The sequence below is a fragment of the Spirosoma foliorum genome (genome assembly GCF_014117325.1).
Lineage (GTDB): Bacteria > Bacteroidota > Bacteroidia > Cytophagales > Spirosomataceae > Spirosoma > Spirosoma foliorum.
In genome coordinates this window covers 5,820,630-6,051,315 of the sequence record NZ_CP059732.1, presented here as the reverse complement: position 1 = coordinate 6,051,315, position 230,686 = coordinate 5,820,630, and the positions used below count along the sequence as shown (strand labels likewise).

The 230,686-nt window shown below is 46.9% G+C and carries 179 protein-coding genes, 4 tRNA genes, 2 pseudogenes and 1 riboswitch (2 of these 186 only partly in view); of the genes and pseudogenes, 87 read left to right on the top strand and 98 right to left on the bottom strand.

The window, feature by feature from the left end:
- Positions 1-286, top strand: partial view of a cupin domain-containing protein gene (locus tag H3H32_RS25530; protein ID WP_240543490.1) — the 3' portion only. It extends 254 nt beyond the left edge of the window; 286 of the gene's 540 nt are visible here — the last part of the coding sequence; its start codon lies beyond the left edge, outside the window; the stop codon is at positions 284-286.
- 369 nt (positions 287-655) lie between these two features.
- Here H3H32_RS25530 and H3H32_RS25525 read toward each other — a convergent pair whose 3' ends face one another.
- A complete protein-coding gene (locus tag H3H32_RS25525; RefSeq protein WP_182458583.1) occupies positions 656-1,030 on the bottom strand; it encodes a winged helix-turn-helix transcriptional regulator in 375 nt (124 codons plus the stop codon).
- 106 nt (positions 1,031-1,136) lie between these two features.
- On the opposite strand from H3H32_RS25525, the gene H3H32_RS25520 reads away from it, so the two are divergent.
- The 5 genes from H3H32_RS25520 (at position 1,137) to H3H32_RS25500 (ending at position 7,230) form a co-directional block, all read left to right on the top strand.
- A complete protein-coding gene (locus H3H32_RS25520) occupies positions 1,137-1,889 on the top strand; it encodes an SDR family oxidoreductase (RefSeq protein WP_182458582.1) in 753 nt (250 codons plus the stop codon).
- Positions 1,890-1,905: 16 nt separating this feature from the next.
- The gene (locus H3H32_RS25515) at positions 1,906-2,526 is read left to right on the top strand and encodes an NADPH-dependent F420 reductase (RefSeq protein ID WP_182458581.1); all 621 of its coding nucleotides are present in this window, start codon (positions 1,906-1,908) and stop codon (positions 2,524-2,526) included.
- Positions 2,527-2,528: 2 nt separating this feature from the next.
- Positions 2,529-3,362 carry an SDR family NAD(P)-dependent oxidoreductase gene (locus H3H32_RS25510; protein WP_240543489.1) on the top strand — a complete coding sequence of 278 codons (834 nt, stop codon included), beginning with the start codon at positions 2,529-2,531 and terminating at the stop codon, positions 3,360-3,362.
- A gap of 482 nt (positions 3,363-3,844) precedes the next feature.
- Entirely contained in the window at positions 3,845-6,199 is a 2,355-nt protein-coding gene (locus tag H3H32_RS25505; RefSeq protein WP_240543488.1) for a TonB-dependent receptor, read from the top strand.
- Between the two features lie 2 nt (positions 6,200-6,201).
- Positions 6,202-7,230 (top strand): DUF4249 domain-containing protein, encoded by a 1,029-nt coding sequence (locus H3H32_RS25500; protein WP_182458580.1) that lies wholly within the window; start codon positions 6,202-6,204, stop codon positions 7,228-7,230.
- A 122-nt stretch (positions 7,231-7,352) separates the two neighbouring features.
- Here the strand turns inward: H3H32_RS25500 and H3H32_RS25495 are convergent, their stop codons facing one another.
- The 4 genes from H3H32_RS25495 to recQ form a co-directional block, all read right to left on the bottom strand.
- On the bottom strand, positions 7,353-8,579 hold the full coding sequence (locus H3H32_RS25495; protein WP_182458579.1) for a lytic transglycosylase domain-containing protein: 1,227 nt from the start codon (positions 8,577-8,579) through the stop codon (positions 7,353-7,355).
- 101 nt (positions 8,580-8,680) lie between these two features.
- Complete coding sequence (locus H3H32_RS25490; protein WP_182458578.1) at positions 8,681-9,919, bottom strand: lytic transglycosylase domain-containing protein; 1,239 nt, start codon at positions 9,917-9,919, stop codon at positions 8,681-8,683.
- A gap of 165 nt (positions 9,920-10,084) precedes the next feature.
- On the bottom strand, positions 10,085-11,167 hold the full coding sequence (locus H3H32_RS25485; protein ID WP_182464475.1) for a lytic transglycosylase domain-containing protein: 1,083 nt from the start codon (positions 11,165-11,167) through the stop codon (positions 10,085-10,087).
- 189 nt (positions 11,168-11,356) lie between these two features.
- Positions 11,357-13,483 carry a DNA helicase RecQ gene (gene recQ / locus H3H32_RS25480; RefSeq protein ID WP_182458577.1) on the bottom strand — a complete coding sequence of 709 codons (2,127 nt, stop codon included), beginning with the start codon at positions 13,481-13,483 and terminating at the stop codon, positions 11,357-11,359.
- Positions 13,484-13,693: 210 nt separating this feature from the next.
- Here recQ and H3H32_RS25475 point away from each other — a divergent pair, with 210 nt between their 5' ends.
- On the top strand, positions 13,694-14,329 hold the full coding sequence (locus tag H3H32_RS25475) for a hypothetical protein (RefSeq protein WP_182458576.1): 636 nt from the start codon (positions 13,694-13,696) through the stop codon (positions 14,327-14,329).
- A gap of 79 nt (positions 14,330-14,408) precedes the next feature.
- Here H3H32_RS25475 and H3H32_RS25470 read toward each other — a convergent pair whose 3' ends face one another.
- Positions 14,409-14,930, bottom strand: a complete 522-nt coding sequence (locus tag H3H32_RS25470; protein ID WP_182458575.1) for a hypothetical protein — start codon at positions 14,928-14,930, stop codon at positions 14,409-14,411.
- A 186-nt stretch (positions 14,931-15,116) separates the two neighbouring features.
- On the opposite strand from H3H32_RS25470, the gene H3H32_RS25465 reads away from it, so the two are divergent.
- From H3H32_RS25465 to H3H32_RS25450, 4 genes are all read left to right on the top strand, one after another.
- A complete protein-coding gene (locus tag H3H32_RS25465) occupies positions 15,117-17,516 on the top strand; it encodes a penicillin acylase family protein (RefSeq protein WP_182458574.1) in 2,400 nt (799 codons plus the stop codon).
- Between the two features lie 117 nt (positions 17,517-17,633).
- Complete coding sequence (argS, locus tag H3H32_RS25460; protein ID WP_182458573.1) at positions 17,634-19,733, top strand: arginine--tRNA ligase; 2,100 nt, start codon at positions 17,634-17,636, stop codon at positions 19,731-19,733.
- A 69-nt stretch (positions 19,734-19,802) separates the two neighbouring features.
- Positions 19,803-20,420 (top strand): glutathione peroxidase, encoded by a 618-nt coding sequence (locus tag H3H32_RS25455; protein WP_182458572.1) that lies wholly within the window; start codon positions 19,803-19,805, stop codon positions 20,418-20,420.
- A gap of 89 nt (positions 20,421-20,509) precedes the next feature.
- The gene (locus H3H32_RS25450) at positions 20,510-21,403 is read left to right on the top strand and encodes a 1,4-dihydroxy-2-naphthoate polyprenyltransferase (protein WP_182458571.1); all 894 of its coding nucleotides are present in this window, start codon (positions 20,510-20,512) and stop codon (positions 21,401-21,403) included.
- A gap of 103 nt (positions 21,404-21,506) precedes the next feature.
- Here H3H32_RS25450 and H3H32_RS25445 read toward each other — a convergent pair whose 3' ends face one another.
- The 5 genes from H3H32_RS25445 to H3H32_RS25425 form a co-directional block, all read right to left on the bottom strand.
- Positions 21,507-23,831, bottom strand: a complete 2,325-nt coding sequence (locus tag H3H32_RS25445) for a T9SS type A sorting domain-containing protein (RefSeq protein WP_182458570.1) — start codon at positions 23,829-23,831, stop codon at positions 21,507-21,509.
- Between the two features lie 91 nt (positions 23,832-23,922).
- Positions 23,923-24,321: a hypothetical protein gene (locus H3H32_RS25440; protein ID WP_240543486.1), complete on the bottom strand. Its 399-nt coding sequence runs from the start codon at positions 24,319-24,321 to the stop codon at positions 23,923-23,925.
- 283 nt (positions 24,322-24,604) lie between these two features.
- Complete coding sequence (ileS, locus tag H3H32_RS25435; RefSeq protein WP_182458569.1) at positions 24,605-28,090, bottom strand: isoleucine--tRNA ligase; 3,486 nt, start codon at positions 28,088-28,090, stop codon at positions 24,605-24,607.
- A gap of 182 nt (positions 28,091-28,272) precedes the next feature.
- A complete protein-coding gene (locus H3H32_RS25430; protein WP_182458568.1) occupies positions 28,273-29,295 on the bottom strand; it encodes an Rpn family recombination-promoting nuclease/putative transposase in 1,023 nt (340 codons plus the stop codon).
- On the bottom strand, positions 29,295-30,698 hold the full coding sequence (locus H3H32_RS25425; RefSeq protein WP_182458567.1) for an OmpA family protein: 1,404 nt from the start codon (positions 30,696-30,698) through the stop codon (positions 29,295-29,297). Before H3H32_RS25425 ends, H3H32_RS25430 begins: the two co-directional genes overlap by 1 nt.
- Before the next feature lie 228 nt (positions 30,699-30,926).
- On the opposite strand from H3H32_RS25425, the gene H3H32_RS25420 reads away from it, so the two are divergent.
- From H3H32_RS25420 to H3H32_RS25385, 9 genes are all read left to right on the top strand, one after another.
- Positions 30,927-32,345, top strand: a complete 1,419-nt coding sequence (locus H3H32_RS25420) for a Gfo/Idh/MocA family protein (protein ID WP_182458566.1) — start codon at positions 30,927-30,929, stop codon at positions 32,343-32,345.
- Between the two features lie 129 nt (positions 32,346-32,474).
- Positions 32,475-33,863 carry a putative oxidoreductase C-terminal domain-containing protein gene (locus tag H3H32_RS25415; RefSeq protein WP_182458565.1) on the top strand — a complete coding sequence of 463 codons (1,389 nt, stop codon included), beginning with the start codon at positions 32,475-32,477 and terminating at the stop codon, positions 33,861-33,863.
- A 107-nt stretch (positions 33,864-33,970) separates the two neighbouring features.
- On the top strand, positions 33,971-35,146 hold the full coding sequence (locus H3H32_RS25410) for a Gfo/Idh/MocA family protein (protein WP_182458564.1): 1,176 nt from the start codon (positions 33,971-33,973) through the stop codon (positions 35,144-35,146).
- 151 nt (positions 35,147-35,297) lie between these two features.
- Positions 35,298-36,641: a sigma-54-dependent transcriptional regulator gene (locus H3H32_RS25405; RefSeq protein WP_182458563.1), complete on the top strand. Its 1,344-nt coding sequence runs from the start codon at positions 35,298-35,300 to the stop codon at positions 36,639-36,641.
- Positions 36,642-36,757: 116 nt separating this feature from the next.
- On the top strand, positions 36,758-38,725 hold the full coding sequence (locus H3H32_RS25400; RefSeq protein ID WP_182458562.1) for a KUP/HAK/KT family potassium transporter: 1,968 nt from the start codon (positions 36,758-36,760) through the stop codon (positions 38,723-38,725).
- Positions 38,726-38,790: 65 nt separating this feature from the next.
- A complete protein-coding gene (locus tag H3H32_RS25395; protein WP_182458561.1) occupies positions 38,791-40,647 on the top strand; it encodes an ATP-binding protein in 1,857 nt (618 codons plus the stop codon).
- Between the two features lie 115 nt (positions 40,648-40,762).
- A complete protein-coding gene (locus H3H32_RS25390; protein ID WP_240543485.1) occupies positions 40,763-41,332 on the top strand; it encodes a ThuA domain-containing protein in 570 nt (189 codons plus the stop codon).
- Positions 41,325-41,600 carry a hypothetical protein gene (locus tag H3H32_RS37605; RefSeq protein WP_508614165.1) on the top strand — a complete coding sequence of 92 codons (276 nt, stop codon included), beginning with the start codon at positions 41,325-41,327 and terminating at the stop codon, positions 41,598-41,600. The genes H3H32_RS25390 and H3H32_RS37605 overlap by 8 nt, the downstream gene beginning before the upstream one ends.
- A gap of 83 nt (positions 41,601-41,683) precedes the next feature.
- Positions 41,684-42,607 carry an SMP-30/gluconolactonase/LRE family protein gene (locus H3H32_RS25385; protein WP_182458560.1) on the top strand — a complete coding sequence of 308 codons (924 nt, stop codon included), beginning with the start codon at positions 41,684-41,686 and terminating at the stop codon, positions 42,605-42,607.
- A gap of 102 nt (positions 42,608-42,709) precedes the next feature.
- Here the strand turns inward: H3H32_RS25385 and H3H32_RS25380 are convergent, their stop codons facing one another.
- Positions 42,710-44,920, bottom strand: a complete 2,211-nt coding sequence (locus tag H3H32_RS25380; RefSeq protein ID WP_182458559.1) for a penicillin acylase family protein — start codon at positions 44,918-44,920, stop codon at positions 42,710-42,712.
- Positions 44,921-45,170: 250 nt separating this feature from the next.
- Positions 45,171-46,019, bottom strand: coding sequence for an SDR family oxidoreductase (locus tag H3H32_RS25375; protein ID WP_182458558.1), 849 nt, complete (start codon positions 46,017-46,019; stop codon positions 45,171-45,173).
- A 96-nt stretch (positions 46,020-46,115) separates the two neighbouring features.
- Between H3H32_RS25375 and H3H32_RS25370 the strand changes: the two genes are divergently transcribed.
- The 8 genes from H3H32_RS25370 to H3H32_RS25335 all read left to right on the top strand — a co-directional run bounded on the left by H3H32_RS25370 (position 46,116) and on the right by H3H32_RS25335 (position 56,936).
- Positions 46,116-46,568: a winged helix-turn-helix transcriptional regulator gene (locus tag H3H32_RS25370; RefSeq protein ID WP_182458557.1), complete on the top strand. Its 453-nt coding sequence runs from the start codon at positions 46,116-46,118 to the stop codon at positions 46,566-46,568.
- 247 nt (positions 46,569-46,815) lie between these two features.
- Complete coding sequence (locus tag H3H32_RS25365; RefSeq protein WP_182458556.1) at positions 46,816-47,373, top strand: RNA polymerase sigma factor; 558 nt, start codon at positions 46,816-46,818, stop codon at positions 47,371-47,373.
- On the top strand, positions 47,345-48,061 hold the full coding sequence (locus tag H3H32_RS25360) for a hypothetical protein (RefSeq protein ID WP_182458555.1): 717 nt from the start codon (positions 47,345-47,347) through the stop codon (positions 48,059-48,061). Before H3H32_RS25365 ends, H3H32_RS25360 begins: the two co-directional genes overlap by 29 nt.
- Before the next feature lie 2 nt (positions 48,062-48,063).
- The gene (locus tag H3H32_RS25355) at positions 48,064-49,182 is read left to right on the top strand and encodes a hypothetical protein (protein WP_182458554.1); all 1,119 of its coding nucleotides are present in this window, start codon (positions 48,064-48,066) and stop codon (positions 49,180-49,182) included.
- Positions 49,183-49,314: 132 nt separating this feature from the next.
- Positions 49,315-50,001, top strand: a complete 687-nt coding sequence (locus H3H32_RS25350) for a hypothetical protein (protein WP_182458553.1) — start codon at positions 49,315-49,317, stop codon at positions 49,999-50,001.
- Positions 50,002-50,094: 93 nt separating this feature from the next.
- Positions 50,095-50,688 (top strand): YbhB/YbcL family Raf kinase inhibitor-like protein, encoded by a 594-nt coding sequence (locus tag H3H32_RS25345; protein WP_182458552.1) that lies wholly within the window; start codon positions 50,095-50,097, stop codon positions 50,686-50,688.
- 348 nt (positions 50,689-51,036) lie between these two features.
- On the top strand, positions 51,037-53,604 hold the full coding sequence (locus H3H32_RS25340) for a TonB-dependent receptor (RefSeq protein ID WP_182458551.1): 2,568 nt from the start codon (positions 51,037-51,039) through the stop codon (positions 53,602-53,604).
- Between the two features lie 467 nt (positions 53,605-54,071).
- Positions 54,072-56,936, top strand: a complete 2,865-nt coding sequence (locus H3H32_RS25335; RefSeq protein ID WP_182458550.1) for a TonB-dependent receptor — start codon at positions 54,072-54,074, stop codon at positions 56,934-56,936.
- 47 nt (positions 56,937-56,983) lie between these two features.
- On the opposite strand, the gene H3H32_RS25330 is transcribed toward H3H32_RS25335, so the two are convergent.
- From H3H32_RS25330 to mnmC2, 24 genes and pseudogenes are all read right to left on the bottom strand, one after another.
- Entirely contained in the window at positions 56,984-57,982 is a 999-nt protein-coding gene (locus tag H3H32_RS25330; RefSeq protein WP_182458549.1) for a sulfite exporter TauE/SafE family protein, read from the bottom strand.
- Positions 57,983-58,166: 184 nt separating this feature from the next.
- Entirely contained in the window at positions 58,167-58,418 is a 252-nt protein-coding gene (locus H3H32_RS25325) for a hypothetical protein (RefSeq protein WP_182458548.1), read from the bottom strand.
- Positions 58,419-58,484: 66 nt separating this feature from the next.
- Positions 58,485-58,814, bottom strand: a complete 330-nt coding sequence (locus tag H3H32_RS25320) for a putative antibiotic biosynthesis monooxygenase (protein WP_182458547.1) — start codon at positions 58,812-58,814, stop codon at positions 58,485-58,487.
- 120 nt (positions 58,815-58,934) lie between these two features.
- The gene (locus H3H32_RS25315; RefSeq protein WP_182458546.1) at positions 58,935-59,489 is read right to left on the bottom strand and encodes a carboxymuconolactone decarboxylase family protein; all 555 of its coding nucleotides are present in this window, start codon (positions 59,487-59,489) and stop codon (positions 58,935-58,937) included.
- Positions 59,490-59,563: 74 nt separating this feature from the next.
- Entirely contained in the window at positions 59,564-60,628 is a 1,065-nt protein-coding gene (locus H3H32_RS25310; protein ID WP_182458545.1) for a cobalamin-independent methionine synthase II family protein, read from the bottom strand.
- 117 nt (positions 60,629-60,745) lie between these two features.
- Complete coding sequence (locus H3H32_RS25305; RefSeq protein WP_182458544.1) at positions 60,746-63,010, bottom strand: CRTAC1 family protein; 2,265 nt, start codon at positions 63,008-63,010, stop codon at positions 60,746-60,748.
- A 475-nt stretch (positions 63,011-63,485) separates the two neighbouring features.
- On the bottom strand, positions 63,486-64,028 hold the full coding sequence (locus H3H32_RS25300; RefSeq protein ID WP_182458543.1) for a hypothetical protein: 543 nt from the start codon (positions 64,026-64,028) through the stop codon (positions 63,486-63,488).
- Between the two features lie 314 nt (positions 64,029-64,342).
- Positions 64,343-68,692 carry a DNA-directed RNA polymerase subunit beta' gene (rpoC, locus tag H3H32_RS25295; protein ID WP_182458542.1) on the bottom strand — a complete coding sequence of 1,450 codons (4,350 nt, stop codon included), beginning with the start codon at positions 68,690-68,692 and terminating at the stop codon, positions 64,343-64,345.
- A gap of 103 nt (positions 68,693-68,795) precedes the next feature.
- The gene (gene rpoB / locus H3H32_RS25290; protein ID WP_182464473.1) at positions 68,796-72,665 is read right to left on the bottom strand and encodes a DNA-directed RNA polymerase subunit beta; all 3,870 of its coding nucleotides are present in this window, start codon (positions 72,663-72,665) and stop codon (positions 68,796-68,798) included.
- Between the two features lie 248 nt (positions 72,666-72,913).
- Positions 72,914-73,297, bottom strand: a complete 384-nt coding sequence (gene rplL, locus H3H32_RS25285) for a 50S ribosomal protein L7/L12 (protein WP_142775445.1) — start codon at positions 73,295-73,297, stop codon at positions 72,914-72,916.
- 106 nt (positions 73,298-73,403) lie between these two features.
- Positions 73,404-73,937 (bottom strand): 50S ribosomal protein L10, encoded by a 534-nt coding sequence (gene rplJ, locus H3H32_RS25280; RefSeq protein ID WP_182458541.1) that lies wholly within the window; start codon positions 73,935-73,937, stop codon positions 73,404-73,406.
- A 3-nt stretch (positions 73,938-73,940) separates the two neighbouring features.
- Positions 73,941-74,640, bottom strand: a pseudogene (gene rplA / locus H3H32_RS25275) (50S ribosomal protein L1).
- Between the two features lie 26 nt (positions 74,641-74,666).
- Positions 74,667-75,110 carry a 50S ribosomal protein L11 gene (gene rplK, locus H3H32_RS25270; RefSeq protein ID WP_111344336.1) on the bottom strand — a complete coding sequence of 148 codons (444 nt, stop codon included), beginning with the start codon at positions 75,108-75,110 and terminating at the stop codon, positions 74,667-74,669.
- Between the two features lie 168 nt (positions 75,111-75,278).
- Positions 75,279-75,839: a transcription termination/antitermination protein NusG gene (gene nusG / locus H3H32_RS25265; RefSeq protein ID WP_157590380.1), complete on the bottom strand. Its 561-nt coding sequence runs from the start codon at positions 75,837-75,839 to the stop codon at positions 75,279-75,281.
- Positions 75,840-75,854: 15 nt separating this feature from the next.
- Positions 75,855-76,046, bottom strand: coding sequence for a preprotein translocase subunit SecE (gene secE / locus H3H32_RS25260; RefSeq protein ID WP_012928967.1), 192 nt, complete (start codon positions 76,044-76,046; stop codon positions 75,855-75,857).
- A gap of 17 nt (positions 76,047-76,063) precedes the next feature.
- Positions 76,064-76,134: transfer RNA gene (locus H3H32_RS25255), tRNA-Trp, on the bottom strand.
- Between the two features lie 113 nt (positions 76,135-76,247).
- Positions 76,248-77,435, bottom strand: a complete 1,188-nt coding sequence (gene tuf / locus H3H32_RS25250) for an elongation factor Tu (protein WP_182458540.1) — start codon at positions 77,433-77,435, stop codon at positions 76,248-76,250.
- 175 nt (positions 77,436-77,610) lie between these two features.
- Positions 77,611-77,682, bottom strand: a tRNA-Thr gene (locus H3H32_RS25245).
- A 110-nt stretch (positions 77,683-77,792) separates the two neighbouring features.
- Positions 77,793-77,865 (bottom strand) — tRNA-Gly (locus H3H32_RS25240).
- Positions 77,866-77,971: 106 nt separating this feature from the next.
- Positions 77,972-78,057 (bottom strand) — tRNA-Tyr (locus H3H32_RS25235).
- A gap of 118 nt (positions 78,058-78,175) precedes the next feature.
- Positions 78,176-78,715, bottom strand: a complete 540-nt coding sequence (locus tag H3H32_RS25230) for a hypothetical protein (protein WP_182458539.1) — start codon at positions 78,713-78,715, stop codon at positions 78,176-78,178.
- 164 nt (positions 78,716-78,879) lie between these two features.
- Positions 78,880-80,901, bottom strand: a complete 2,022-nt coding sequence (locus H3H32_RS25225; RefSeq protein ID WP_182458538.1) for a M13 family metallopeptidase — start codon at positions 80,899-80,901, stop codon at positions 78,880-78,882.
- A gap of 111 nt (positions 80,902-81,012) precedes the next feature.
- Positions 81,013-81,603, bottom strand: a complete 591-nt coding sequence (locus H3H32_RS25220; protein WP_182458537.1) for a thioredoxin family protein — start codon at positions 81,601-81,603, stop codon at positions 81,013-81,015.
- An 83-nt stretch (positions 81,604-81,686) separates the two neighbouring features.
- Positions 81,687-82,358, bottom strand: coding sequence for a tRNA (5-methylaminomethyl-2-thiouridine)(34)-methyltransferase MnmC2 (gene mnmC2, locus H3H32_RS25215; protein ID WP_182458536.1), 672 nt, complete (start codon positions 82,356-82,358; stop codon positions 81,687-81,689).
- A 116-nt stretch (positions 82,359-82,474) separates the two neighbouring features.
- On the opposite strand from mnmC2, the gene H3H32_RS25210 reads away from it, so the two are divergent.
- The 7 genes from H3H32_RS25210 to H3H32_RS25180 all read left to right on the top strand — a co-directional run bounded on the left by H3H32_RS25210 (position 82,475) and on the right by H3H32_RS25180 (position 94,402).
- The gene (locus tag H3H32_RS25210) at positions 82,475-82,948 is read left to right on the top strand and encodes a DUF4293 domain-containing protein (protein WP_182458535.1); all 474 of its coding nucleotides are present in this window, start codon (positions 82,475-82,477) and stop codon (positions 82,946-82,948) included.
- Between the two features lie 197 nt (positions 82,949-83,145).
- A complete protein-coding gene (locus H3H32_RS25205) occupies positions 83,146-85,653 on the top strand; it encodes a zinc-dependent metalloprotease (RefSeq protein ID WP_182458534.1) in 2,508 nt (835 codons plus the stop codon).
- Positions 85,654-85,958: 305 nt separating this feature from the next.
- Entirely contained in the window at positions 85,959-86,588 is a 630-nt protein-coding gene (locus H3H32_RS25200; protein WP_182458533.1) for a TetR/AcrR family transcriptional regulator, read from the top strand.
- Positions 86,589-86,630: 42 nt separating this feature from the next.
- A complete protein-coding gene (locus H3H32_RS25195; protein WP_182458532.1) occupies positions 86,631-87,989 on the top strand; it encodes a TolC family protein in 1,359 nt (452 codons plus the stop codon).
- A 9-nt stretch (positions 87,990-87,998) separates the two neighbouring features.
- The gene (locus tag H3H32_RS25190) at positions 87,999-89,102 is read left to right on the top strand and encodes an efflux RND transporter periplasmic adaptor subunit (RefSeq protein WP_182458531.1); all 1,104 of its coding nucleotides are present in this window, start codon (positions 87,999-88,001) and stop codon (positions 89,100-89,102) included.
- 131 nt (positions 89,103-89,233) lie between these two features.
- Positions 89,234-92,383: an efflux RND transporter permease subunit gene (locus tag H3H32_RS25185; protein WP_182458530.1), complete on the top strand. Its 3,150-nt coding sequence runs from the start codon at positions 89,234-89,236 to the stop codon at positions 92,381-92,383.
- A gap of 573 nt (positions 92,384-92,956) precedes the next feature.
- Positions 92,957-94,402, top strand: a complete 1,446-nt coding sequence (locus H3H32_RS25180) for a hypothetical protein (protein WP_182458529.1) — start codon at positions 92,957-92,959, stop codon at positions 94,400-94,402.
- 188 nt (positions 94,403-94,590) lie between these two features.
- On the opposite strand, the gene H3H32_RS25175 is transcribed toward H3H32_RS25180, so the two are convergent.
- From H3H32_RS25175 to mdh, 3 genes are all read right to left on the bottom strand, one after another.
- Complete coding sequence (locus tag H3H32_RS25175; RefSeq protein WP_182458528.1) at positions 94,591-95,037, bottom strand: DUF2846 domain-containing protein; 447 nt, start codon at positions 95,035-95,037, stop codon at positions 94,591-94,593.
- An 85-nt stretch (positions 95,038-95,122) separates the two neighbouring features.
- Positions 95,123-96,379, bottom strand: a complete 1,257-nt coding sequence (locus H3H32_RS25170; RefSeq protein WP_182458527.1) for a Na+/H+ antiporter — start codon at positions 96,377-96,379, stop codon at positions 95,123-95,125.
- Positions 96,380-96,680: 301 nt separating this feature from the next.
- Positions 96,681-97,622, bottom strand: a complete 942-nt coding sequence (mdh, locus tag H3H32_RS25165) for a malate dehydrogenase (protein ID WP_182458526.1) — start codon at positions 97,620-97,622, stop codon at positions 96,681-96,683.
- A gap of 187 nt (positions 97,623-97,809) precedes the next feature.
- On the opposite strand from mdh, the gene H3H32_RS25160 reads away from it, so the two are divergent.
- The 5 genes from H3H32_RS25160 to ruvA all read left to right on the top strand — a co-directional run bounded on the left by H3H32_RS25160 (position 97,810) and on the right by ruvA (position 102,736).
- Positions 97,810-98,271, top strand: coding sequence for a YkvA family protein (locus H3H32_RS25160; RefSeq protein ID WP_182458525.1), 462 nt, complete (start codon positions 97,810-97,812; stop codon positions 98,269-98,271).
- 200 nt (positions 98,272-98,471) lie between these two features.
- Complete coding sequence (locus H3H32_RS25155; RefSeq protein WP_157590364.1) at positions 98,472-98,675, top strand: Sec-independent protein translocase subunit TatA/TatB; 204 nt, start codon at positions 98,472-98,474, stop codon at positions 98,673-98,675.
- A gap of 188 nt (positions 98,676-98,863) precedes the next feature.
- Entirely contained in the window at positions 98,864-100,288 is a 1,425-nt protein-coding gene (gene gatA, locus H3H32_RS25150; protein WP_182458524.1) for an Asp-tRNA(Asn)/Glu-tRNA(Gln) amidotransferase subunit GatA, read from the top strand.
- Positions 100,289-100,393: 105 nt separating this feature from the next.
- Entirely contained in the window at positions 100,394-101,950 is a 1,557-nt protein-coding gene (locus H3H32_RS25145; RefSeq protein WP_182458523.1) for a lytic transglycosylase domain-containing protein, read from the top strand.
- 192 nt (positions 101,951-102,142) lie between these two features.
- Positions 102,143-102,736, top strand: a complete 594-nt coding sequence (gene ruvA, locus H3H32_RS25140) for a Holliday junction branch migration protein RuvA (RefSeq protein ID WP_182464472.1) — start codon at positions 102,143-102,145, stop codon at positions 102,734-102,736.
- Between the two features lie 74 nt (positions 102,737-102,810).
- Here the strand turns inward: ruvA and H3H32_RS25135 are convergent, their stop codons facing one another.
- Together H3H32_RS25135 and H3H32_RS25130 are read right to left on the bottom strand one after the other, a co-directional pair.
- A complete protein-coding gene (locus H3H32_RS25135; protein WP_182458522.1) occupies positions 102,811-103,131 on the bottom strand; it encodes a hypothetical protein in 321 nt (106 codons plus the stop codon).
- A 290-nt stretch (positions 103,132-103,421) separates the two neighbouring features.
- A complete protein-coding gene (locus H3H32_RS25130; protein ID WP_182458521.1) occupies positions 103,422-105,656 on the bottom strand; it encodes a S9 family peptidase in 2,235 nt (744 codons plus the stop codon).
- A gap of 166 nt (positions 105,657-105,822) precedes the next feature.
- Between H3H32_RS25130 and H3H32_RS25125 the strand changes: the two genes are divergently transcribed.
- Together H3H32_RS25125 and H3H32_RS25120 are read left to right on the top strand one after the other, a co-directional pair.
- A complete protein-coding gene (locus H3H32_RS25125; protein WP_182458520.1) occupies positions 105,823-109,002 on the top strand; it encodes a SusC/RagA family TonB-linked outer membrane protein in 3,180 nt (1,059 codons plus the stop codon).
- Positions 109,003-109,112: 110 nt separating this feature from the next.
- Positions 109,113-110,429, top strand: a complete 1,317-nt coding sequence (locus H3H32_RS25120; RefSeq protein ID WP_182458519.1) for a RagB/SusD family nutrient uptake outer membrane protein — start codon at positions 109,113-109,115, stop codon at positions 110,427-110,429.
- Between the two features lie 98 nt (positions 110,430-110,527).
- Here H3H32_RS25120 and H3H32_RS25115 read toward each other — a convergent pair whose 3' ends face one another.
- Complete coding sequence (locus H3H32_RS25115; protein WP_182458518.1) at positions 110,528-111,607, bottom strand: Gfo/Idh/MocA family protein; 1,080 nt, start codon at positions 111,605-111,607, stop codon at positions 110,528-110,530.
- A gap of 65 nt (positions 111,608-111,672) precedes the next feature.
- On the opposite strand from H3H32_RS25115, the gene H3H32_RS25110 reads away from it, so the two are divergent.
- Together H3H32_RS25110 and H3H32_RS25105 are read left to right on the top strand one after the other, a co-directional pair.
- Positions 111,673-112,110 carry a hypothetical protein gene (locus tag H3H32_RS25110; RefSeq protein ID WP_182458517.1) on the top strand — a complete coding sequence of 146 codons (438 nt, stop codon included), beginning with the start codon at positions 111,673-111,675 and terminating at the stop codon, positions 112,108-112,110.
- 1 nt (position 112,111) lies between these two features.
- Positions 112,112-112,549 carry a hypothetical protein gene (locus H3H32_RS25105; protein ID WP_182458516.1) on the top strand — a complete coding sequence of 146 codons (438 nt, stop codon included), beginning with the start codon at positions 112,112-112,114 and terminating at the stop codon, positions 112,547-112,549.
- A 2-nt stretch (positions 112,550-112,551) separates the two neighbouring features.
- Here the strand turns inward: H3H32_RS25105 and H3H32_RS25100 are convergent, their stop codons facing one another.
- From H3H32_RS25100 to H3H32_RS25005, 20 genes are all read right to left on the bottom strand, one after another.
- Positions 112,552-113,583: a galactitol-1-phosphate 5-dehydrogenase gene (locus H3H32_RS25100; RefSeq protein WP_182458515.1), complete on the bottom strand. Its 1,032-nt coding sequence runs from the start codon at positions 113,581-113,583 to the stop codon at positions 112,552-112,554.
- 79 nt (positions 113,584-113,662) lie between these two features.
- Entirely contained in the window at positions 113,663-115,252 is a 1,590-nt protein-coding gene (locus tag H3H32_RS25095) for an McrB family protein (protein WP_182458514.1), read from the bottom strand.
- 57 nt (positions 115,253-115,309) lie between these two features.
- A complete protein-coding gene (locus H3H32_RS25090) occupies positions 115,310-116,506 on the bottom strand; it encodes a retropepsin-like aspartic protease (protein ID WP_182458513.1) in 1,197 nt (398 codons plus the stop codon).
- A gap of 79 nt (positions 116,507-116,585) precedes the next feature.
- Positions 116,586-117,299, bottom strand: a complete 714-nt coding sequence (locus H3H32_RS25085; RefSeq protein ID WP_182458512.1) for a putative polyvalent protein kinase domain-containing protein — start codon at positions 117,297-117,299, stop codon at positions 116,586-116,588.
- Positions 117,300-117,324: 25 nt separating this feature from the next.
- Positions 117,325-119,781: a bifunctional aspartate kinase/homoserine dehydrogenase I gene (gene thrA, locus H3H32_RS25080; protein WP_182458511.1), complete on the bottom strand. Its 2,457-nt coding sequence runs from the start codon at positions 119,779-119,781 to the stop codon at positions 117,325-117,327.
- A 242-nt stretch (positions 119,782-120,023) separates the two neighbouring features.
- Complete coding sequence (locus tag H3H32_RS25075) at positions 120,024-121,463, bottom strand: TolC family protein (RefSeq protein ID WP_182458509.1); 1,440 nt, start codon at positions 121,461-121,463, stop codon at positions 120,024-120,026.
- The gene (locus H3H32_RS25070; RefSeq protein WP_182458507.1) at positions 121,460-123,724 is read right to left on the bottom strand and encodes a peptidase domain-containing ABC transporter; all 2,265 of its coding nucleotides are present in this window, start codon (positions 123,722-123,724) and stop codon (positions 121,460-121,462) included. The genes H3H32_RS25075 and H3H32_RS25070 overlap by 4 nt, the downstream gene beginning before the upstream one ends.
- A 32-nt stretch (positions 123,725-123,756) precedes the next feature.
- Complete coding sequence (locus H3H32_RS25065; RefSeq protein ID WP_182458505.1) at positions 123,757-124,935, bottom strand: HlyD family secretion protein; 1,179 nt, start codon at positions 124,933-124,935, stop codon at positions 123,757-123,759.
- A 137-nt stretch (positions 124,936-125,072) separates the two neighbouring features.
- Positions 125,073-126,953, bottom strand: a complete 1,881-nt coding sequence (locus tag H3H32_RS25060; RefSeq protein WP_182458503.1) for a carboxypeptidase-like regulatory domain-containing protein — start codon at positions 126,951-126,953, stop codon at positions 125,073-125,075.
- A gap of 555 nt (positions 126,954-127,508) precedes the next feature.
- Positions 127,509-128,255 (bottom strand): CPBP family glutamic-type intramembrane protease, encoded by a 747-nt coding sequence (locus H3H32_RS25055; RefSeq protein ID WP_182458501.1) that lies wholly within the window; start codon positions 128,253-128,255, stop codon positions 127,509-127,511.
- Between the two features lie 53 nt (positions 128,256-128,308).
- Positions 128,309-128,449, bottom strand: coding sequence for a hypothetical protein (locus H3H32_RS25050; protein WP_182458494.1), 141 nt, complete (start codon positions 128,447-128,449; stop codon positions 128,309-128,311).
- 33 nt (positions 128,450-128,482) lie between these two features.
- The gene (locus H3H32_RS25045; protein ID WP_182458492.1) at positions 128,483-128,668 is read right to left on the bottom strand and encodes a hypothetical protein; all 186 of its coding nucleotides are present in this window, start codon (positions 128,666-128,668) and stop codon (positions 128,483-128,485) included.
- 52 nt (positions 128,669-128,720) lie between these two features.
- Entirely contained in the window at positions 128,721-128,906 is a 186-nt protein-coding gene (locus tag H3H32_RS25040) for a hypothetical protein (protein WP_182458490.1), read from the bottom strand.
- 103 nt (positions 128,907-129,009) lie between these two features.
- On the bottom strand, positions 129,010-129,153 hold the full coding sequence (locus tag H3H32_RS25035; RefSeq protein ID WP_182458488.1) for a hypothetical protein: 144 nt from the start codon (positions 129,151-129,153) through the stop codon (positions 129,010-129,012).
- A gap of 40 nt (positions 129,154-129,193) precedes the next feature.
- Entirely contained in the window at positions 129,194-129,445 is a 252-nt protein-coding gene (locus tag H3H32_RS25030; RefSeq protein WP_182458486.1) for a hypothetical protein, read from the bottom strand.
- 119 nt (positions 129,446-129,564) lie between these two features.
- On the bottom strand, positions 129,565-129,744 hold the full coding sequence (locus H3H32_RS25025) for a hypothetical protein (RefSeq protein ID WP_182458484.1): 180 nt from the start codon (positions 129,742-129,744) through the stop codon (positions 129,565-129,567).
- 166 nt (positions 129,745-129,910) lie between these two features.
- Entirely contained in the window at positions 129,911-133,051 is a 3,141-nt protein-coding gene (locus tag H3H32_RS25020) for a lantibiotic dehydratase (protein ID WP_182458482.1), read from the bottom strand.
- Between the two features lie 194 nt (positions 133,052-133,245).
- On the bottom strand, positions 133,246-133,581 hold the full coding sequence (locus H3H32_RS25015; RefSeq protein ID WP_182458480.1) for a response regulator: 336 nt from the start codon (positions 133,579-133,581) through the stop codon (positions 133,246-133,248).
- 337 nt (positions 133,582-133,918) lie between these two features.
- The gene (locus H3H32_RS25010; RefSeq protein ID WP_240543841.1) at positions 133,919-134,944 is read right to left on the bottom strand and encodes a sensor histidine kinase; all 1,026 of its coding nucleotides are present in this window, start codon (positions 134,942-134,944) and stop codon (positions 133,919-133,921) included.
- Between the two features lie 145 nt (positions 134,945-135,089).
- Entirely contained in the window at positions 135,090-135,863 is a 774-nt protein-coding gene (locus tag H3H32_RS25005) for a LytR/AlgR family response regulator transcription factor (RefSeq protein WP_182458476.1), read from the bottom strand.
- A 145-nt stretch (positions 135,864-136,008) separates the two neighbouring features.
- Here H3H32_RS25005 and H3H32_RS25000 point away from each other — a divergent pair, with 145 nt between their 5' ends.
- The gene (locus H3H32_RS25000) at positions 136,009-136,245 is read left to right on the top strand and encodes a helix-turn-helix domain-containing protein (RefSeq protein ID WP_182458474.1); all 237 of its coding nucleotides are present in this window, start codon (positions 136,009-136,011) and stop codon (positions 136,243-136,245) included.
- Positions 136,246-136,540: 295 nt separating this feature from the next.
- Here the strand turns inward: H3H32_RS25000 and H3H32_RS24995 are convergent, their stop codons facing one another.
- Positions 136,541-137,023 (bottom strand): DUF4126 family protein, encoded by a 483-nt coding sequence (locus tag H3H32_RS24995; protein WP_182458472.1) that lies wholly within the window; start codon positions 137,021-137,023, stop codon positions 136,541-136,543.
- A gap of 339 nt (positions 137,024-137,362) precedes the next feature.
- Between H3H32_RS24995 and H3H32_RS24990 the strand changes: the two genes are divergently transcribed.
- Positions 137,363-138,718: an amidohydrolase gene (locus H3H32_RS24990; RefSeq protein ID WP_182458470.1), complete on the top strand. Its 1,356-nt coding sequence runs from the start codon at positions 137,363-137,365 to the stop codon at positions 138,716-138,718.
- An 85-nt stretch (positions 138,719-138,803) separates the two neighbouring features.
- On the opposite strand, the gene H3H32_RS24985 is transcribed toward H3H32_RS24990, so the two are convergent.
- The 3 genes from H3H32_RS24985 to H3H32_RS24975 all read right to left on the bottom strand — a co-directional run bounded on the left by H3H32_RS24985 (position 138,804) and on the right by H3H32_RS24975 (position 141,697).
- Complete coding sequence (locus tag H3H32_RS24985; protein WP_182458468.1) at positions 138,804-139,601, bottom strand: SDR family oxidoreductase; 798 nt, start codon at positions 139,599-139,601, stop codon at positions 138,804-138,806.
- Between the two features lie 64 nt (positions 139,602-139,665).
- Positions 139,666-140,547, bottom strand: coding sequence for a S66 peptidase family protein (locus H3H32_RS24980; RefSeq protein WP_182458466.1), 882 nt, complete (start codon positions 140,545-140,547; stop codon positions 139,666-139,668).
- Positions 140,548-140,710: 163 nt separating this feature from the next.
- Entirely contained in the window at positions 140,711-141,697 is a 987-nt protein-coding gene (locus tag H3H32_RS24975; RefSeq protein ID WP_182458464.1) for an ion channel, read from the bottom strand.
- A gap of 106 nt (positions 141,698-141,803) precedes the next feature.
- Here H3H32_RS24975 and H3H32_RS24970 point away from each other — a divergent pair, with 106 nt between their 5' ends.
- Complete coding sequence (locus H3H32_RS24970; RefSeq protein ID WP_182458462.1) at positions 141,804-143,405, top strand: Na+/H+ antiporter; 1,602 nt, start codon at positions 141,804-141,806, stop codon at positions 143,403-143,405.
- A 75-nt stretch (positions 143,406-143,480) separates the two neighbouring features.
- Positions 143,481-143,981 (top strand): BRCT domain-containing protein, encoded by a 501-nt coding sequence (locus H3H32_RS24965; RefSeq protein WP_182458460.1) that lies wholly within the window; start codon positions 143,481-143,483, stop codon positions 143,979-143,981.
- An 85-nt stretch (positions 143,982-144,066) separates the two neighbouring features.
- On the opposite strand, the gene H3H32_RS24960 is transcribed toward H3H32_RS24965, so the two are convergent.
- Positions 144,067-145,986: a CocE/NonD family hydrolase gene (locus H3H32_RS24960; protein WP_182458458.1), complete on the bottom strand. Its 1,920-nt coding sequence runs from the start codon at positions 145,984-145,986 to the stop codon at positions 144,067-144,069.
- A 459-nt stretch (positions 145,987-146,445) separates the two neighbouring features.
- Here H3H32_RS24960 and H3H32_RS24955 point away from each other — a divergent pair, with 459 nt between their 5' ends.
- Both H3H32_RS24955 and H3H32_RS24950 read left to right on the top strand, forming a co-directional pair.
- Positions 146,446-147,447, top strand: a complete 1,002-nt coding sequence (locus tag H3H32_RS24955) for a glycosyltransferase family 2 protein (protein WP_182458456.1) — start codon at positions 146,446-146,448, stop codon at positions 147,445-147,447.
- Positions 147,396-148,196, top strand: coding sequence for a polysaccharide deacetylase family protein (locus H3H32_RS24950; protein ID WP_182458454.1), 801 nt, complete (start codon positions 147,396-147,398; stop codon positions 148,194-148,196). The genes H3H32_RS24955 and H3H32_RS24950 overlap by 52 nt, the downstream gene beginning before the upstream one ends.
- A gap of 75 nt (positions 148,197-148,271) precedes the next feature.
- Here the strand turns inward: H3H32_RS24950 and H3H32_RS24945 are convergent, their stop codons facing one another.
- Positions 148,272-148,598, bottom strand: a complete 327-nt coding sequence (locus tag H3H32_RS24945; protein WP_111344273.1) for a DciA family protein — start codon at positions 148,596-148,598, stop codon at positions 148,272-148,274.
- A gap of 190 nt (positions 148,599-148,788) precedes the next feature.
- A riboswitch (SAM riboswitch) is annotated at positions 148,789-148,892 on the top strand.
- Positions 148,893-149,110: 218 nt separating this feature from the next.
- Between H3H32_RS24945 and H3H32_RS24940 the strand changes: the two genes are divergently transcribed.
- From H3H32_RS24940 to H3H32_RS24925, 4 genes are all read left to right on the top strand, one after another.
- Positions 149,111-150,424, top strand: a complete 1,314-nt coding sequence (locus tag H3H32_RS24940; protein WP_182458452.1) for an O-acetylhomoserine aminocarboxypropyltransferase/cysteine synthase family protein — start codon at positions 149,111-149,113, stop codon at positions 150,422-150,424.
- Positions 150,425-150,522: 98 nt separating this feature from the next.
- Positions 150,523-151,602, top strand: coding sequence for a homoserine O-acetyltransferase family protein (locus H3H32_RS24935; protein ID WP_182458450.1), 1,080 nt, complete (start codon positions 150,523-150,525; stop codon positions 151,600-151,602).
- A 19-nt stretch (positions 151,603-151,621) separates the two neighbouring features.
- Positions 151,622-152,215, top strand: a complete 594-nt coding sequence (locus H3H32_RS24930; protein ID WP_182458447.1) for a GDSL-type esterase/lipase family protein — start codon at positions 151,622-151,624, stop codon at positions 152,213-152,215.
- 63 nt (positions 152,216-152,278) lie between these two features.
- Entirely contained in the window at positions 152,279-153,019 is a 741-nt protein-coding gene (locus H3H32_RS24925) for an esterase family protein (protein WP_240543483.1), read from the top strand.
- Positions 153,020-153,171: 152 nt separating this feature from the next.
- Here the strand turns inward: H3H32_RS24925 and H3H32_RS24920 are convergent, their stop codons facing one another.
- The 7 genes and pseudogenes from H3H32_RS24920 to H3H32_RS24890 all read right to left on the bottom strand — a co-directional run bounded on the left by H3H32_RS24920 (position 153,172) and on the right by H3H32_RS24890 (position 160,766).
- Positions 153,172-153,810: a sterol desaturase family protein gene (locus H3H32_RS24920; RefSeq protein WP_182458443.1), complete on the bottom strand. Its 639-nt coding sequence runs from the start codon at positions 153,808-153,810 to the stop codon at positions 153,172-153,174.
- Between the two features lie 130 nt (positions 153,811-153,940).
- Complete coding sequence (locus H3H32_RS24915) at positions 153,941-154,765, bottom strand: alpha/beta fold hydrolase (protein ID WP_182458435.1); 825 nt, start codon at positions 154,763-154,765, stop codon at positions 153,941-153,943.
- A gap of 260 nt (positions 154,766-155,025) precedes the next feature.
- Entirely contained in the window at positions 155,026-156,108 is a 1,083-nt protein-coding gene (locus H3H32_RS24910; RefSeq protein WP_182458433.1) for a lipase family protein, read from the bottom strand.
- A gap of 125 nt (positions 156,109-156,233) precedes the next feature.
- Positions 156,234-157,056, bottom strand: a pseudogene (locus tag H3H32_RS24905) (5'-methylthioadenosine/adenosylhomocysteine nucleosidase).
- 92 nt (positions 157,057-157,148) lie between these two features.
- Entirely contained in the window at positions 157,149-158,471 is a 1,323-nt protein-coding gene (locus tag H3H32_RS24900) for an NCS2 family permease (RefSeq protein WP_182458431.1), read from the bottom strand.
- Between the two features lie 83 nt (positions 158,472-158,554).
- Positions 158,555-159,286 (bottom strand): glucosamine-6-phosphate deaminase, encoded by a 732-nt coding sequence (locus tag H3H32_RS24895; RefSeq protein WP_182458429.1) that lies wholly within the window; start codon positions 159,284-159,286, stop codon positions 158,555-158,557.
- A 97-nt stretch (positions 159,287-159,383) separates the two neighbouring features.
- Complete coding sequence (locus H3H32_RS24890; protein ID WP_182458427.1) at positions 159,384-160,766, bottom strand: alkaline phosphatase D family protein; 1,383 nt, start codon at positions 160,764-160,766, stop codon at positions 159,384-159,386.
- Positions 160,767-160,808: 42 nt separating this feature from the next.
- Here H3H32_RS24890 and lysA point away from each other — a divergent pair, with 42 nt between their 5' ends.
- Together lysA and H3H32_RS24880 are read left to right on the top strand one after the other, a co-directional pair.
- Entirely contained in the window at positions 160,809-162,071 is a 1,263-nt protein-coding gene (gene lysA / locus H3H32_RS24885; RefSeq protein WP_182458425.1) for a diaminopimelate decarboxylase, read from the top strand.
- A 104-nt stretch (positions 162,072-162,175) separates the two neighbouring features.
- Entirely contained in the window at positions 162,176-162,889 is a 714-nt protein-coding gene (locus H3H32_RS24880) for a YebC/PmpR family DNA-binding transcriptional regulator (RefSeq protein ID WP_182458423.1), read from the top strand.
- A 92-nt stretch (positions 162,890-162,981) separates the two neighbouring features.
- Here the strand turns inward: H3H32_RS24880 and H3H32_RS24875 are convergent, their stop codons facing one another.
- From H3H32_RS24875 to H3H32_RS24860, 4 genes are all read right to left on the bottom strand, one after another.
- The gene (locus H3H32_RS24875; protein WP_182458421.1) at positions 162,982-165,864 is read right to left on the bottom strand and encodes a T9SS type B sorting domain-containing protein; all 2,883 of its coding nucleotides are present in this window, start codon (positions 165,862-165,864) and stop codon (positions 162,982-162,984) included.
- A 175-nt stretch (positions 165,865-166,039) separates the two neighbouring features.
- Entirely contained in the window at positions 166,040-168,925 is a 2,886-nt protein-coding gene (locus H3H32_RS24870; RefSeq protein WP_182458419.1) for a T9SS type B sorting domain-containing protein, read from the bottom strand.
- Between the two features lie 77 nt (positions 168,926-169,002).
- A complete protein-coding gene (locus H3H32_RS24865) occupies positions 169,003-169,983 on the bottom strand; it encodes a glycosyltransferase family 2 protein (protein WP_182458417.1) in 981 nt (326 codons plus the stop codon).
- Positions 169,984-170,121: 138 nt separating this feature from the next.
- On the bottom strand, positions 170,122-171,627 hold the full coding sequence (locus H3H32_RS24860) for a circularly permuted type 2 ATP-grasp protein (protein WP_240543482.1): 1,506 nt from the start codon (positions 171,625-171,627) through the stop codon (positions 170,122-170,124).
- A 429-nt stretch (positions 171,628-172,056) separates the two neighbouring features.
- On the opposite strand from H3H32_RS24860, the gene H3H32_RS24855 reads away from it, so the two are divergent.
- Positions 172,057-172,746 (top strand): PepSY-like domain-containing protein, encoded by a 690-nt coding sequence (locus H3H32_RS24855; protein ID WP_182458415.1) that lies wholly within the window; start codon positions 172,057-172,059, stop codon positions 172,744-172,746.
- Positions 172,747-172,881: 135 nt separating this feature from the next.
- Positions 172,882-173,448 (top strand): outer membrane beta-barrel protein, encoded by a 567-nt coding sequence (locus tag H3H32_RS24850; protein WP_182458407.1) that lies wholly within the window; start codon positions 172,882-172,884, stop codon positions 173,446-173,448.
- A 98-nt stretch (positions 173,449-173,546) separates the two neighbouring features.
- Here the strand turns inward: H3H32_RS24850 and H3H32_RS24845 are convergent, their stop codons facing one another.
- Both H3H32_RS24845 and H3H32_RS24840 read right to left on the bottom strand, forming a co-directional pair.
- On the bottom strand, positions 173,547-174,533 hold the full coding sequence (locus H3H32_RS24845; protein WP_182458406.1) for an aldo/keto reductase: 987 nt from the start codon (positions 174,531-174,533) through the stop codon (positions 173,547-173,549).
- 114 nt (positions 174,534-174,647) lie between these two features.
- Positions 174,648-175,715, bottom strand: coding sequence for an Ldh family oxidoreductase (locus tag H3H32_RS24840; protein WP_182458404.1), 1,068 nt, complete (start codon positions 175,713-175,715; stop codon positions 174,648-174,650).
- Positions 175,716-175,819: 104 nt separating this feature from the next.
- Between H3H32_RS24840 and H3H32_RS24835 the strand changes: the two genes are divergently transcribed.
- The 5 genes from H3H32_RS24835 to H3H32_RS24815 all read left to right on the top strand — a co-directional run bounded on the left by H3H32_RS24835 (position 175,820) and on the right by H3H32_RS24815 (position 182,547).
- Positions 175,820-177,466 (top strand): mucoidy inhibitor MuiA family protein, encoded by a 1,647-nt coding sequence (locus H3H32_RS24835; RefSeq protein WP_182458402.1) that lies wholly within the window; start codon positions 175,820-175,822, stop codon positions 177,464-177,466.
- Between the two features lie 177 nt (positions 177,467-177,643).
- On the top strand, positions 177,644-178,219 hold the full coding sequence (locus tag H3H32_RS24830; protein WP_182458400.1) for a hypothetical protein: 576 nt from the start codon (positions 177,644-177,646) through the stop codon (positions 178,217-178,219).
- 66 nt (positions 178,220-178,285) lie between these two features.
- The gene (locus tag H3H32_RS24825) at positions 178,286-180,259 is read left to right on the top strand and encodes a hypothetical protein (RefSeq protein ID WP_182458398.1); all 1,974 of its coding nucleotides are present in this window, start codon (positions 178,286-178,288) and stop codon (positions 180,257-180,259) included.
- 94 nt (positions 180,260-180,353) lie between these two features.
- On the top strand, positions 180,354-181,496 hold the full coding sequence (locus H3H32_RS24820; protein WP_182458396.1) for a hypothetical protein: 1,143 nt from the start codon (positions 180,354-180,356) through the stop codon (positions 181,494-181,496).
- Between the two features lie 28 nt (positions 181,497-181,524).
- Positions 181,525-182,547, top strand: coding sequence for an SPASM domain-containing protein (locus H3H32_RS24815; RefSeq protein WP_182458394.1), 1,023 nt, complete (start codon positions 181,525-181,527; stop codon positions 182,545-182,547).
- Between the two features lie 87 nt (positions 182,548-182,634).
- Here the strand turns inward: H3H32_RS24815 and H3H32_RS24810 are convergent, their stop codons facing one another.
- The gene (locus H3H32_RS24810) at positions 182,635-183,477 is read right to left on the bottom strand and encodes a polysaccharide deacetylase family protein (RefSeq protein ID WP_182458392.1); all 843 of its coding nucleotides are present in this window, start codon (positions 183,475-183,477) and stop codon (positions 182,635-182,637) included.
- A gap of 155 nt (positions 183,478-183,632) precedes the next feature.
- On the opposite strand from H3H32_RS24810, the gene H3H32_RS37920 reads away from it, so the two are divergent.
- From H3H32_RS37920 to H3H32_RS24800, 3 genes are all read left to right on the top strand, one after another.
- Positions 183,633-183,764, top strand: a complete 132-nt coding sequence (locus tag H3H32_RS37920) for a hypothetical protein (protein WP_256432919.1) — start codon at positions 183,633-183,635, stop codon at positions 183,762-183,764.
- Positions 183,765-183,975: 211 nt separating this feature from the next.
- Entirely contained in the window at positions 183,976-184,704 is a 729-nt protein-coding gene (locus H3H32_RS24805; RefSeq protein ID WP_182458390.1) for a 3-keto-disaccharide hydrolase, read from the top strand.
- 38 nt (positions 184,705-184,742) lie between these two features.
- Entirely contained in the window at positions 184,743-185,546 is an 804-nt protein-coding gene (locus H3H32_RS24800; protein WP_182458388.1) for a LytR/AlgR family response regulator transcription factor, read from the top strand.
- 90 nt (positions 185,547-185,636) lie between these two features.
- Here H3H32_RS24800 and H3H32_RS24795 read toward each other — a convergent pair whose 3' ends face one another.
- Positions 185,637-188,375: an alkaline phosphatase family protein gene (locus H3H32_RS24795; RefSeq protein WP_182458386.1), complete on the bottom strand. Its 2,739-nt coding sequence runs from the start codon at positions 188,373-188,375 to the stop codon at positions 185,637-185,639.
- Between the two features lie 248 nt (positions 188,376-188,623).
- On the opposite strand from H3H32_RS24795, the gene H3H32_RS24790 reads away from it, so the two are divergent.
- From H3H32_RS24790 to H3H32_RS24765, 6 genes are all read left to right on the top strand, one after another.
- On the top strand, positions 188,624-189,406 hold the full coding sequence (locus H3H32_RS24790) for a ParA family protein (protein WP_182458385.1): 783 nt from the start codon (positions 188,624-188,626) through the stop codon (positions 189,404-189,406).
- An 88-nt stretch (positions 189,407-189,494) separates the two neighbouring features.
- Positions 189,495-190,415 carry a ParB/RepB/Spo0J family partition protein gene (locus H3H32_RS24785; protein WP_182458383.1) on the top strand — a complete coding sequence of 307 codons (921 nt, stop codon included), beginning with the start codon at positions 189,495-189,497 and terminating at the stop codon, positions 190,413-190,415.
- Positions 190,416-190,525: 110 nt separating this feature from the next.
- Positions 190,526-191,347, top strand: coding sequence for a DUF5683 domain-containing protein (locus H3H32_RS24780; RefSeq protein ID WP_182458381.1), 822 nt, complete (start codon positions 190,526-190,528; stop codon positions 191,345-191,347).
- Positions 191,348-191,458: 111 nt separating this feature from the next.
- Positions 191,459-192,205, top strand: a complete 747-nt coding sequence (gene dapB / locus H3H32_RS24775; RefSeq protein ID WP_182458379.1) for a 4-hydroxy-tetrahydrodipicolinate reductase — start codon at positions 191,459-191,461, stop codon at positions 192,203-192,205.
- A 128-nt stretch (positions 192,206-192,333) separates the two neighbouring features.
- Positions 192,334-193,506 carry a signal peptidase I gene (gene lepB, locus H3H32_RS24770; protein ID WP_182458377.1) on the top strand — a complete coding sequence of 391 codons (1,173 nt, stop codon included), beginning with the start codon at positions 192,334-192,336 and terminating at the stop codon, positions 193,504-193,506.
- Between the two features lie 413 nt (positions 193,507-193,919).
- Positions 193,920-194,645 (top strand): N-acetylmuramoyl-L-alanine amidase family protein, encoded by a 726-nt coding sequence (locus H3H32_RS24765; protein ID WP_182458375.1) that lies wholly within the window; start codon positions 193,920-193,922, stop codon positions 194,643-194,645.
- 97 nt (positions 194,646-194,742) lie between these two features.
- On the opposite strand, the gene ung is transcribed toward H3H32_RS24765, so the two are convergent.
- Positions 194,743-195,408 carry a uracil-DNA glycosylase gene (gene ung / locus H3H32_RS24760; protein WP_182458373.1) on the bottom strand — a complete coding sequence of 222 codons (666 nt, stop codon included), beginning with the start codon at positions 195,406-195,408 and terminating at the stop codon, positions 194,743-194,745.
- Between the two features lie 143 nt (positions 195,409-195,551).
- Here ung and apaG point away from each other — a divergent pair, with 143 nt between their 5' ends.
- The 3 genes from apaG to H3H32_RS24745 all read left to right on the top strand — a co-directional run bounded on the left by apaG (position 195,552) and on the right by H3H32_RS24745 (position 198,215).
- Positions 195,552-195,938 carry a Co2+/Mg2+ efflux facilitator ApaG/CorD gene (gene apaG / locus H3H32_RS24755; protein WP_182458371.1) on the top strand — a complete coding sequence of 129 codons (387 nt, stop codon included), beginning with the start codon at positions 195,552-195,554 and terminating at the stop codon, positions 195,936-195,938.
- 74 nt (positions 195,939-196,012) lie between these two features.
- On the top strand, positions 196,013-196,792 hold the full coding sequence (locus H3H32_RS24750; RefSeq protein WP_182458369.1) for an O-methyltransferase: 780 nt from the start codon (positions 196,013-196,015) through the stop codon (positions 196,790-196,792).
- A gap of 58 nt (positions 196,793-196,850) precedes the next feature.
- Positions 196,851-198,215: a monooxygenase gene (locus tag H3H32_RS24745; RefSeq protein WP_182458367.1), complete on the top strand. Its 1,365-nt coding sequence runs from the start codon at positions 196,851-196,853 to the stop codon at positions 198,213-198,215.
- Between the two features lie 95 nt (positions 198,216-198,310).
- On the opposite strand, the gene H3H32_RS24740 is transcribed toward H3H32_RS24745, so the two are convergent.
- A complete protein-coding gene (locus H3H32_RS24740; protein WP_182458365.1) occupies positions 198,311-200,680 on the bottom strand; it encodes an ABC transporter permease in 2,370 nt (789 codons plus the stop codon).
- A gap of 198 nt (positions 200,681-200,878) precedes the next feature.
- Entirely contained in the window at positions 200,879-203,062 is a 2,184-nt protein-coding gene (locus H3H32_RS24735; protein WP_182458363.1) for a DEAD/DEAH box helicase, read from the bottom strand.
- Positions 203,063-203,586: 524 nt separating this feature from the next.
- Here H3H32_RS24735 and H3H32_RS24730 point away from each other — a divergent pair.
- Positions 203,587-203,814, top strand: coding sequence for a DUF2905 domain-containing protein (locus H3H32_RS24730; protein ID WP_182458361.1), 228 nt, complete (start codon positions 203,587-203,589; stop codon positions 203,812-203,814).
- Here H3H32_RS24730 and H3H32_RS24725 read toward each other — a convergent pair.
- The 3 genes from H3H32_RS24725 to H3H32_RS24715 all read right to left on the bottom strand — a co-directional run bounded on the left by H3H32_RS24725 (position 203,786) and on the right by H3H32_RS24715 (position 207,114).
- Positions 203,786-205,348: a hypothetical protein gene (locus H3H32_RS24725; RefSeq protein WP_182458359.1), complete on the bottom strand. Its 1,563-nt coding sequence runs from the start codon at positions 205,346-205,348 to the stop codon at positions 203,786-203,788. The genes H3H32_RS24730 and H3H32_RS24725 overlap by 29 nt on opposite strands.
- A gap of 216 nt (positions 205,349-205,564) precedes the next feature.
- Positions 205,565-206,371, bottom strand: coding sequence for a sugar phosphate isomerase/epimerase family protein (locus H3H32_RS24720; protein ID WP_240543480.1), 807 nt, complete (start codon positions 206,369-206,371; stop codon positions 205,565-205,567).
- Between the two features lie 74 nt (positions 206,372-206,445).
- Positions 206,446-207,114: a hypothetical protein gene (locus tag H3H32_RS24715; RefSeq protein WP_182458357.1), complete on the bottom strand. Its 669-nt coding sequence runs from the start codon at positions 207,112-207,114 to the stop codon at positions 206,446-206,448.
- Positions 207,115-207,319: 205 nt separating this feature from the next.
- Here H3H32_RS24715 and H3H32_RS24710 point away from each other — a divergent pair, with 205 nt between their 5' ends.
- The 4 genes from H3H32_RS24710 to H3H32_RS24695 all read left to right on the top strand — a co-directional run bounded on the left by H3H32_RS24710 (position 207,320) and on the right by H3H32_RS24695 (position 215,884).
- Positions 207,320-209,752: a T9SS type B sorting domain-containing protein gene (locus tag H3H32_RS24710; protein WP_240543479.1), complete on the top strand. Its 2,433-nt coding sequence runs from the start codon at positions 207,320-207,322 to the stop codon at positions 209,750-209,752.
- Between the two features lie 144 nt (positions 209,753-209,896).
- Complete coding sequence (gene fbaA / locus H3H32_RS24705; protein WP_182458355.1) at positions 209,897-210,976, top strand: class II fructose-bisphosphate aldolase; 1,080 nt, start codon at positions 209,897-209,899, stop codon at positions 210,974-210,976.
- Between the two features lie 491 nt (positions 210,977-211,467).
- Positions 211,468-214,782, top strand: coding sequence for an efflux RND transporter permease subunit (locus H3H32_RS24700; RefSeq protein ID WP_182458353.1), 3,315 nt, complete (start codon positions 211,468-211,470; stop codon positions 214,780-214,782).
- Positions 214,763-215,884: an efflux RND transporter periplasmic adaptor subunit gene (locus tag H3H32_RS24695; protein ID WP_182458351.1), complete on the top strand. Its 1,122-nt coding sequence runs from the start codon at positions 214,763-214,765 to the stop codon at positions 215,882-215,884. Before H3H32_RS24700 ends, H3H32_RS24695 begins: the two co-directional genes overlap by 20 nt.
- A gap of 31 nt (positions 215,885-215,915) precedes the next feature.
- Here the strand turns inward: H3H32_RS24695 and H3H32_RS24690 are convergent, their stop codons facing one another.
- The 3 genes from H3H32_RS24690 to H3H32_RS24680 all read right to left on the bottom strand — a co-directional run bounded on the left by H3H32_RS24690 (position 215,916) and on the right by H3H32_RS24680 (position 218,090).
- Entirely contained in the window at positions 215,916-216,431 is a 516-nt protein-coding gene (locus H3H32_RS24690; protein WP_182458349.1) for a DUF6169 family protein, read from the bottom strand.
- Positions 216,412-216,600 carry a hypothetical protein gene (locus H3H32_RS24685; protein ID WP_182458347.1) on the bottom strand — a complete coding sequence of 63 codons (189 nt, stop codon included), beginning with the start codon at positions 216,598-216,600 and terminating at the stop codon, positions 216,412-216,414. Before H3H32_RS24685 ends, H3H32_RS24690 begins: the two co-directional genes overlap by 20 nt.
- 128 nt (positions 216,601-216,728) lie before the next feature.
- Positions 216,729-218,090 (bottom strand): M24 family metallopeptidase, encoded by a 1,362-nt coding sequence (locus H3H32_RS24680; RefSeq protein WP_182458345.1) that lies wholly within the window; start codon positions 218,088-218,090, stop codon positions 216,729-216,731.
- 197 nt (positions 218,091-218,287) lie between these two features.
- On the opposite strand from H3H32_RS24680, the gene H3H32_RS24675 reads away from it, so the two are divergent.
- The 6 genes from H3H32_RS24675 to H3H32_RS24650 all read left to right on the top strand — a co-directional run bounded on the left by H3H32_RS24675 (position 218,288) and on the right by H3H32_RS24650 (position 226,306).
- The gene (locus H3H32_RS24675; RefSeq protein ID WP_182458343.1) at positions 218,288-221,005 is read left to right on the top strand and encodes a DUF5686 and carboxypeptidase regulatory-like domain-containing protein; all 2,718 of its coding nucleotides are present in this window, start codon (positions 218,288-218,290) and stop codon (positions 221,003-221,005) included.
- Positions 221,006-221,098: 93 nt separating this feature from the next.
- Positions 221,099-221,722, top strand: coding sequence for an REP-associated tyrosine transposase (locus tag H3H32_RS24670; RefSeq protein ID WP_182458341.1), 624 nt, complete (start codon positions 221,099-221,101; stop codon positions 221,720-221,722).
- A 199-nt stretch (positions 221,723-221,921) separates the two neighbouring features.
- On the top strand, positions 221,922-222,842 hold the full coding sequence (locus H3H32_RS24665) for a metallophosphoesterase family protein (RefSeq protein ID WP_182458339.1): 921 nt from the start codon (positions 221,922-221,924) through the stop codon (positions 222,840-222,842).
- Between the two features lie 109 nt (positions 222,843-222,951).
- Positions 222,952-223,455 (top strand): MOSC domain-containing protein, encoded by a 504-nt coding sequence (locus H3H32_RS24660; RefSeq protein WP_182458337.1) that lies wholly within the window; start codon positions 222,952-222,954, stop codon positions 223,453-223,455.
- A gap of 364 nt (positions 223,456-223,819) precedes the next feature.
- Complete coding sequence (locus tag H3H32_RS24655) at positions 223,820-225,550, top strand: sensor histidine kinase (protein ID WP_182458335.1); 1,731 nt, start codon at positions 223,820-223,822, stop codon at positions 225,548-225,550.
- A 3-nt stretch (positions 225,551-225,553) separates the two neighbouring features.
- Complete coding sequence (locus H3H32_RS24650) at positions 225,554-226,306, top strand: response regulator (protein WP_182458333.1); 753 nt, start codon at positions 225,554-225,556, stop codon at positions 226,304-226,306.
- Positions 226,307-226,312: 6 nt separating this feature from the next.
- Here the strand turns inward: H3H32_RS24650 and H3H32_RS24645 are convergent, their stop codons facing one another.
- On the bottom strand, positions 226,313-226,756 hold the full coding sequence (locus H3H32_RS24645; RefSeq protein ID WP_182458325.1) for a hypothetical protein: 444 nt from the start codon (positions 226,754-226,756) through the stop codon (positions 226,313-226,315).
- 158 nt (positions 226,757-226,914) lie between these two features.
- Positions 226,915-227,112 (bottom strand): bacteriocin immunity protein, encoded by a 198-nt coding sequence (locus H3H32_RS24640; protein WP_182458323.1) that lies wholly within the window; start codon positions 227,110-227,112, stop codon positions 226,915-226,917.
- Between the two features lie 160 nt (positions 227,113-227,272).
- Between H3H32_RS24640 and H3H32_RS24635 the strand changes: the two genes are divergently transcribed.
- Positions 227,273-227,431 carry a hypothetical protein gene (locus tag H3H32_RS24635; protein WP_182458321.1) on the top strand — a complete coding sequence of 53 codons (159 nt, stop codon included), beginning with the start codon at positions 227,273-227,275 and terminating at the stop codon, positions 227,429-227,431.
- Positions 227,432-227,463: 32 nt separating this feature from the next.
- On the opposite strand, the gene H3H32_RS24630 is transcribed toward H3H32_RS24635, so the two are convergent.
- The 3 genes from H3H32_RS24630 to H3H32_RS24620 form a co-directional block, all read right to left on the bottom strand.
- The gene (locus tag H3H32_RS24630) at positions 227,464-228,249 is read right to left on the bottom strand and encodes a hypothetical protein (RefSeq protein WP_182458319.1); all 786 of its coding nucleotides are present in this window, start codon (positions 228,247-228,249) and stop codon (positions 227,464-227,466) included.
- Between the two features lie 102 nt (positions 228,250-228,351).
- Positions 228,352-229,014, bottom strand: a complete 663-nt coding sequence (locus tag H3H32_RS24625) for an HAD family hydrolase (protein WP_182458318.1) — start codon at positions 229,012-229,014, stop codon at positions 228,352-228,354.
- Between the two features lie 94 nt (positions 229,015-229,108).
- Positions 229,109-230,686 carry the 3' portion of an endonuclease MutS2 gene (locus H3H32_RS24620; protein ID WP_182458316.1) on the bottom strand. Its footprint extends 846 nt past the window's final position, so the window shows 1,578 of its 2,424 coding nt (coding positions 847-2,424); its start codon lies off the right edge, out of view — the gene reads right to left on this strand; its stop codon occupies positions 229,109-229,111.

Genomic DNA, 230,686 nt, shown 5'->3' with positions numbered 1-230,686 from the left:
TGTGTTGGAAGGGGAATTTCTGATTAAGGTTGGGGAGGTCATCCACCAAGTGAAAGCTGGTGATACCGTATTCGGTCCTCGGAATGTGCCGCATTGCTTTGCCAAAGTAGGATCAGGCGAAGGCCGTTTGTTAATGACCTTTCAGCCAGCGGGCAAAATGGAAGAATGCTTCCAAAAGATCAGTGCTGGGGCGCTAAAAAACCTGAGTGAAGCCGATCAAGATAAGTTTCGGGAAGCGCATGGGTTCAAGCGAGTGGGCCCGCCTATTAATCAACTCAAACAGTAAGGTTCAACGGTCAATAGGCTCATCTCAAGACCTAATCGATAAATAACACTATACTCCTGCTTGAGACACTCTCATTTTCTGCTCCATAAATGGGCGTTATAAAAAGACGGGCCAAACACACCCGTATAGTTCCCTGCGCTGAAATTTTGTTACGGTAGGTAAAGCCCCAATCCTTCATGCGTAGGTGATAGGGTTAAGTGTCAGCATAGGCTTCTGCTGTAGACGAACTCTTAATGGGGTAATTCCCGACTGTGGTTCGCTTGATGAGTCAGGTGGAGCATGCCCCATTTTTTTTAAAGCCAGAAAAAAATGAGACAGGTTCTCAACACCTGTTTCGTAATAAACAGCTACTGGTTTCCCCTTTTTTGACTAGCAATCTTGGGGGAGTTTGCTCCATTGGTAATCCGTCACTTTGGGGATTGTAGCTACTTCATATTTCAAATTCCATTCTTTTATGTGCTCTAAAATTGGCAAAAAAGCTAAGCCTTTTTCTGACAATTTATAGTCTACCCTGGGCGGTAGTTCTTTATAGGCCAATCGTTCCAATAAGCCATCTTCCTCCAACTCTTTTAACTGTTCGGTCAGTACTTTCCTTGAAATGTGGGGTACGATGGCATCTAACTGACCAAAACGCATGGTTCGGGTGCCAATTACATTGATAATGATCGGCTTCCATTTATTCCCAATCGTGCCAATAGCTCTCGTAAATGGACAATTCGAATTACAAAATCGGTCATCTCTCATAGTCAAAATTTGTAGTTACCCACCGGTAACCAGAATATACCATCAACAGTTCCTAAAATAAACTATTGATAGTTCCTTTGCGAAACAAATATAGAAGTAACTGAAAATGAGTAAGCTAATAAGCAAAGTTGCCGTGATTACAGGTGGTAATAGTGGCATTGGACTGGGCATTGCCCAAGAATTTAAAAATGAAGGAGCTGTCGGCGCTATTGTCGGCAGAAATCAGGAAACGTTAGCGAGTGCTTCGGCTCAGCTTGGCGATACGTTTATAGCCATAAATGCCGATGTCACCAACCTGACCGACCTGGAAAGGGTGTTTAAAGAAACAGCTGAAAAGTTTGGTAAAATAGATGTGATTGTCGCCAATGCGGGTGGTGGAGCTATTGGAACGGTGGCCGATACCACCGAAGCCGACTATGATAAGGCAATGGATCTGAACCTGAAGAGTGTCTACTTCACGGTTCAAAAAGCACTACCCTATATGAATGACGGTGGCTCAATTATTCTGATCGGATCAAATGCCGCCCATCGGGCCTATTCCTCATTTTCGCTGTATGGGGCGGCCAAAGCGGCTGTAATCTATTTAGCGAAAGGATTTTCAGGCGACCTGTTAGCGAGAAAGATCAGGGCCAATGTCATTACACCCGGTACAACCGATACTCCTGCATTTGACAAGTTTGTTCCTGCAGAACAAATCGAAGCGGTAAAAAAACACTACGCAGGCGTCATGCCAATAGGCAGGATTGGGCAACCCTCGGATATTGGTAAAACAGCTGTTTTCCTGGCCTCAGATGATTCTTCGTTTATGCTGGGCGCTGAACTTTTGGTTGATGGTGGTATGACCTATTTGGCTAAATAATTAAAAAATTCTCAAAATGAGTCAATCAGAAAACAACGTAGCTCACTACGCAATTATCGGCTTTGGTAAGATCGGTCAGGCCCTGGCCAAGGCGTTTGCCCGCAAAGGCATCGAAGTAGCCGTTGCTACCACACGAGATCCGGAAAGCTTTGCATCTGCCGCGGCCACGATCGGACCCGAGATCATTCCCACCACACTTATGGAAGCCGTTAAGGCAGACATCATCTTTCTGGCGGTGCGTTTTGAAGCGCACCCGGATGTGGCCAAGGCGCTGCCCAACTGGCAGGGGAAGACCATCGTCGATGTGACCAATGCCTACGGTATTTCCCCTAAGCAGCTGGGCGGACAGCCTTCCGGCAGGGTCGTCGCGCAGGCCTTCACGGATGGAAAAGTGGTTAAGGGTTTCAACCATTTGGGCGCTGCCATCCTTGCACAAGATCCGGCCGTACAAGGTGGCAGACGAGTCGTGTTCCTGGCAAGCGACGATGACGACGCAGCAACGCAGGTTAGTGCGCTGGCAGACAATCTCGGTTTTGCGGCCATCAAACTTGGCGGGCTGTCGGAAGGTGGGCTGCTGGTGCAGGCGCACGGAAATACCTGGGGTCAGTTGATCTTTAAGGACTTAGTTAAATTCTAGGGATGAATCTTGATCGCCAATATCAGGGCGATTCTGCCTCGTGGACAAAGGAGCCACAGTATCAAATCTTTAAAGAAATGAGTAACTTAAACAACAAAGTAGCGATAGTGACAGGTGCATCAAAAGGAATTGGTGCAGGAATTGCAAAGGCATTTGCCAAAGAAGGGGCAAAAGTTATAGTCAATTATGCGTCAAGTAAAGACGCAGCGGATAAAGTAGTGAAATCTATAACCGATGATGGAGGTACAGCCATTGCAATACAGGGCGATATATCAAAAGAAGCCGATGTAATCAGGCTGTTTGACGAAACAGAGAAAACGTTCGGCACGTTGGATATTTTAGTCAACAACGCTGTCTTTCAGCAATTTTTACCTGTTGAACAGGCATCTGTAGAAGCTTTTCATCAGCATTTCAACGTCAATGTTTTGGGTCCTGTACTTACCATCCAGGCAGCTTTAAAACTGTTTGGCTCTACCGGTGGCAATATCATTAATATCAGTTCGGGTGCCAGCAAATCGCCGATGGCGGGAGTGTCGTTATATTCCGCTACGAAAGCGGCCTTGGATGCCCTAACGATTTCTTTATCGAAAGAGCTGGGAGCAAAAAACGTTCGTATCAATTCTATTTTGCCGGGCGCAACGGAAACTGAAGGGGCCACTAGTGCGGGCGTTACTAGTGGCAGTGAGTATGAGCAACTATTTATTGCAAATACGCCACTTGGTCGAAGAGGTCAGCCTGAAGATATTGCGAAAGCTGCCGTATTTCTGGCTTCCGATGATGCCGCCTGGATTACAGGCGAGCAACTTTCGGTTTCGGGTGGTATGTACGGATTTTAACTCCATCCATTAAAAAAAAGAAAGCCAATTAGTCGACACTATTGATTGTTAGTAGTTATACCGACTGCGCACTGAACGAAGTCATCAATTCCACTACTAAGCCTAAAAAGCCACAGATAGACAAGATATCCGCGGCTTTTTTGCTTTTCGGACCTCATGTTTAACCGACAATCAAAACGGATGACTAAAGCCCGTGTTGGTACCAGCAGTTTTGGGTTAGTGCGACTGAAGCGCAAACTAAAAACTGAACGGCGGTAGCGACGGTCAGCCACTTGACAATTATTGAAAATAATCGGTTCATAAATCGCTCCCTCGTAACACGAAAAAGCCGCACAACTATCCTAAGTCCTGAAGAACCGTGATATTGCTACTGGAAATTGTCTTGTTAAAAATTAGTTAATTGATTCTGGGGTAAATAAGCGGCAATGGTAACCTTTTGTAGCTTAGGGTTCTTTTCTTAGATTATTCCATTGCTCAACCTTATGAAGTTGCGGTTTACTCTGTTCTACTGTCTGTTTGCGTTTTCTTCAGCTGTACTAGCCCAGCAGCGGCTTCGCTTGAGCGTTATTGTGCGCGATGGTCTTACGAAAAAGCCAATTCCGGGAGCTAGCCTGCTCGTTGCCGAAACAAAAGCAGGGGCGCGAGCAGACAGCGCTGGTGTCATCACGCTTACTCACCCACCAGGTGCCCTGACTCTTTATGTGTCGGCGGTGGGCTATTTCCGAGGTCGCGAAACAGTCGTGCTGGATTTCAATAAACGAGTTGAGTATTTTCTTCAGCCTCGATCCACCGATCTGGAAGAAGTAGACGTGCGAGCTACCCGTAAGGATAAGAATATTAAGGACGTACAGATGGGGCAGATTCTGATTAGTATGCCCGAACTGAAGCGGATGCCGGTTGTGTTGGGCGAACCCGATATTCTGAAAGCGCTTACACTTCAATCGGGCGTGACAACGGCTGGCGAAGGCGCTGGTGGGTTCAACGTTCGCGGTGGCCGTGCGGATCAGAATCTAGTGCTGATGGATGGGGCGCCTTTGTTTAACACATCGCACTTACTCGGTTTCTATACGAACATCAATCCTGATATGGTGCAGGACGTGAGCCTGAATAAAGGGGCTTTTTCAGCACAATACGGCGGGCGGGTGTCGTCTTTGTTGTTGATGAGTACCCGAAATGGGAACAAAGATGGCTGGCGTGTTTCGGGGGGCGTAAGTCCGGTAAGTGCGCGGGTCGTGGTCGATGGACCCATTTCTAAAAAACTAACCCTGCTGGCGGGGGGGCGTGTTGCTTTTCCGAGTTATTTACTGCAATTGTTTCCGTCGGCCAGTGTCAAAAATAGCCGGGCGTTCTTTTATGACGGAAATATTAAACTGACCTACACACCCGACGAACGAAACACCATTTCGCTGTCGGCCTATCGAAGCCAGGATAATTTCCGGTTTCCGGGCGATACGCTCTACGGGTGGCATTCGAATGTAGTAACCGGGCGTTGGAGTTACCTTATTCGGCCGGGTCTGCAATTCAATCTGTCAGGGCTTTATAGTGGTTATTTCCTGAATGTGGATGGTGTCGCGCCCACGTTAAACTTCCGGTTTAGGTCGCACATTGAGCAAAAAGAAGGGAAAGCCGATGTGTTTTATACGCTGAACAAATCCTTCAAAGTTCAGGTTGGCGTCAATGCAATTCTGTATGGTGTTCAAACGGGCGCTATTCAGCCAACGGGCGATAACTCCAGTATTAATGCCCGGCAAGTTAATCCAGAACGAGGTCGGGAAATTGGGTCGTACATCAATACCGAATGGGAATTGACACCCAATATTACCCTGATGGCCGGTTTACGGTATTCGGCCTTTGCGCTGCTGGGGCCTCAAACGGTTTATAACTATGCGGAGAATTTGCCGATCTCTCCCGAAACCGTCACGGATTCGGTAACATATGGAAGCGGAAAGGTGGCACAAACGTATGGTGGATTTGAACCCCGGTTGGCCTTGCGGGTGCAGGTTGCCAAAAATACAGCAGTCAAAGCAAGTGCAGGGCGAACGCGTCAGTATCTAAACCTGATCTCGAATACAACGGCCATTACACCGCTCGATTTCTGGAAATTGAGTGATCGTTATTTACCTCCTCAAATCGCCGATCAGGTGTCTTTGGGTGTATTTCAGAATTTGCAGGACAATGCCTATGAAATAAGTGTAGAGGGTTATTACAAACGACTTCAGAATCAAATTGACTATCGCTACGGGGCCAATCTGATTCTAAACCCAAAACTTGAAACCGCGCTTCTGCATGCCGCCGGACGAGCTTATGGGGTTGAGTTTGGGATAAGCAAGAATACCGGGCGACTCACCGGGCAATTTAATTACACCTATGCCCGCTCACTAATTGCAATACAAACGCCTTTCGATCAGCTTCGGATTAACGGCGGAGAGTATTACCCCTCTTATATCGACAGGCCTCACACGCTGAACATGCAGGCTCGCTGGGGAATGTCGCACAACTGGACATTCTCGACAAACTTCGTGTATTACACGGGCGTACCTGCCACGTACCCAGATGGACAATACACGTATAACGGCGATGTGGTACAGGACTATTCGCGCCGAAACGCCGACCGTATTCCGGACTATCATCGTCTGGACGTAGCTTTTTCGAAGGATACGCGATTTGTTAAATCGCAAAAGCGGTATGGGATCTGGACACTGGGTATTTACAATGTGTACGCCCACAAAAATCCATACTCGATTTATTTCACCCGTTATAATCAGCGAACAGAAGCGTACCGGCTGTCGGTATTTGGCACCATGATTCCATCTATCGCTTACAATTTCTATTTCTAGTTATGTACCGGCTCTTCGTTATAATTCTTATCAGTGTTTTAGTAGCCGCCTGTATCGACCAGGTAAGCTTACCTATTCGTACCGAAGCTCCCCGTTTGGTGGTAGAGGGCCAGATTACGAACGAGGCCCCTCCGTATACTGTCCGGCTTACCTATACGGGTAATTATGGCGGAAGTGGACAGAATGTAAGTGACCAATACGTAAAAGAAGCTCAGGTTACCATGGCCGATGATCAGGGCCGCTCAACGCGTTTGATATCTACAGGATTGGGCTTATATCAAACCGCCGATTCAACGTTTAGAGGGCAGGTGGGCCGAGCTTACAGCCTGAGTGTAGTACTGACCGATGGTAAACGCTATGTTACAAAAGCGGAACGAATGCCTGCTGTGCCTGTAATTGACAGTATTTCATCATCCTTAGTTAAAACAATTGGTCTAGCACCCTATGCGATAGCGTATGCGGTCAATACGACCGACCCTGCCAGTGAACAAAACTATTATCGTTGGACTGCTTACGGGTATACCAATCGTATGTCATTAGGCGTACCCTGTAGCTTGGGTAGCCCTAATAAATGTTTCACTCGTTGCTGGACACCCGTATCGAACGATGTTGTCAATGTGTATAGCGATGAGGCTATTAATGGAAACCCGCTTCGAGGTAAATTCGTCTTACAATTGCCTATTTATGCGGTCGGGCCGCAATTGATTGAAGTACAACAATATTCGATTACCCAGTCTAATTATCAGTTCTGGAAACTTTACCAACAGCAAAATGCCCGAACCGGTAGTATTTTTGATCCGCTCCCCGCACCTGTAACGGGAAATCTGGTCAATGCCAGTGATCCGACTGATTTAGCCAGAGGCTATTTCGCCGTAACATCTGTTACGAGAAAACGCTACCGGCAGCAGAGCTTTCCCAGCGCTGTTTTTTACCCAGCGGTGCTCAGCTTTATCAGTAGCCAGATTTTACCCGATGGCGATTGCCGGGCTACCTACGGTAATGTACCCACTCTGGAGCCAGATGGTTGGTAAACCGGGATTTTTGTGATTTTACTGACCGACTATGATTTGAATGATATGATACGGCTTCCAAAGAAAGCGAAGCAAAGAAATCATAGTCAGTCAATAAAATCATAAAAATCCTGGTTCTGATTTTACAGCTTCCACTGCACAACCCAGCCTGGCTTTACCACTTTGGGGCGAGGTACTCCTGCCAAGCCTGTTGCCGGGTTCATGGCCAGTAAGGTGAGTGGAATACTGGTATTTTCCTGGGTCGAAATAGCTTTAGTTGCTCGTAAGAATAGATTGCCTCGCGAATCTATATCGTCTACAATGGCATAGAGCATGTCTCCAGCTTTCAAGGCATCATCACCAATCTGAACGTCTTCTGTTAGTGTAAATGCCCAACTTTGGCCTACTCTGGGGAGCCCTGCCCGCACCAGCCGCGTAGCGACATCACCAACAAAAACAGGATTAGAGGCTGGCTTGCTCTTGAGCAATTCCGTGAGCAAACTGTCCATAATCATTGCCTCATTTTTTGTCGGTCTGCCAGCATCCAGGAATGATTCAATGGGGACACCTTCTGGCTCAGGTTCATCGTCCTTAAGCCAACCCATCCGCCGGGCCTGTTCGCGTTCCTTTTCATACAAATTGCCCGAGTAAGCCAGCATGGTACCGGCCGAACCAACGCCGTAAAATGGGTTTGTAAATAGCTCCTTCATGGCCAGAATCCGGTAGAGGTAATAGCCTGTTTCAGGATTCATGGTCATCGAATAATAGTCACGGTGGCCTGATTTCGTGATTTTACGCTGTACCATACCCACGCCCCCATTGTAAGCAGCCGCTACAAGCGTCCAGGACCCCAGTTTTTTGTACAGGAATTTCAAATACTTGCAGGCGGCTTCTGTCGATTTGAGCAAATCCGTTCGTTCGTCGTTACCAGCTGCGATGGAAAGACCCATGTCCTGAGCTGTGTCATCCATGAATTGCCAATACCCAATGGCACCCGCCGACGATACGGCATTCGACTGCCAGGCACTCTCGATAAGCGGCAGGTATTTGAAGTCGTTGGGAACGTTATATTTCTGCAGAACGGGTTCGATAATCGCAAAAAATGGTGCCGAACGAGCCTTCAACCCGTTCACATGCCGGATATAACCCGAACTGCCTGCGAGTGCTAACGCTAACTTCGCTGATACGTCTCCCTGTTCGGTTGGAACTACTTCGCCACAGAAATGTAGCCGTTGTGGCTCCAGTGGGCGAATAGCTTTTTTATTTCCTTTGGCTTTCGCTAAAGTTGTTTTCTTCTGCGCTACGGCAATTTGCTCAAGCGATAAAATGCTCAGGAGCAATAGAATAACATATCTAGTACCTACTGTCAAAATAAAGTGCTGTTGGTCAGATCAATAGACAACGAATTGGGCGTAAGGTTTAGTTCGGAGGAATTATAGCAACTTGAAGCTCAGTTGCTCATCTTATGACGTTACAATGTCTTCCAGGTCAGAATCCAGCCCGCCTTTATCTGATCAACGTCTGGTAGTTTAATGCCAATACGGCCTGTCGATGCGTCAATGGCGGATAAGTTCATCATGTAGGTGTGTTTTTCATTTGCCGAATAAAGTCGGTCGGCCCGCAGGTAAATCTTGTCTGTTTTGGGGTCAACATCTTCGACAATAGCATATAAAACATCTCCTTCTTCAACTTGTTTACCATCGGCCATGCCATCACGAGTCAAGTGAAATACCCACACCTGCCCACGCGCCACACCGGCTGATTCCACTAGTTTGGCCTTGATGCCTCCCCGAAAAACATCGGCTGCGTTCGGAAGCGGTATATCGGCTGTTTGTCCTGCCAGTGGTTTTGCTGTTTCCTGAACAGGCGTGTCAATGGCCACTTGGGTAGCTTCATTCACAATTACTTCTGGCAGCAACACTTCATCTTCATCCGGCTCAGAATCAGGCGTGAGTGGCTCGCTAAGGTAAGCCATCATTCGTTCTGGAATAAGGTGATCGTACGATTTGTAATTGGAAAACAGCTCTTTAAACGCTAAAATCCGATATAGGTATTTACCCGTTTCGGCATTCAAACGCAGGTAATAGTAATCTCGTTGCTGCTGTCGGCGAATATTGCTCAATAAGGCCCCAATACCATTATTATAAGCTGCAGCTGCCAGCGTCCAGGAACCTAATCGAGTGTACAGATACCGCAGATACCGACAGGCGGCATTGGTTGATTTGACCAAATTCGTTCGTTCATCGTAGCCAGCATGAACGGCTAACCCCAACTCACGAGCTGTAGCGGGCATAAACTGCCAATAACCCACCGCTCCTTTAGGCGATACGGCCATTCCGGTCAAGGCACTTTCAACTAAAGGCAAATATTTGAAATCCAGCGGAATTCCGTGTCGGGATAGGATAGGTTCAATAATCGGGAAAAACACAGAGGCCCGCTTGCGAATGCGATAAATTGCCTGATTTTGGTTCGTATTTCGTGCCAGGGCAGATACTAATCGACGCGCAACAGCTTCTTCGTGTAGAGGCACTGATTCTCCACAGAAATAAACGGGGGGGAGCATCCTCGTTAGACCTGGATCAATAGCTGGTGTGAATGTGAGGGAATGTGCTGATGGTCTGTCTACTGGCGCATTTAGCAAACGAGTAGGAGCAAAAACACTTGTCACAACCAAACCAGTCGCTAGCGAAAGATAGGCTAACAAGTTCATTTTAAGGCAAGTTCAAGTTTTATGGGTTATTGCCTTTTTGACTCTATTATTAGTCTATAGTTACACTATAGTTTTTGCTTATTTATTAAAAGGTAGGCTTATAAATAAAGCCGCCTGGTATCAGGCGGCTTTATTTATAACGTTAGTTTCCGTTCAATGAACAGCTTATAACCAGTCCCAGAAGTGCAGTGGGCGTATTCCTTCTCCTTTTTTCGAGGGTAAAATTCGTGGCCGACGGAACCGAAGAACCATGAGTCCCATCATAAGCTTTTTGATGGGCAAATGCTGCCCTTGTTTCTCCAAATCGGCATCCGGAGCATTGGGTATAGTTGCGGCAGAAGTCGCACTGGCAATAAATTGATCTGTATCCGATGGCGCTTTGGTTAGTGCCGTATTGGGGCGTGGTCCCCAGGTAGGATCGGTAAAATCTTCGTCAACCAGTTCAATGGTAGGCGCATCCTTAATTTTCTTTGGAAGCGCCAGCGGCTTATGCCAGCTAGGCAGTGGCTTGGTTAGCTCGGCCATGGTTGAGCCACTTAGTAACAAGGCGTACTGGCGTGGGTTGGTAAGAAGTTCTTTGAACGCCAGAATTCGGAACAGATAGTGACTCGTTTCGCGATGCAACCGAAGCCGGTAATAACTTGTCTGGCTTTGCTGGTGCATTTTATTCATCACGTGGGTGATTCCTCCGTTGTAGGCAGCTGCTACCAATGTCCAGGAACCTAGTTCCCCATAAAGCTGGTGCAAATGGCGACAAACAGCAATGGTTGCCTTTTCCAGGTTCAGGCGTTCATCCACTTTCCCATTGACTTTCAGACCCAGTTCGCGAGCGGTACCTGGCATGATTTGCCAGTACCCGGCGGCTCCCCGATAGGATACGCTCCGGTTATCCAGCGCACTTTCGGCCAACGGCATGAAGCGGAAGTCGCGGGGAATTTTGTATTTCCGAAGGATCGGGTCAATGATTGGGAAAAATTCCGATGCCCGTGAACGGAGATCGAAAAGAAATTCTTCCTGTGCACCATAGGTGCGTAAGGTTTGTGCCCAACGGCGCGATACACGAGGTTCGTTGACCGGTACTTCTTCGCCACAGAAGTAAATTGGGAACAGGCGTTTGGTCGAATCGACGACTAATAATTCAGGATTGTTGAGACCGTTTGAGGGAAGAATTCGGCTCGTGTCGGTGGTGAAAATGGAGATCGGGTGGGTCGTTTTAACGACACCCGGCCCCGTTTTTACGGCGGCCATGAGCAGTGAAAAACTTACTTCTTTTATCAAAATTACATTAGTTGTTGTGATACATATAGACAACAAAACCCGTCCTTTGGTAACGGGTTCATTTTCTACCTAAAAACGAATTTAACTGATTGTCTGGTATATAGCAAATATTCTGCCTAAGAATTATCCAACGGGACAGCAGAAAAAAGGATTTTATCTTTATAGAAGACCCATAACAAGCGTCAGTTTGCCATAGTCATAACGACCGCCTAAATAGTCGTAAACAGGCTTTAAACGGCCTTCTTCAATGCCAACGGCAGCAATGGCTTTTTCAATTTCGCGCCGGTCAATAGGGTCAATCAATGAGACTAAATCAATATCGTAGCCTGACTTGGAAAGCTGCACTAAATGGCTCGCTACTGAGCCAGTTGTAAGTTGTCGTTCGGCAGCAATCTCGTCAATTGTGTAACCATTATTATACAAATCGAGCGTTACTAATTGGGTCGATCCTTTAGGTTTTTCACCCGCCTGCACCCGACTTCGTACATAGTCGAGGATCTCGCCCAGAAATTGTTTGCCGAACAATTGAAGTTTACGCTCGCCAACCCCGCTCACATTCCGTAGCGCATCGGGCGTGGTTGGCCGCTGACGGGCCATGTCTTCGAGAGTGGTATCCGTAAAAATAACGTAGGCAGGAACGTTCTGCTCGTCGGCGAGTTGCTTGCGCAATACCCGTAGTCGTTCGAACAGATCGTCGCGTTGGGTTTCTGATTTGGTCTTCGTTTTTTCGACCACTGGTTTTGGCGCATCATCGGGACGTACCAGATCGATCTTTCGGCCACCATACAATACCTGATCGGCCAGGATACCCCGGCGCAGCGCGTAGTGTTGATCGTAGGCGATTTCGATGACACCGACGTTTATGAGATGATGAATGTAATTACGCCAGTCTTCAAAACGGAGGTCCTTTCCGGCACCGTAGGTTTTTACCTGATCGTAGCCACCCTGGATTATTTGCTGGCTCCGCGACCCGCGTAAAATGTCAATTAACAAATTCATCGGAACCCGCTCTCCTGTACGAATCATGGCCGAGAGTGCTTTCTGAGCCAGAATCGTACCATCAAAGGTCACGCGTGGATCTCGACAAACATCACAGTTTCCGCAGGGTTCGGGAAAGTCTTCCGAAAAGTAAGAAAGCAAAATCTGCCGACGACAGGTGTGTGCATCGGCGTATTGTTGCATCCGCTCCAGTTTGGCCAACTGAAGGCCAAGGTTAGCCGGGTTGTTTTCGGCCAGCATCTCTTTGTAGGTGGCTACATCGGCGAAACTATAAAACAAAACCGTCTGGGCCGCAGCACCGTCGCGCCCTGCCCGTCCGATTTCCTGATAAAAGCTCTCGATGTTTTTGGGCATGTTATAATGAATTACCCAGCGCACATTCGATTTGTCGATCCCCATACCAAAGGCAATCGTGGCGCACATAATGCGGACATCGTCGCGGAGAAAAGCTTCCTGAGTTTTGGCCCGATCATCGGGGTCCATTTTGGCATGATAGAAAGCCGCGTTAAACCCTTTCTCCTGTAGTTTAGCCGCCAGCGATTCGGTCGATTTCCGGCTCAGGCAATAAATAATACCCGATGTATTGGGTTTCTGCTGTAACAGGCGAACAATTTGCTGAATGCGATTCTGACCAGGCAACACCTGCAAACTCAGGTTCTTCCGGTTGAATGAATCAACAAATATGGCGGGGTCGTTCATGCCAAGCCGGGTAGCAATATCCTGTCGGGTCAACTTATCGGCCGTGGCCGTGAGCGCAATCGTTGGGACTGCCGGAAATTGCTCTTTCAGAACATGCAATTGCGTGTATTCTGGCCGGAAATCGTGCCCCCAGGACGAAATACAGTGGGCTTCATCAATGGCGAATAACGAAAGATTGACGAGTTGCAGGAAATTGAAAAACGATTCGGTGAGCAGTTTCTCGGGCGAAACGTAAAGTAGCTTGAGTTTTCCACTAATGCAGTCGTTTTCAATCTCGCGCTGTTCCCGGCTGGTCTGGGTGCTGTTGTAATAAGCAGCCTGAATACCGTTCATGTGTAAAGCCCCTACCTGATCTTTCATGAGGGCAATCAGGGGAGAAACAACGATCGTCAGGCCCGGAAGCATAAGTGCCGGAATCTGAAAGCAAACCGATTTGCCTCCCCCTGTTGGCATCAAAACTACGGTATCTCGCCCACTCAAAATGGATTGGATAATGGCTTCCTGCATAGGCCGGAATTTATCATATCCATAATAGCGCTTAAGATAATCGGTTGGGGTCGACGTAAGGGGAGGGTTTGTACTAAGCATTTTGTGTTTCCGAGTAGGTTGTGTACCGGACAAATGGGCATAGCTGGGAAGAGCTAAATGACCATCGTTGCTCGGTTAGAAACTACTATCTTTCTATCAAATTTAAGAAAAAATTAAGTCATTTTTAGTGACAGATTCGTGATTTTATACCCATCTTTCCGTCCTAAGTGCTGAAGTTTTAAGTTTATCATAAACCCCAATCCAATTGCCATGAAAAAGATTATTTCAATACTATGCCTGTCGCTTGGTTTACTGGTTGCCTTTGATGGTGTATCTCAGGATGATAAAGCCTCCAAAAGTAAAGCGAAAAAAGAAATGAGTGATGCCGACAAATCGGCGAAGGATGCTGCTAAGGCAGAGAAAAAAGCAGCCAAAGAAGCCGCGAAAGCTGGCATGAGCGACGCTGATAAAGCCGCGAAAGATCAGGCAAAAGCCGATAAAAAGGCAGCTAAAGATGCTGCCAAAGCAGCCAAAGCCGATGCGAAGGGAACTGCCGACGCAACAACCGATGCCGCCAAACAGGCTGCCATGAACGAAAAAATGGCAAAAGTGAGAGCGGCTAAAGACGCGAAGAAGGATGCCGCAGCAACTGCTGATAAAGGAGCCGCTAAGGCCGATAAAGCCGCTGATAACGCAGGGCTGAAAGACGACAAGATGAGCAAAACCGCCAAAGCCTCAACACCTGCCGTGAAAGAGGAAAAAGCAACGCCTGCCGACTACAAAGCGCCTGTTGATGCGTCTAAAAAAGGCCCCAACGGAGAGAAAGTAATGACCGGTCCTCGTGGTGGTAAATATTACATCAACAAGAACGGTAACAAGACTTACTTGAGTAGCATAAAAGGGTAATAACTTATCTTTCTAAACAGAACGAGGGGCCAGGCTTGCAAGCTTGGCCCCTCGTTCTGTTTAGGAATAATCGGTGTTGCTAATAATTTGATTGATAGGACCTCTGAGTGGACATTGAACCTTCAATAATGCCGTCTTTTATAAGTTGGGAAACGATATTGTGGGGAGGCACTTCGTTGCTGCCGCCTGTCGTGATAATAGCTTTCCAGAAAGGTTTGCCCGTTGCCAGATTTATCATCTCCAGATAAAGCTCATTGTAGGATGTGATATACCTGCCCGAACCGGCTGTGTAGTTTCGATTGAAGTCAATACTTAACATAACTTCGCTTTGACAGGCTTGTCGTTGTTTATCAATTGCTTCTTCGGGGCTGTCGAACGAAATAGGGCTATTTGATACTGTACAAACCTGATACCCCGCCGGGAAGGCTGTTTGAAAGGTAGGCAAATACGTTGGCCGGGTTTGAGAGAGTCTTGATACGATCAGAATGCGCCGAAACTCAGGTTTTGCATCCGCTTTTACATTCGACTGGATGTTCGCGGTCATGCAGCTTGTCAGGTTTATCAGAAGACTAAGGGTTATTAGTTGGCGGAATATTTTCATAACAGTTTTATATTATTTTATCAAAGAAACATCATGTTTCTAATAATTAACCAATTCCAGGCAACGGATTCTTGATCGAAACTTTGTTCACATTACACCATTCACAGCCTCATTTAGGGTTTAGGCGTTTAAAAAGGCTGTTACGAAAGTGAAAAATTCGTATGTTCAGGGATAGAATCTGATCCTATGCGCCAGCTACTTCGGTTGTTTATAGCTTTTCTGCCATTCAGTTGCAATTCTCAAACGATACAAACGACGGGCCTGCAACAACCCGTCGAAATCATTCGCGATCGGTGGGGTGTGAACCACATTTATGCCAAAAACGAACATGATCTTTTTTTTGCACAGGGATATGCTGCCGCTCAGGATCGCCTGTTTCAACTGGAAATCTGGCGTCGTCAGGCTACGGGTACAATTGCCGAATTGTTGGGGCCTCAGGAAACCAAACGCGATATAGGAACGCGGCTCTTTAAGTTTCGGGGAGATATTAATAAAGAGCTGCTGCATTACCATCCACATGGTCCGCAAATCGTTGGGGCATTTGTCGATGGTATTAACGCCTATATCACCGAAATCCTGAAAACGCCCGAAAAGCTGCCTTTCGAATTTCGAGTACTGAAGACAAAACCCGCATTATGGACGTCCGAAGTCGTGATTAGTCGGCATCAGGGATTGCTGGGCAATGTTCGCGACGAACTCAATTATGGACGATTGGTGAAACTCATTGGCCCCGACAAACTTCGTGAACTACAGTGGTTTCATCCGGCCTCCAAACCCAGCGATCCTGACCTGACGCTACACGTCAATGGCGAGGAGTTGTTTCAACCAATCCTGGAACTGTATGAAGCGTTTCGCCTACCACTAAAATTCAGCGACCGATTAGCGAAAGCTGACGAAGATGAAGCCAGTCGATCCGATAAATCAGTCGATGAGTGGTTCGAGACAGAGAAGCAGTTTGTGGGGTCGAATAACTGGATTATTTCGGGTAATAAGTCGGCTAGTGGGTATCCGATGCTGGCCAATGACCCACACCGGTCACAATCGACGCCCTCGCTACGGTATTGGGTACACCTGAACGCGCCCGGCGTGGATTCGCCCGGCTGGAATGTGATCGGAGCAGGAGAGCCAACCTTGCCCGGAATTTCAATTGGGCATAATGACTACGGTGCCTGGGGGCTCACGATTTTCGAGACCGACAATGAAGATATATACGTCTACGAAACCAATCCCGCAAATCCCAATCAATATCGCTATAAAGGCAAAGGGGCGACCTATACGTGGGAAAACATGAAAATACTGACCGAAACTATTCCGATGAAAGATGGCCAATCGGTACGGGTTGAGCTAAAATATACGCGTCATGGTCCGGTGGTATTTGAAGATAAAGAACACCACAAAGCCTATGCAATTCGGGCAGGCTGGCTCGAAACGGGTTGCGCTCCCTATCTGGCGAGTTTACGGATGAACCAGTCGAAGAACTGGACCGAGTTTCGGCAGGCGTGCACCTATAGCCGCGTGCCGGGAGAGAATATGATCTGGGCCGATAGAACCGGAACGATTGGCTGGCAGGCCGTGGGTCTATCGCCCATACGGCAATCCAGCCCGGGAAAAAACTTCACCGGGCTGGTTCCTGTGCCAGGTGATGGGCGGTTTGAGTGGAGTGGCTATCTGCCCATTCTGCAACTGCCCAATAAACTTAACCCATCTGAAGGGTTCGTGGCTACGGCCAATAATAATTTGACGCCTGTGGATTTTCCGCACCGCGATGCCGTTGGCTGGACCTGGGCAGCACCTAGTCGGGCTCATCGCATTGAGGAAGTATTGGGCGATGGGAAGCGCAAGAATCTGGTCGACTTTATGGCGTTGCAGGCCGATTATCTATCCATTCCTGCGCGGACGTTGGTACCATTGCTCCAAAATCTGGCGTCGCAGTCGGACCGAACGACACAGGCGTTGGAATACCTGCGTCGATGGGATTATAAGCTTGATCCGAATTCGGTGGCTGCTGCTATTTATGTCGCCTGGGAGGGGCAGTTAAAACTGGCTGTTTACCAACAGAAGGTGCCGAAGATTGCGCAACCTTACCTAACCAGTCTTCCATCAAAACGGGTAATAGACGCTCTTCTTCCGCCAACGGCTTCTCGGGATAGTTTGTTGCTGTTGTGTATGGATCGCGCCGTAACAGAACTCACCGGGCGATTAGGCAACGACATGACCAAGTGGGTGTATGGCCAGGCCAAGAATAAGCACATTACCCTTACCCATCCGCTCAGCAACATGGTCGATAAAGCGATGCGGAAGAAAATTAACCTTGGCCCCGCCATTCGGGGAGGTTATGCCGAAACGGTGAATGCAACCAGCGCCAATCTGAACCAAACGCACGGCGCATCGTTCCGAATTCTGGTCGATACCGAAGATTGGGATAAAACGCTTGGTATCAATACACCCGGCCAATCAGGAAATCCCGATAGCCCACACTACGGCGATTTATTTCCGATCTGGGCCGACAACAAATACTTCCCCGTCTATTTCTCGAAGGAAAAAGTGAAGTCTGTCGCCGAAGAAACAACGGTGCTGAAGCCATGAGTAGCGCGGACATCTTGTCCGCATAACCGAAGACGCAGTTGTCGCTCAAAAATGATTAACCTGCGGCTACGCGGACAAGATGTCCACGCTACATAACATTTCGTACTTTTGTGGGAAATGGATATTCAATCAATAGTAGCAGCCGATATTGCACGGTCAATCGCCGAACTTTATTCCGGCAATGCGTGCGACGTACAACTTTCGCCGACGAAAAAAGAGTTTGAAGGTCAATATACCTTTGTCACGTTTCCACTCACGAAAGCCCTCCGCCAGGCGCCTGCGCAGATAGGTCAAACGATTGGCGCGTGGTTGCTGGAAAATAGTTCAGTTGTCAGTGCATTCAACGTGGTACAGGGGTTCCTGAATATTAGTATTGCCGATGCCGCCTGGGTTGGTTTGTTAAATGATATTGCGGCTAATCCATCATTCGGTACATTGCCTTCGAAAGAGCAGTCGGTGATGGTTGAATTTTCGTCACCAAATACCAACAAGCCGCTTCACCTCGGGCACTTACGGAATAATTTCCTGGGAGACTCGGTCAGTAAAATTCTGGCCGCAAACGGCTATGATGTCGTAAAAACCTGCATTGTCAACGACCGGGGCGTTCACATCTGTAAGTCGATGCTGGCTTATCGGATGTTTGGCAATGGTGAGACACCAGAGTCGGCGAGCATGAAAGGCGATCACCTGATCGGGAAATACTATGTTCGATTTGATCGAGAGCTAAAAGAGCAGTTAAAGCCAATACTCGACTCTATTTATACTAAAAGAGACCTATCACTATTTAGCGAAACTCAGCAAACTCAGCTTAAAATCCATCTTCAGAATTTAGAGGGATTAGAAGTTCGTCTAAGTCAGGAAGTACAACAACTTGCTTTTGATGAGATAGCTGCATTAGGATTTAATACAGAAATAAGTCTAGAATCTGCTATTGATGGAAAAATTAAATGGAAAGATGTTCTGAAATCTATTGATGATGCAGATGTCAAAATAAAAGAGCGGAAGCAGAAAGAATTACAGAAAATACTAAAATCTGTTCTAGCTATTGAAGAGGAAATTGATGGAGAGAAGGACGAAGTAAAAGATATAGCGCAAACAAAAGCACCCCTCATGCTTGAAGTTCAGCAGATGCTGCGTTTGTGGGAGCAAGGTGACCCTGAAACAGTAGCGCTCTGGAGCCAGCTCAACGCCTGGGTGTATACGGGTTTCGATGCTACCTACAAACGGATTGGCGTTAGTTTCGACAAAACCTATTACGAATCGAATACATATCTGCTAGGAAAAGAAATTGTTGAAGAAGGAATCCAGAAAGGCGTTTTCTTTCGGAAAGACGACAGTTCCGTTTGGATTGATCTGACTGCCGAAGGACTGGATCAAAAGCTGGTGATGCGTTCTGACGGTACGTCGGTATATATGACGCAGGATTTGGGTACGACCGATCTGAAGTTTCAGGATTTTCAGAATGATCGTCAGATCTGGGTAGTTGGGAATGAACAGGACTACCATTTCAACGTGCTGTTCGCCATTCTGCGCAAGCTAGGCCGGACGTATGCCGATGGTCTGTACCACCTCTCATACGGCATGGTCGATCTGCCAACGGGTAAAATGAAATCGCGCGAAGGCACCGTTGTCGATGCTGACGATCTGATTAAGGAAACCATTGATGCGGCCTCGACAGCTGCTGATGAAGCGGCTAAGGGCAAACTGGAGGATTTCAGTCAGGAAGAGAAAGATGCACTTTTTCAGACGCTTGGTTTGGGTGCGTTGAAATACTACTTGCTGAAGGTTGATCCCCAAAAACGAATGCAGTTCAATCCGGCCGAATCGGTGGATTTGCATGGTAATACCGGGCCTTATATTCAGTACGTTCACGCCCGGATTCGCTCTATTCTGCGTAAGGCTGCTGAGCTTACCATGACGCTGGAAGGGCCCGTGTCGGCAACGCAATTGGATGAGCTTGAGCAGCAATTAGTGTTCCTATTGAGCCAGTATACGCAACGGGTAGCTGAGGCAGGAACAGACTATGCGCCTTCGTATATTGCCCAGTATGCGTATGAGCTGGCCAAGACGTTCAATCAGTTTTACGATAAGCTGTCAATCCTAAAAGAAACGGACCCGATTAAATTGCATACCCGACTTGTGTTATCAAAGACCGTTAGTGAAACTATTCGGAAGTCAATGGGTTTATTGGGGATAGAAGTGCCTGAAAAAATGTAGTTTAAGTTATTCAGGTTCAGTACAAGAACGTTCCTTTGCCAAACTGTCTACAAAATTGTCAAACTGACCATGAAAAAGAGTATCATCGTTTCCCTGATCGCGGTTGCGGTCGTTTTTTCACTCACTAGTTTTATGTCGTTACCCCAGCTGGTAAAAGCCATTTTTGGCGGAAACAAGGCTATCTCGGCTCCCACCGATGCGGCAGCTCCTACCAAAAGCCTGTATGATTTTACGGTAAATTCGCTTGATGGCAAACCCGTAGCGCTGAAAGCCTACAAAGGCAAAAAAGTTGTCATTCTGAACGTTGCGTCGAAATGTGGCTTCACTCCTCAGTATGCCGATTGGGAAAAATTCTACAAAGAGCACGGCGACAAAGTGGTTGTTCTGGGTTTCCCAGCTAACAATTTTAAAAGCCAGGAGCCAGGCAGCAGCGAAGAAATTGCTGAGTTCTGTAAGAAAAACTACGGTGTGACTTTCCCAATGTTCGAGAAGGTATCGGTATTGGGCGATGATCAGGCTCCGTTATACAAATGGTTGACAACGAAGTCATTGAACGGCTGGAACGAACAGGCACCAACCTGGAATTTCTGCAAATATGTTATTAACGAGAAAGGTGAACTGATCAACTTCTTCGGCTCGAAAGTGAAGCCAGAGGATGAAGAGTTTAAGAAGGCTATTGGCATTTAATGCAAAATGAGTAATGAATAATGGATAATGATAGGATCGGTTTATTTCCGGTCAAATCATTATCCATTATTCATTTTACATTATCAATTATGAAAAGTTGGATTGCGGCTGCCCGGCCGCGTACATTACCGCTGTCGTTAGCCAGCATTATTCTCGGGAGTTTTCTGGCTTCGGCCGACCATCATTTTAGCTGGCCGATTGCTCTGTTAGCCGCCCTGACGACGATCTTCCTCCAAATCCTGTCCAACTTCGCCAATGACTATGGCGATGCGGTATCGGGTAAAGATACGGAGCTTCGGGTTGGCCCACGCCGGGCAGTGGCTACGGGCGATATTACCAAAGAAGCTATGATGCGCGGCATTATCATTATGTCGGTGCTATCGCTGATTTCCGGGATTGGCTTACTGGCGCTGGCCTTTTATGACGCAGGTGCTAAGCTTTTCTGGTTTTTTCTGGTGCTGGGCTTGCTGAGTATTGCCGCTGCTATTGGCTACACAAATGGCAAACGACCCTATGGGTATGCAGGCTTCGGGGATATTGCCGTCCTGATTTTCTTTGGTTGGGTGGGCGTGCTAGGAACATATTTTCTGCACACACTTTCGTTCAATCCTATTCTGTTATTACCTGCCACAAGCGTTGGGCTATTTGCCACGGGTGTGCTGAATGTCAATAACATTCGTGATATCGAAACCGATACCATGACCGGCAAGCGCTCTATTCCTGCGCGTCTTGGATTACCATTAGCTATTCGCTACCACTGGGGATTACTGCTGACGGGCATGTTCTGCGCCGTTGCTTACTCGTTCCTGACAGGCGCGAACTGGTTCAGCTACGTATATTTACTGGCGTTCCCGCTGTTTATTGTAAATGGTCGAGCGGTAGCGACTCACAAACAGCCCGCCGAACTCAACGCTCGTCTGGGACAACTTGCCCTCTCGACGTTGTTATTTGTGATTTTGTTCGGAATCGGCCAGGTGTTGTAAAATAGTCACGGGGCTGTCAGGTATGGTCAAGCGTAGTCAGGAGTTGCCGTGGTAAATACAATAACTGACCACACCTGACCATCTTTGACAATACCTGACAACCTTATTGCCGAACTACCTTTCGGGTCACTTTATTCTGACCAGCCTGAATCGTGAGCAGATACGTTCCGTTGGTATGCGGCATGGAAATCGTTTCGTTTACAGATGAAACTGTACCGAACTGCTTCTGAAATACGGTCCGGCCATTGACATCCTGAAGGCTCATCGTTACCTCCTTTTTCTGTGTCGTTGTCAACTCGACATACATCACTTCGTGCGTTGGATTGGGGTAAACACGAAGCTTTCCATCCGAAAACTCCTCTTCGGCGGTTGGTAATAAGACCGTTATCGACGCCTGACCTGAGAAAGTGCCTTTGCCACAACTATTTTCAACACTCGCTATCGAATAAACAATAGATTTAGTCGGCATGAGCGTCAGTAGGGTTGGGGTAACGCTACTGGAAAAAGCTGTGCCGTCAGATAATGTTCCTTTCCAGGGAGCATCGCCTGTGAAATTGATGGAAAGATCGATGGATTGCCCTTGCGATATGCTTGTTGAGCCTGACAACGTTGCTGTTGGTAAAGGTTTAACGGAAAACCCGTCGCTGGCAATAAGTTGCGCATAGGGAATGCCGCGCGGTCTTACCTGCAATCGATAGCCGGCACCGGGTGCTAAGTTGGTTGGAATCGTGGCATTTAACGCGTTCAGCGATCCAGAGCCGACAATTTTCTCGGTAGTGAAATTTCCTGAGGCATCCGACAAAAGCACGTCGTATTGCCAACCAGCAGCTTTAGTGGTATTTTCGGGTGTTGCTGAAACCGCAAAAGTAGCGCCCGGACAAACCGATGTGCTCACTGATGCTTTAGCCGTTAGCTTGGGCGGTTGTTGAACGGTTATGGTAAACTGATCGGTTAGGCATTGCTGATTATCAGTGACTGTGACCGGGAATGTTCCGGCCTTATCGGCTGTATAGCGGATATTGCGCCCTGTTTGACCATTTGCCCATCGGTAATTGCCTACCCAGGAAGCTGAAAAGGAAAGTGTATCGGCAAATTCGGTTGTGAGTGACGTAGACTTATTCACGTTTTTCATGATCGTAAACTTGTCCTGTACGGAGCCATCAGACATAACCAGTTGCGCATCCAGGCGGTTGTCATTGACATCTAGTAGCATAGATCCTCCGACAGTCACGTTGTTATACACCGTAGCTGGATGCGGAAAGTCCGGAGATTGTCCGCCCAATTGTCCACCTGAACCATTAATAACATAAACAGTACCTTGTCCTTTGGTGAGAATAGGGCAGGAATTAGGCGATCCATCGTACCGTGCCGTAGTCCCTTCAACAAGGTTCTGATTGCTATCGTATGTAGTGGCCAAGCCGCGTAGGCCTTTAATTCGATACGTTCGCTCGTAACCGTGACTATGACCGTTAAGGACTAAATCAACTCCGTAGCGTTCCAGAATGGGCGTTAGATTTTCACGAATAAGCCGCATGGACTCCTCTGTATCGGAGTTATGACCGCCTTTGCTATAAGGTGGGTGATGGAAAATGACAATCGTCCACGGAAGTTTGTTAGCCGCCAGGTCGCTCTTAAGCCATTGTACCTGCGTAGAGGTTGTATCATATAGCCGATATTGCCCGTCTGGGCGACCCTGGGAATCCAGCGAAATTAAATGGACATTGCCATAATTAGCTGAATAATAAGACTTAGAGTTTGAGGGTACTCCTCCCGCTTCGCCCTGCTGCGGGAACGAAAACAGGTTGTAATAGGCCGTGTTGAAGTTTGTTTGGCTATCGGCATAATCATGATTGCCGGGGGTAATAAAGATCGGTGTGTTCCGAAGAGTAGCTGCGTAAACCGGAAATACCAGCCGCTGATACTCTTCCTCAAAACCAAACGAATACGCGTTGTCGCCAAGCCAAAGCCATAAATCGGCGGGATAGTTGGCCGTAGCGTTTTTATAGGCCTGATAAACGTCGGCCTGATTGGCATTGCCACTTCCAAAATCGCCTAGAACCCACATCCGAAACGGGCGCTTATCGCCAGCAGGAAGGGCTGTTTTAACGTAATAATCTGGACCAGAGGCTAATTGTGTATCGTCGTAGCCGATAGCGTAGGCGTAGCGGGTTGTCGGTCGTAAGCCTGTAATTGTCAGAACGTGCTCGAGCGTGGGTTGCGTTTCACGAACATCTTTAGTCAATTGATTGGTAGTCGAACCAAACCATACCCGGCCGGTTGTGGGCTGATCGGTGCGCCAGCGAACAACTACCGAGGTAGTTGTCAGTACCTGTAAGTAGGGGCCACGTACAATAGTAGGTGCTTGTGCAATCGCTTCCTGTACGAAAAAGGAAAGAAAAACGAGGGTAAGTAGACATGTATTCTTCATCAGGTGAACTATGGGTCCACCGTAAAGTTACACCCACTGACCGATAATTCCGCCAGTGGGTGTAATTTGGTAACAATCAGTTAATTAGATTTTATGCATTATATAATGCCTGATGCATCTTTAGTAGATTCCGAACAGGCCAGTCGCTTTGGTTATAGGATTCCAGTTGCGCTACTTTGACAAGTAATTTACGCTCCGTCCGTCTACGTTCTTCGGGACTTATCTCTTTTAGTTTAGCCGGTAGTTCCTGAAGGGCTAAGGTTAACTGAGTGCAGGCCGTGATCGGCAGTGCAAAATGAGCAGCTAATCGCTCAACATCCGATAGTTTCCAGAGGTCCGGTTTATTCCGTCGATTACGGATGGCATTTCCACTCAAACCTACAGCTATTCCCAATTGCTCATCATTGAGCGAACACTCACGTAGCCGCCACATAATGGCCTGATAATTATTGACAAATGAGTGTAATGTAGTTCGTAAATAGTCTATCAATGGCGTAAGGTTTTTGATGAATGCAGCTAATTAATTACAGCTAATGTTCATTGAATGGGCTAGTGGCGTAAGTATGGCTGGGGCCCGCTCCAACGAATGGCCGCAAGGAAATTAAAACAACAATCAACTACTTACTTAGGCTTATATGAGCAACATTCGTGCCGTTGTGTATTTATTTTTCCGGATTAAGTAAAATTCGTATTCAAGCGTAATTCTTTCTGAGAAACAAAAAGCACCCTCTGTGGAAGGTGCTTTTTGTTTCTCAGAAAGAATTATAAAATCGCTATACGCGCTCTACGTTGAGCCGCAATTGGAACTCGTCCATCTCGATTTCTGCCGTTGCCGACCCATTCAGGTTACTCACTAAATCGAGTGAAATGGCCTGAACTTCCTGGCGGATATACTCGCGGTTGGCTTCGATAGCGGTAGCCAGTACTTCGTCGTTTCGTTCGAGTTCAATGCGAATCTTGTCGGTCACCGAGAAGTCACGGTCTTTGCGCAGGTTCTGGATCCGGTTCACAAAATCGCGGGCAATACCTTCACCACGTAGTTCGTCGGTTAGAGTTACGTCTAACGCAACTGTAAGACGACCAGAAGTTGCAGATAGCCAGCCAGGTATATCTTCAGTGACAATCTCAACATCTTCTGGCTTGACATAAATCATTGGCTTACCTGTCTCGAACGCTTCAAGCGCGTTTAAGATATAGTCACCGGCGTATATACCAGATATCGTAAATGCATCTGCTGTTAACTCGCTAATCTTTTTAGCTATAATAGGAGTTTCCTTGCCATACTTCGCTCCTAGAGACTTATAGTTAGGTTTTAACTTCCTCTTTACGAATTCGCCGTTTCCTTCGTCCATATAAGGAACTACTTCTTTAACATTCGTTTCATTTTTTATAATATCAGTTACTCTTGCAAGTCTACTAGCAGTACCCATATTAATAATTGGTACAAGTACCCGGCTGAGCGGTTGCCGAACTTTCAGTTTATGGCCTTTCCGTAACGAGTGAACCAGCGAGGATACCTGTTGTCCCAACTCCATTGATGCTTCCAATTCAGTGTCGATCAAGCTTTGATCGGCAACAGGGAAATTGGTTAAATGTACTGAGGCATTATTGGCATTTCCATCCGTTAAGTTACGGTACAGCCAATCGGCGTAGAAAGGTGCGATAGGCGATATCAGCTGCGATACGGTTGTCAGACACTCGTGCAGCGTTTCGTAGGCGGCTCGTTTGTCGGTTGTTAGTTTCCCGTCGAGCGCGACCCCGGACCAGAAACGCCGACGTGATAACCGTACGTACCAGTTCGACAATTGGTCGTTCACGAAATCCTGAACAGCCCGCCCGGCTTTGGTTGGATTGTAGCTATCAAACTGGGCCTCAACTTCCATCACCAGCGATTGCAGTTTGGATAAAATCCAGCGATCCAATTCAGGACGCTCGGCCACAGGTACCGTACGCCCATCAAACGAAAACGAATCCAGATTGGCGTAGAGCGCGAAGAAGTTGTAGGTGTTCGACAATGTGCCAAACAACTTCCGTTGCACTTCGCCGATACCGTCCGTGTTGAATTTGAGGTTATCCCAGGGCTCAGCATTGGTAATCATATACCAGCGTGTGGCATCGGGGCCATATTTCGCCAGGGTTGCAAATGGGTCAACGGCATTGCCCAGCCGCTTCGACATTTTGTTGCCGTTTTTATCAAGCACCAACCCGGTCGAAACCACGTTTTTAAACGCGACAGAATCGAACAACATTCCGGCAATGGCATGCAACGTGAAGAACCAGCCACGGGTTTGGTCAACACCTTCGGAGATAAAATCGGCCGGGAACGCTTTTTTGAAAACGTCCTGATTCTCGAACGGATAATGCCATTGAGCATACGGCATCGCACCCGAATCGAACCAAACGTCGATCAGATCCGATTCACGCTGCATTACTTGACCACTTTCCGATACGAAATACACTTCGTCGACATAAGGACGGTGCAGATCGAAGGTTGATTGATTGAATGATTGAATGAATGACTGGTTAGCGTCGAGATAAGATTGGTATTCGGTTTCACCTTCCCGAACCCATTCGCTCATTCGCTCATTCGCTAATTCGCAATTTTTTATCAGCTCATCGACCGAACCAATGCAGACTTCTTCACCGGTTTCGCTACGCCAGATCGGCAAGGGAGTTCCCCAGAAGCGGCTACGACTCAGGTTCCAATCCACAAGGTTTTCGAGCCAGTTGCCGAAGCGACCAGTCCCCGTGCTTTCAGGTTGCCAGTTGATGGTTTTATTCAGTTCGACCAACCGGTCCTTCTTTGCCGTTGTGCGGATAAACCAGCTATCGAGCGGATAGTACAAAATCGGCTTGTCCGTCCGCCAGCAGTGCGGGTAGGGGTGTTCGTATTTCTCAACCCGGAACGCTTTGTTTTCCTCTTTCAGCTTGATGGCAATTAGCACATCGGTTGGCTTGAAATCAGGATCTTCCCGCTCTTCGTCAGAGTAGTATTCTTCTTTTACGTACCGACCAGCGAAATCTGTGATTTCATCCACAAACAGGCCGTGTTTATCCACAATTGGCACCTCTTTTCCTGTCTCATCCTTCACCATGATTGGTGGAATGCCCGCGGCCTGCGCTACCCGGAAGTCGTCGGCACCAAAGGTTGGCGACGTATGGACGATACCCGTACCATCTTCTGTCGTAACGAAATCACCGAGAATAACCCGGAAAGCAGGTTTATCTGGCTGAACATACGGCATTAACTGCTCATACTCGATACCCTCGAGGTGCTGGCCTTTAAACTCCGAGACAATCGCCCAGGGAATTACTTTGTCCGTAGGCAGATAGGTATCAAAGGCAGGATTTGCTATCGAATCAACTTTCCCTTTTTCGCTCAACCAGCGACTCACCAGATTTTTCGCCATCACCACGTGTACCAGCACATGGGTATACGGGTTGAAGGTTTTCACCAGCACGTAATCTATATTGGCACCGACGGTTAGCGCTGAGTTTGCGGGCAAGGTCCAGGGGGTGGTGGTCCAGGCCAGGATATAGATATCCTCATCGGCAGAATCGAAAAATAGAAAGCCCGATTTGCCGCTGGGTTTCACCTTGAACTGAGCCACAATGGTCGTGTCGCGCACATCCTTGTAAGTGCCCGGCATGTTCAACTCGTGTGAACTCAGACCTGTACCTGCCTTAGGTGAATACGGTTGGATGGTATAGCCTTTGTACAGCAAATTCTTATCGTACAACTGCTTGAGTAAATACCAAACCGATTCGATGTATTCGTTTTTGTAGGTAACGTACGGATTATCCAGATCAACCCAATAGCCCATTTTCTGGGTTAGGTCGTTCCATTGGTTGGTGAACCGCATAACGGTTTCGCGGCATTTGCGGTTGTATTCTTCCACACTGATGCCACCTTCCGATTCGGGTTTGCCAATATGATCTTTCGTAATACCAAGTTCCTTTTCGACCTGTAGTTCGATGGGCAGACCATGCGTATCCCAGCCACCTTTTCGCTCAACCTGAAATCCCTGAAGCGTTTTATAGCGGCAGAAAATGTCTTTAATCGTCCGGGCCATTACGTGGTGAATTCCCGGCGCGCCATTGGCTGATGGTGGTCCTTCGTAGAACGTAAATGTGGGTTGTCCATCACGGATCGCCACTGATTGTTCAAATACCTGATTCTGATTCCAGTAAGTTAGCACCTCAGCTGCGATCTGTGCGTAGTCGAGGGACTCATATTGTTGGTACTTCACGCCTGGCATAATCGAAAGGCACAATTTGTCTCCTGGTAAAGCCGGAGCTTGTCGTGCGGTTAAAAAATAATTGGCAAAGATACGGAAATTTAAGGCATAGGGTGGACTAGTGTCGTCGTACTCCGTTAACAGGCAACAAAAAAGCGAACCGGAGTGGTTCGCTTTAGGACATGGATAAACCAGTGCAAACCTTATGTAGTTCGAGTACGATTAATTTCATCTATAATAGCATTTACCTCAGCCAGGGGAAGTTCTACCGCCGAGGCAATGGTATCGGCCGTGAGATTCAAATTCAGCATTGCCTTGATAAATTTGATCTTGTTCCGATGCCCCTCTTCACGCTCTTTCTGTATCAGCTCTTCGGCGGCTGACATCGCTTTTTGGCGCCCTTCCTGCAATAGTTCTTCGATAGCTGACATTGCTTGTCGGCGCCCTTGTTCGCGTCCTTCCTGTAATAGTTCTTCGGCGACTGTCATGGTAGACGATTCGGTTTTTGACGAAATACGGCTAAAGATACCGAATAGTTCAACTTTGGTCAAATTGGTGGTGTACGATAAGTAGAGAAAACCTGTGCCTACAAAACGTTGTCCATTAGGTGTTTCAATTAATCGTCGGACAACATCGGCAAAGATGTCCAGCAAACGGGCCAGTTCGCGCTTCCGGCGACTATTCTGCAATAAAATCGCGGTAAGCCGAGCATAATCTGACCGTAACGTAGGGATTCGTTCATCAGAGAGTGTCGAAAGGTCAATCAGTAAGTAATCGAACGCTGGTAGATAGGGGATTAGCGTCTCATGCAAGGCCGGGAAGTAATCGGCTACACTGCGCTTTTTCCAACGTCGGTTACCATGATAAACCAGAACAGGTAAAACGGGTGTTAATCGTTGTTTCTGTTTGATCTGACTCTCCCAGAGGTTGAGCAAGTACCGATTGATCTGGAAGTGTGGATAGTCCTCGGTATAGCTTTTGTGCTCCAGTAAGAGGACAAGTCGAATTGATTGACCACTATACTGTACCGAAAAAACAAGATCAGCAAAGTGTTCGGCCAGTTGCTCATCGGTAAACGTATCGACTTCACGGGTCAATGTGGTGTAATCGATACACTCCCGAATGGCTTCCGGGGCAAACACATTTAAAAAATCAATCAGAATTTCAGGCTGGGAGAATGTCTCTTTAAAAAACCTGTCGTGTGGGTTGTCGGGCTGGGTTGCCATCAAATTGTTAGAATTACAAACTCCACTCGCCGGTTCACTTTCCGTTCTTCGTCGGTCCCTTTGGTCAGAATAGGTCGAGTGTCGCCATAGCCGATGGTCTGAATGCGGTCAATATCGATTCCTTTCTGAACCAGATAGCGTTGGCAGGCGATAACGCGGTCGCGGGAGAGTTGTAGATTTTTATCGTGATCCCCAATAATATCTGTGTGTCCTTCGAGCCGGATACTCATGTTAGGGTTGTCCTGCATCATGGACACTAGCTTGTCTAACTCCGCAAACGAAGCCGATAATAGGTCCGATTTCGACATTTCGAAATAGATATTCTTCAAGGTGACCTTATCGCCGACCGCTAATGGCGTCAGCGAAATATCACGCGTAAGTTTTTGTCCGCCAGCTGTTTTACTTAAATCCAATACACCGCTGGTCGACTGATAACCGCGTGCCGATGCGATATAGGTATACACCTGTCCTTTCTGCAAACTCATCCTATAAGCTCCGGTTGAAGCAAAACTCTGCACGGAGTCGATGGACTGCTTGCTCGACGAAAGCTGATAATCGATTGTAGCTGTAACGGGGCGTTTGTTTTTCGCATCGCTTACAATACCCGATACATTCACGATGGTGAGTACAGGTGCTGGCGCAGGAGCGGGCTTCGTTTTAGGAGTTTCCATTTCGCCACCCGATTCACCTGAGGGAGCCGGTGGTAGGTTCGTTTTCTTTCTGGGTAAGTTGGGTGCAGGCTTAGGTGTTGAAGCTGGTGGGGTTGGCGGATTATAAACGATTGGATCAGCCGGGTTATTGACGTATAGGTTGTAGATATTCCAGCATGTGTATGCGTCAGAATGGCATTCGAACAGGTCAAAATTTTCCAGTCCCTTGTCTAATCGCTGAAAGTACAGCGTGAAATTGACTTTTTCTCCAGAATACGTATCCCTCCCTACCAACACCGTTTTGCGGAGACGTTGATCATACCTTTCCTGTTTTATGGGGATACCATCAGCCCTAACAAAAGCAAATGTTCGAGCACCATTGGCGGCTACTAAATAGCTGTTCGGATCAATGCCAATTGTGTTTCCCGAAGGTAAGGGACGTCGATTTTGGTCATACTTTGGCTGACTATTGTCTGTAAATGTCAAATTAAGAATTGTGTAGTCTGGAGTCAGACGAATGCTATTCACAGTTACATCGGGGTCGGCAGTACGACCAGTGCCGGGTTGATTGCCCGAGTTGGGATAATTACCTGATTGATTGCCCGAGTTGGGATAAGTATCGTCCGGCGATTGTTGACCACTAGACGGATACTGCTGACCACCCCCAGACGGATAACCCGATGGATACGAACCAAACATACAGGACGAAGTAAGTCCGGTCAGAAAGAGGAAAATTAACGAGCGTTGCCGCATAAACAGGAGAAACAAATAGTTATTAATGAGAGCGTAAAGGACGGTAAAACTATTAGAAACAAAATCCCTAGTTACCATTACGTTAGCTATCGGTATAAGACGGGAGGAGGGGATACTAGTTACAGGTAAGGCGGAATAATCTTCCTGACTATACACAGAAAAAGAATAGTAAAAATCACTAAACCGAATCTTCTATAGGCAACGAATTGTCCCTGAACCTTGCCGATTATGTCAACTGAAAACAAATCAACTGTCTCCCGAAGGAAATTTCTTGATCTGGCAGCCAAAGGTACACTAGCATCGTCTGCAATTATCAGCGGTTTCCCGACTATCGTGCCTGCTTCGGTGTTTGGCAAAAATGCCCCCAGTAATCGAATCAATGTGGCTGCTATTGGTACTGGGCGTATTTCGCGTGGGCACGATATGCCGGGCGTTTGGCAATACGACAATGCCCTCATTATGGCCGTCTGCGATCTGGATAGTAATCGGGCCGAAGATGCCAAAAAACTTGTTAATGGGGTTTACGCCAAGAAAACGGGTAAGGATAATTACGATGGCGTAAAGGTTTATACCGACTATCGTGAATTACTCCTGAACAAAGATATTGACGCGGTTATCGTGAGTACGCCCGATCACTGGCATGCGCCTATTGTGATTGACGCTGTGCGGGCGAAGAAAGACGTATACATGCAGAAGCCTGCGTCGCTCACTATTGCCGAAGGGCGTATGATGGCCGATGAAGTGAAGAAATCAGGGCGAATTGTGCAGGTGGGGAGCCAGCAACGCTCATCGGAACAGTTCAGATATGCTGCCGAGTTGGTACGCAATGGCCGAATTGGCGAATTAAAAACAGTGTACGTTGGCCTTCCTGGTGACCCGTCGGGCGATGAAGAACCGCAGATGCCTGTTCCGAAAAACCTGAACTACGACATGTGGCTCGGTACAACTCCCGACGTATATTACACCGAAAAACGCGTCCATCCGCAGGTTGGTTACGACCGACCAGGCTGGTTGCGCTGCGAACAATTTGGGGCGGGCATGATTACAGGTTGGGGTGCTCACCACGTCGACTGTGCGCACTGGGCTATGGATACGGAGCACACCGGACCTATTGAAATATGGGGCCATGCCGATTTCCCGAAAAGTGGCCTTTGGGATGTGCACGGCATTTTTAAAACCGAAGCCAAGTATGCCAATGGCGTTCACATGGTTGTGACCAATGAAATCGCCAACGGCATTCGATTCGAAGGAACAAAAGGCTGGATTTTCGTCTCGCGAGGTGATGCAGCTGTGACGGCCAGTGATCCGATCGCGAAGCAAAATGCCGCTAAAAAACTTGATGCCAGCGATCCTTCAATTCTGACATCGGTTATTGGCCCCAACGAAACGCATCTAACGGTCAGCAAGGAGCATCATGGTAACTGGCTGGAGAGCATCGTCAGCCGGAAAGAGCCGATAGCTCCCGCCGAAGTAGGTCACCGTTCGTGCTCGGCTTGTTTGTTGCACCACGCAGCCATGAAGCTGAATCGTAAACTCTATTGGGACCCTAAAAAGGAACAATTCAAGAACGACCCCGAAGCCAACAAACTTCTGTCGCGCCCACAACGCGCTCCCTACGCCATCAAAATAGTAGCTTCGGCTAAATAGTAGGTTTACAGTATTCGGTTTGTGGTTTACGGTTGGTTAACGCGAGAGCAACAGATGCGTCAGCCAGCCATAAACCACAAACCGAATACTGTAAACCATAACTAATACCCCAAAATCGATAAGTTAATAATGAAGTTCTCCCCCCTTGTTGGTAGCCTGCTCATGGCCGCGTTGATGACCGCTTGCCAAACGTCGAAAAATGAAGCGGATAAAGCCGCTATTCGTCTGATTACCTTAGATCCTGGCCATTTTCATGCTGCCTTAGTACAGAAATCCATGTACGACGGTGTCGATTCTGTCGTGCATGTGTATGCCCCTGATGGCCGTAACGACGGACCGCCCGATCTTCAATTACATCTCGATAAAATTGAGGGGTATAACACCCGCGCTGAAAACCCGACGCATTGGAAAGAAGAGGTTTACAAAGGTCCCGACTTTTTCGATAAAATGATTGCCGATAAAGCGGGTAACGTAGTCGTGATGGCGGGCAACAATCGCCTGAAAACGGATTACATCCAGAAAACCGTTGGCGCGGGTTTCAATGTATTGGCCGACAAACCGATGGTGATCAGCGCGTCGAACTTCGACCAATTGAAAGAATCGTTTGCGACAGCCGAGAAAAATAAAGTACTGCTTTATGACATCATGACGGAGCGGTATGAAATTACAACGCAGCTGCAACGGGCGTTTTCGCAACAAGCAGCCTTATTTGGTACCCTGGAAAAAGGCACGCCCGAGAATCCAGCGGTGACCAAAGAAAGCGTTCACCATTTTTACAAGAATGTATCGGGCAGTATCCTAACGCGTCCGGCCTGGTTTATGGATGTGGCTCAGCAAGGCGAAGGCATTGTCGACGTAACGACACACCTGGTCGATCTGGTGCAATGGGAATGTTTTCCTGAACAAACGATTGATTATCAGAAAGACATTAGCCTGACGTCGGCCCGTCGTTGGACGACTGACATGAGTCTGAGCCAATTCAAAGCGATTACCAAGCAGGAAACTTTCCCTGATTACCTTAAAAAAGACGTCGTGAAAGACAGCATTTTGCAGGTGTATAGCAATGGCGAGATCAACTATCAACTGAAAGGCGTACACGCCAAAGTATCCGTGACCTGGGCCTATAAAGCCCCTGAAGGGGCGGGAGACACACACTATTCGATTATGCGGGGCACCAAGGCGAATCTGGTTATTCGTCAGGGAGCCGATCAGAAATACAAGCCAACATTATACATTGAAGCGGTTGCTGGCAATAAGGATGTAGAGGCTGCTCTGAAAACGGTTCTACCCGCCATTCAGAAAGAGTTTCCGGGTGCAGAAGCGAAGAAAATAGCCACTGGCTGGGAGGTAATTATCCCCGAAAAATACAAGGAAGGCCACGAAGCGCACTTTGGTCGGGTGGCGCAGAAGTATCTGGAATACCTAAAAGCAGGCAGCCTGCCAGCCTGGGAAGTCCCTAACATGATTGCTAAATACTACACAACCACACAGGCGTTGGAGTTAGCGAAGAAAAAATAAATTTCAAAGATAGAATGACCGGGCCGCTGGTGCGGTGAATGATAGAATAATTGACGACGCAGTTTTTCTATTTATTCATTCTATCATTCACTCATTCAAAATTGAACATGAACTCACCACAATCTGCCAATCGGCGTAACTTTATTAAGGAAACCATCAGCACGGCGGCTGGCTTGGTTGTATTGCCTTCTTTATCAAACGAATTGATTGGAGCACCCGCTCTAGTACGTGCAGAATCGCTGGGGAGTGATTCGGTGCAGACGGGTGCCTCCCGAATTCGTTTTGCCGTGATTGGCATGAACCACGGGCACATTAACAGTCAGGTAGGCGCCGTTACGCGGGGTGGGGGCGAGTTTGTTTCCTATTACGCCAAAGAACCAGAGTTAATGGCCGACTTTGCCAAGCGTTACCCACAGGCAAAACAGGCAAAGAGTGAAGCTGAAATTCTTGAAGACAAGACCATTCAACTCGTACTTAGTGCAGGAATTCCCGTCGACCGTGCTCCACTTGGAATACGGGTCATGAAGGCCGGGAAGGATTATATGTCGGATAAACCGGGCATTACTACACTTGAGCAGCTCGCTGAGGTGCGTAAGGTTCAGAAAGAAACCAAACGGATTTACTCGATCATGTACAGCGAGCGGTTTGAGAACAGAGCCACTGTAAAAGCGGGTGAATTAGTTCAGGCTGGCGCTATTGGCAATGTGATTCAAACGATTGGGTTAGGTCCGCACCGTATGACACCGGCTTCACGCCCACCCTGGTTCTTCGAAAAGAAGTCATTTGGCGGCATTATCTGTGATATCGGTTCACACCAGTTCGACCAGTTTTTATTCTTTACAGGATCGAAAAAAGCCGATGTCGTAGCCTCTCAGATTGGCAACGTTCACTTCCCGCAATACCCAAATTTTGAGGATTTTGGCGATGTCATGTTACGTGGCGATGGTGGCATGGGCTACATTCGGGTTGACTGGTTTACGCCGGATGGTCTGAAAAGCTGGGGCGATGGCCGATTGACCATTCTGGGTACCGAAGGCTTTATTGAGTTGCGTAAAAACATCGATCCGGCCGGGCATGAGGGCGGTAATCACCTGTTTATCACCGATAAGAAAGAGACTCGCTATATCGATTGCAACAAAGAACCACTCCCTTACGGTGAACAACTGGTGAACGATGTGCTGAATCGGACCGAGACTGCTATGACACAGGAACACTGCTTCCTGGCGACCGAACTGGCACTGAAAGCACAGAAACAAGCACAAATCGTTCATCTTAAGAAATGATGAGCTAGATTTGGGTTCCGGACTGGCGCGAGTATTTGCTCGTGCCTTTATAATATAGCCAGCATTCGCTGGCACCTAGGATCCGGTTAATACGCCAGTAAATACTGGCTATATTGAAAGGCACGAGTAAATACTCGCGCCAGATTCCCAAATGGCAGCTACTATCTTAATTATCGACGATGAATCGCGGTTGCGGCAACTTCTGGCTCGCATTCTGCAACTGGAAGGTTATACCGTACTGGAAGCCGAAAATGCTCGCGCAGGGCTGAAAACCCTCGAACGCGATGATATCCATCTTGTGATCAGTGATGTGAAGCTGCCCGATAAAAATGGAATCGAACTGTCGGCTCAGATTAAGCAACTCTATCCGGCCACCGAAATTATCGTTCTGACTGCGTACGGCACTATTTCGGATGGGGTGACAGCCATTAAAAACGGTGCGTTCGACTATATCGTCAAAGGCGATGATAACGATCGGATCATTCCACTGGTTAGTCGGGCGGTTGAGAAGGCAACGCTGCAATTCAGGATTAAACAGTTGGAGCAGCAGGTTGGCCAGCGTTATGGATTCGACCGTATTGTTGGCCATTCAAAATCGATTCAGCAGGCGATTGAATTAGCCCGAAAAGTAGCCGTTACTGACACAACGGTACTACTCACGGGCGAAACCGGAACGGGTAAAGAAGTCTTCGCGCAGGCAATTCACCAGGCTAGCCCCCGCCGAACAGGGCCATTTGTGGCGATCAACTGCGGAGCCTTAGGAAAAGATATTCTCGAAAGCGAACTCTTTGGCCACCGCGCCGGAGCCTTTACCGGTGCCAACCGCGACCAGAAAGGCCTGTTTTCCGAAGCTGACAAAGGCACTATTTTTCTGGATGAGATTGGCGAAATGCCACTCGATCTACAAGCCAAATTGCTACGTGTTCTCGAAACGCACGAGTTTCTTCGCGTGGGTGATACCAAGCCTACCAAAACAGATGTGCGGGTTGTTGCCGCTACGAATCGGGGACTAGAGCAAGAGGCTTCGGAAGGTCGTTTTCGACTGGATTTATATTATCGGTTGTCCGTTTTTAGTATTGAGTTGCCTCCTCTGCGTGATCGGCGTGACGATATACCGGTATTGGCCAGTCAATTTGCCCAACAGGAAGCCGTCAAAGTCGGAAAACGCGCGATTCAATTGAGTCCAGCTTTTGTTCAGAAACTCCAGCAGCATTCCTGGAAAGGCAATATCCGCGAGCTGAAGAACGTCATGGAGCGAGCGGTTATCCTGGCCGATACTCGTGAAGATGGGCAAACCGAATTAACCCCCAGCTTATTACCCTACGACATGCAGGATGGCCCTCTTCCAGCTAATTCAACGGCAATGGATTTGGCTACTATTGAGCAACAGCATATTCGGCGCGTATTGCGCCATACCAACGGCAACAAGGCTGAGGCCGCTCGGCTGTTAGATATTGGCCTGACAACGCTCTACCGGAAGTTGGGAGAACAGTAAGCTCGCCCGATTTTACAGAAGTTTGGTTTTCTGCGTGTGAAATAATGCCCAAAAAAATCAAAACAACGCAAGAGTGCTGTAGTTTTGAGGGTAACTAATTCTGCACGATTGGCTTCATGTCTACATCTCATTTATCAATAAATAAAGTATCGGCCCAAGGGCTACTGGTTGCCATCGGCATTGTGTTCGGTGATATTGGGACATCGCCCCTGTACACCCTGGCGGCAGTTATGCGCGGCAAAGACCTGACCGAAACGCTGGTGCTTGGGACATTGTCGTGCGTAATCTGGACGCTCACTCTACAAACGACAATCAAGTACGTAATCATTACCCTGGAGGCCGATAACAAAGGGGAAGGCGGTATCTTCTCACTCTACACCCTTGTCCGGCGATTTACGGGAAAATGGTTGTTATACCCCGCCGTTATTGGGGGTTCCTTTCTGCTCGCCGATGGGCTCATTACGCCACCAATTTCGGTTTCGTCGGCTATTGAAGGCTTGCTTATTTTTTACCCGCATCTCGATACAGTTCCTATTGTTATTGGAATTCTGGTTGCTCTTTTTGTGAGCCAGCAATTTGGTACTCAGCAATTAGGCAAGCTATTCGGACCAATCATGCTGGTTTGGTTTTCGTTTATTGGGGTGATCGGTTTTCTGGCCTTACTTCACCAGCCATCTGTATTGAAGGCATTGAATCCGGTTTGGGCGTTTCGCCTGATAGCGGAGTATCCGGGCGGATTCTGGCTGCTGGGTGGGGTCTTTCTCTGTACAACTGGTGCCGAAGCGTTGTACTCCGACATGGGGCACTGCGGACGAGGGAACATTCGGGCAAGTTGGGCCTATGTGAAGATAACCTTGCTGTTGTCATATGCCGGGCAGTCGGCTTGGTTGATGCAACATCTTGGCAATCGTATCAGCGAAACAAGTCCGTTTTACTCCATTGTACCAACCCCGCTGGTTGTATTCAGTATCGGACTGGCTACGCTGGCCACCATTATTGCTTCACAAGCGCTGATTAGCGGGTCGTTCACGCTAGTAGGGGAGGCCATGCGCCTGAATCTGTGGCCTCGTCAGCGGGTCGTTTATCCCTCCGATTTTCGCGGACAATTGTATGTACCGTTCGTGAACTGGGGGCTCATGACGGGTTGTATTCTGATGGTGCTCCACTTCCGGGAATCTAAAAATATGGAAGCCGCTTTTGGCTTGGCCGTTACGCTGACTATGCTGATGAGTACGGTGCTGATGAGTACTTATCTGCGGGTAAAACGTGTAAATCCCATCCTGATCGTTTTAATTACCGGCGTGTTCCTCGCCGTTGAAACGACGTTCCTGAGTGCCAATCTGGTGAAGTTCGAAGAAGGGGGCTGGATCTCGGTTACGATGGGCCTGTTGCTCATGGCCATGATGCTGTTCTGGCATCGGGGCGAAACTATTAAAGCCCAACTCATTCGCTACGATTCGCTGCCGGATAATCTTCCGCTATTGAAAAAACTGAGCAATGACTTTGAGATTCCCAAATTTGCCACTCATTTAGTGTATATGACCACAGCTGAAGACGCCCGTAAAATTGAGGCCGAAACGCTGTATTCAATCCTGAATCGAGCTCCAAAACGAGCGGATATTTACTGGTTTTTGCACGTATGTGTTGAAGATGAGCCGTATGTGATGCGTTATAAAGTAGATACGCTTGCGCATGAAGACGTGTATTTCATAACGTTTTACCTGGGATTCCGGGTGCAGCCGCGTATCAATCTTTTGTTCAGAATGGTAGTAGAAGATATGGTGAAAAACAAAGAGGTAACCATTGATAGTCGGTATCAATCGCTGAATATTCATCGGGTTCCAGGCGATTTTCGATTTGTGTTGTTCCGGTCATTTCTGTCATATGAGAACGATCTTCCCATAGGCTCCCAATTAATTATGACGGGCTATTTCTTCTTAAAATCGATCGCCTTGCCTCCCCAGGCAGCGTATGGTCTGGATACAAGCAATGTTGTCATTGAAGATGTACCGCTAGTGCTAACTCCGCCCAATAACATCCGACTCGTACGCGTGAAGCCCAAACACGAAGCACCTACAGAGTAGTTTAGCAGCTAGCCTCCTTATAAATTTTCAGGACTAGAAACTGACCTGATTATACGCTCATAGCCATGTCGATTAAAAGTAAAATAGGGGCTGCCCTGGGCTTCATGTTTGCCGTCATTCTGGCAATTGGCGGGTTGGGTGTTTACTATTTAAATGAGTTATCGAACGATACGCAGGCCATTTTAAAAGACAACTACATCTCGCTCGAATATACCAGTAGTATGCAAAAGGCATTGGCGATGCTCACCGAGTTACCGAAACCCGATCCTGACGCAATCACCGATTTCGAACGCAATCTGAAAAAACAGGAGACCAATCTGACTGAAGTTGGTGAGCAGGAACTAACCAGCAACCTGAAGCGAGAATTCAAACGGCTGAGATCGGGCCTTGTTGATTCGGCAACGCTGTTTCGCCTTCGCCAGAATCTGTTTGCCCTGGACGACATAAACCGGCAGGCCATTATCCGTAAGAATGAACAGGCTAAACAAACGGCGAAAGATGCGCTGTTATGGCTGTCGGTTGTGGGTACAGCCTGTTTTCTCATTCTATTCTCGTTTGTCCTGAATATTCCGGGTTATATCGCAAACCCATTGCGCGAACTCACACAAGGGCTTCGACAGGTGACCAAGCGGAACTTTGAAGAACGGCTGCACATCGATTCCAGCGATGAGTTTGGCGAACTGGCCCGAACATTCAACTCAATGGCACAAAAGCTGGATGAATATGAACATTCCAATCTGGCCAGTGTATTGTTCGAAAAACGGCGGATCGACACGCTCATTCGAATTATGAGCGAGGGCATTGTAGGCATGGATGAAAACAAACGGATTCTGTTTGCCAATCCAGTAGCCTGTCGATTGCTGGGTATCGACGAAGCGAATTTGCTTGGCCAATATGCCCCGGATATTGCAGCGTCAAATGATTTGATGCGGACGCTCATTCAGGATATTATGGTCGAAAAGTCCACGACCTCTGAAAAGAATGGATACCTTAAGATCTATGATCCTGGACTGGAGGGTTTTGGCCTGGAGGGGTCAGGTAAGGAGAGTTATTTCAATCGGCGAACGCATTTTGTGGAAGTGGTGCCTACCGGCGAAAGCCAGCCCCAGTTGGCGGGTTACGTGATGGTACTCGAAAATATCACCCCCTACAAAGAACTGGATTTGGCGAAGACCAACTTCATTGCCACTATTTCGCACGAATTGAAAACGCCATTGTCGAGTAGTAAGATGAGTCTTAAGTTGCTGGAAGATACTCGTATAGGTGAGTTGAATGACGAGCAGAAACAACTCGTTGGTAACGTTAGGGCCGACATTAACCGACTCCTGAACCTAACCGGCGAGTTACTCAATATGGCACAGGTAGAATCGGGGCAAATTCAACTGAATATACAAGCTGTTGCCCCTACTGATATTGTTAAATACGCCACGAACGCGCTTCGGGTACAAGCTGAAAACAAACGAATTACGCTTAAGCTAGACGTAGGTGCAGGGCTTCCGCCCGTATCGGCCGACCCCGATAAGGCTTCATGGGTATTAGTTAATTTTCTTTCCAACGCCATCCGGCATAGCCGGGAAGATAGCATCATTGACGTATCGGCGCAGTTAATCGACAGTACCGTGGAGTTTCGGGTTCGCGATTATGGTCCAGGCATTCGGCCGGAGCATCGGGATCGGGTGTTTGACCGCTATTTTAAAGCGCATACAATGAGTGATTACCAGTTGAACGGAAAAACTGGTGGAACGTCTTCCGGCGAAGCGTTAACTGGCGAGCCATCGTCAAGTGGTACTGGGCTTGGGCTGGCCATTTCGAGCGAGTTCATCCAGAGTATGAAGGGGCAGATTGGGTTAGACAAAACCGTAACGAATGGGGCTGCTTTCTACTTTCGATTACCGTTTTTTCGACAGGATTTACAGGATTGACAGGATTTTATTACTGGCAATAATCTTGTTAAGCCTGTCGAAAAACACCTTTCCAGTCAGTCAAGCGTAGATAACCTAGTAGAGTTGCTTTCCTGTGTAAATCGTTAAACAGCTTATGAATCGATTTACCGCTATTGGATTGTCTACTTTGTGTTTACTTCTGTTCGTCGTGAGCGTTGGCTGGAGTCAGGATGTAAACTGGAAAAAAGTGAAGGTGCTGGTGTACACCAAGAACGGTAAGGGATACGTTCACGACAATATTGCCAACGCCGTGCTGTGTATCCAGAAACTTGGTCAGCAAAACGGATTTAGCGTTGATTCGTCCAGTCAGGCCACCGTTTTCACCGAGGCCAATCTAAAGCAATACACGCTCCTGATTTTCCCCAGTACAAACAACGATGTATTTGATACCGACACACAACGGCTGGCGTTTCGGCGGTACATCGAAGCGGGCGGGGGCTTTGTGGGTATTCACTCCGTAATGGGTACCGAGCGCAACTGGACCTGGTTTAAGCGAATGCTGGGCGGCACGTTTGCCTGGCATCCTAAATTCCAGAAATTCAAAGCCGAGATAATCGATACAAAACACCCATTGAATGCAGGGGCTGCCCAAAATCTGGGAAAAAGAGGACGAGTTTTATTTTACCAAAAACATGTCGCCCGGCCCAACGGTGATTATGGCTAATGACCTCACATCACTCAATCAGGACGAGCCCGAAAAAGTAAAGATGTTTGGCGGGAGCTATACCGAATTATATCCCTCGGCCTGGTACTATAATTTCGATGGTGGCTATACATGGTGTACAACGCTGGGCCACGCCAAAACGGATTACATGAGCGATACGACCTTTATCCAGCACATCTTTCAGGGTATTCGCTACGTAGCTGGGCAGGTTAAAAAGATTGATTTCAGCAAAGCCTACGCCGATTCGAGAGATACGCCGATTCGGTAAGTTGTGTTTATCAGGAGCCGAAAGGTTAGTTTTTAGTTTGTATAAGCTTACTGGATATAGCAAACGATTTATCAGTTTTACCTATGAATGATTATTGCAAAGCGGGATTGGTGCTGACCGTCATACTAACTATCTCCAGCAGTTTACAGGCTCAACAAAATGCTGGAAAAGGCCTTGATTCGATCAGCGTGGTGGCGCAGGGAGCTACGCTTCGCAAGGTGTCGGATCAGTTTACGTTTACGGAAGGCCCCGCCGTGAATAAGAAAGGGGATATCTATTTCACCGACCAGCCGAATGACAAAATATGGCTATATGACACCGACGGTAAACTCTCGTTGTACATGGATAAAGCGGGTCGCTCCAATGGGTTGTATTTCGATAAAAAAGGCAATCTGATTTCCTGTGCCGATGAAAAAGACGAACTATGGTCAATTAGTCCCGACAAGAAAATTACCGTTTTGCTGACTAATTTACAGGGTCAGCGTATGAATGGGCCGAATGATTTGTGGATTGATCCTAAAGGTGGGATTTACTTCACCGATCCCTATTATCAACGTGACTACTGGGAGCGGAAAAAGCCCGACATCGACGGCCAGAAAGTTTACTATTTACCCAAAGGAAAACAGGAAGCGGTACTTGTCGATGGCGATTTGAAACAACCCAATGGCATTGTTGGTACGCCCGATGGCAAATTCTTGTACGTGGCTGATATTCGGGATAGCAAGACCTATAAATACCAAATCAATGCCGATGGGACTTTGTCTAATCGACAGCTTTTTATTCCACAGGGCTCCGATGGTATGACGCTCGATAGTAAAGGCAATCTGTATATCTCGGGCCGGGGTGTTACGGTGTATTCGCCAGCCGGGGTTAAACTGGGCAACATACCGATTCCTTCACGTTGGGTTGGCAATGTTTGTTTCGGTGGCAAAGACAGGAAAACGTTGTTTATCACAGCTTCTGAGTCTGTTTATACGTTGCCTATGCAGGTGAAAGGCGTGGAGTAAAAGGCATCCAGTAGTTCTTCATAAAAAAGGGCCAGTCTCTACGACTGGCCCTTTTTTATGAAGCAAAGCCAGATTAACTGGATAGACAGCCAAAAGAGTTTCTTAGTTATCCCCAGGATGGTACGTTTTTTCGACGTGCTTCTGAATATCTTCAGCGTAAAACAACACATCTTTAAACTTGCCTTCGCAGTACATGGGTGCCTGATCGGTGAAGTGCTTATCACCGGGTTTGCTGCTCTGGCCACCCGTCACCACCGAGCGGGCTTTTACTTTTGGGCCAAACTCGACTACCGCGACAAAGCTGTTTCCTACACTGCCGTACCGTTTCTTGGTACCGGGATAGGTTTTAGCTGCAAAAGCTGCCAGTGAGCCCCAGGCTGAAGAGGTAAAGCCAACAGCGACGCTTGGCTGCCGATCGTCGTAGGTTTCCTGGATTTTGCCGGTTAAACGCTGAAATCGGTTGATGTCGCCCCAGGGTGTTTTCCAGGTGCCAAAGTCGCGGGTGAGGTCAGTTAGTACCTCGGCCAGCGCTTTTACCTTTTCCTGTGGTGTGGTGTTGCTGATGGTGTAGGCCGTGAGCGACAGGTTATCAAATCGCTGGTCGCCAGCCGCCCGACTCCGGGCTAATTTCTGGATTTTCTCGCCCCAGAAAATGGCTAATGTTTGCCCAATAGATGTGACTCCATACGATTTATCCCAGGCTTTCAGGATACCGATGGCTTCTGATAAATCCTTCGATTGGGTTGCGGCATCGACGGTCTGGTAGGCCGAAAGTAAGGCTGGAAGCAACTCATCGAATGCGGCCAGATGCGGATCGTCAGCAGCGGCAATCAGTGTATCGAGCGTAAAAATGGACTTCTGACTTAGCACACGCGCAGCATTGATACCCCGGTAATTTTGGGCGTCGGGAGCCATGTAAGCAGGATATTTGCTCTTGTCGGGGCTACTACTACCCGATACCGTAAAGGGCGTTGCATTGCAATTCTGAATCCAGCCACTGGCCGGATTGCGCACCTGAACAATTTCATCAACAGGGTGTAACCCTTTCCAGTCGGTTTCGGGATTACTGCCGTCAACCGGCTGATCCCAATCGAATTTCGGGTCTCGTTTGGGCATGAAGTTGCCGTGCCAGTAAGCGATAGTCCCATTTTTATCGGCAAAAATCGTGTTGTTCGAGGCATTCCCGTTGAGCTTCATCACCTCTTTAAAACTATCGTATCCGGTGGCTTTGGTTCGCAAATACGATTGCGACAGCGCGTTCAGAGGTGTATTCATCATGTCGATGGCAATCCATTTGCCATCTTTCTCGCCAGCAATAGGACCATGCTGAGTGAAATACATCGTAAAATCCTTATACTGCATCCCGGATACCGTTTTGTACGGAATTCGTACCTGTTGCGTGCGAACGGGTTTCAGGTCATTGCCATGCTTGTAAAATAGCGCATTGCCTTTCTTTTCGATGGTTTCCAGATACTCATCCATCGAATCGGCATAGCTGGTGGTGTGCATCCAGCCACAATTTTCATTGAAGCCCTGATAGATAAAAAACTGCCCCCAGGTCACAGCTCCGTAAGTATTCAACCCCGCCTGACTAATCATATGCACCTCCGACCGGAAATAAAACGACGTATGCGGATTGATAAGTAGCAGTGCATTTTTGGTCGCACTTTTGGCGGGGGCAATGGCAAAGCCGTTGGAACCAATGGATTCACGTTCGTAATGATCGCCGTTGTTGATCCAGGAGGTTGATTTACGCTGTTCATAAAAGGCTTTTAGTCGTTCGGTAGATACGACGCTGATGTTTCCACCAATGCTGCCTTCACTGAACATGAGCGGCATCCAGGGCTGAAATCGGGTTAACAATCTAGGCTTTACGGCTGGATGTGTATAGAGGTAATAGTTCGTTCCATCGGCAAAGGCATCCAGCAATTGTTTCATCCAGAGCGGGCTCTTTTTATAAATGGCGATAGCCTGAGTCGTATCCAGAAAGAGTCGCGCCCGCAGGTCGTGGTAGATCGCTGATTCGCCTTCTACTTCGGCCAGACGCCCGGTCGATGTGATGTAGTTTTCTTCCACCCGCGCAAAATCATCTTCGCACTGCGTATACAGAAGCCCAAAAACGACGTTGGCGTCCGTTTTTCCATAAATGTGCGGAACTCCCCAGGTATCACGCGTAATGGTCACCTGCCTGGCCTGTTGCTGCCAGCGGGCTATGTCGGCTTTGGTAAAGGGTTGAGCTTGTAATTCAGACGAAAGTAGGGCTGTCAGAAAAACAAGAACAAAACGGAGGAATGGCGATTGAGCGTAATTCATTGATGAAAGCTAAAATAGATGGATTGTATGGCAAAAATAGCCTTTCCTGATAGCATAAACTGCATAACCGGGAATATACGTTCTATTTGCGCTGTTTATGAATGAATTCAAAAAAAAACGTGGAATAGCCTGTTTCTGTCATTTCGACGTCAGGAGAAAGCTCAAGCTCGCTTAGTTAGGAAGTTTAAGATTTCTCCTGACGTCGAAATGACAAAAACAGGCAAAACGAAAAATTTAAATAAGTTTGACCCTAACCTAACGTTTTAAAGTAGTCTTGTAAACTGACGGGTTCACGGCCCAACAACTTAGCGAGCGTTGGCGATGGCGTGTCAAAATCCCCTTTCTTAATCCCCTCAGCCATTCCGGCGTAAATCTTGACCGCAACGGGAGGCAGATGTTTTGCCAATTCGGCCTCGTAATCGCTACTTGGAATATCGATGTAGTCAACGGTTGTTCCAGCAAGGCTAATGCTATTGGCCAGATCACTAAACGACCAGGCGGTCGTTGCGCCAATATCGTATATCTGATTGTCGTGACCTTCGCTGGTCAATGCGTTAGCCAGTGCTTCTGCCATATCTCGGCGTAGAGCAAAACTAGTTTTGCCATCTCCGGCAGGGAAATAGAGCTTACCAGTTTTTGCGGCATCACCCACAACCATCGGCAAGACGTCCAGATAAAGGTTATTGCGGAAAATGGTATACGTCAGACCAGACTCCTTAATTAGGGCTTCGGTACGAAAATGGTCAACAGCGGGAGTGAAGCTCGATTCCAGTGATGGGTTTGGAGCGCTGGTATAGAAAATATGCTTTACACCAGCCTCTTTCGCAGCATTGATTACATTGCTGTGTTGAGTAACACGCTCATCGCCTAACGCTGCGCTGGAAATCAGCAAAAGCGTATCGACGCCAGCCAGACTTGTTACGAACGATGCTTTATCAGCGTAATCGCTCTGCCGAATGGAGATGCCCTTATCGGCAAAGTCGGCAAGTTTTTGGGGATCGCGCACAAGGGCAACAATCGATTCGGGAGTGGTTTTTCTGAGCAGGAATTCGAGCGTGGCTTTTCCTAAATGGCCAGAGGCTCCGGTAATTGCGATCATGATTGTTATTTTTAGTTTCTTAGTTACTTTTGGTAACTCAAAGGTATTTAGTCATTAGAAGTGCCACAAGAAGGCACTTTATTCTGCGTCAGGCACATGGAAAGAACTATTGTTGATTCTCAGGAAGATAGTGTACAGGAAAAGTTGCAAAAAATTTTAGAGGATGTCGAAGATGATGGCGGTATTTGTCCAATTCGGCACATTATGGCGCGATTTAGCGATAAATGGTCGACGTTATCCATTATTAATTTGGGTGAGGCTGGTACGCTCCGGTTCAATGAATTGAAGAAACGAGTCGATGGAATTTCACAACGGATGCTCACCGTAACGCTTCGAACGTTAGAGCGGGATGGTATCGTCACACGTCGGGTTTATCCCGAAATTCCCCCTCGCGTCGAATATCAATTGACTGATTTAGGGCAAAGTCTATTGGTGCAGATGCTGGCGCTGGGTGAATGGGCGAATACGCACAGTAATCAGATTCTGGAAGCCAGAGCACGGTTCGACGCTCGTGAGGGAAAGGTTATTGATTCAGTGTCGCTTAATTAACTGCTCACTAATGCGACGATGATAGCGCGAACGTCTACGTTCGTGCTGACTATTCTCCGGCCTCTGGCCGGGTTTGGTTTATTATTTTTCGTCCGGCCAGAGGCCGGAGAATAGTCGGTACGAACGTGGACGTTCGCACCATCTACACCATCTTGGCGTCTGTTTATAAAAACAGACGCTTTTTTTTGAACATCAGGCAACCCTTTGGCTGAACCTGGCATTTCTGTTAGTGAAACTAGCCAAACGTATGTCGAAGCAACTTGTTGAACAGTGCCAGCGAGGTAATGCCTTTGCCCAGAAACGGCTGTTCGATCAGTATGCTAATCGATTGTTTCGGGTGAGTTTACGGTACGTTCGGAATGAGCCAGAGGCTGAAGAAGTGCTGATGAATGCGTTTCTGAAAGCATTTCGTGGGATTGATAAATTCTCGTACCGAGACGATACTAGTCTGGATGCCTGGCTCCGACGCATCGTGGTTAATGAGGCTTTGCAGCACCTGCGAGCCAATCGGCACTTACCGCTTTTTCAGGCAGAAGAAGAAGCCGAAGAGCAACCTGCCGCAGAGCCGCTGCCTGATTCGGGGCTGGATGCCGAACGGATTTATGCACTGATACGAGAATTGCCGACTGGCTACCGAACGGTGTTTAATCTCTGCGCTATTGAAGGCTATACACATCGTGAGATTGCCGAGCAGTTAAGGATCTCTGAAAATACATCGAAATCACAGTTAAGTAAGGCGCGTGCGCTGTTGCAAACCTGGTTAACACAACATGGCTATGAAGCAGAAACCCGACGAATTTCCTGATCAATGGGTGCGGCAGACACTTAGCCAACTCCCCGATACACCACCGCCCGGCTCAGCCTTCAACTCGGAGCGTTTATGGGGCCAATTGCGACCCGAACTAGAGCAAACACCAGCTCGTCGGTTGACGGGTTGGGTATGGTGGGCGGCTGCCGCCTGCTTGCTGGCACTAGCTCTAGGCTACTTCTGGTTATATACATCGACTAGCAAACATAGTATTGTGGCTACTGGAAACCATAAACCTAAGAGGCTGTTAACTAACCAATACCAACCGAATTCTAGTGCTGATGTAGCCCGATCAAAGCCCGTAGTGGATGGAAAAGAAAAACCTGTTTTAGCCTTACAAAAGCACCGCGATCAGAAAGAAACACGAAAGGCCAAAACCACCCCATTCGTAACAGAACCCATAGAAGCGGTTGCCCAAACGACGGAAGTGCCCAGAAGTATAGAAGTGTCGCTTCTGGTAGAGTCGGAACCGGAAGCACAAAAGCCCAGTGTTGCGATGTCGGCACCGAAGCACCGATTTAAGGTTGTTCACGAAAACGAATTGCGGTCCGAAGAGGAAACGCGCCCTAAACTTTACCCCGCCGAAAATTTTGTCCGAATAGGTACTGGTGGTCGTGCCGAATCTGTCTCCGACGGAAGCCGCCCTGCCTTTACACTCCCATTAACACATAAACCAAACCAATAATCATGCGTCTATTTTGTTTAATTACTATGCTCCTGTTGAGCATAGTCAGGATTGCTATATCTCAATCGACAAGCTCACATCTATCCGAACCGAAAAGTCCGCTGCTAACCGAAACGGGCGCCAAACGAAAGTTTATTGGCCTTAACCAGATTGAAGTCGAGTTAGGTCAACGAAATACGCTCCTTATTGGATTTGACCGATACACGCAGCTGCTGGCCCGAAAAAATGTTGACTCTGTATTACGCTTGGTTATTGCCGACTATCATAAAGTAGAAGATACCACCCAAAGCCCAACTCAGGCGACTCACGCACTGGTTCGGCTTGGCGAAACAGATCGATCTATTGCCTTGCGTTATACTCCTCAGTCGACCGCGTCGTTTCGGTTTCGAGATGGAGATGAGCCTTTACAAATGAAGATCCAGCAGGACACACTCCAGATTGTCTGGGTATCATCCACGTCACAAGCCATTCCAGATGATTTTAGTATTTACCTATTCGTCAATAACCTCCGCGATATTGAGCGCCTGCTTAAAGAAGAAGGAGGTATTAATCAACGATTGCAACAGGCGATTGATGCAACACGAGCGTACAAAAACCACGACCTGACCAATCCTAGAATATCGTTTGCCTTAATTCAGGGTATCGATAACAAAACCAACGTGCAACGAGTTGGCCCGCCAGCTAGCCCATTTCTGAGTTTACAACCAGGAGTGGGCGTAGGATTGATTCGTAAACAATGGGTGCCGTCGCTCAATTTTGACGTTCAGCTGATTCCGAGTCAGTTTAAGCGTATTGGCTATCAGGTAGGCTATACGTCAAACTTCTTCTTTCAACAGGCAGCTGATGGTGGATTTCAAACGTTTCGAAACGATTTTCTGAGCGTTGGTATTGCTTTTTACCGGGCAAACAAGGGCAGCCGATTCACGAATTTTAGTCGTCAAATTGCTTCGTTTTACGTAGGACTACCTGTTTATCGAAGAGGCTCGTATTTTGATTCTAACACGATCCGATTTGGTGGTACAGTCTATCAGAATAAGGTATTTAAAGTCCAGTCAGACTTCTATATGAATGGCTTTTTTAAGAACGTAATTCCTGGATTGAGGCTAGTTGTAGGGCTCTAATTATCTTTGTGTTATCCCTTTGTAATCAGCGGTTTGTTGTGTATATTTACCTCCCCGATTTTACAACAAACAACTATATTAATGAGCTGGGTGTTGGTATCCTAAAATCAACAGTCTGGCTACTCAAGCCGCATGAAAAAAGGACGTTCGAATCCAGGTCAGCTCCAGATCGATTTTCTGGCCGCTTTCCGCCAAATACTGATTAGTCTGGGCAACTCCGATAACTTACCTGTTAACGAGAGTCTGTTTATGCGTATGACCGATCAGTGGGAAAATACGCGTGCCATGCCTGCTACGCTTTTATTTCACAAAAGCCCCGTTGAAGCCGTTGTGTTTCGGCTACAGAAAACCGATGAGCGACTACGTTTTCCGGATGAATTTATTGCCGGTGAAATTAGGGGCGAACAGGGGCTGACGGGCTTTTCGGGTAAATTTCGTGAGCAGGGGTGGGTTATTTTGCCAGCCGAATTGTCGGCTATGTATAAAAACCTCTTTCTGAATATTTTAACAGCCTCCGTTGGTCTTGAGTATCTGTTTCCGGTACGAAAAGAATTACTGGCCGAAGCTGAACGTGTGGCGCTGGCAGCTATGCTTCCCGAAACAGAAGTGCGTAAATTCTTCGGTCTGCGATTAACCCGGTTTCCGGATAGTTTCCGAAGCGAAGTGGCTAATTATTTTAATATGCCATTCGATTATGTGCTGAAACGTGCTAATCATCTAGGAATGGTATCGGAGCAAGTAATTGAAGAAGCGCTTACCAGTGCGGGCCCGTTGCGCTCAACCATTTTACGTCGCCCACAAAGTAGTCGGGCTGCTTAATCAACTAGAGATTATTTAGTGCGTAAGTAGTTGATTTTAAACTTTTTTAGGAACAGTCGGTTAGATGCGCGTGTGCATTTAACCGACTTTTTTATGCGTAACTATTGGCGACTCCCGGTGGGCTTGCTACTACTCGTTAGTCTGGTAGTACTGATCATGCACATTCGGGCAAAAACTGGTCGACAGAGTGAGGAAGAAAATCTTGCCACACTCAAAAAAAATATAACGCTTTCGAGTCGTTCCTTTCCACCAAACGGAGATATACCCGAGGATTGCAGTTGTCGGGGAAAGGGCATATCGCCTGCTTTGATGTGGGAAACAGATCAACCTGCGGTTGAATCCTATGTGATTCTGGCAACTGACTATGATGTTCCCACGCCTGCTTTTCCCGTGTTTAACTTGTCGCACTGGACTATATATAATTTGCCCGGCTCGGTGCATAGTATACCCGAAGCCGTTAGCGATGAGCAGATGCATATGCTGGGCGGTAAGGTTGGTAAAAACTCAATAGGTAATCAGGCATTTATGGCTGCCTGCCCGCCCGCAGGTCGACATGCGTATGTGTTTCGAATCTACGCACTTGATCAACTACTTTCCTTTTCAGCTGTTCCGGATAAACATGCGCTTCTCGATGCGATGAGTGGTCATATAGTAGGCTATGGCGAACTGACGGGCTATTTTCAGTAGCGAATTTAGAGCAGAAAAGACCATCCAGTTTACTCTAATTGGTCTCTGTATATTGACTATACTATCCGTATTGCTGGATAAAACCAATACTAAAGCCATCACAGTGTATAGATGAAGGCTTTTTATTGGCTTATTTTTAGTTTAACTATTTTTTAATCAAGAAAATCGATCGACCCAGGTGAATTTACTTCCTTTTATTTGGAAGTGACAGGAAGATACTGCTGTTTTGTATAACCTATTAATTCAATAGACTATAAGTACTAATAGTCTATCTACAACCGGGAGAATAGGGAGAATGTAGAAATATACATGCTCAGAACCACCAACAGCAATTAGTAATAAACCAGTATGAGACAAATTTTAACGTCAGTTTTTTTAATTGGGGCCATTCTTATCCCCTTATTTTCATTCGCACAAAATGCACCAGTTATAAATTCAACAGTGACTGGACGGGTGATTGATTCACGCACCAACGAAAATTTGATTGGGGCAACCGTAGTCATTAAAGGAACAACAAATGGCGGGGTTACAGATCAAAATGGAGAATTTAAGTTGTTGACCGCTCAAAAACTTCCGTTCACAGTCGTTGTCTCTTTTATAGGATATCAAACCAAAGACGTGATTGTAAATGAAGGTAATAACGAGATTAAACTTGATGAAGGGAGTAATCAATTAGCCGATATCGTAATCACCTCTCGTCGTCGTCAGGAATCGGCCCAGGAAGTTCCCATTCCGATTTCCGTTGTTAGTGGCAACCGTGCCGAAGATGCTGGCGCTTTCAACGTAAACCGATTAAAAGAGTTGGTGCCTACCGTTCAGTTGTATGCTTCCAATGCCCGAAATACAACGCTTAATATTCGTGGCCTAGGCTCTACGTATGGGTTGACAAACGACGGGATTGACCCTGGTGTTGGGTTTTATGTCGATGGTGTTTATTACGCTCGCCCGGCAGCTACAGCACTCGATTTTATCGATATTGAACAGGTTGAAGTGTTGCGAGGGCCTCAGGGAACGTTGTTTGGCAAGAATACGACGGCGGGGGCATTTAATATTACAACGCGTGCTGCTGGCTTTACCCCGAGCGGAAGTTTTGAATTGAGTTATGGTAATTACGGGTACATCCAGGCTAAAGGTTCACTGACGGGGCCACTGAGTAAAAAACTTGCTGCGCGGGTATCGTTTACGGGTACACAACGAGACGGGACGTTTTACAATGTACACACCCAGCTTCCCATTAACGACATCAACAATATTGGTGTGCGGACACAACTCCTGTACACGCCAAGCGATAATGTTAAAATCACGATAATCGGGGATATTTCGTCACAAAAACCGAATGGGTACGGTTGGCCGGTAGCCGGTGTTGTTCCGACCAAACGGGCTGCCTATCGTCAATTCAATGCTATCATTGCCGATTTAAATTATAAACTTCCGTATTCTAGCGCTTTCGAACGGATCGTTGATTTGGATACGCCGTCAAAAGCAGATAACAAGCTGGGTGGCGTATCTGTAAATGCAGATATTAAAATCGGAAACGGTACATTAACATCTACCACAGCGTGGCGTCACTGGCAGTGGACTCCGCTGAATGACCGTGACTATATCGGCTTACCTGTCTTTACGATTTCGTCCGGTAACTCGGTTCATGATCAGTGGTCGCAGGAAATACGCTATGCGGGTAAAATTACACCCCAATTGAGTGGTGTTGTTGGTTTGTTTGGTCTTTGGCAGGATCTGAAATCGGACCCCGTACAGACCGAAGAAGCGGGCTCGGCTCAATGGCGTTTTGCGCAAAGCTCAACGAGCGCACTCTGGAAAACACCAGGTCTGTTCGATAACTTTGGTATCCGGACAACCAACCGCATTCAGAGCACAGGACTAGCTGCCTTTGGTCAACTTGACTGGGCCTTGTCAGACAAATTCCACATTTTACCCGGTGTCCGGTATAACTACGACAAGAAAGTAGCCAACTATAAACGCGAAACCTACGGAGGTCTGCAAACAACAGATCCAGCTTTGCTAGCGTTAAAAAACGCAGTTTATACGAATCAGGCGTTCGATACAGACGTATCGGAGGGTAATTTCTCTGGCCAGGTCACTCTGCAATATAAAGTTGGGAGAGCCATCAATGCCTTTGGAACCTATGCGATCAGCTACAAACCTGTCGGCATTAATATTGGTGGATTGCCAACGGCCAATGGCCAAACATTGCTTGACCTGGCCAGAGTGAAGCCAGAGCACGTAAATCACTTCGAAGTTGGTCTGAAAACACGACCAACACCGAACTCTATCCTGAATCTGGTATTTTATAACACAGAAATCAAAGACTTTCAGACACAGGTACAAACGCCTGAACCGGGTGTAAACAGAGGCTATCTGGCCAATGCGGAGAAAGTGCGTGTGACGGGTGTTGAAGTCGATGGAAATGTGCGAATTGCCAATCGGTTAACGCTTAACGCAGCTGTTGCCTATACAGATGGTAAATACGTATCGTTTACGAATGCGCCGGTACCGCTCGAAGAAACAGGCGGTGATCAAGCTTTCAAAGACATTTCGGGTGGTGTGTTGCCCGGTATTTCAAAATGGTCGGGTTCAGTAGGTGGCGAAGTAACCGCTCCTGGACTGCTCATCGGTTTAAAAGGAAATTACTTCTTTGGCGTAGACGCTTTCTATCGGTCGTCGTTTTCGTCGAGTCCGTCGCCCTCTCAATATTTGAATATCGATGGCTACTCGCTGGTAAACAGTCGCCTTGGCTTTAGAGCTTCCAGTGGAATTTCGATTTTTATCTGGGCTAGAAACCTGTTCAACACAAACTATTATGAGCAGTTATTGGCAGCTCCAGGTAGTGCCGGGCATTATGCCGGTATTGTTGGCGATCCGAGAACATACGGAACTACATTACGCTACACGTTCTAGTTGAACTATCTTTCTCTTAAAATCAAACGGGTTGCTAAAGTTTAGCGACCCGTTTGATTTTAAAGAAAAGAAGATAAGTAGGTCGACTAAAATACAGTAGATTATTTTTTGTCCTGCTGACGAAGGAAGCATCTTTGGTAGCCGGATAAATAGCCTCACCCGAAGATGCTTCCTTCGTCAGCAGGACAAAAACGCCTTTTCAAAATAACCTAAGCTATTTATGCTTGAGTACTTAGAATATCAGGTATATATGAAAAATGGTGTGGATAGACAGATTCGGCCAATCAAAAATCAGGAATTGATAGGATGATTTTTGCCACAATTAGTCGATAAACGGGTGGCCAAATCATAAGTTTTTTCAATTAGCGGGAGCTGTTTACGTTATCAGAGGTAACGTAAACAGCTTTTCTGTTTTCTGTTAATTTTGTTTACCTTTCTTACAGTATTGCTTACTCAACACGTCCTATATGAGGCAACTCTTTCTTCTATCGACTTTTATGCTTCTGGGCGGGGTAACGGCTCAGGCGCAAATTAATATGGCTGGTATCGTAACCGATGATAAAGATCAACCTTTGTCGGGGGCTACCATACTAATCCGTGGAACGAACATTGGCACTACTACACAGAATAATGGACAGTTTGAACTAGAAACCAATGTCGAGCTGCCTTTAACCATAAGTGTCTCCTTTATAGGTTATCAGCGGAAGGATGTACTGGTACGCGGAAACAATTTCCGGAGCCTCACGGTGAAACTTTCCGAAGAAGTTGTTACCGTTATAACAGGCGAACTTGTTTTGGCGCCTAGCCGTGTTCCAGAAGACATCCAGAAAGCGGCTGTAACGGTCGAAAAACTAGGCGCAAAACAGTTTCAGCAGTCGCCTGCTGCTACGCCCTTCGATGCGCTTCAGAACGTAAAAGGCGTTGATTTCCTGACACAAAGCCTGGCATTTAAAACCGTAAATCTTCGTGGATTTGGTTCGAATAATAATAGCCGCTTTCTGCAACTGACCGATGGTATGGATAACCGTTCACCGGGTTTAGGGTTCGGTTTTGGGAACGTAGCGGGTATATCGGATTTAGATATCGATAATATTGAGCTGATTCCGGGGGCATCGTCGGCACTGTATGGACCCGATGCGATGCAGGGGCTCATGTTCACGTCGAGTAAAAATCCATTTACGTATCAGGGTCTAAGTGTTCAGTTAAAGGTTGGCGCTAATAATTTCGGGAAAGATGATTTTGGACCAAAAGGCTACGGCGACGTCGCCATTCGTTATGCGAAAGAAGTCAGCCCCCGGTTTGCGTTTAAAGTGAATTTTCAGCGGTTTAGCGGCACCGATTTCATTGCCGACGATTATAGCGATCGCCAGACTCGTTCGCGGGCTAACTTTTTAGCGACCGATCCGAATCGGGTAGGTATCGCAACGGGGATTGGCTATTTACAGAACAGCAACGCCAATACAAATTTTCAGTACGATGGCCTGAACATATATGGCGACGAAATAACCGCTAATGGCAGTGCATATACCTTCCCAAAAGACTATGCCAATGTATTGTTGCAGAATAAGTTAGTGACTCGTACAGGGTACACAGAATTAGAGCTGCTGGGAAATAATGGGAAGGTATTTAACAACCGGGCCAATGTATCGCTGCATTACAAGCTGCCCGGAAACATTGAAGCATCGGTAGGGTGGTATTACGGAAACGGCAATTTTATTCGTACTGCCAACTTCCGTGAATACTTCCCCGACTATCAGCGGCATCAGATTAAGGCTGAATTGCGGGGCGAAAACTTCTTTCTGCGAGCCTATACGACCCAACAAAAAGCTGAAGCCTGGAACATTGGTCAAATGGCTACTGCGATCAATAACAGTTGGAAATCGCTTGGGCAGTGGGCTGCGGAGTTTGGTCAGGTTTATATCGATAACAAATTTATTGTTGGCGACTCCCGCGCCACTGCCGATCGGGGGCGCTACTTACCTGGCTCAGACCGCTTCAATGCGGTGCGCGATGCGTTTGCCAAGACATACAATACCGATTCAGTTCCGGGGTATAGAGGGGCAAAAGGCCTCGGTTTTCGCGATAATTCGGCCTTATGGCATTATGAGGGCATGTACAATCTCTCCAAATTCCTGGAGGTTGCAGAGGTGATTGTAGGAGGGAGTATTCGACATTACGCGCTCAATACGGGTGGTACAGTCGTTGCGCTGAAACCAGACGGTTCAGAATATACCATCGATGAGTATGGCGCTTACATACAGGCTTCGAAAGAAGTGAAGTTAAGCATGGTAACCGTGAAGCCAACTGTAGCGGTTCGGTACGATAAAAACCAGTATTTAGACGGTGGTTTCAGCCCGAGGGCATCGGCGGTGGTCAGTATTGGCCCGCATAATTTTCGGGGATCATGGCAGTCAGCGTTTCGAAATCCCTCGCCAAATCAGTTGTTTTCTGTTCCCGGTACTGGTAAAGCGGGAGAAGTGGGTGGTTTACAGTCGGTGGCAGAGTCGGCCGGGTTGGTGTCAAATCCCGCTTACCTGGACAGCGACGTGAATGATTATTTAAACGGTCGTATCACCGAAGACCAACTTCGGGGTCGTGCTTATAGTCCCACTACTTTCAAGACGGAGAAGATCAAGACATGGGAAGTTGGCTATAAAACTTTGCTTAAGGATAAGCTATACATCGATGCAACGTATTTCCAGAGTAAATACTCCGATTTTATTGTTGCTCAGAGCTTTTATCAACCGACTACTGGTCAAATCTCCGATTTGACGACAAACGCTTATCGGGTGCTCCAAATCAATTATAACAACACCAACGAGGTTTTTGTAAACGGTTGGGCAGTAGGAGCGGAGTATGGTTTGGGCAAGGGGTTCAGCCTGAGTGGAAACTACGCCCATCAGGTTGGAACAGTAACGCTTCGGGATGCGCAGGGTAACGTAATTAATGATAATGCGGGTGCGCCCATTATTAAGCGGAAGATGAGCAACCCGGAAGTTGTTCAGAAAGGACGTAATTACTTCAACTCGCCCGAAAATCGCTACAACATCAGTCTGAACAATCCGCAACTAATAGATCGATTGGGCGCTACCGTCTCGTTTCGCTGGACGGAACGAATGTGGTTTGAACAGGGCATCACAGCAGGCGATGTGTGGTTGCCTGCCTGGACGAGTTTAGATGCTCAGGTATCCTACAAAGTCCCGGTCTGGAAATCGATTGTCAAATTGGGTGGTACAAACATCCTGAACAAATATTACTCTCAGGGCTATGGTCTGGCACGAATCGGTGGCTTGTACTACCTGAGCATTACGTTTGATGAATTGATGCGGTAGGCATCTGCCTGATTTAACGGAAGCAGGTGCCTTTCCTGAGGAGTGTATCAACTGGCGGCAGTACCTGTTCGTTGCGATCGGGCCAGTAACGCAAACAGACCTAGTCCTCCTCCAAGTGTACAGGCACAAAGCAACAGTTGGGGTAGCGAAGGTTTAATAACCACCATTGCACCAATAAACTGGACGAAAAGGATCACATACAACAGACGGGCAATCGACTCGCGTGGGAGTTTCGTAATGACAAACGCACCCAACGGAGCAAAGAAAACAACAATTGGGACGCATGCCAACCATAACTCGAACGATTCCTGACTAAAATCGTGCAGAACCTGAGCATGCAGAAAAAAGCCTAGTAACGTCTCTATCGTCATTATAATAACTGATGAGGGAGTTGCGACTTTTTCGTTCAACCGGTAGTAAATCGTGACGAGGCAAAACGTAAAAATGTTGATGCCCGTACCGAAAATTGATGAAATAACACCGCCCACAATACCAAATAAAGCCAATCTCCGCTTGTCAACGGGTAAAAAGGGTGTAATTGAATCGTGTACTTCGCGCTGTGGTCGGCGGTTTTCGCGCCAGAGCGTAATGCCGAAACTCAGCCAGAGTGATACAAAAAAGAGTTTCGCCATCACGGGCGACACCAGGGGCACTACATAATACGTTCCGAAAATCAATCCGAACACTCCGCCGAGTGTGACATAACGAATGTAATTCCAGTCTACCCGAACCCGAAGCCCCAGAATTAAGAGTGAGGCCGAGGTCATGCCAATACTCTGAATGGCAAACGAAAAATTGCGGGCTACAGGTGGTGGAATCTTTAATAGTAGCGTAAAAATCGGATATGAAATAGCCGCGCTTCCTTCCGGACTTGAACCTGCGATAAACGATCCAAATACCATTGTCAATGAAGCAGCCCATCGACGCGCCAGGAAGCTAATGTCGGGTAGTGATGAGATATAGTAAATCCAGCCGCTTAAGACACTGATGAGAAAAAGAATGTACAGGATCGGAATACGTCGGGCAGGCCGCGCAGATGTAGTCATGGTGGGGTACTGAAACTGTGAGTATTGGCAACGTAAATGATAATAACTAATAACCGGAACTGGTCGTGCATTTACCATGCCAGTCCCGGTTAAACTGTAATCCATAACTGTATTGATTGGCCGGATTGTACCCACGGGCTTCAGCCCGTGGGTACAATCCGACATAACTTCTAGAAGTTACAACTTACTTTTTCAGCAGACTTAAGATTGTCTCCTGATTGGCTAAAATAGCATCCAGCGTTTGCTGATTTTTGAGGATAGACTGCTGATTACCTAAAATGCTATCCTGATTACTGATAATCGTTTGTTGATTATCGAGAATCGAATCCAGTGTTTGCTGGTTTTTAAGGATAGCCTCCTGGTTTTTGAGAATACTTTCTTGGTTGGATAAAATTGATTCCTGATTTTTCAGCACTTGTTCGTTTGGAGTTTCCATACTTTGTTTGGGTGAAATAGAATGAATTAATTGGTAAAGCTCGTGGGCAAAAATGCCAGCGTATAATTATGATAACACGTATTGTTGAGGTGAAACGCGACTGGTTTCAGACTGAATTTTAGTTGATTGATCAATCAGCAATTGCTCTGACTGACTGAATTGACCAGGCGTTGAGTGCGGATTTTGTTGCAGCCAGTGCTGGAATCGTTTGGTTAAAAACGGTAATGCTAAAAATACCATATAGGGTACTAGCAGACAGGTTAAACAAAATGTTCGGGCGACTAAGGGCCAGTGTGCGACAAAAGACACCTGCGACAAACCATAACTTACTGCAGTGCTGAAAGGAAACATAGCCGACCAAACCAGCAGCAACATCTTCCATTTATTTGTTTTCATAGGGTAAAGGCGTTAGAAATCGTTTAACGTAATTTTTTTCAATATGCCCCCGGCTACAGCGCAGCCGGGGTATATGTCAACCTAATCTAGTTTAAAACTTTTAAAGCCGTTATTGTGGAGTTAAGCTGGTTGTGGCTCATTGAAATGCACATAGCCTTTTGTGGCCAGGGCTTCGCCCATATCGGCATAGACGGCCGGATCTTGAGGTGCCCAGGTAGCCAGCCCATCTACATAGCGATTGTACATGCAGAAAGCAGCCGCAATCAGTACCGTATCGTGAATATCTTTGTCAGTTGCGCCTTCGGCACGTGCCAATTCGACCTGCTCTGGCGTTACTTGTTTACCGCCTTGTTGTACACTGGCCGCAATGGTTAATAGCGCTTTTAATTTGGGTGAAATAGGTGCCGTCTGGTAATTATCCCACGTTTGCTGAACAACATTCGCTTCCCGGCCATGCAGGTAATCGGCCGCTGCACCGTGACTCGTTGAACAGAAAAAACAATCATTCCGGCGCGAAGTAAAGGCGGCAATGGTTTCCCGTTCGGCTGGGCTTAAGGTATCGTTTGTGCGGAGTAGAACTTCAGCCAGTTCGTTTAATGGTTTGGTTGTTTGCGGGCTGAACGCCATAGGGCCTAAGATGCCGGGTAATCCTTCGGGTAATTGAATATGTGCCATTTTAGTAGTCTTTTCGAAGTTATCCTGTGTATTTCGTTTGATGAGTTTAAGCGTCAATTAGTAATCGACTTTCTTTAAGCGGTGATTGCTTGTTCGGCTAATTTGGTGCCCTCCAGTCGGGCGCGGATTTTTGCAAAGGCAATTTCTCGAGCCGTAGATGTATCGTCGCCAAAGGGTGAAAAGCCGCAATCGTCGGTAGTGCCGAGTTGTTGAATAGGAATAACGTCGGCAGCTTCCAGAATCAAATCCCGGATTTCTTCAGGAGTTTCTACGCGAGGATCAAGAACATTCGTAACGCCCAAAAACACGCGCTGATTTGGTCGTATGGATTGTTTTATAGCATTGAGAACGGCCTTCTTGTCTGTCTCAGCTGCGTATTCCAGATAGAAATTGCCTGCTTCCAATGAAAAGAGTAAAGGCAATAATTCGCTATAAGGGATATCAGCACTGTGCGTAGAATCATGATCACCACCGGGGCAAGAGTGAATACCGATCTTCTGTTTTTCTTCGGGAGAGAATCGATTCAGTACCTGGTTGTTCAGGTCGATGAAAGCCGCAAGTAACTGCTTGCTTGGGTCTAGTTTGATGGCCAATCGGGCTTCGGTAAAATCAATCTGTACTTTATAAGCACCACTGTTCAAACAGGTCCGAATATCGGCTTCAGCGTCATTGACTAAATCCGCTAAAAATTGATCCCGTGAGTAACCATCAATGCCTTCCTGCGGATACAACAAGCTTATTGCTGAGCACGAAATGACGGCTTGCTTTATGGGCAGTGACGAAAACTCCTGCGCTTTATGAAGATAGGAGTTGGCAAAGGTTGTATAATGAAAAGGGCCAGCCGTTAGCTTAGGTAACTGACGAGTATGACTATCGGCAAATGGAATGACTACCCCATCAGAGGCCAGGGTCTGAAGACCTTGTAGCGGATAAGTAACGAAACTGGGCTTCGACTGCTCTCCGTCAGACAAGATAGGCGAACCTAATTTTTCCAATTCCTGGATCGTCTCCTTAGTTGCCTTATCGGCTAACTTACCCAATTCCTGAGCATTGAGCTGTCCTGACGAAAAAGCAGTCATGGCTTGCTGCAGGTATACTGGACGTGGAATACTACCGATTAATTCTGTTGAGATTTTCATATTTTTTTAATGAGTATGCCAGTTTTCATGGCCAAAAGCCTGGTTGAGTGATGAATGGATTTGTCAGTCGGTCTCGGGGATAAACGTCCGCGCCATCATAGAGACCGACTGACGTAGTTAGTTAGACTTGCGATTGACGGTTGCAGCCGCTGATGCTACAGGCGTACGGCAAATAGGGGCAACTTCCTTGCTGAAATTCAAGGTTTTGAGTGCCACTCGATTCAATGTGTTGCTGCCTTCGGTAATGCTTAGGAACTGATTTGGCTTAACATTCCGAAATACCTGAACCGTTTTAGAGCCATGCCAGCGAATCTCGATTTCATCAATGATCGTCGCACGGCCAATGCCAATTTCCCGACGTAGGGGGGAGGCTCCGAAACTACCGCCAGAGTTTACGTCCCGATATATAGTCCGTTTAATACCGTTTTCCCGAAAAGTTAGCTTCACCTGCGACCCAATAGCCAGTCGATTTGCCTTCGTTCCCGTCAGGTTAAAGCAAATCCAGTTGTTCGTATTCTGGCCAGGATTAAGATAGAAGGCGTTCTGGTAGCCATCGCCAACGTAGGCTCCACCCATTTCGATGTAGATATCCTGATCACCGTCATTATCCATATCGGCAAACGATACCCCGTGACCTTTTTGCAGATGTCCCACGCGTCCAGGCGCCGTTACATCAGCAAATGATTTTCCACCCTGGCTAAGGTACAGTTTATTGGGAACCAGCGATTTGTAATTTGGATTGCCCGACCCGAGGTACATATCCAGGAAGCCGTCATTGTTAATATCGCCAAAGTTACCTCCCATAGAGAAGGTCGTTTTTTGGAGATCCGCTTCAGCCGAAACATTGGTGAACGTACCATTCTGATTGTTATGATACAGATAAATGGTACCAGCCTGTCCTATTGGCTTATGCAGAGCTTCAGAGGCTTCGTAAAACGCCAGCGATCCCTGAAAGGTGTAATCGCAAACGAAAATATCCAGCCAGCCGTCGTTGTCATAATCCCAGAACCAGGTTGTAAAGGAATTTCCTGTCTCTTTACGCAGACCGGCTTCCAGCGATACATCCTCGAAATGGACCATCTTATCACGTAATCCCTTGTTCTTCAGTAGATACCGATTGCCATCTACCGTCGATAAAAACAAGTCTTTCCAGCCATCATGATCATAATCGCCCGATGTGACTCCCTTGACGTACCCAACAATGTTGCAGTTAGCCAGATTAGCAACTTCCTTAAACGTACCATCGCCATTATTCAGATACAATTCGCAGGGATGCATTTTCCCAGCACCTGTCTGAAATGAATTGGACGTTTCGTTACCAATAAATACATCTACCCAACCATCGTTGTTGAAATCATTCCAGGTAGCAGTTTGGGTTGGATGAAATGAAAGAAGCCCGGCTGGAATCGTTACATCCGTGAACGTACCATCGCCATTATTCCTGAGTAACGAATTGGGCTGCTCACCAAAAGCCCCTTGCCAGGCTCCTCTCAAAACAAAGATGTCGGCAAAGCCATCATTATTGTAATCGGTTTGCATCATGTTCAAACCGCCCGTAATCTGATGTAAACCAGAAGCTTCCGAAAGATCGCTGAAGGTGCCATTCGCGTTATTCTTGAAATAATGCATAGGCTCATCAAGTCCCCAGGCTGAGAGGGCTACGTCCAAATAACCATCATGGTCAAAATCTTCGACCACAACTCCTCCGGCCATATTGTTCACATCCAGCTTCAAGCTTTTAGCCACATCCTGAAACGGATTGATTTGATGCGTTGTGTCCACCATGTTGGGGATTAACCACGCTTTAGGAACCTGCTTTGGATATTGGCCCAGAGTCATGTAAGCCAAATTGAGTAGCCAGCGAGATTCCACATCATCCGGGTATTCATTCAGGAGGGATTCATATAGCGCAATTGCTTTTTTTGAGCCTGTCTGATTGCTATGGATGCCTGACCCCTGGATCGGTAAAATACAGGACTCTGCAGAATGTTTGGCAACACAGTTCGTTTGTTCTCCCAAGCGTAGGTAAGCCATCGCTAACTCACCCAGGACTAATCGCCGTGCCGTCGCGTTATCTTTCTTGATAATTTTTTCCAGACTTTCAAGAACAACGATTGCCTTTTCCTCTTCGCCTAATTTCATCAGCGTATTGGCTTTTGTAAACATCGCCCCTTCAATCGGTCCCGATTGCTCCGTTGTGGAGTCCATATGAGCTAGCTGTGACTCAGGACTAAAATCATTGCGGTAATCCTTAAATTTATAATTTACCTGGTCAAGCAAGTGGACCATCTGCTCTTGTGATGTTGGCTTTTTGGAGTAGTACCCTGCTACAATAATTAGCAGAGTTGCCAGACCTATCAGGCCATATAAAAGTTTTTTCATGTGAGGAAATATGCAGCTGCCCCATCAAGATGACTCAATGGACAGATTTAGGCAGTAAAATCACCGCTAGTGATCAGGCTTTTAAGCCTGACTAGCTTAGTACCAGCAGATTGATCCTGATAGCCAAACCTGACGGTATGACAGTAGGGACGAATCTATCTTGTAGAAAAATGAGCATGGATGGCTAGCGATATAGCCATAAAACCCAGCTGATTGATCTACCGGAAAAGACAGAAAAGAAAATGAGCTACCTGAAGAACGGACGTTCCTGCATGCGCGAGCACCTTGTCCAATAAACCCCAGTGACTTCTACACGCTCTCTGCTGTTTCTGATAATTGACAGAAGAGAGCGTATAGAGCGAAGGGAGTATAAATTGGATAAGCGCTTGCTTATTCGAGAAAGCATAAAGCTTCTCGTAATAAATCATTGCAATGCAATAACCTCGATAAGTTTCAGGTAGTCGATATGGCCTTATTAGGCCCTTGGAGGGGGAGACTGAACCGGCACGGCGCGGTCGGTCAGGAGTGCTAGAACTGAAGGGATTTTCACCGCTTCACGCCAGTGACTGGGCATTGTATAAATTGCCGGTTTATCAAACGGGCAATATTCTTTTAATAAATTTTTCAACAAATGACCAGCTTTCTTTTGCGACCGGCCTGATTCGCCGATAAACTGGTGTTCGATGAAACTAAGTAAATCCTGTTGCCAGATTGAGCGGGTTTTGGTCGCAAATCCGAGTATGTGCAGGGTGTCATTCTGCATTTCTAACCGCACCACTTCGTAGAAACTACCCTTATATGCAAATCCTTCAGATGATTGCTTCTTGAGAACCGTTTCATCTGCCTTTTCGTGTAAAGGAACGTAAAACTCTACTATGCTATCGACCGTTCGATATACTGTCAGACGATTTGTTAAATCACGCTCTTCTTCCCCGTTTATACTCACCAATACCAGCATATAAGCCAGTATGTGGCAGAGCAATAAGCTAAGCAGGCCAACGGAGACAATACGTTTCAAGGTGCAGCGATCTTTTGTTGGTAAAAGTAAACTTATGGATCAAATAATCCAAGTCAAATTCTGCTAATTCTTGTAATTTAATAGAGTATAATTTACCGTGATTTTGGGCTTTGAAAGGGTCTCTAATGCCCTCATAGCCTAATATATACAGCCCAAAATCACGCTTGTCTTTTAGAAAATCATCGATGTAGTCAATATGGCTGTAAAAATGTGTTAATCATAAGGCAGAGGATTAAAGGCTATAGATGACATAAACAAAAATGCCCCAGTCAGAAATGGCTGGGGCATTTTTGTTGTATAACTAGATCGACGTTTTAAACCGTCGCCCGTTTCTTGCTGCGGGCAAATTGTTCGCGCGATTCGGTAACTGTTTCCAGTTCTTCTTTCGACCCTACAATAGTGCCTTGGTAACGACGGAGACCTGTACCGGCTGGGATTAAGTGACCTACGATAACGTTCTCTTTCAGACCGTCAAGTACGTCACGTTTGCCACGGATAGAGGCTTCACTCAATACCTTCGTCGTTTCCTGGAAGGAAGCCGCCGAGATAAAGCTGTCTGTACCTAACGATGATTGAGTAATACCCATCAGCGTTGGTTGCGAAACAGCGGCCATCGCATCGCGAACAACAGCAAGCGCCATGTCACGACGTTTCAGGCTTGAGTTTTCGTCACGAAGCTGACGGCTTGTTACGATCATACCTGGTTTGAAGTTAACAGAGTCACCAGCATCCGTAACCACTTTAGCGTCCAGGATCTTGTCGTTTTCTTCGCGGAAAGCCCACTTATCAACAACTTGTCCTTCGAGGAAGTTAGTATCGCCTGAGTCGATGATTTCAACTTTCTGCATCATCTGACGCACGATGGCCTCGATGTGTTTATCGTTGATTTTCACCCCTTGCAGACGGTAAACTTCCTGAATTTCATTTACCAGATACTCCTGAACAGCGGTCGGACCTTTAATGGCCAGAATATCACTTGGTGTAATGGCACCGTCAGACAACGGAGCACCAGCACGAACGAAGTCATTGTCCTGTACAAGGATGAACTTCGACAGAGGCACCAGATACTTCTTCTTCGTACCGTCTTTCGACTCGATGAAGATTTCACGGTTACCCCGTTTGATCGTACCGTATGTTACAACGCCATCAATTTCGCTTACAACAGCTGGGTTCGACGGGTTACGTGCTTCGAACAATTCCGTTACCCGTGGCAGACCACCCGTGATATCGCGGGTTTTACCAACGTTACGTGGAATTTTCGCCAGCGGCTGACCAGCTTTAATTTTCTGACCTTCCTTCACAACCAGACGCGAACCAACAGGTAAGTTGTAGCTCTTCTGCAACGGACCTCCATCGTTATCGGGCAGGTGCAACGAAAGTGTTGTTGTGCCTTGAACAACGATGGCTGGGTTTTTCGCTTTATCGCGAGTCTCGATGATTACCTTCTCCTGGAAGCCGGTCTGTTCATCGAATTCTTCACGATACGTGATACCATCTTCAATAGCGTCGAAGTTCAACGTACCGGTCAATTCAGACAGGATAACGGCGTTATAAGGGTCCCAGGCGCAAATGTCGTCGCCTTTCTTCACTATATCACCTTCTTTCACCCGCAGGAACGCACCGTATGGAACGTTGTTGCTGATCAGCACCTGGTTACGATCGTCAGGATTCACAATCCGAACTTCGCCCGAACGACCCATTACGACCGTTTGTGGGTTTCCTTCGGCATCTTCCGACTCAACCGTACGCATTTCTTCCAGTTCGATCAGACCATCGAATTTCGCTTTGATCGAGGCATCGACAGCGATGTTCGACGCCGTACCACCCACGTGGAAGGTACGCAGGGTTAGCTGAGTACCTGGCTCACCGATTGACTGAGAAGCGATAACACCCACAGCCTCACCGATGTCGACCATACGACCCGATGCCAGGTTACGTCCGTAACACTTAGCACAAACACCCTGACGTGACTCACAAGTCAATACCGAACGGATTTCAACCGTTTCGATGCTCGTTTCGTCAATCTGAGCGGCAACTTCTTCGGTAACTAATTCGCCAGAAGCGATGATCAGTTCTTTCGAAAGCGGATCGTAGATGTCGTGGACCGTAGTACGACCCAAAATCCGTTCAGACAGTGGCTCAACGATATCTTCGTTATCTTTCAGAGCTGATACTTGCAGACCACGTAAGGTACCACAATCATCTTCGCTGATAATAACATCCTGGGCTACATCATGCAGACGGCGGGTTAGGTAACCAGCATCAGCCGTTTTCAGAGCTGTATCGGCCAGACCTTTACGAGCACCGTGGGTAGAGATAAAGTACTCCAATACGTCAAGACCTTCTTTGAAGTTCGACAGAATTGGGTTTTCGATGATCTCACCAACTGAACCCTGCAGGTTTTTCTGTGGCTTAGCCATCAGACCCCGCATACCACCTAACTGACGAATCTGCTCGCGAGAACCACGGGCTCCCGAGTGCATCATCATGTAGATTGAGTTGAAACCACCCTGATCGGCTTCGAGTTGCTTCATCAGCGTCTCGGTCAAACGGGAGTTTACGCGCGTCCAGATATCGATAACCTGGTTGTAACGTTCGTTCTCCGTAATCAGACCCATTAGGTAGTTGTCCCAAACACCCTGAACTTCAGCTTTGGCTTCTTCAACCAATGGCTGTTTTGCTTCAGGAATCATGATGTCGCTCAAACCGATTGACAGACCGCCTTTGAAAGCCATCTGGAAACCAAGTTCTTTGATTTCATCAAGGAACTGAGCCGTCCGTGCACCACCCGAAATTTTGAAGATCAACGCAATGATTTGTTGCAGTTTCTTCTTCGTCAAAAGTTCGTTGATATAACCAACTTCTTCAGGAACGGCCTGGTTGAACAACAGACGACCAGCTACAGTATCGATAACTTTCCAGACAAGGTCACCATTTTCGTCCCGGACTTTCACCCGGCACTTAATGTTGGCGTGCTTGGAAACTTTACCTTCATTGATACCAATAATTACTTCTTCGGTACCGTAGAACGTCATACCTTCACCCACAATTGGGTACTCAGGAATGCTCTTGCGACCTTTAGTCACATAGTACAGACCCAATACCATGTCTTGCGATGGTACCGTAATCGGCGCACCATTGGCAGGGTTTAGAATATTGTGCGACGCCAGCATCAGCAGCGACGCTTCAAGGACAGCTTCCTGGCCCAGTGGCACGTGAACGGCCATCTGGTCACCGTCAAAGTCAGCGTTGAAGGCGGTACAAACGAGTGGGTGCAACTGAATAGCTTTACCTTCGATGAGTTTCGGCTGGAATGCCTGAATACCCAACCGGTGAAGCGTTGGAGCCCGGTTCAGCAGAACAGGGTGACCTTTCAGTACGTTTTCCAGAATGTCCCAGATAACAGGGTCTTTCCGGTCAACAATTTTCTTGGCCGATTTTACCGTTTTCACGATGCCCCGCTCAATCAGTTTGCGAATAACAAACGGCTTGAACAATTCGGCAGCCATGTCTTTCGGCAGACCGCACTCGTGCAGTTTCAATTCGGGACCAACCACGATAACCGAACGACCTGAATAGTCGACACGCTTACCAAGCAGGTTCTGACGGAAACGACCTTGCTTCCCTTTCAGCATGTCAGACAACGACTTCAGCGCGCGGTTACCCTCCGAACGAACGGCGTTTACCTTACGTGAGTTATCGAACAGCGAATCGACAGCTTCCTGCAACATCCGTTTTTCGTTACGGAGAATTACTTCGGGAGCTTTGATTTCGATAAGACGCTTCAGACGGTTGTTCCGGATGATTACCCGACGATACAGGTCATTCAAATCGGAAGTGGCGAACCGACCACCATCCAAGGGGACGAGTGGGCGCAATTCGGGTGGAATAACCGGAACCATCTTGATCACCATCCATTCTGGACGGTTTTCAATACGGCCATTGGCTTCCCGGAATGCTTCAACGACTTTCAATCGTTTCAGCGCTTCCGCCTTTCGTTGTTGTGATGTATCGGTAGCAGCAGCGTGGCGCAATGAGTACGATAACTCATCAAGCTCTACTCGCGACAACAACATTTCCAACGCTTCAGCGCCCATTTTGGCGATGAATTTATTGGGGTCTTTGTCGTCGAGGTGCTGGTTGCTGCTCGGCAATTTATCGATGATGTCCAGATACTCGTCTTCCGTCAGGAAGTCAAGTTGGTTGATGCCATCTTCGGCTTTAACACCGGGTTGCACAACTACGTAGCGTTCGTAGTAAATAACCTGGTCGAGTTTTTTGGTCGAAAGGCCCAGCAGATACCCAATTTTGTTCGGCAAGCTGCGGAAATACCAGATATGCGCAACAGGCACCACCAGTTCGATGTGGCCCATACGCTCCCGGCGAACCTTTTTCTCGGTTACTTCTACGCCACAACGATCGCAGATAATGCCTTTATAGCGAATCCGCTTGTACTTACCGCAGTGACATTCCCAGTCCTTTACAGGCCCGAAAATGCGCTCGCAGAATAAGCCGCCCATTTCGGGTTTGTAGGTCCGGTAGTTGATGGTCTCCGGCTGTGTCACTTCGCCGTAGGAACTCTCCAAAATAGACTCCGGCGATGCCAGACTGATCGTCACACTGGCAAAGTCGCTGTTGAGTTTCTTGTTCTTTTTGAACGACATTGGTTGGAGGTTTAATTTAAGGAGAAAAGGGAGGAGGGAGGAGAGGGAAGAAGGAAAAGGGGAATTTTACCCTTTCTTCCTTCCTCCCTTTCCTCCCTTCTCCTTACTCTAATGTAATTTCAAGTGCAAGACCGCGTAACTCATGAACGAGTACGTTGAACGACTCAGGAATATTTGGCTTCGGTAGGTTTTCACCTTTTACGATAGCTTCGTATGCCTTCGCACGACCAACTACGTCATCGGATTTTACGGTCAGGATTTCCTGCAGGATGTTCGAGGCTCCGAAAGCTTCCAACGCCCACACTTCCATCTCACCGAACCGCTGACCACCGAACTGCGCCTTACCACCCAGCGGTTGCTGCGTAATGAGCGAGTAGGGTCCAATTGAACGGGCGTGCATCTTGTCGTCCACTAAGTGGCCAAGTTTGAGCATGTAAATGATACCGACTGTAACTGGCTGATCGAAACGCTCACCCGTCAGACCATTGTAGAGGTACGTCCGGCCGAACGAAGGCAAACCTGCTTCGTTCAACTCATCAGCTACCTGCTGCTCCGTAGCCCCATCGAAAATCGGTGTTGCATACTTACGATCTAATTTCTGACCGGCCCAGGCCAATACAGTTTCATAGATCTGACCGATGTTCATCCGGGAAGGTACACCAAGTGGGTTCAGAACGATGTCCACTTTTGTTCCATCTTCGAGGAACGGCATGTCTTCGTCACGCACGATCCGGGCAACAACCCCTTTGTTACCGTGACGACCAGCCATTTTATCACCCACTTTCAGCTTACGCTTCTTAGCGATATAAACTTTAGCCAGTTTCACAATACCTGCTGGGAGTTCGTCACCAACTTCAAGCGTGAACCGTTCGCGTTTGAAACGACCCGTAATCTCACTCCGACGATTGTTATAGTTTTTCACTAACGAAACAATCATCTCGTTCAATTTCGGATCTTCCGTCCAGTCGTTCAAATTCATGTCCGACAGGAGGTTAGCTTCTTCCGCTACGGCGTAGCTGCTTTCATCACGATAAGCGTTCTTATCAGGGAACAGGTTATCCGTAATATTCTTACGGTTGAACTTCACTCCTTTACTAACGATCTCATCGCCAAACTTATGCTTCACACCCGCACTGGTTTTGCCATCCAAAAGCGGCACAATTTTTTCAATCATGCGTGCCCGGAAGTCATTCAGTTCGCGGCTGTACTTCTTCATCAGAGCTTTCACTTCGTCTTTGTGCTTGCCACGGTCTTCTTTAGCCGGACGCGCAAATAACTTAGTGTCGATAACAACGCCCTTCAAGGATGGCGGTGCTTTCTTCGAAGCATCTTTCACGTCACCGGCTTTATCGCCGAAGATGGCACGAAGCAGTTTTTCTTCAGGCGTTGGATCACTTTCACCTTTTGGTGTAATCTTACCAATCAGAATATCGCCTTCTTTAACTTCTGTACCTACGCGAACGATACCGTTTTCGTCCAGATTCCGAACCGTTTCTTCACTTACGTTTGGAATTTCAGAGGTTAATTCCTCTTCACCCCGTTTCGTATCACGAACTTCCAGTTCAAACTCTTCAATGTGAATCGAGGTGAAGATATCCTCCCGAACAACACGTTCCGAGATTACGATAGCATCCTCGAAGTTGTAACCCTGCCAAGGCATGAAAGCAACTTTCATGTTCCGGCCCAGTGCCAACTCACCTGCCTGAGTTGCGTAACCTTCGCACAGTACATCACCTTTTTTCACCTTCTGACCTTTCAGTACAGTTGGCCTAATGTTGATGCAAGTATCCTGGTTCGTCCGACGGAACTTGATTAGGTTGTACGTTTTCTGATCTTCATCGAACGTAACAGCCAGTTGATCATCATCCAGATTGTATTTAACAACAATTTTGGTTGAATCAACAAAGTCAATGACACCATCCGCTTCAGCAATTACTAATGTCCGTGAGTCAACAGCAACACGACCTTCCAAACCTGTACCCACAATTGGAGCTTCTGGACGGAGCAGCGGTACTGCCTGACGTTGCATGTTCGAACCCATCAGGGCACGGTTAGCATCGTCGTGCTCAAGGAACGGAATCATGGAAGCCGCCACCGATACAATCTGGTTCGGAGCAATATCCATGAACGTAACGTTCGCTGGTTCAGCCATCGGGAAGTCACCTTCAAAACGGGCTTTCAGGCGATCTACCTGGAAGTTTCCTTTTTTGTCGATGTCGGCGTTAGCCTGCGCGATATAGTGTGTATCTTCTTCTTCAGCCGTCAGGTACATCACTGGCTTATCCATCGATACCTTCCCGTTTTCGATAATCCGATAGGGGGTTTCGATGAAGCCCATGCTATTGATTTTAGCATAAACACACAGCGACGAAATCAGACCGATGTTCGGACCTTCAGGTGTTTCGATAGTACACAGACGACCGTAGTGCGTGTAGTGTACGTCACGAACCTCGAAACCAGCCCGTTCACGCGACAGACCACCAGGTCCCAGTGCCGACATACGACGCTTGTGCGTCACCTCAGCCAATGGGTTCGTTTGGTCCATAAACTGCGACAGCTGGTTCGTACCAAAGAACGAATTGATCACCGACGACAATGTACGGGCGTTAATCAGGTCAACAGGTTTGAAATCCTCGTTATCCCGAACGTTCATCCGTTCTTTAATCGTCCGCGCCATACGTGCCAGACCAACACCAAACTGGGCATATAACTGCTCACCTACAGTCCGAACACGTCGGTTACTTAAGTGGTCAATATCATCGACGACAGCTTTCGAGTTAATCAGACCAATCAGGTACTTCACAATAGACACGATGTCTTCTGTGGTTAATACCTTCATTTCCGATGAAATGTCAAGCTGGAGCTTTTTGTTAATCCGGTAACGGCCTACATCGCCAAGGTCATAGCGTTTGTCCGAGAAGAACAGACTCTGAATGATTTCACGAGCTGTTTGTTCATCGGGCGCGTCGGCGTTCCGAAGCTGCCGATAGATTTGCTCTACAGCCTCTTTTTCAGAGTTAGAGCTATCTTTCTGCAGGGTGTTATAAATAATATTGTAATCGGCCATGTTCATGTCTTCCTTATGCAGAATGACCGATTTCTGACCTGATTCAGTGATTACATCAATGTCATCTGCCGAGATAGCCGAGTCACGCTCCAGGAGCACCTCGTTCCGGCTGATGGAAACTACTTCGCCCGTATCCTCATCCACAAAATCTTCCGTCCACGTGCGCAGTACCCGAGCTGCTAACCGACGACCAATGGCCTTCTTTAGGTTAGCGGGGGTTGCAGGAACTTCTTCCGACAGACCGAACAAGTCCAGAATGTCTTTATCCGAACCGAAACCGATGGCACGCAGCAGCGTCGTTACCGGGAATTTCTTTTTCCGGTCGATATAAGCATACATGACATTGTTAACATCCGTCGAGAACTCAATCCATGAGCCTTTGAACGGGATGATCCGTGCCGAATAAAGTTTGGTGCCGTTCGTGTGCTTGCTCATCGAGAAGAACACACCTGGTGAACGGTGTAATTGAGAAACAATAACCCGCTCAGCGCCGTTAATCACGAACGAGCCTTTCTCGGTCATGTACGGAATGTTACCCAGGAATACCTCTTGCTCGATCGTTTCAAAATCCTCGTTGTCGGGATCATTATTCGAAAGGCGCAGTTTGGCTTTCAAGGGCACCGAGTAGGTCAGTCCCCGGTCGATAGACTCGTCGACCGAATACTTCGGCGGATCGACAGAGTAATCGATGAACTCCAGTTTGAAATTCTCACGGGAGTCAGATATTGGGAAATTTTCCTGAAAAACTTTGAACAAACCTTCTTCCGACCGTTGGTTGGAGGGCGTGTCAAGCTGGAAAAAATCTTTGAAGGATTTTACTTGGATGTCCAGAAAGTCTGGATATCCAATCACTGGCTGAATCGTCGCAAAATTTTTGCGCGTACTGATTTTCGCGTTTGTCGCCAAGATTGTGCTTCGTTTAGTGCGTAACCGATTCTCAATGAGTGCGTTGCGAAGATTTGCCACGGCACTCGAACTAAGCGGTATTCAGGCTCCAGGTGTCACCCAACCCAAGGAGCGTAAATAATTAACATACAGCAATAGAAATAAGTTTGTCTTTTGCAATAGCTAAGACAAAAAGTCTCCAAACAGGAAAAGACCAGACGTTGGTCTGGCCTCCCCTGCCTGGAGCGATATGCGAGAAAGCTTTGTGCTTATTTAACTTCTACTTCAGCACCAGCTTCTTCAAGTTGTTTCCGCAGTGCTTCAGCTTCGTCTTTAGCAACGCCTTCTTTCACTGGTTTTGGAGCTGTGTCAACCAATTCTTTGGCTTCTTTCAGACCCAGACCGGTAAGGTCTTTCACTAATTTCACGACAGCTAATTTAGCAGCACCAGCCGACTTCAGAATAACGTCGAACGATGTCTTCTCAGCTACAGCTGGAGCAGCATCACCTGCACCTGCACCACCGGCTACCATTACTGGAGCAGCAGCAGCTGGTTCGATGCCATACTCATCCTTCAGGATAGTAGCTAGCTCGTTAACTTCTTTAACTGTCAGGCTTACAAGCTGCTCCGCGAACGCTTTCAAATCTGCCATTGTAGTATTTTCTTAATTTGATTGTGATACAATATGTAAGTAACGCGGACATCTTGTCCGCATGTAATTTATCGGAAAAAGTGCGGACAAGATGTCCGCGTTACAGCTAAGCTGCTTCCTCGCGCTCCGACAGCGTTTTGAGGATACCGGCCAATTTGTTGCCACCACTTTGCAACGCCGAGATGACGTTTTTCGCTGGTGATTGCAGCAGACCGATGATTTCGCCGATAAGCTCTTCTTTGCTCTTCAGTGCGATGAGCGTGTCGAGTTGATCAGCACCAATAAATAGGCTATAATCAATTGAAGCAGCCTTCAGTTGCAGTTTGTCGTTCGTTTTACGGAACTCCTTGATAAGCTGCGCCGGTGCTTTGCCATTTTCGGGGTGAAACATCACCGCCGATTGACCATGCAGCACCGTATCGTTGAACGGCGTATAATCCGTATCGAGAGGCTCGAGTGCTTTTTTGATGAACGAATTTTTCACCACTTTGTACTCGATACCCCGCTCAAAACACATCCGACGGAGATTGTTGGTTTCAGCAACCGTCATGCCATTGGCTTCCGTGATGTAGAAGAAGGGAATCGACTGGAACTTACCAGCTAATTCCTCAATAATTGCTCCTTTGTCCTCGCGCTTCATGGCTTAAATACCGGCTACTGTGCCTTTATCAATCGTTACTCCCGGACTCATCGTGCTCGACAGGTTGATCGTTTTCACATACGTACCTTTAGCCGATGAAGGCTTCAGAACGAAGTAGTGTCGAAATGATTTCCTGCGCGTTTTCAGCCAGTTTTTCTGGCGTAAACGATACTTTACCAATACTGGTGTGAATAGCGCCCTGCTTATCAACTTTAAAGTCGATTTTACCGGCTTTCACCTCGCGAACTGCTTTCGCTACGTCGGGGGTTACTGTACCCGACTTAGGGTTTGGCATCAAACCACGTGGCCCCAGAACTTTACCCAGACGACCAACTTTAGCCATAACGCTCGGCATCGTGATAATCACGTCGATGTCGGTCCAGCCTTGTTCGATTTTCTGAATATAGTCGTCCAGACCCACGAAATCAGCGCCTGCTTCTTTCGCTTCGTTCTCCTTGTCCGGGGTGCAAAGCACCAGAACGCGAACCGTTTTACCTGTACCATGAGGTAACGTAGCAACGCCACGAACCATTTGGTCAGCTTTACGCGGATCAACGCCTAACCGAACGTCAATATCGACGGAAGCATCGAATTTCGTATACGAGATCGTCTTCAGAATCTCAGCAGCCTGTTGGAGCGAGTATTCTTTAGCCGCATCGTATTTCGATTGAGCTTCCTTTTGTTTTTTCGTTAACTTAGCCATTTGTGTGTTTGCTTCGGCAAGTCTGTTTAGTTCTCGAATGGCGCTGTGCCCGTCACCGTGATTCCCATGCTGCGGGCCGTACCGGCCACCTGCTTCATTGCCGACTCGATCGTGAATGCGTTCAGGTCTGGCATCTTCGTTTCCGCGATTGTCCGAACTTGATCCCATGTCACTGAGCCGACTTTTTTGCGGTTTGGTTGAGCAGAGCCGCCTTTCAGCTTAGCTGCTTCCATCAGCAGAATCGGTGCGGGCGGAGTTTTGATGACGAAATCAAAGGATTTATCCTTATAATACGTAATCAAAACTGGCAATACCGTACCCATCTTGTCCTGCGTCCGGCCATTGAACTGCTTGCAGAATTCCATGATATTTAAACCCTTGGAACCTAGCGCCGGACCGATTGGAGGTGAGGGGTTGGCTTGCCCGCCTTTGACTTGCAGCTTAACGTAGCCACCTACTTCTTTTGCCATTGTGGTAATTGAGTTACGACCGCACGGGCGGCCCCGCTTCTGCTCTGGTTTCTTATTGGTTCGTCACATAACCAATCCGCACACCATTTGCAGTTAATCAACTTGTTTTGGCTGGCTATCCTCTGAGGGAAGCATAGGACACCGAACCACGGAGAACTAACCTTACGATTAGCTTTCCTTTTCTACTTGTGCGTAACTGAGTTCTACCGGAGTATTCCGGCCAAATATTTTTACAACGACGTTCAATTTCTTCCGGTCGTCAAAAACTTCTTCTACTGTGCCAATAAAGTTGGCAAATGGACCATCCACAACTTTTACGTTTTCACCTTTCAGGTAGCCAACAGTTGGGGCTGCTACTTCCTGTGCTTCTTCATCAACCTTACCTAAAATACGGTTAACTTCAGCTTGACGTAAAGGAACAGGAACTTTCGATGTTGTACCCACCTGTGAATTACCCAGGAAACCCAACACACCCGGCATATTCAAAATCATGTCGAGAGCCCGGTTATTACCCAGATCAGCCGAAATAAGAATGTAACCTGGGAAGAATGACTTTTCCCGAACACGCTTCTTACCGTTGCGCATTTCGTACACCTTTTCCGCGGGAATTAATACCTGCGGAATAACTTCGTCCAACTTCTGCCGGATAATTTCATTGTCGAGATAGGATTTGATTTTCTTCTCCTGACCCGACACCGCCCGAATGACGTACCATTGTATGCCGCTCATGTTTCCTAAGCCAGTTTAGAATGACTGATAAAATGCGTTCAGTCCGTTCTCGAACACTAAATCAATTAACCCGACCAATAGCGCAAAAATCAGCGAAGCTACCAGTACCAGTGTTGAACTGGATTGTAGATCGCTGAATTTAGGCCAAGTCACGTTATGCTGAACTTCCTCCCAGGAGGCTTTCAGAAACGATATAAACTTGTCCATTCGATGTAAAGGATTTGCACGGGTGGAGAGATTCGAACTCCCATCAACGGTTTTGGAGACCGCTATTCTACCCTTGAACTACACCCGTTTAAAATAAACCGTATCAGCGTGCTTCTGAAACGGACTGCAAAAGTACGAATTAATATTAAAAAAACAAGTGCATCTCTGGTAAGAAATGCACTTGTTTTAAAATACTTCGAATTAGTCGAGGATTTCTGTTACCTGACCAGCACCTACGGTACGGCCACCTTCGCGAATAGCGAAACGAAGACCTTTTTCCATAGCGATTTTGTTGATCAGCGTTACGTCAATCGTGATGTTATCACCTGGCATTACCATCTCAACGTTAGCTGGCAAAGTGATTTCGCCCGTTACGTCGGTGGTACGGAAGTAGAACTGTGGACGATACTTGTTAAAGAATGGAGTGTGACGACCACCTTCTTCTTTCGACAGTACGTAAACCTCAGCTTTGAACTTCGCGTGTGGTTTTACTGAACCTGGCTTACAAATAACCATACCACGACGGATATCGGTTTTTTCAATACCACGGAGCAGAAGACCTACGTTGTCACCGGCTTCACCACGGTCCAGAATTTTCCGGAACATTTCAACACCCGTTACAACTGATTTCAAGTTTTCAGCACCCATACCCAGGATTTCAACTGGCTCACCCGAGTTGATTACACCCCGTTCGATACGACCTGTAGCAACTGTACCACGACCTGTGATCGAGAATACGTCCTCTACTGGCATCAGGAATGGAAGCTCTGTTTGACGAGGAGGCAGAGGAATGAAGTCATCTACGTTCTGCATCAGGTCTTCGATGGTAGCAACCCATTTCGCATCGCCGTTCAGGCCACCAAGAGCTGAACCTTGAATAACTGGGATGTTATCGCCGTCGAAGTTATAGAAGCTCAATAGCTCGCGGATTTCCATCTCAACGAGTTCGAGCAGCTCAGGATCGTCAACCATATCCACTTTGTTCATGAATACAACGAGCTGAGGCACGCCTACCTGACGAGCAAGCAGGATGTGCTCACGAGTCTGAGGCATTGGTCCGTCAGTAGCAGCTACCACGAGGATAGCGCCATCCATTTGAGCAGCACCAGTCACCATGTTTTTCACATAGTCAGCGTGGCCTGGGCAGTCAACGTGGGCATAGTGACGGTTCGCCGTTGCATACTCAACGTGCGATGTATTGATGGTGATACCACGCTCTTTTTCTTCGGGAGCGTTGTCGATCGAGGAAAAGTCCCGTACTGCTGCTAGACCCTTTTCGGCCAGCACTTTCGTAATGGCAGCCGTAAGCGTCGTTTTACCGTGGTCAACGTGACCAATCGTACCGATGTTAACGTGCGGTTTCGAGCGGTCAAAATTCTCTTTTGCCATGTTTTTAAAACGCTATTGTGAACTGTTTTTTTGTTATTGAATGAATTCGCTGAACATAAATTAAACCCAGCGAAATCATCCCGTTTTGAGGGCTGATACCAATTGGGCTTAACACCGATGGGCGTCGGACGACCGAAGCCGTACCGTCAAAAAAGACTTCGTTTTAGAAGTCTTGAGCCGTTACGGGGACTTGAACCCCGGACCTCTTCCTTACCAAGGAAGTGCTCTACCGCTGAGCTATAACGGCTTACTGCTGGAGTTATAAAGTTTTACCGTTAACGCGTTGTAAAGTTTGTGTTGGCAAGCCATTCTAACTATACAACTTTATGACAATATGACTTTAAAACTTAACCATTGAGCGGAAGACGGGTCTCGAACCCGCAACCTATAGCTTGGAAGGCTATCGCTCTACCAATTGAGCTACTTCCGCAAAAAAAGAAGTTATACAGTTGTAAGGTTTTACAGCTATGCAGTTGTTTGCGAATGCAATTGCCAACTTTATAACTCTTTAACTATAGAACTTTATAACTTCTTTTTGGTGGGGAGTGGAGGATTCGAACCTCCGAAGGCGTACGCCAGCAGATTTACAGTCTGATCCATTTGGCCACTCTGGAAACTCCCCGAAGAACACTTTTAAAGAACAATTCCGACCCCGCTTCCGGTTTTGGAGTTGCAAAATTACACGTTTTTGTGGTGTTGTCAACAGATGCTCCAAAAATAATTTTGAGAGCCCTAAAATCTTACTGGAATAAGCTCGTCAATTGCTTGCCATCTGGATACGAAATTTCCTGTATACGCCACCGACCAGCCACTTGCTGCATGTCAATTTTAAGCTCTTCGGGCTTGGCTTTATTTTCGAACGTAACGTACACAATAGCGTGCGTTCCCCCGATAACGGCGGGCAGAACCCACGTCTTTTTAATCGCTGCATCGGGTGCGTTAAAGAGTAAATTAACGTTGGTTCGGTTTACTTTAGGGGTTGATTTCTGGGCATCATTCCAGATTAGATCGCCAGTTGATTTTGTAAAAAACTGATCGATGAGCGAACGGTCTTTCTTCTTACGAAAGGGGTTTTCTTTGACGTTATGCTCGAAGTAAAGTGCTCTAATTAAGCGGTCTGCAGCAGATCGGGGTGTATCAGGACCAGGACGTTTTGTCAATGCAGTTGCGCTGTCTTCGGTTGCTGTAGTCGCTGTTGATGCCGTTGATTCCTGCTTTGGCTTAGTCTGACAGGATAGAATAATACTTGCCGAAAGAACGAAAAGATAGGCCGTTTTCATGATAAGGGTAAAGGTGGTTTATAGGGTTTAGCGAGCTGTCAATTATCTAGCTGTATCTACAGCCTGAAACGCGTCGAAAGTTAAGGAAACTATGCATCCATTCTTACACGCAAAAGCCGCACATAATGATTTAGGTGCGGCTTTCTACTCCCCGAAGAATTTTTTTACCAGACTCGTATCCGTTGGTCTTTGGGCTTAAATAATTTGTCGCCGGCTTGAATATTGAAGGCCTGATACCAGGCATCAATATTTGACAATGGGCCATTGACCCGATAAATATCCGGGGCATGTGGATCCGTCAGGATGCGCTGGGCCGTCGATTCTGGAAGCTGATTGCTACGCCACACTTGCGCCCAGGATAGAAAAAAACGCTGATCGGGAGTGAATCCGTCAATCAGGCTTTTCTTGCCACTCGATTTGCCTTGTGGCGTTTTTTTGAAGGCATCGTACGCAATAGCCAAGCCACCCAGATCAGCGAGATTTTCGCCGAGGGTCAGTTGCCCATTGACTTTGATTGAGTCGAGTACTTTAAAACCAAAAAACTGATCGCGGACTTTATCGGCTCGTTCTTTGAACTTAGTAGCATCGTCTTTAGTCCACCAATCACGCAATGTGCCATCGGCATCATATTGTCGGCCCGAATCATCGAAGCCGTGCGTCATTTCGTGCCCAATTACGGCCCCAATGCCGCCATAATTTACGGCATCATCGGCATTAAAATCGAAGAAAGGGAACTGCAGAATGGCCGCTGGGAACGAAATGTCATTATTGACCGGGCTGTATTGTGCGTTTACGGTTGGTGGTGTCATACCCCATTCCGTGCGATCTACTGGTTTACCTAAGCGGCTAATCATCTGATTGTACGACCACTTGCTTGCAGATTTCACGTTTCCGTAGAAATCATTCCGATCAATTGTTACACCCTCGTAGCTTTTCCATTTATCGGGATAGCCGATTTTTCGTTTGAAAGCCAATAGTTTCGCGAGCGCTTTTTTCTTGGTGCCTTCACTCATCCAGTCAAGGTTTTTGATATGCTCCTGAAAAGATGCTTCGAGGTTGTTAACCAAAGCCAACATTCGTTGCTTGGCTTCTGGCTTGAAATACTTTTCTACATAGAGTTGTCCTAATAAATCGCTTAGTGTGCCGTCAATCAGCATACTGACTCGCTGCCAGCGAGGTGTTTGTTCTTTTTGGCCAGACAGGACTTTTGAGAAGGCGAAATTCTGTTTAACGAAAGCATCGCTCAGATAGGGAGCAGCGCCTTTGATGATGTTCCAGCGCATGTAGGTTCGCCAATCTTCAATAGGAGTGATGGACACAAGGCTATCCAACGAGCGAAAAAAAGCTGGGCTTTGCACCAAAACAGTATCTTGTCCTTTTGCCCCATATTTTGTTAGCTGATCGCTCCAGTTAATACCCGGTGTTTGCTGCCTGAAGCTGGCAACGGTCATTTTGTTATAGGTTTTATAGGGGTCGCGCATGTCAACACGCGGCATTTGGGCCTTTGCCAGCGCTGTTTCAACGCGCATAATTATTTCGGCGTCCTGCGATGCCTGCGTTGGTTCCTCGCCAATCAGGGTAAATAGTTGAGTCAGATTGTCGAGATAGGCGTTCCGAATTTTCTGACTACGCGCATCATTTTTTAGGTAATAATCGCGATCCGGAAGGGTAGTGCCTCCCTGACTGAACTGAGGGAGGTATTTATTGACGTTTTTTCGATCGGTTACTACGCCGAATCCGAACAACATCCCGTTACTTTGGGTACGCTGATAAGCAAGTTCATCGAAGAAAGTGGCCTTATTATTGACTTTGTCAACCCGAGCCAGATCGGCTTTAATCGGGTCGAATCCACGTTTTTCAATGGTAATACTATCCATACCACTCATATAGTAATCGCCTACCATTTGATAAAGACGGCCTTTTGTAGCGGTTTTGGTAGCATCTTCGAGCAATGACTTCATGGCATCAAGACTCTTTTCACGTAGTTCATTGAAGCTTCCCCAGGAAGTTTTTGACGCTGGAACTGCATTTTTGCGGAGCCAATTCCCGTTGGCATATTGGTAAAAATTGTCGCCTGGTTTCACGGATAAATCCATGTTCTGGGGGTCGATGAATTTAGGAGGGCTGGCTGCCAGAAAACCGATAGCTATAGCCACTGCAAAAAGAAAAACCACGCGTTTTGTCATGTAAGCGCCAATTTGAAGTTAAGAAAGGCTACAAAAATAAGTAACGCGGGTGGAAACCCGTGCTTGTAAAGTACTACAAGCACGGGCTTCCACCCGCGTTACAAAAGTCAACTATTTACTAGCTGTCAGAGCACCTTGAAATTCTTTATAAGTGCCCGTCTTATACTGGTCAAACGGTTCTTTCTGATGGTAGTTTTTGCCGAAATAGGTAATAATCTGGTGGAAGGTACGTGGCTCCAGATAACCCGCTATGGGCTGAATCAGATTAAATTTCTCATCTAAAAACACCGTTGTCGGATAGCTCATCTGGTTTTTCAGCATGGCAGCCGCTAACTCATGAACCCCCCGACTTCCTCCGCTTATGTATTTGAAGGTCTGCTTGCCCAACGTTACATCAGCGGTTTGCTCGGCATTGAATCGAACGGGGTAAAAATTCTCGTTGACGTAATCGACAATGCCTGGTTTCGAGAAGGTTTCGCGATCCATTACTTTACACCAACCACACCAGTCTGTATATACATCGACTACAAATTTTTTAGGCTTCTTTTGGGTTAAAGCGTAGGCTTGCTCAATAGTTAGCCATTTGATGTGCTTACCTTCATCGGTAGGTTTGCTGATGAGTCGCTCGGTGGGTAGCGTTGTTCGAAAAGCGCTGATCGTCAGCAAAACGAAGCCAGCAAAGAAGAGAATCAGACGGTTCATACAAGTGATGTGTTGTTTGGATTAATAACGTTCAGGAAGTTATAAAATTCGTAAAAGCCTGTTTTTTTAACCGCAAAGTCAGTTCAATTCAGTTTTACCGCTCTTAAAATATCACGTTTGTGGGGTGGACCTGGGTGTTTTTCAACGATCAGGCCAGCTTCTCTCATATTTCGTTGTACGTAACTCTTTGAACAATACGTGGTCAACATACCATTGGGCAGCAATAAATGAGCCAGTTGTACAAAGATTTCGGGCTCCCATAGCTCAGGCTGAGCGCTGGGCGCAAAAGCATCGTAATAAATCACATGAAAGCGCTCTGTTGTCTGCCAATCCTGCAGGCGATTTTCGATCTTGGTTAGCGTAAAATAAGGGCTGATGTCAACGGATTCATTCCAGGGTGATTCGTGCAGTCTGGTCAGATAATCAGTAGCTAAGAGGGCATCGAAGTTCAATTGGTGTGCATCTTCCGTCGACATTGGATAAGCCTCAATAGCCGTGTAGTGCACACGTCTTTGATGAATATTGGCCTCACGGGCAGTCAGCAAGGCGTTTAGGCCCGTTCCGAATCCCATTTCAAAAATGTGTAATTCTTCACTAGGGAATTTGTCGAAGGCTTCTAGTAACCCCAGTTTAATATAAACCCGTTGTGACTCCTGGTAAGCGCCATGAATCGAATGATATGTTTTGTCGAGGGCTTGGTTTATGGCTGTATGCGAACCATCTGCCGTTACGATCAGACGAACGTCTGCCTTCATAAGCTATCAGTTTTTGGGCTATTTTTGCACATAGTTTAATGTATAATGGATAATGTACAATGGTTAATGTACGAACTCATTATACATTAACCATTATTCATTATCCATTACAAACAATGATTCAACGCATTCAAACAGTGTTTCTGTTTCTTATTACTGTTGCCATGGGCATTGCCCTCACTAACCCGATCTGGGAAAAAGCCGGGCTGAAATCACCGGAGATGGCGCATCTATCTGCCCTCCAATATAGCCACCAGGAAGGAATTACAACGTATGCCGATACGATCTGGTATTTGGCGTTATTAATTGCTTTGGTCGGATTGGTTTCGCTGTATGCGATCTTTCAATACCGTAACCGACTGACTCAAACGGCCTTGTGTGCTGTGAATGCACTCATGCTCACGGCCATCATGGGTATTATTCTTTATCGGACGCTCTACGCTGGAAAATCCTATGGCAATCCTGCCGATCAGGGAACGTTTCTGTTTGGCTTTTATGCCATCATTGCGGCCCTCGTTTTCAACGCATTAGCAAACCGATTCATCCGTCGGGATGAAAAACTGGTGCGTGGTTCTGATCGAATTCGATAATTGTTCTACTGGTTGTAGAACAATTATTTTTTGACAGGATTACAGGATTTAACAGGATTTCTGCTCACAAAAAATCCTGTAATCCTGTCAAAAAAAGGAGGCACAATCTGTGTCGACTAAACTTGTCCTGCCCTCGTTTTATTTGAGTAAGCGTTTTTGCCGTAACTTGAGCAGCAACTACAACCTCTGCTCAAAAAATGCGAAAACGCTTATTTACACTTCTTTACTTACTAACAGCTACACGCTTACTGGTTGCCCAAGCCCCCACTGGCGCCAGTTCATCTGCCAGCATTGCTACGTTTACAGCTGGTATGGAGCGAAATTCCGGTTTTCTTACCTATTACTGGGATGCTAAAAAAGGCAAAATCTGGCTCGAAATTGACAAATTCGATACTGAACTTTTGTTCTACCCGACGCTGGCCCAAGGCGTTGGTTCTAATGATATTGGACTTGACCGGGGTCGTTTAGGTCAGGAGCACATTGTGAAATTCCAACGTAGTGGGAATAAGGTTCTGATGATTGAACCCAACTACAGCTACCGGGCTATCAGTAATGACCCGCTCGAACGTAGGGCCGTTGAAGAATCATTTGCCAAATCTGTTCATGCTGGCTTCGATGTTGTTGCGGAGGAAGGGGACGGTCCGACGGGTCGGAAAGTTCTGGTTGATCTCACTCCATTTCTGATGCAGGATTTGGTTGGGGCAGTGCAAGCTATTACCCGAACCCGACAGGGAGCGTTCAAATTTGATCCAGCACGTAGTGCCATGTATTTGCCTCGAACAAAGGCTTTTCCACAAAATACCGAGTTCGAGACGATTATTACGTTGACGGGCGATAATCCGGGCGCTTATTTACGTGAAGTTGTGCCAACTCCTACGGCTGTTACGATTCACCAGCATTATTCATTCGTACAATTGCCCGATGCGGGTTACAAACCTCGTGTATTCGATCCGCGTATTGGTTACGGTGGCATTGAGTATTTTGACTACGCAACACCGGTTAGTCAGCCCATCATGAAACGCTATATTTCGCGGCACCGACTGGAGAAAAAAGATCCGTCGGCGGCTGTGAGTGAAGCCGTTAAACCCATCATTTATTACATAGATCCCGGCACGCCAGAACCAATTCGGTCGGCGCTGATGGATGGTACGGCCTGGTGGAATCAGGCATTTGAAGCGGCTGGTTATAAAGATGCGTTTCAGGTTAAACTGCTTCCGGCTGATGCCGACCCAATGGACATTCGTTATAATCTGGTGCAATGGGTTCACCGATCTACACGTGGCTGGTCGTATGGCGGGAGCATCAGTGATCCACGTACGGGCGAGATTATTAAAGGGAAGGTTACGCTTGGCTCCCTTCGGGTTCGGCAGGATTACTTGATTGCGCAGGGCTTGGTGGGTGATTATTCAGGTGCAACGGCTCCTGCTTCTGATCCGATGATGCAAATGTCGATTGAACGGTTGCGACAACTGGCGGCTCATGAAGTTGGCCATACGCTTGGTTTGCCGCACAACTACATCGCCAGTGCACAAGGCGGAGGTATGTTTGGACGGGCGTCTGTTATGGATTATCCGACTATGGTGGCCAAAATAAAAGGTGCCAGCATTGATCTATCAGATGCCTATGCGAAAAACATCGGTGAGTACGACAAATGGAGTATTCGCTATGGATATGAGCAGTTTCCGGCCGGTACAGACGAAAAACAGGCGTTGAACAAGATTGTGAACGATATGCATAAGACGGGGCTGACGTTTTTGACCGATAAAGACGCCCGTCCTGAAGGTTCCGTTCACCCAGCTACGCACTTGTGGGATAATGGCTCAAATGCCGTTGATGAGTTAAAACGGGTATCGGATGTTCGGCGGATGGCGCTAAGTAATTTCTCTGAGAAGAAAATTCCGGTTGGTACGCCAATGGCAACGCTTGAAGAAGTGCTGGTACCTATGTATATGTTCCATCGCTATCAGGTAGAAGCAGCGTCGAAAGTAGTGGGCGGACAACTCTATACCAATGCACTTAGAGGTGATGGCCAACCTGTTGTATCGACAGTGCCAGTTCAAGAGCAAAAACGGGCTTTAGATGCCTTGCTGGCTACAATCGATCCGGCTTTCCTGGCGGTTCCCAAATCGATACTGGCTCTCATTCCGCCACATCCATTCCGTTATGATCCTAATCCGCGGGAGGTGTTCAAACGGCGGACAGGCTTATCGTTCGATCCAATGGCAGCGCCCGAAGCTGCGGCTGGCATGACACTTCAGATGCTGATGAATAGCGAACGGGTTAGTCGGTTGGTTGCACAATCGGCTGTCGATCCTGCTCAACTGAGCCTTGAATCGATGTTTGATCAACTGTTGGGAGCTACCTGGTATAAAGCCGAGCCAACGGATAGTTATCAGGCTGAGGTAAAGCGGTTGACCGACAAGTTAGTGCTGCAAAAACTGATTGATCTGGCTAATAACCAGGAGGGTACCCCGCAGGTTCGGGCAGTGGCCTTGCTAAAAATTAGCCAACTGAAAACGAAACTTACTGCCCCAGTAACAAACCCGAAAGGAGCTGCTCACCGTTTATTCGCGCTTGATCAGATTCGGCGGGCTGATGGTAACGTTGCCGACGTCAAGCCAACAAACCCCCAAACACCACCCGATGGAATGCCAATTGACACGGGTCAGGATTGGTTAGCTCCGGCCTGCGACTGGGAGTTTTAAGTGTCTTGGATGAGCGTGAGGTCAGGTTCTTAAACCTGACCCGCGAGGTTTCTCAAAACCTCATGCAGTTCATAAACGAGGTTTTGAGAAACCTCTCCGTGTCGGTTTGAAGAAACCGACACCACTGGTGCTACTAGAGTGAATTGATAATAAATAGTATTTTATTGAGAAAGGCCATTGCACCTTCGGGATGTAATGGCCTTTTATCGTTTAAAATCAACCGTTTATACAATTTTTGATAAAAATCGAATTTGACGAAACAAATAAAATCTATCTTTGTTAGATAATTTGCAAGTTGTTAGATAATGAGTGTTATAGATCGTAGAACTCGGCAAAAGGCAGAAATCCGACAGCGTATTTTAGACGCAGCCCGGCAGATTGCCCGTGAGAAAGACTGGAATGCCGTGACCATTCGGAGTATAGCCGAGGCCATCGACTACACGCCCCCGATTGTATATGAACACTTCCAGAATAAAGAGGATGTACTCCTAAACATTGTAAAGGAGGGACATACTGAAAATAGACGGGTGTTTGATGAGATTCTGGCTATGGAGTTAAGTGCCGAAGAAAAGATCGTCAGGCTGTCGATGGTGCAGTGGACATTCGCCAATGAAAAACCCGAAATATTTCGCCTAATGCATAACCCGGAACGAATGGAGCAGCAACGGGATATGATGCGTGAGGGAATGGAGGATGCCAAACAGAAAATTGAAGGCTTATTCCGGGAGGTTAGTCCAGATACAGAAAATATGGGCGAACTGATTTTTAACTGGTTTTGCCTGATGCAGGGTTATATCAATCTCATTACAAACATTCGACCAGAGCAAGGGGCCAAAATGCTTGAAAACGTACAGGACCCTAAAATGATCGCTCTATTTAAAGATCCCACCAACTTATTCGAGCGGGCTATTCGCCGATTCATAAAAAGCCTATAAATCCATTTTGACTTCACTTAGATTTTATAAACAATGAAAAGCATGAAGCACACTACGCTAATGCTACTGATGCTGAGCCTGCTAACCAGTTGGGCCAGTGCACAAAATGCGCCATTGGGAGGCTACACCCTGGCGCAATGCGTTGAGTACGCACGGGTCAATAATCCGAACATAAAAATTGCCCGTGTAAATGAGCAAATATCAGTTGCCCAAACGCAGCAGGTTATTGGTAAAAATCTTCCACAGGTGTCGGTATCGGGCTCGTTGCTGGACAACGTTAAGATTCCAGTTCAGTTGTTACCTGGTGAGTTTTTTGGCCAGCCTGGTACCTTTCTTCCCGTTCAATTTGGTACACAGTACAGCTCTACGTTAACGGGTCGGGTGGATCAAAAAATCTTTGATCCTTCATTTGGGTTAGCGCTGAAAGCCGCTAAAATCTCGACTCAGGTGAAGGCGCAGGCTACACTTCAGGCCGAACAGACGCAGGCGTATAATATTGCACGAGCCTATTACCAGACATTGGTTATTGATTTACAAAAACGATTGACCATTCGGGACCTGAATTCGTCGGATACGCTGTTGCGGCAGGAGCAGGTTCGTCTGAAAAACGGAACTACACGCGAGATCGATTTTGGGCGTATTCAACTGAATCGAAACAACCTACAATCGCAACTGGAGCAGGCTAACCGAAATTACGAACAGGCCATTAACCAACTGAAATATCAGATGGGGATGCCGCTTGCCGAAACGCTGACGCTTCAGCCGCTGGAGGTTGAGAAAGAATTGCAGGTAAATGAATTGCCAATGGCAGACGGGCGCTTCGTTGAAAATCGCCCTGATTTTAAGCAGTTAGTCTTAAACACGGAATTGCAGGATTTGAATCGTCAGTCGAATAACCGGGGCTATTATCCATCGCTGGGTTTTTATGGAACGTACGCTACCAATGCTCAACGACAAACGTTTAGCTTTTTCGATGGTAGTCAATCGTGGTTCAAAAGCTCGACAATCGGCCTGACTCTCTCCTGGACGCCCTTCGATGGTAATCAACGGAAATACCGAGATCGCGAAAATCGATTGAATCTGGAATCACTTCGATTGCAACAAATTCTGGCGCGCGAGTCGGCACAACTGAACCTGAGTAACGCCCAAGTCAGCTATCAGAATCTGGTGATCGACATTCAGCGCGAACGGGATAACATAACGCTTGCCCGCAAAATTCTGACGGTTACCGAGCTGGAATACAAGGAAGGAATTGCGACGTCGGTAACACTGATTGACTCCAAAGACGCGCTGACTACGGCGCAAAACAACTTAGCCAATAAATTAATTAGTCTGTATCAGTCCCGGCTAGACTACGAAAATTCACAGGGAACCATACTTCAATACGTCACTCAAAAATAAACAGTTACCATGAAACGAATACTTATAATTGGAGCGGTAGCTGGCCTGATCGCGCTGATTGCCTTCCGATTGATAAACAACAAAAAAGATATTGATGCCGCCAAGACGTCGTCAGTACAGTTCCAGACAACGCCCGTTGTGGATGTGCAGCCCGTTGCGTACGAACGCATCGATCAGAATCTGTCGCTGCTGGGAACGATAGCCGCCCAGAACGAAGGTGACATCATCGCCGAAACACGGGGAAAGCTTCAAAACTTTAAACTGGTGCTCGGTACGTTCGTGAAAAAAGGGCAGCAGGTTGGCTACGTTCAGGACCCTGTTCAGGGCGTTGTTGTTGAAAACAATGAAACGAATGTGGCTAATGCCAAGCGTGAAATGGAGCGTTACGAGCGATTGCTGCAAGGTGGAGCTGTAACTCAGGAAGCCTATCAGAAGTACAAAGACCAGTATGCTACGGCTCTGTTGAACACAAAACAACAGCAGCGCGTATTGGGTAACGGGGCCGTTATTGCACCGATCAGCGGGTATGTGTACGACAAAAAAGTGGAAAACGGTGAATATGTAGCCATTGGTGCTGTCCTCGCGTCGGTCATTAATTTACAGGATTTGAAACTGGTTGTCAACGTGCCGGAGCAGGCGGTTTATCAACTTCAATTGGGCGATAAAGCAACCATTACGGCACAGGCATTTCCGGGCGTAACGTTCTCGGGTCTGGTGCATTATATCAGTCCCAAGGGTGACGATTTACACAATTATCCCGTTGAAATTTACCTGAGCAACAACAGTAAGAATCAACTGAAAGCAGGTACGCTGGCGAATGCAAACTTTACCTTTAAACAGGGAATCAATGGGTTGTTTATACCGCGTCGAGCTTTGGTCGGCGGGGCCGATAGTGCCAGTGTATATGTTGTGCAAAACAACGTAGCCCGCATCCGTAAAATCCGGCTTGGTTACGACAGCGGTGATCAGTATCAGGTGCTTGAGGGCCTGAAACAAGGAGAAGCAATCGTTGTAAACGGTCAGCTGAATCTGACTAACGGGGCTAAAGTGACTGTCAATCAGGGTAGCGCAGCTCAAAGCAAAGTGGATACATCGGTAGCGGTCAATCCTTAAAAGATGGTTTACAGTATTCGGTTTTAGGGTTATGGCTGCGCAAAGCGGTCTTACCGTATCGGTACTGGTCGACTAAAAAAGGCCATAAACCGTAAACCGAATACCTTAAACCCAAAACCATAAATAAGACCATGTCAGTAACTGAAGTCGCCATTAAACGCCCGACGCTGGTTGTAGTGGCTTTCACGATCCTGGGTATTTTGGGCTTTATCTCGTATAAAAGCCTGAACTATACCCTGTTGCCGAAGTTCGATGCGCCTGTTGTGACCGTTATCACAACTTATCCGGGTGCCGCTGCAGGCGAGGTTGAAAACTCCGTAACGCGAAAGCTGGAAGATGCGGTGTCATCGCTCGAAAATCTGAAAAATATAAGTTCGACCAGTCAGGAAGGGCTTTCGATTATTCAGATTGAATTGTCGGCCAGTGCCAATGCAAACCAGGCGTTGCAGGATGCCCAGCGAAAAGTAAACGCAGTACTTTCGCAATTGCCAGATGAGGTAGAATCGCCAACGCTGCAAAAATTCTCGACCGACGATGTGCCCGTTATTCGGATGGGTGTTCGGGGAAATCTGGAAGCAACTAAACTCTACGATTTGGTCGACGATCAGATTCGTACTCAGCTGACGAAAGTGGATGGGGTAGGACAGGTAACCTTAACGGGTGGCCGCCAGCGCGAAATCAAAATTGGTGTTGATCCGAACAAACTCAAGCTGTATAACCTGTCATTGGCGCAGGTAACGCAGGCCGTAAATTCAGCCAACCTCGATTACCCGACGGGACGAATTGAAACCGATCAGGCACAATACGCCATTCGGCTAGCCGGTAAGTTTACCGATATCAATCAGATTCGGAATGCTCCGCTTGTGACATCGGCCAATGGAACGAACGTTATACTGAGCGATGTGGCAACGGTAACGGATGGCGTTGCCGATGCCACGACCATCAACCGGATCAACGGTCGTGAATCTATCGGTATCTCGATTCAGAAACAGACCGATGCCAATGCGGTGGAAATCAGCCAGCAGGTGAAGGCTATTCTGGGTGGTATCGAAAAGCAATACGCCAACATTGGCCTGAAATTCGAAATCACCAGTGACTCATCGACGTACACACTGGCCTCTGCCGAAGGGGTTATTTTCGACCTTGAGTTTGCCGTTGTGCTGGTGGCCCTTGTGATGTTGTTGTTCCTGCACAGTATCCGAAATGCCTTTATCGTCATGGTATCGGTACCGGCTTCCATTATCTCGGTATTCGTGCCGATGTACCTGTTGGGCTTTACGCTTAACCTGATGACGTTGATGGCCTTATCGCTGGTCGTTGGTATTCTGGTCGATGACTCGATTGTGGTATTAGAGAACATTTACCGCCACCTCGAAATGGGTAAAGATCGGCGAACGGCTTCGCTCGACGGTCGGAATGAAATTGGGTTTACTGCGCTGGCTATTACAATGGTCGACGTGGTGGTGTTCCTGCCGCTGGTTTTTGTACAGGGCCTCATTGCGAACATCATTCGAGAGTTCTCGCTGGTGGTTGTGTTCTCGACCCTCATGTCGCTGGCGGTGTCGTTTACCATCACACCGTTATTGGCTTCTCGTTTTGCCAAAGAGACCGATCTCAACGGTCGTGGCCTTGGCAAACGCTTCCTGAAATGGTTTGAAGGACAATTCGATTCGCTTAAACACGCGTACGCTCGCTTACTGACCTGGGGGCTGCATCACAAACGTTGGGTGTTCATTACCGCAATTGCCCTTCTGATTGCCTCATTTGGCCTGGTGGGTGGTGGTTTCATCGGAACAACCTTCTTCCCGCAAAGTGATCAGGGAGAATTTATTGTTCAGATCGAAGGTGAGCCTTTCAACAGTCTGGCCGAAACCAATCGGATTTGTCAGAAGATCGAAAAGCAATTGATGAGTAACCCATTGGTTACGAAAGTGAACAGCAACGTTGGGTATTCGAGTGCTGCCTCGGGCGGTGGACTGGGTTCTACACCTTACCACAAAGCTGAAATTACGGTGACTATTTTGCCGAAACAGCAACGGACTATTTCAATCGAAAAGTTTGCCGCTCAGACAAAGGCCGAGATTATGAAAACGCCTGGCCTGAACGTCAAATCGGCACCGCTGGCCATTACAGGTGGCGCGAATGCCGCTCCGATTCAGATTTTGTTGCAGGGTAATTCGCAGCAGGACTTAGAGAAAGCAGCGGCTGTTGTGAAGCAGATTGTGAAATCGGTAAGTGGAACAACCGACGTTGAGTTAGGCGTAGATGATCCTAAACCAGAACTCAAAGTAAACCTCGATCGTCGTCAAATGGCCCAATACGGGGTTTCGGTCGCGAATGTAGGGGCAACCTTGCAGACCGCTTTTTCGGGAAATACGGATAGTAAATACCGGATTGGTAGTCGTGATTACGACATTCGGGTTGAACTCAACAAGTTTAATCGCCAGAGTAAAGATGACGTAGGAAACTTGACCGTTCCCGATGGTAAAGGTAAATTGATTGAGGTTCGACAGATTGCCGATCTGAGTCTGGGGACTGGTGCAACGCAGTTAACTCGCTACAACCGGGTAGGGTCTTTATTCGTCAACGCCAACGTAGTCGGTCGTCCAACGGGTACGGTCGGAACGGAGATTGACAATATTTTGAAAACGAAGCAATTACCGGGTGGCGTCACCTACAAACTGAAGGGCGATCTGGAACGTCAGTCGGATGCGTTTAGTAGTCTGGGTATTGCGCTGGGACTGGCTATCACATTTGTGTATCTGCTGATGGTGGCACTATATAACTCGTACTTTCGGCCATTTGTCGTCCTGTTCTCTATTCCGATGGCCATTATCGGGGCATTCCTAGCGCTGGCATTGGCCGAGCAATCAATCTCTTTCTTCGTTATGTTAGGGATGATTATGCTGATTGGTCTGGTAGCCAAGAACGCCATTCTGTTGGTTGACTTTGCCAATCAGCAGAAAGAGGAAGGAAAAAATACGATTGATGCCCTCGTTGAAGCAGGTCGCGAACGGATTCGCCCTATTCTGATGACGACCATTGCAATGGCGATTGGCCTGTTACCCATGGCGTTAGCTACGGGCGACGGATCGGAATCGAAGAATGGGCTGGCCTGGGTAATTATTGGCGGTCTAATTAGTTCGCTCCTGCTTACGCTCGTGCTGGTACCGACGGTTTATCTGACATTCGAAAACATATTTAATGCTGCTCGCCGTTTGTCGGCTCGCTTGAGCGGAAAGAAAGAAAAACCCGTGCCAACTAATCCGGCGAAAGTATAATCGAGATAAAATCAATTTGTGAAAAGCCGCCTATTGTTATGAGGGCGGCTTTTTTGCTATAATTCGAGTTGCGTGATTGTCTGTATGTCGCATAGCGACAAAATGTTTGTAGCCTAAACAAACGTGAATAATGGATAGATTCTAAAATTATCAGCTGATTGTCAGTTATTTACAATGCTATTTTTTGTCATCCCGACGTCAGGAGGGATCTTCGGCAACTGGTTATTTACCGAAGATCCCTCCTGACGTCGGGATGACAAAAAACTAGTATCATGCTATTCGTAAATCATCCATTATTCACTTTAATTACCAACCTTAGTAATCATCGTGCCGGTGGGGACGAAATAGTTACGTACCTGACGGCACGCTAAAAAGGCGAATGAGTTGCATTTCTATAAACATCCTGTCGCTACGCGACTATATCGAAGCGTGGATTAATCTATTTTTGAGGTTTCTCAAAACCTCGTGAGTACATATAGGTTTTGAGAAACCTCATTGTGTCGGTTATAAGTAACCGACGCCACTTAAGCATTTCTGTTCATAGTTTTGTGGCGATACCAAAACAGCAGCCACATGAATATAGCGCTAACAACTGGCTGGGTAGGTGCCTTGTTGATTACCAGTCAGCTAACATTTGCTCAACAATCCGTTACCCTTCCCACTGATACAACTAAGTCATCAACTCCAGCGATAAACATATCGGGATCAGCTAAGGCGGAGAAGAAGGAATTGAAATACAACCTCAACGAATCGGGAACCCACTTTTTTAAAGCTACTTTTCTGAATCAGGCCTGGTTACAGTTCAATCAGAGTAATCCTGGATCAACGGTTGTTGGGGTGCCTAAAGACAATACCTTTTCTATTGGGTTACGCCGGACCCGTATGCAGCTGTTTGGCCAAATCAGCGACCATTTGTTTTTATACTTCCAGTTCGGGATGAATAATTTCAATTACCTGAATGGTGGATTTAATCAAACCGCTTCGTCGCAACGAAAAATACAGGCGTTCTTCCACGATGCGCTTGCTGAGTATCTGGTGTTTAAGAATAAAAATTACCTGAATATTGGCGCTGGCCTGACCATTGTGAATGGCCTGTCGAGATTCAGTGCGCCTAGCGTGGGAACGATTATGAGTATGGACGTACCTGTTTTTGCCCAGGCAACCACCGACCAAACCGACGAGTTTACCCGCAAATTAAGTGTATATGCACGCGGTCAGGTTGGCCACCTCGATTATCGTGTAGCGGTCAGCGATCCATTCCCGATTCAAACTAATGGAGCTGCGTTACCAACCTATGGGCCTAATTCTATTTTTGCGTTGAAAGGCCACGAGAAGCAATTTCAGGGCTTCTTCATGTGGCAATTTTTCGATAAAGAAGCGCATCAGGCACCCGGTTACAACACGGGTACGTATCTGGGCGCTAAGAAAATTTTTAATCTGGAAGCTGGATTTATCACACAGAAAAACGCGATGGTACGCGTACCTGTAGCGGGCGATACCGTTTATCAGGCATTGAATCTGTGGTCAATTGCATCGTTTCTGGACATACCGTTAAATAAGGAAAAAGGAACTGCCATCAACGCTTACCTTGGCTATTTCCACACGGATTACGGCGACAATTATCTGCGTTTCAACGGTGCCATGAATCCGGCCAGCGACATTCCCGCGTCCCAACGTCCTGGTGGGCTAGGAGGTACTCAGGGCAACTCTTTCCCAATGTTCGGTACGGGGAGTGTTGTCTATGGTCAGTTTGGCTATCTACTGAAACGGGATCTATTTGGTGAGGGCAACGGTACGCTCATGCCCTATGTGCAGGCTCAACTAGCGAACTATCAACGCGTAGCCAATACACTTGGAGTCTACAATATTGGTTTGAACTACCTGATAAAAGGCCACAACGGGAAGCTGACACTCGATTACCAGAACCGACCTTATTATGCTCCATCGTCCAACACGTCCCAACTTTCTGCAGCCGGTCGGCGGGGGCAATTAATCCTGCAATACCAGATTTTTATTTAGAAGGAGTTGATGAAATGGCGGGTTAGGTTTGCCGCTGTTTAACCTTTTTCTTTTATCGTACTTTAGGGTACTTTTTTGTCATTCCGACGCAAGGAGGAATCTCAAAGTCGCTTATTAGTCAAGCTTGAGATTCCTCCTTGCGTCGGAATGACAAAAAAGTAGGCAATTTTTTTGCCTGATTCAGCCAATTATTTCTCCGCTGTTTCCTGACAAGCATCTACTGTCATGTCTTTCATATCGCGTTTGGCGGTGTTCTCTGTTACTTCCGAGAGTTCCAGACGAGTGCGAGTAATGCTTGATTTCTGATCACCTTTTACATAATAGCTTTTGCCGGCTTCAACCTGGATGTCAAGACCGGTTTCTTTCTTAAATACCTCTATACCACCGCGGTGTGCTGTTAATGACAACTGGTCAGGTTTAGCCTTGTATTCGATGTAACGGTTATTGCTAAGCTTACATATTTTTTCGCCATTGGCGAAAATTGCATAATTAAGCGCTGACCCAAAAAACTGACCGCCCCGATAAATATAGACAGTTGCAAAGTCGGCACGGGAGTCTGTATTGATGGAATCGCTCCGGAAAGCAGTAGTAAGAAGGCCTAGGCAAACGAATGCCAATAGGTGTACCTTTTTCATGATAGAGTTATAGTAAGTGACTGATGATAAGGAGCCAAAAATAGGCTGTTTGCTCGACTGTTTAATATCACCGCTTACCTATCATTTATTTACTGGTCTGGTTGACGCCCAACCGTTTTACCAACATGGGTAAACTCAGTCCTTGTGCGACCAGTGTAATCAACACCGTCATCACCGAAATGAAAATGATTACGTCTCGTTTTGGAAATGCGTGACCGTCTGTTAAGGTAACGGGTAAGGCAATGGCAGTGGCCAACGAAACAATACCTCTCATGCCCGACCAACTGATAATCAGGCAGTTTTTCCAGTCAAGCTGAGCTTCTTCAAACTTGCTGTCCTGCGTTTTCTGGAAGGCTCGATCTATGTTAATCTTTTGCAGAAATACCCTGGCCATTCGGATAATCAGCGCAACAATGCAGATGATGAAGCTATAACCAATCAGCGGTAAAAGCTCCTGACGATCAATATTTTCGAGTACATAAGGAAATTCCAGCCCGATAAGTACAAAGACTAACCCATTCAGGATAAACACAATAATTTCCCAGATGGCTTTAGACTGGGCTTTGGTGCCATCTGGAAAGAGTTTTTTAGCAAACTGAGAGACGGTTAACCCCAATGTCACAACGGCAATAACGCCCGACACATGAAATTCTTCCGCTGCCGAATAGGCAACAAATGGCATCAATAAGGTGAAGCTGATAGCTACCAGTTTATTGTTGGGAAGCCGTTCCAGGAGAAACCCCATCACTCGGCCTAGCGCTGCCCCAACCAGAAAACCTCCCGCAATGAGCAGTAAAAACTGTAAGCCAGCCTTCCAGAATACGAATGAACTGCCCGCAACAGCAGCCACTGATAGGCGATAGGCAATCAGGCCGGAAGCATCGTTGATCAGACTTTCACCTTCTAAAATGGTCAGCGTTTTGTGTGATAAGCCTAAGCCTTTGGTAATACTCATAGCGGCTACAGCATCGGTAGCCGACAGAATCGCGCCTAATACAAACGCCAGTGGCCAGGTCATGCCCGGAATCAGGAAATAGGCTGTAATAGCAATTCCGCTCGCGGTTAGAAAGACCAACGCAAAGGCTAACGAGGAAATCGTGTTGATGTTCTTTTTGAATTCCCGCCAGGAAATATTAAAGGCGGCATCGTACAGCATTGGTGGTAGAAAAAGTAGAAAGACTATGTCAGGGTCAAGCTCGATTTTGGGCATTCCCGGAATGAATCCGACGGCAATTCCCGCCGTTACCAGAAGGATAGGATAAGGTAAACGAATCTTATCGGCCACTGCCGACAGGCCGATCATGACCGCCAACAGAAATAGAATAATACTGTAATTCTCCATAAAATGCTTATTTCTTTTCGACAGGATTTACAGGATGAACAGGATTTTACGAAATCGAAGAAATCCTGTTCATCCTGTAAATCCTGTCGAAAACAGCCTCTCTATCTTTACTAAAGCAAGCTTATTCCGGATGGTTCAGGTGCAGCTACCGATTAGTGATTTTTAAGCCAGATTAGTTTTTGTTAAGCAATTCTAATCCCAGTACTGCATAGATACAATAGCTTGTATATAGTTGGATCAAAATAGAAAAAGCCTGCTAATTTGCGAATTAGCAGGCTTTTTCTATGTCTATGTACGTCAATTACACGCCAATATTCAGCGTACTTAGTACACCGTTCATATTCCGAACGGCATCTGCCGATTTGTTGAAGGCAGCTTGTTCTTCATCGGTCAGTTTGTAATCGATGATTTCTTCCCAACCGTTTCTTCCTAAAACAACAGGTACACCCAGGCAAATGTCCGACTGACCATATTCACCTTCGAGCAATACACAGGAAGGAATAATACGCTTCTGATCGCGAAGGATACTCTCGACCATGTAAGCGCCCGCTGCACCTGGTGCATACCAGGCAGATGTACCAATTAAACCTGTCAATGTAGCACCACCCACCATTGTGTCGGCAGCTACTTTTTTCAGGGTTTCTTCATCCAGGAAGTTGCTGACAGGTACGCCAGCTTTAGTTGCCAGACGGGTTAATGGAATCATGGTTGTATCGCCGTGACCACCAATAACCGAAGCCTGTAAATCGTTTGGCGAGCAGTTCAGTGCCAGCGACAGATACGTTTTGAAGCGAGCTGAATCCAACGCACCACCCAGACCGATAACCCGGTTTTTAGGCAGTCCCGACGATTTTAACGCCAGATACGTCATCGTATCCATTGGGTTCGAGATGATAATGAAAATCGCGTCGGGAGAGTATTTCAGAATATTTTCTGTAACGCCTTTTACGATCCCAGCATTAATACCGATGAGATCTTCACGGGTCATGCCGGGTTTACGGGGAAGGCCCGAGGTAATAACAACAACATCCGACCCCGCTGTTTTGGCATAATCGTTGGTAGAACCTACCAGCTTAATGTCGCAATCAAGCAGCGTCGATGCCTGGAGCATATCGAGAGATTTACCCTCACTAATACCTTCTTTAATATCGAGGAGAACAACTTCGTGGGCAAGCTCCCGACGAACAATGTTGTCGGCGCAGGTGGCTCCAACGGCTCCGGCACCTACTACGGTAACTTTCATACTGTATTCGGAATTAAAGGGTTAACAAACGATCGCAAAAGTACGTCCCACGGTCAAGACAAACCAATAGCGGTCGTAATAAAACTTCTGGTTCAGTTCGAGCGTTTATAGTACGAACAAAAGTTGTTAGATACATACCACCCTTTACTTTGTTAGACTGGCCCGTGCTGGAATAACAAATCAGTCAATGAAAAACAGTAGTCTTATATCCAGGATTCTATCCTCCATTTTCTTTAAGCGGGCCAGCGATGGAGCTGCTCGTTACGCTCGTAATACACGAAGTTTGTATGACCTGATCCGGGAAGCTATTGACAAGAGCGGTGGTTTATCGGGTGCCAATTTTGCCGCCTTTCGGGAGCAATTAGGTATTGTTACCCGTTTGTTGAAAGCTTATGCATCGGGCGAATACCGACAATTACCCTGGAAGACTCTCCTTCGGATGATTGCCGTACTCATCTACTTTGTATCGCCCATTGATATTTTACCCGATTTCCTGCCAATTGTGGGCTTGACAGATGATATTGCGCTCATGTTCTGGCTCTTCAATGGAATTAAAGACGACATTGATAAGTTTCGGGAGTGGGAATACACGGCGACCAATCAACGACAGGAGTCATCCCGTCCGGTTGAGACTATTAAAATAGGGTGAGTATAAAGTTTCAAGTTCAACGTTTAAGGTTTAATGTTTCCTGTTTGATTAGGTGAACGTTTAACCACTTGAATAAAACTTGAAACATTAAACCTTAAACGTGAAACCAAACTGAGCCTTCGCGCGTAAGTTTCACTACGTTTTAATAGATTGTACGAGAGAGTTTTGTTAATTTTGCATACATTCAAATTCCAGAAATCATGGTATTGGCAAGCATTTTTGCAATTATGGGTTTGGGCGGTCAGGAAATGATCTTTATTTTCCTGGCATTGCTCCTGTTGTTCGGCGCTAAGAAAATTCCCGAACTCGCACGGGGACTCGGTAAAGGCATCAAAGAATTCAAAGACGCTACCAAAGACGTTCGCGAGAATATCGAAGAAGGTCTGAAAGAGTCGGAGAAATAAGTTAAGTCATGTTGTATGACAGCAGACAATCAGGCGGTACCAGTCAGGAACCGTCTGATTGTCTGTTTTTATTAGTTTATGGTTTAAGGTATTTAGTTTACGGTATTCGGTTTACGGTGGGCTGATGCAGAATTGCTTTCGCGCCAGCCCACCGTAAACCGAATACCGTAAATCATAATCTGTTCTTTGTGATTCCCTATCGTAGCTTCTCCTCTGTTCAGGCCGATCTCAATAATGGCACCGTTACCTGCCGTCAATTGGTAGAGCAATACCTCGTCCGTATCGATGAGCACCAATACCTCAATGTATTTACCGAAGTATATGCCGATGAGGCCCTTCAGCAAGCTGATGCGGTCGACCAAAAACTAGCAGCTGGCCAGGCAGGTCGGTTAGCTGGAATGGTCATCGGTATAAAAGACGTTCTCAATTACACCGGGCACGGCGTTCGGGCCGGAAGCCGGATTCTCGACAATTTTACGGCTCAATTTACCGCCACAGCCATTCAACGTCTGCTGGACGAAGATGTCATTATCATCGGTCGGCAAAACTGCGACGAGTTTGCCATGGGCTCGTCCAATGAGAATTCTGCCTTTGGCCCGGTCCGTAATGCAGCCGATCCTAGTCGCGTACCCGGTGGATCGAGTGGTGGTTCGGCAGTAGCTGTACAGGCTGGTCTTTGTTTAGCTAGTATAGGTTCTGATACAGGTGGATCGGTTCGTCAACCTGCCGCTTTTTGTGGTGTTGTTGGGCTAAAACCAACCTATGGGCGTGTCAGCCGTTGGGGGCTGATTGCATACGCATCCTCTTTCGATTGCATCGGACCGATTGCCAACAACGCGGAAGATGCCGCTTTGCTGCTCGAAATAATGGCGGGGCCTGACGATTTTGATAGTACTGTATCGAGCCAGCCCGTTTCGGCCTATGCGCAGGCAACACTCCCAGAACGCCCTTTACGCATTGCTTATCTGCGTGATGGTGTTGAGAGTACCGGGATCGATGAAAGTATTCGGAAGGCTACCCAGCGTAAAATCGACGAATTAAGAGCTGCGGGGCACGTAGTAGAACCTGTTGATATTTCCCTTTTAACATATCTTCTTCCCACCTACTATATTCTGACTACTGCCGAAGCGTCGTCGAACCTCTCGCGTTTCGATGGGGTACGGTATGGGTACAGAAGTGTATCTGTCGATACATCAGCATTGGACCTTTTGACGTTGTACAAAAAAAGCCGTACAGAAGGATTTGGAGCTGAAGTGCGTCGGCGGATTTTACTCGGCACGTTTGCGCTGAGTGCGAGTTATTACGATGCTTATTATACCAAAGCGCAACAGGTTCGGCGATTGATTCGTCAGGAAACAGAGCGGTTGTTTGAGCAATATGACTTTTTGCTTTCGCCTACAACGCCTACACCAGCGTTTAAATTGGGCGAAAAAACAGACGATCCGCTGCAAATGTACCTCGCCGATATTTTTACGGTGCAGGCCAACGTAGTGGGTTATCCGGCCATATCGATTCCAAACGGTACAGATGCCGAAGGGTTACCGATTGGATTGCAATTAATGGCTCCGCCTTTTAAAGAGGGAAAATTAGTAGCATTGGCAAAGACTTTGTAGAATATATATGATGTATGATATAGGATGTAGGATATATGACACGTACTACGCTAAAAAATACATCATACATCCTATATCATACATCATATATAAAGTGAAACCTATATGAACTACCTGAACCGTAGCCTGTTAAGACTGGGGCTGTTGAGTGCGGTAGTGGGACTGGCAACAGCTGCTCACGCCGAGACTACGATTCAATTGGACAGTACAATCGTGAAAAAAGATACACTGGCGTATGTACCCAGTGTACCTGACAGCCTGATTCGGGAGCGGCTGGCGAAGTTACAGAAAGACATTCCGCTGAATTATCACAAAGCGGTTCAGGCGTATATCGATTACTTTACGTTCCGCAGGGCGAGTTATACCCAAACGATGCTCGAACGAATGCCGCTCTTCTTCCCGCTTTATGAGCGAATGTTGAAACAGTACGGTCTTCCCGACGAGTTGAAATATCTCTCCATTGTTGAATCTGCCCTAAATCCACGCGCTATTTCGCGGGCTGGCGCTGGCGGACTTTGGCAGATTATGCCCGGTACAGGTCGGGATCTGCGTCTGTCGCAGGATGAGTATGTGGATGAGCGGATGGACCCCGTAAAAGCTACCGAAGCTGCCTGCAAATACCTTCGGGATCTGTACAACATTTTTGGCGATTGGGAGATGGCAATGGCCGCTTATAACTGCGGGCCAGGCGCTGTGAAGCGGGCCATGCGTCGGTCAGGTGGAGATTCGTTTTATACCATTTACGATGCCTTGCCGAAAGAAACCCGTGGCTATGTGCCTCAGTTTGTGGCCTTCACCTATCTGATTAACCATGCTGGAGACCACGGTATCGTTGGCGAAAATTTCGAGTATCCTATTCCGCATGATACCATTCAGGTGAGTGGCTATTTCAACCTCGAAACCTTCGCTAAACACAGCACAATGGCGCTGGCCGATTTGCAGAAAATGAATCCAGCCATTACAACAACCATCCTGCCTGAATACACCAAACGATATCCACTTCGTATACCCCGCGAGCAGTACGACTATTTTGCATCGAATCGTCGGGCTATTCTGGATTCGGCGAGCCGGATACCAGGTAAGATGGAGCACATTTTGTTAGCTAGTGCCGAAAATGTCCGGTATGGTGCTGATTCGATGGGTTCATGGACAGCCTTGAATCGGAATCCGCTAGCCAACATAAGCATGCAGGAAGCACCCGCGTCTGTTGCTCAACTGGCCGTAGTTGAATCGGTTGATGAGCCTGAGGACGATATCGAAACCGTTGTTATGCGGAAACCCCGCAAGCAGACGTATGTTGTCAAGAAAGGCGACAATCTGGGAGATATTGCCGAACGATACAACGTTGAACTCTACGATCTGAAACGCTGGAATCACCTTCGGTCAACTAAAATTCAGAAAGGACAGAAGCTGACCATTTTGAAAGAAGTAACCGAAACCCGTGCCGAACGGTTGGCCGATCAGGGAACGGCTAAAGGTCGCAAAAAGGCAGAGGCTGTCGCTAAATCGAAGCATTACAAACCACGTTACCACCGAGTACAAAGTGGCGATACGCTCTGGAATATTGTTCAACGGTACGATTTAACGATCGATCAGCTTAAGAAAATGAACCACATTAAGAGCAACGCGCTCCGACCCGGCCAAAAGCTGATTGTTGGTTAATTGTTCAACGTTTCAAGTTCAATGTTCCATGTTTAAATCGAGCAACCGTAGCGATTGCAGTTGCTAGGGAAACATTGAGTCTTAAACTTGAAACAGCTAATACACACCCACGATTTTAGCGATAAAGTCGTGGGTTTTTCGTATCTTTATCTATATCTAACACGCTTAAAAACAAGCCTTTCTAATCTACGAATGATTGCTTATTTAGACGGAACACTGGCCCATAAAGAACCTACAAATGCCATTATTGATGTCAATGGCGTAGGGTATATGGTCCATATTTCCCTTCAAACATATGCTGTTCTGCCCGGCGGTGGCGACCGGATCAAACTGTTTATTCATCATCTGTTTCGCGAAGACTCTCAAGCGCTATACGGCTTCGCCAATGCCGATGAAAAGTCGCTTTTTCTGGATTTGATTGGTGTTTCGGGTGTTGGACCGAATACAGCGCTTGGGATGTTATCAGCCATGCAACCCGGTGATTTGCGACTGGCAATTTTGGGCGAAAACGTTCGGGCAGTGCAGGCCATTAAAGGGATTGGTGCCAAAACAGCCCAGCGCATTATTCTTGAGTTGCGCGATAAAATGAAGAAGTCGGGTGTGGTACCTAGCGGGCCTACCTACCGTCAATCAGCGGTTGATCCCGTTCGCGAAGAATCGTTGGCTGCTTTGGTTGCACTCGGCTTTCCCAAACCAACGGCGGAGAAAAGCGTGGATGATGCCCTGAAAGCTGATCCTACCTTATCGGTTGAGGATGTGATTCGGCGGGCGTTGCGACCGGCCTAATCAGGTATCCATACAAAGAAACAAAAAACGTGGCCCGATCAATCGGGCCACGTTTTTTGTTTCTCTGTCTATTACTAATCGACTCCGGCAGCCTTTTTGGTTTTTGCTTTAGCGACTGCTTTCAGTTCTTTAGCTTCTCCTTTCAGTTCTTTCTTTTCGGCCTTCTCCATTTTCCGGTCAGCTTTAGCCATTCTCGTTTTTGGATCAGATATACCTTTAATCTCAAGGCCTTTGTGGGTTACGGCTTCTTTTCTGTACTCATGAGCCTTAGCCACTTTCTTTTCGGCCTTCATTTCTTTTTTGGCTGCTTTCCCTTCCTGAACAGCTTGGGCAAAACCAAGTTGCGATACGGTTAGCAGGCTGCATAACGAAGCAGCGATGATTAGTTTTTTCATAGCAGTTGATCGTTTTACTAACATACCTACGGATTCGTAAGTACTTATGAAAATACCTAACATGAGATCTGCTATTTTGTTTTATAAATGGGAGGCCAAAGCAGTCAATTTAATCAACGAATAAGGTATTATTTATGGCTAAGTATTTGATTGTTAGGGGGTATTTTGATTTTAGTTTTTTCGTTGAATTACCTAGCTACTTAGTGGTTGACTAGGTAATTCAACGCGGGAGAAGGATTCTTTAATTTCGTGAAGGCAAGATCAATAACCTGCCTTCACAAAGGCGAAGGTTAATTCAACGGCCCGCTTTTCAGATACGTTTCCAGATAAGTCGTGTATTGCTGGTACAGGAGCAGCTGCGTGCCAGCGCTATACGCTACACCATGAGCACCCGGTGGATAAATACGCAGATCGGCGTCTTTGCCTGCATCTTCCAGCGCATTCATGAGTTGAAACGTATTCCGGACGTGTACGTTTTCGTCCATTGTTGAGTGAGCAACAAACATTTTGCCAGCCAGATTTTTGGCATAAGGTGATACCGCGCTGGCCTTATATTTCTCCTCGTTTTCGGGAAGTAAACCCATGTACCGTTCCGTGTAGATCGTATCATAAAGCCGCCAGTCGGTAACGGGTGCACCTACGAGGGATACTTTAAACACACCGGGATGTGTAAGCATGGTGTAGCTGCTCATATAACCACCGTAGCTGTGACCGCGAATGGCCATCCGATTGCCATCTACCCAAGGCTGTTTGGCTAACCAGGCAGCCGTTTCGGCAAAATCCTGACTTTCATACTTCCCTAGTTTCTCGTAAACGATTTTCTCGAAAGCACTGCCATAGCCACCGCTGCCCCGGTTGTTCACACTCACGACCACATAGCCCGTTTGCGCCAACCACTGATGCCAGCCCGTTCCACTCCAGTCGTTATAAACAGATTGGGAGCCGGGACCGCCGTAAATATCCATCACAACCGGATACTTTTTCGTTGGATCGAAACCAAGTGGTTTAATAACTGAGATATCAATTGCTAACCCATCCGATGTTGTGAAATTGACTAGTTCTTTAGGTGCATAATCGTGACTGGCTACGTACTCGGTTACTTTGGGGTTCGTTTCCAATGCTTTGATTAACTGGCCTTTGGTATCGCGAAGTTCGACTTGTGTGGGTGTCGACGTGTTGGAATATTTATCAATGAAATACTGACCATTGGGTGAGAAGTTCACCGTGTGTCGGCCTGGTACGGTTGTTAGCCGACGTTTATTTTTCCCGTCCAGATCAGCCACAAACAATTGGCGTTCTAAGGGTGAGGCTTCGGTTGAGGTGAAATAAACCTTCTTAGCCTTAGGGTCGATGTGGTGCATGAACGTGACTTCCCATTTGCCGCTCGTGACGGCATTGAGCAGTTTGCCCGAATAGTCGTAGCGATACAGGTGCGAGTAGCCATCCCGATCGGATACCCAGTAAAATTCCTGAACGCCAGCCGGAAAATAGAGCAGATGGTTAATGCCCGCAAAGAAATCGAAGACATCAATCCAGGTGTTCGATTTTTCTTCCATGATCTGTTTGGCGTCGCCGGTTCGGGCGTTCGTCATGAACAGTTTCATATGGTTCTGCTTGCGATTCATGTGTACCACAGCCAGTTGACCTTCGAGCGAAGTCCAATAGACGCGAGGAATGTAGCCGTCCCCTAAATCTACTTTCATCCATTGCTTGTTCTTGTTGGCGATCTCAATCACCCCGATACGAACGATGGGATTCGGGTCGCCAACGCGTGGATAGGGGAGAGAGTCGAATTTCTCATCGAAACCTTTATAATCGGTGAGTTTATACATCGGAACCTGCCGCTCATCGGATTGCCAGAACGAAATGAATTTGCTGTCCGGCGACCAATCCCAGGCTTGCGCTAGTCCAAACTCTTCTTCATACACCCAGCCATATCGACCATTCAGAAAGGACGCTTTTGCGTCGTCGGTGAGTTGCGTTTCTTTCTGAGTAGCAAAATCGAATACGAACAAATTGCCACCACGTTCGTAACCCACTTTCTGGCCGTCGGGGGCTAGTTCAGCGGTTTGTGCATCCTTTGCTACGAGTTTCAGCGTCTTATCGGCAACCGTATACACATAGTAATCAGACACCCCCGATCGCCGGTAAACGGGACGGAAATTGCTTTGGAACAGGATGTTTTTCGAGTCCTTCGACCACTGGAACGAACCGTAGGAAAATGGCTTTTCGGTACCGGGAAATTTTAACTGACTACCATCAAAAATGACTTCCTCTTTCTGGTCTTTGGGCGATAGAGTTTTAATTGTATTCTGCCCATCGATAAACGAAAATTTAGTGCCCCCTTCAATCCAGTTTACACTTCGCGGCCCCTGTGAACCAGTCAACTGCCCACCCGAGAAAACGGCTTGCTGAAGGGTTGAATAACGTTGTTTAGACTGCGCTTCGGCAATTTTTGGAGTAGTCAGATGAACGATTAAAAGAGCAATGAAGAAGAGTTGCCCGGAGAGCTTTCGGTTGATCATGAAGTATAGTATGACTTATAAAAGATTCAAATTTACTAAAAAAAGACATTTCATTTTTTTGAGAGTAAACTGACCCTGATCATGGTTTGCGTAGTCATTTATCGCTACATTTCGTAATTAATTTGATTATGTTTTCATTAACTCACCCACAAATTAATTCGTACGTATGACCAACAAATACTCACTCGTTATCCGACAGTTTTGCCTGCTCTGGTTAACGGTTTTGCTTTGTACCGCAGCCTTTGCGCAAAGCACTCGCTACACGATTAAAGGTCGTGTTACAGACCCCGAGAAGCTACCACTTCCGGGCACAACGGTCGTAATTGTAGGTACTACCGTTGGTACAACTTCCGACGCCGACGGGAACTTTACACTGCCAGTAAGCCTAAAACCTGGCCAAACAACAGTGGCTTTCACCGCTATTGGGTACGAAACCTTACGCCAGAATGTAACGCTGGGTAGTGCCACGGAGGTTACGCTAAATGCACAATTAGTGGCAGCTGCCACGAACCTCGATGAAGTAGTTGTAACGGGTTCTACGCTGTCGGCTCCCAAGCGGGAACTGGGGAATGCCATCAGTACCATCAAAGGATCTGATTTATTGCAATCTGGCTCGGGTAATCTGATCAACTCATTACAAGGCAAAGTGCCGGGCGCACAGATCACTCAAAACTCGGGCGATCCTGCCGGTGGAATCAGTATCCGATTACGCGGTATCAAGTCGCTCGTTGGTTCGTCTGATCCATTGTATGTTGTTGATGGGGTCATCGTAAGCAACGCCAGTACGAACGTATCACAATTGGCACTGGTCAACGACGTAGGAAATGCCAATGTTGGCCAGAACCGCATGTCTGATATCAATCCCGATGATATTGCCAGCATCAACGTGGTTAATGGTGCTGCTGCGGCTGCTCAATATGGTTCACGGGCTGCCAATGGTGTTGTGATTATCACCACAAAACGTGGTCAATCAGGTAAAGCACAAGTCACGTTTACGACTTCGTTCAATGTCAACGAATTGCGGAAAAGTGTGCCGGTTAACACCTACGGCAAGCAATTCGGATTTGCATCCCTTCGTCTTTACCCAATTGGTGTTATCACGCCAGCGCAGGTTACGGCCAATCCAGGTACAACAACAACAAATATCTACCGGGATGGTGCCTATTCGGCGCTGGCCACGAATTTGGTTGATGTTCAACGGTACAACTACTTCGATCAGATTTTCCGGACTGGCTACGGCACCGACAATAACCTGTCGATCTCGGGTGGTCGCGATAACACACAATATTATGTGTCGTTTGGCTATCTGAAGAATCAGGGGATTATCAAAGGCACTGATTTTACGCGGTACAACCTCCGCGCTCGTGTTGATCAGCGTTTGACCGACTGGGCGAAAATTTCGGTGGGTTTGAGCTATGCAAATAGCCTATCTAACGAAAAAGCCAATGGTAACGTGTTCTATAGCCCAATCAACGCGGTCAATATCACGAACAACATCTATGATATTACCCAACGCGATGCCGCTGGAAACTTACAAGCCGTTGAGCCAACCCGTGTGAACCCACTCTCGACGATTGAAGATATGAAGTTTTCGCAGTCGGTGAGCCGGACTATCAATAGCCTTCAGTTGAATTTGACGCCATTGAAAGGATTGAGCGTCGACTATATTGTAGGTGTAGATGCGTACTCGCAATTCGGTAAAAACTACATTCGGCCTTATCCTTATCAGGCTATTGCTGGTTTACCTGCTGCTCGGTATCCCGGCGGATTTGCGGCTACGGCTACCAACCAGGTGTTGCAATTCAACAATGACCTGAACGCACAATATGAACGCCAGTTCAACGATAAGTTTAAACTGAATGCCGCCATTGGGTATAGCTACCAGTATTTTCAGGCCGATTACTCGCTCAACAGTGGACAAAATCTAGCTCCGTTTATCGAAACGGTTAATGGAGCCAGTAGCACCACATTAGGCGTTGCTTACAACCTGGATCGCTTTAGTTTGAGCGGTTTGTTTGCCCAGGCTACGTTTGGCTACAAAAATCTGGCGTTCATCACCGGCGCTGTCCGTCGCGATCAGTCGTCGAAATTCTCGCCAAGTCAGACCAATCAATATTATCCGAAAGTCAGTGGTTCGTTCATTGTATCGGATCTTGATTTCTGGAAAAATCTGTCGTTCAGTAATGCCTTCAACAGTCTGAAACTACGGGCTAGTTATGGCGAAGCTGGTAACCTGTCGGGTATTGGTTCGTATGCTCGTTTTTATCAATTCAGTCCGGTGGCATTCCTGGGTAAGAATACCATAACGCCTGGCACGCAGTTGGCCAACCCCGATGTACAGCCCGAACGGATGGCCGAACTCGAAGGTGGTATCGATCTGGCGTTCCTGAATGGTCGGATTGGGTTGGGCGTAACGGCTTATCACCAGAAAATTACCAATCTGGTTGTAAACCGGACGCTGGCGCCAACCACAGGTGGTACCAGCATTGTGAACAACGTGGGTGCGATGGAAAACAAAGGTTTTGAAATCGTGTTGGATGCTACGCCCGTTAAAACCAAGAATTTGAGCTGGGATGTCACGTTCATCTTCAACCATAACCGTAACAAGGTGCTGGATTTGGGTGGTCTGCCGATCATCAATCCCGATGCTTCTTCTGCGTCAGGGTCACCAGTTAACCTGATCGTCGGTCAGCCTGTTGGTGTATTCTATGGCACTCCTTATGCTCGTAAGCCAGATGGCTCACTACTGCTTTCTCCGTCTGGTTTCCCACAATCTGATCGGGCTGTTGGACAGGCTAACGGCGCAGTTAGCTACGTACAGGCTATTAATCCAGATGGTACGCTGGACGTAACCAAACCAACCGCCAACGCGATTATTGGTAACCCGAACCCAAAATGGACCGGTTCGTTCAGTACAAATCTGGCTTACAAAAAACTGTCTCTGCATGTGTTGTTGGATATGGTTCAAGGTGTCGACGTCTTTAATGCGGATAAACGGACACGTCAGGGCGTAGGTTTAGGCGATTATGCCGAGCAGGAATTACGGGGTACGTTGCCAAGGGGGTACATCTTCGGCGTTTATAACACGCAGGAGTTCCGGGTTGATCCAGGCTCATACACCAAGCTGCGGGAAGTGTCGCTCAGCTACACATTGCCTCCGCTGATTAAAGGACTAAGCCGCCTGACGGTCTCTGCCGTAGGTCGTAACCTCTATTCATGGGACAAATACACCGGTTTCGATCCAGAAACCAACGCAGGTGGTAATAACGACTTACTGCGAGGCATGGACTTCGGAAACGTCCCTATTCCACGTACCTACCAGTTTAAACTAGCCGCGACATTTTAAAAATGGTATTTGGTTTATTGTATTCGGTTTATGGTTAGCTGCCGCGTGATTACAGACAGGCTACTTACCGTAAACCTGAAACCGTAAACTGAAAACCTAAAACTGAACTCATGAAAAAGATTCTCATACCAACTCTCCTTACGGGCGTACTCCTGACCCAGGTGGCCTGTAATAAGGAATATTTAAACCCAAGCACGATCAGCCAATCGCAGGCGGTTAGCTCGCCCGATGGGTTAATGACGCTTGCCAATGGCTTGCAGTACCGTTACACAACAGGTGCTGCCGGGAGTGTGCTATACGCCAGCACAGCCGGAGCGGGGCTGACAACCAAAGAGGAGTTTGTGCTGAATGCTGGTAACCTTGATGAAGTCAATCTGACGGTTGGCGCTGGTAATGTCAGCAATATCAATAGCGTTGTGGTTAACCTCTGGACCAAAAGCCATCTGGTTCGGGCTAACGCCGAGTTGATTCTGGCAAACACGAACGTTGTATCGGATGCCGGGACAAAGAGTGGCATTATCGGCTACGCGTCCATCTTCCGGGCTTTGTCGCTGGGTACACTGGGCTTGTTTTTCGAGCAGTCGCCTATTACTACGGGTACGAACGTGCCGTTTGTTCCTCGGGTCGATGTGTTTAAGTCGGCCATTGCTACTTTGGAAACAGCTGCTACGCAGGTAGCCAGCGCACCAGTTTCAGCTGACTTTACCAGTAAAATTGTGACAGGGATCGATATCACCAACACGATTCAGGCACTGATTGCCCGATACGCACTGTTTGCTGGTGATTATGATAAAGCATTGGCCGCAGCCGCCAAAGTCGATTTGACGAAGAAGTCAGTCTATAATTTTGACGACAATACCCGTAACCCGTTGTTCGAAGCTACGTTTGGTAACCTGAACGTTATTCAGCCGACCAATGTCAACCTGGGTTTGACGGGTGCATTGGCACCTGATCCAGCCGACAAACGGCTTGCCTTCCTGACGAAAGTGAGTAGCAATACGGCTGTAGCGCCGGTTGTTGCGTCGGCTTTCTACACGGCCAACGGCGCAGCTGTTCCAGTCTACCTGCCGGGAGAAATCCTATTGATTCAGGCTGAAGCCTATGCCCGTAAAGGCGATCTGGCTAATGCTGTAATTGCTCTGAACAAGGTCTTGACTAAAACAGGGTCTTCTACAGATACCTATTTTGGCTTGGGGGCTGCATTACCTGCCTATTCGGGTGCGCAAACAGCCGATGCGATTCTGCTGGAAATTCTACGAAACCGCAATATTGAACTGGCTTACCAGGGTTTCCGACTGGAAGATAGCCGCCGGTTCAATCGGCCTGGACCCGGTGCAACGGGCTCGGAGCGGAATCGTAACTTTTTCCCATATCCGCTGACGGAGCGTAACAACAATACAAGTACGCCAGCCGATCCGTCGATCTAAGAAGGGAATAACGGGAGGAGGGGGAGTAGAGGGAAGAAAGGTAAATCATTGAAAGCCCTTTCTTCCCTCTACTCCCCCTCCTCCCTTTTCTCCTTATTTTATAATTTCACAGGTAATCCCGTTCGGGTTGATTCGTAAATTGCCTGGAACAGCGCCACCACTTTGCGGCCGTCTTCGCCCGTAACCAGCGGAGGCCGATTATTGCGAATGGCGTCGCAGAACTCGGCAATCTGGACACCAAAATAATAAACCGTTGCGTCAATCGTGTTGAAGAATGCGGTATCTTCTGCTACGAATTGTGCTAACAGATTCTCTTCGCCGGGAACTGTCCATAAATCATTAACAGGTGGATCGGTGATAGTCGACATGCCGGCAATGAACAACGCACCGCCATCGGTCTGAACACCTACCGATGCCCCGTTTTCGCCATGCACGTGTACTTTTCCGAAGATGCCGGGTTTCTGCGAATTGCTGACAATGATATTTCCCAGGCCACCATTTTTGAATTTGATAATAGCCAACGCCGTATCATCGACTTCAATATATGGGTGATTCAGATTGCGCCAAACGCCATATACTTCGTCAATGTCGCCCATATACCAAAGTAGCAAATCCAGCTGGTGTGGCGACTGATTAACTAACACACCACCGCCTTCTTTGTCCCAGGTACCGCGCCAGTCGTCACTTTTATAGTATTCTTCACTACGCCAGCCCAGCATCTGAATGGTGCCAAGCACGGGTTTCCCAATCTTCCCGGAGTCGATAGCTTCCCGGATACGCATGGAGGGTGCATAAAACCGCCGTTGACCAATAACGCCGAGGTAACGGTTGTTTTTCCGGGCAGCCTCGATCATCGCGTCGCAGTCTTCGAGCGATGAAGCCAGTGGTTTCTCGACCAGAACATGAGAGCCAGCATTGAGGGCCGCTACGGTTGGTTCCCGGTGGGCAGGATGCGTCGTGCAAACAAGGCATAGATCAACATTCTCGCGATCAACCATGTCATATACATCGCTGTAAGCTCGAATATTGTAATGGTTTGCAAAGTCTTCCGCTTTCTGATAAGTTCGTCCATAAACGGCCACTAATTCGGCGTCGGGAGTTTGTAAAACGGCCTGGGCATGAAGGTGAGCCACTTTGCCGGGGCCAATAATGGCAATTCGTATAGGAGCTGTAGGCATAATTTAAAGCGTATTCCAACTAAATGCTTTAGTTAGGAGTCATCTACTTAAAAACGGGTGAAATTATGAAAGCTTGGCGACTCTGTATATTCCTGTTGATTATTGGTCTGTTGGGGTGCCGTAAAGATGAGACAACACCCAATGACCTATTATACAGACGCTGGCGAATGACGCAGATTCAGTATAACAATGGACAATCTGTAGATATATCAGCAAACGATGCTGGGTCAATTGTTACATTCAAAGCAAATGGTATGATTTTATACGGCGAAGACGGGAAGTATGATCCCTGCTGTTTGCCTGACCGTTTTAATCGCAAAGGCAATATACTGGACCTGATTGATGTACAGAATATTCCGCTGCCCGAACGAACGCCAAATCCGACCTGCGCATTGGTCGATTGTGCACCGCCGGGTAACGTGTGGCAAATCGATAAACTAACAAGTAGTAGCTTGATTATAACGCAGGAACGGGCTATCGCCACCTATCAACCCTACCCCTAATATGAAAAACGTACTACTCTCGACAGCCTTGTTACTGCTGCTTATTGCCTGCCAGACTGATCAACCAATTGGTCCATCCGACCTGTTATATCGACGCTGGCGAATGACTCAGATCCAGTATTCTGGTAACCAGCCTATCTATGTACCGACTGATAGTCAATGGTCTATTGTTAGCTTTAAACAGAATGGAATGATTCTCTACGGCAAGGATGGGAAGTTCGACCCCTGCTGTTCGCCCGCACGCTTTAAGCGTAAAGGCAATACACTGGATCTTGTTGATGTAGAGGGCATACCACTTCCCGAACGAACGCCAAACCCTATCTGCATATCGGCCAGTTGTGTCGCGCCGGGAAATACCTGGCGGATTAATAGGCTAACAGACAGTAGTTTGATTATATCGCAGGAATCGGCTATCGCCGTCTATGAACCGTATCCCTAAAATCAAGGCTTCAGAACAACTTTGATTAAGCCTTTCTCTTTAGCATACAATCGTTTAAACCAGTCAGCACCTTCTTCGAGTGGGACTTCAGCACTAAGAATGGCTTCTACATTGATACGACCCGATGAGATCAGCGCCAAGGCTGCTTCGTATTCCCCGTTGATGGCACAGGAGCCTTGCAGTCGTAGCTGTCGGGTGACGACAGCCTGTAATGGAATTTCAACAGTTGGGGCCAGATTACCGACTAGCGTCACCGTTGCTCCTTTGCGCACACAGTCGATGGCGGTTTTTACAGTTGGTCCAGCGCCAACTACTTCGAAGGAAACGTCAGCTCCGCGTCCATGCGTCAGCGCCTGAACCTGCTTGGGCACATCACCAGTTTTGGCGTTGATTATGTGCGTTGCACCTAGCTTTTGTGCCAGCGCTAACCGATCATCGTCCAGATCAATAGCGATAATGGAACCACAACCAGCTAGTTTCAAGGCCTGAATCACAAACAGGCCAATCATGCCCGCGCCCACGACAACGGCCGAATCATTCACTTGAATGGGCGTTAGACTTAGGGCGTGGAGCGCTACCGCTACAGGTTCAACCAAAGCTGCCTGCGTGAAACTGACATTATCGGGAATGGCATACAAAATATGCTGAGGTACAGATACATATTCAGCGAAAGCACCCTGCCGTTTGAAATCGGGGGTTGATACACCCACCACCTCACGTCCATCACTTAGGTTATACTGCCCACGTCGACTGTACCAATCATCGAGTGCATAAACGGTCGAATCGAAGGTAACGCGATCGCCAGTGGACCAGTCACGCACATCTGCACCTACTTCGGCAATGATGCCACTGGCCTCATGACCCATCACAATGGGTGGAATTCGTCGGCCAGAACTACCATCCATGCCATGAACATCAGAGCCGCAAATGCCTACAGCCTGTACACGAACCAATACTTCGTTAGGCCGAACAGTTGGCTTAGGAACATCTTGTAAATCGAAATGATTGTATTCAGTAAGAACGAGCGCTTTCATGAGTAACGCGGACATCCTGTCCGCAGGTTTAATAAGTTTGATACGACAGACATGATGCTGGAACGCCAGCCCGGCCGCGTTACAATTTCTGATAAATTCGTATAAAAGCTTCAACGGGTACCTGATCGTAATGGTCCTGCTGAAGATTAGGGTTAATTTCGTAGGTGACTACCTCATCCATGGATTCCGGCAATTCACCGAACAATTTGTTGGCGGCATTGGCCGTGTACTTTCGTTTAATCCAGATAAGCCGCTGATTGGGGTCTTTGCCCCAGGCCGGATTATCACCAAGGATTAACTGAATCTTGGCCCAATCGTTGAAAAAATATTCCTGTAAAAGTGGAATAATTCGGTCGCGGAAGGCGTCACACAACTCAGCATACGTTTTTATAGTCGTCAGATAGGCGTGCCCAATCTGGTGATCGCGGTCCAGTAAATATTCAATACGTTCGTTTATGGTTCGCAGCAACTGGGGAAGTTCAATGCCGTCAATCTCGCCGAGAATGGTCGCGTCGGGTCGAATTTCGCGAAAGGAAAACCGTCGACGCAGGGCAATATCTAAGAGCGCAATAGAACGGTCGGTCGTGTTCATGGTGCCGATCACAAACAAGTTGATAGGAACCCCAAACCGCTCCTGCGAATACGGCAGCGTTAACCAAAGCTCGTTTTCGGCACCAAGGCGTTTGTCGGCCTCCAAAAGTGTAATCAAATCGCCGAACACGCTGGCGACATTGGCGCGGTTGACTTCGTCAATAAGCAGGTAGTGTGCTGGTGCTTTTGCTAATTTCTGGCGACGATTCTCCTGCGAATCATTCAGACAATCGGCTATCGTTCCATAACCTGCCTGTTGAATAGCGGACTGGCAAGCTTTATAGAAAATACCTTTTCGGATCTTATAGCTAATCTGCCCATTGATAGCTTCTGGCCGAATGCCTTCGACAAACTCCTCATAGCTATACGATGGATGAAACGTAATTAAACTGGCGTTTTGCTCATGCAGATACGGCTGTAACGCAAACGTTTTTCCCGTACCCGGTGGGCCAAACAGAATGAGATTATGCGGCTGTTGTGGTAGCTTCGACGCCGTTTCATACTCAGTTTCTGGTTCTTCAACCCCCAGGCCATTTAGAATGCGATCTTCCAGCGTGGGATCATCGGCTAACCGGATAAGCTCGCTTAGAAAGGCTTCATCTTCTGCCGCCCGGTATACGTCAGTATTGTGCCGGGCGGAATGAGGGCCTCGCTTGGTGCTTTCAACCAGTTCGAGCAGGCAGTCTTCCCAACAGGTGCGCAAAATAGGCAAGTAGAGCAGGTGTACATTGGATTGACCAATGACAACTGCCAGATAATCCGATTTTTCGGTTAGTGGCTCAAAGACTAACTCTTCAATGCCTTTTAGCCGGTCCTGATACGATTTTTTAATCGTCAAGTGATATTCAATTTCGCCACGCCGGGGTCTTTGAATCCGTAAAGCCTGAAAGAAATTGACGTTGGCTGTAATTGAGGACTTGTCCTGTTTCACAACAAACGCCAACCGGGCATCACCATTTGGCAGGTTAACGATGTCGATCAACTCCTTTAACAACCCAAAGAACCGCCGTACGGCTTCGGCATGACCGATGTCACGAATGCGTTCAACGAGGGATTGATGTGGGGTGTCGGTAAGCACAGGAAAAAACTATAGTCGTTTGCGAATTTACGATTTTTTCAGCGGTTTTGGGCTTTACTATTCCTTGTAGTCAAAGTGATTATTCCGATAATCAATAGTAAGCTTTCCTTTTTTGAATGGTGCATTACTCAAAGTGCCATCTCGTTTAATGCTCAATATGAAGTCATTCAGAGGAGATAAGTAGGCTCGTCTATAATTCAACTGTTTTTGATTCACCTTAAAGGTAAAGTTCTTCACGTAGCGAAACCAACCTATTTTCGTTTTGCCAATTCCTGAGATCATCCCTGGTCGTTTAGTTGTCTTATAATCAACAAGTTTGGTAACTCCATGTGTCATCAAGTCGACACTATTGGACCCAGAGTCAAAATACATATTGATTGGCTGGCCAGATGGAGAACGAACAACTAATATTGGATGCCCTATACCAAACAGGTTCTTCTCGGCCGTGGTATCCAAAACGGGCTTCCGAATCATAAGCGTCTGTGCCTTAAAGTCAGTGGTGTAGGAAAGCTTGCTCAAAATGTCCCAGCCTAATAAACCGTCGACATGCAGTCTTTTGAAAAACTTACTTTTTGCCGTATAAATGACAGGTACACCCTTAAACTGAACGTTGCCAATGGACAGAGAATCAAGCCTACCAACAGGCGCCTTGATCGTTGTACCAACGGAGTTCAGAAAGTTTATAGTTGTTAAAGGCTGCAACCCCAGGTCTTCACTCAGAGATTGAGAAATAGTTGAAAAATTAGCTCCCGAATCGAGGATGAGCCTTGCTGGTTTTCCGTTCAGGAATAGGTTGGCAATGATGTAGCTATGCTTTTTAATTGTTACCGGAACTGATAAACTATCGACAGAGAAACTGATTTGCGCTATCGGATGAATAGCCAATGATTTAGCCAGATCATACATTTCTGGTTGTTCATTAATTTGGTTGGAAAACTGCACATAATCAGCATATTTTTCGCGCCAGAAATAAAGTTCGGCCAATAAATAATGACGGGCAACTTTGCTTAATGGGGAGTCTGTCTGTAAAGCAACTTTCTTCAGTAAAGCCTCGGCTTCATCAAATCGATGATACAGGCTATACTCAATTGACTTGATGAAATCGTGGGATGTTGAATCTAAGGAAGCGTAATCAATGGCTTTAAAATCAAAGTTTTCTAAGGCTACCGTAGGATCTTTTGAAAAGGTACTCTGTTGGCCAAAAATGCGAAATGAAAGAAGTAAAAGGCAAATCAAATAGAAACAAAATCGCATAGTGTTGTATTAAGATTACGCCTTGTTGGTATTGGCGTAGCAAATATGCTTGGATTGTAGCTATTTTCCAGTAATTTGATTACTCTGAAGGCCATTGTAAGTAAATAACTGGGTCAAATACCAGCAATTCACCATCGTCTCTTACAAGTACATTTCGGTGATGTAAATCGCTGACAATGATACCAAAACCTGTATTTATATAGTCACTGTTTTGAAGGGGAATAAAATCAAATGGGAGCATATAAGTTGCTACTTCATCAGCTGTCGCCCCTCTTACACCTCGTAATGCTTTTTGACTGACTACAGACTGCAATGAACCTTCTACGTCCATCAAGCCTAGAAATGTATAGCCTGTTTCTGGGAAGAGCCAATTATGAAGGAGGAGATTATGTAGATAACTCAGCCAAGTACCGTAGTAATTCAGATTATTCCGCTTGTAATATATACCTAATTGAACATACACTTGATGTTCGGCACCTCCTTCACCACCTTGAGCTTCCCAAGCATCCGTAAATGGATCGGCGGGTATCATTTTGTTAGCAGCCAAAGCCCATCGCCTAAGCAATTTCTCTTCACCAACCCGAAGCGCCTGATCTAACGCTGCTTTTTCAGCACGGTTTTGAGGGGCTGGTCCTTGAGCCGCTTTGCTTGCTCGATGCACTCCTGCAATGACATCAAGGGCTGCTCGGAGACTTTCCTGATCATTTTTTCGCTCTGCAGCCGGTGGTACTCGTTGAGGTATATAACGTTCTCTTCCATCTGGTGTTGGCTCTCGTTCTTTATTAACGGACATACAGTCTAACAAGTTCTTATTTGGGTTACGCCAAATAACTCCCAATACTCACCACATCGGCAAAGACACCTGAGGCCGTGACTTCGGCACCCGCACCGGGGCCTTTGATAACTAGTGGGCGCTCTTTATAACGCTCTGTGGTGAACGAAACGATATTATCAGCACCGGTTAGTTGATAGAACGGGTGTTCCGAATCTACGGGGCGCAGACCAATGGTCGCTTTGTTGTTCTCGAAACGGGCCACGAATCGCAGTTTTTCGCCCTTTTCTTCGGCTTCAGCGAGCAGGTTTTCGAAGTACGCGTTATTGCGCTCCAGTTCGTCAAAAAAGGCTGGAATTGTTGGCGCTGCCAGACACGATTCGGGCAGTAGATTGGTGATTGTTACATCTTCCGGTTCGAGTGGAAAACCGGCTTCACGGGCCAGAATCAGGATTTTTCGAGCTACGTCCAGACCACTTAGATCATCGCGAGGATCGGGCTCGGTGTACCCTTTTTCTTTGGCGTCACGAACCACGTCAGCGAACGATGTGCCGGGACGGAACGTGTTGAAGATGAACGACAACGTGCCTGATAAAATCGCTTCGATTTTCAGGAAACGGTCCCCAGCAGTCATCAATCCCTGTACGGTGTTGATGATGGGCAAACCAGCACCCACGTTGGTTTCATACAGGAATTTTACTCCCCGGTTCAGGGCTGTTCGTTGTAATCGTCGGTATTCGGCATAGGTGCCCGAATTGGCTACTTTGTTTGGGGTAACAACCGAGATATTGCTATCCAGCAGTGACTCGTAGAACTGCACAATATCCTTGTCGGAAGTGCAGTCGATAAAGACCGAGTTGGGGAGGTTGTAGTCCTTGATTTTATCAACGAAAGCGGGAAGCGATGTAGTTACACCTTCTGTAAGCAATCGTTCGCGCCAATCATCCAACGCGATGCCTTTCGGGTCGAGCAGCATCTTTTTGCTATTTGTCATCCCTACTACACAAACCTTCAATAGCTTCTCGGCACGTAGGAATTCCGACTGATCGAAAATCTGCTTTAAGAGTGTTTTGCCAATCAGTCCCGTACCAACCAGGTAGAGGTTCAATACACGTGCTTCAGACTGGAAAAAGATGTTATGCAGCGAGTTAAGGGCTTTGGATAGGTTATTTTTGTTGATAACCACCGAGATGTTTATCTCCGACGACCCCTGTGCTACGGCCACAATATTTACCCCGTTTTTACCCAATACCGAAAACAGTTTTCCGGCAATCCCCGAGCTTTTTTTCATGCCTTCACCCACGGTGGCAATCACCGATAAATCACGTTCGATGGCGATGTTATCGATATGACCATGCTCGATTTCGGTGGCAAATTCGGCATCCAGAATCGTTTTTACATTCTCGGCTCCACGCGGATCGATGGCGAAACAGATGGAGTGTTCCGACGATGCCTGCGAGATTAGAATCACACTGATTTTATGCGCTGCCAAGACGCCAAATAACTTCGCAGATACGCCAGCCACGCCAATCATACCCGATCCCTGCACATTCACGAGAGCAATGTCGTCGATGCTCGAAATGCCCGTAATCGTGTACTGCCGACGTTCGGCGGTGCGGCTAACTACCGTGCCTTCGTGGGTAGGATTGAACGTATTAAGCACCCGGATTGGAATGTTTCGGGCAAAGGCAGGTTGAAGACTTGGCGGATAAATCACCTTGGCTCCGAAATGGCTGAGTTCCATGGCTTCGGCATAGGTGATCGTCGGAATATTGAAGGCATTCGGTACTTTGCGTGGATCGGCCGTCATCATACCATCAACATCGGTCCAGATATCGATTACTTCGGCATTTAGTGCGGCACCGAGAATACTGGCGGTATAATCGGAGCCTCCACGACCAAGCGTAGTGGTTTCGTTCTTTTCCGTCGAGCCGATGAAGCCCGTTACCATTTGAGTCGCCGTCGACTTGGCAAAATACTCCTGAATGAGCTGATTGGTCAGGCTATAATTAACTTCGGCCTGCCCAAACTGGGCATCGGTTTTAATGATCTGGCGGGCATCACAGAACTGCGCCGGAATTCCCCGACTTTTTACACATTCGGTGATGATCGTTGTGGATAACCGCTCCCCAAAGCTTGTAATAAGGTCGTGCGTACGGAGAGTCAGTTCACGAATCAGCGATACGCCCCGTAGGAGGTCTTCCAATTCATTGATAATACCCCGAACGTGGGCAAATACTTTACTCTGTTCTTTTATCGGAATGAGCGCTTTTACCACATTGAAATGCCGGTCTTCAATCCGCCGAACCAGTTCTATGTAATCCGTTTCACCCGTTGTGGCCATGCGTCCAATTTCAATGAGCTGGTTCGTGACGCCACCCATCGCCGAGAACACAACGGCTATCTGATCGCCTTTTTGGCGGTGATTATCAATGATCTGAATAACTTGTTTGATACTCTCTACGGAACCAACTGAGGTGCCACCGAATTTAAGAACCTGCATTAGCAATGAGTGAATGAGTGAATGTGTGAATGAGCAAATGACCGGGCCGCCGATGCGGTAAATCGTTTACAAACACTCAACACAATTTTATCAGGAAGCTATTGATGAGGTAATTTTAAGGATGCAAAGATAATGCCTGACGTAAACTTTATAGTGTTATTTATGAGAAAGGCGCACCTGACAAGTGCGCCTTTGGGTATTGGAAGTATGGTGGATTTATGAGTGATGACTTACTTTTTGCTCTATAACGTTCCAACCCGGTAAAAATCAACCACTTTCTCTCGCAGTACTCGTTCGTAACGAGCTTGAATCAAGTTTATAGATGCCCGGTCCAGATTACTTTTAGCCAAATTATAGTCGACAGCATTGAGCAGACCCGCGTTATAACGAGCTTCGGCAGCTTTGTACGATTGCGCTAAAACGATCACCTGTTGTTCTAGGGCCTGATACCGTTCATTCGCATTTTGCTGTTGGTTAACGGCTTGATCAATGGCTTGCCGTAGATTTCGCCGGACACTTTCGGCCTGCGATTCGGCCAGTTGTTGTTGCAAGCGAGCGTTTGTAGTGCGATAGCGTACCTGAAAACCATTCAGAATAGGGATTCGAATGCTCATGGTTAGGCTTTTGTACTGATTGTTATCCAGTTGTTGAAAATAATTGATGCGTTCTGCGCTTAGGGTGGGTTCGAGTACTTTAACCGGATAGGATTGCCCGGCTACGTCAACAAATCCGGTAGTTGTTTGCTCCACAGCATCTGTACTGTACATGCTGCGCCGGGCCGCACTTGAGTATGAGGTACCCCAGTTAGCATTAACAGTTATGGAAGGATACGCTAGTCCCCTGGCAAGGTCTAATCCTTTCTGTGCTGCTTTGGTACGCAAATCGGCGGCCAGCACTTCGGGCATAACGGTTCGGGCTTGCGTAAAAATCTGGTACGCGTCGGTTGTAACCTTCTGGGGAATCATTGTGCCTTCCAGCCGAATCAGCTGTAAGGTTGTTGTTGAGGGTAGATTCAAAACTTGCAACAGCGTTAGCATAGCCGCTTTTAGGTTTGTCTGAGTCTGAACGTATTGCATCTGATCATTGGCCAGTTGGCTTTTGGCATCGTACAGATTAAAGGGGGGCGTGGTACCCGATTTTACCAGCTTCTCGGTTCGTTCAACCTGTGCTTGTGCCACGCTTACCTGTACCTCGCTTGCCGTTACTAAGTCTTGTGCCGTTAATACCTGCAAATAAGCCAGTAATGTATTGAGAGTAATTGTATTTTTAGCCGTGGCTACATCAAAGTGACTTGCCTGTGCTGTTAGACTTTGCTGTAGCAATGTATTCTTCAACTGGAAACCGTTGAATGCGGTCCAACTTACACCTAATCCGACTGTATTGGTCGTAATCTGCGCATTGGTCACGCTATTTGTATACGGGTCAACGTTACGCCCAAAGTTCAATCCCTGATTCGAATAGCCCGACAGGGTTGGTAACTGACTTTTTCGCGTTTGTTCAACGGTGTTATCGGCTAGTTGCTGCTGCAATACCGATTGCCGAATGGAGGGTTGATTTTCCAGTGCTAGTACAATGCACTGTTCCAGCGTTAGCGTTGATGAACTGGGTAACGAAGGTATGGATTGCGCCCAGAGTTTTCCAGAGAAACCCAGTATGAGTAGAATTATAACTATTGGTTTCATAAAGCTAAGGCGGTCTGGGTTTCGGGAGTTACTACAGGCGTTGCCGTTTGATCTCCGTTGGCACTGATCTGGAGCAAATCCAACGGGGAGAGACTCGTCGATTTTATGGCCAATGGCATCTGTGAAGCCCAGAGTGTATAATATGCATTCTCTCTCGCCAGCAACTCGAAATGGGAGCCTTCTTCAATTAATTTACCCTGCTCGATAACGATAATTTTATCGGCGTTCATCACCGTACTGAGTCGATGTGCAATCAGAATAACCGTCTTATGCTGTTCCCGTAGATGCTGGATGGTCTCCTGCACGCACTTCTCAGAAATGGAATCGAGCGATGACGTGGCTTCGTCCAGAATTAGAATGTCTGGATTCTGATACAGGGCGCGTGCAATGGCAATCCGCTGTTTTTGTCCACCCGATAAGCTGGCTCCGTTCTCGCCCAGGTACGTATGAAACCCATTAGGCAATTTTTCAATAAACTCCGTAATGCCGAGTCGTTGGCAAATGGCTACGATCCGTTGCATATCGGGCTGGTATTCGCCCACGGCAATGTTGTCGATGACGTTTCCAGCGAAGAGATCGATCTTCTGTGGCACAACGCTTACCCGACGGCGAATACTTTCGTTACTGATGTGTTTGATGTCGTAATCGCCAATGTGAATGCTGCCGCTTTGCAGTGGATACAGGTTTTGGAGGAGTGATAGCATCGTGGATTTACCCGAACCACTTTCGCCAACCACTGCCGTAATTTGGCCCTTTGGTACCGTTATGCTCAGACTGTCAAATACTTGTGTACGACTCCCATACCGAAACGATACGTCCTTGAAGCGAATGTCGCCGATCATATCCGACTGAAGTTCAATTTTATTCTCAGTCGATTCACGTTCTAGGTCCATGATCTCGAACAGGCGATCGGCGGCAATAAGCGCATCCTGTACCGTTTTGTTGGCACCGATGAGTTGGCTGGCGGGGCCTGTGAAGTAGCCAATCAGTGCATAAAATGATAGGAGTTCGCCGGGCGTAATCTGGTTGTCGATCACAAAACCCGCACCTACCCAAAGCAGGATGATGGTGAATAATCGGGAAACAATTTCCGTGGCATTGCCCGACCAAACCGAGTTGCGGGCCGACGTGAAAATGGTCTTCAGCAACTTGACAAAGCGCGTTTCGGTCTTGATATTGGCGAACGATTCCAGGCCGAAGCGTTTGATAGTGCCCATTGCATTCAGCGACTCGACCAACTGCGATTCCAGTTCGGCTGCATCTTCCATCAGTGTTCGCTGGTACTTTTTATTCAGCTTGTTAACAATGACGTAGATGCCCGCATAGAACGGGATAACGGCCAGCATAATCATGGCTAGTTTCCAGTCGTAGGTAAACATCATGCCGAACGAAAATAGAACGATGAATACGTTGACAACCAGACTTGTAGCGGCATCGTTGATAAACGCCCGAATCTTAACGGCATCGTTGATCCGCGAAATAATTTCACCCACGCGCATGGTGTCGAAAAACTGCTGGGGCAATTTCATCAGGTGTTTGTAATACCCCAGAATCAATCGGGCATCGATTTGCTGCCCGGTTTTCAGGGCGAACATGCTTTTCAAACTTCCGATAAATAGCTGCAAAACGAGAATCAAAATCATGGTGATACTCAACAGATTGAGCAGATTTCGATTGCCTTCGACAATGACGTTGTCGACAATTTTCTGGACATAAATGGAGGTCGAAAGGCCCAGTACGGTGTAAATCAGGGCACCGAACAGGGCCTGAATCATCACGCTCTGGTGCGGCTGAATTAACTGCCAGAAACGTTGCGTAGCCGATATTTTTTCGTTGCCCGTTTCAAATTGCTCGTTGGGCAACAGCAGAATCAAAACGCCAGTCCAGATTTTTTTGAACTCCTCGTGCGTATGTTTAACGAGCTTACCTGGGCCGGGATCCATGACCACGATGTGTTTATCCGTAATATCATAGATGACCACAAAGTGATGGAGTACTTCTTTAATGATGACGTGGGCAATGGCCGGTTTAGGTATTTTCGATAAACTTTCGAACGTACCGCGTACCCCTTTGGCCTGGAACCCCAACCGAGTAGCTGCTTCGATCATACCCAGGACATTGGTGCCTTTCTGATCAGTTGAAGCCATTTGTCGGATGCGGGCAATGGGCATCATCAAGTTATAGTGTGCCGAAATGGAAGCCAGGCAAGCTGCTCCACAATCGGTAATGTCGTGTTGTTTGATTATCGTATTTTTTGCCATGATTTTCTAAGGGGTAGCGCCTGTTTGGGCCTTTACTTTTGAGCAAGGGCAGGGGTATTTTTCGGATTGAGCCAATCATCGGCCTTATCGTAGAGCAGGTCGAACAGGCTTCGTTCGGTAATTACAAAGCGCGCCCGGAGGGTCATGCCTTTTTTGAGATAGCCTTTGTAACCTTCTTTGAGGGAAAGAAAATTCTGATCGAGCTGACACTTGACTTTAAAAACCGGCTGGTTTTCCATAACAGTAATGTCGTTCGAAACCTCAGTTACTTTTCCCTGTACTAAGCCCCATTGATTGTAATCGAAGGCGTCTACCTGCATTCGGGCCGTCATACCGGGCCGTAACAGGCCAATATCTTTGGGCGATACGTAGCACTCAACGAGCAGATTAGAATCGGGCGAGATCACGCCAAGAACCTCACCCGGTTGCACATAGCTTCCAGGGTAGCGCCCGGTAAGCTGGCTAACTGTACCGGTAACGGGGGCTTTTATGGTGTGAAGATCGCGTTCGTTAAGGAGTTGGCGTTCCTGTGCGCGGAGTTCGTCGAGCGCGAGTTGTTGCTGGGTCAGGCTGGCCTGCCAGTCACTTACCTGCCGTTCAATTTGTGAGGCATATTGCGCGACTACGGTTTTGTAGGTAAACTCTTTATCTTCAAATTCTTGCTGCGCCAGTACTTTGTCTTCATAGAGCTGACGCGTAACGTCTAATTCACGTTTGCGTTTCTGCTGCGTCTGCGTGTTTTCGGTGAGCAGAAACCGAAACTGTTCGTACTGTTGGCGCACAATCGGCGATTGCAAACCAGATACCGACAACAAATTTGGACGAGTAGCGCGAACAAGTCGGTCGAGGTCGCGGATGTTGAGGAGTTTTTCGGCTTGCTGGGAATGGTTGAGCCGAAGTTTGGTTTCCAATACCTCAGTCTGCAACCGAATCATGGGTTGCCCCTGGTGAACAGGCTGATTGTCATGAACCAGTACCTGGGCTACTGTACCAGCTACCAGTGGGCGGAGTTCGTTACGCTCAGCCACTGTGCGAATGATGCCTGCACTTTGTACCGAAACTTCGGTATGAATGAACGGGAGCGAAACTAAAGCCGCCACAATAGCGAGAGCGACTGAGCAGTAGATGAGTTGACCCCGTACGGTAACCTGGGGCAAATAAGCCTCCGTGGTGTGCTCAATGACGGCAGGCGGGTGTAACTGATGTTGCATCGTGTTAACGTTTTGGATAAGGGGCCGCTATAGGGATGCGGTTATTTCTTATGCCAAAGGTCAGGCGATGCTACGCGGGGTTCAATAACAGACGGTTGTAGTTTATAACGAGAGGGAATAAGTTATACTAATCTATTTTAAAAATGCCATCGAATGCCAAGTGTAATGCCAACAGGCTGCACAATAGATGTATTGTTGGCAATATTCAGTTGAAAGTCAGTCTGATCGGGTGTTGTGATGACTTTTTTATTAAACAGATTACCCGATTCTTTAAAGATTATTGATGGCGTATTCGTCAGTACAAATCGGTAATTCGATTCAATAAAATAGTCGCGACGCTTTTTCTGAAACGTAAAACCGAAGCCGCCTACACCAGCCCATCCCCGATCGGCATAAAAGACCTTGACTGGAGTGTTTAACTGCTTGCCTGGATCGACAAAGCCCTCACTGTTTGTAAGCTCCGTCAGCAAACAGCCTGTCTGCGACCAGGCAAAAGCACCCAACGCATAGAGAAATAGGGGATTTCCTTTCTTTTTAACTAACAGGCTATAGGTGAATCCAGCTTGAATGGACTTGTAATAATCGTTATTTAATACGCTTTGGAAATTGATGACATCTAGTTTGACATGATTTGTCAGTCGAAAACCATAGCTGGTCCTGAATAGGAGAATAGGGTGTCCAGATGGGAATGACGTTGGGTTTTCGAAAGATTTATGTTGATAAGTTGCCGTTAGGATAGGACTTTGTTGTGCGTACTGAGCAACTCCAATTCCATAGCTAATGCTCAATTTTTTTAATACAGCGACTAGTTTATCCCGTCGGGTTTTCGAGGATACATACTGTTGTGCCTGTTGTGTTTGTGATATAGCTTTAAACTGCGCCATTTGGCTTTTCTGCGCCGAATCGGCTTCCAGGCTTGTGTACTTATCCCAAAATTCAGGATCATATTCGTTCGTTAAATCTGAGAAAATAGCGCCATAGGCTAACCGTTTATCATAGGGAACAGGTGTGCCCTGCTCATCATATTGGGTAGTGATAAAGGCTAGATCGTGGGTGGTTTCGCGTTTTGTTTGCTTATTGACAAATGTGGTTTTGTGTGCTATATGTGCCAGATGCCATATTCCATTCTGCTCAATATACCTACATTCACGTAGTCGATTTTTGCTTATAAACCGTCTGATAAGATCGTGCTGAAGAGCCCTACTACTTTGATACGTAATTTTTACATAAGCCAGTGACTTTTTGTGTATCCAGAGCGTACCCGTAGCCGACTCTTCCCTGTCTTTTGAACTAAAGTTGATAACGTAGAGTGAGTCTGAGTTGTAGGGCGTAACGGCCGCCAGCGTATAGCGATATCTTTTGTTAAATGAATTTGGATTCAAAAACTCGGCTCGCGTTTTAACTAAATCATTTGAATTAGCGATAAATGCACCGCCGTACCATCGGGTGGTTTCGATGGAGTCTCGTCCCGGATTTTTATTGATACGTGCCTTTATTACTTCAACCTGTGCATCCTCGTTTGTAGCCTGATAACCACTCATGACAACCTTCAGATACGCTTCGCCATAATGTACTAATTCGTCGCTATCTGTACTCTGATTCAGTTCTCGGTAAAAGCCCTCCAGGGCGAATGTTTTGTGCGGATAATTTGATTGGATTTTTCGGAAGGCTCCCGTCAGTATAGTTTTTAAAATACTGTCTGGCATCACCCTAACTTCTTGCAGGGCAACGCCTTCCGGTAGCGTTATAACCACAGGCTTTGTTGTATGATCAATTCGCTGCGTTACGGTTTGATAACCGATGCTACTTACCAGAATTTGACAGGGAATTGAGGGGAGTTGCAGGTTGAACTCGCCATGCTCATTTGTGGTCGTTCCTTTTGAAGTGCCAACTACTTGAATGCTTGCGAAAGGAATTCCCTCTTTAAAAGATGATAAGATTTTACCCTGTATACGTTGCCCTAATGTTATATGTGCGCAAATAAGGAACGGTAAGGGCAGTAGGTATTGGGGTTTCATTGTAGAGCGAATCACTTTATTGGATTTGGTGAAACAACGATCAGGCCAACCTTAGTAGGGTGGTCTTGGACTCTTAATTTGTATTGTCGATTACTAGCATTACTTACTTAATACAGAAATGAACCATTGTTTCAATATAGGGTATCCTTTAATAATAATATTTCCTGTAAGAAATACTATTATTAAACTTATTATGTAAGCCCAATTTTTTGGCTGCTTTTTTGAATTATGCATGAAAAGTATATAGATTAATTAATAATTCAACTGTCGACTCACAAAATAAGACTACATATGAATAGTTTGAATCTAGTTTTTGATAACGAAATTCAAGAATATTTCTGATTAGTAAGGTGCGCTTACCAAGAACCTTTTCGTGTGTTAGAATTAAATAATATAGATACTAATAATCATTGAGAGAGCTAAAAGGGCATATTTTGCTTTATGATTTTCAGTTGTTATGCCAAAAAAGGCTAAATAATTAACAAGTGAAATAGCGTAAGTTCGATGTTTGTCTGTGGCGAATTTGTATTGGGAAATGAAATTATTCGTTATTAATTAAGCTACCTTACTTTCTTGACTAGCTCGAAAAATAATAATCAAGACAGGTATGGCATTATTTATAATATGTAATATTATACTCCACTTTAGTCCATACATTAGTGATGTCCAACTGAAAAATAAACCCGAAATAAGATGAGGGAGTAGGGCTAAGAGAATTGTTTGGGGGCGAGCATTTGTAAAATCATAATTATTGTAATGCCACAAAGAAAATAGAAAAGCGCTAAGCCATATTATATATATATTTATTTTATAATTAGATGTTAAGTTTGCTAAATAATATGATATGTACTTGTGGAAAAAAAATCCAATTAAAATGCTAAATATACCAATAGGTAAAGTCCTTGCTGTTAAAGAATAAAAATTAGCCCTGTTTAAAATGCATATTATTAAATAAGAAATTACAATAAATGCCAGAGTAAGGGTTAGACGATTTGATTGGATAATTCCTCGAAATGCAAATTCCTCAAAGAAGGGTGCCAAGATTACCACTTCGAGTATAAATTGAGAATTTGATGTCTCTGATAGCCAAGAAGTTAAATCACCGCTCCCTTTTGATGGGTCAATAAGTCCATACTTGTTTAATAAAAGACTCAAAAAACCAATAATTACTTTAAATAAAAAGATAAGCCCTATGGCTTTCCCTATAAATAAAATTTTATAAATGGCACCTATATTGATATCTTTATCTAGATAACTTGCCCCTTGCAAAAAATCGAAAAAATTAATAAATAATTGCTTCATGATATAAAAACTGGCTACTTATCTAAGTAGCCAGTAATTTTTAGTGTGTATAATCACTTCCCTGGTATACCATGCTCAAATAAATAAGTACCCACGGCATAGCCAAGCTTGTACCACATGCTATCTTTATCTACACCGCCGTTGATAAAGGCCAATTCGTTAAAGTTTAGCTCAATTAGTTCTAATGAATTCATGATTTATTAAATTATAGTTGATAAAATTGATTACTATTTGTTATGTGCGCGGGCCGCTTCTTCAAGCCCAGACACTATATTACTGACAGCCCCATATACATATCCACAAGCATATCCAACTCCGTAAGCGATGTCACTGAGTAGGCTACCTCCATCAATCAGATTTAATTCGTTAGAAGTTAATTCAGAAACTTCAAAATTATTGATACTTAATTGCATGATTTCTATTTGTTAAGTATTACTTTTAAAAAAGTTAATAGTTGGTAATAGGTTATTTGGTTCCATCGGCAGCTGCTGAGCCATTAGAAAATCCACTTGAGAAGGCTTGTTTAACCCGACACCATGTCTCACCGCACCATGTGCCAGCATCATCTAACCAACTACCTCCATCAACCATTTGCATTTCGTTGAAATCTAATTCAACCGTACTTGACTTATCCAGATTTAATGTTGTCATGGTGTTTTTTTTATAATTTTTTTTATAACTATTGCAACCTCTGCTTTAACCCGGGATACTTTAGCCGCAATAGATACTCGTGCACTCTTAATCTATTCCACAACTAGTATTCAATTTTATCTTGTTTCGACGAGCTTCTGACTAATGCTTTTTGCTGGGTCAATGCCCGCATCTGATAAGATGCCAGTTTAGTTATCTTCCGAAGACTTGCCGTAGCCTGATTTTGCCTACTATTGTAGCGTTCCATTAATTCTTGATCAATAAGCTTGTTTATGCAAGCAGTACTATTAGATTTCCTGATGGTCGGGTAAGTTTTTCCCTTTTTCCAACGGTGGATTTGTTACAGGTTGCTCTATTGGCTGAGTTTTAATTGGTAAAATAATCTTACGTTTTACAACAGAATCGCTTTCCGTATTTGACGATTTGGGCTTGCTCCCAGAATTGTATGTATTGTTAGCATACGATGGCTCTACTGTATAATTTTCTTTACAAGCTGTTGCCATGATTAGCATACCTACTACGGCTAATAGTTTTTTCATTTTATATGTTTTTTATTTTCATTTTATTTATTAGGTGATACAAATTTCTAGCGACTTCGCTTTTAATTCAATAACCTATAGTTTTACTTTATTCAATTAGGTTATAAGAGTCGTATTTCCTAGGCAGCCTCATCATAATAACTAACTGACTCGTCATGAGGCAAGGCCATATTGCCGAATAAATCGCCAGCAGACACGATCCAGTTGTCGTCAAAATCGCCAGCTTCATCAGCCAGAAAATCGGTATCATTGTTGATCCATATTTCAAAAGAATGCTCCGAGTGAATGCGTGTTTTCATGATGTATGTTTACGTTAGGTAGACATGAGTTTAGATTTGTGTTGCTGATTTGTTGCATCAAAATTGGCCGTTGTTTTTTCTGACTTCAATAACTAATCTTTTTATCATATTCCATTGAGCTATAACTTATGCGATTTGGTTATAAGTGGAAAAATATAGCTAGTAATTAGGCACTAACTACAGCTTGTCGGGCGCGTACGGAGTCGTAGTGCCGGGCTAAGCAATGGTAGAGTACTAACTCATAAGCTCGCTGTTTAGATGGAAACAGACGATTGACAAGCATATGAATCACGCTGCTTAAAATGGCATAGAGTTGGCGGGAGTTGGGTAAGGAGCGTACCAGACTTTGCAGCAGTTCGGCCTGGCGGTGTTCCCAATTAGTCAGATCGCCAGCAATCGGAAAATCGTCGGCTAGTGCCTGGTCCATCAAGGGGCGATACATCCGGTATTTTTCATTGAGTTGATGCCGTAAGGCCGATGTACCGCCAAATTCCTGAAAAAAACGTTCTTTCAACTCCCCTAATATTATCAGGCAGGCATTGGGCGTGAGGCCTGCGCCGATCAATAATTGGTCAATTTTACGAATGGCTATGGCAACCCGTAAGTTTTCGTCAAACTCATTACCGGTACGCGCTATGAAGGCTAACGTAGACAGGCTATCGTAGTAGAATAATGTTTCGCATAAGGGCATGTGCTCTATACCGTAGCGTTCGAGTTCACGCTGATAGGTATCTACTTTGATACGATGAACAATACCTGATTGAATGGCTTCATGCAATGCCTTTTCCATGACTCGTACTACATGATGGTAAAATTCAAGGTGAGCATTTCCCCGAAATCGAAGCCGTAGGTGTGGATCGGTGTCTTTGTACCGAACAAAGAAGAATTGGTCAATGATCTGTGTTTTGAGTAGCTGTTGTACTACTGGATAAATGGTTTCGGTCAGGAGTGTATCGGAGGTTTTTTCGCCGGTATAGACCTTCAAATAGAACCATTCACTTCCAATCGAAAACTTTCGTTGTGGCAACACGTCTGCTGATTGGCTCAGCCCCGAAAACGGTTTCGCCGATAAATTTCCAAACGGAATAAGCACCTCATGCGTAAAATGGTCGCGTTTATTGGTTAAGGGAGAGCGGTCGGGCATGGATAGAAACTCCACTAATCGGATGCGGGCCGATGTACCTGAACGAGCCAGTCGACGGATTTGCTGAGCCAATAACGTTAGTGATTCAGGAATGTGCATTGAAATAAATAACTCATTATCGCCCTGGGCAATAACAAATTGATCAGGCAAGCCAGCAGCCGTTAATTGAGCAACTAAGCGTAATGGATTGTCGGATGTGAGATCGTTACAGGCAAGTTGCCAGGTGGCCCGGCTAATGATGATGTTCCGGTAACGAACCCTGGGCAGATACGTTTGTGTTCGCAGACCCCCCCAATTCCAGGCAATGTTCAGGTGGGCGTCTTGCGATTGCAGGTCGCACAGAAACCGATAAATAGGTAACCCCTGCGAGAAATTATGTGCATTGCTCAAACGGGGAATTATCCGTTTGTTCAGCCGTTTCGAGCGTAGAATAATCTGTCCCTGCGTGGTTTGATCGTAATGGACCGATACCAGTAAGTCGGTCAGGGGAATTTGATAGTCCGGTGCTACCGATGACTGACCCATGTATGGAATTTCGTATTGATGGGTGGTTGGCCGGATTAAAATATTGCCAACCCGGTTTTCGGGTAAGTGAACAATCTCTGCAATGATCACATCTGGATGATAGTTTTCTTCGGCGGTTGCGCACTGTTGAATCTGTTGAGCCAAGGCTTCATTGCCTTCTCCAAATCGGCTGAGCAGGTTTATTGCCGATGGGCCTTTACAAGCCAATAAATTAAACTGAAAGTCACCTTCATCCACAGCTTTGGACGAACTGGCCAATAGCGTACCGAAGGCATAAAAGCTATCGGGAACAGACGGGGTTGCGACCTGGCTACTGATATAGGTCAAATCTGCCTCAGTCAGAATAATTTCATGGATTGAATCGCCTGCCCGATTCGTGCGGAGTGCCTGCGTGTATTTATCCATCACCAGTGTTTGCCACCAGCCCCAGGTTGTTGTTGGGGTAGTAGGACTTGTCATAAAGGTTAAATCATCAATCAGGGGTGCATACCCTACACCAAACGTTGAGCCGGAGCCATAGCCAATGCCCGATTCGGCATCGAGAGCCAGCGCTAACGGAATCTCCTCGTCTTCGTAGCGATTGTAGAACCGCCGTTTAAACTCATCGAGGTCAGGGCAGTCGTTGGGTTGGTTCAGAACTAGCAATTTCTCAAGATCTCGTTGTACGAGTTGCAACGCATGCTTACCCAGTTGCAGGGTCGGATTGCGAGTGTCGCCCCAGCCAAAAAAAGTATCTACCTGAACAATATCGGCAGAGGGGGGATAAATATTCCGGTCGGTAAACCATTGCTGAACCTCTGAGTAAGCCAGTAGTCGATCAGGCTGTTGTAGTGATCGTTGTAGTCGATGTAACTGTTCCGTTATGTCGGTTGTGTCTGCTAAGGAGGCAATTCGTTCTGTGAGCCGATTCAGATAGTGTAGCCCTGTTACGGTTGGTTCTAGCTCGAACGATAATAGTTGCCCTTCAATGAGTTGCTCAACAAAGCTAATTGCTTCGTGCTGATCAATGTTGCATGTTGTAAGGGTATTTGTCAGTTCCTGAATGGTTGCTCCGGTACGTGCCGCTTCCAGAACAGTTGTCAGATGGCGTTCGGCTTCGGCAACACTGATAAAGTAGCTGCGCCGTTTATTGTCGAACTGCTGCTCAATATATCGCAACGAGGAGCCTATGGGATAGAGCGACGAGTTTGGAAACAGGCGTAGTTGTTCTCGAATAATGGGCTGATGGCTAAGCCACTGACAGATTGCCAGCAGGCAATCCATATCGATACGGGTATGCGTTCGAAGCGTTGCCGTTGTGCCTGCCCGAAGTTGGGTTTGCTCGCCGAAGCGCCCTATTGTACAGCCCGCAAAGAGGCCGTAAGGAGTTGGACGGCTACACATTCGAATCAGGTATTTATGAAGTGTGATCAGCAATTTATCCTGCTCGGGGAGGGTTTCGCCTGAGAGCCAGCGTTGAAACCGTTCATAGAGGGCGGGCGACGCGACAAAAATGGCTTGTTGCGCTATTGGATCCTGATAATGCTGACGCAATAAGTCAGATAACGGATTGGTAGCAAGTTGGTTGTAAAATTGAAGTAATGTGTCTAGGGAATACGTCGGCTGGCGCAGTAAAAAAAAATCTTTTGGCTGAATCATCTTGGAGTTGGATAAACAACTCCAAAAATACATTGTCACTTTTTGGGTGTATATAGTTTCTTGGTTTTTTCGACCAATTATTTACCCGGACTTTCGCTTAGAATCTGTTTGAGACGTGCTACGGTTACTTGATTTGTGTACCCTGATAAACCGTGGCACGTCTCAAACAGATTCTAAGCGAAATAAATTGACATTCATCGTTGCTCGAAAAAGGAGACATAGCGATCCAGGCAAACCGCAAACCGCTCGAATGAATACGGTTCGGTCAGAAAGTCGAACGGGTTCAGGTTTAAATGACTGAACAGATGCTGCGGATACGGCGAGGTAATAACAACCGTCGGATGATTACGCAGGGCATCCAGAAACGGGCCGGGGACATCATTGTCTGGACCGGCAAGCCGCATAAAGACCAGTGCTTGTTTGGTGGTCTGAATGGCGGTGAGCATATCCTCCGTAAACGCCCCGGTCTGGCCAACGTTAAGCCAGCCGGTGCGTTGGAGGTAATGAGCGAGTTGACGCCGACTCGCCATTGATGGGTTTAGGAGAAGGTAGATTGGCAATGGTGACTAGAAATTTCCTAAAGTGAAGATTGTTGTTCTCCCGTTATTTTTAGGGCATGTTGAAATGCTTGTCAGGCAAACAATGCGTTGTCTTTTAAAAATTAAGCGGGTTGGAGCAGGTGGAGTTTGATTTTTCATGGCAGTAATTAACCTAAGTTTAGGTTTATGATAGATAAGGATTTTAGAATCATTTCTGTGTCTGTCGACAATTCAAAAGTAGTGGATGTACACAGGTAGCTTCAACTACTTTCGACATGTGAGCGTACATTTTTCGACTAAATGACTAATAGCTTCGACTAATGCTTTGCTAGGGTAAAACCTCGACCTGAATGATGAGCATAACTTCGTATGTATTCTCCGTTGGTGTTACAACTAATTCATAGTTGTCTTTATAAAGGGCATCAAGTCGCCTGCGGACATTGCCAAGTCCGATACCTCCCGATTTCTTGTCTGACTCGCCAACAGGCAGTTTCTTGGGGATACTATTCTCAACTCGGAACACAAGTTGGCCTGCTGTTACATCGGCACTTACCTGCACATAGGCTGTTTCTGTAGCTCCCTTTATACCATGTTTAAAGGCATTTTCCACAAAAGTAATGAGCAGCAAGGGTGTAATCTGATAGCCTGAAGGAGTACCACTCTGCTCGTAGTCAATCACCACATAGCGATCTGAAAGTCGATTGCGCTCTAGACCCAAGTAATTTTGAATGTAAGCCAGTTCCTTATCGAGTGCTATTTTAGGTAAGCTTGTCTCGTAGAGGTTATAGCGCATCAACTCCGACAGGCGAAGAATTAAGTCAGCTGCTTTTTCATCGGTATCAAAAATACGCGAATACACACTATTAAGTGTATTGAATAGAAAATGAGGATTGACCTGAGATTTTAGAAAATCTAACTCAAGGTTTAACTTGTCCTTTTCAAGGAGTAGATTTTTAGTTCTAAGGTCAATAATAGCATTAACTACTTGTATTGTTAATAGTATAATCGCAAAAGGAAAGCTATAGAAGGAACTAAAAAAAGCCGCTGCTCCATTTGAAAAACATCCGTACCAACTAGCATGATGGAATAATTGCCAATCCCTTTCAACTCGGGGACCAATATTAATCTGTTGTAAGTAATAGAATAGCAAATAGTTACTCTCGTAAATAATAAAATGGCAAACTAAGAGCCATATTGTAAAAGGTACTATACTGAAATTATATAAATATCTAGGAAAAACATAATGCCCAAGGAAATAGTAAATTGAAATTGTTTGTATAATTAAGCTGATAGATAGCCAATTATCAACTAAGCTGTTGTCCTTGTAAAAAATGTCAATAACGAAATATCGCATGAAGTATGAAAACAAGGCCCATAGTAGAATGTGCTTTATCAATCTTCTAAACATTGTTTGATTAAATAAGGGAGACTGAACTTGGCTCATAATATTAAGAGTAGGAGTGGATTTTGCTAGCAATACAATTTGTTGCTCAGGCTTCTTAAATCATATTCTTCTTCAACTCCTCCATGACCCGCTCGCGGTAAGTAACGCCAATCACTACTTTCTTTCCGTCGAGAGTAGTTATCTGATTGCCGTCAATTTCTTTGATCGCTTGCCGCCTAACAATGTAGGAGCGGTTAATTCGCAAAAACTGTGAGGGGGGGAGCATCTCCTCCAGTTTACTCATGGTCATGTGCGTGACCAGAATCCGTGTTGTGAGGTGCAGTTTAAGGTAGTCTTTCATGCCTTCGGCGAAGACAATATCCTCTGGCGCCACACGAATTAGTTTTTTGTCTTCCTTAATTAGAAAGTAAGGGATTTTTTCGCGCGGATCAACTGAGGCTTCCGTTGGCACATGGACTGGTGGGCGCGTTGGTGTCGGCGCATTGGGATCTATGGCAAAGCCAAGCCGTTTGGTTACCCGGTTAATAGCTTCCAGAAATTTATCGAACCCAACAGGTTTGAGTAGATAATGGGTCACCGCATCGAAGTTGTAGATATCAGACGCGAATTGGGGCGAAGCTGTTACCATAATGACCAGTGGATGAGGTTGTGGGAGTGATTTTAAAAACTCAATCCCCGTCATATACGGCATTTCAACGTCCAGAAACAGGATATCGGGTTTGAGCTGCTGTACCTGTTCCAGGCCCTCAAATGGGTCGTAGGTCTGCCCAAGCAGAGCCAGATAGGGCACACGACTAATGTATTTCGACATGATGACATGGGCAGGTGACTCGTCATCGACTAAGTAACAGGTGAGTATATCGGTCATAGTGGAAGCAATATATTCGATTAGCCTGTTATGGTGACGTATTAGTCGAAGAAAATGCCCTATTAGTCGAAATAAATTTTCTGCCGTTATGCTGTCCGGTTAGTTTGTATCAGTCAAACAACATAAACCTTTACCGATATAAATTATGAACCCCATTGCCACCAAAATCCGCAAACTTCGGGAAATTCACGGTTACCCACAGGAGTACGTTGCTTTTCAGTTAGGTGTTAGCCAGGCCGCTTACAGCAAAAAAGAAACAGGCCGTACAGAGTTGTCACTGACAGTATTACAACAGGTATCGGCTTTATATAAGATTAGCCTAATGGATCTTATTGAACTAACCTTGCAGGATTTGCTCATCACGGTTGTTCGGCAACAGTAAATAATATCTATATATTATCATCAATTTAGTTATCAACCACCTCACTTAAACGTACAGCAATGGAGTGCATGCGCTGAATGGCGTATCCTTAAGGTGGGTTGATATCCATGCGCGAAAACAGGTTGTGGTCATTGGGATTCCGGTCATGCTGGCTGTGGATTGGTTGGCAAAATTGTGGAGGCAATGAATCGAAAATACGAGTTAATTGCTACCTGCATTATAGTAGTGTACCTACGGGCTTTAGCTGGTGTTCAACTCAAAACATCCACGGCTGAAGCCCGTAGGCACAACTTTTTCAACCAATACCCTGCCCCTCTATAAGCACCAAGCCTGCGCCAATCGCCAGCGCATCTTCGGCCAGGGCAACCAGCGTATCGGGCACATCTTTCTCGTGTGTTAACCAGTGGCGTAAGTGAAAAAAGGCGAACGATCCGGCTGCTGCCCCCAAAGCTCCTAAAATGGCACCATAGCCTACAGATTGCTTATTGGCTTCGGTTAAGGCGGCCCCGCACAGCGCACCAGACGCAATCCGACCCCAAATCTGTGGTTGGGCAATACGATCGGGAGCGCTGGGAAGTTTGTCGCCAATGAGTTCACCGCCAGCCATTAGCTCTAACGCCATAGTCGCTTTGGGTGATACCAGGAAATGAAGTTTTGAGTTGGTTAATGGCTTCGTCGACGCGTGCGACAATTTATAACTTACAAAAGCGGGAGCCATCATGCTGCGCATGCCAGCAATAATGCCAATCTGGAAGGCATTGATGTATGTTCGAATCATGACTAATTGACGTTGAGTAATTTATGTAAACTCAACGCCAATTAGTCTGCTTTGTTTTGGGGCAATCTTGCACTGGCGCGGGTATTAGCCCGTGCCCTTTATTTCGTCAGTATTTACTGACGCCTTGAGATAAGAGAATTTTCAATTGATTTATAAAACGCTGACTTAGTATCGTTTGGGTATGGATTCTGAGTGTTACTGTCGCTGAAAAATATAAAATTGTTTTCGTTCGGTTTAAGGTGATTTGACTTAAGAAAATGGCCATAAATCAATATTTTCTACTGTCTTCTGCGTAACTTGAAAAGCGAATCTAACTTGTGCCAAAAATTATACTTAGTAATGAAAAAACATACTTTATTCGTTTCTTCACTAGCCTTTGCTGGCCTTTTGGCTCATACAACCTTTGGGCAGGTCGCTACATTGAATGCGCGGATGGACAAAACCGCCGAAGGACTTGAGAAAAAAGTAGTCGCCTGGCGTCGTGATTTCCACCAACATCCAGAACTGGGTAATCGGGAGTTTCAGACGGCGGCTAAGATTGCGGCTCATCTGCAATCGCTGGGTATGGAAGTGAAAACGGGTGTTGGCAAAACGGGTGTTGTTGCCTTGCTCAAAGGTGGTAAGCCTGGGCCAGTGGTAGCGCTACGAGCCGATATTGATGGCTTGCCTGTAACCGAACGAGTTGACGTCCCCTTTAAATCGGAAACCAGAGTCGAGTACAACGGGCAGCAAACGGGCGTTATGCATGCTTGCGGACACGATACGCACGTAGCTATCCTGATGGGTACTGCCGAGATCTTGGCATCCGTCAAAAATGATCTTCGTGGTACGGTTAAGTTTATTTTTCAACCTGCTGAAGAGGGCGCTCCCGAAGGGGAAGAAGGTGGCGCTTACCTGATGGTGAAAGAAGGTGTTCTGGAAAACCCCAAAGTCGACGCCATTTTTGGGTTGCACATCAACTCACAAACGGAAGTCGGGACAATCAAATACCGGCCCGGCGCGACTATGGCAGCTGTTGATTCATACGCCATTAAAATCAAAGGGAAACAAACCCACGGAGCTGCTCCCTGGTCAGGTGTTGACCCAATTGTAACGTCGGCACAGGTGGTGATGGGCCTGCAAACCATCGTGAGCCGTAACGTTACACTCACCGACAATGCAGCAGTCGTAACCGTAGGTGCTTTACACAGCGGTATTCGGCAGAATATTATTCCTGAAGAAGCGAACATGATCGGTACAATCCGCACGTTCAGCCCCGAAGCGCAAAAGCTGGTTCATCGGCGTATTGATGAAATTGCAACGAACATTGCCGAAAGCGCAGGTGCAAAAGCCGAGGTAAAAATTAATATCATGTATCCGGTTACCTACAATGATCCTAAACTGACGGATCAGATGGTGCCGAGCCTGGAAGCTGTGGCGGGTAAAGCCAATATCAAACTGACGCCAGCCCAGACCGGGGCAGAGGACTTCTCGTTCTACCAGCAGAAAGTACCGGGTTTCTTCTTCTTCCTGGGTGGTATGACCAAAGGTAAAAAAGTAGAGGATGCCGCTCCGCACCACACACCTGATTTTCAGATCGATGAAGGTGGATTTGTGCTAGGAATGAAATCGCTCTGCCGCCTTACGACCGACTATATGGAGTTCGCCAGTAAAGGCGTTGCGATCAAAGAATTGACGACTGCAAGCGGACATTAAAAGTTGTTTCAAGTTCAATGTTTCAAGTTCAATGTTTCAGGTTCCATGTCTTCCCGGAACATTGAACCTGAAACTTGAAACAACCTTACGTTCCTTCTCTGTTTCTCAGAATTCGCGATAATAATCCGGGCAGAAATCGCTTTAGATAAATACCATAAATTTCGGAGCCGCCAATATAGACCTCTTCTTTTCCCTTCGAAACGGCTTGTAATAGTCGTTGCGCGAACTCCTCGGGCATCATTCCTTTCTCCTGATTATCATCCATTTTGCCGTGCGTTTGTCCATCGGCCCGGAGTGCATTGACTGAAATAGCCGTTTTGATGTAGCCGGGACAAACAATCGTTACACGTAGGCCCGCGTTGTGAACTTCAGCTCGAAGTGCATCGAAAAATCCATGCAGGGCGTGTTTGCTTGCACAATAACCCGAGCGTTGCTTTGTCCCTAATTTGCCTGCTACACTGCTCGTCACAATAAAATGACCACTACCCTGCGCCAGCATGAGTGGCAAAACAGCTTTAGTAAGCGCTACAACCCCAAAGAAATTCACATCCATCAGGCGTTGATAAACCGAGAAATCGGTATCAAGAACTGTGCTCCGTTGGGTAATGCCTGCGTTCTGAAACAGGTAATCGATGCGTCCAAAGCGCTGTCGTACCCGCTCAACATGATTGGGCAGACTGTCTAGGGCAGTCATGTCCATTGGCAAGACCAACACGTTCGAGGGTGGCAAGCCTGTTTGGATCGCCACCCGTTGCAATTCGTCTGATCGTCGGGCCGATAACACCAGCTTTACATTCTCCAGTTTGCTAACGGCAAGCGCAATCGCTTCACCAATGCCAGAAGAGGCACCCGTAATCCAGATAACAGCGTTAGAAAGAGGCATGGTGTTTTCTGACAGGATTTATGGGATAAAACAGGATTTTTAGCATCGAAAATTAAATCCTATTTTATCCCGTAAATCCTGTCGAAAGAAAATCAATTCGTGCATTTTCGGCTTCCACCACTAACTCGACTGGTTGCCCAATAGGAAGTGCCAGGTTAAACTCGACGTGACCAGCGGGGAAATCGAATAAGACAGGATAGGAGTAAGCCGAAACCGTGTCGGCAATGATCTCGAAGGCATCTTTCCCAAAGGGTAACGATTGATTTCCGCGCATGTCGGTAAACTGACCCACAACTAACCCCGCCAAATTGGCTAGTCGGCCAGAGCGTCGGAGTTGGGTCATCATTCGATCAAGCGAGAAAAGCGTTTCGTCGATGTCTTCGATAAACAGGATTTTTCCGGTGAAATCGACATCGGTTGGTGTGCTGATGGAGTTGACAAGCATTGTTAAATTGCCGCCGACGAGCTTTCCTTTGGCGTATCCTGCTCGGTTAAGTGAATGCGCCGGGACAACGTAATTCCCAGGAACCTCCCCAAACAGCCATTTTCGCAGTGATTCCAGCGAAGCTGCCCGTGCAGAGTCACCAAATTGCCGGGGCATCAGCCCGTGAAGACTCACGATGTCATTGTTGTGCAATAAACTTAAGAGAACCGTGACGTCGCTAAACCCCACAAGCCACTTTGGGTTTGCCTTTAGGCTGGTTAAATCAATGTCATCAGCAATGCGATAACAGCCATAACCACCGCGAGCGGCAAAAACGGCCCGAACGTTTGGGTCATCAAACAGGCGTTGAATATCGTTCCGACGTAACTCATCGGAACCCGCAAAAGGACCATCGATGGCGTGCAGGCTTTCGCCTTCAATGACGTTGAGATGCCAATCTTCGCGCAAAATTCGCAGCCCGTCGGCTAGTTCTTCATAAGGAAACCAACTGGCAGGAGCCACAACACCGACCGTATCGCCGGGACGTAAAAAGGGGGGGGAGCATTCAGGTTATAGTTTGGGATTTGAGGTTTACGGTATTCGGTTTGAGGTTTATGGTTGGCTGATGCATGAATGGTACTAGCGCGTTAGCCAACCGTAAACCTCAAACCGAATACCGTAAACCTTAATTCAATTCAGCTTCTTCGGTTTCGTCGAGTTTATCCAGATCGAGTCTGGTTTGCTGATCCCCATCGAACATCGGGCGGAACTTGTGCCCCCAAAGGATTTCATCATATCGATAAGAAAAACGCGTATGGACACTCTGAACAAAGGTATCGTCTAAGGCCTGAAACGAAATCAAAATTTCCGAATCCGCTTGCTCAAGCTCTTCGGGCGTGGAGCCGTACAACGGGCTCTTTTCTGTAATCGGATGAACCAGCGTCCAGTTGGCCGGAAAGAACGAAACTTTACTCCGTTCAAAATTGAGTGGGTAATATTTCCGGGTAAGCGTGCCATCCCCTTTCGGTTCCAGGCGTGTCAATGTGGCTGTGATTTCTAAGTTAATGAGCTGGTTCGGGCGGGTATTTATAATCCGAAACATCCAGGCATTTACATCCAGATAAGGCGCAAAGACCGACCGTTTCGAAAAACGGATGCGGGCAAGTGGACGCGAAAATCGCCCATATAATAGGCCTGTGGCAAGGGCAAATGCCAGTAACCCAATCATGGACTCGAAAGCTGCAATCGAACTAGTCAGGAAGCTATTGGGCGAAATATGGCCATACCCAACGGTCGTCAGCGTTTGTGAACTGAAAAAGAAACATTTCCAGAAAGGGCCGTTTAGCTTTTCATCGGCTATACCGACCAGTGTACTAGGGTCGGTTAGCATATAGACCCCGGCAAATAGGGTGTTGGTGAACAAATAAGCAACCAGAAGCCAGCTGAAAAATTGAACCCAGCTCATGGTGATCAGCCGATTGTATACATTCAATCGATCCCAGAGTGATCCGTGCTGCCGGACCAGGTTGAAACTGCCATCCTGATTGACCAGCCTTATTTTTGAATCGGTTAGCTTCGTGCCAAAACCAAGATCTGTACGTTTTTCTTCCTGCTCAACTAACTGGCTGTTTTGGGGGGCGTGGTTAGAAAGTTGGCGAGTTTGTGAATTCATAGCGAATCGGTTTGTTAATAAGCATAAGCTGTAGCACTAGGTCGGTTAACAAAGTTATCGCTAATTTGTCCTGCTCAACCGAATCATCCCACATTCTATTTACTCAATGCACCCAATTGAAATTGTAACGGGTTTACTAGGACTGACAACCTTACTGGCGGTAGTGGCCAGACGGTTTCGAATGTCGTACCCAATTTTGCTGGTTATTGTCGGACTGCTGATTGGCTGGATACCCGGTTTGCCGTCGGATATTCTATCGCCCGATGCTGTTTTTCTGGTTTTTCTACCGCCGTTGCTCTATGCAGCTGCCTGGCAAATTGACAACGTCGAACTGAAAATGTACAGCCGGTCGGTTTCGTTGCTGGCTGTTGGATTAGTGCTATTTACCTCTACCGTCGTCGCTTTCGTGGCGCATGCCGTCATTCCGGGTTTTTCGCTGGCGCAGGGTTATTTACTGGGGGCAATTATTGCTCCGCCCGATGCGGTAGCCGCTTCATCGGTGATGCGGGGGTTGAGTGTTCCAAAGAAGATTTCAACCATACTGGAAGGCGAAAGTTTGGTGAATGATGCTACCAGCCTGATTATTTACCGATATGGTTTGGTCGCCATTTTAACCAATCAGTTTGTGCTCTGGGAGGCAAGTCTTCAGTTTGTTGGCATTGCTATTGTGAGTATCGCCATTGGGTTGCTCATTGGTTGGATTATGCTTTGGGTGCACCAGATCATTAGCAAAGATGCCGTAATCAGCACGGCACTAACGCTCCTGACGCCTTACGGAGCCTATCTGATTGCCGAAAATTTTCATCTTTCCGGCGTATTGTCGGCTGTGGCTACGGGCCTCTTCCTATCGACGCGCACTTCAATCTTGTTTTCGTACCATAGCCGATTGCAGGTAAATTCGGTTTGGGAAATTGTTGTTTTTCTGCTGAACGGCCTGGTATTTATTCTGATTGGGTTGCAACTGCCCATGATTGTTTCTAATCTGAATGGGTATTCGCTTCCTGAGTCTGCCCTGTATGGGTTACTCATTAGTGGCGTAGCAATTGTGTGCCGACTGGTCTGGGTATTTCCGGGAGCTTATGTGCCTAGGTGGCTGAGTGCGCGCATTCGAAAACGAGAAGAAAAGCCGACTTGGCAACAGCTTGTTGTCATTGGTTGGGCGGGTATGCGGGGCGTAGTCTCACTGGCCGGCGCTCTGGCACTACCAACTACGATGCCCAATGGCGAACCCTTTCCGGCCCGCGACCTGATTCTGTTCATTACGTTTATCGTTATTTTAATCACGCTGGTTGTTCAGGGTCTTACATTGCCGATAATCGTTGAGTCGCTGAATGTTCGGGAACAGATCGATGAAAAGAAAGAAGAGCGTAAACTGCGGCAGAAAATGGCTTTACAAGTGATTACCCATCTCGAAGCTAACCACTCGGCAGGTTCTGTACACGACGATGTGTTGAGCTATGTAAAAAATGAATATGAACTGAAAATTAGTGAATTGAGTGGTATGTTGCGGGCGTCAAATAATTCGCCCCGCCCTGCCGAACTCTATCAGCAAGCCATCCGGCTTCAGTTGGAATTGATTGACGTTGAACGAACGGTTCTGATTGAACAGCGTCAAAGCAGTTTATTGGATGGAGATGTACTGCGTAAAATGGAACAGGAACTAGACCTCGAAGCAGCCCGACTTTCGTTGGTTCAACCGGCAGAATAAGTAAGTCGCCATGAGTTGCTTAGAAACTAGTTTTCGTCACGCTCAAAGAGAGGCACGGCATAAACCCTACCCGTCATGATTGTACCTGTATGGATTGTATCGGTTGGCCTCGGGGTGCTTGGCATCTTTTTACTCATCCAGGGCATCAAGCGAATTCTGAAGGCAGCTGGCGGCTCCGTTTTGCTCAAGCTACCATTGACGCAAAAAAGTGGGCAGTTTGTCGTTACCAAGGCGGGCGATTACGCCATCTGGCAATCTGGAAGAACTTTACAGCGAGTGCCAATGAAGATGTCAGCACCTACTATCCAGGCTCTACTGACAGGCGAAAAGGTCACGGTGAATCCAACTTTTTCAAGCATACGGGTAAACAATGGCTGGGAGGGCCGTATCCAGCTATTTACATTCCGGGCCGAAGCCGGGGAATACAAAGTAGAACTAGCAAGTCCTTATCCAGAATCGACTTACGCTCTTGAAATTCGGGAACGAAAGCCGGGTTATCTATTGGTTTTTGGTATTCTGCTTGTTCTTATTGCTGCCGCCTGCCTGATTACGTCGCTGGTTTTACTGGTCGTTTAGGATAGTACTAATTATAGCTGAGAACAGGTTAAGCACACGGTGGTGTCAGTTTTAAGAAACTGACACCACGATAACAGCCAAAATCTTATTTAAGTACATTAACCGTTACACTGGATGGCTGCCGAGGGGAGAAATAAACCCGGTGCGTTGCTTTCTGGAAATCGGCTTCTGTGGCTTTGTAAATATTCACAAACGTCTGCGGATTACGATCGACTAACGGGAACCAGGAACTCTGGACCTGTACCATTAATTTGTGGCCTTTTTTGAAGGTGTGCGCTGCATCCTGCATATCGAACTTCACTTCCGTTACTTCACCGGGTTTCATCGCTTCGGGTTTCGAAAAACTGTTACGGAACTTGGCCCGCATGACTTCTCCTCGTACCAGAAGTTGAAAGCCACCCATTTTAGTCCCTGGAATTGGGCTGTTGTTGGGCGAATTGTTCGGATACACATCAATCAGCTTGACCACGAAATCGGCATCGGTACCCGTTGTGGAAACGAACAGGTCGGCAAGTACATTTCCGGCTATGGTTACATCTTCCGTTAACGTATCCGATTCATAGACCATCACATCAGGACGCGTAGCCGCAAAACGTTGATCCTCGTACATGAAATCACTTCCCCGAATATTTCGGATTTCGGCTGTGTACGGAACTGGTTTTTTAGGGTCACTCACATATTCATCGAATGGCGTTGAACTGGTTTTGGGCAGCTCAAACGACAGTTTTCCATTGGGGTGGAAATAGAGCTTTTTCTCCTGGGCAGTTTTGGGCGGCCATTGGTCGTATTTGCTCCACTGGTTTGTACCCGTATCGAAAATATACGCCTTAGGAAGTTGTGGGTCGGGTTTATCTTTTAGGTAATGACCGAAAAACGGAAATTCAATGGTTTCCCGATAAAATTCTGAGGTCTTGCCACCAAAGCGAATATTCCCCAAGGTCTCACCCGTGCCGCGTGCCCACCCGCCGTGAATCCACGGACCCATAATCAATGAATTGGGCGATTTTGGATTATTCCGTTCAATACCGGCATACACTTTAAGAGGGCCATATAAATCTTCCTGATCGAACCAGCCACCAACGGTCATGACGGCAGGTTTGATGTTCTTCAAATAAGGAACGGGTGTGCGAGCCTGCCAGAATTCATCGTAGGCTTCGTGATCCATCATTTCATTCCAGATGAGATTCTTTCCCTTAAAAATCTGCTCATTTGCGTTTTTGATAGGGCCTAGATTCATGTAAAACTCATAACCACTTGGCGTACCATAAGCCGAAAAACCAGGGCTGTTTTTGGGCGTAGGTTCGGGCCGAGGCTGACCATAAGAAGATAAAAAGGCAAACGTACCCATCAAAAAGAAAGCGCCGTTATGGTGGCGATCATCGCCCATAAACCAGTCAGTGACAGGTGCTTGTGGAGAGGCCGCTTTCAGTGCTGGGTGCGCATCGATGATGGTTGTTGTTGTGTAGAAACCCGGTGCCGATATGCCCCAGGTACCTACGCGCCCGTTGTTGTTCGGAATGTTTTTAAGAAGCCACTCAATGGTATCGTAGGTATCGGAAATTTCATCAACGTCGGTCTTCTTTTTCTTGTTGGGTATGTACGGCTTTACGGCTACAAAGTCCCCTTCGGACATGTACTTGCCCCGTACATCCTGATACACGATGATGTAGCCATCCCGCGCAAAGAGCATAGATGGCCCGAGCGACGTTTTGTATTTATCCTCGCCATAAGGCGCTACACTATAGGGCGTCCGATCCAACATGATCGGGTATTTCTGATCGGTATTTTTAGGTACATAAATTGAGGTGAACAGCTTGATCCCGTCCCGCATCGGAATCATGCGCTCCAGTTTGGTATAATTCTCCCGAACATAGGCCGAATCGGCTTTATTGACGCCTGGGCCCTGAGCCATCAGGCGTTGAGCTACTAGCGACAGAATCAGGCAAAGAATGAGACTCAGGGTTTTCGGTTTCGTAGTAGTCAGTTGATGAATAGTAATTTTCATGAATGAATAAGCAGGTTGTATTGACTGTAAGAGGGAATAAAGCAAAGTTAGCCGGAACTATGATTTAGGCCTACCAAGTTGGGTGTTTATTGCACTGAGAGGATGGATAAATACGTTTTCAATCAACCTGGCCTACTACTCTTTATTCCAGGAACCATTTAGCAGAACATTTACTTTTCGGAATAAAGCAGCTGCATATAACTCACCATAGAGAGTTGGGTTTCGATGTTAAAAAATGTTAACCGTTCGATTGTCCAAAGTACCTTTATGGGTTACTTAAAGTGAGTTTTTTCTAAGATCTGCCTGATATTCAATTATAACTAATTGGAGTAGTCATATCTTAAAATAAAGATTTCATCATGAGTAGTTGTTTTCTTGGAATTATTAGGTAGATATACTTATATTTAACCAAATTTTAAGGCGTGCCCACTCGTAACGATCTTGATTAATCAATAAACTATGAAATTTCACTCAGGTATGATCAGTCTGGTCGTGCCAGCTTTTAACGAGGAAGAAAATTTACCCGTATTGGTTCATCGCCTGATGGCTGTTATGTCACAATACGAATCCTACGAAATTCTGATTATAGATGACGGTAGTTCTGATCAGACCCGTTATGTGCTCAGGCAGTTAAGTAAGGAGTATCCGGTTGTTCGTTTCCTATCGTTTTCCCGAAATTTTGGCCACCAGATGGCCCTGCGTGCAGGCTACGAAAATGCTCGGGGTGAAGCTGTGATTTGTTTGGACGCTGATCTTCAGCACCCACCCGAACTCATTCCGACCCTGATTGCCAAGTGGCGCGAGGGTTATGAAGTCGTGTATACGGTTCGCCGTCCCGATCCTAAACTGTCCTGGTTTAAGCGGACAACTTCGAAGTATTTCTACAAGGTTCTGCGGAACGTTTCGAACCTGGAGATTGAAGACGGTGCCGCCGATTTCCGCTTACTTGATCGGAAAGTGGTGAATACCATCAAACAATTTAAAGAAAACGACCTGTTTTTGCGGGGCGCTATTTCATGGGTTGGTTTCCGTCAATGCCGCATTTTGTACGAGCCTGCTGCTCGTTATGCGGGTCGTTCTAAATACTCATTCCGCAAAATGCTGCAATTGGCAGCTATGGGAATAACGTCGTTCTCGACCCGACCACTTTATTTGTCGGTATTGCTCGGCTTTGGCATGTTCCTGTTTGCTGCCTTGTTTGGCGCAGAAACACTTTATGAGCACTACTTTACCAATGCCACCGTATCGGGCTGGACAACACTGGTGTTGCTCATGGTACTGGTTGGCGGGGTGCAGTTCATCATGATTGGCATTATCGGTGTATATTTGGGCAAAACGTTCGTCGAGGTAAAAGGACGACCTGCCTATATTATCGGCGATACAAGCGAGATTGAGGAGACTGTAACAACATGGCAATCACCAACCGAGGTGGACGAGATATTTTATTCACCGTTGATGTAGAAGAATTTGATACCGCCGTTGAATTCGGCCACGATATTTCGTTAAGCGAACAAGTGGCCGTTTCAACGCGTGGGTTGACTTTACTAGCTCAGCGGTTCGATGCAGTGGGCGCTCGCACCACGCTCTTTACTACGGCCAACTACGCCATCCACGAACCGGAATTAATTCGGAGTTTAGCCGAAAAGCACGAAATCGCGTCGCATGGCTATTTTCACACGACTTTTGAACCCGCCGATCTGCTCAAATCCCGACTGGCGCTGGAAGAGTTACTAAATCGTCCTGTAACTGGTTTTCGTCGGGCACGTATGGGTTATGTTGACCCAAACGATGTTCATGACGCTGGTTACCAATATAACTCGTCGCTGCATCCAACCTGGCTTCCGGGTCGATACAATCACTGGGGCGAACCACGCCACCCATTTAACGAGTTGGGGGTTTGGCAAATTCCGGCTTCGGTTACGCCAACCGTACGGATACCGTTGTTCTGGCTAAGTCTGAAAAATTTCCCATTATCCTATTATAAATTGCTCTGCCGCCAAACGCTGGAGGCCGATGGTTTTTTGAACCTATACGTTCATCCCTGGGAGTTTACCGATCTGTCGGGCTACGAGAAAATTCCAACCTATGTGCGTAGGCACTCAAAGGATGAATTGCTCGACCGGGTCGAAAACCTGTTACGCTTTCTGAAACCACTTGGTGATTTTAATACAATGGGAGAATTTGCAAACCAGTTGAGTAAAGAAAATTAGCGGAGTCTAGATCCGTCAAAAATGAAAATGCCATATCGGAGAGATATGGCATTTTCATTTTTGAGAGAAAGGGAATCAAATGAATATGACATCGTCAATCACATCAGAGCCCATGTCTTTATTGACTAACTGAATAAGTTTCTGTTTGGCATTAACGAGCTCGTTACGAAGTGGAGCCGATCCAATTTCGATATGAAGCTTGCGATCTCGAACGTACAGGCGGTTTGTACGCGACGCAATGGCTGGCCCCATCATACGTCCCCAGAAAGCCTCCAGGTAAGTTTCGTTGAAGCGAGTCTGGAGTTGATACGCTTTTAACAACTGCCCGATGGCATCTTTTAAGGACGTGACACCAGCCACTCTGGTAGCATTTTCACGGTTGTAGCGATACGTTTGGTTCATTGGGCAGTATGTCTTACTACAAAAGTAAACAAGGAATCGACTTGATGGATGACTGATGATCGACAAAAGAGAAAAAATGTATGGGCAGATAGAAAAAGCATCTAGTGTTTGGATTCGCACCGTTTGGCTAGTATACTTGCGCTATCAAGTCAATTGTTACGCGTCAGGTTAAGTCATACCGGCGCGCGTTGATTTATACAGAAGTGGGGAGAGATCAGGCTCTGTGAACCACTGGCAACCTACCACACGGCAAGGTGCTAACTCCTGCCTAAAGTTATTTAGGGACTATAAATCGTAACCTACATGCTCTACATCCAGCAATGTATGCCCCCAGGGGCCTGCTAAGCATTCAGCACCAACCGCCACGAAAGCCGGGAGGGTTTGTCGTGCGCTCCTAAAAAGCTATAAAGTTTTACAGTCATATAGTTGTATCGTTTACTACGCAGTAAACATACCCAGAGACGCTAAACTTTAGAACCCAGCAACCCTATAACATTTCAACTTTTTTTACCATGTCTGAACTTCATTTCGATACCCTACAGCTTCATGCTGGTCAGGAACCCGACTCGGCTACAAATGCTCGGGCGGTTCCTATTTATCAAACAACGTCCTTTGTCTTTAATGACTCCGCGCACGGGGCTGATTTATTTGCACTGAAAGCGTTTGGGAATATTTATACCCGAATCATGAACCCAACGTCCGATGTGTTCGAGAAGCGTATTGCCGCTCTCGAAGGGGGCGTAGCTGCGTTGGCCGTAGCATCGGGTCAGGCGGCTCAGTTTATTGCCCTGAGCAATATCCTGAGTGCTGGCGATAATTTTGTAACTACCTCATTTCTATACGGCGGAACCTACAATCAATTTAAAGTTTCGTTCAAACGGTTGGGTATCGAAGCCCGCTTTGCGGATGGCGATAAGCCAGAGTCGTTCGCCAAACTGATTGACGAAAATACCAAAGCGATTTACCTCGAAACCATCGGAAATCCCGGATTCAATATTCCCGATTTCGATGCGTTTGCCGCCTTGGCTAAAGAGCATGATCTGCCCCTTATTGTGGATAACACATTTGGCGCGGGTGGTTACCTCTTCCGACCACTCGAACACGGAGCGGCTGTGGTTGTCGAGTCGGCCACTAAATGGATCGGTGGACATGGTACGAGCATCGGTGGGGTTATTGTCGATGGCGGTACCTACAACTGGGGCAATGGTAAATATCCGCAGTTCAGTGAACCTTCGGAGGGCTACCACGGCTTGGTCTTCAGCGATGTGTTTGGCGTAAATGGGCCGTTTGGCAACATTCAGTTCATTATTCGTGCCCGCGTTGAAGGCCTGCGCGATTGGGGGCCAGCGATTAGCCCATTCAACTCATTTTTATTGCTTCAGGGATTAGAAACGCTGTCGCTGCGTGTTGATCGTACGGTGCAGAATGCGCTGGCGTTAGCGCAATGGCTCGAAAACCATGAGCAGGTTGAGGCCGTAAATTATCCCGGTCTGGAAAGCAGTGCCTATCATGGTCTGGCTAAAAAATATTTGAAACGCGGTTTTGGTGGCGTTTTCTCGTTCAAGATAAAAGGAGATAAAGACGCTGCCGATCAATTTGTCAATAATCTGAAATTAGTAAGCCATCTGGCCAACGTCGGTGATTCAAAAACGCTGATTATTCACCCGGCGGCCACTACACACCAGCAACTAAGCGAGCAAGAGCAAGCGAGTGCAGGCGTTGAGGTGGGCGTATTGCGCGTGTCGGCAGGTATCGAGTATATCGATGATATTAAAGCTGACTTCGAGCAGGCGTTTGCCAAAATTGCCGAATCGGTATTGACGTAGTTATTTATTTGTCATTCCGACGTCAGGAGGAATCTCAAAGCCTCTACTAAAGGAATTTGAGATTCCTCCTGATGTCGGAATGACAAAAAAAGAATAAAATGAACCTCCAGTATTTCGATTATAAATATTCGTTCGCGCTCGAATCGGGCGAAAGCCTGCCCGGATTTAGGTTGGCTTATACCACACGCGGCAGGCTCAATGAAGACCGCTCGAACGTCGTATGGGTGTGCCATGCGCTGACCGGTAATGCCGATGCGGGCGATTGGTGGGGTGGTATGGTTGGCCCCGGTAAATATTTTGATCCTGAAGCCCCGTCGGGAGCAGGGCAATTTGTTGTATGCGCCAATGTGCTAGGGTCGTGCTACGGCTCCACAGGTCCTTTATCGGTCAATTCGGCTACAGGTAAACCCTTTCACCACGAATTTCCGATGGTGACGATTCGAGATATGGTGAATGCGCTGGACTTACTTCGGCAGGAGTTGGGTATCGAAAAAATTCACACCTGTATTGGAGGATCGGTAGGTGGAGAGCAGGCGCTGGAATGGGCCATTTATCAGCCAAATCTAATCGAAAATCTGATCGTTATTGCGGCTAGTGCTGTGGCCTCACCCTGGTGCATCGCCTTTAATGAAGCGCAGCGAATGGCTATTGAAGCCGACCCAACCTGGCCAGAACAACGCGACGATGCAGGTTTGGCAGGCATGAAAGCGGCCCGCGCGATGGCTATGATTTCATACCGGAATTATGATACGTATGGGTTTACCCAGGCGCTGGATAACAATGAGCAATTAGACGGCTATAAATCGGCCAGTTACCAACGCTATCAGGGCGAAAAACTGGTTGAGCGCTTTAATGCGTTTACCTACTGGACGCTCTCGAAGGTGATGGATTCGCACAACGTGGGTCGTAACCGAGGTAGCATACTTAATGCGTTGGCGCAGATTAAAGCCCATACTCTGGTTGTCGGTATTCGCTCCGATTTGTTGTTCCCGCCGGTTGAACAACAGTTTCTGGCGCGTCATATTCCGGATGCAGCTTACGAGGAAATTGATTCGTTATACGGACATGATGGCTTTTTGATTGAATTTCGGCCACTAGCCAATATGATTCGGAAGTGGATGGCTGGTTTGGCGGTTTCGAAAGCAAAGGTGGCCGAAGCAGTGAAAGAAAATAAATAGTCATTATAAAGACAACTGGATGTTCTGGTACGAAGCCGAAATTCAACAAATAGAACGTAAACTGAGTAGCTTACCACCAGCTTCAGATCGAGTCATTTTTTATGGTAGTTCATCCATTCGGCTTTGGACAACACTCGCTCAGGATTTCCCCCAGATCAATACCCTCAATTTAGGCTTTGGGGGTTCTACGCTGGCCGCTTGTGGGTGGTTTTTCGAACGGGTCATTATTCCGGCAAAGCCTAAGTCGGTTGTATTTTATGCGGGTGATAACGACTTGGGCGATGGGCGACATCCGGAGGAAGTATACCTCTTCTTCTGCGCTTTTGCCGATAAACTACGGACGCTGCTACCCGGTGTACCGCTCACATTTCTGTCAATAAAAATTAGCCCTTCGCGTTGGGGTATTTCTGAGCGAATACGATTGACGAATAAGTTGATCTTCAGTGAGCTGGAGAAGTACGCTGATTATCAATATATCGACATGACTGCCCCTTTACTGGGTAGCGATGGTCGCCCGCGTAATGAATTGTTTGAAAGTGATGGCTTGCATTTAAGTCCGGCAGGGTACCGAGTGTGGCAACAGACATTATTGAAAAACGCTCGAATTTTTTAATGATTTGTTTACCTGCCAGATAGCGTTTATCTGCAATAGTTATTGCAATTTCACAGATACTTAATGTATGCCGCTATGCAGCGCGAGTATCATAAATGGTTCAGTCCGAATCTGAACCGTGACATGGAGTTGCTCATCTTTGGCCACGCAGGGGCGCGGGTTCTGGTATTCCCCACCCGTCGCGGACGATTCCATGAGTATGAAGACCTTGGCCTCGTTCATGCATTGGCTGATCGAATTGAAAATGGCTGGCTGCAGCTTTTTTGTGTAGACAGTGTAGACCGCGAAAGTGTCTACAATCGATACGCCAGCCCGCAGGATCGTATTCGGCGGCATAACCAATACGAGCAGTACATTTTAAATGAGGTGCTCCCCCTTTCCCGCCTGAAAAACCCCCAGCCGTTTATGATTTCGCACGGTTGTAGCCTGGGGGCCTATCACGCGTTGAATATCGCGCTTCGGCATCCGCAATGGTTTGGGAAAGTGGCCGCTTTTAGTGGTCGCTATAACTTGTCGGAACCCGTAGCTGAGTTTCGGGGCTTATTTGATAACTACTACGACGAGGAAATCTACTTCCACAGCCCGAATCATTTTGTCCCCAATTTGAACGACGGTGCCATTCTTGACCACTTACGTCGGATGGACATTGTAATGACCATTGGCGCCGAAGATCCCTTTCTCCACAGCAACCTGAATCTAAGCGAAGCGCTCTGGAACAAAAATGTATCGCACGAATTGTACCTCTGGGATGGTCGGGCGCATCAGGCCGATGATTGGCAGAAAATGGTGCAATTGTATCTCTAATTAAAGCATTTTTAGAATACACCGTGTGCCGTTCGAGTACTGTCGGTTAGTAGCAACCTACGCAGCGAGGTTTATCCTAAACGCAAACGAGTCTCTTGTCTTCTCTTGATAAAGTAGATTAGACAACTACCTCATATTGAGTAATCTTTCAATTAGTTTATGGCTTTTTCTTTGCTTTTTGCCACGAAAAGCGTTCGAAAAACAATGTCCCAAAACTTACTGCTTACGCCAAAGCCTGATTCGGCATCGTTGAAATGATGAACCATATGATGGGTTTTCATTTCCTGTAAAAACGGATTTGAAGATTTGGCGTGGTGAATCGCATAGTGCATCATATCATAGATAAGATACCCTGTTATGAAGCCGGCAAAAAATGGATACACATAGCCCTCACCCAGTACATAATAAAAAGCCAGGTAGAAAATAGCAGCCAGGGGCGCCCCTAGCAAGGGTGGCATCACTAAACGCTTCGAATCATTGGGATAATCATGATGTACCCCGTGCGTTAAAAAACTGATTCGTTTGCCTAAAGCTGTCGTTGGATGAAAATGGAAGATATATCGGTGCAGCATGTATTCTGCCAATGTCCAAAATCCGAGTGCACTGATAAAGAGTAGGATTGTAGCAAGTAAGGACACTCCGCTATCGAACCCTTTGTACAGCGATACAATCACTACTGGAACCCAGAAGAGTAGAGGTATACTCCAGTGCACTCTCGAAAATAGGTCAAGAACGGGATTTTTGAATATCCGAACAGATTCATCCTTCAACGATACATAATTCTTTGCCATGCCACCTTTTTTGTTTACCAAGTGTAAAGATAATTGGTGCCGGGTACAGGAAGTGCTACTATATCTAAAATTGGGATAGTTTTAGGGGGAAGTCGTCATAGGGCATTTCGGTATAAATACCTCGTCGAAGCTAGTCTATTCGGCCTAGAAAGCCATCCAGATAACTTAAGATGGTGTCCGTTTGCATCATTAGGGAAACATGACCTTGCCCAGGAACAATAGCCAATTGGGATTTTGGCATGGCTCCCAGATCAGTACACCGCTCACCGGCCAGGAGCTGATACGTTTTGACCAATTCAAGTTTATCCAACCCGTCATTGTCGCCGGCTATGATCAGGACAGGTGCAGAAATTTGCGAAATATTGGCATCGCCCAGGTCGAAGGGCGTTGACGCCGAAGCGATCATTTGCTCCAGGAACGGAGTCCATTTGCTTTTATCCGGTGCCACAGCCTCATAGGCAGCTTGCAAAGGCGTGTTTGTGAAAAATTCAGGCTTCGTTTGCTTAAACCTGTCGGTTATTTCTGACATCCAGCCACTGCTTTTATAGGTGGACGAAATGATCACTAAATTCCTTAATCGTCCGGGGCTTTGTATAGCAAACTGGTAAGCCACAGAGCCGCCAAAACTATAACCTACTACGTCCGCACTGTCAATATTCAGGTGATCCAGGAGGCCTTCTACATCACGGGCTAACGTAGCCCTTGACAATTTCCTGTCTGAAAGCGGGGTGTGACCATGTCCCTGCAATTCAACAGCAATGACTTTCCTGTTTTTTGACAATTCGGGTATGAATTGCCCCCAGTTCATATCAATGGTCATATACGCACCATGCAGCAATACGATGGGGCTACCCTCGCCATATACTTCGTAATACATATCGATGCCATTAACAGGCGCATAGCCACTGCTGTAAGACTTGCTTTGTTGTTCGCTGGATTGAGATAAGGCAGACATAGTACTTGCTATTAGTCGTATTGAGATAATCGTATTGCCTGCTTTGACTGAATTTTCACAACAGGATACAGGATTTTTGACTTTATCGATTATCCAAAGATAGAAAGCGTTTGAGCGTTTCTCGATGTGTAAAAGCGACAGTTTTAGGGGTGAATCGCGACAAAAAGTATTGATCCACACCCTAACGTATCTGCTAAGTTTTTCTCACCGTTTCTGCGGTCTGATCAGCAATTCATGTACCTGTTTCGACGCCTGATTTCCTACGGCAACTTCTCCGTCAGGTACAAATAAGGCGGGTGGAAGTGATGTGTAAAGACCTTTTCTTTACTGTCGGGGTATTTTTTGAAATACGCGCTGTCGGCCAGTAAAACAATGGTGTTTCCTGTTCTGACGTAGTTGTTGCTGTTGTAATATTCAGGGGCCACATATCCATTTAGTGTCTTTTTGACTGTGCTGGAAGCCATTTTGCCCAGATATTTCTGATAGTTCTTTTGGGCTTTTAGCGATGGTTTGCTCAGACTGTTATACACGTATTTCAAAACAATGCGTTTGAGAAGTTTCTGCTTCTTAATCATCGCAGGCGCTCCCGCAAAAGGATTTGTCGTATTAAAATCATTGACGGTCTGGAGCGAAAAAGGGACTTCGGGGACCCAATCGGCAGAGTTAACCACGTTGTATGCCCAACCCATTTGCGTAGCCGCTTCATATTCATAGGCGTAATAAAGATTCCCCGGCTTAGGGCCCGCGCTACAATACGTCTTGAGTTGAATATCTGCCGGAAGTCGGGACTGTTTCTGTAGATTTCGCAAATGGGAGGTAAGCAAAAACGCAATGGCACCTCCCTGACTGTGACCCATAATCAGGATATTTTTGATACCAGCCCGGTAGCTGGAATCAATTTTGGGCAGAATGTCTTTCGCCAGAAAGGCGGTACTAACCAACCAGCCTACATGAACCGCTGCCTGTGGATGATCGGCCAGATCGTAGGTGAATTTCTCCGTATCGCTAATTTGCAGTTCTCCTTTTGCTGGAACCATAGCTGCGTAAAAATTGGCCAGCCAGCTAACACTATTGGCCGTTGTTCCCCGAAGACTAATGACAGCAACGCCTTGATTATTAGTCCACAAATCCCACTTATTATCTAAGCCAACAACCTTGGAACGATAAATCAGTTTGAATTGCTGAGGTGTGGGAAAGGAATGAACGTAGGTCGAATCGCCAAATTGTGCCGATACTTTAAGCATTTCGATGTATTCGGCTTTATCAAAACCTGGTTTGAGCGGCTGGCCCAAAAGTGCTATCGGTAATACAAACAGAGCAAGGAGCAAGACGATGTGTTTCATAAGTGAGCCATGTATAAAGCGCTGAGACCTGACTTGGGCTGTTCGCGAGAGGAATTACATGGCTCAAAGATGAACGAAAAGTTGTCTGCTCCCAATAAAAGGTAACCTTTTTGAGGGAGTGGAAACTACAATGACTTCACCAGGGCGATGACGAGTTTTGCCGAGTTACGGGCAGCTGTTGGGTAAAATTTGTCGTAGGCAATGTGCGCTTCGGCGTCGGCTCGGTCGCTGAGGCTGCGGATAACCAGAAGTGGTACCTGAATTTGGTAACAGACCTGTGCAATGGCGGCTCCTTCCATTTCGGTTGCATCGGCCCCGAAATTGGCTCGTAGGCTTTTCCCTTTTTCCGACGAAGCCACAAAGACATCACCTGTTACAACAGTTCCGGTAATAACCTTAACGGGTCGGTCTGAAACGCCCCCCCGACGCCAGGGGAATTCCTTCGAGTGGAACAGTTTTTACAATGGTTTCGGCTAAACGCAACAAGGCAGAATCGGCTGGGAAATAGAGTGGATTGAACTCTTTGGTGATCGCATTCCGAGTCTGTTGCGTTGGCGTGTTTTTATCGGTAATTGAGCTATAGTCGTGATGGGCCGTTTGTTTGGCAATAACAATGTCGCCGGGTTGTAAATCGGGGTTGGTGCCGCCTGCAATACCTGTAAATAGTATGCGCTGGGGGCGAAAATGATCGAGCATTAAAGCCGTTGTCATGGCTGCGTTGACTTTACCAATCCCCGTTTCGGCCACCACAACTTTCTGATTCCCAATGCGCCCCGTCGTGAATGTGACTCCATCGACCAGAATAGTTTTCGGCTTTTTTAATTGTTCTTTGACTAAAGCTACTTCAGCGCCAAAGGCACCTAATAAGCCGGTGATATTCTTAGGTTTATATCGTTGAGCAAACGTGAAATGAGAGAGGAAGAGGAGAAATAGCGTTATTTTTTTCATTAGAAAGTGGGGAAGAATTATTAGTCAAATTAAGGTGGCATCCTCGGTCTGTGTTCTCCGTGCCGCAACGGCGGACCGCTCTATGGACATAATCAATGGCCACTGGTCAGCGCCAGCACACAAAACATATCGACAATCCACAGGCCCATCGGCACTTCACGGCTTTTGCCAACGGCAACCTTTACGACAGTCCACGAGAGAAAGCCCCAAATAAGGCCCTGCGTGATGGAGTAGCTAAATGGAATGAGAACAAGGGCGAGGAAAGCCGGAAGCGCGTCATCTAACTGCCCCCAGGCAATACGCGTAATTGGTTTCATCATGAATGCTCCAACCAGTACCAGGGCCGGGGCTGTGGCAATGGCTGGAATGACTGATAATAAGGGTGACAGAAATAGGAACGGAAGAAAACAACAACCTGCTACAATGGCCGTCAATCCTGTTCGCCCACCCTGTGCAATCCCCACCGCCGACTCGATATAAGCCGTTCCGGGACTGGTCCCAAACAAACCCGCCAGGGTTGTTGATACGGCATCGGTTAATAATGAACGATTCAGGTTGTGCGGATTACCATCAGCATCCTGCAAACCACCGGCTTCGGCTACACCGACAAACGTAGACAAGCTGTCAAATAAATCCGTGAAGGCAAAGGCAAAAATGACTGGCCAGAGTGACCACGATAATGAACCGACTAGATCTAACTTACCAAGTAATGAAAAATCAGGCGCAGCCCAAAGGCCCTGAAAATTGACTAATGTTTTCTGTCCGAAATTAATGGCCGACGCATCGCCCCAAAGGCGACCGATTGGCCAGGCAGCCAACGTTGTTAGGATAATTCCGATGATAATGGCTCCCGGCACATCACGTACAACCAGGATGCTGGTTAATAATAAGCCAAAGATAAACGTGAGAACGATTGGATCACTAAAATGGGCAATGCTGACCAGTGTAGCAGGATTGGCCACAATAAACTTCGCATTCTCGAAGCCAATCAGTGTAATAAATAGACCAATACCTGCCGAAACGGCATAGCGCAACGGTTGCGGAATCGCTCGTACAATGGCTGAACGGACATTCAATACGGAGAGTAGCAGGAATAAAACACCAGCCCAGAAAACAGCGCCAAGCGCGACTTCGGGCGATATATCCATGCCTTTAACGGCAGTGAAGGTGAAGAAGGCATTCAGCCCCATACCAGGGGCAACAACAATCGGATTGCGGGCATATAAGCCCATCATCAGACTGCAAAAAAACGAGAGTAAGACCGTGGCTGTCAGTACACCACTAAACGGCAATCCGGCCTGACTCAGAATAGCTGGATTAACAACAATGATATACATCGTTGCCAGGAAGGTAGAAATACCAGCAAGAATTTCAGTTCGGCGGGAAACGGCGGGGAGTTGAGAGGAAGGAGACAAGTAGTTTGAAGTTTGAGGTTTGTAGTTTGAGGTTCCTAAGAAGACAACTTCAAACCTCAAACTACAAACTTCAAACTGAAACGTCAAACGTCAGCCAGCAAACTTCCGGCGGCCTCATCGACCCAAACCTGTCCGTTGGCGTGCGTTTGAAGAATACTGGCGGGCATTTCTTCGGTTATCGGACCACGTAAAGCATCGCGTAGAACAGGTGCTTTTTTCGCTCCACTGACTAGTAGAATAACCTCCTTCGCTTCGGTCAGGTGGCGAAGGCCGACGGTAATGCCCTGCGTTAGCGAGGTTTCTTTCTCGAAATATTTCTGACCAACGGTTATTGTACTTTCCGCCAGGTCAACTACATGACAGCCGAGGGTAAACGGGGTGCCTGGTTCATTCAGTGCAATGTGGCCATTCATACCCATGCCTACCAGCAACAGATCCAGTCCGCCTTTGGCTTTAATAACGGCATCGATTTTGGCGCATTCGGCTTGTAAATCATCTGCTTTGGCGTCGAATACATGAACTTGGTCTGGACGTAGATTCAAAGGCGTAAACAGGTCGCGGAACACATAGTACGAGCAACTTCCAAAATCTTCTGGACCAAAACCTACCCATTCGTCCAACCCTACAAACGTGCACTGGCTGATATCGACCTTGTCGGCTTTTACTAAATCGACAAACCGATGATAGGTTTCAATAGGGGTATCGCCCGAAGCTAAGCACAATAAGGCGTCTGGTTTCTGATTAATAATGGCCGCAATATGCTCAGCGGTGTACTGCGACAAGGTCGCGTGGTCAGGGAATTGATGGAATGTCATTAAGGTATTCGGTTTATAGTATTTGGTTTACGGTGGGCTGACGCGTTAGCTATTTATGCGATAGCTTACTGTAAACCAAATACCATAAACCGTAAGTCTATTTCAATTCATTTGCCCGTATTTCTTTCGTCCAGTGTTCGGCACCTTTCTGGTCGTAAACTTTCATGGTCAGCACGCGATCCTTTAACGGGCCGCTCACGCTCAAAAGGCCGAAATTGCGTTCGGTTACTAACGTGTTCGCCACATAAGTGGGCTGCTTCAGCTCATCGGCGCGGGGTTGGGCTACCGACGATGTTAAGGGCGAGATAGTTAGGTCGTACAGAGGATAGGTGCCCGGTCGATCTAATTTGTGTAGAATCGAATGGTGACGGTCGCCGGTAATGAACAACACGCCCGGAATTTTGGCATCGGTAATGGCTTTAAATAACCGATTGCGTTCGGTGCCATAAATGGAATAATTTTCAAAAGCCTCTGTCGGATTGACGATTTGACCACCCGTTACGATAAACTTAAAGGTCGCCCTGCTAAACGTTAGGGCGTCTACCAGCCACTGCATCTGCTTATCGCCGAAATAAGCTTTTTCTGGACCATCAGGCATATCGTTTGGTGCCCGGAACGTCCGGTCATCGAGCAGGAAAAACTGGCAGTCATTCCAGAAAAAAGTACCGGCACAACCTTCAGAAAACACAAAATTTGGATTGGCCCAGAATAGTTTAAACGCTTCGAGGGTAACGGGTTTTAACCAATAGGATCGATCAGCGTCGTTAGGGCCATAATCGTGGTCGTCCCAGGTTGCGTAGTTATGCGTATTGGCCAGTAGCGGCTGCATTTCGGGTAAGGAACGCGTGTGGGTATAGCGTCGCAAAACGCCCGTTCTCGTATTCCAGTCAACTTCGCGGGTATAGGTATTGTCGCCGGTCCAGAGCATGAAATCCGGTTTTTGGGCAACCAATGCCGTAAAAATCTCGTAGCCACCACCGTAAGGTTTACCCGGACGATCCACTTCAGGTTCGTTGACGTAGGTGCAGCTTCCGACGCCGAAGCGAAACGTCGGAGGGTCGGTCCGCCACTGCCATAGGGGTTGGGTCTGAAACTGGGTCGGGTAGGGCAGGCTCACCTTCTGGCCCTCGATCAACAGTTCGTATGTGTACTTTTTTCCGGGTTCCACCTGATCGGCGAGCAGGTGGGCTGTAAAAGCCGTTTGCCGGTTGGTTTGTACTTCGTTGGTCAGATAGTTAACACTCGGGTTGTCCGTCTCATGGTAGCGAATCTGGACTTTGGCAGGTTGTTTAGTCTGCGCCCAGAGCATCACCTCGCGCATTTCCGAATAGCCGACCATCGGGCCAGACTGGAGCTTGCTTTGGCTGGCTGATTTGGTCTTTGAGGGGGAAACTGCCGTTTGCCGTTTACCTGGTTGTTGGCCAAATAACACCAACGGACCTAATAACGTGAGTAGTAAGAGAAATTGAATTTTGTACATGGGGGAAAGATGGCGTAATTTTGCGGCTCGTTTGACAAAGTTATGCAACTAAATAACCAAACCTACCAGATTCAGGGCGTCGATGTTCTGGCCATAGCCGACGAGTTCGGGTTACCGCTATATGTGTATGATGCCGATAAAATTATCGAAAAAATAGGCTTACTCCGGTCTTCTTTCGCCGGTGTTAACCTAAAGATAAAATATGCGGCCAAAGCGCTAACCAACGTATCGATTCTGAAGCTGATGCGGCAGCAAGGTGTGGAAATGGATTCGGTTTCGGTTAATGAAGCGCGGATGGGTATGCTGGCTGGTTTTACACCGGATCAGATTATGTTCACGCCCAGCGGAGTCTCGTTCGAAGAAATCCGGGAAGCGATTGACATGGGTCTACAACTAAACGTAGATAGCCTGTCGTTGCTGGAGTGGGTTGGACAAAATTATGGCGGTCAGGTGCCGGTCAGCATTCGAATTAATCCGCACATCAGCGAAGGCGGCAATATCAAGATTTCGACAGGGCACGCCGATTCTAAGTTTGGAATTTCAATTCTGCAACGGGCGGAGATAAAGGCAATCGCTGATCAATATCAGATTTCGGTAACGGGCTTGCACATTCATACGGGTTCGGATTTTAAGAATGCTGGTGCGTTTTTAAAAGGGGCCGAGGTGTTATTTGCCCTCGCCAGCGATTACCCTAACCTGACCTTCATCGATTTCGGAAGTGGCTTTAAAGTGGCTTATAAAGAAGGAGATCATATTACAGATGTGGCCGAGCTAGGCCGTCAGGTCTCTGCCGCGTTTCGTGATTTCTGCCAACAATACGGTCGTGACCTGGAATTGTGGTTTGAACCGGGCAAGTTTCTGGTAAGCGAAAGCGGTCATTTGCTGGTCAAAACCAATATCGTGAAGGAAAACCCGACCCGGACATTCGTGGCGGTAGATTCGGGACTGAATCACCTTATTCGCCCAATGATGTATGATGCCTATCACGACATCAAAAACATCTCAAATCCGACGGGTTCTGAGAAAACGTACAACGTGGTAGGGTATATCTGCGAAACGGACACTTTTGCCACCGACCGCCCCTTGCCCGACGTTCGGCCTGGCGATGTGCTGTCGTTTGAGAATGCCGGAGCGTATGGCTTCAGCATGGCCTCGAACTACAACGCCCGTTTCCGACCTGCCGAAGTACTGGTTTACGAAGGAAAACCTTACCTGATTCGCCAACGCGAAACCTTCGAGGATTTGCTGCGCGGACAGGTCGATGTAGCAGTTTTGAATCCTGAAACAATTGAGCAAGTAAGATAAAAGGTATAGTTTACGGTTTGAGGTTTACGGTGGCTGACGCGAAAACAACTCATGCGTCAGCCACCGTAAACCTCAAACCGTAAACCTCAAACTAGTAACTAATAATGGGACGCGCATTTGAATACCGGAAAGCCCGGAAAATGAAACGCTGGGGGCAAATGGCCAAAACCTTTACCCGCATCGGAAAAGACATTGTGATGGCCGTCAAGAGTGGCGGTCCTGATCCTGACAGCAATGGCCGGCTTCGAGCCATTATCCAGAATGCCAAAGCGGCTAACATGCCGAAGGAAAACGTAGACCGGGCAATTAAAAAAGCCTCGTCGAAAGAGCAGGAGGACTACAAAGAAATTGTGTACGAAGCCTATGCTCCTCACGGCATTGCGCTCGTTATTGAAACCGCTACGGATAACCACAACCGGACAGTTGCCAACGTCCGGAGCTACCTGAACAAACTCGGCGGTAGCCTGGGCACACAAGGCATGCTCGACTTTATGTTTGATCGTAAGTCGGTGTTTCGGATTCCGGCTGAAGGCATCGATCAGGAAGAGTTGGAACTTGAATTGATTGACGTGGGAGGAGACGAAGTTGAACTCGACGAAGAAGCGAATCAGTACATCATTTATGGCGAGTTCACCGCTTTCGGTAGCCTGCAGAAATTTCTGGAAGAAAAAGGATACGAAATCAAACAGGCTGAATTCGAGCGGATTCCGAACGACTACAAAGAATTAACCGACGAAGAAGTAGCTGACGTTGAAAAGCTCATCGAACGCATCGAAGAAGACGACGACGTTCAGATGGTGTATCATAATATGAAATAAAGGGTAAAAGGGAGTAGGGGGAGGAAAGGGACGAGAGGAATAATTTACTACCCTCTCGTCCCTTTCCTCCCCCTACTCCCTTTTACCCTTATCTATCTGGCAGAAACGCCTTCTCTTAGAATCTGCACCCACCCCTTGATGATCTGAGGAGGGGAGTTCCTGTCCAGCATGGCATAACTTACCGTGGCCTGGTAATAATACAAACCCGTCGGTAAATCAACCCCATCCAGACTCTTGCCATCCCAGGCCAATGTCGGACCACTGGTCTCATAGAGCTTGGCCCCCCATCGATTGTAGACCACAAAACTGACGTTAGCCACAAATCGGGGGCAGTGCAGCGGCTGGAACACATCATTCTTGCCATCCCCATTGGGAGTGAACACATTGGGCAGCACAAAGCTCGGGCAGGCATCCACACACACCTTGTTGGAAGGGGTACTCTCCAGGCCCCGCTTGCTGACGGCTGTCACGTAATAGCAGCCCGCTACGGTCGACAGCCCACTGTGGTCATATTTCTGAGTAGGGGCATCTACACTGGTCAACACCCCCAGGGTGTCAGTGCGGTAACGACCATAGTAGATCTTGTAACTGGCAATGTTGGGATCGCAGGTAGGGCCCGTGCCGGGTGTCCAGGCCAGTTTGTTGGTGAAGCTGCTCTGATCACACAGACTCTCAGGACTCAGACTGGCACAGTTGAGACTATCTACTTGCAGAACAGGTGGACAGGGTTTGGTGGTGTCGGCGGGGGTGGCACAGATGATCTGACTGTAGTTGATCAGTGGCCCCAGTCGGCTGAGTTGGGTGTCGGTGTACTGGCCCCGGGTCATCACCCGATAGCAGTAGGAGGAGTCAGCCGAGAGAATCCGAGAGGTGTTGCCATCGGCGGTGAAGGTGTCCGACCCATCATCGGTGAAGGAGTAAGGAGAGGTAGTGACACTGACTTCCCGAATCTTGTTGAAGGGACCATTGGGTCCTGATCGGGATCGGTAGACATCATGGATTTTTCCATCGTTGGACCAGGGGGTGTTGGCCTGCCAGCTCAGAACGATCTGCCGGTTGGCGGGGGTAGCCGCCAGTCTGACGGAGGAAGCCGCATCGGTGACATCGAGTTGGGTCAGCGTACCGTTGGCGGCTGTGTAGTAGAACTCGAGCCGGTAGCGGTAGGCATTGGCCGTGGTGTTGAGGATGGAGGTGGAGTTGCCTTTGTCGACGAACAGAGTATCGGGAGCGGTTGGGCTCAGGTTGGTATTGATGGTGGCGATGGTGGTATAGGTGGTGCCGGTGAGTCCGGTAGCTCGTTGGAGTCGATACTGGTAGGGGGCGCCCAGATCACCGGGGTTGAGTCCGATGGGTCTGGTCCATTTGACGGTGATTTGGCCGGTGGTGGTGTTGGTCGAATCGACGGTGACCTGGGTGATCACCGGTGCCAGGAGTGGCAGTTCCAGACAGGCTTTGTTGGAGGACAGACTGACCCCTCCGTTGATCCCCCCATTGGGATCGGAAAAGGCGGCTACCAGTCGATAGCCGTAGCTAACTCCTCGTTTGAGGGTGGTGGTATCGGTATAGGTGGTGGCTGTGCTGGATACGGTGGCGATCTTGGTATAGCCTGCGGGTACACCCGTGACGCATTTGGGTAAGTCATCGGGTTGACAGCCTTCTTTCCGATAGATGGTGATGGTGGTGGTGGGGCTGCTACAGGTGTAGGCATCCCAGGTGAGCTGGATAGCTCTACCGTTGGCAGTGGCGGTTGGTTTAGCGGTTAAGTTCTTGATGGCAGGTCCCACCACCTGAATTCGGAAGGTCTGGAAGGAGACCAGCGCGGGGGTCGGTTTAGGGGGTACATCGGTCACTTTGAAGGTCACATCGTAAGGGGCTTGCCGTACATGGACACAACTGGTTTGCCAGCTGAAGGTGGCCGTGGCGGGTTGTGCCTGGGTGAGTCCGCCGTTGATGAGTCGGGCATAGGCAGGGGAGATCAACTCGCCGGGGGCCAAGGCCGCTCCATCCGCTCCCACATTGAATACGCCCCCAAAGCCAGTGATAATGACCCGGTTTCCATCGGGGTCGGTGGCCGTAACGGGTTGGGTGATCAGGGTGCCTGCCTCGGCGCAGAGGTCGGGAATGGGCTGGATAATGGGTCGTTTGTTGGGACTATCCACAACAAAAATCTGCATATCCCGGGTAATCTCGCCGATAAGTACGCCATTTCGCCATTCTTCGATGATGAAGGCGAAGTTATACTGGCCTGCCTGTCCTGGAGCATCCCAGCAAAGTTCCCCGGTAATGGGGTTGATGGTAAAGGTGGGCGTCCCTCCGGCTTCACTCGATGTACTAAATCGGGTTGGGTCCTGGTAACCCGGAATGGCAGGCCCTGAACAGCCGTTATCTGTTGTGGAGGTTTTAGGGACACTCAATCGGTAGGCCAGGCTATCGCCGTCAGCGTCGAAAGCGGCTGGATTGTGACAGAACTTCTGGCCCACCCGCCCCGAATCGAGGGGAGGATTGAGCATGACGGGGGTAGAGTTGGTCAACAGAGATCCATTGATCAGGATCGTTGTTGATACAAAAAAGCGGATATTATCGGAGGGCGCCGGTAGGTTTTTAGTATTAAGGTTTCGGTTTGGAACAGTTATGCCAATCGTATAAACACCTGGTCCCGGATACGTATGAACGGCTGTGTAGGAGTCAATAGAGGATGTATTTCCATTAATGTAAATACGACTACTTCGCCTAACTTCTAACGTTGAGCCATCGCCAAAACAGATTGTATAGGGCTCAGCCTGATTCGCAGCAGCCTTACCCGCTGGCGTCTCATCGTAGTAAGCCGTAAACGTAACTTTATAAGTAAGTGAGGTTGTGGAAATTCGTTTGGTGGTAATCTCGCCTGCCCGTACGTGCGTAGCATGGCTAATAGTGGGCCATAAGACTGCCCCCAGAAATAGACCTATTACCCCAAGTGTGTAAACAAACCGCATAAAATTATTCCCGTTTTCAACTACAACGATTTCAATCTACAAAAATGTATTCTTTTTTGGTATGTACCTCTCCTTACGTGAGGAAGAGTTTTTTTGTTTCAAGTTTCAAGTTTCAAGTTCAATGTTTCAGGTTTGCTATATACGGCAGGATGGAACATTGAACTTGGAACTTGACTTATCTGGCCGAAACGCCTTCTCTTAGAATCTGCACCCACCCCTTGATAATCTGGGGCGGAGAGTTCCTGTCCAGCATGGCATAACTCACCGTGGCCTGGTAATAATACAAACCCGTCGGCAAATCGACCCCGTCCAGACTCTTGCCATCCCAGGCCAATGTCGGACCACTGGTCTCATAGAGCTTGGCTCCCCATCGATTGTAGACCACAAAACTGACGTTGCTCACAAACCGGGGGCAGTGCAGCGGCTGGAACACATCATTCTTGCCATCCCCATTGGGAGTGAACACATTGGGCAGCACAAAGCTCGGGCAGGCATCCACACACACCTTGTTGGAGGGCGTACTCTCCAAACCTCGCTTGCTAACCGCTGTCACATAATAGCAGCCCGCTACGGTCGACAGCCCACTGTGGTCATATTTCTGAGTAGGGGCATCTACACTGGTCAACACCCCCAGGGTGTCGGTGCGGTAGCGGCCATAGTAGATCTTGTAACTGGCAATGTTGGGATCGCAGGTAGGGCCCGTGCCGGGCGTCCAGGCCAGCTTGTTGGTGAGGCTGCTCTGATCACACAGACTCTCAGGACTCAAACTGGCACAGTTGAGACTATCTACTTGCAGAACAGGTGGGCAGGGTTTGGTGGTGTCGGCGGGCGTGGCACACAGAATCTGACTATAGTTTGTCAGCGGGCCCAGTCGGCTGAGTTGGGTGTCGGTGTACTGGCCCCGGGTCATCACCCGATAACAGTAGGAGGAGTCCGCCGAGAGAATCCGAGAGGTGTTGCCATCGGCGGTGAAGGTGTCCGACCCATCATCGGTGAAGGAGTAAGGAGAGGTAGTGACACTGACTTCCCGAATCTTGTTGAAAGGACCATTGGGTCCTGATCGGGATCGGTAGACATCATGGATTTTTCCATCGTTGGACCAGGGGGTGTTGGCCTGCCAGCTCAGAACGATCTGCCGGTTGGCGGGGGTAGCCGCCAGTCTGACGGAGGAAGCCGCATCGGTGACATCGAGTTGGGTCAGCGTACCGTTGGCGGCTGTGTAGTAGAACTCGAGCCGGTAGCGGTAGGCATTGGCCGTGGTGTTGAGGATGGAGGTGGAGTTGCCTTTGTCGACGAACAGAGTATCAGGAGCGGTTGGGCTCAGGTTGGTATTGATGGTGGCGATGGTGGTATAGGTGGTGCCGGTGAGTCCGGTAGCTCGTTGGAGTCGATACTGGTAGGGGGCGCCCAGATCACCGGGGTTGAGTCCGATGGGCCGGGTCCATCGGACGGTGATTTGGCCGGTGGTGGTGTTGGTCGAATCGACGGTGACCTGGGTGATCACCGGGGCCAGGAGTGGCAGTTCCAGACAGGCTTTGTTGGAGGACAGACTGACTCCCCCGTTGATTCCCCCATTGGGATCGGAAAAGGCGGCTACCAGTCGATAGCCGTAGCTAACTCCTCGTTTGAGGGTGGTGGTATCGGTATAGGTGGTGGCTGTGCTGGATACGGTGGCGATCTTGGTATAGCCTGCGGGTACACCCGTGACGCATTTGGGTAAGTCATCGGGTTGACAGCCTTCTTTCCGATAGATGGTGATGGTGGTGGTGGGGCTGCTACAGGTGTAGGCATCCCAGGTGAGCTGGATAGCTCTACCGTTGGCAGTGGCGGTTGGTTTGGCGGTTAAGTTCTTAATGGCAGGTCCCACCACCTGAATTCGGAAGGTCTGGAAAGAGACCAGCGCGGGGGTCGGTTTAGGGGGTACATCGGTGACTTTGAAGGTCACATCGTAAGGGGCTTGCCGTACATGGACACAACTGGTTTGCCAGCTGAAGGTGGCCGTGGCGGGTTGTGCCTGGGTGAGTCCACCGTTGATGAGTCGGGCATAGGCGGGGGAGATCAACTCGCCGGGGGCCAAGGCCGCTCCATCCGCTCCCACATTGAAGACGCCCCCAAAGCCGGTGATAATGACCCGGTTTCCATCGGGATCAGTAGCGGTGACGGGTTGGGTGATCAGGGTGCCTGCCTCGGCGCAGAGGTCGGGAATGGGCTGGATAATGGGTCGTTTGTTGGGACTATCCACAACAATGATTTGCATATCCCGGGTAATCTCGCCGATAAGTACGCCATTCCGCCATTCTTCGATGATGAAGGCGAAGTTATACTGGCCTGCCTGTCCTGGAGCATCCCAGCAAAGTTCCCCGGTAATGGGGTTGATGGTAAAGGTGGGCGTCCCTCCGGCTTCACTGGAGGTGCTGTATCGCGTAGGGTCCTGATAGGCTGGGATGTTTCGACCTAGGCAAATACTGGTTGCTGAGGATGTTTTGGGGACGCTCAATCGGTAGGCCAGGCTATCGCCGTCAGCGTCGAAAGCGGCTGGATTGTGACAGAACTTCTGGCCCACCCGCCCCGAATCGAGGGGCGGATTGAGCATGACGGGGGTAGAGTTGGTCAACAGAGATCCATTGATCAGGATCGTTGTTGATACGAAAAAAGCAATTTCCTGAGATTGATCTGGTGGCGGTAAGTTGATGGTCCCTTTATTGCGATTTACAACGGTTACACTGATAGTGTAAGCGCCGGGCCCGGGATAGGTATGTGTAGTGGTATAAGAATCAACAGATGAAGTATTTCCATTAATGAATCTTCGACTGTCTCGTTTGACTTCGGCTGTAGTGCCATCGCCAAAACAGATTGTATAGGCATTGGCTTGTGTAGATGCGTCCTTACCCCCAAGCTCATCGAAATAGGCCGTGAATGTAACTTTATAAGTAAGTGAGGTTGTGGAAATTCGTTTAGTAGTAATCTCTCCTGCCCGTACGTGCGTAGCATGGCTAACAGTGGGCAACAACACCGCTCCTAGCAATAGGCATAACAGCCCAATTGGGTAAACGAACCGCATAAAATTATCCCGTTTTTCAACTACAACGATTTCAATCCGCAAAAGTGTATCCCTGTTGACGTTTGCGTAGCGGCTAATTAAACTTTATAGAATCCGGGCCGATTGAACAGTGTTTTCTGGAAAAATCGGAAGAAGATCTCAACCTGTTTTGTATACGCCCACTGATTGTCCAGATCGGCCCAGGGGCGTCGTCGATCGCGAAGATTTACCGCTATTTTCCAGATAAACACAACGGGAATCATGAGAAGGTAATGCAGCATGAGGACTAAATAAGCGCCAATGCCGTACTGTTTCCGTACCCACAGTAGTTGAGAGACCTGAACCTGCGATTTGAAACGGTTGATATGGGTAACCACATGTTGCTGATTGTCTTCGCTGCTACCATATTCCAGGTGTACGAATTTTTGATCGCGCAGCAGCAAAAGTCTCCCCTGTTTTCCCAGGCGATAGCCCCATTCGACATCTTCGCCATACATGAAAAAACTCTCATCCAGCAATCCCGCTTTGGCCACAACCGAAGGGCGAGTCATCAGAAAGGCTCCCGAAAGCCACTCGACCTGATTGGGGTCTGAGTAATGCGGATCGGGCATCAATCGATTCAGAAATCGCTCGGAAGCTTCTCCACCGGGTAAAATGTAGAAGGCCCGGCGCATTTGCCCGAAGGTTGTATATAAGTTGGGGCGAACCTGTCGATTGGCCTGTAACTGGATTGCGCTTACAGCTGCTACGTCAGGCTGTGTATCCAGCACCTGAACACAATTCGCCAGCACATTATCGACTAGCAACGTGTCTGAATTGAGTAGTAGAATAGTACGCCCTTTGGCCTCCCGAATCCCTAAGTTATTGGCCCTCGCGAATCCTGAATTATAGCCCATCTGGAACCAGCGTACCTCGGGAAAGGATGCCTGAATGATTGCCTGACTGTTATCATCCGACTGATTGTCAACGATTAATACCTCAAAGTGAATGTTCTGCGTATAGGTATAAACCGACTCCAGGCAGTCAAGAATGAGTTGGGGTGTCTTGTAATTGACAATGATAATACTTAGATCAGGCAAAGCAGTTTTGTTGTGGTTGGGGCGTAAAGGTAGGGAGTTTATAGGTTTGAGTTTGAAGTTTATAGTTCGAGGTTTGAAGTTGCTTCCGGATCAACTTCAAACCTCGAACTACGAACTTCAAACTTCAAACTATAAACCCTAATACAACACCCATGTATCCTTACCGCCACCGCCTTGCGAGGAGTTGACGACCAACGAGCCTTTGCGAAGGGCAACCCGCGTTAAGCCGCCCGGAATAACGTTGACCCCATCGCCATAGAGAATATAAGGTCGTAAATCGACGTGACGCCCTTCGGCATGGTCGCCAACAATACACGGAACCCGCGAGAGCGAAATCGTGGGTTGGGCAATGTAGTTGCGTGGATTTTCCTGAATTTTCTTGCGAAATAATTCGTGTTCTTCGGGCGTAGCTTTAGGCCCGATCAACATGCCGTAACCACCAGCTTCGTTCGCTTCTTTGACCACCAACTGCTCGATGTTTTCCAGTACGTACTTGCAGTCTTCTTCTTCCCGACAGATGTAGGTCTGTACGTTTGGAATGATAGCTTCTTCGCCCAAATAATATTTAATGATGCGTGGTACGTAGGCATAAATCACTTTATCGTCGGCAACGCCTGTTCCGGGGGCATTGGCCAGTGCCACACGACCTTTTTTGTAGACTTCAAAAATGCCCGGCACACCAATCATGGAATCGGGATTGAACGCCTTAGGGTCAAGGAACGTATCGTCGATCCGTCGGTAAATGACATCCACAATCTGGAAGCCTTTGGTGGTACGCATTTTTACATAACCACCCGACACCACCAGGTCACGGGCTTCGACCAGCTCAACGCCCATTTGCTGGGCCAGATACGAGTGCTCAAAATACGCTGAATTATAGATGCCCGGTGTTAAGACAACCACCGTTGGGTTCGGACGATCGGCAATGAACTGGAGCATCTGGAGCAGCCGGGTCGGATAGTCAGACACCGGCCGAACGCCCGTTTGGGTCAGAACTTCGGGAAACGTCTGTTTGATCAGTTCCCGGTTTTCGAGCATGTACGATACGCCCGATGGACAGCGAAGGTTATCTTCGAGGACCATCATGGTTCCATCGTCGCCCCGAATCAGGTCAGTACCAGTAATGTGACACCAGATTCCTTTAGGGGGCCGCACACCCAGGCAACCGGGCAGAAAAGATTTGCTGGATTCAATCAGGTCGCGCGGAACAACGCCATCGTTAAGAATTCGCTGTTCGTTATACACATCATCCAGAAACATATTGATAGCCTTGATTCGCTGGATAAGTCCCGCTTCAAGTCTGTTCCATTCTGCCGACTCAATGACCCGCGGAATAATGTCAATCGGCATAATCCGCTCTGTGCCTTCCCCTTCCGAATATACATTGAACGTAATTCCCATGCTCATCAGCGCCCGTTCGGCTGCGTGCTGTCGCCCAATAAGGTCCTCTCGGGTGAGTTGCTCAACACGTTGCTGAAAAGGGGCATACCCGTCGCGAACCTGGCTCTCGTTCACGAACATCTCATCGAAAAAATTCTCAGTTTGATAATCACTGAATGAGAAGTTAACGCTTGCCTGACCCTGCGATTGAGTCATGCCATTAAGTGTCTGAGACTGGGATTGGCGGGTGTTTTGTTTTTTCATAGAACAATATATTTACAATTGGTCAGTTGGCCAAATAGAATATGGAATACCGAATTGTTGTGCAAATAAAACGCTATAAAAGTAAAGATTGGTAACTGTTTGTATTGATTTTTTATAAAATAACTATGGTTTTCAATATAGGCAGAATTAAGCATATACCTGCTCTTTTTTAAAAAACAGCTTTCTATTTGAGGTGTTTAGCCACTCCCGATCGCAAATTGGTACATAGATGGTCTCTAACCGATTCATTTATACTTTTTTTAATGGGTACCCCTCTCAATAGCTCAATTTGAGTGTTTTTACTACTTTTTTTCGGACGCTGCAACGCTCGGTCCAGGTACCACGTAAGGAGTGATGGGCCAGCTAACGAAGTTGGTCATTGCTTATTTTTCTGTTTTATTTTTTTAACAAAACCTATCTATGTTCTTTATGAAAACATTGCTTGTGTTCAGTTGTGGGATGGCGTTGGTAGTGGGGTTGAATGCCTGCAATAAAACGGCGGTTGATCCAACGGCCGATGCTTCGGCTCGGACGAGTGGGGTTAGTAGTACGTCGGTTACGGGGCCGCACAGTCTAACGACGGTTGATGTGTCGAGCTTGCCAGCGGCTGTTACAACCTACATTACGACGAACTATGCGGGGGCTACGATCAAGGATGCCCGGAAAGATGCAGCGGGTAATTTTCTGGTGGCTATTACCGTTAACAGCTCGCTAAAACTCTTGCTCTTTAAAGCAGATGGAACGTTTGTGAAAGAGGCAGAGATGCGATTTGGTCATGCTCCCGGCGACTCAGCCCGTCATCATGCACCTGGTGATTCAGCCCACCATCACATGCCTGGCGATTCGACTCATCGACCCAAGCCAACGGTAGGTGATACTACTCATCATCCTCGTCCGGGTGGCATTGGGGCTGATCTAACAGAAGTGGCGGTATCGAGCCTACCGGCTGCCATCACAACCTACATTACATCCAATTATGCAGGAGCGACGATCAACAAGGCGGCTCAGGAGAAAACAACCAGCGATTATATCGTGTCGATTACGACTTCTGGCAAAAAGCGGGGCGTTCTGCTTTTTGGCTCCGACGGTACGTTTAAGAAAGCGCTGATTGGTAAGTGATAGGCTGATTTTCTGTCAATTGTAAAAAGACTCGATAGTACATCGAGTCTTTTTATTAAAGTGGGATAAACTTGTACAAACAAAAGAAGCCGTTGTTTTGTCATAACATGTATTCACTAAACGTATATACATGTTATGAAAGCGAGATTCTTGACAATCATTCTGCTCGTTGTAAGTTTATCGAGCGCCATGGCCCAAACCGAGAAGGGAAATCGTCTGATGGGCGTTAACGTTGGAAATATTATCATTCCAAGTGGAAGCTCCACGACACTGATTAGTCTTCAGCCAACGTATGGCTGGTTTGTCGCTAATAACCTGGTGGTTGGTGCGGGTATACCGTTTTTTTACGCGGGTACTAGTGGAAATAAAGTTACTCAGATTGGATTGGCTCCTTTTTTACGGTATTATTTTGGGCCATCTCAAGTGAAACCATTTTTGGGCGCATCGATTGGTGTCATTAACACGTCGGTCACAACGAATGGATCTTCAGCCGGATCAAGTACCGATGCTGCTTATAGTGCTACAGGGGGCGTTGCCTTTTTTATAAACAGATCGGTGAGTTTCGATTTGGGGGTAACCTATACGGGAGGAGACGCTGGATCTGTCAATAGTCTTATCGCGGGCAGTCCAAACGCACTTATCCCCAACGTTCCGAAAGCCATTAATATCAGTTTAGGCTTCCAGGTTTATTTCGGAAAGTAAAGAGTAATAGGTCGCAGATTGTGCTGATTTCGTATGATTGAAACGTGATTTTTACCCGTGTAAATCATATGAAATCAGTACAATCTGCGCTCCAAGTCTTACCACAAATAATGCACCGGGTTTTTGATGCGTTCGTCATAGATGTGTTTTATGGCTACCATCTGCTCTGGAGTGGGAGCAGGGCGTTCCATCGCCTGCAAGTTTGACGATAGGTGGGCTGGTTTGGAGGCCCCCGGAATAATGCAGCTTACCGCGTCGAAAGTTAAAATCCAGCGGAGGGCATCAGGAGCTAAATTGGCATCAGCAGGAAAAACGGCTTTTAGTTCGTCAACAGCGGCTAGTCCAGTGGCATAGTCTACACCCGAAAATGTTTCCCCTTTGTCGAACGCTTCGCCCTGCCGATTGAAAGTCCGGTGATCGGTTGCGGAAAAGGATGTATCGGCGCTAAACGTACCGGTTAACAAGCCACTCGCCAGTGGCACTCGGACTATAATACCTACATCCCGGCGGCTGGCTTCGGTGAAAAAGAGTTCAGCGGGCCGTTGCCGAAACATGTTGAAAATGATTTGTACCGTAGTGACGTTCGGAAATTCAATGGCTTTCAACCCTTCCTCGACTTTCTCAACACTAACCCCCAGGTTCTGAATTTTACCCTCGTCTTTCAATCGATCGAACAGTTCGAAAATCTCGGGTCGATAATACACATCCGTTGGTGGACAGTGTAATTGAATCAGATCGAGTGTTTCCAGACCCATATTCCGCAGACTATCTTCCACAAAGTTTCGAAGCGCTTTAGGCTGATAGGCTTCATTCGTATGGGGTTGCAAACGACGACCACATTTGGTGGCTACGAAAATCTGCTCAGATCGCGAACGGACCAGTCGCCCGACAGCTTTTTCACTTTCACCATCCCCATACACATCAGCCGTGTCGATGAAGTTAATGCCAGAATCAACGGCTTCGTTGAGGATACGGTCGGCATTGTCGTGGCTGAAAGGGTCACCCCATTTGCCACCCACCTGCCAGGTACCCAAGCTAATTTCAGAAACAGTAAAGCCGGTTTTGCCGAGTTTTCGATAGTTCATATATGATTTTAGTAGAGTAGCGCGGACATCTTGTCCGCATAGTCGAAAGCTAAGTTGAGTTAATTAGCATGCTGTAAAAACTTCGGCTATGCGGACAAGATGTCCGCGCTACAATTACAATTTTACCCCGAAGCGTTCACCTAATTCTTCCAGGCTTTTTACAACGGGCTCTACAACGGGAATGCCATTGGCGAGTCGTTCGGCTTCCATCATACGCTCAGGATCGCCGGGAATCAGGACCTGCTTTCCTTCAATAGCTTTTGCCTGACGGAACCGCTGAATCCAGGTATCCATGTGCGTTTTAAATTCATCGGCAGGGCGGAATGCATCGATCCGCATGGCTCCGAAAAAGTGTCCTGTTCCCTCACCAACGCCTTCATTGGCCTGCATGAAGCCAGCCGTAGCGAAAGGCGGCACCCAGGGACCGTAGTTTGCGCCGGATAGCACTCCGGAAAAAATATCGACAATAGCGCCAAGCCCGTACCCTTTGTGAGAACCGTGTTCGCGGTCGGTGCCCAGTGGTAGTAAGGCCCCACCGTTCCGAATGGCATTGGCATCGGTAGTGGGCAGACCTTCGGCATTTTGTGCCCAGCCGAGTGGCGCTTCCTGACCTTTTCGCTGTAGAATTTCGAGTTTGCCGTAGGCTACGGCTGTCGAGGCAAAATCGGCCAGAAACGTAGGCTCAGTTGCTGCTGGAATTGCCACCGCAATCGGGTTGGTTCCTAAGAGCTTATCTAGTGAAAAGGTCGGTGCTACAAGTGGAGCCGCATGCGTCATGGCCTGCCCAATCATATCGTGTTCGGTGGCGAGCAGGGCGTGATAACCTGCAATGCCGAAGTGATTGGAATTGCGTACAGCTACCCAACCCGTTCCGGCAATTTTAGCTTTTTCGATAGCTACCTGCATGGCCCAGGGCCCAACAATAAGACCAAGCCCCCGGTCGCCATCGACAACCGCCGTCGATGGTGTTTCATGCACAACCCGCATGTGTGGCTTGGGGTTGATGCGTCCATTGTCATAAAGCCGGACGTAGCCGGGTAAGCGTGCAACCCCATGGGAGTCAATACCCCGGAGGTCGGCACTAACGAGTACATCGGCGGCTAAACGGGCATCGGTTTCGGAACAGCCGATGGCTATAAAGATTTGTTCGGTAAATGTTCGAAGTTGGTCGGCAGTAATCATGGTCGCAAAGTTCTGTAAGCTGGCGAATTATTTCGATGATTTACCTAAATAATTAAACGGTCTACCCACTTATGGAATCTACAAGGCCTAAACATCCTGCCACTATGAAAATTGTATTGATGATTACCACGCTTTGCTTAGGCTCGGCATTGAGTTTCGCTCAGGTTGGCGCGACACCAGTTGCTGACGAACAACGTGTCCAGGCTACACTTCGGCAAGTAACTGTATTTCTGACTCGTGCCCAATTGTCGTCGCATGCGGTGTCTACTTTAGATGTCGGTACAACCCGATTGGTGATTGACAATGTACCCGCGCAAACTGACCCACAGAGTATTCAGGTATCGGGCAAAGGCGATGCCATTATTCAGGGCGTTCAGTTTCGAACTAATTTCCTGACCAAAGCCTCGAAACCGGCTTCGTTACAACGGCTGGAGGATTCGCTACGGGCTAATCGGGAGGCTTACGAACTGCTGACGGTTCAGGAAGAGGTGCTTCAGCAGGAAAAGAAACTTATTCTGGCGAATCAGCAGGTTGGCGGTAAAACGACGGGCACAACCGTAAAAGAAGTGGCAGATATGGCCGCTTTCTACCGGGAACGACTCACCAAAATTGGTCAGGAACTCCTGTTGCTGAATCGACGAATGGTAGAGCAGAAAAAACGGGTGGAACGACTCGATGCGCAGGTAACGGAGCAGAACGCCAAACGCGAACGTCCTGTGGGGGAAATAGAAATAACCCTGACTGCTAAAAGCAAAACGCCCGTTGAGCTGGAGCTGAGTTATGTCGTAAGTAACGCGGGCTGGTCGCCGATTTACGATGTTCGGGTACGCGATGCAAAAAGTCCGGCATCACTGGCTTATAAAGCTCAGGTTTATCAGAATACAGGTTTCGATTGGCAAAATGTTCGTCTTACACTCTCAACGGCCAATCCGGCGTTACCAGGCTCACAGCCACAGCTATCAACCGATTATGTCGGATTCTACGAACCGCGACCTAAGTTTAAAGCGGCATCTGATAACCAGATGCTACAGGAAGTTGTCGTTACATCAGGCAATGGCGGTTCGCAACGAAGCATGAGTAAAGCCAGTGCCCTGTCGGCTCCTCAACTAGTGAATACCGCTACGGTCACACAGGCCGTTGATCAGCCAACGAACGTCAGTTTTGTGATTGCATTACCGTACACGATTCTGACCAACAGTCGTCCGCAACTGGTTGATGTACAAACGGCCGAACTCCCGGCTATTTACCGCTACGAATTAACGCCAAAATTGGATAACGACGCGTTTTTAACGGCCCAAATTACGGGATGGGATAAACTCAATCTGCTCAATGGGCCAGCCCGAATTTATTTCGAAGGCACCTTTGTGGGCGAGTCAAGTATCGACCTGACCGCAGCCGAGGATACGCTACGATTATCATTAGGCCGCGATAAGCGTATCGTTGCCAAACGGGAGCAAGTTGAGGATGTTAATAGCCGTAAAACCATTGGGAGTAATCAGCGGGAGAGCCATTCTTATCGAATTAGTTTACGTAACACGCGTCAGGAACCGATTGACCTAACCGTTTATGATCAGATACCCGTTTCGACCGATAGCCGAATTGAAGTGTCTCTTACCGATGCCGGTGGAGCTGGGCTAAATTCGGAAACGGGCAAATTAACCTACCGCCTAATCCTTCAACCCGGCGAGAGCCGTGCGCTTACATTCCGCTACGAAATTAAATATCCCAAAGGGCGAGTGCTGAGTGAGTAGAAGAAAAATGAATAATTTTTTGTGGTGCCAGCTGTAAGCAGCTGGCACAGGAAGGTTTCTCAAAACCGACGCCACGTATATTCATTAACTCTCTAATCAACTTAACATCTTTTTAAGAAACAAATCAGGTAGTTTTGGCTTTATTACCAAAACCACCTGATTTGTTTAGTTAACGCTATGATCATTCGCTCCTACCTGATTCTGGCTTTTCTGTTCATTGTTTCTGTTGCCTATGCGCAACCCCAGGACACGCTCACAACGGAACAGCTTCTGCAACGAAAAGGCCCTTCGTATACCGCTCTGCTTCGCCCTTCCCGCTATCTGGCTCTCGACGTAAATCATACGCTGGGTGGCTTCCACCGATACCGTTATTTTATTGGCGATGACCTGCATTTTAAAGCTCGTGGCGAAAAATATAATGAAGAGCTTTACGACGTTACGGATAGCACGTTCAGCATTCTGATGGCCAACGAAGTGATGAATCGCGATGAACCCGTAACCTTCCAATTCAATGAAATAAAAACGGTTATGCTCCATCGTCGGATTCCATTCGTAACCGCAGCTGGTACTCTCTTTCCAATTGCAGGTGGTGTCTATTTACTGGCCGATGTTGTCAATAACCGGGGCTTTTATGCCAATACACTACCCGTTGTTGGCTCATTGATACTAAGTGGCATAATTTTTCATCTTATTAGCAATCCACACATTCGGATCAATAAAAACCATCGCCTGAAGGTGCTCAGAACCTATTAGCTGCCTATATCGAAAGGAAGAATAAGGCGCGTTTTGGTTTTACGAAAACTGGTTTACATTTGCCCTATGCCGAACTCTATCCCCAACTTACAAGTCGACTGGAGTCAATTCAATGGTAGGTATACAGATGCCTATCAGTCCGGGCGTTTGTCGTTCATTCCGAATTTATTGCCGCAAACGGCCATGAATTTTTCGGTTTATCAGACACTCGAAATTCTGCATAAACGATTAGGCAATGACACGCTTCGTCGGGCGTTGAATCCGGCCGAAACCATTGACAGTCCGGCCGCCATTTATTCCGATGGCTCGTGGCTCAAGCGGAGTAATATGGTTGGTGTAAACGTCCGTACTATTGGGTCGTTCTGGAATATTATCAATTATGTGCTGACCTTGCCAGCCAGCCACGATAGTATTCATTTGTTGCCTATTTGGGAGCCGGGCGTAGTGGGGAGCCTGTATGGCATGGTTAGCTGGCAAATTAACCCGGAGTTTTTCGACGTGGCGTTAGCCAGTTTTGTGCCCGCACTCGACACGGTCGAAAAGCAACTGAAGGTCGTTACGAACCTGCTTCACGCGATGGGCCGTACCGTAGGTATGGATGTTATTCCGCATACCGACCGGTTCTCCGAAATGGTGTTGGCCTGCCCAAGCCTGTTTGAGTGGGTACAACGCGATGTGAAGTCGGGAAAACCAACCGAGCTGGCCGATTATTCCAGTTTCGTTTATAAGTACGTAGAGGATGTTATCTGGCAATTTCTGAGGTTTCGGGGAGCAGCCGATGGCACCCCGCTGACCTTTCCCAAAGACGTTTTCTTCTCGACTGATATCGCCATTCTGACCGATGATCAGCGGTTCCGTATTTTATTCGGTAACCCGCATGATTATGGTGGTCGGTTGAGCCGGCGGATAGCGTTGATTCGTTATCTGGTAGAGCAGGGGTTCGAAACACTACCGATGACGATGGCTCCTCCGTATCGGGGCCTGCACATTGATGCCACCACATTCACCATTGACGATGCAGGGCAAATTTGGTACGAGTACGCCTTCGACAAACCCGAAGCCATGTCGCGGGTATTTGGTCCGCTAGCCCGATATCGATTCTACGAATCGAAAGACAACAACCAAAATTGGGAGCTTGATTTTAACCAGCCGAACCTGCCCGCCTGGCAATACATAGCTCGTAAAGTCCACGAATGCCAGCGCATGTACAACTTCGATTTCATGCGAGGGGATATGGCGCATGTGCAGATGCAGCCAGCGGGTGTTCCGGCGCAGATTGGCGACTATTATGATCCGTTGCGGGCGATCAAAAAATACGTTCAGGCTAACGGAGCACCTTATTATGGCTTTTTTGCTGAAACGTTTCTGGCACCACCCGATACCATGGGTTATGGCAACGAACTCGACCATCTTGATGCGATCGAAGCTGATTCGACACTAGGCGATTTGCAGGCGATGGTGGTCGGGTCTGATTTATTTAAGGCTCAACTGGCCGACTATTATACGCACCTGAAAACGCGACGGTTTGCCCCAAACTTTACCGTCATCACGGCTGATAAAGATGACCCGCGCTTTGATGAGTTTTACCGAACGGGCAACCTGTTCCGGTATTTTACCGCCTTATTCCTGACCGATATGCCCAGTTATGTTAGCCTGGGATTTGAGGTTCGGAATTTGCACGAACAGCGTGGCGCCAACGAAGAATATAGCAAGCTTTACGTTTTCTGGATCGAAGACGACCGGCTGCCCGATAAAGTGACGCACGGTCCATTTACCTGGGGACAAAATGCCGATCAGTTTGCTGCCATCCTGCGTATGCGTGAATTTGCCGAAAGTATCTGGCCAACTATTGTAGGTAAAGAGACAACCTGGTTGGTAGCCCCTGGTGCGGAAAGTTACATTGCCTGGACCCATGAAAATTCCCCCGAATACGTTTTCGCGGCTAGTATGACCGGCACTCTGCCCAAAACAATGGCAAATTTGCCAAAGGGTGAGGTAGTTTTTGAGGAAGGTGGATGTCGGATATATAAGCTAACATAGAGATATATAAGCTAGCATAGGTTGGAACCCCTGTTTTTGATACTGACGATCAGATGTGAAAATAGCTTTTAATATCCGCCCAATCTTACCCGTTATGAAATTTCATTTACTTATTTTCATCAGTCTGGGAATCTTCGCCATAGCCTGTCATAAACAGACTGAAGAACTAGTGGTACCACGTCCGACCTGGAAACTCAGGAGTGATATTTTTCTGATTAATAAAATTCTATTGGGTGCACACGCTACCGATAAACGGCTGATTGTTGCTCATACAGCTGGGTTCTTCCAGATGGATGCGGGCGATACGTCATTTATTCAATACAGCAGTGGTGGTGGTGGAACACTTTTATCGTTTGGGGGCTTTTTCTCGAATTCACTCTATTCGCCATTACTCAGTAATACCTTGTATGCAGGATTGCCGAACGAGCGAAATTCAATAGCTATTACAGATGTATTTGGTACGCGTGATTCCACAGACAATTATTCCGATTATAACGGAGGAGGTTTTATTTATGTCCCTAGAGAGACTGGGATTCCTAATGGTCAGGTGAGTGTCTTTTCCGGAGCTGCCTTTGGCGCCTACAATGAGTCAACAAAAACATTACTGTATGCAGTTACCAATCCTCAGAACCAGACCGTAAATACAGCTACGCGGACAGTGGTCATGAATAAGCAGGAGAAAAGCCCCTACTTCGCTTATCGAACTGGCTACAGTAATGTCTATCGTACTGACTCTGCTGTTCAGGTTGGTTTTACTGGCAGCATAGCTGTAAAAGATTATTTCATTATTACGCCAAACGAGTCTTTTTTAACAGGTAATGTTTATTTGTATGCTATTGATGCCAAAACAGGGCGCACTCAGAAAGTGCCAATTACTATAAGTCCGCCTTATACTTATTTTTTCTATAAGAGCCATCTTTATGGCCTTTGTTACAATGGCGACTTGGTACGATCAGATGATGGGGGATTCTCCTGGCGACGACTAGGCTATCTTGGTCTGGATAATTTCAAATTTGCCGTGGTAAATGGGAGTTTAATTGCTTATGGTCTATCTCAGCTTTTCTGGATAGATGAAGGTGCTGAAACGTTTTCGAATATTCGGGAATTAACGAACGAGGGTTTGGAGTTTAGTCAGATAACGGGTGTCGTCGCGTTTAACAACAAAGTTTTCGCTACGACGCTAAGTGGTTTATATACGATTGATGCAAAAGACTTTTTTACGGTCAAGCAGAAATAATACTATATAGATCTGCCAAATCTACACGATGAATCGCAACTTACTCGACGGCCTTAATTTCGCTTCTAAACTGACGCCCAAACGGATAGCCAACGCGCTTAAGGTGCTGTCGAGCTATTATGTTGGGAAACAGACGGGCCGACCGGTGCAACGTGGATTACCGATGTCGATCTCGTTCGAACCAACCACGAGTTGTAACCTGCGTTGCCCTGAATGCCCAAGTGGTCTTCGGTCATTCACTCGCCCGACCGGTATGTTGGGTGAAGATCTTTACAAGCGAACGATCGACGAACTCCACGATACATTATTGTATCTGATCTTTTACTTTCAGGGTGAACCCTATTTGCATCCCCAATTTCTGGAATTAGTTCGTTATGCTACTGAGCGTAATATCTATACGGCCACAAGTACAAACGCGCATTACCTCACCGATGCCAACGCTCGAAAAACAGTAGAGTCTGGCCTGGATCGGTTGATTATTTCGATTGATGGCACAACCCAAGAAGTGTATCAACAGTATCGGGTGGGAGGGAAGCTTGAGAAGGTACTTGAAGGCACGAAGAATATTCTGCGCTGGAAAAAAGAACTAAAATCCCGGACTCCCCACGTTGTCTTTCAGTTTCTGGTTGTGAAACCCAACGAGCACCAGATTGCCGAAGTGAAAAAATTGGCTCGCGAATTAGGCGTGGATGAAGTGGGGTTGAAAACCGCCCAGATTTACGACTACGAACAAGGTTCCGATCTGATTCCGACGATGGATCAATACAGCCGTTATGCACCCCAAACGGACGGGACCTATCGAATCAAAAACGGTTTCGGCGATCATTGCTGGAAAATGTGGCACTCCTGCGTCATTACTTGGGATGGACTGGTGGTGCCCTGTTGCTTCGACAAAGATGCTCATCATCGACTCGGGGATTTACAAACGGAATCCTTCGCCGATCTCTGGCATGGCCCAGCTTATCAGGACTTTCGTGAAACCTTATTCCGCTCTCGCTCCGAAATAGAAATGTGCCGAAACTGCACCGAAGGCACGAAGGTGTGGGCGTAGCGTAATTTTGAATGAGTGAATGAGTGAATGATTGAATTGATAAAGGCATACGAAGCTATTCACTCACTCAATCATTCTATCATTCACTCATTTTATTAGGTCTTTATAGCTAATCAGCTGAATGCCCTTTGTTTTGATGAACGCCTTTACTTTCGGATTTGTCCAGCAATCGGTTACGCCCTGGCGGTCGATGGCGACCTGCTCGTAGCCGATGTGATGAATGGCGCGAAGTTCGGGTGTATTGAGGCCGGGGTGATCGACAAACAGGTACGTTTTTCCTGATTCCAGGCTTTCGAGCATCTTCGTGAAGCTGGCGATTTTCTCCTCCGAAGTAGCGTGCGCACCCACATAACTTACATTCAGGACCCCTAATTCGTTGGGCATAATGTCGAGTTTGTATTCTTTCGCCAGCTTCTTGACCAACGCTTTTACATCGTCGCCCATGCTCGTGCAGCCCATGTGGCCCGAAATATGGCTAAGACGGGGTATTTTTTTCAATCCCAGCTCGATTTGCGCCCGAAACTCTTTTTCGACATCAGCCAACTGCCAGTTATTCTCGACAACGGATCGCTTGGGGTAGTTTTTGTTAGGGAAAATCATCGGATAAAAATAGCCATCGGCATCCTTCAGGCTAGGGCAGTCGGATACGGGCCGCCATTTGATATTATCCCATTCGCTGCTGAGTGTCAGGTGAATCCCTACGTCAACCGATGAGTTTTCGGCCAGTAAACTAACGGCTTCCGGAAACCAGGGCGATGGAACAAGAACCTCAATAGACGTTTCAATGCCTTCTTTATAGCACTTTACAAGCGCTTCATTCCCTCCCTGAGCATAGCCCATATCGTCGCCACGAACAATGAGCCGGGGTGGTGATTGAGCAAAAACAGTATTCGTACTGAGTAAGGCAAGGAAATAGATAAGTCGTTTCATAACAATCAGCGACACGTTTAAATCAACCATATATCAAGCCAATTCTACCGTTTTCTACCCATTTCCCGCCAGGTATCAGTTGATTGCCTCTAATTCAGATGGCTGATCCATTTTTACTAGTATTTAGTAAGCTCTATGAAAAGGATAATTGATTCATGAAGAAAAGTAAAGCGAAGTCATTTTCTGAAGGTTTTTTCAAGTTCGTGGAAAAGGGCTTCGACTGGATTGCGTTGATTGTTATTGCCCTAATTATCCTGTTTGCGCTGGTCTTTTTGAATAGTTACTAAGCGCCCTGTTGACTGCTGTAATCCCGGATTCAGGAGAAACCACTTAGGCTAGCTGTTGAAAAATTGCCATTAAAAAGCCATTTCAGGGGAGTATTATTTTTACGTAGTTGTGGTATGCCTGCATAGTAACTATGTTCGGAATAGCGCTTTGCTGAATACTGTCTGATTTACGCAGTTTTCATGTTTTATAGTACTCTAAATTCAACTACGGATGTTCGCTAAAATTGCAGCTTTTAGTTTAGTTACCTATCTGGCTTGCTCATTTGTACAGGCGCAGCCGCTCAATACGTTGTCGGCTCAGGAAAAGAAAGAAGGCTGGAAATTGCTCTTTGATGGGCGCGATCTGAAAGGCTGGCATCGCTACAATGGCAAAGATGTTCCCGGAACCTGGAAAGTAGAACAGGGCGTACTGCATCTGGATGTTCCTCAAACAGCGACCTCCCCTCGCGACGCAGGCGATTTAGTGACTGATGCCGTTATTTCGGGTGATTTTGAGTTTAAGGCCGAATTCAAAATCGAAAAGTATACCAATAGCGGATTCTTTCTCTTCGTGCAGGAAGAGGCTAAGAACAAAAAGATTTATGATACAGGTCTTGAGGTGCAGGTAGGAGACGATGCACTCTATCAAAAGGAGTCGGCCCACCCGCACAGCTCCGGCGATCTATTTGGACTTGCCGATGTTCGTATGCAGGAGCCAAAACCGCTTGGAAGCTGGAACCAGGTAAGCGTAAGTCTGAAAAAGAATAAGCTGATTGTTACTATCAACGGCTTTACCGTTCAGGAACACGATTTGACGAGTGCAGATTGGAAACAGCGTATGTCGGGAAGCAAGCTCAAAGACGCCCCTGTCGGAAAAGGAAAATTCAGTGGGCGGATTGGTTTGCAGGATTGGAACACAAGCGTCTGGTTCCGAAATATCAAACTACGGTCGCTCTTATAATGGCTACCGGTAGGTTTCTACGTTTATAATCTGATCCCATGAAAAAACTCCGTGCTGTCATTATCGACGACGAGACCAACGCTCGTCAGGCGTTATCAAACCTGCTGCAACTCTTATGCCCTGATGTCGAATTGGTTGGCGAGGCTAAAAACGTAGATTTGGGTATAGAGCTTATTAAGCATGAAAAACCGGATCTGGTTTTTCTGGATATTCAAATGCCAGGAAAAACGGGCTTCGACTTATTGGCAGCGTTCGAAAAGGCGGATTTTGGCGTCATTTTTACAACAGCCTATCAGGAATATGCCATCCGGGCCTTTCGATTCAGTGCGATTGATTATTTACTGAAACCCATTGATCCCGACGAACTTCAGGCGGCCGTGGGGAAGTATAAATCTCAGTTGTTAGGTATCAATCCACAGCAGGTAAAGATTCTGAAGGACTACATTGATGAACCCCGTCAGGCTCGGTTGAATGAACGGAACAAAAACGCGAACCAACGCATTGCGCTGCCTACAGCCGAAGGCATTCACTTTGTTCAAATGACGGACATTATCCAGTGCGAATCGCTGGGGTCATATACCAAGTTTCACTTAGCTGGTAGTAAGCCCATTGTGGTATCCCGGCTATTGAAAGAGTATGAAGAGATACTGGACAACTATTATTTCTTCCGGGTTCACCAGTCCAATATTGTCAATCTGGAGCACATCAAACGATATGTGAAAGGCGATGGTGGGCAGGTCTGGCTAAGCGATAACGCCGAAGTGGAAGTGTCGCGCCGACGCAAAGAAGAGTTTCTGGCTTTACTATCTGATTTTTATGTCAACTCGGGTAAGATTGCGTAGATGACTTTTTTCGACAGGATTTACAGGATAAAACAGGATTTCTATTGACTACCAATCCTGTTTTATCCTGTAAATCCTGTCAAAAAAACATTAATCATCATCGTCATCCTCTTCGGCACCTGCTAACTCAGCAGGGTAGCGTTTTTTGCCCTTGGCCGTAAACCATAAAATCCGATTGAGCAGGTCATCGTGCCCTCGATCAATGAAGTGAAAACCGTGTCGCATCGATAGATTGGCAAAACGGAGCGACGTTCCTTTCAAACCTGTTGGCGATGGATTCATCTCTGCCAGATTCACTCGATTGGGTACTACTTTGTATTTGAAGGAGAGATCAGGTTTATCCGAAAAACAGTCGAACATGGGCAGGGCCGTTGCATCGATGGCATTCATTGGCGGCAGACCCAAAATCTGCTCCATCGTCCGAACCATAGACGTCTGATTGTAATTGGTATGTACGGTTTTCTGCAATCGTGAGTAGGGGCTGACAATGTAGCCTGTGGTTCGGTAAGCTGATATATGATCCCAACCCGCCTGCGAATCATCTTCCGTAATAAAAATGACCGTTGAGGCCGCAAATCGGCTGTGCGTAATGGCATCGACAATGCGACCAACGGCCAGATCATTGTCGGCAACCATCGCCCGGGGTACTGGAAAGGCAGGATTAGTGCCAGCCGTATGATCATTGGGTAACGACATGACCATAAGGTTGGGTAAGTCGGCATTTGGGTTAGCGTTCAGCTCGTTCAATTCCTTAATAAACGCATCGGCCCGCATCTGGTCGCTGATGGTTTCATTGTCGCAGCCCGGAAAATCCATCGCGAGTATAGGCCGTACTCGCGAAATGGTCGTGGTATTGCTATACGAAAAAGGCTTGCTTTCTTTTCGCATCTGGTACAAGCTGCGCCAGTCGTATTGTTTCTGATCGAAATGACACGTACAAGCCTCGCCATACATCCGAACGGTTTTGCCATGATCGAGGGCGTTGTTCCAGATTAATCCTTTTTTATCGTATACCAATGCGTCGTATAACACGTGCGGGTAACTTCTGAACCAGGCTCGTACACTTTTTTCAGTATAATCAGTCACCATTGCTGCACTGGCCCAGTGATGACCTTCCGCCGATGATTTTCCCGATACGTGGTAATTGTCAAGCAATAAATAGTCGCGGGTAAGCTGGTGCTGGTTGGGCGTTATGCTATCTCCGAATATGCATAAATCTGGCATACCGTTGCCCTGAGGCTGATCGCCCAGAACCTGATCATACGTACGGTTTTCTTTGATGATGTACAGAACATGTTTGAAGACCGAAGGCTCTCCAATGCGTTCAGGAACAGGCCGGGGAGCTATATTCGGTCGCGGAGTTTGCTCGGTTAAAGCCAACCGAAACTGGAGACTCTGTTGCTTAACTTTTTCCGTAAACGCGGCCAGCTGCGTTTCATCGGGAACAGGGATAAACGAAATAGACGCCAGCTGTTTGTGTGAATTGTAGGCTTTTAGCTCTTTTTTGGTTGGATTTTTACCCTGGCTGCCTTGCTCGACCGGATTGGCAATTCGGGGTCCAACGGCTTCCAGATTTGTTACGTAAAGCTCATTGTTATTCAATACAATACCTGATGGATAAGCCTGAGTCGGGATATAGCCTTTTATTTCAGGATTGCCTTTTCCGTTAGTCGACGCTTTACTTCCCAGGTTGACCACGCAAAGCGCATTGTCCATGCCGTTGGCTACATAAAGTGTGGTGCCATCGGGGGCAATGGCCAGCGCATTTGGTGTGCTGCCAATATAGCCATTGCCCCGGTTGAATAAGCCCACAAAAATAGAGTCGGTGACTTGTTGAGCCTGTGCATCAATTACTGATACGTAATCACTGTTGCCATTGGCTACGTACAGGAATCGTTGATCAGGACTGCTAATGATCGCATTTGGGTGTAATCCAACCGCTAATTCCTTTTCCGGTTTACCCTGTTTTATATCGATGATCGAAACGGTACCCTTGGCTAATGCGCCCGTTTTCGGATCGATGTACGCACTTCCCCAAGGCACACCAGCCGTCTCAAAACCATTGGTTGCATCGGGAACGGGACCTGCCCAGTTGGTGATATAGGCCTTTTCGCCGAGGAGCGTTAAGCCAAAGGGAGCTACACCCGTCGGCGCTGTCCAGATCACTTGCCTGTCTTTTACCCGAACTTTAACGAACTGGTTATTACCGTTCAGCACAGTATATAAGTATAGCTCGCCCGCTTCTTCTTTAACCGCCACTTCGTTAGGTAGCGCAATGGTGGCCGGAGCGATGGCCTCAAAGGGTATCCGCTGAATAAGCCGGGCATTTTTACCATCCCAAACAGCCTGCATGACATAGGAATTGGGTTTGCCCTGGCCACCCGCTCCCCAGAATATATAAGTCGAATCGTGATGAACAATGGCTTTGATGCCGGAGAACGAACTCATACTGCCTTTGATATCCGATCCTTTTCGATAGTCCCAGCGGGAAATAAGTTGCTGAGTCTTAATATCGAAAAAGGCGACCCCGTATCGATCTTCAACGGCAAGCGTTTTCTTATCGGGCAACAAGACAGCATCCAGACTATGGTTTTCGACACTGGCATCGCCAAAACTGACCGATTTTCCCGCAGCGTCGATAATGCGATTGTAGGGCATTATAAACGGGGAGTTAGGATTATATAAGGTACTGTCGTCTGAGGATGTTTTGTAGCCCGTCGAAGTACTCGTGATGGAAGTTGTCGGGCTGAATCGATGACATCCTTCCAGAAAAAATGCGCTTACCAGAAAGGATAGACCGCAAGCGATTGTAGAAAACTGAATTTTCATGTGAATTGGTTGGCCGTCTGACAAGAGATAAAGGGAAAACCTGCACTGATCGGCCGTTTGGCCGCAAACATAGTTGGCTAAAGCTAATAGTCAATGCTTCACCTGTTTAAGTGATTATGAACCTTGCCAATTGGTCATTTATGGGTAATCTACAACCTATTCAATTAAATTTTGTGGAACATTCCGTGGAACAGTGCTTGCATTCGTGGAAACTAACCGGCATCTTTGGGACTGCAACGCACAGACCCATGGGTAAAGTCATTGCTATCGCCAACCAAAAGGGGGGCGTCGGTAAAACTACGACAACGATCAATTTGGCCGCCAGTTTGGCCGCCCTTGAATTTCAGACGCTCATTGTTGATGCTGATCCACAGGCGAATTCCACGTCGGGGTTAGGTTACAATCCGAAAGAAATTGAGAACAGCATTTACGAATGTATGGTTGAGGGCGTACGCCCTCAGGATGCTATTATTCAGACGGACTTTCCGAACCTGGATTTATTGCCATCCCATATCGATCTGGTTGGTGCTGAGATCGAAATGATCAACCTTCAGAACCGGGAGGATAAGATGAAAACCACACTCGATGCTATTCGCGACGAGTACGACTTCATCATTATCGACTGCTCGCCTTCTTTGGGTCTCATTACGATTAACAGTCTGACTGCAGCTGATTCGGTTATTATTCCGGTTCAGTGCGAGTACTTTGCGCTTGAAGGATTGGGCAAACTGCTCAATACCATTAAGATCATTCAGTCGAGGCTGAACACGCATCTGGCTATCGAAGGCATTTTGCTAACGATGTATGATTTGCGCGTCCGGCTATCGAATCAGGTTGTTGGTGAAGTCACCAGCCATTTTCAGCAGATGGTATTTAGTACCATCATTCCGCGAAACATTCGGCTGAGCGAATCGCCCAGCTTTGGCGTTCCGGCTCTGGCGCAGGATGCCGACAGCAAAGGGGCCGTCAGTTACCTGAACCTGGCCCGAGAAATTCTGATTAAGAATGGCTTGATGCCTCAGGAAGCATAAAAATGTATGATGTATGATGTATAATGTGTGATTGCGAATGCCAATTATACATTATACATCATACATCATACGTCATACATTTTTACGTATGGAGAACGCAAATACCAAAGCACCAAATAAGAAGATGATGGGGTTGGGTCGTGGTTTAGGTGCCTTACTGCACGACAGCGAGTCGATCGGCAGACAATCGAAGCCGTCTCCATTTGAGACAATCAGTACGATGACTGAAATTAGTTTATCGCTGATTGAAACAAACCCTTTTCAGCCTCGTACCCGCTTCGATGAAGAAGCGCTGCAGGAACTGGCTGACTCCATTCGAACACAAGGTATTATTCAGCCTATCACGGTTCGCCAGTTAGGGAAAGAGCGCTATCAGCTTATTTCCGGCGAACGGCGTTTACAGGCGTCAAAGATTGTTGGGTTGACCCATATTCCGGCTTATGTTCGGACGGCGAATGACCAGCAAATGCTGGAAATGGCGCTGATTGAGAACATTCAGCGGGAAAATCTTAATGCTATTGAAATTGCCCTAAGCTATCAGCGACTCATTACCGAGTGTAGCCTAAAGCAGGAAGAACTGGGCGAGCGTGTCGGCAAAAACCGTACAACGGTTAATAACTACATCCGGCTGCTGAAATTACCTCCCGTCATTCAGGCATCCCTGCGCGACAATCGGATTTCAATGGGGCATGCTCGGGCTATTATTAATATTGAGAATCCTGATGCGCAAATTCGGCTCTTTACGAGAGCAGTTGATGAAGAATGGTCGGTGCGCAAGGTTGAGGAAGCCGTTCGGAACCTATCTGAAGATTCGCTCGAACTGACAGCTACCCGGCGTGTTACCTTGCCGAAACAGGAAATGCGCAGCCTTCAGTTTAAGCTATCATCGCTCTTCGGTACTCGCGTATCGATCAAAGCCGACGAGAAACATAAAGGCGAAATCAAGATTCCGTTTACTTCTCAGGAAGAATTGACTAAAATCCTGGAGGTGCTGAACTCGCAGAGTTGAACTCGCGGAGCTAAGCTCGTAGAGTTAAACCAGCAGACGTAATCGTGTTAAATTACTTTAAAAGGGAAAACAAGCGGATGAGCCAGGAAGGTCCTGGACGTTATCTGTTTATGAAGCCATTTCCTTCCACATTTGTTGTTTTCCTGTTGTTGATATTGACGGCCTATCCGCTTTTGGCGCAGAATCCGGCTATCAAACCAGCGCCCACACCAGCCGCTACCGATTCGACTCGTCAAATTCGTTCAGCGAGTGATACTATTCCAGCTACGATACGAAGAAATGGAATTAAGGTTGGGACTTCAGTATTGACACCTGACGATGATTCTACGTCATTGGATAAGCCTGATACCCTGCGCGTAACCGCGAAACAGGAAGCTCAAATCCACAAAATCATCCCGAAAAAAGCGACGTTACGCTCTGTAATGCTACCGGGTCTGGGACAGGCTTATAATCGGCAGTATTATAAAATCCCATTCATTTACGCTGGTTATGGCGTAATGGGTTATCTGTTTTTTAAATACCGGGGATTGGCTCAAGAAGCCGCAGTAGGCTATGGTCGCTTACTTTTTGGCGATAAAGTAACCAATTCTTCTTACGCTACTTTAGATAAAATCATCGCTCCAGACAATCACGTAACACAGCCGGTTTATGTAAATCCCATCAAACCCGATAAAGTACTTATCGGCGGGCAGTACTTTTACACATCAGCGGGTGCCAAGAATGCGTACGACACCTATCGGCGTTACCGGGATTTAAATGTTCTTTTGTCTATAGTTTTGTACGCCGTAAACATTGTAGAAGCGAATGTGGCGGCTCACTTAAAGACTTTTGATTTAACTGACGACATCTCGATGCTCGTCGAACCCAATGTAATTCCCATGCCCGGAACTGGTTTGGTACCAGGGGTCAGGGTAGCTTTTACGTTTAAATAAGTTTGAGGTTTTTGGTTTGAGGTTTACGGTGGCTGACGCGAAAGCAAATACACATGCGTCAGCCACCGTAAACCTCAAACCAAAAACCTCAAACCAAAAACTATAACTAAAGTGAATATTCTTCTTCTTGGCTATGGCAAAATGGGTAAAACGATTGAGCAGATTGCGCTCGAACGGGGGCACCAGATTGCAGGCCGCATTGACGCCGATAACCAGGCCGATTTAACTAATCTTGAACCTGACGAGGTTGATGTTGCGATTGAATTTAGCTCGCCCGAGTCGGCCGTAGCGAACATAACCTATTGTCTGGAACGAGGATGGCCGGTAGTTTGCGGCACAACAGGCTGGCTCAGCCATCGGGGCGAAATTGAAGCGTTGTGCCAGGCTAATAAAGGCGCCTTCTTCTACGCATCAAACTACAGCATTGGTGTTAATCTATTTTTTCGGTTGAATAAAACCCTGGCTCAGTTTATGCGGAATTATCCATCGTACCACGTGTCGATGACCGAAATTCATCATACCGAAAAGAAAGACGCGCCAAGTGGAACGGCCATTACGCTGGCCGAAGGCGTACTTGAGCGTTTACCGAATAAAAAACATTGGGTAAATAATGAACCCGGTAAAGAACCCCAACCCGTAGGCAACGATGCGATTGAGATTGAGTCCTTGCGGGAAGGAAAAGTGCCCGGTACGCACACCGTTCGCTATGAATCGGATGTAGACCGGATTGAAATTACGCACGTAGCCCATAATCGATTAGGATTTGCGATGGGTGCTGTGGTTGCTGCAGAGTGGCTTGTAGGTCGGGAAGGTGTATTTGGTATGGATGATCTGTTGGGAATGATGAATGAAAAATGATGAATGATGAATGGTAAAATAAAACCGTTTCCTCTTCGTAATTTCGTTGTCTATTTAGCGCCTAACAGATTGCTTTATAACTAACTTGATATTCATCATTTATCATTCATAATTCATCATTATTGAACGTGTCTGAAGTAAAAACCAGAGCCGAAGAAAAACCGGCTAAAGCTAAGAAATCACCCATTCGCGAGTGGTTAGATTCCGTCCTGTTTGCCGTTGTGGCTGCCACACTGATCCGATGGCTGTTTATGGAAGCGTTTACGATTCCAACGCCTTCTATGGAAAACAGCCTGATGGTTGGGGATTTTTTATTTGTTAGTAAGCTGCATTATGGCACTCGTACACCTCGTACGCCATTACAGGTGCCACTCACACACCAGAAAATTTGGGGAACTGATATTCCATCCTATAGCACCGCCATTCAACTGCCATCGTATCGACTGCCGGGCTTTACGCACGTCAAAAATGGCGATGTCGTTGTGTTTAACGTGCCGCCTAAATACCTCAACGATAACATTGACTATCCTGTTGATTTGAAAACCAATTACATCAAACGGTGTATCGGTATTCCGGGCGATGTGCTGGAAGTACGTCAGCGCGAAGTGTTCGTGAATGGAAAGCCATTCCCGACTCCGCCACGTTCAGAGCAGAAGTATTTCATCAAAACAACGGAATCGCTCGACGCGAATTTCTTCCGTAAGTACGATATCGTTAATGATTATCGTGATCCTAGCCAGCCAACCGAAAACTGGAAGCCACTGGAGCAGTATAATGATTCAACCAAGACTTCGGTTATGGTTGGTTATAGCATCAATACCACCAAAGAAGTTATTGATAAATTCAAAGGGTTTGATTGGGTAAAAGGCATCGAACCAATGTCTGAAAAGCCAGGTGAAATGGCTCCCATGATTTACGGTACGCCAACCTTCAAATGGAACCACGATAACTTTGGACCAATTACGATTCCGAAAAAAGGCGTAACGATCCAGATCAATGCCCAGACGATTGCGCTTTACGGACCCGTCATTCAACTGTATGAAGGCAACGACAAGGTTGAAGTAGAACCCGCAAGTATAAAAATTGACGGTAAAACGATTACGTCGTATACCTTCAAACAGGATTACTACTTCATGATGGGCGATAATCGTGATAATTCACTCGATTCTCGTTTCTGGGGTTTTGTTCCCGAAGATCACATCGTTGGTAAAGCTGTTTTTGTCTGGATGTCGCTTGATCCGAATCCGGCCAATATCTGGAATAAAATTCGCTGGAATCGACTGTTCCGCACGATCGATTAAGCCATCTGAGCGTACGCTTAGTCAGAGCCCCCAAATTTGTTTACGCCTGCTGTAGCAAATTTGGGGGTTTCGTTTAATCACAATTTGGTGACTAATCGGCTCGTTTTTACGTCAACACGTTGACATATCTTTTACCCATGAATCGAACAGCTACACCATTTCAAAAAATAATCGACGATAACCGTATCTGGCTGGGGATTTTTCTAGTGTTAATTCTTCTACACGGAACATGTTCTGTGGCAATAGCTAAGGGGAAAAAGAACCACGCTCATGCTCGGACAACGTCTGCGAGGAAGCTAGTGGTAACAAAGCTTACGAAGCATTCTGTGGTCAACAAAACGCGATTGGCCAGTCCTAAAATAACTAAGTCGGTAACTGTGAAGGCTGACAAGAAAATGAATGCTTCCTTGTCTATGGCATTATTAGGCGCAAAATATGCTCATGTGACTGTCAAAGATCAGAAGCTGAAAGGAGCTGTTTATTATCTTGTTTCGGGGCATGGTGGCCCAGATCCGGGCGCATTAGGCCTTTATGGGAAGAACGTGTTGCCCGAAGACGAATATGCCTATGACGTAACGATCCGTCTGGCCCGTACACTGATGGAGCACGGCGCAACTACGTACATGATTGTGCGAGACCTGAATGATGGCATCCGTGATGCAAACGTGTTGAAGCTGGACCATGACGAGGTTACTTATCCTAATCAGAAGATTCCGCTTAGTCAGGTTTCACGGTTGCGTCAGTGCACCGATGCCGTCAATAAATTGCATCGAAAACACAAAGAGGCTTACCAGCGCATGGTGACGATTCATGTCGATAGTCGGAGTGAAGGCCAGAACATCGATGTGTTTTTCTACCATCATGAAAACAGTAAAGTAGGCAAGCGATTGGCCAAACACATTCATAAAAGCTTTCAGTCGGGCTACAAACGCAGTCAACCAAATCGCAACTATTTAGGAACCGTATCGGACCGAAGCAGTTTATATGTAGTACGAAACACCCATCCACCTACCGTTTTTATTGAGTTGGGCAATATCCGTAACAATAAAGATCAACAACGCTTTTTACTGGCCGATAACCGGCAGGCTTTGGCGAACTGGATATGTACTGGTTTACAAACGGATTATAAAACGCATTGAGGTATATGGTTTACGGCTTGAGGTTTACGGTGGCTGACGCATGTGAACTTGTTTTCGCGTCAGCCACCGTAAACCTCAAACCGTAAACCACCTATTATTACCACTCTATTGGCGCTAATCCCTTACTTTCCAGATAGGCGTTAGCCTGACTAAAATGCTTGGTGCCGAACCATCCACCATAATTAGCTGCCATAGGCGAGGGGTGTTTCGCTTTCAGAACTAAATGTTTTTTGCTGTCAATAACGGCCCCTTTCTTTTGCGCATAAGCCCCCCAAAGCATAAAAACAACGTTCCGTTTTTCATCTGAAATAAGCTTGATCACAGAATCCGTAAAGGTTTCCCAGCCTTTGCCCTGATGCGATCCGGCTTGCCCCGCTCGAACGGTAAGCGTCGAATTGAGAAGCATAACGCCCTGGCTGGCCCAGCGCTCAAGATTGCCCGACTTGGGTACAGGTTTGCCCAGATCGTCCTGAATTTCTTTGAAAATATTAATTAAGGATGGCGGTTTAGCAATCCCATCGGCTACTGAAAAAGCAAGCCCGTTCGCCTGGCCTTCGCCATGATAAGGATCTTGCCCAAGAATAACAACGCGGGTGTTGTCGAAGCTACATTTATCAAATGCATTGAAAATCAGGCGGCCGGGTGGATAAACTCGTTGTGTACTATACTCGTGCCGAATAAATTCAGCCAGTTCAACGAAATAAGGTTTGTCGAATTCAGCTTGCAGGTAAATTTTCCACGATTCGGCAATGGATACGTTCATGTAGGGAACTGATAAAGGTGATAAGGCATTATACGCCTATAAATGCTGGAACCTGTTCATGGAAAATATTTTCAGACCAGTTCTTGCGTAACAAAACTAATCAACTTAATTTTCGTTCTAAGGTTGCAAACGATACTAAATTTATGGTTTCGTCAGTCACAGAAGGCGTAAAAGTTAGCGTGAAGACTGAGTATCAAGCTGATTACTCTAGTCCGCTTCAGGCTCACTATGTATTTACTTATCGAATTACCATTGAGAATGCCAGCGAGTATACGATTCAGTTGCTCCGGCGTCATTGGTTAATTTTCGACTCAAACGGCACGGTTCGCGAAGTAGAAGGCGAAGGCGTTGTTGGTCTACAGCCTGTACTGGAGCCGGGTGAAGTTCACGAGTATGTATCGGGTTGTAACTTGCGGTCGAGCATTGGTAAAATGACGGGTACCTACCTCGTCGAACGAATGATCGATGGCAAACAACTGCGCATCGGCATTCCGGAATTCACTATGGTGGTGCCGTATAAACTTAATTAGATGTATGATATGTGATATAGGATGTATTTCTGCGCCCATACATCATATAGCCTACATCCTACTTCATACCTATTTTGATTACCGCTTATCTTCATTATTTAAGTCGCGCCCGCGACGAACATTCGCTTCATTCTCCTTTTCTGTTTGCGTTGTACAATGAGGTCATTCGGGCTAAACGAGCTCCGAAGGCATTAGTTGAACCTATTCAGTCATTACGAAAAGAGCTGCGAAAGAGCCGACAACTAATTACAATTGCCGATTTCGGTGCTGGTTCCAAAATAAATTCGTCCCGACAACGTACTGTTGGCGATATTGCCCGCAATTCGCAGAAGTCAAGTCGCTTTGGTCGCTTGTTATTTCGGCTCATTCAGCGATTTCAGGCGAAGAATATTGTTGATCTAGGCACTTCACTGGGCATAACCACAGCCTATCTGGCCGAAGCCACCAAACCATTTGGGGGACATGTCATAACGTTTGAAGGATGCCCCGAAACGGCTGCTATTGCCCGTCAGAATTTTGACCGGTTAGGTGCTCACCATGTGGATATCGTTGTGGGTAACCTGGACGAAACCCTGGCTTCGTCAGTGGCTTCGCTTGCGCCGATCGATTTCGTTTTTTTTGATGCCAATCACCGCTACGAACCCACCGTTCGTTACTTCGAAACCTGCCTGACGAATATCCATAACGATACCGTATTTGTATTTGATGATATTCATTGGTCGGCAGAAATGGAGCAGGCATGGGCTTACATAAAAGCGCATCCAAGAGTTATCGTAACGGTCGATTTATTCTGGGTGGGTCTGGTTTTCTTTCGACGAGAGCAGCCGAAACAGGATTTTATCCTACAATTTTAACGGAAACTACAGGAAATATACTTATCTTTCGTTAGGCAATTCTGTGCCTAAGTAGATTATGAACTTCCTGACTTATACACGTTTAGGCCTTTGTGTCGGTATTACAACCTTGTTGTTGACTTTAGTGTCCTGTAGTAAGAAAGCTACAGAGTCACCTAATCCAACAGAAGTGGCTTCGTTCGACCTGATCCAACAAAAAATACTGACGCCTTCCTGCGCTACGTCGGGTTGTCATTCGTCTGAAAAAGACGGTACGTTTGCCCAACATGGCCTTGTATTGGCTGCAGGTGTTGCCTACGCGAACCTGGTTGGTGTAGATCCTAAAAATAGTGACGCAAAAGCCGACGGGATCAAACGAGTAAAACCTTATGCATCGCTGGAAAGCCTGCTGTATCACAAACTCAATATTTCGGCCACCCACCATTCAGGAAAACAGTATGGCAATCCTATGCCATTAGGTGGTAACACCTTGCCTGATGGGCAAATTGAATTTATTCGTCGGTGGATTGAAGCTGGCGCTCCTAAAACGGGTAACGTAGCTGATGTTACAATACTGGAAGATAAGACCGTCACCGTAGCGACTTATGAGCCTCTGGCAGTACCTACTGCCGGGACTGGTTACCAGATGGCAGTTCCCCTATTCGATGTTCAGCCTAATTTTGAGCGTGAATTATTTACCCGTAAGATGGTGGGGAACTCCCAGGATATTTATGTGAATCGGTACGAAACCAAGATGCGTAGCGGTAGCCACCATTTTGTAGCGTACGATTTTCGGAGTAAAAGCTCGTTGCCCAATCTAAACGACATCCGCGATTTACGTAATCCCGATAATTCTCTCAATATACTGACGGCTCTTACGATGTCGAACCACGTTTATCTGGCAGGTTCGCAGGCTCAGTATCAGGACTATACCTTTCCGGCGGGAGCCGCTTTGCTAATTCCTGCCGGAGCTTCCTTCGATTTGAATTCACATTTCGTAAATAAAACGACGTCGGTAATGAAGGGGGAGGCTCAAATTAACCTGTATACAGTCGATAAGTCGACCGTGAAAATAGTCGTTCAGACACTGGATTTGAGCAACACCAATCTTACCCTGCCCGCCAACACGCGGGTTACGATGACCAAGTCATTTACGTTCGACAAGCCCCGTAAAGTCCTGACACTAACGTCGCACATGCATAAGCTGGGTGAGAAGTTTGTGATAAAAATAAAAGGCGGCACCCGCGACGGCGAAATTGTTTATACCTCAACCGACTGGGAAAGTCCAGACATTATCACCTTTGCAACGCCTATCGACTTGAAAAAAGGCGAAGGCCTTACATCCGAAATTACCTACAACAACACCACGGCAAAAGCTGTCAGTTTTGGTCTAACCAGCGAAGATGAAATGGGGATCATCTTCGGTTATTATTACGAGCCGTAATGTGTAGAGCCGCAATCCCTTGCGGCTCTTTCGCGTCAGCAATAGTAGCATCAAAGCCATCCGGATAAGGAGCCGCAAGGGATTGCGGCTCTACGTCATTCTGCCCGTAGACTTTTCACGGGGTCCATCATAGCTGCTTTTATGCTTTGGAAACTTACGGTAAACAAAGCAATCAATACGGCTGATAGAATAGCTACAAGGAAATACCACCACTCCAAATCGATACGATAGGCGTATTTTTCGAGCCATCCACTCAGGAAATACCAGCCCAATGGAAAGGCAATGAAAGCGGCCAGCAGCACTAACTGGATGAACTCTTTGGAGAGCATGCCAATGAGATTCGGCACACCAGCGCCCAATACTTTCCGAATGCCGATTTCCTTCGTTCGTTGTTCTGCGGTGAATGTGGCCAGGCCGAACAAGCCCAGGCAGGAGATAAAAATGGCCAGGAATGCAAAGTAGCTGGATAGCTTGCTAACCGTGTTTTCCGATTTGTATAAGTTCGAAAACTCCTGATCGGTGAACGAGTATTTAAACGGGAAATGTGGATTGAACTTCTTAAAGCTGGTTTCCAGACTCGCGACGGCCTGCTTCGTTTGCCCTGGTTGGGTGCGCACCAATACACTTCCCCAATAGTTTGTCGTATCGTTAGCTCCGCGCTGCAAATGCAGGATTAAGGGTTCAATGGCGGTATGAAGTGAGTTATAGTGGAAGTCTTTCATGAGGCCAATTATTTTCCCCTTTTTACCCCACATCGTCATCTCTTTCCCTACAGGATCTTTGTAACCCATTTTTCGGGCCGATGCTTCGTTGATTAGGTAATTACTGGTATCGGTGCTGAACTCTGGTGAAAAATCCCGGCCTTCGAGCAGCTTGATACCCATTGTTTTTACGTAGTCGTACGAGATGGCATTTTGGCTAAAGAGCATCAATTGAGTGGTGTCTTTTCCCGGCCACCGAACGCCTTGCGTTGAACTACCTACCTCGAGCGGATCTGATTGAGCACAGGTGACCGATTTGATGCCCGGCTCACGTTCCAGTTCCTGACGAAATGCCTGGAAATTCTTGGCCAAATCGCCTTCAAGGGGCATATATAGTAGGCCTTCGCGGTTATAGCCGAGGTTTTTGGTCTGGATATACTGGATTTGACGATAGACTACAAGTGTTCCTAAAATCAGCATGATGGAAAGCCCGAATTGAAGAACAACCAACCCTTTACGGAAATAGGTAGCACTTGCTTTGAATTTCAGTGCTCCTTTAAGAATGACAACCGGATTCAGCGACGACATGAACAGCGCTGGGTAGCTTCCCGAAACCAAACCTGTGAGCAACGCTAAAGAAACCAATAGTAAGAGAAAGGTGGGATTAGAAAAATCGAGCGAAAGATGCTTTTCGGTTAAGGTGTTAAAGACGGGAAGAATCAGCAGTACGAGCAGCACCGAAAGAATTAGTGATAGCAGCGTGATCAGCATCGATTCGCCCAGAAATTGACCAATCAGGCTGTTTTTATACGCGCCAACTACTTTCCTGACTCCTACTTCTTTGGAACGTTTGACGGAGCGTGCCGTGGCCAGGTTCATGAAATTGATACAGGCAATGGCCAGAATGAAAATGGCGACAATGGAGAAGGTTTTTACGTACTCGATCCGGCCGCCGTTTTGCTTGCCTGCATCCCAGTTCGAATACAAGTACGATTCGCCATAGTTTTGCAGGAACAACTCAACGTTGCTATCCTTATTTTTCGTTTTGATGTAATTTTTGATCTTGGCATTCACCTTATCGATCGATGCGTTCTTGGCCAACAGGACATAACAACGCGGACCATTGTTCCCCCATTCCTGTGCCCACTTGTTTGCCTTTTTCCAACGGTCGTAACTCATCAGGAAGTCGAATTTCAACGAAGAGGCTTCTGGCATATCGGCGAGTATGCCTGTGACCATCACATCGTCTGTGTTGTCGATCCGAATGGTTTTCCCCATTGGGTCCTGCCCTTTGAAGTATTTATCGGCTAACTTCTGAGAAATAACCAGTCCGTCAGGGCGCTTGAGTGCAGTTTTAGGATTGCCTTCTTTGAGTGGAAACGAAAACATCGTCAGGAAATCACCTTGTACAAAGCGCCCTTTCTCTTTCTCGAAGGTATTGCCAACGGTAAATAAGGGCGTATTCTCCCAAAGCATCTGGCTCGCCAGTTCGATTTCGGGAATGTCTTTAACAATATTTTCGGCCAGAATCCCCGGAGTTGAAGCGAAGGTGTTGATAACGCCCGTGTAGTGCTGGTTCTCCATCACCCGATAAAGGCGACTGTCGTTTTTGTGAAAACGATCCATGTGTCGTTCGTCCTGCACCCAAATCATGATGAGCAGGCTACAAGCCATGCCCAGAGCTAGACCCAGAATATTGATGAACGAGAAGGTTTTGTTTTTCCAGAGATTTCGCCAGGCGATTTTGATATAGCTGCGTAGCATAGAGCTGAGGGGGTTGGGCATAGGGTAAGGGCGAAAAACGAGGTCATAGTTTATGCCCCCAACTCCATGCCCTATGCTAGTACTTCGTAAAGACAAGATGGTCGTCAAGACGTTGCATTGGCAGGATAAATTGATAAAAACAAAAATGCCAGCCTGTTGAAACAGACTGGCATTTTTTATAAACTCTAAAATCAGGGTTTACCGTGCTACTTCAATATTTACCCGGCGACCTTTGATTGTATTGCCTTCCATAACGTCGACAACGCGGTTAGCTACATCTTTTGGTACGTCAACATAGGTGAACTTGTCGAAGATATCGATGCTACCAATGCTGTTGCCTGGAATGTTGGCTTCACCGGCAATGGCACCTACAATATCGCCCGGACGAACGAAATCTTTACGACCGATGCTCACCATCAGGCGAGTCATGTTCGCTTCACGCTCGCGAGGAACGCGTTTGTCATCCCGTTCGAAATAAGGCTTACGTTCTCCGTCGCGAGCTGGGCGGTCTGGTCCGTCATTACGGTTACGATCACGATCCCCAAATCGTGGGCCACGGTCGTCACGGCTTGGACGGTCATTCCGATCTCCGAAGCGTGAACCACGGTCGTCTCGATCGCCAAAGCGGCTACCACCCCGACGGTCTGGTCCGTCGTTACGGTCAAAACGACCACCTTCACGGCGATCATTCCGATCAGCATAACGATCATTGCCACGGCCACGGTCCTCACGACGACGATCGTCTTCAAGACCCAGGTTTTGGTCGGCAAATTCGTTTTTCTCCAGACCCATGCTGCGTTTCACCAAAGCGGCTACGATCTGCTCGGTCGTAAAGCCCGTGTGATGCAGTTGTGTCAGTAAGTCGCCGTACAGGTTCAGGTCTTTGCTTTCCTGAATCGTTTGTTGCAATTGCTCAATGAAACGAGCCTTACGAACGCCAACGATATCTTCAAAAGAAGGAATTACGCCTTTCTCAACCCGTACTTTGGTATACGACTGGATTTCACGGAAGCGATATTTTTCATCGCGACCTACCATCGAGAACGCCCGGCCCGATTTGCCAGCGCGGCCCGTCCGGCCAATCCGGTGTACATAATATTCTTCGTCGAGCGGAATATCGAAGTTGATAACCGCATCTACATCGTCAACGTCGATACCGCGAGCCGCTACGTCGGTGGCAACCAGAATGTTGGTCGTACCCGCACGGAATTTGCTCATGACATTACTCCGTTGCGACTGGCGAAGATCGCCGTGTAAACCTTCGGCCTGATAGCCCCGGATTTGCAGGTCTTCTACAATCTCATCAACCTTGCGCTTGGTGTTACAGAATACCAGCAACAGCTTCAGGTCGTACATGTCGATCAAACGACACATCACTTCCACTTTCGCTTTTGGTTTCACCTCAAAATACACCTGCTCGATGTTGGTGTTGGTCAATTCTTTTTTGACAACTTTCACCAAAACAGGGTCTTGCTGGAATTTCTGGGTGATCTGCATAATTGGTTTCGACATGGTAGCCGAGAACAGGATCGTCTGCCGCTCTTCGGGCATATCTTCCAGAATGCTCTCGATATCTTCGCGGAAACCCATATCCAGCATTTCATCGGCTTCGTCAAGAATCATCATCTTCACGTTGTCGAGTTTGAGCGTGTTACGCTCCATATGATCCATCACACGACCTGGTGTACCGATCACGATATGCACACCGCTCTTAAGCGACCGGATTTGGCGCTCGATTGAATCGCCACCGTAGATAGCTTCAACACGGACACCACGCTTATATTTAGCGAGTTTCTTGATTTCTTCGGCTACCTGCAACGCTAACTCCCGAGTTGGGCAGAGAATAAGCGCTTGCACCGAACGATCCTGAACATCAACCAGTTCGAGAGCTGGAATACCAAACGCAGCGGTTTTACCCGTTCCGGTTTGTGCCTGCCCGATTACATCGCGACCAGCCAAAATAGGGGGAATCGCTTCTGCCTGAATTGGCGATGGACTAATGAAGCCCATGTCGGTTACGGCTTGTAATATTTCGGGGGAAATATCTAAGCTGGAGAACAGAATCTGATTCGGATCAACTTTTGGAGTTACTTCGGCAGCAGGTGCTTTCTCAGTAACAGGTGCCTGAGTTGCTACTGGGGCATCGGCCACGATAACTACTTTATCGGCAATACCTTCAACAACAGTTTCAACTGCTGTATCATCAGTAGCGATTTCAACTGTTGCTTCAACGTCTGATTTGGCAACTTTCTTTTTAGGGACTTTAGCCGTTTTAACCTCAACGGTAGCTGCAGAAACTGCACTAGCGGCCATTTCGGCGGCTATTTTTTCAATATCCTGAAGATCATTCTGATCAACGGCTTTGGTTGTTTTCGTTTTCATTAATTGGGAATGATTAAATAAAATAAATCATCCAAACGAAGAACGAGTGTGTGCCAGTGAACGGCGCGATATTGCGAGAATTGCCCAACGAACGAAGCTGCCCAACGACCCAACTAGGACCCAATTTTCCCCCGCCCTGATCAAAAGGGGGAAACGAACAACGATCGGTGTCGACTCTGCGACTTAATACCGATACGACCGATTGACGATTAGCCCACGCGCAAATGTTCCGACACAGCGGAACGTCCACCCAGAAACCCATCTGTACATCCGTACTATGGCTCTGTCAGACCTAAACTCAGCGTGTAAAAAGGAGAGAAACAGAGACGCGACGGATGTCGCTTGTAAAATCTGGTGCAAAATTAAGTATAAATTGCCGAAAAAGCAAGTATGGGCTTATAAATATTGTATTTATTTTAGAAACAGGTCTTGAGGTTTACGGTTTTCTGTTTACAGTTGGCCCAGGCGTCAGTTATTTTTACGTCGGGCAACCGTAAACAGAAAACCGTAAACTAGATTTAGCAATGAACACAACCATTGGTAAATACATCATAGTTGCCGGAGCCGCTATTCTGCTCATCGGCCTAATCGTGTACGTATGGGGCGACAAGCTGAATTGGCTGGGTCGCTTACCCGGTGATATTCGAATTGAAGGGAAAAATGGGGGAGGATTCTACTTCCCGATTGTCACGTGTATAGTTGTTAGTATTGTACTGAATCTGCTTATCGGTCTGATCCGTCGCTTTTTTTAACCGCAGCGCTGGTCGATTTAGTGGACTGATTCTCTTCGCTGTAGGTCAGCTTGTTCAGGTAGAATACTTCCCGCTGAGTTGAAACGTGTTTAGGGGAAATCTTCTGGAATCCGCAGGCCAGGAAGTGCTGTCCATACCACGCCATCAGATTATCCTGGGCTGAAAAAGTTACTTTCTCATTTTCAGTATTGGTCTGAAGCTTAAATTTTTCCGATTCTTTCAGAATCTTACTGCCCTGAATCACCTCTGTATTGATTTCGCCTTCGTTGGGGTAGGCCAGTACGATGCGGTCGCCCTGTTGCGATACCTGCACCATCTCGGTTAGTTCGGTGCTGAGGAGTTCTTTGATCGGGAAGCAATTGTCCCACAGAAGTTTTCCTTGCTTATCGAAGCCGCAAATGAAGGCGTGTGTATACCGGAAGCCTTCGTAACGATCAGAACCGCGCAAGAAGCCTCCATAACCCAGCGCACTGCCCCGATACTGTGGGAAATAGACTTCGGCTACTAAGGTGAGCCCATCGGCAGTAGGTTGTAGATCGTGAACTAAAAGCCTATATCGAAATTTGTAATCTTTACCCTCGTCTTTCTTCTTTTTGGCCCGTGCCAGCAGTTTTTGCTGGCGATTTGGTTTTAAATAATTAAAGAAATTCTGAAGCTGCGAGAACTCGATATATTGAATATTGGTAATGGGCTCGTCGGTAGCTGTGTTTCCCGATTCACTGTGTCGAATGCGTGTCACATAAATGCCTTGTGAATAGGGTGTACAATCGGTCGAATAATTACCGACGAGCAGCGATTCATGCTCATTAACCGGCAAGAGTTTTCCGGAAATGAGAGCCTTTTCAGCTCCGTCGAAGTCCAGAGTTCGGAGTAGTTTACTGTCGTAATTGTAGGTTCTGATCGAAAATTTGCAGTGGCGTTTGAGAGAATGAACCAGCACATTTACTTCTTTTCGGACATTATCGACTTCCAAACTGCTGATCTCCATTTGATTAACGTACATGCCCGGCAGCACCTTTGTCGATTGGTCGAAGAACGAAAAGGTCATGACAACCGGGCGCCCGTGACGATACCCACCCACATATGCCTGACTGCCCATCACTTTAAATTGATGAACCTCAAACTGGTCGATTAAACGGCCTTCAAATGTTTCGATTACACCGTCGTCAAGGTGTAATCGAACAAATTGAAACTCATCCGTATCATATTCGCGAAACAGGTGGTAAACGTACTGATCGTTGTTATAGGTTGATATGGGCTTAAATTTCGTATCCTGCTTAAACGTCGTTTTCCACAGTAATTTGAGATTAATATCGTACTTCTGGAAGTTGAAATTAACGGGCGATGTTTCATAAAACCCTCCCGTCCGAATGGTCATCAAAACGCCCTTCTCGTTTAAAGGGGTTACGTCGAAAGATTCAGCTTCGTTCGGATCGGACGGTATTTCAATACGTAATGACTGTGCCAACTGTGCCCGCACCGAAGGCAGAGTAGTCGTTAAAATCAGACAACACAGGTAGAGGATACGAATCATATACTCAAATTTACGATTTACGCAGGGTATAGAACAAGTTTATTTTTCGACAGGATTAACAGGATAAAACAGGATTGCCTTCTGGTCCCATAATCCTGTTTTATCCTGTTAATCCTGTCAAAAAATAAACAATGGTCAACCCGCAGAGAATATATGAACTAGAGCAAAAATCATACTGTAAACGAGCCTGAACTGTAAATCACAACTCGTACATGCTTACACTTTCCACCTTTTTTTCAAATAGTCTTTCATAAATACGTTTACATCCCATTGACTAGCAACAGGTTGCTGTGTATAGGGAAGGGTAGGTAGATAACCCGCTGGACCAAATTCACAGGTGACCGTTAGGGCTGGAGCATTGGCTTTTTGATGCCGGTCCCGAATGGCGTCCCACCACTTGGCATGACTTTCGAGGGCGTCTTTCCACTCCGGCGCACGAGGATCGTTTACCTGCGGACCTTCTGGATGACCCACCCGGCAATGAATATGGTCACTAACGGCAATGGCACGGTTAACATTCTGAGCCTGGTCGGACAGATACGATTCGGCCACGTTAACCCAGTGCGAATAATCGGCGGTTAGGCGCAGATTAGGTAATTTGAGCAGATAGTATTGGATAGCAGGCGCACTGTAAGAGAATCTTCCCCGGTGGGTTTCGTGCAGAATACGAACACCTGTCTGTTTCTCAACATCGGCTGCCGTTTGAATCAACTCGGCATTTTGCTCGAATGTAAAATAATCGTGGCCAGTGTGGGCGTTTATGAACATCGGCTTGTACGATGCGATGTCGAGCAGGTCATCGTGGTATTTTTTCTTGTGTTCGGCAAAGTCACTGCCGCCCCCGAAAGCCATTAAAATCAGGTCAAGACCGTTGTCGTGCATTACCTGTGTTGCTTCCTTCCGCTTATCGGGCCCGGCCGAGATTTCCATGCCATCGTAACCGACGGCTTTCACGCGTTTAGCGGCTTCGGAATACGAAAGGTTTTCCATTCCCCACATGGGGCAAAAGAAGATTGTTTTCAAGAATTCAATGGGTTTAGTTTAGCAAGCCAATGGCGGCCAAAATGATGGTTTCAGGAATCAATGATTCTGGATGCTTATGAAATCCACAACCTTGCAGAACCTACTACTTTCCAGGTATCTTTTTTTCGTTCCAAAAAGACGAGATAGCCTGCACCTGATCGCCCATCGCTAAGTTCAGAGTAATAGCATAAAGCTTTTTGCTGATCTGCCGAATAAGCCACTTTAGACAAACTGATCAAACTGCCAAAGTTTTTATAATCATTGCGAAGGGCATAAAACCCCCGGCTTCGATGGTTGTCTTTACTAAAGTAATAATCGTCCTTTTGGGCTGTCCATAGTTCGTTCTTACGGCAGGCTAGTTCAAGCGGGTGCTTGATTTCATAGTTTGTAAACTGATTGGTATCAATAGCGGCCATGAACGTTTTCCAGCCGGGTTCCTGATAAAATGTCTCTTTGGGAGACGTCAGAGAAGCTAAATTTTCCTGCGCCTTCGGGAAATCGAAACGGAATGAATGTTTCCCTTTTTCCTGAGTAACCGTTTTGATAAGCAATAGCCAGTTTCGTCGGTAGGCATATTGTTCAGTCGTACACTTCGAAAAGTCGTTCAGTATAGTTGTATAAACGGAGTAATCTTCGTCGGGCAAGGCCGGATAAGTAGGTTGGCTATAGGCTGATTGCCAGAGTAGTTGTGCGAAAATTAGCCCTGAAAAAATCGCGCGGAGTACCTGAATTTGGTTTGACATACGTAGGGATGGTGTAGACTGGCTGAAAGTGTTCGTACTCATACAAAACAATTGTGAAGGATAGCTAAGCAGCGTCAAATTTAATCTGAAAATCATCCAACTAATATCGCTCAGAAAGGGTCAGGTATTGATAAGTAGAAATTCAATTTCAGTTTGTCTTTGTTGATACTTTCTTGTGTTTGAGCAAGTTTACTCATCGATATACGTGAAACACTTTTCTTTTCAGTTCCGACTAAGAAAACGGACTATAAGGGCCCTAAGCAAGGCGCTCGTATTGGTGAGTTTTCTGTGGAGTCCGGTGCGAGCACAGTCTATAAAAACGTATGCCAACTGGTACTTTGGGGATGGTGCGGGGGTTACCTTTACTAGCGGGAGCGCTCTGACCGACGGCAAGTTGCATACTGCCGAAGGTTGCGCCAGTATGTCGGATGAAAATGGCCAACTGCTCTTCTATACCGATGGGAGTACAATCTGGAATCGGAATCATGACGTTATGCCGGGTGCTACTGGTTTAGGGGGCAATAGTCATGCCACACAATCGGCTCTGATTGTTCCCTATCAGAACAGCACCAAGCAATTTTATGTGTTTTCGGTAGGCACTCAAAACCAGAATTCCGGGATTCAGTACGCGTATGTCGATATGAATCTGAACGGTGGTTTGGGCGGTTTGACTTACAAAAATAAGGTTCTGCTGGCGGGTTCTTCGGAGAAAATTACCGTTATCAAGCACTGCAACAACTTGAACCACTGGGTTATTACACATGATTTCGGAAATAATACGTTCCGGGTTTATTTGATCAATGATAACGGCCTGATCCTTACCCCTTCACTATACAGCGTTGGCAGTACGCATCAATCATTGTCGGGAGCCGGACATAGTGCGCGTCAGCAGAATAAAGGCTATATGAAGCCGTCGCATGATGGGCGGAAACTGGCCGTAGCCGTTTCGGATAGTATACAAGGTGGGTTTCTGGAAGTGTTTAATTTCGACAACAAAACGGGAGTTATCTCGAACCCCGTGAAGCTAGAGACTGTTGAAACAATGGGGGCATATGGCGTCGAATTCTCGCCTGATAACAGCTTGCTGTATCTTTCGTCCATGTTCAGTAAAAATATACAGCAGATTAATGTGGCCAGCTTGTCGGTCAATGCAACGCTGACTGTGCAGGGGCAAACGACCTATTCGCCCGGTATTGGCGCTTTGCAAATTGGACTTGATGGGAAAATTTACGGAGCTGTACCCGGAGAAGCGTATTTGTTAGCGATTAATCAACCGAATCAATCGGGAACGGGCTGCGGGTTAGTGTCGCAGGGTGTTAGTTTGAGCGGCCGAAAAGCGATGGCGGGTTTGCCATTTCTGCTCGATGAGGTAGTCTTGTTACCGCCTGAACTTAGTATCTCGCTGAAAAAGCCCGGCGGCTGTAATAATTTTTTGCTGGAATCGAAGGTGGTTAACCTCGACCCGAATTACCTGCTCTACCAATGGTATGTTGATGGTGTTGCGGCTGCTGGTGGTGATAAAGCGACGCTGAAACCGACTAAAACAGGCACGTACACGCTTAAAATACGGGAAACTAAATGCCAGGATATACAGATAACCTCCAATGAAATTAAGGTCGTTCTGGTTGAAGCAAATCCGACCGCTAAGGCCGTTCCCGATTCCTGTGGTGCTTTTTTACTCAATGCCCATGCTAGTGGTGGCGCTGTTCAGTGGACTGGATTCGGTATTTCACCACCACGAGATCAACTGGATTCGCTGATTGTTTCTAAGATTACGGGTAGTCAGACGTTTCGGGTACGAGTCGTTGATCCCGACGATGGAACCTGCTTTTCGGAAAAAGAATTGACGGTAACTTTTTCTCCACCACCTCCTTTCCCGTTCGCGAATCCAATCCGCTCAGGCTGTGGTGATACCCTTATGCTGCGGGCTACCCCTACGGCCGATTGGGACACTTTCCGTTGGAAACAACCCGACGGCGCTTCGGTAACTGGGACTACTGTTTTGGCAAGGCAAAGCGGATACTATCAGCTAACCGCATTGAGTACGAGTACTGGTTGTAAAAGTGAGGATTCCATCACTGTGAATCTATTTCCAAATCCTAAACTACAACTAAGCCAGCATCAGGTGGATACCTGCTTTGCTAACAGCAGTAGCTACCTGGAGCTAAATGCTGGTTCGATCCCCAATGTTATTTACACCTGGACGAGCGACGGAAAAACCATCGGGACAACTCAGTTTCTGAAAGCGTATGCATATGGTTCGTATACGATTTCAGTTCATACGTCGGATGGGTGCCAGGCTGCTGATTCAGTTCGTATCCGTACCAACTGCCCACCCAGTCCGGCGGTAATTAATGTGCCCGATGCCTTTACACCCAATCAGGATGGTATGAACGAGGTGTTGGTGATTTATGGCTCAGGGGCTAAACAAATGTCACTAACCGTCTATAACCGCTGGGGCGAGCCGATTTATAGAGCAAACAATGGGGTGACGTCGCCATCGGGTTGGGAAACCTGGGATGGTACCTATCAGGGACAGCCCGTTGCGAGTGGCGTATATGCTTATAAACTAGAGGGTAAAAGTGTCGATTATCCGGACTCGTTTACACGGGAGGGCGTGATTGAGGTAATTCGATGAACGACTTTTGGACTGTTCAAAATTGACAGACAGTAGCAATATTCCACGAATATCCGCAACTTTACCCTTCGAAATCAGATAGGTTAGCCGATCCTATTTTCGGTAAACTATTTCTTGAACGAATCCAAAAAAATATCCCTAATCATGAGTGAAGTAACCACCCGTTTTGCCCCCGGCGTTGTGACCGGCGAAGGCGTTACCCAACTTTTCCGTCACGCCAACGAAAATGATTACGCCCTGCCAGCCGTCAATGTTGTCGGTACAGACTCGGTAAATGCTGTGTTGGAAACGGCCAAAGCTGTTAATTCACCAGTTATCATCCAGTTCTCAAATGGCGGTGGTATCTTTTACGCTGGTAAAAGCCTATCGAACGATAAGCAAAAAGGTGCTATTGCTGGCTCGATCTCGGGCGCGCTGCACGTTCACCACGTAGCTGAGCTTTACGGTGTTCCGGTAATTTTGCACACCGACCATTGCGCGAAAAAACTTCTTCCCTGGATCGACGGTTTGCTGGACGCTGGCGAAAAACATTTCGATCAAACAGGCAAGCCTCTGTACTCGTCGCACATGCTCGATTTGTCGGAAGAGCCGATCGAAGAGAACATCGAAATTTGCTCTAAATATTTTGAGCGTATGGCCAAAATCGGCATGACGCTTGAAATTGAATTAGGTGTTACGGGTGGTGAAGAAGATGGCGTTGATAACTCAGATGTTGACGATTCGAAACTCTACACGCAGCCTTCAGAAGTAGCCTACGCGTACGAAGAACTGAGCAAAATCTCGCCAAACTTCACCATTGCTGCTGCTTTTGGTAACGTTCACGGTGTGTACAAGCCAGGTAACGTGAAGCTATCGCCAATCATTCTGGACAATTCGCAGAAATACATTCAGGAGAAATATGCAACGGGTCCGCTGCCAGTGAACTTCGTATTCCACGGTGGTTCGGGTTCGAGCCGCGAAGAAATTCGTGAGGCTATCCGGTACGGTGCCGTTAAAATGAACATCGATACTGATATGCAGTGGGCGATGTGGGAAGGTATCCTGAACTATTACAAAGCGAAAGAAGGTTACCTGCAATCGCAGTTGGGTAATCCAGAAGGTTCTGATTCGCCAAACAAAAAATACTACGATCCACGTGTGTGGCTACGTAAAGGCGAAGAAAGCATGGTACAACGCCTGAAAATTGCATTCGAAGATTTGAACTGCATCAACCGGTTGGCTTAGTCAATATACGGTGTTCAGTTTACAGTGGTGTCGGGTTGAAGAACCCGACACTTTTTTTATGTCGATTAAGCCTTCTAAACTTGATTAGTTAAAATCTAATGATGGATTTTGGTGGGTATTTTTCTCGCCTATACTGCTTCAAAAAAAGTCGGCTATCTAGCGCTGAATAATTTTCATTGTCGCCTGATTTATATGACACTTGAGCCAGTGGATTAGGGTTTCGTCGGTAAGTGTTTTTACCTAAAAAGGGTATGGATGTGGACTGGAAAAGCGACTGGATTGTTTCGTAAATAGCTCTGAAAGAGGAGGATGTGGGATGTGTAATTGACAGACAAATTCGTTAACTTTCAGGATAATATATCGCCATATGTGATGTATTGTGGAAAAAATTGGGTTTTATTGAAATGGCCTTTTTTATGGGCAGAAAGCTGAGACCAAAATTGTTCGATTGACTTAGCTGAGTTACGAATTTAAGTTGAATTTAATTTACTATGAATTTAATCCGCTCTGCGTTACGAAAGCCAATTACGATTCTGGTTATCGTAGCCAGCTTATTCTACTTCGGTATCGGTGCCGTTCGTTCGATCAAGATTGACATATTCCCGAATTTAAATCTGCCGGTCATCTACATTTCCCAACCGTTTGGGGGCTATACGCCTAACCAGATGGAATCCTTTTTCGGGAAACAGTATGTCAACTTGCTACTTTACGTATCGGGGGTAAAAAGTATTGAAACCAAAAATATTCAGGGGATTACGCTCCTGAAGCTGTCGTTTTACGAAGGCACCAACATGGCGCAGGCCGCTGCCGAGGTGTCGGCTTATTCGAATAGGGCGCAGTCCAGCTTTCCACCCGGATCGCAGCCGCCGTTCATTCTCCGTTTCGATGCCTCTACCTTGCCCGTCGGACAGTTGGTATTGAGTAGCCCGAAACGCAGTAACAATGAATTGCAGGATTTAGCCAACGTCTACGTCCGATCCGGATTTACGTCGATTCCGGGTCTGGTTTCACCCGCTCCGTTTGGGGGGAATGCCCGTTCTATCGTTATCAAAGCTGATCCTGAACTACTTCGGTCGCACAATTTGACCCCCGACCAACTCGTAGCGGCCCTACGCATTAATAACCAGGCCACTCCGGCTGGTAACGTGCGGATTGGCGACTTCAATTACTTTACGCCCGCCAATACGACTGTCAAGAATATTGAAGATTTTGGCAATATTCCACTTTTTACCGGAACGGTTCAAAACCTGTATCTAAAAGACGTCGCTACGATTGAAGATGGTGCCGATATTACGCAGGGCTATGTATTGGTCAATGGCAAGCGCTCCGTGTATTTGCCCATCACCAAATCGGCTGATGCTTCAACCTGGGAAGTTGTCCAAAATCTGAAAGCGGCTATTCCACGATTCCAGGCCTTATTGCCCGAAGATGTCAAACTGACCTACACGTTCGACCAATCGGTGTATGTAATCAATGCCGTCGAAAGTTTAATGACCGAAGGCGCTATTGGTGCTATCCTGACGGGGCTCATGGTATTGCTTTTCCTTGGCGACGTACGAGGGGCGTTGATCGTAATCATTACGATTCCAACCTGTATTATTTCGGGCGTTTTGTTTCTGTCGCTGTTCGGTCAAACGATCAACATTATGACGTTGAGTGGTCTGTCGCTGGCTATCGGGATTTTGGTCGATGAAAGTACAGTAACAATCGAGAACATTCACCAGCACATGGACATGGGCAAACCCAAAGCCCTGGCCATTTGGGATGCCTGTAAAGAAATCGCTTTCTCGAAACTCCTGATTCTGTTCTGTATTCTGGCTGTCTTTGCGCCTGCGTTTACCATGACCGGTATTCCGGGTGCCTTGTTCCTGCCGCTTGCGCTGGCTATTGGTTTCTCGATGATCACGTCTTACCTGATGGCTCAAACGCTGGTGCCGGTGTTAGCCAACTGGATGATGAAAGAACACCATCCGGTTAGTAATGGAAAAGCGGGCAAGCATGATACCGCGAATGCACAGTTGATTAAAGCCAATGGGAAAGCAAGTTCGAATGGTCATAGTAAACATGAACCCAACGACTTACTGGATGAAAAACGAAAGCAGGCGCATGAGATAGACCTTGACCACGACGATAAAATCAGCTTCTTCGAGCGAATACGGGCGCGATTTGTTCGGTTTATTGGTCGTATGATTCCTTATCGGATGCCTATTGTACTGGTTTATGTAGTTGGTTCACTGGGTATTGCGCTGATTCTGATTACCACTATTGGTCGCGATGTATTGCCCAAAGTGACCGGCGGACAATTTCAGGTTCGTATACGGAAGCCCGACGGTACCCGACTCGAAAAGACCGAAGCTACAATGTTGAAAACCATCGATGTTCTGAATCAACTAGTGGGTAAAGAGAATGTCGAGATTACATCGGCCATGGTGGGTATGCACGGAGCGCAGTTTTCAACCAGCCCGATTTACTTGTTTATGGCTGGGCCTCAAGAGGGCGTTTTGCAGGTGAGTTTAAAAGAAGACTACGATGTTGATCTGGATGAGTTGAAGGATAAATTCAGAGCCAGCATGAAAAAGGCGTTGCCCGATGTCAAGCTCTCCTTTGAACCAATTGAATTAACCGACAAGATTCTCAGTCAGGGTTCGCCGACGCCTATTGAAGTGAAACTGTCCGGGAAGAACAAAGTACAGAATGAAGAGTACGCGAATAAAGTAATCGCGAAACTGAACAAGATTCCGTATCTGCGTGATGTTCAGATTGGCCAGGCAACAAAAGCACCCGCGATAAATGTGAATATTGATCGAACACGGGCCGCTCAGCTAGGAACGGACATATCGGCCATTTCCCGTTCGTTGATTGCCGCTACATCGTCGTCGCGTTATACAGAGAAGAGCGTTTGGATCGATCCGAAATCGAGCCAGTCATATACCGTGCAGGTTCAGGTGCCAGAAGGTCAGATGAGAAGCGTCAATGATTTGGGTGAAATTCCCGTTTCGCCCAATTCGAATCGCCCGGTTCTGAGTGATGTGGCTACTCTTCAGGAGGGAACAACTTATGGCGAAAATGATAACATCGGAGCTATCCCGGTTTTATCGGTAACGGCCAACCTAAACGATATTGATTTAGGAACAGCAGCTAGAGATGTTCAGAAAGCAATCGACTCGCTGGGTGAACTGCCTCGTGGCTTAACGGTAAAAATGCAGGGATTGACCCAAGTGCTTATCGATACACTCGATAGCCTGCAAACGGGTTTGATCACGGCCATCATGGTTATTTTCCTGATGCTGGCAGCTAACTTTCAGTCATTCAAAGTATCGCTGGTGGTATTGTGTACGGTTCCTGCCGTATTGGTTGGCTCGTTGACATTGCTCATGATTATGGGGTCGACGCTCAATCTACAATCGTACATGGGCATGATTATGTCGGTTGGTGTATCCATTTCCAATGCGGTGTTAATGGTCACCAATGCCGAAGAACTTCGCATGAAGAGCGGGAATGCATTGCAGGCCGCCCGAGAAGCCGCTTCGTTACGGATGCGACCTATTCTGATGACCAGCGTTGCGATGGTGGTTGGGATGATTCCAATGGCATCAGGCTTAGGCGAAGGTGGTTCGCAGGCAGCTCCACTAGGACGTGCCGTTATTGGCGGCTTAATTGCGTCAACGTTTGCTGCGTTATTCATTCTGCCACTGGCATTTGCCTGGGTGCAGAACAAAACTACGACCGACTCGGTATCGCTCGACCCTGAAGATAAAGACAGTAAATATTACATTTCTCCCTCGTATGAAACGGCTAATCAATAAACCAGTATATAACCTGCTTGCACTTACGGGCAGTTTGCTACTGGCCAGTATGCTTACGAATTGCCATTCTTCTGAAAGTAAAGCAGAAGCGAAAGAAACTGAAACAACAGAAGCACCTGCAGCTGTTGAGTTGTTTGCACTAAAAAAAGACAAGCTTGCTTCATCGCTGCACATACCCGGTGAATTGGTTGCGTTTCGTGATGTAGACATTTACGCTAAAGTGAGTGGCTTCATTAAAACACTCAATGTTGATGTCGGCTCTGAAGTAAAACAGGGCCAATTATTAGCGTTAGCCGAAGCGCCTGAGCTAACCGCTCAGCTGAACTCGGCCGACTCAAGACTCAAAGCGCAGGAAGCGGTTTCCATTGGTAGTAAAGCCAATTATGAACGGGTACTGGAAGCCAGCAAGTTTTCGGGAGCTGTATCGAAAAACGATGTTGATCTAGCCTTGGCAAAGCGTAATGCCGATCTGGCTCAACTGGAAGCGGCTAAATCGGCTTACCGTGAAGTCGCTGATTTAAAGAAATACCTGGAAATCAGAGCGCCGTTCAACGGCATCATCAGTGCTCGTAACGCCAGCACGGGTGCTTATATCGGGCCTGCTGGTAAAGGCTCCGAATTTCCGCTCTTTGTGCTTACTGAACAGAAACGACTCCGTTTGGTCATCTCTGTTCCTGAAGCGTACACAGGTTATGTAGAACAGAATGATGCGGTAAGTTTCTCGGTCAAGACATTTCCCGACAAGAAGTTTACCGGGCAGATAAAACGTCTATCGGGTGCATTAGACAAACGTTTGCGGTCGGAGCGGGTTGAAGTAGATGTTATTAACAATGACAAGAAACTGCTGCCGGGTATGGTTGCCGAAGTAAACCTGCCCTTGCCGACAAAAACCAGCACATTCGTGGTTCCTAAATCGGCCGTTGTTAACGCTACGACGGGTGTTTTTGTGATTCGGGTTAAAGATCACAAGGCAGAGTGGGTACCTGTCAAAAAAGGGCTTGAAGCTGATGGGAAAATCGAAATCTTCGGTCAGTTAGCCGAAGGAGATCAGTTGATCACTACGGCCACGGAAGAAATTCGGGATGGCTCGCCAGTGAAGTAAATAAAATGGGGATCGGTTACCGATCCCCATTTTATTTATCAGGTTGGTTGTAATTCGCCGACAATGCTTGAAAAGCTGTGATTACATCAGCCATTCGCGGATTGTCTATTCGCATAATGATTGATGTATAAAAAAAATCAACCTCCGTTCCGAAGTGATAATCGAATTTTACAAAGCTTAACCCAGTCCTGCTCGATCGTTCAAACCATTGGTTAAATTTTCTATTTCGAGAACTGGCTCGACCATCGGCATTCTCGCAGATGTAGACCACTACCGTTTCCTTCAACGCAAAGAAGTCATTAAAGATGCTGGCAATGGTAAGGGGAATAAGCCTATCCAGAGGAGGTAAATCAGGGAGCGGATTTTCGGCAACTTCGATAACAAACTCGAATGCAAACTCAGTAAAAGGGGGCTGATTTCCGAAAATATAGCTACTGGGCTTAAATTTCAGTTCATAGACAACCTCCTGATCGGTAATGAAGGCGTAGGTGTTGTTGGTACCGCCCAAAAACACAAATTCATAAGCCTTATTTCGAGCGTTCGGCATTCCGTTTTTTCAATTCATCAATAGCTTCTCGAATTTCAGGTTTTTTCATGTCTTCTCGAATTTCTTGCTGAAGCTCCCGTTTGCTGGCCAACATACGTTTTGCTACAGCAATCATCCGTTTCTGAATTTCTTCGTGCTCCCGACGTTCCTGTTCAATAGCAGTTATCATGGCTCACATAGGTTTATTTGCTAGTAAAGTTACAAAAATATTGATGTGATGAGCGCATTTTGGTATCGCCGTGGTGTCGGTTATGAGTAACCAACACCACGACCACAAAGCCGCAAGGGATTGCGGCTCTACTTCACATATCCCAATTTTCTCGGAATGGTATAAATCTCGGTTTGCCGTCCATCAATGTACCGGAAGGTTTGACCGTCGAAAAAGCCGTCTTCTTCCAGCATGATGCGCACTACTTTTTTCCACTCAGGAATTTCTACGGCGGCATTCAACTCAATGGAATAAGCTGTGTTAGCCAGTAACGGATAATCGCCGGGACCAGGAACGCCTTTTTGCTGATCCCACAACCCAATCGTTGGTCCAGCCGCATGGCCATGAACGCCGATTGGATGCGTGTAAATTGTTCCGTTAATTCCCTCTTTCTTCGATTGATCCAGAGCCGCCAATAACATCTGGTTTCCCGTTTTTCCAGCTTTAAATTGCTCCGTCAGGATATCCTGTAACCGATTTCCCTGTTTGAACGCCGTTTTGATAGACTCAGGAACATCCGTTTCGCCGGGGCGCAATACGTAAGCGTGTTGTTGCTGATCGGTGTTCAGGCGCAGATAGGTGATGCCGAAATCGACATGCAACAAATCGCCGGGCATGATTACCTGTTTGTCAGGGCGTTTGGAGAACGTACGGAGATGGTTAAAGTCTTCTTTATCTGAGCGTTGAACGTCAACCGTCGGATGAAACCAGGTATCCAGACCCAGATTGGTAATGCGCTGGCGAAACCACCAAACCACGTCGTCGGTCGTGGTAACGCCCGGCTGAATTATCTGCTCCGAAAACCCTTCCTGAATAATCTGGTGCGACAATCGACAAATGAGCGGATAAATAGCCATCTCCTTTTCGGTTCGGGTTTCGAGCCAGCCAACGGCTACTTTTTCCGCCGAAACAATACGCTTCTGATAATCGGTGGGTAGCTTTTTCAAAAACTCCTCGTGTTCAGAAAATGATAGGCCATCAGCATGCCCGTAATTGGTCGACATGTTGAGGCCAATCTTCTTTGGTTTACGGTCTTCAATAATCTTTGCCAACGCTTCCCACTGGTTAGGTCGAACGTCGATATCCCAGGCACCTTTCAACAAGTTACCCACATCGTAACGGGCAATGGCCAGTTTTTCGACTTCTTTTCCATTATCGAAGAAAACAATTATGGTTCGTCGGCGGGCCGAAAGCCACGTACTGGGCAGCATCGTTCGCAACACCGGATCTTCGTTGTACTCGCGGGAAATAATAATCCACATATCGAGCCCCTCACGACGCATGAGTTGCGGAAGAAGGTTGGTAAAGCGATCGTCCAGAATTTCGTCGACAATTCGTGCCCGGTCACGTTCGGGCAAGACAATGGAAGGCGACGGTGGTTGAGCAATGGCAGGGCTAAGAACGAACAGGAAAATGAATAATTTGAAGAAGAAGTGTACTGATTTTTGCATATGATTCAGGTAATGAGCAGTTTGTAGCAAGATACATAAAGTCGTTAATGTTTTTTAACGAGCCTCCAGCCAACGTTTTTATTTCTTTGTGCATCTTCCAGGTAGCAGAACACCTGCACCTATGCCGTTTGTCAATAAAAGCAGCTTTACGTTTATCTGGCTGGTATATTTGATCATTAGCTACAACCTATTCTTGCATGAAGCTTATATTATTACTCGCTTTTGGAGCACTATTTTCATTAAATACGACGGCCCAGACAGGCCTGCGCGGTACAGTTAAAAGTGCACAAGGTGAAGTCCTGCCGTTTGCTGCCGTGATTGTAAAAGGTACGCCAAATGGCACTATTACCAATGCCGAGGGACGTTATGAAATCGCGCTGGCACCGGGTAAGTACGATATTGTTTTCCAATACCTGGGTTTTCAGACCAGTCAGAAATCAGTTGAAATAGGAACGGGATTTGCGACCCTGGATGCCACGCTGGAAGAGCAGGCATTGCGGCTGGCCGAAGTACAAACCAAGGCAGGTAATGAAGACCCTGCCTACACCATTATGCGCCGGGCCATTGCGAAAAGTCGGTTTCACCAATTGCAGGTGCAACGATTCAAAGCGCGAGTGTACACCAAATCATCATTTACCGTCCTTGATCTGCCAAATCTGGCCGAAATGGCTTTTCGGAAGCAATTGAAAGAAGCGGAGAAGGAGGCCAACTTCAAAGTAGGCGTTCCGTTGTTGAATGAAACGGTAGCTGAAGTGTCGTTTAATCAGCCCAATACGTACCGGCAACGAATCATCGCCAACCGAAATTCGCAGGGAGATTTTTTGAGCCCGAATCGGTTTTTTAATGCCAGTTTTTACAACCCAACCATTGCTGAATCGGTATCGCCTTTATCGCCCAAAGCTTTTGCCTATTATAAATTTGAATATAAAGGCACCTTTCGGGAGCCTGGGCCAGATGGAAAAGTGATAGAAGTTAGCAAAATTCAGGTTATTCCACGTCAGTATGGCGAAGGTGTATTTCGGGGTTCGATATCCATCATTGAAAACACATGGGCCATCCATAGTTTGCAACTGGAAACGGTCAATAATATTGGCATCTCATTTACAATTAGACACTTATGTAGTCCAATTCAGGGCGTCTGGATGCCAACCAATCAGCGGTATGAGGGTAAAGGCTCTTATCTGGGCATAAAAGCGACTGGCTATTATATTCGTAATCTTACCTTCACCGAGTTTGTGGTGAATCCTGCTTTCGTTGAGGATATTGAAGTAGCCGATGAGAAGAAAGCACCGCCTACCCAAACGCTGTCTAAAGGCGATATAAAAGGCAAGAATCTCGATGAACTAGTGAAAAAACAGAAAGAATTCTCGACAAAGAACCTTCGGCAGATGGTTAAAGAGTACGAGAAACAGGAAAAACAAGCTCGTAAGAATCGGAAAGAAGATGTAACGGTTGTTCACGACGACTCGCTTGTAGTTGATTCACTGGCTCGCAAACGCTCGAATGTGTTCTGGGATTCCTTGCGATCCGTTCCTTTAACTTCTGCAGAAATCAAAAGCTACCGAAAAGCCGATAGCCTTGGTTTAACGCATGAACAGAAAGTAAAAGTTAAATCTGACACGACACGACAGGATAGTACCGCCCAACAGAAGAAAAAATCGCCTAACAAGTTTTCTCTGGATAAAGTACTGTTTGGTCATACCTGGCGATTGTCGAAGCGGAGTTCACTGATCTATACCAGCCCACTCACCCGAATTGAGTACAATACAGTAGAAGGCTATAGTCTGGAAGGAGCGCTGAATCTGCGATTTCGGAAGAAAGTAGATTCGATAAACCGATTCCGGCAAATTCCGCTGGGCGAGTGGAATATCGGTGGTACAGGCCGGTATCAGTTTGGTCGTAAACAACTAGTTGGCTATGGTCAGGCGAGTTACCAATATAAAACCACGAAGATTGGTTTGACGGGTGGTCGGTATCTGTATCAACTCAATCCGGACAACCCGATCAGCCCCTTTCTGAACTCACTGACAACGCTCCTTTTTGAGCAGAATTTTATGAAGCTTTATCAGAAAGAGTTTGTGAATCTGAGTGTTAGTGCATCGCCATTTAAGAACCGATTATCCTTATCGGGTAGTTTAGAGTATGCCCGACGGACTGAATTGGCAAATTATAAAGAAGACTTAAAACCCTGGATTGGCTGGCGTAACCGGATGTATACGTCAAATCGCCCTGATAATGCCGAGGTCGCTAGTACGGGTTTCCCTGTACATAACGCGCTGATCTTGAACCTAACGGCTTCGGCTCGATTAGGGGAGACGCAATACACCATTCGCAATGGCCGTCGTACGGCTCAGCGAAATAACGATGCGCCGTTATTGACACTTAATTACCGAAAAGCAATCAGCGATGGCTCAGCCGACGCGGCTGATTACGATTTTGTGCAAGGGACTATCAGCCATTCGTTTGAGACGGGCATTCGTAGTAAACTGAATTATCAACTTAGCGCAGGGACCTTTCTGAACGATCGGAAAGTGTACTTCCCCGATTTCAAGCACTTCGCCGGAAACGAGTTCTTCTTACAGCAGGGCGATGTTGTTTCAACCTATCGATTATTGCCTTATTACCAATACAGTACCGCCAGGCATTTTGCCGAAGCGCACGTATTGGCCGAGTTCCGAAAGTTTTTTATTACGCAGTTAACCCTCGTGCGACTGATTGGCCTGAAAGAAAACCTGTTCGTTCACTATCTGTATACACCAGCTTCAAAGAACTACACCGAAGTTGGGTATGGTTTAGATGGCCTGATTCCGCAAGTATTGCCCTTTTTCCGGGTAGAAGTGATCTCGCAATGGCAAGACGCGAAGTATCAGGGATTAGGCTTCCGAGTTGGAACAACGCTGAAGTTTGGGCGGTGATCACGTAGCCTGGACGTCCACGTCCGGGTATGAAAAAACAGATATAACACCCGGACGTGGACGCCGGAGTGCCGTATCACCAGACTACGAATTATGCAAACACATTACCAGCGCACGTTGCCGCATATATTGCCCCCCGGTGAATGTGTTTTTATTACTTATCGGCTGGCTGGTTCAATTCCAGCAGCAGTATTATTACGTTTACAAGAAGAGAAACAAATTGCCCTTAGACAAATTGGTGCTAGTAGCATGGATAGTACGGCTACAGCCAAAGCCAGACTTGACGAGAGTAAACGGTATTTTGCTGCCTTTGATAACTATTTGGATACCGCTCATGAGGGGCCGCATTGGCTGAAAGTCCCATCAATTGCGGATATCATTAAAAAAGGAATTCACTCTCGTCATGCGATTGATTATGATTTACAAGCCTACTGTATTATGTCGAACCATGTACATTTGCTTGTGTCAATTCGAGAGACTAATCGACCGTTTCATCAAACACTAAAATCCTTAAAAGGCTATTCTGCTCGCCATGCCAACGAACTACTTGGCCGAACGGGCCAATCTTTTTGGCAAGCAGAAAGTTATGATCACGTTGTAAGGAATCATGAAGAATTTAAGCGAATTGTAGCTTATATCTTGAATAACCCCGTGAAAGCTGGATTCGTTGACGATTGGGAGAAATGGCCGCATAGCTATCTTGCTGATGGGATATAGATGAAGGTTGTAGCCTGGACGTCCACGTCCGGGTATGAAAAAGTAAATCTATACACCCGGACGTGGACGTCCAGGCTACAGGTATCACATGTAAACAAATTCTTTCCCTATGTCTCAATTTCCTAACAAAACCATAAAGTGCAGATAATCAGTAAGTCATAGGCGAGCCCGTACTTTGCGCAAACCAATGTAGGCTTGCATGAATCGCCGGGATATAGTCAGGCAAATGGGGATGGGTCTTGCAGCCCTATCGTTTAATCACAGTGCCGTTCAGGCAGCTTCACTCCCCAAAAAACGGGTTTTACGGATTGCACACCTCACCGATGTGCATATGCAACCGTTAGTAGGAGCGGCCAAAGGCTTCGAAAAATGTTTGCACCATGTGCAGGGATTGGCCGATAGACCTGATCTGATTATCAACGGGGGCGATGCTATTATGGAAGCCCACGGACGGGGGAAAGACAGCGTTAGTCGGCAGTGGAAGCTCTATCAGGATGTTCTCAGAAGTGAGAATGCATTGCCTCTGTTGAGTTGCGTGGGTAACCACGACATCTGGTGTCGTCAGGAGACTAAAATCTGTTTCGAAGAAGGGCGCCAATGGGCAATGGATGAGTTGGCCATGACGAAGCGCTATTATAGCCTCGACCAAAATGGCTGGCACATTGTTGTTTTAGACAGTGTTCAGCCCAAAGCCGACGGGAGTTGGTACACGGCCCATCTGGACGATGAGCAATTTAACTGGCTGGAAACCGATCTAAAAAATACCCCTGTCGGAACACCAATTCTGATTGTCTCCCACGTGCCAATTCTGGCAGCCTGCGTGTTCTTTGACGGAAAACGGTTTGCCGACGAAAACTGGAGTGTACCAGCCCGGTGGATGCATAGCGATACCGTTCGCCTTACTGATTTATTCCATCGTTACCCTAACGTAAAAGCCGCTCTCAGTGGCCACATTCATTTAACTGATCGGGTTGATTATAACGGAGTCTCTTATTACTGCAATGGGGCCGTTAGTGGAGCCTGGTGGTTCGGCAAATACCACCACACAGCAGCGGGTTATGCGCTTGTCGATTTATTTGACGACGGGTCGGTGGTGAACTCCTACGTGAATTACGTCTGACCGCGTTGTCAGAACCAGGATTTATATGATTTGATTGATTGCTATGATTAGTTTCAGTAGACAAAATCATAACTCATCAGTTAGATCATATAAATCCTGGTTCTGACAAGTGGACAACATCAAAGATTTATTCAACGTATTTCCTCGACCCGGTCGGGTGGAGTGGATTGGCATTCGGCCCGAACGTCGGGAGCCGATGCTTATGGTCGATGGAATCAGCCTTTCCGAAACAAAAGGGATTCTCGGCGATCATTATAGCGGGCGCAGTGGAAATCGCCATGTGACCCTCATTCAAGCTGAGCACCTACCCGTTATAGCTTCTCTTTCAGGCCGGGATGAACTCGATCCGGGCTTACTCCGTCGGAACATAGTTGTATCGGGGCTAAATCTATTAGCCCTAAAAGACCATCGACTTCAGATTGGCGATACAATTCTTGACGTTACGGGCCAATGCCACCCCTGTTCCAAAATGGAAACGGCCCTAGGTCCAGGGGGCTACAATGCCATGCGTGGTCATGGCGGGCTAACCGCAAAAGTGATTCGGGGAGGAACGATACGAGTAGGCGATGAGATCATCGTTTCTACTGCAGCTGTGCAAGCTCCTGCTTACTGATTGACGTAAATTTTGACCAAATTTTATGCAAAGTAAAGTTGAACAATAGGACTAAGTTTGTGTGGATAGAAGCGGAAAGCCAGATCTACTGCCAGGGCTAGCTATGGATTAGCTAATTCAATACGACTGATACAGGCCACTGAGCGTAGTAGATTTACTTAACACAATGAGTTTATTCTAACGTACAATCTTTCAAACTTCCCTTATTTATCAGCTATTTGCAACGGTAACTTTACCAAAGGCGCGCTTTTTCTTGTCAAGTACTCTATCTTTTTTGTAGAAAAAATACTGAAGGAGCTTTGTGCATGTTTTAGTAAATTTGATGCTACTTCTATTCATTAACCACGCCTTCGATTAAAACTGCATGTCAATGCTCCGTTTCGCGCTTTACGTGACTGGTTTAGTTACACTGTTGGGGCTGACAGTAACCAATGGGCAGGCGCTAACCTATTTTCCAATAGACTCCAATCGATTGGCGTACGCCAAAGAAATTCACCAGAAAGCCATCAGCGATCATGATACCTTATTGCTGGCGGAAGCCTGGTTTTTGTATGGAAAAATGTATGGGCTTTCTGGAAATTATAGAACATCGCAAGCTTATTTTCTGAAATCGTTACGAATACAGGAGCCTCGGGGCGATTCATACGAATTGAGTCGACTCTATTATTGGTTAAGCGAAAATGAGCGTCGCTATCAACGCTATAAAGATGCCTTGAACTATGCTAATCATTGCCTGCAAGTAGCCCAGCGCATCCGATCAGATAAAGCGTTGGTTCGTGCGTATGGCGGTCTAGGTATGGTCTACGAAAGTATCTGGAATGGTCAGCGTAAAGGTCATGAGGCAGAATATCGCCGGATAATTGCCTGTTACCAAAAAGGACTGAATTTGTGCTATAAACTAAACGATACGGAAGGAATTGCCGAATCGAGTGTGCATTTAGGGTCTTTATTTTCCAGAGTTAATGACCCACAGGCAATCCCTTATTTCAAAAGAGCGCTCCATATTTTTACGCTAAAAGACAAAGGCGGCATTAGAGTAAAAACAATGGTGCATTTGGCTGAGGCCTATGTACAGTCGAAGCAATACAATCTGGCGGGGCAGTTATTGACTGATGCCGAAAATTTGTATGAACGTAAAAAGTTAAATGACTACGATGTTCGTATTCTTCTGGAGAGTACCTACGTTCTTTACTTTAATGCAACTGGCCAATGGCGAAAGGCATTTGATCACTTGAGTGAGTTGAATAGATTACAGAGAAACCAACTGCTGGCAGACAGTGATGGCGCTATTCGTCGGTTGAATGTAGAATACGAAACGGAGAAGAAAGAAACGATTCTTAAGGCGCAGAAAAAGGAAATTGACTTAACTGCGCAAAACCTGCGTTTACAACAACTTTTTACCCGAGGAACATTTGCCTTGTTGGTGATTGCTATAGGAATGAGCGCCGTTTTTTTTCGATTGTATCGCAAAAATCAGCGAATGAGCCACCGGAATGCAGAACTGGTTAAAGAACAAAACCACCGGGTTAAAAACAATTTACAAGTGGTGGCGAGTTTACTAAGTCTACAGTCGAAGCGGCTTACCGACCCAATCGCTAAGAAAGCTGTGGAAGAAAGCCGCCTTCGGGTACAATCGATGGCTATCCTTCATCAGCGACTATACGACGGAGGTAAATTGGCCGAAGTCGATTTGCAGGATTTTATCCAGGAAGTCGTGAGAGGGGTGCTGAAGGCGTATGGTTATCCGACCATTACCACTCGATTTGAGATTGAAAAAATCATTTTGTCGGCGAATAAGGCCGTGCCTTTGGGGTTAATTGTGAATGAGTTAATAACAAACGCCTGTAAATATGCTTTTCCTGACAACAATGCGCCGGAACTGGCCATTAGCTGCTATCGGACTGGTAAAAAAATAGAACTTGTTGTTACCGATAACGGGCCAGGTTTACCAACTGCAAAAACTGTCAAAAGTGGCTCATTCGGGATGCAACTTATTCAATCCCAAGTCGATCAATTGGATGGGACGTGTCAGTTTCGGGACGATACAGAAGAGGGTAAGTCAGGCGTATTGTTTGCAATGGAATTCAACGTGTGAGATATGAAGCCACTAAAAATTCTGATAGTTGAAGATGAAATCATTACGGCGATGGATCTTCAGGAAACACTACAAGAAGCTGGACATATTGTCACAACAACTGCCCGTACCTTTCAGGATGCTGTAAAGGCCGTGAGGAACCATCCGCCCGATCTGGCACTCATCGATATTCACCTGGAAGGCTCTTCGGCAGATGGTATTGAAACGGCCAAGAAGCTCCTGGAGATTCATCATATGCCGATTATGTACCTGACGGCCAACTCGGAGCCTGAAACATTTCAGTCGGCGAAAGAAACATTACCCGTTGCTTATTTATTAAAACCATTTCGGCATGATGAATTGAAAATGCAGGTTGAGTTAGCCTACAACTATTTCCAATTTACGTTGGCAAAAACAAGCTCTGCTCCGGTATCCGACTATTTGTATTTTCCCGTCGATAAAGGGCATGAGAAAATTGACCCCAATGATGTGCTTTATATCGAAGCCGATGGATCGTACGTGAAGATTTTTCTGGCAAATAAAAAAAACTACCATATCAGTATGAATCTGAGCCATTTGGCTCAATACTTTCCAACGCCCAATTTTCATCGTTTGTCACGATCATTGCTGATCAACCTTAATTATTTGGAACGGCTGGAGGCTAATCACCTGTACCTGGTTAACCACGAATCGGCTATTCCAATTCCGGTCGCCAGTCGGAAAGAGTTGATGAACAAACTTAGGGTCGTCCGGACAAAGAAATCCCCTTTAAATTAAGGCGGGCTACTTTTTAAGCTTTTTATAGAGATATTGGCCTATCAGCCAACTCATCACGAGGCTGTAGGCTATCAGCTTTCCGGGCACTAAAATGGCTTGTATATATATGAGCCATCTATTGTAATCGTCCGAAATACGAAAGGGATTATCTACCAGCCCCCCTAACCACCCTATGTTAGAATAGTCAGGTGTAACCGTGAGAGATTGGCTTATCAACACATAAAGCGCTAAACAGCACAGCTTGATAAGCACGGGCTTTGCTCCTGCATAAAGTAAATTGTAAAATACCCAGTAAAGGCTAATTCCCACCAAAATCAGCCCTATCGCAATCGTCAACCAAACCCACCATTTCTTGGGAGGTTCATCGTCATCCGGTTCAGGGGCATTTACCTCTATCTTACCAACTGGACCTGGATTAGTTGGTTCAAGAAACCATTCTAAGAAGCTCATGGATAGATTTTTTAGTCTAATTTAGAGCGTTCGAAAATAGGGAAAGCAGTTTTGTGTCAACTGGCGTTGTCAATACATTGCTGGTCGAAAACAATGGTAATTTATTATAGAGCCCAGTAGCTATTGTAAAATTGAACGAGTATAAAATTAAATAATGCCTACAGATGAATTGAATTATACTTTAATGCCTTATCAACTATCTGCTCTGGGGTCAAATCATCGTAAAATATATAATTAGTGACTTGAGGGTCTAATATGTTTTGCTTTAATTTATAGATCTTCTGCTCAATTTCCTGATCTGTGCCTTCTGCATCTATGATTGACTTAATTAGGTCAATAAGTTCAATACGATCCATTCTATTTCGATTTAAATGCGAATTGTGATACTCCTTAAATTGGCTTCACAATTTTATTTGTCATATCGAGGTTAATAAAAATACTATTGCGACAGCCATGCTACCTATGTAACAGTTCTGTAAGAGTTTATCTTTCATCCTAAAATTGGACCGTCGGCTTATGAAATGGATTCAACTAAAACAATGGTGCAGAAATGCATGGTTTCAGATTCGTCTGCTTTTGGGGTATCGCACGCAGAAAAGCCAGATGACACGTCAAGCCAAAAAAGAAGGAGTAACTAAATTAGGCTGGCATACCGAAATAGGAGAAAAGAAATAAGGTTGGAAATTTGATGGGTCGTCACCTTAGCCCTATTTCGGTTGCTTCGGAAGGGATTGAGTTGGGTCGGGTGCTATTCGGCTTGGGCGACGATTGAGGCCGTTCTGGAAGCGATTACGAAGTTGCTGAATCGTGTTAATCAGGTCGTAATCTTCGGCTTTAAGTAGATAATCGTCGTCGAAATCACAGAAATCAAAAAAGCGATCAACTTCCTCGGCTCGTAAGCTTGTCGATTGTTCCACTAATAACCTAAAGCGCTCGAGGGCCAGCGCGTGCCGCCGATCCTGCTGCATGATGTAATAGGCTTTCCGATCCGATTTGGGTCGTTTCCCAAACATTTCGTAGAGCAGCGTTATGCCAGCACCATCGGCTACCCGGTCGAAAGCCTGTTCGCCCGTTACCTTTTTGGAGGCTACCGGCTCGTCTAAAAGCTGTTGAATTTCACGCTTTACTTCTTCATAGCGTTTCCCCGTTACCGTTACTTCGGCAAGATCAACTACGCGGTAGGGCATAGGGGGAAGGGCTTGCGCTAAAATTGTCGGGTTGTCGGACCCATCATAGCGAATACCTGTACGACTATAAAGCTGGCTGGTTAAAATGAGGGAATCACCGGGCTGAACAGTCAGAAAAAAACGCCCACTTGCATTGGTTCGCGCCCGTTGACGCGTTCGCTGGTTAACGACAAGCACTTTATCGACGACTCCTTTCGTTGCCTGATCGATAACTGTTCCGATTACGTATTTACCTTGTGCCCACGCACTGCCCGAACAGCTCAGCAAACTGGCAATGCAAAAAATGAGAAGGCGTTTGTAAGGCATAGGGCAGCAGATGAGTAGAGCTATGTATTTTCTAAAACTGTTTTAATAAGCTTGATTATCGATAGGAATTACAAAAATAAGGCTTAGTTGCGTTTAATCCAGTTAAAAAAACTTAACCAATTGTTGTAATCGTTCAAAAGACAGTTCGGTAAAATCGTTGGCAACTTCATTGACAAATGGCCGGAGTTCGTCGGGCGTTTGCGTCGTAGCCATACCCACTACAAAAGCCCCCGAGGCTTTAGCCGCCTGAATACCCGTCATTGAATCTTCAAAAATCACGCTTTCGGACGGTTTGACATCCAGAATAGCCATGGCTTTCTCATAAATTTCAGGGTCAGGCTTTGGATGATTTACCATGCTTTCATTTAAGAGCGCGTCAAAATAAGACCGAATATCCAGCGCATCCATGATAAAGTCAAGGTTTTCGACGGGTGCTGACGTAGCCACTGCCGTATGAATGCCCGCTTCTTTCAAGGACTTTAAAAATGGAATTAGCCCCGGAACAGGCGTAATGGCTGAGCGATACAACTCCCGAAAAAGAGCTTCTTTTTCATGACTCAGTCGAACCACTTCGTCGGGGTTAAGGGTCTGGTTGGCAAATAAGTGAGCAACAATATCCTTGTTGTGCTTTCCCGAAACGTATTGTACAAAATCATCGTCGCTTAACGTCTTTCCGTTACGCTGGTAATACTCGCGCCAGGCAATGCGGTGGTGTGGATTAGTGTCAACAATAACGCCATCCATGTCAAAAATTACTGCTTTCATCAGGCTATAGTTTTGGGTTTACAGTATTCGGTTTACGGTGAGCTAGCGCGCTATAATTCGTACCAACCTACTGTAAACCGAATACTGTAAACCGTTATTTCATTTTCACAATTGTCACGCCCGCACCACCTCGATCGGCGTGTTCATCTTCCATTTTTCCTACCTGTTTGTAGCCACGTAGGTGATTGCGGATGAGGGTTCGCAGGATACCGTCGCCTTTTCCATGAACGATGCGTAATTCCGGATAACCAAGCATTAGTGCGTCATCGAAAAAACGGTCAACTTCGCCAAGTGCTTCTTCGCCCCGCTTGCCCCGAATGTCGAGGTTAAAGCTGAAATTCTGCATCTTTTCATTCATATCGACCCCCTGGCTTCGGGGGCGGTCGTCTCGTACTTCGGTAGCTTCTTTGAAGGTTTTCTTGCTTACTTTTTCGAGCCGATTCAACTTGACGTTCGATTTCAGGTCACCAATTCGGATTTCAGCGTCTTTGCCTCGTAGGGCAAGTACTTCGCCAATTGTATTCTGGCCCGCTACCCGAACATAGCTCCCAACGCCAATTGCCCCATTATCATGCTCAAACTCTTCTTCGGCTGGTTTGGGCGTTTCAATAACAATCGGTTCTGGCTTCAATTCTTTCTCTTCGAATCGTTCTAGCTCTTGCCGAATCTGCTTGGTTGGCTCACGCTCAGCCTTGTTTTCTTTGATCTCACGAATCGTATTTTCAATCCGCTGATTGGCTTCCTGCACAAGCGCCTTCGCTTTCTGTTTTGCATCGTTAACGATCTTCTTTTGATCGTTGTCCAGACGGGTTTTCAGTGCGGTATATTCGGCAAGTTGTTGGGCCAGTTTCCGCTGATTGATGCCGATTTCGATGTTTTTCTCTGAAAAAACGCGTTTTTCGATGTCCAGCTCTTTCAGCAGTTTCTCGAAATTCACCTGCTGACTACCAAGTTTTTCTTTCGCCCGATCAATAACGCCTTTCGGTAACCCGATTTTCTGGGCAATTTCGAAGGCGAATGACGAGCCCGGTCTGCCGATTTCCAGTTGATATAACGGTTCAAGGTGCTCACCATCGAAACGCATCGCTCCGTTGATTAGCCCCGATGTTTTGTCCGCCATTACTTTCAAATTGGTGTAGTGCGTGTTGATCACACCGTAAGCACCCGACTTATTGAGGTCCTCCAAAATAGATTCGGCAATCGCTCCACCCAAACCAGGCTCGGTTCCAGTACCAAATTCATCGATAAGAAAGAGCGTCCGTTTGTTCGCGCCAATCAGGAACTGCTTCATGGCCGTAAGGTGCGACGAATACGTACTCAGGTCGTTTTCAAGGGATTGTTCATCGCCAATATCAATGAACAGATTCTGGAAAACGCCCATTTCGGCGTAATCAGCCATGGGTATCAATAGTCCGCATTGCAACATGTACTGCAGCAGACCAATGGTTTTCAGCGCAACCGATTTACCACCAGCATTAGGCCCAGAAATAATCAAGATTCGCCCTTTTTCGTCTAACCGAACATTTAGCGGAACCACCTTTTTCCCTTGTTTCGCAAAGGAAAGGTAGAGTAGGGGGTGGCGGGCATCGATCCAGTTTACAAAAGGTCGGTCGTGCAGTTTGGGCATAATGGCCTCTAGCTGAACCGCCAGTTTGGCCTTTGCCCGGATAAA

Coding starts and splice junctions, on each gene's coding strand:
- H3H32_RS25525 (WP_182458583.1), bottom strand. CDS start 1,030: ATGAGAGATGACCGATTTTGTAATTCGAATTGTCCATTTACGAGAGCT.
- H3H32_RS25520 (WP_182458582.1), top strand. CDS start 1,137: ATGAGTAAGCTAATAAGCAAAGTTGCCGTGATTACAGGTGGTAATAGT.
- H3H32_RS25515 (WP_182458581.1), top strand. CDS start 1,906: ATGAGTCAATCAGAAAACAACGTAGCTCACTACGCAATTATCGGCTTT.
- H3H32_RS25510 (WP_240543489.1), top strand. CDS start 2,529: ATGAATCTTGATCGCCAATATCAGGGCGATTCTGCCTCGTGGACAAAG.
- H3H32_RS25505 (WP_240543488.1), top strand. CDS start 3,845: ATGAAGTTGCGGTTTACTCTGTTCTACTGTCTGTTTGCGTTTTCTTCA.
- H3H32_RS25500 (WP_182458580.1), top strand. CDS start 6,202: ATGTACCGGCTCTTCGTTATAATTCTTATCAGTGTTTTAGTAGCCGCC.
- H3H32_RS25490 (WP_182458578.1), bottom strand. CDS start 9,919: ATGAACTTGTTAGCCTATCTTTCGCTAGCGACTGGTTTGGTTGTGACA.
- H3H32_RS25485 (WP_182464475.1), bottom strand. CDS start 11,167: ATGGCCGCCGTAAAAACGGGGCCGGGTGTCGTTAAAACGACCCACCCG.
- recQ (WP_182458577.1), bottom strand. CDS start 13,483: ATGCTTAGTACAAACCCTCCCCTTACGTCGACCCCAACCGATTATCTT.
- H3H32_RS25475 (WP_182458576.1), top strand. CDS start 13,694: ATGAAAAAGATTATTTCAATACTATGCCTGTCGCTTGGTTTACTGGTT.
- H3H32_RS25470 (WP_182458575.1), bottom strand. CDS start 14,930: ATGAAAATATTCCGCCAACTAATAACCCTTAGTCTTCTGATAAACCTG.
- H3H32_RS25465 (WP_182458574.1), top strand. CDS start 15,117: ATGCGCCAGCTACTTCGGTTGTTTATAGCTTTTCTGCCATTCAGTTGC.
- argS (WP_182458573.1), top strand. CDS start 17,634: ATGGATATTCAATCAATAGTAGCAGCCGATATTGCACGGTCAATCGCC.
- H3H32_RS25455 (WP_182458572.1), top strand. CDS start 19,803: ATGAAAAAGAGTATCATCGTTTCCCTGATCGCGGTTGCGGTCGTTTTT.
- H3H32_RS25450 (WP_182458571.1), top strand. CDS start 20,510: ATGAAAAGTTGGATTGCGGCTGCCCGGCCGCGTACATTACCGCTGTCG.
- H3H32_RS25445 (WP_182458570.1), bottom strand. CDS start 23,831: ATGAAGAATACATGTCTACTTACCCTCGTTTTTCTTTCCTTTTTCGTA.
- ileS (WP_182458569.1), bottom strand. CDS start 28,090: ATGCCAGGCGTGAAGTACCAACAATATGAGTCCCTCGACTACGCACAG.
- H3H32_RS25430 (WP_182458568.1), bottom strand. CDS start 29,295: ATGGCAACCCAGCCCGACAACCCACACGACAGGTTTTTTAAAGAGACA.
- H3H32_RS25425 (WP_182458567.1), bottom strand. CDS start 30,698: ATGCGGCAACGCTCGTTAATTTTCCTCTTTCTGACCGGACTTACTTCG.
- H3H32_RS25420 (WP_182458566.1), top strand. CDS start 30,927: ATGTCAACTGAAAACAAATCAACTGTCTCCCGAAGGAAATTTCTTGAT.
- H3H32_RS25415 (WP_182458565.1), top strand. CDS start 32,475: ATGAAGTTCTCCCCCCTTGTTGGTAGCCTGCTCATGGCCGCGTTGATG.
- H3H32_RS25410 (WP_182458564.1), top strand. CDS start 33,971: ATGAACTCACCACAATCTGCCAATCGGCGTAACTTTATTAAGGAAACC.
- H3H32_RS25405 (WP_182458563.1), top strand. CDS start 35,298: ATGGCAGCTACTATCTTAATTATCGACGATGAATCGCGGTTGCGGCAA.
- H3H32_RS25400 (WP_182458562.1), top strand. CDS start 36,758: ATGTCTACATCTCATTTATCAATAAATAAAGTATCGGCCCAAGGGCTA.
- H3H32_RS25395 (WP_182458561.1), top strand. CDS start 38,791: ATGTCGATTAAAAGTAAAATAGGGGCTGCCCTGGGCTTCATGTTTGCC.
- H3H32_RS25390 (WP_240543485.1), top strand. CDS start 40,763: ATGAATCGATTTACCGCTATTGGATTGTCTACTTTGTGTTTACTTCTG.
- H3H32_RS37605 (WP_508614165.1), top strand. CDS start 41,325: ATGGCTAATGACCTCACATCACTCAATCAGGACGAGCCCGAAAAAGTA.
- H3H32_RS25385 (WP_182458560.1), top strand. CDS start 41,684: ATGAATGATTATTGCAAAGCGGGATTGGTGCTGACCGTCATACTAACT.
- H3H32_RS25380 (WP_182458559.1), bottom strand. CDS start 44,920: ATGAATTACGCTCAATCGCCATTCCTCCGTTTTGTTCTTGTTTTTCTG.
- H3H32_RS25375 (WP_182458558.1), bottom strand. CDS start 46,019: ATGATCGCAATTACCGGAGCCTCTGGCCATTTAGGAAAAGCCACGCTC.
- H3H32_RS25370 (WP_182458557.1), top strand. CDS start 46,116: ATGGAAAGAACTATTGTTGATTCTCAGGAAGATAGTGTACAGGAAAAG.
- H3H32_RS25365 (WP_182458556.1), top strand. CDS start 46,816: ATGTCGAAGCAACTTGTTGAACAGTGCCAGCGAGGTAATGCCTTTGCC.
- H3H32_RS25360 (WP_182458555.1), top strand. CDS start 47,345: ATGAAGCAGAAACCCGACGAATTTCCTGATCAATGGGTGCGGCAGACA.
- H3H32_RS25355 (WP_182458554.1), top strand. CDS start 48,064: ATGCGTCTATTTTGTTTAATTACTATGCTCCTGTTGAGCATAGTCAGG.
- H3H32_RS25350 (WP_182458553.1), top strand. CDS start 49,315: ATGAAAAAAGGACGTTCGAATCCAGGTCAGCTCCAGATCGATTTTCTG.
- H3H32_RS25345 (WP_182458552.1), top strand. CDS start 50,095: ATGCGTAACTATTGGCGACTCCCGGTGGGCTTGCTACTACTCGTTAGT.
- H3H32_RS25340 (WP_182458551.1), top strand. CDS start 51,037: ATGAGACAAATTTTAACGTCAGTTTTTTTAATTGGGGCCATTCTTATC.
- H3H32_RS25335 (WP_182458550.1), top strand. CDS start 54,072: ATGAGGCAACTCTTTCTTCTATCGACTTTTATGCTTCTGGGCGGGGTA.
- H3H32_RS25330 (WP_182458549.1), bottom strand. CDS start 57,982: ATGACTACATCTGCGCGGCCTGCCCGACGTATTCCGATCCTGTACATT.
- H3H32_RS25325 (WP_182458548.1), bottom strand. CDS start 58,418: ATGGAAACTCCAAACGAACAAGTGCTGAAAAATCAGGAATCAATTTTA.
- H3H32_RS25320 (WP_182458547.1), bottom strand. CDS start 58,814: ATGAAAACAAATAAATGGAAGATGTTGCTGCTGGTTTGGTCGGCTATG.
- H3H32_RS25315 (WP_182458546.1), bottom strand. CDS start 59,489: ATGGCACATATTCAATTACCCGAAGGATTACCCGGCATCTTAGGCCCT.
- H3H32_RS25310 (WP_182458545.1), bottom strand. CDS start 60,628: ATGAAAATCTCAACAGAATTAATCGGTAGTATTCCACGTCCAGTATAC.
- H3H32_RS25305 (WP_182458544.1), bottom strand. CDS start 63,010: ATGAAAAAACTTTTATATGGCCTGATAGGTCTGGCAACTCTGCTAATT.
- rpoC (WP_182458542.1), bottom strand. CDS start 68,692: ATGTCGTTCAAAAAGAACAAGAAACTCAACAGCGACTTTGCCAGTGTG.
- rplL (WP_142775445.1), bottom strand. CDS start 73,297: ATGGCAGATTTGAAAGCGTTCGCGGAGCAGCTTGTAAGCCTGACAGTT.
- rplJ (WP_182458541.1), bottom strand. CDS start 73,937: ATGAAGCGCGAGGACAAAGGAGCAATTATTGAGGAATTAGCTGGTAAG.
- rplK (WP_111344336.1), bottom strand. CDS start 75,110: ATGGCAAAAGAAGTAGGTGGCTACGTTAAGCTGCAAGTCAAAGGCGGG.
- nusG (WP_157590380.1), bottom strand. CDS start 75,839: ATGAGCGGCATACAATGGTACGTCATTCGGGCGGTGTCGGGTCAGGAG.
- secE (WP_012928967.1), bottom strand. CDS start 76,046: ATGGACAAGTTTATATCGTTTCTGAAAGCCTCCTGGGAGGAAGTTCAG.
- tuf (WP_182458540.1), bottom strand. CDS start 77,435: ATGGCAAAAGAGAATTTTGACCGCTCGAAACCGCACGTTAACATCGGT.
- H3H32_RS25230 (WP_182458539.1), bottom strand. CDS start 78,715: ATGAAAACGGCCTATCTTTTCGTTCTTTCGGCAAGTATTATTCTATCC.
- H3H32_RS25225 (WP_182458538.1), bottom strand. CDS start 80,901: ATGACAAAACGCGTGGTTTTTCTTTTTGCAGTGGCTATAGCTATCGGT.
- H3H32_RS25220 (WP_182458537.1), bottom strand. CDS start 81,603: ATGAACCGTCTGATTCTCTTCTTTGCTGGCTTCGTTTTGCTGACGATC.
- mnmC2 (WP_182458536.1), bottom strand. CDS start 82,358: ATGAAGGCAGACGTTCGTCTGATCGTAACGGCAGATGGTTCGCATACA.
- H3H32_RS25210 (WP_182458535.1), top strand. CDS start 82,475: ATGATTCAACGCATTCAAACAGTGTTTCTGTTTCTTATTACTGTTGCC.
- H3H32_RS25205 (WP_182458534.1), top strand. CDS start 83,146: ATGCGAAAACGCTTATTTACACTTCTTTACTTACTAACAGCTACACGC.
- H3H32_RS25200 (WP_182458533.1), top strand. CDS start 85,959: ATGAGTGTTATAGATCGTAGAACTCGGCAAAAGGCAGAAATCCGACAG.
- H3H32_RS25195 (WP_182458532.1), top strand. CDS start 86,631: ATGAAGCACACTACGCTAATGCTACTGATGCTGAGCCTGCTAACCAGT.
- H3H32_RS25190 (WP_182458531.1), top strand. CDS start 87,999: ATGAAACGAATACTTATAATTGGAGCGGTAGCTGGCCTGATCGCGCTG.
- H3H32_RS25185 (WP_182458530.1), top strand. CDS start 89,234: ATGTCAGTAACTGAAGTCGCCATTAAACGCCCGACGCTGGTTGTAGTG.
- H3H32_RS25180 (WP_182458529.1), top strand. CDS start 92,957: ATGAATATAGCGCTAACAACTGGCTGGGTAGGTGCCTTGTTGATTACC.
- H3H32_RS25175 (WP_182458528.1), bottom strand. CDS start 95,037: ATGAAAAAGGTACACCTATTGGCATTCGTTTGCCTAGGCCTTCTTACT.
- H3H32_RS25170 (WP_182458527.1), bottom strand. CDS start 96,379: ATGGAGAATTACAGTATTATTCTATTTCTGTTGGCGGTCATGATCGGC.
- mdh (WP_182458526.1), bottom strand. CDS start 97,622: ATGAAAGTTACCGTAGTAGGTGCCGGAGCCGTTGGAGCCACCTGCGCC.
- H3H32_RS25160 (WP_182458525.1), top strand. CDS start 97,810: ATGAAAAACAGTAGTCTTATATCCAGGATTCTATCCTCCATTTTCTTT.
- H3H32_RS25155 (WP_157590364.1), top strand. CDS start 98,472: ATGGTATTGGCAAGCATTTTTGCAATTATGGGTTTGGGCGGTCAGGAA.
- H3H32_RS25145 (WP_182458523.1), top strand. CDS start 100,394: ATGAACTACCTGAACCGTAGCCTGTTAAGACTGGGGCTGTTGAGTGCG.
- ruvA (WP_182464472.1), top strand. CDS start 102,143: ATGATTGCTTATTTAGACGGAACACTGGCCCATAAAGAACCTACAAAT.
- H3H32_RS25135 (WP_182458522.1), bottom strand. CDS start 103,131: ATGAAAAAACTAATCATCGCTGCTTCGTTATGCAGCCTGCTAACCGTA.
- H3H32_RS25130 (WP_182458521.1), bottom strand. CDS start 105,656: ATGATCAACCGAAAGCTCTCCGGGCAACTCTTCTTCATTGCTCTTTTA.
- H3H32_RS25125 (WP_182458520.1), top strand. CDS start 105,823: ATGACCAACAAATACTCACTCGTTATCCGACAGTTTTGCCTGCTCTGG.
- H3H32_RS25120 (WP_182458519.1), top strand. CDS start 109,113: ATGAAAAAGATTCTCATACCAACTCTCCTTACGGGCGTACTCCTGACC.
- H3H32_RS25115 (WP_182458518.1), bottom strand. CDS start 111,607: ATGCCTACAGCTCCTATACGAATTGCCATTATTGGCCCCGGCAAAGTG.
- H3H32_RS25110 (WP_182458517.1), top strand. CDS start 111,673: ATGAAAGCTTGGCGACTCTGTATATTCCTGTTGATTATTGGTCTGTTG.
- H3H32_RS25105 (WP_182458516.1), top strand. CDS start 112,112: ATGAAAAACGTACTACTCTCGACAGCCTTGTTACTGCTGCTTATTGCC.
- H3H32_RS25100 (WP_182458515.1), bottom strand. CDS start 113,583: ATGAAAGCGCTCGTTCTTACTGAATACAATCATTTCGATTTACAAGAT.
- H3H32_RS25090 (WP_182458513.1), bottom strand. CDS start 116,506: ATGCGATTTTGTTTCTATTTGATTTGCCTTTTACTTCTTTCATTTCGC.
- H3H32_RS25085 (WP_182458512.1), bottom strand. CDS start 117,299: ATGTCCGTTAATAAAGAACGAGAGCCAACACCAGATGGAAGAGAACGT.
- thrA (WP_182458511.1), bottom strand. CDS start 119,781: ATGCAGGTTCTTAAATTCGGTGGCACCTCAGTTGGTTCCGTAGAGAGT.
- H3H32_RS25075 (WP_182458509.1), bottom strand. CDS start 121,463: ATGAAACCAATAGTTATAATTCTACTCATACTGGGTTTCTCTGGAAAA.
- H3H32_RS25070 (WP_182458507.1), bottom strand. CDS start 123,724: ATGGCAAAAAATACGATAATCAAACAACACGACATTACCGATTGTGGA.
- H3H32_RS25065 (WP_182458505.1), bottom strand. CDS start 124,935: ATGCAACATCAGTTACACCCGCCTGCCGTCATTGAGCACACCACGGAG.
- H3H32_RS25060 (WP_182458503.1), bottom strand. CDS start 126,953: ATGAAACCCCAATACCTACTGCCCTTACCGTTCCTTATTTGCGCACAT.
- H3H32_RS25055 (WP_182458501.1), bottom strand. CDS start 128,255: ATGAAGCAATTATTTATTAATTTTTTCGATTTTTTGCAAGGGGCAAGT.
- H3H32_RS25050 (WP_182458494.1), bottom strand. CDS start 128,449: ATGAATTCATTAGAACTAATTGAGCTAAACTTTAACGAATTGGCCTTT.
- H3H32_RS25045 (WP_182458492.1), bottom strand. CDS start 128,668: ATGCAATTAAGTATCAATAATTTTGAAGTTTCTGAATTAACTTCTAAC.
- H3H32_RS25040 (WP_182458490.1), bottom strand. CDS start 128,906: ATGACAACATTAAATCTGGATAAGTCAAGTACGGTTGAATTAGATTTC.
- H3H32_RS25035 (WP_182458488.1), bottom strand. CDS start 129,153: ATGGAACGCTACAATAGTAGGCAAAATCAGGCTACGGCAAGTCTTCGG.
- H3H32_RS25030 (WP_182458486.1), bottom strand. CDS start 129,445: ATGAAAAAACTATTAGCCGTAGTAGGTATGCTAATCATGGCAACAGCT.
- H3H32_RS25025 (WP_182458484.1), bottom strand. CDS start 129,744: ATGAAAACACGCATTCACTCGGAGCATTCTTTTGAAATATGGATCAAC.
- H3H32_RS25020 (WP_182458482.1), bottom strand. CDS start 133,051: ATGATTCAGCCAAAAGATTTTTTTTTACTGCGCCAGCCGACGTATTCC.
- H3H32_RS25015 (WP_182458480.1), bottom strand. CDS start 133,581: ATGGCGAGTCGGCGTCAACTCGCTCATTACCTCCAACGCACCGGCTGG.
- H3H32_RS25010 (WP_240543841.1), bottom strand. CDS start 134,944: ATGCGATATTTCGTTATTGACATTTTTTACAAGGACAACAGCTTAGTT.
- H3H32_RS25005 (WP_182458476.1), bottom strand. CDS start 135,863: ATGACCGATATACTCACCTGTTACTTAGTCGATGACGAGTCACCTGCC.
- H3H32_RS25000 (WP_182458474.1), top strand. CDS start 136,009: ATGAACCCCATTGCCACCAAAATCCGCAAACTTCGGGAAATTCACGGT.
- H3H32_RS24995 (WP_182458472.1), bottom strand. CDS start 137,023: ATGATTCGAACATACATCAATGCCTTCCAGATTGGCATTATTGCTGGC.
- H3H32_RS24990 (WP_182458470.1), top strand. CDS start 137,363: ATGAAAAAACATACTTTATTCGTTTCTTCACTAGCCTTTGCTGGCCTT.
- H3H32_RS24985 (WP_182458468.1), bottom strand. CDS start 139,601: ATGCCTCTTTCTAACGCTGTTATCTGGATTACGGGTGCCTCTTCTGGC.
- H3H32_RS24975 (WP_182458464.1), bottom strand. CDS start 141,697: ATGAATTCACAAACTCGCCAACTTTCTAACCACGCCCCCCAAAACAGC.
- H3H32_RS24970 (WP_182458462.1), top strand. CDS start 141,804: ATGCACCCAATTGAAATTGTAACGGGTTTACTAGGACTGACAACCTTA.
- H3H32_RS24965 (WP_182458460.1), top strand. CDS start 143,481: ATGATTGTACCTGTATGGATTGTATCGGTTGGCCTCGGGGTGCTTGGC.
- H3H32_RS24960 (WP_182458458.1), bottom strand. CDS start 145,986: ATGAAAATTACTATTCATCAACTGACTACTACGAAACCGAAAACCCTG.
- H3H32_RS24955 (WP_182458456.1), top strand. CDS start 146,446: ATGAAATTTCACTCAGGTATGATCAGTCTGGTCGTGCCAGCTTTTAAC.
- H3H32_RS24950 (WP_182458454.1), top strand. CDS start 147,396: ATGGCAATCACCAACCGAGGTGGACGAGATATTTTATTCACCGTTGAT.
- H3H32_RS24945 (WP_111344273.1), bottom strand. CDS start 148,598: ATGAACCAAACGTATCGCTACAACCGTGAAAATGCTACCAGAGTGGCT.
- H3H32_RS24940 (WP_182458452.1), top strand. CDS start 149,111: ATGTCTGAACTTCATTTCGATACCCTACAGCTTCATGCTGGTCAGGAA.
- H3H32_RS24935 (WP_182458450.1), top strand. CDS start 150,523: ATGAACCTCCAGTATTTCGATTATAAATATTCGTTCGCGCTCGAATCG.
- H3H32_RS24930 (WP_182458447.1), top strand. CDS start 151,622: ATGTTCTGGTACGAAGCCGAAATTCAACAAATAGAACGTAAACTGAGT.
- H3H32_RS24925 (WP_240543483.1), top strand. CDS start 152,279: ATGTATGCCGCTATGCAGCGCGAGTATCATAAATGGTTCAGTCCGAAT.
- H3H32_RS24920 (WP_182458443.1), bottom strand. CDS start 153,810: ATGGCAAAGAATTATGTATCGTTGAAGGATGAATCTGTTCGGATATTC.
- H3H32_RS24915 (WP_182458435.1), bottom strand. CDS start 154,765: ATGTCTGCCTTATCTCAATCCAGCGAACAACAAAGCAAGTCTTACAGC.
- H3H32_RS24910 (WP_182458433.1), bottom strand. CDS start 156,108: ATGAAACACATCGTCTTGCTCCTTGCTCTGTTTGTATTACCGATAGCA.
- H3H32_RS24895 (WP_182458429.1), bottom strand. CDS start 159,286: ATGACATTCCATCAATTCCCTGACCACGCGACCTTGTCGCAGTACACC.
- H3H32_RS24890 (WP_182458427.1), bottom strand. CDS start 160,766: ATGTACAAAATTCAATTTCTCTTACTACTCACGTTATTAGGTCCGTTG.
- lysA (WP_182458425.1), top strand. CDS start 160,809: ATGCAACTAAATAACCAAACCTACCAGATTCAGGGCGTCGATGTTCTG.
- H3H32_RS24880 (WP_182458423.1), top strand. CDS start 162,176: ATGGGACGCGCATTTGAATACCGGAAAGCCCGGAAAATGAAACGCTGG.
- H3H32_RS24875 (WP_182458421.1), bottom strand. CDS start 165,864: ATGCGGTTTGTTTACACACTTGGGGTAATAGGTCTATTTCTGGGGGCA.
- H3H32_RS24870 (WP_182458419.1), bottom strand. CDS start 168,925: ATGCGGTTCGTTTACCCAATTGGGCTGTTATGCCTATTGCTAGGAGCG.
- H3H32_RS24860 (WP_240543482.1), bottom strand. CDS start 171,627: ATGAAAAAACAAAACACCCGCCAATCCCAGTCTCAGACACTTAATGGC.
- H3H32_RS24855 (WP_182458415.1), top strand. CDS start 172,057: ATGAAAACATTGCTTGTGTTCAGTTGTGGGATGGCGTTGGTAGTGGGG.
- H3H32_RS24850 (WP_182458407.1), top strand. CDS start 172,882: ATGAAAGCGAGATTCTTGACAATCATTCTGCTCGTTGTAAGTTTATCG.
- H3H32_RS24845 (WP_182458406.1), bottom strand. CDS start 174,533: ATGAACTATCGAAAACTCGGCAAAACCGGCTTTACTGTTTCTGAAATT.
- H3H32_RS24840 (WP_182458404.1), bottom strand. CDS start 175,715: ATGATTACTGCCGACCAACTTCGAACATTTACCGAACAAATCTTTATA.
- H3H32_RS24835 (WP_182458402.1), top strand. CDS start 175,820: ATGAAAATTGTATTGATGATTACCACGCTTTGCTTAGGCTCGGCATTG.
- H3H32_RS24830 (WP_182458400.1), top strand. CDS start 177,644: ATGATCATTCGCTCCTACCTGATTCTGGCTTTTCTGTTCATTGTTTCT.
- H3H32_RS24825 (WP_182458398.1), top strand. CDS start 178,286: ATGCCGAACTCTATCCCCAACTTACAAGTCGACTGGAGTCAATTCAAT.
- H3H32_RS24820 (WP_182458396.1), top strand. CDS start 180,354: ATGAAATTTCATTTACTTATTTTCATCAGTCTGGGAATCTTCGCCATA.
- H3H32_RS24815 (WP_182458394.1), top strand. CDS start 181,525: ATGAATCGCAACTTACTCGACGGCCTTAATTTCGCTTCTAAACTGACG.
- H3H32_RS24810 (WP_182458392.1), bottom strand. CDS start 183,477: ATGAAACGACTTATCTATTTCCTTGCCTTACTCAGTACGAATACTGTT.
- H3H32_RS37920 (WP_256432919.1), top strand. CDS start 183,633: ATGAAGAAAAGTAAAGCGAAGTCATTTTCTGAAGGTTTTTTCAAGTTC.
- H3H32_RS24805 (WP_182458390.1), top strand. CDS start 183,976: ATGTTCGCTAAAATTGCAGCTTTTAGTTTAGTTACCTATCTGGCTTGC.
- H3H32_RS24800 (WP_182458388.1), top strand. CDS start 184,743: ATGAAAAAACTCCGTGCTGTCATTATCGACGACGAGACCAACGCTCGT.
- H3H32_RS24795 (WP_182458386.1), bottom strand. CDS start 188,375: ATGAAAATTCAGTTTTCTACAATCGCTTGCGGTCTATCCTTTCTGGTA.
- H3H32_RS24790 (WP_182458385.1), top strand. CDS start 188,624: ATGGGTAAAGTCATTGCTATCGCCAACCAAAAGGGGGGCGTCGGTAAA.
- H3H32_RS24785 (WP_182458383.1), top strand. CDS start 189,495: ATGGAGAACGCAAATACCAAAGCACCAAATAAGAAGATGATGGGGTTG.
- H3H32_RS24780 (WP_182458381.1), top strand. CDS start 190,526: ATGAAGCCATTTCCTTCCACATTTGTTGTTTTCCTGTTGTTGATATTG.
- H3H32_RS24765 (WP_182458375.1), top strand. CDS start 193,920: ATGGCATTATTAGGCGCAAAATATGCTCATGTGACTGTCAAAGATCAG.
- ung (WP_182458373.1), bottom strand. CDS start 195,408: ATGAACGTATCCATTGCCGAATCGTGGAAAATTTACCTGCAAGCTGAA.
- apaG (WP_182458371.1), top strand. CDS start 195,552: ATGGTTTCGTCAGTCACAGAAGGCGTAAAAGTTAGCGTGAAGACTGAG.
- H3H32_RS24745 (WP_182458367.1), top strand. CDS start 196,851: ATGAACTTCCTGACTTATACACGTTTAGGCCTTTGTGTCGGTATTACA.
- H3H32_RS24740 (WP_182458365.1), bottom strand. CDS start 200,680: ATGCTACGCAGCTATATCAAAATCGCCTGGCGAAATCTCTGGAAAAAC.
- H3H32_RS24735 (WP_182458363.1), bottom strand. CDS start 203,062: ATGAAAACGAAAACAACCAAAGCCGTTGATCAGAATGATCTTCAGGAT.
- H3H32_RS24730 (WP_182458361.1), top strand. CDS start 203,587: ATGAACACAACCATTGGTAAATACATCATAGTTGCCGGAGCCGCTATT.
- H3H32_RS24725 (WP_182458359.1), bottom strand. CDS start 205,348: ATGATTCGTATCCTCTACCTGTGTTGTCTGATTTTAACGACTACTCTG.
- H3H32_RS24715 (WP_182458357.1), bottom strand. CDS start 207,114: ATGTCAAACCAAATTCAGGTACTCCGCGCGATTTTTTCAGGGCTAATT.
- fbaA (WP_182458355.1), top strand. CDS start 209,897: ATGAGTGAAGTAACCACCCGTTTTGCCCCCGGCGTTGTGACCGGCGAA.
- H3H32_RS24700 (WP_182458353.1), top strand. CDS start 211,468: ATGAATTTAATCCGCTCTGCGTTACGAAAGCCAATTACGATTCTGGTT.
- H3H32_RS24695 (WP_182458351.1), top strand. CDS start 214,763: ATGAAACGGCTAATCAATAAACCAGTATATAACCTGCTTGCACTTACG.
- H3H32_RS24690 (WP_182458349.1), bottom strand. CDS start 216,431: ATGCCGAACGCTCGAAATAAGGCTTATGAATTTGTGTTTTTGGGCGGT.
- H3H32_RS24685 (WP_182458347.1), bottom strand. CDS start 216,600: ATGATAACTGCTATTGAACAGGAACGTCGGGAGCACGAAGAAATTCAG.
- H3H32_RS24680 (WP_182458345.1), bottom strand. CDS start 218,090: ATGCAAAAATCAGTACACTTCTTCTTCAAATTATTCATTTTCCTGTTC.
- H3H32_RS24675 (WP_182458343.1), top strand. CDS start 218,288: ATGAAGCTTATATTATTACTCGCTTTTGGAGCACTATTTTCATTAAAT.
- H3H32_RS24670 (WP_182458341.1), top strand. CDS start 221,099: ATGCAAACACATTACCAGCGCACGTTGCCGCATATATTGCCCCCCGGT.
- H3H32_RS24665 (WP_182458339.1), top strand. CDS start 221,922: ATGAATCGCCGGGATATAGTCAGGCAAATGGGGATGGGTCTTGCAGCC.
- H3H32_RS24655 (WP_182458335.1), top strand. CDS start 223,820: ATGTCAATGCTCCGTTTCGCGCTTTACGTGACTGGTTTAGTTACACTG.
- H3H32_RS24650 (WP_182458333.1), top strand. CDS start 225,554: ATGAAGCCACTAAAAATTCTGATAGTTGAAGATGAAATCATTACGGCG.
- H3H32_RS24645 (WP_182458325.1), bottom strand. CDS start 226,756: ATGAGCTTCTTAGAATGGTTTCTTGAACCAACTAATCCAGGTCCAGTT.
- H3H32_RS24640 (WP_182458323.1), bottom strand. CDS start 227,112: ATGGATCGTATTGAACTTATTGACCTAATTAAGTCAATCATAGATGCA.
- H3H32_RS24635 (WP_182458321.1), top strand. CDS start 227,273: ATGAAATGGATTCAACTAAAACAATGGTGCAGAAATGCATGGTTTCAG.
- H3H32_RS24630 (WP_182458319.1), bottom strand. CDS start 228,249: ATGCCTTACAAACGCCTTCTCATTTTTTGCATTGCCAGTTTGCTGAGC.
- H3H32_RS24625 (WP_182458318.1), bottom strand. CDS start 229,014: ATGAAAGCAGTAATTTTTGACATGGATGGCGTTATTGTTGACACTAAT.